This window comes from Nocardia sp. NPDC047038 (assembly GCF_040644075.1).
Taxonomy (GTDB): Bacteria; Actinomycetota; Actinomycetes; order Mycobacteriales; family Mycobacteriaceae; genus Nocardia; species Nocardia sichangensis.
In genome coordinates, this window is the sequence record NZ_JBEYVQ010000001.1 from 981980 (window position 1) to 1211504 (window position 229525).

Consider the following 229525-nt stretch of genomic DNA (forward strand, 5'->3'; position numbering starts at 1 on the left):
GCATCGACTCCGTCCCGATCGGCACGACGCACTGCGTGCGGATCGTGACGGTCGCGGACAACCGGTATTCGGTGGAGGTCACCGAGTACCGGCCCGGCGGCGCGCCCGCCACGTACAACAGGCAGACGGTCACCACCGCGGTGATCGACGGCCGCACCCTGATCACGGGTATCACGGCCGGATAAAGGAGAGCAGAGGCGATGGGAGAGGACTGGAGCCGCTGGCTCGACGATGCGCCCGGGGAGGGCGCATCGTCGAGCCGGCCGGTGCGTTCGAAGGCTCCGGTAGTGCGGCTGCGGCGCGGCAAGGGTGACGGTTCCGACGCGGATCGTCCGGCGCAGCGGCCGATCCTGGTGGTCGGTGGATGCGGTGGTGCGGGTACCACGACGACGGCATTGGGTTTGGCGGGTGAGATGGGCACGGGTGGAACGCCGACAGTCGCGGTGGACGCCACTTCGGCGGGCAGTGATCTCGCGCTGCGTGGCGCGGACGAGCATCTGCACCCGATCAGTTTGCAGTCCTGGTTGTACGGACGCGGTGACGACGAGCCCGCGCCGTTGAAGGAGTGCCTGTCGCGGGCGACCTCGGGCGTCGGCCTGCTGTGGCGCGATGCCGCGCCGCTGCGCAGGCGTGCGACCTATCTCACGGTCGCCCGCGCGGTGCGCGACGCCGGATACACCGGCGTCTACGACGGTGGGCATCCGATTGCCGCCCGGCAACTGCTTCCCTTGCTCGACGACGCGGAAGTCGCTCTGGTACTTGCCATTCCGGCGCGCAACGACGCGGCCAACCGGCTGCGGGTCGCCCTGGAATGGCTCGACGACCAGTTCGGTGACGCCGAGGAAGGACACGGCGGCGGCATCGTCGGCGACACCACCATCGTCATCTCGCACCAGTATCCCGGCGACGACTCCCGGGTAGCGGATCATTTGCGCCAGCACCTGTCCGGCTGGGTTCGCGATATCAGGGAGATTCCCTACGATCCGCATCTGGCCCGTGGTGAACTCGTGCGGCACTCCTCGTTGGCGGACGAGACGCGCCGGGCGTATGGGCGCCTGCTCGCCGGGGTGGCATCATGACCGCCGCCATGATTTTTCCGCGTCAGCCCGATCCCGCGCCCGCCGGTGTGATCGCCCCGCCGGAGTCCCGCCGTGCCGCCGTCTGGGACCGTCCCGTACCGGGTGTCGGCCGTGCGCCGCTGGTCTGGCTGCTGGGTGTGCACGGCGGAGCGGGAGCCAGTACCCTCGCGCATGTGCTTGCGCCCGCGGCGGATTCGGGCCGCCGCTGGCCCGGCGTCTTCGACCGCGAAAGCCCGTTCGTCGTCCTCGTCGCCAGGGAGACCATCGCCGGTCTGTCTCGCGCGCACGACCTTCTGCGCCAACATCTTTCGGGTTTCGCCGGTCCTTCCGACGTGCTCGGCCTGATCACCGTCGCCGCCAGGCCAGGACGGATGGCTCCCGAGATCCGGCGCTACCGAGACGTGGTCGGCTCCCTGGCCGGACAGGTGTGGCAGGTGCCGTGGTACGAGGAGTGGACGCTGGTCGAACCGGAGCAGCTGCCGGTGTGGTCGCCCGGTGACCTGGTGCCACCGAGGAAACGCAAGCTCGATCTGCTGGAGGAAGTCCCGCTCGATGTCCGGGAGCTCGGCGCCGACATCGTGGCGGCAGCTCGGACGGCACTGGAGGAGGCCGGCTACGACCGCGGGTCTCCGGATCTTCGCAAGCCGTCCGATGAGTGAACGTCCGCATCGCATCGGCGACCACCACCCACTATTCGAGAAAGGCACCCGATGAGCACGCTCCTCCTCGCCGTGCAGGACACGTACGGCACCGTACTCGCGCAAGTCGGTAATCCGACGCCCGAGGCGCCGCCCGGTTCGGAGAAGATCCTGCAGCTGGTGCGGTATCTCACGTGGTTCGTCCTGTTGTCCGGGATCTGCGGCATCGTCTACGCGGGCGGCAAGTTCGCCTGGGAGAAGTGGACCGGTGGTGGTCTGGAGTCGCCGAAGATGGTGGCGGGCGCGATGATCGGCGGCGTGGTCGCCACCAGCGCGGGCACCATCATGAACGCGGTCATCGGGACCTGATGTCGGCGATGGGTACCGTACACATGCTCGCGGCCGGGCCGCTGGCCTACAAGCAGATGCCCGCCGACGTTCTCGCACCGCTGATGCAGCTGCTGAACTGGCTGCTGTGGTTCGTCCTTCTGGTGTGCCTGGCCTGGATGATCGTCTCCGCGGGGAAGCTGTGGCTGGTCTTTCGCAGTGACCTGGCCATGAACGATGCCTCGCACGGCGTTCTGATGAGCCTGCTGGGTGCTGTGGTGGCGAGCACGGCGTCGGGGATCGCCCTGGCGTTCCTGCCCGCGTGAGCCGCCGGAGCGGGACGGGGACGACGCGGGAATGAATTCGACAGTACTGCGGCCGGCGGACACCGCGGCGTGGCGGCGTGACATCCGCCGCCCCGCGGCCGGAGTCGTCGGCGCCGCGCTGCTGTTCGCGGCGGTCGGCTGCGGCGGTGGCGCGGACTCGGTGGGGCCGGACCTCTCGGCCGCTCCCACCGATGTGCGGTGGCAGCCGTTCCAAGGGGTGCCGCTGCCGCACACCGGCCAGGGACCGCGGTCGACGGCCGACGGCGCGGCGACCGGTTTCGAGCACTCGCCGCGCGGCGCGGCCATCGCCGCGCTGACCCACTCCGTGCGGCTGGCCGTGGCGGCCGATACTCAATGGGCGAAAGTCGCTGCCGCGGAGCTCGTTCCGGGTCCGGCCAAGGACGAATGGGCGATCAACCGGGTGCAGCTGTCGATCACCGGCCCGGCGGGCCCGGAGTTCGCGCCCCGTTTGCTCGGCTACAAGATCACCGGCTACTCGGAGTCGCGGTCCACCGTGGACGTGTATACGGAGTACTCCGACAGGTCGAAGGCGGTGCACCACACGGCCGTTGAGTGGTTCGGCGACGACTGGAGATTACGGCTGCCGGATCCGGATTCGACCGTGCGACCGATCGATTCGATCGACGCATTACCTACCGACATCGTGAAAGTGGAGGCACCGACGTGAGCGACAGGGAGTCGTACGCGCGCGACCGTGTCTCCTTCGGGATCGTCGCCTCCGCCGCCGTGCTGGCGCTCATCGTGGTGGTCGGCATCTTCGTTTTCGTCAGCCGTGACGACGAGCCGGTCGCGGGCGCGCCCGCCGTCGCCGAAGGCTCCGGCGGCACCGGCTTCGCGAGCCCCGAGCTGGACATCCTCGGCAGACGGGTCGACATCCCGAACAACGCTGCCGGGCAACCACTCGCGCAGGACCCCTCCCGGCAGCGCAAGCCCAGCGACGCGGACTGGCTGACCGCCGCGCCGGAGGGTACCGCCGAACCACACGGCTGGCAGCGGGTGTACGGCGCGTCCGTCCCGTTCTCCACCTCCGACGGGCCGACCCGGATCGAGGACGACTTGGCCGTCGGGTACTCGCACACCCCGCAGGGCGCGGTGCTGGCCGCGGCGCAGATCACCTACCGGCTCAACGCCCGGCCCGCCGACCGTGACCTGTACGTGCGCCAGGTCCGGGTCTCCGCCCAGCAGATCGCCGCCTACGACAAGGCGCTGGCCGACTCCCGGCTGCCGAAACAGCAGCCGGAAAAGGTGACCCGCTACTTCGTCGCCTCGGACGCGTTCAAAGTGGATGACTACGCCGACGATCTCGCCATCGTCCGGTTGGCCACCAGGGGCCCGGTGATCGACGGCAAACAACTGTGGGCGGCGACGCGTCTGGCCATGGTGTGGGACGCGGGCGATTGGCGCCTGAAGCCCACGACCACCAACAACGCCCAGACCGAGTACGTCGAGTCGTTGCAGGGGTGGACGCGATGGTGAGTCGTAGGAGGTCTTCCGATCGCATGCCGCCTGCTGTGCTGGGCGCGGGAGCGGTACTGGCCGTGGCGGTGGCCGCGGTCGTCACCGTGTTCGCGGTCCGGGACGACGACGCGGCAGCCGGCCGGGTGTCGCAGACGACGGCATCGGCCGACCTTTCCGGCGCACCCGGTCCGGGGTCGTCCTTCGCTGGAACGGGTGCGGACTCGTTCGGCCATCGTTTCGATATCCCGAAAGACCCCGCCGGGCAGGCGCTCTCGCAGTCGGGGGCGCCACGGACGCCGACCGATCCGGAGTGGCAGACCGGCGCGCCGGGCGGGACGAACCAGCCGGGCGGTTGGCAACAGGTGTACGGCGGCCCCGTGGTTCCGTTCTCGACGACCGATGGACCCGCGCGCGTCGACAACGGTGTGCCGACGGGGTTTGCCAAGACCCCGCAGGGCGCCGCCCTGGCCGCCGAGCAGATCTACTGGCGGACCGTGGCGCGGCCCACCGACCACACGCTGTGGCAGCGGTTGGTGATCCTCACGCCCGAGGAACTCGCCGACCGAGAGCGCAAGATCGCCGAGGGCAAAGTGCCCGACGTCTTGCCGGAGAGCGTCAAACCGCTGCTGTACGCGTCCGACGCATTTCGAATCGAAAGCTATGGTGACGATTTCGCTGTTGTTCGTGTCGCCCGCAAGACCCGTGAGTTCCTGCACGGCGGGCGAAGTTGGGTGGCCATGAGACTCAACGTGGTATGGCGTGACGGTGGCTGGAGATTGAAGTCGTCCGCGGGCGACGCGCAGCCGCTCGAAACGATCGGTTCGATCGATGGGTGGACACAATGGTGAGGCGGCTAGTCACAATCCTCGCGGTCATCTTCACTGTGATGATCGCGACTCCGACCGTGGCCTACGGCCAGACGTACGGCTTCGACGATACGTGCAACGAGATCCACGACAGCCTCGACGGCCTCGGGCTGCCCGGCTTCACCCTCGGTGACGCCGCGTCCGCCGCGTGCAAGGCGGGCAATGCCGCCTCGCATCCCAACCAGGCTGCGACGGCGGTGAAGGACAAGGCCTGGGACTCCACCTTCGGCAAGGTGGTCGATTCGCTGATGAACGGTCTCGGCGAGGCCATCATCCTGGCGTTGACCTTCTGGATGAAGGTGCCCAACGAGGCGGTCAGCGATTCCGGTTCGTTGTTCACGAAGATCAACGACTACACCTATCAAGCGCAGATCCTGCTGCTGATAGCCTCGGTGATCCTGTCCGGGGCGCGATTGGCCGAAGCCAGACGCGGGGCCGCGATGAACGAGGCGGCCGAATCGTTCCGGATGTTCACCCGTGTCGTGTTCAGCTCCTGGATGCTGGGCGCGGTCATCGTCGCGGGCACGCAGGCGTCGGACCGCTTCGCGGAGTGGATCATCGACGACTCGACCAACGGCAATGCCAAGGACCTCGCCGAGCTGATGGTGAAAACCAGTAAGCTGCAGGCCTTTTCGCCCGGGTTGGTGCTGATCATCGCGATCGTGGGCCTGCTCGGCGCGCTCGCGCAGATCGTGCTCGCCATCGTCCGGCAGGGACTGCTGGTGATCGCGGCCGGTGTGCTCCCGCTGGCCGCGGCGGCCTCCGGCATGAACATCGGCAAGCAGTCCTATCAGAAGCTCATCGGCTGGATCATCGCCTTCATGCTGTGGAAACCGGTGGCGGCGATCGTCTACATGATCGCGTTCACCACGGCGGGCCACGTCGACTCGCTCACTCCGACCAGCGGCTTGCCCGACGGTGAGCAGGCCCAGCGCATGCTGGTGGCGATCGTGCTGTTGTGCAGCGTGGCATTCGTGTTGCCCGCGCTGATGCGACTGGTCACTCCGGCCGTCGCGATCGTCGGCAGCGGCGGTTCGGGTTTCACCGCGGCGGGCGGCACCTTGGTCGGTGTGGCTGCTCTCGGCGCCATGGGCACCAAGGCGGTCGGCGTGAAGGGCACTGCGGCGCCGGGCCGGGCAGGCTATGTGAGCGGCAGCGGCACCGGACCGCGCCCGGGCGGCGCGGGCGGTCCGCGTGGTGGCGGCGGCGCACCTCGGCCGACGCCGCCGCGTGGGGGCGGCGGCCCCCAGGGCGGCGCGGCTCCGCGCGCCTCCGGACCTGCGGGCGCGGCCGGGGTAGCGTCCGGAGCGGCCAGGACGGCAGGCCGGATCGGCGCGGCGCGCGCCGCGAGCGGTGGGCTGAGCCGGGCCGACCAAGCCATGGGTGACGTCGCGGGCGATCGCTGGACGAACCGTTCACCCGACCTCGGGAGGAGCACCATTCCGCGATGACAATCACCGACACCTACGAGCGCCGCTCGTACGGGCTTTGGCAGAAGCCGCGCAGCGCAGGTCTTTTCGGCTTGCGCTGGGAGGAAACCGTGCTCGGCTTCGCGGTCGTGATCACGGCGCTGATCACCGCGATGGTCGGCGGCTTCCAGTGGGGTGTGATCGTCGGCGGCGTCGGTGTCGTCGTGATGGTCCCACTGGTGTGGCGGACCGGAGGTCGTTCGGGCTACGAGACGGGATTGATGATGTTCAACTGGATGCGCTCGCGCAGTCGTGGCGAGCACGTGTACCGCGGTGGCCGCTTCTCCCGGATCCCCGGCGGCGTCACCCGTTTGCCGGGCCTGCTCGCGCCCTCCAAGTTGTATGAGGGCATCGACGCGGGTGGCTACAGCTTCGGCATGATCCACTTGCCGCAGTTCGCCCAGTACACCGTGGTGCTGCGCGCGTGGCCGCAAGGTCATGAGGCCGTGGACCAGCCCGTGATCGACCGGTGGGTGTCGGCGTGGGGAACCTTCCTGGCCTCGGTCGGACAGACCAGCGACATCGTCGCCGTGGTGCCGGTGATCGACACCGTGCCGGAGACCGGAAACCGTTTGCTCACAGAGGTTTCCACGATCACCAGGCCCGAGGCGCCCGAACTGGCCCAGCAGGTGATGTACGAGTTGGCCACCGAACTGCCGCAGGAGCGCGTGCAGTTGCTGCCGCGGGTGGCTATCACGTTCAAGGCCACCACCGCCGAGCGCCGCAAGAACCCGGCCGAAGAAGCCGTGGAAATCGGACGGCGCCTGCCCGGCATCTGCGCCGCGCTGGCGGAAGCCGGTGTGCGCGCTCAGCCGATGTCGGCGGACGAGGTGATCTCGTTCATCCGCCGCAGTTACGATCCCGCCTCGCAGGCCGACCTGGAGGTGGCCGCGGGCGAACCCGAAGGGCACGGCCTGGACTGGGCGGACGCGGGCCCGGTGTCCCACGACGAGAAGTGGGATTACTTGGTGCACGACGGTGGCCGGTCGGTCACCTGGGAAATGGATGCCGCCCCCGAGGGCGCGGTCGACGAGCGGGTGCTGCAGCGGCTGCTCGCGCCGAATCCCGAAGTGCCGCGCAAACGTATCGCGATCGTGTACCGTCCGCACTCGGCCGCCGACGCCGCCGAGATCGTCGACGACGATTTCAAGAACGCGTTGGTGGCCCAACAGAGCGAACGCGGAGTCGTGTCCGCGGCGGCGACGCTGCGGGTGGGCGCGACTCAGCAGGCCCGCGAGGAGCAGGCCAGGGGTCACGGTGTGACCCGCTTCGGGGCGCTGGTGACCATCACCGAGCCCTTGCGCGGTGACCTGCCGCGCATCGAAGCCATCACGCGCGACCTGTCGACCCAGGCGCGCTTGAAGATTCGGCGGTGCTACCGCTACCAGGCGGCGGCCTTCGCGGCCTCGCTCGGTTGCGGGGTGATCCTGCCGGAACACGCGACAATTCCGAAGGCACTGGCGGGGTGAGCGATTCATGGCACGCGACTACGAGCCACCCGTGCGGGAACGGGACGAGGACGCACGCCGCAGGCGGCTCGAACAATCCGGCCGGGACGAGTGGGGACAGCGGCCGGAACGGCGGCGCCCCACACGGGACTCGGCGCGGGTGAACGGCGAGGACCGGCTGGGCGTGGACACGACCGACCGGCGAGCGGGCGAGCGTCGCGCTCGACCGGGCGCGGGCCGGTCCGACGGCGTGCGCGCCGACCGGGGGCACAACGAACGCTCCCGGGCCGAACGGAACCCCCGCATGTCCCGCGACGCGGTCACCGAGCGCATCGCCGCGCGGCCGGAGCGCAGCGGCGCCAGGAACGGTCGCGTGGCACGGCCCGCGAAGGTCGACTACACCGCCGACCGCGCGATGGGCAGCCCGTACACGGACAAGGCGGCCCGTCGCGCGAAGGCGAAAGCCGATCGGCGCAAGCAATCCGGGCCACCGCTGCTCGACGACGCCACCCGTGCCAAGCTGGAGATGCTCGCCAGGGAGGGCAATGGCTTGCGGGCGGCATGGGCGCAGTTCCGGGTTCGCACCGACGACATCCGCCGCCGCAACTACGCGGCCCGCGCGGAGCAGACGATCGAGGACGGATTCGATCGCAGCACAGCGCAACTCACCGACCGCGGCTACGCGGGCGCGGGCGGCGGCCGGATGAACGTGGTCGGCCGCCCGGTCGAGTACCGTGCCACCACGGCCCAGGTCGCCGGTCTGTGGCCCTGGTCGGTCGGCGCGGGCGCGCCGCTGATCGGCACGCCCCTCGGTTCGCATCTGCACACCGGCGCGCCGGTCTGCTTCGACCCGATGAACTGGTTCATGCGCGGCAGCTTCATCACCGCGCCCAGCCTGTTCGTGCTCGGCCTCAACGGTTTCGGCAAGTCCTCGCTGGTCCGCCGCATCGTGCTCGGTGGCATCGCGCAAGGGATCACGCCGTTGATTCTCGCCGACGTCAAACCGGACTACCGGAAGATGGTCGAGCTCGTCGGCGGCCAGGTGATCGATCTGGGCTACGGGCACGGCAAGCTCAACCCGCTCGCGGCGGGCGTGCTCGGCGCGGTCGTCCCGCGACTGGAAGAGTTCCCGGCGTTGCAGCTGCAGGTGTTGCAGGACCTGCGGGCCAGGCAGGTGACGTTGATCGCGGGCCTGGTGGAACTGGTACGCGGCGACCGTGTCCGCGATTACGAGGAGACCCTGATCGCCACCGCGCTGCGCATTCTCTACCGGCCGGGCAGCGGGTACACGCCGGACCAGCCGCCGATCATGGAGAACCTGCTCGAGGTGATCGTCGGCGGCGGCGAGGAATTGATGCTGGACGCGGGCGCCGACGACACCGCGGAGTACCAGGAGGCGATCAAGGGGCTGCGCCGCTCCCTACGCGCGCTCACCCAGGGACCGTTCGGCGCGGTCTTCAACGGCCAGACCACCGTGCCGATCGACACCAGCGCGGTCGCGGTCTGCATGGACGTCTCACACATCCCGACCGGCGACAAGAAGCTCAAAGCCGCGGTCATGCTGGCCTGCTGGGCCGATGGGTTCGCCTCGGTCGAGGCCGCGCACGTGCTCGCCGACGCGAAACTCGGTCCGCAGCGCTATTTCCAAGTGGTGATGGACGAGCTGTGGCAGGTGCTCGGCCTCGGTGACTTCATGGTCGACCGCGTCGACGAGCTCACCCGCTTGCAGCGCGGCATCGCCACCGCGCTGATCATGATCAGCCACACCATCAAGGACCTGCAGGCGCTCGGATCGGAAGCCGCCATCGCGAAGGCGCTCGGTTTCCTCGAGCGGGCGCGCGCCAAGATCTTCGGCGCGCTTCCGGCCGAGGAGATCAAACGGCTCGACAGCACGGTTCCGTTCACCTCGGCCGAGGAGGAGATGGTGACCGGATGGTCCGCGCCGCAAGCGCTCACCGGCGAGGCGCTCAAACCGGGACAGCAGCGGCCCTCCCCGCCCGGCACCGGTAAGTTCCTGCTGAAAATCGGTGAGGATCGCCGCCCCGGTATCCCCTTCCACATGGAATTCACGCTGTCGGAGAAGGAAAGCGGGATCCACGACACCAACCAGCGGTTCAGCGAGTTCACCGAATCGATCTCGCGGGGAACGGATTCACCGGGGAGCGCCGCATGATGCCGCACCGGTCCTACCGACGCGTCTCGCCGGAGGTGCGTCAAGCGGCGGTCGAACAGGTCATCGCGCTGACCGGCAAGCTGCGCAGTGAATCGGAGGCATGCCGCGTGGTCGCCGAGCAGATCGGTGTGCACACGAACTCGGTGCGCAATTGGGTGCGCGCGGCCGAAGGCCCCAGTCTCGAGCGGATGGACGCCACCGCGCTGCGGCGCAAGGTCGCACTGCTGCAACAGCAGTTGGCTGCCGCCGCCGAGATGAACCGCACGCTGGCCGACACCCTCAACGAGACTCGGCGCCGCACGTGAACCCGGGCTGCGCGCGGCACGATGCCGGAGTGCGGCGGTGAGCGGCAAATCCGTCTTGTGGACGGCGCTGGGCGCGGTGCTCGGCCTGATGACCATCGTGCTGGTCATCGTCATGCCCGCGGTCGACGACGCCTGCGAGGGCGGCTCCCTGCTCGGATCGCAGTCGGTGCTTCCGCCGCTGGGCGGTTACCCGCCGGGCGATCGGCGCGCCGCCGCGACAACAGCTAGCGGCGCGAGCCGACCCAATCCGGCCGCGACCGCCACACCCTCACTCGCGGCGGGAGTCGGCCCGCTGCGCCGCACGTTGCCGATGGCCACCGGAACCTTCACGGTGTCGGACACGTTCGGCGCGCGGGGTGGCGCGCACAAGGGCGTCGACCTGGCCGCGCCGGACGGCACGCCCATCTTCTCGGTCTCCGACGGCCGCGTCGTCGCCGCCGGTCCGGCATCCGGATTCGGCAACTGGATCGTCGTCGACTCGGTGGACATCAACGGCCGTTCGTACTCGGCGGTCTACGGCCACATGTGGGACTCCGGTGTCCTGGTCCGGCCGGGCGATACGGTGACCGCGGGGCAGCACATCGGCGCGGTGGGGTCGGCGGGTGAATCCAGCGGTCCCCACCTGCATTTCGAGATCGTCCCGGGCGGCCGTTTCACCGGCGGACGGCAGATCGATCCGCTGCCCTGGCTGGACGGTGCGCCGACCCCGGATGTCGGCGGTGCGCGAGCGTATTCCAGCGATCCACGCTGCAGCCTCGGTTTCGGCACCGCCGGTGGCGCGCTGGCCGCGGGCAAGGTGCCACAAGAACTGGAGATCTGGTACCGCCGTGCGGGTTCGATCTGCCCGCAGATCACGCCGTCGCTACTGGCCGCGCAGGGCAGGCAGGAATCCGGTTTCCGGCGCGGCGCGACCTCGCCCGCCGGTGCGCAGGGCCTGGCCCAGTTCCTGCCGACCACCGCGGTGAGCATCGATCCCGACGACGGTCAGCCGTACGTGATCGATGCCGACGGCAACGGCGTGGCCAGCGTGTGGGACGACGGGGACGCGATCGTCGGCCAGGGGCGTTACATGTGCGCGATCGCGCACCAGATCCAGCGGTGGCAGGCCGAGGGCAGGGTGCAGGGCGACATCGTCGCTTTGACGCTGGCGGCGTACAACGCCGGCGAAGGCGCGGTGCTGGCCTCGGGCGGCATGCCGAACCAGCTCGCTGCGCACTACGCCGAGACCCAGCCATACGTGCGCAACATTCTCACCATGGAAGCGCAATACCGAGCGCCGGGTTCGCTCGGCCGGTTCACCCCTGGGCAGGGTTCGGCCGGCGACCAGATCGTCCAAGCCGCGCACGAGTGGCTCGGCACGCCCTACGTGTGGGGCGGCGGGGGACCCCAAGGACCGAGCGGCGGGGGGTTGGACGGACCGGGTCTGACCGCGGCGGCGGTGTTCGCGGCGTCCTCCGGCGCGGTGACGTTGCCGCGCACGGCCGAACAGCAGTGGGAGGCGGGCGCGGAGGTGCCGATGAGCAAGGCGCAGCCCGGGGATCTGGTGTTCAGCTCGTTCGGCGCGCGTGGACCCGCGCAGGTCGGCGTCTATGCGGGCAACGGCCGGATGATCCAGTCGGTGCCCGGCGCGGACGTCCGATCCGGCGGCGGCGTTTCGGAAGTCGCGGTGCCAGGAGACGGACGGGCGAGGAGGGTGCTGTGAGCGTTCACGGGCGCGAACACACGGCGGCGGGACTGCCGCGACGCCCCGGTGTGCGGCTAGCCTGGATGGACAGAGCAAATGCACGCGCGAAACTGGTGGTGATGCTGGTGGTGAGCGTCGCGGTGCTGGGTGCGGCCTGTGGCCGGACGGACCGCGCGGACTCGGGATCCGATGCGGCGCATTCCGCTACGTCCACACCCCGGTTGCTGGAGGGCGTGCCCGCCCCCGACCCGGTGACGCCGGACGGCGTCGCGGTCGCGGCGTTGCGGGAAATCTACAGTTGGCAGCCCGCCACCGAGACCCAGGGCGAGTCTCTGGGCCGAGCGCGGAAGTTTCTCGGCCCCAGCCTGATTCGTATGCTGGATGCGACGCCGACCGCGGTGCAGACGCCGAAGTCGACACTGCAGTGGGCGGATTGGGCGAGGGAAGGGGCGCATGTGGAGGCGTTCACCTTCGCGTCCGGCGAGAAGGCTGCGGCCCTCAGCGATCCGAACGTCCAGCAGTTCAAGATCGGGATCGAGCAGACCGTGGTCCATCCGAACGGACGCAAGGAGCCGCTGCCGCCCGCGACGGTGATCGCCACCGTCGTGCGCACACCCGACGGCTGGCGGCTCGACGCATTCCGCTGACCACTCGCTTTCCGTACCGGACGGCCGACCCAGGAGGGACACATGGCGAAGAAGAAAAAGGTGACGGATCCGGCCATCCCCGGACCCGATGTCAGCCTGCTACTGACCTACGCCGGCTTCGCGATCTTCGGAACCCTCTGGCTCGCGCTGCATCTGGGCAACATGCTCGAGGGCAGCCCGCAGAAGGTTCCGTTCAACCCGATCGCCATCGCGGCCGATCTGGCGCGAGGAAGGCTGCGCTGGCCGGGCGCGGCGACGGCGATCGTGCTGCTGGTGATCCTCAGCGTCGTAGCGTATCTGGTGATCCGCAAGGAGTTGCAGAAGCGCCGGTCCAAAGGCAGGTTGCCGGTCGACGACAAGGCCGACGTGATGGGCAACGGCGGCGCGATCTCGATGCTCACCGAAGCGGGCGTCCGGGAGAAGGCCGAGCAGCTGGGGGTGAGACTCGGCTACGACGACGCTCCGGGCGTGCCGATCGGCGTTGGTGTGGCCGACGGGGTGATGCTCTACGGTTCGTACGAGGATCTGCACCTGGACATCTGGGGTCCGCGTCAGGGCAAGTCGACCTCCCGGGTCATCCCGGCGATCCTCAGCGCGATCGGCCCGGTGCTGGCCACCTCGAACAAGCGCGACGTGGTGGACGCCACCCGAGACGTGCGGGAGTCCAAGGGAAGTCCCACCTTCGTCTTCGACCCGCAGGGTGTCGCGGGTGAAGAGCCGACCTGGTTCTGGGATCCGCTGTCCTGGGTGGACGCCAAGCGCGAAGGTTGTGAGATGCGCGCGGCGCGGCTTGCGGGGCACTTCGCCGACGGTGACGACGGCCGCGACACGAAGACCGACGCGTTCTTCGATCCCGAGGCCGAGGACCTGCTGGCCGGGTTGTTCCTCGCCGCCGCCGTCGGCGACCGCAACGGCAGCAGGCCGATCGTGCAGGTCTGGGAGTGGGTGACCAATCCGCAGGACACCGAGCCCATCGAGCTGCTGCGCGCCGCCCGCCATCACTACACGGCCTCGGGCCTGTCCTCGCAGTACAACACCGATCCGCGCACGCGCAGCGGCATCTTCGGCACGGCCAAGAAGATGATCCGCTGCCTGAAACTGTCGAACGTGCATCCGTGGATCTCCCGGGGCGGCGACCGCAGGGAATTCGACGAGCTGGAGTTCCTGGAGAACAACGGAACGCTCTACAGCTTGTCGCTGGAGGGCCGCGGTTCGGCCGCGCCGCTGGTGAGCGCGCTCACCGAGGCGGTGGTGGACGTGGCGATGCGCAAGGCGTCGCAGTCGGCCGGTGGGCGCCTGGCGATCCCGCTGCTCGCGGTGCTGGACGAGGCGGCAAACGTGGTGCGCTGGAAGGATCTGCCCAAGCAGTACAGCCACTTCGGCTCCCGGGGCATCGTCGTGATGACCGTGCTGCAGTCCTGGGCGCAGGGCGCCCGCTGCTGGGGCGAGAGCGGCATGAACGCGTTGTGGTCGGCGGCGAACATCAAAGTGCTCGGCAGCGGCGTGGACGACACGAAGTTCCTGCAGGAGCGTTCGGACGTGCTCGGTGAGTACGACGCGATCTCGCAGTCGGTGTCCGAGTCCAAGGGCGGCAAGAGCTACTCACGCTCGCTGGGCTCGTCCAAGACGTTCTCGGTCAACGGTCTGGCGACGCTGCCGCGTGGGCGGGCCATCCTGTTCCCGTCCGGTGCGCCACCGGTGCTCATCCGTACTGTGCCGTGGTGGGAGGGTGAGTACGCTTCCGACGTGAAACAGTCCATCTCGCACCATGATCCGCAGCGCAAGACGCAGATCGCGGACGTCATCGGTTCGCCGTCGCTGAGCAAGTCGACGCCACCGCCGGAGTACGGCCAAGTCGAGGAGGTCCGGCCGCTGTGAACGAACCGCAGCAGAACATGCACTACGCGAACGTGGTCGAGTTCGTCGAGAACTATCTCAGCGTGATCTACCGTCGGCAGGTCACCGATCTCAGTGACACCGTGTGGTGCCCGGAGTGGTGGCAGCACGCGGAGGCAATTGCCCGGCTGGACGCGTTATGGCGCGCTTGGGAGCACTACCGCCAGGACGGGGCGACCGGACTGAGCGTCTGGTTCCTGGATCATGCCGATCCGCATATGGCGAAATTGTTCGATCCCAAGGGACCGTTCAAGTATTGCAGTGTGCGCAACGGTCATAAGGACATGCTCAACCCGCTGCCGACGAAGGCGCCGCAGAACGGCATGTTCAGTGACCCTACGATCGGTAACTTCCCGCCGTAGTGGCGATGCGTCACGGCGATTCTCGCCGAAAGGGTTCGGAACCGACGAGTGCCCGCTGGATGATCCAGCGGGCACTCGTCCGTCTCGTGCTATCGCGTGCGCTCCAAGCCACGGGGATCCTGTTCCCGTCCTGCCCTGGTAACCGCGGGCGCCTCGCCGGGGCGGGTGCGTACGGCCTCACCCGGCGGCTGTGCCTGCCCTACTTCGATCAGCATCCGCACCGCGGCGAGTTCCGGCGCCACACCCATTTTCGCGAGATGTGCCGCGATCGCCATCCGGCGTTCTTGGGAGTCGTACTGCAAGGCCGGCTTGGCGGCGGCGGCATTGGCCGCCATCCGTGATGCCTCGGCCTGCGCGGAGAAGCGGTCCTTCTCCAGGGACACACCCTTTTCCGGGATCGGCTTCTCGATCAGCCGGGCCAGCTCGGTGTTGCGCGGGTCCTTGGCCTTCGCGTCCCTGGCCTCCCGCAACTGCAGTTCCTTGGCCTCTTTGATCCGGGCCTCGGTGAGCTTGACGCGCGCTTCGGCTTCCTTCTGACCACGCTCGCGGGTACGCAAGGCGACGAGCGTCGCAAGCTGCAACATTGTCCTCATCATGGCCGCGGTTTCCCGGCCGATGTCGTCCAGTTCCTCGGACATGGCTGCTCCCCGATGCTGCGGTGATCACTATGGATGATGGTGGTGCTTCGTTACGGACGCCGCCACGCGAACTGTAGTCCCGTGCAGCGGGTCCCGCCTGCAAACGTGGACACCCGAAGAACTTGCGGCGTGGCACTTCCTGCCCGGGGATAGCCCGGCCGAGGCCGCACTACGCTGCAAGAACTCCTTGTTTCGAGGTTACCTGACAAAGGTCGGCACAATCGCACGAGCGTGCTGCTTTATCAGCATATATCGCACATTTCCGGCGTGTCTTCGGGCGCGCCGGATGATCTTCGGGCTGAGGGCACCCTAACCGAAGAAAGGTTCCACTATCCGGGCTTCGGCCGCAGGGACGTGGATACGGCTCGGGCCCGCGGCCGAGACGGCCGCGGGCCCGAGCCGCACTCAGCGGTCGATGCGCACCGACTGGATCGTGACCGGCTGCTTGGGCTTCCCGTCCCCGGGGCCGTTGGAGTCGTCCTGGCCCAGCGCGGCGATCTTGTCCAACGTGCCGAGGCTGTTGTCGTCCACGGTGCCGAAGATCGTGTACTGCGGCGGGAGCAGGGAATCGGAGTACACGATGAAGAACTGGCTGCCGTTGGTCCCCGGCCCCGCGTTGGCCATGGCCAGCACGCCACGCTTGTACGAGATCGGCTCCGAAGTCGCCGCCGGATCGTTCGCAGCGTACTGGTCGGTCGGGTATTCGTTGTCGAACTCGTAACCGGGCCCACCCATTCCGGTACCCGTGGGGTCGCCGCACTGCAGGACCTTCAGGCCCTCGCCCGCGGTCATGCGGTGACAGCTGGTGCCGTCGAAGTAGTTCTGCGCCGCCAGACTGACGAAGCTGTTCACCGTGCACGGCGAATCGGCGTTGTTCAGGGTCAGCCCGATCGGCCCCTGGCTGGTGTCCATGCTGACGCTGACCTTGGCGTCGACGCCGGTGGTTGGGACGGGGCCGGCCTTCGGCTTGTTCACCGGCTTGTCCGCGGGCTTGGCGCTGTCGCGGTAGGTGCAGTCGACCGTCGCGGGCTTGGCCTTCGCGGAGGGCGGGGCGGCCGCGGCGGGAGTGCTGGACAGCGAGGCGTCGGCGGCATCGGAGCTGTTGCTGTCGTCGCCGCGGGTCAAGAAGTACACCCCGGTCACGGCGGCGACCACGACGACGACACCGAGTACCGATCCGGCGATGGTGAGTTGCTTGCGCTTACGCGCCCGCTCGGCCCGGTTGGCGAGCTGACGTTCCAGCTTGCGTTTCGCCGCTGCTCGTCGCTGTTCGTTGCTCGGCACTACCACGTTCCTCCCGTATCCGGTTACATCGGGATAAGAGTGTGCCATTTCTACCTGAGACTGTTCCGCAACCTTCCTGAGAGTCGGTTCGGGGAACCGGTTGGACTTGCGGTGCCGTAGTGGTGGAAACTGGAGCATCGTGACCAAGACCAGCAGCTTCTCCGCCCCGAAGGGGGTACCGGACTACGTGCCGCCCGGCTCGGCAGAGTTCGTCGCGGTGCGCGACGGCCTGCTCCGCGCCGCCCGACTGGCCGGGTACGGGCATATCGAACTGCCGGTCTTCGAGGACACGGGCCTGTTCGCCCGCGGCGTCGGCGAGTCCACCGACGTGGTCACCAAGGAGATGTACACCTTCCCCGACCGCGGCGACCGCAGCGTCACGCTGCGTCCCGAGGGCACGGCGGGCGTGATGCGCGCGGTCATCGAACACGGCCTCGATCGCGGTCAGCTCCCGGTGAAGCTGTGCTACGCGGGTCCCTTCTTCCGCTACGAGCGGCCGCAAGCGGGCCGGTACCGCCAGTTGCAGCAGGTGGGCATCGAGGCGATCGGCGTCGACGATCCGGCGCTCGACGCGGAGGTCATCGCGATCGCCGATGCCGGGTTCCGCGGCCTGGGCCTGGACGGATTCCGTCTCGAGGTCACCTCGCTGGGTGACGAGACGTGCCGCCCGCAGTACCGCGAACTGCTGCAGGATTTCCTGTTCGGACTGCCGCTGGACGAGGAGACGAAGCGGCGCGCCCAGCTCAACCCGCTGCGCGTGCTGGACGACAAGCGGCCCGAGGTACGGGAGATGACCGCGAACGCGCCGCTGATGATCGATCACCTGTCGGAGTCGGCCAAGGCGCACTTCGAGCAGGTACTCGGCCACCTCGAAGCGCTGGGCGTGCCGTACGTGGTGAACCCGCGCATGGTGCGCGGCCTCGACTACTACACCAAGACCACGTTCGAGTTCGTGCACGACGGTCTGGGCGCGCAGTCCGGCATCGGCGGCGGTGGCCGTTACGACGGTCTCATGGCCGAGCTCGGGGGGCAGCCGCTGTCGGGTATCGGATTCGGCCTCGGCGTCGACCGGACCATGCTGGCGCTGGCGGCCGAGGGCAAGTCGGCGGGCAACCCGGCGCGCTGCGAGGTGTTCGGCGTGCCGCTGGGCGACGCCGCCAAGCAGCGGCTCGTGGTGGTCGCCGCGCAGTTGCGCGCGGCGGGCGTCCGGGTCGATCTGGCCTACGGCGGGCGCGGTGTGAAGGGCGCGATGAAGGCGGCCGACCGTTCCGGGGCGAAGTTCACCCTCGTGCTCGGCGATCGTGACCTCGCGGAGAACACCATCGGGCTCAAGGACATGGCGACCGGTGATCAACGGCAGATTCCGCTGCCCGAGGCGGTCGGCGTGATCCGGGAGTCGCTGGCCGGGTAGCGGGGCGGCGGGTGCGCGCTGCCCGTCGAGTTTCGCGACGCGCCCGCCGCGCGCACGGTACTGTGCGTCGAACCCGTCGTCGGCCGGGTGACGGGAGCAGTAGCGTGACCGGCGCGCACACCACCGCCGCCGGAGTCGCGAGAGGGCGGAGTAGTGTCCACGAATTCTGATGACCAGCGGGCGCTCGCGCCGGTGGGCCTCGATCTGGTCGCGCCCGAGTTGTACGCGCCGATGTTGCGCCGCCTCGCGCTGGCCGCGTCGGGTATCGGGGTCGGCGCGGCGTTGCTGGCCGCGACCGTGGTGAGCTGGCCGATCGCCGCGGCGGTCGGCGTCGTCGTCGGCGCGCCGACCGTCCTGTACGCCGTCGCGCTGCGTCGGCGGCGAATGTGGTTGACCGGCACGATGATCCACGCCCGCAGACTGTTCGGTGAACGGCGGGTGGAGATGTCGGCGGCCACCGGGGTCGAGGTCCTGGTGTTCCCGGCCCGGTTGAGCCGGATCGCTCTGCGGGTCACCGCGGGTGAGGTCTCCCAGGTCGTTCCGCTGGCCATGTACACCGACGTGGGCAGCGGCCGCGAATTGCACCTGGTCGGTTTGCGCAGGCTCGCGGACGCGCTCGCCGCCAGTCGATTGGCCGCGGCCGTAGCGGTTTCCGAGATGCTGGTGCGGCAGTTGCGGGCCGAGGCGCGCGACGCCGGGCTGGAGGAACGGCCGCTGTACCGCGCCGTGCGGCTGGCGCGCGCCAAGGACGCGGTTTCGCCGATCGTGCTGACCGACAGCGAGGTCGCCACACTCAGCTGACCCCGCGGTTCTCCTCCGGGGCCGGTGCCGGGCGGCGCACGAGTCACTGTCGCGTAGCTCACCGTCGGCCTTCGGCGGCGGTGAGAGTGGTTAGGGTGGGCAACAGAAGTCCGCCTACCGCAAGGAGTTCGTCGTGAGCACCGCCGCTGGGACCGTGACCGTCACCGTGACCGGAGCCGCGGGCCAGATCGCCTACGGCATGCTGTTCCGGATCGCTTCCGGCGCGATGCTCGGCCCGGACACGCGCGTGCGGCTACGGCTGCTGGAAGTCCCCGCCGCGGTGGCGTCGCTGGAGGGCGTCGCGATGGAACTGGAAGACGGCGCGTTCCCGTTGCTGGAGTCCATCGACATCAGCGACGACCCGTGGATCGGCTTCGCTGGCGCCGATATCGCCCTGCTGGTCGGCGCGCGGCCGCGCACCGCCGGGATGGAACGTTCGGATCTGCTCGCCGCCAACGGCGCGATCTTCACCGAGCAGGGCGCTGCGATCAACGCCAGCGCCGCGGACGACGTGAAGGTGCTCGTGATCGGCAACCCGGCCAACACCAACGCCTTCATCGCCATGAGCAACGCACCGGACGTGCCCGCCGAGCGTTTCACCGCCATGACGCGGCTGGACCACAATCGCGCCATCGCGCAACTGGCCAAGAAGACCGGTGCGCCCGCCGCCGACATCGCCCGGGTCGCGATCTGGGGCAATCACTCGGCGACGCAGTACCCCGACATCGCGCACGCCACCATCGCAGGACGTCCCGCCCTCGACCTGATCGGCGATCCGGCGTGGCTGACCGAGCAGTTCGTGCCCACCGTGCAGCAGCGCGGCACCGCCATCATCCAGGCCCGCGGCGCGTCCTCGGCGGCGAGTGCGGCCAGCGCCGCAATCGACCACATCCACGACTGGGTGCGTGGCACGCGGCACGGTGACTGGGTTTCCATGGCCGTTGCCTCGGACGGCTCCTACGGCGTACCGGACGGGCTGATCAGCTCGTTCCCGGTCACCTGCGCGAACGGCGAGTACACCATCGTGCCCGACTTGGCGATCGATGCTCTGGCCCGTCCCCGGATCGATGCGTCGGTCGCGGAGTTGGTGCAAGAGCGCGACGCCGTCGTCGACCTCGGTTTCGCCAAGCGCGCTTGACCGGCGCCGCGAGCGTCCGCCCCGCAGAGCCGGTCAGGCGCGGCCAGCTATCCGACCGTCCAGGTTTCGGATCCGGTGAGCAGGGACTGCAGCGATTCGGGACCGACGGGCTTCCGTTCCCGCGCCGTCTCGATCTGGTAGCGCACCGCGTCGTCGTAGGTCGGTCGAGAGACGCTGCGGAAGATACCTGTGACCACGTGTTCGAGCCCTTGATCGGACAGCCGCGACAACGCGTAGGCGTACTCCGGGTCGTCGGCGTAGGCGTCGTGCACCACGATATCGGACTCCGCGACGCTGTCGGCCCGAGCCACTGCGAGCCCGAAACCCCGTCGTATCACCGCGAATTCGCCCTCGGTGCCGAATCGGATCGGCTCGCCGTGCCGCAGCGGGACGAGATGGTCGGCGGCGTTGTCCCGGCGCAGCGCGTCGAACGAGCCGTCGTTGAAGATCGGGCAGTCCTGCAGGATCTCCACGAACGACGTCCCCCGGTGTTCGGCGGCGGCGCGCAGCACCTCGGTGAGTCCCGCACGATCGGAGTCGAGCGCGCGGGCGGCGAAGGTCGCTTCCGCACCCAGCGCCACCGACAGGGTGTTGAACGGGTGGTCCACCGAGCCCATCGGGGTCGACTTGGTGATCTTGCCCTGTTCCGAGGTCGGCGAGTACTGGCCCTTCGTCAAGCCGTAGATCCGGTTGTTGAACAGCAGGATCGTCATGTTCACGTTGCGGCGCAGCGCGTGGATGAGGTGGTTGCCTCCGATGGACAGCGCGTCGCCGTCACCGGTCACCACCCAGACCGACAGATCGGGCCTGCTGACCGCCAATCCGGTCGCGATCGCGGGAGCGCGACCGTGGATGGAATGGATGCCATAGGCCTCCAAGTAATACGGGAAGCGGCTGGAGCAGCCGATCCCGGACACGAACATCAGGTTCTCCCGGCGCAATCCGAGTTCCGCCAGGAAGCCGCGCACCGTCGCCAGGATCACGTAGTCGCCGCAGCCGGGGCACCAGCGCACTTCCTGATCGGAGGTGAAGTCCTTCACCTTCTGCGGTCCGTCCGCGGACGGCACCCCGGATACACCGGTGAGTCCCAGATCGGTGCCGACCAGTGAGGTTTCCACGATGGTCATGCGATACCCCCAGACATCCGATATGTGGCTGCCTCGCCTGCGCTGGGCTGTGGACGGCCTTCGTCCGGCAGCGTTCTATAGGTGGCCCGCGCCCGTGCGGCGAAGACCTTGTTCTGTTCCAGCTCCTCGATCGACCCGTCCAGCGCCGCGTCGATGACCCCGACCAGCTCCTGGGCGGAGAACGCGGTGCCCGCGATCTTCGTCCACGGTCGCACGTCGACCAGGTACTTCGCCCGTAGCAGCGTGGCGAGCTGGCCGCCGTTCATCTCGGGCGCGACCACGACGCGATAACGGCGCAGTACGTCACCGAGGTTGGCGGGCAACGGATTCAGATGCCGTAGATGCGCCTGGGCGACCGGCACACCGCGCCGCCGTGCGCGACGGCACGCCTCGCCGATCGGGCCGTAGGAACTGCCCCAGCCGATCAGCAACAGCTCGGCGGTGCCGTCCGGATCGTCCACCACGAGATCGGGCACCTCGATGCCGTCGATCTTGGCTTGACGCAGGCGAACCATGAGTTCGTGATTGGCCGGGTCGTAGGAGATGTTGCCGCTGCCGTCCGCCTTCTCGAGGCCGCCGATGCGGTGGGCGCGGCCCTTCGTGCCAGGGACGGCGAGCGGCCGGGCGAGCGTGTCGGGATCGCGTGCGTACGGCTGGAACGGGTCGGTGTCGTCGCCTTCCGGTTCGAACGCCGGGTCGATCGGCTCCAGCTCCGTCACCTGCGGGATGGACCACGGTTCGGAGCCGTTCGCGATCGCACCGTCGGACAGCAGCAGCACCGGCGTGCGGTAGGTGAGGGCGATTCGCGCGGCTTCCACCGCGGTGGCGAAGCAGTCGGCGGGGGAGCGCGGCGCGAGCACCGCCACCGGTGATTCGCCGTTGCGGCCGTAGAGCGCCTGCAACAGATCGGCCTGTTCGGTCTTGGTCGGCAGTCCGGTCGACGGTCCGCCGCGCTGCACATCGATCACCACCAGCGGCAGCTCCGTCATCACCGCCAGTCCGATGGTCTCGCTCTTGAGCGCGAGCCCGGGGCCGGATGTGCTGGTGACGCCGAGCGCACCGCCGATCCCGGCGCCGAGCGCCGCGCCGATCCCGGCGATCTCGTCCTCGGCCTGGAAGGTGGTGACGCCGAAATTCTTGTGCTTGCTCAGCTCGTGCAGGATGTCCGAGGCCGGAGTGATGGGATAGGTCCCGAGGAAGACGGGCAGCCCGGCGAGCTGACCGGCGGTGATCAGGCCATAGGCGAGCGCGGTGTTGCCGGTGATCTGGCGGTAGGTGCCCGGCGGGAGTTTGGCGGGCGCGATCTCGTAGGTGGTGGCGAAGCTCTCGGTGGTCTCGCCGTAGTTCCAGCCCGCCCGGAACGCCAGGATGTTGGCCTCGGCGATATCGGGCTGGGTCGCGAACTTCTCCCGCATGAACTGCTCGGTGCCGCCGATCGGGCGCCCGTACATCCAGGACAGCAGGCCGAGGGCGAACATGTTCTTCGCGCGCTGGGCGTCCTTCTTGCCGACTCCGGTCGATTCGGTGGCGCCGAGGGTGAGCGAGGTCATCGGGACGCGGTGGACCACGAAGTCCGACAGTGTCTCGTCGGCCAGCGGATCGGCGGCGTAACCCACCTTGGCGATGGTCCGCTTGGTGAACTCGTCGGTGTTGACGATGACGGTGGCGCCGCGCGGGAGATCCTCCAGATTCGCCTTGAGCGCGGCCGGGTTCATCGCGACCAGCACGTCGGGCTGGTCACCCGCCGTGAGAATGTCGTAGTCGGCGATCTGGATCTGGAAGGACGAGACGCCGGGCAGCGTGCCCTGGGGCGCGCGGATCTCGGCGGGGAAGTTGGGCTGGGTGGCCAGGTCGTTGCCGAAGGCGGCGGCCTCGTGGGTGAAGCGATCGCCGGTCAGCTGCATTCCGTCGCCGGAGTCCCCGGCGAACCGAATGACGACCTTTTCCAATTTAGCTGTGCCGACATCGTTTTGGTGTGAAACCATATGCCTGCTTCACTTCCTCGTCGCTGAGAGGTGCCATCGCCAAACTACTCCGTCGAACGCGGTGCGCGCCCGTGAAGCGCGCGGACCGGCGAGATTCGGCGGTGCGGGCGTCAGGCGAACAATGCCAGCTGCGCGTCGCTCGCGTGCGCGGTTTCGGCTCGTGTCTCCGGTTCGGGCCGTCCGCGCGCCGTCAAACCGTGCTCCGCCAGCAGCGGAGCGACCCGCGCGCGCAGCCACGCGGAATACTCCGGCGTGACGTAGGCGCCGCGCCGGTACAGCTGGCGGTACCGGCGCAGCAGCGCCGGATGGTGCTCGGCCAGCCAGGACAGGAACCAGCCCCTGGTACTGCCGCGCAGGTGCATGGGGAACGCGACCGCCGATTGAGCCCCGGCGTCGGCGATCGCGCCGAAGACCGCGTCGAGGTGGGCGCGTCCGTCGGTGAGGCAGGGGATGACCGGTGTGACCAGCACGTTGACGGCGAAGCCCGCGTCGGCGAGCGCGCGAACCAGGTCCAGGCGGGCTCGTGGCGACGGTGTGCCCGGCTCCAGGCTGTGGTGCAGATCCTCGTCCAGTATCGCGATGGACATCGCGATACTCACGGGCACCTCGCGGGCGGCCGAGGTGAGCAACGGCAGGTCCCGTCGCAGCAGGGTGCCTTTGGTGAGGATGGAGAACGGGGTGCCGGATTCGGTCAGCGCGCGAATGATGCCGGGCATCAGGCGATAGCGTCCCTCGGCGCGCTGATAGGGATCGGTGTTGGTGCCCAGCGCGACCGGCTCGCGGCGCCAGGACCGCCTGCCGAGTTCCTTGCGCAGCACCGCGGCGACATTCGTCTTCACCACGATCTGCGAATCGAAGTCCCGGCCCGCGTCCAGATCCAGATATTCGTGCGTGCCGCGCGCGAAACAGTAGCGGCAGGCGTGCGAACAACCCCGCATGGGATTGACGGTCCATCGGAACGGCACGTTCGCGCCCTCGGGCACCCGGTTCAGGGCGCTCTTGCACAACACCTCGTGGAATGTGATGCCCTCGAACTCCGGCGTCCGTACGGTGCGCACCAGACCGGCCCGGGACAGCCCGGGCAAGGCGCCGTCCTCGGCGTCCAGGGTCTGGCTTTGCCACCGCACCCTCTCAGTCGAACATGTGTTCTAGCGGCTGTCAAGCGATCTGCTTGGTGCCGGGCGGTGTCAGCGCGGCCGGGTCGGCGAAGAAGGTGACCAGGTCGCGCACCGTGTCGTCGAGCGGGCGCGGCCGGTAGCCGAGCTCGCGCTCGGCCTTACCGTGGTCGACCACCGGCGCGGAGATCAGCGCGCCCAGCGCCGCCTTGGAGACGATGTCGGAGTTGAACAGCTTGCCGATCGGCGCGAGCACCGGGATGACGCCGGACACGAGCTTGGGGGAGATGGCGAACCTCGGGCCGCGCTTGCCGCCATGGGTCGCGGCGACGCGGCACAGTTCGAGCATCGAGATCATCGATCCGCCGAGCAGGTAGTTCTCGCCCGTGCGGCCTTTCTCGCCCGCCAGTACCAGGCCTGCGGCGACGTCGCGCACGTCCACCAGGTCGAATCCGCCGCCGATCATGGCGGGCACGCGCCCGAGGGCCGCGTCCTTGAGCGTCCGGTTGATGCGCGAGAGCGGCTTGCTGTGGTCCAGTGGGCCGAAGACGCCGGTGGGATTGCACAGCACCGCGTCGAGTCCCTGGTCGATCACCTTGCGCAGCGCCACCTCGCCCGCCCATTTCGAGCGGTCGTAGACCGGCAGCGCCGGGTCGGTCGACCGCGGCGCGTTCTCATCGATCCGGCCGCCGCAGCTGTACTGGTCGAACGCGTGGATCGAGCTGGCGTGCACCATCCGGCGCGCGCCGACCGCCAGCGCCGCCTCGGCGACCACGCGCACGCCCTCGGTGTTCACCCGCCAGGCGAGATCGTTCTTTTCGGCCAGGGTGATCACCGCGACCAGGTGGTAGACCACCTCGGCGCCGTCCAGCGCGGCGCGCATCGACGCCGGGTCGAGCACGTCGCCACGCAGCCAGGTGACGCCGGGTGCCGCCGGCTCGGCGGGAACGGCCCGATCGATGGCCGTGACCTGGTGACCGCGCTCGGTGAGGAGGCGGAGCAGATTCGTGCCAAGGTAGCCGGCTGCGCCGGTCACTGCGACCTTCATGGGACAGAGAATATAGAACTTGTTCTAATTTGCAACACGTTCCAGTTCTGTCGGGTTTGCCCGGTGTGCGGCGCGTTCGGGCTCGAAACATGCCGGTCCGGTCCGCTATATTGAGCGCAACCGTAGCGGCCCTTGCCGATTCGGCAGGGAGCAGGCGGATCACCACAACTGCATGACGCTGATCTGTACGACGATTTGGGGGGCATCTCGATGAGTGATCTCTCGGTAGAGACCGAAGCGGTCCGGGCGTTCGCCGCCACGAACGCCGGTATCGCCGGTGATCTCGCGGGGGCGGGCAATTTCGACGCGGTGAAGAACGTTTCGGCGCTCGTCCCGGTGTTCGGCTTGATCGGGGCCGATTACCTGGCGATGTTCGCCGCGGCGCAAGTGTTGCAGGCCAAGGACATCAACGATCTGTCCGCCAAGTACGCCAAGCTCTCGGACTCGGCGTTCAGCGCGGCCGCGGCCTACGACGCGGTCGATTGGTCCAACGCGGGCGCGCTCGGGTCGATCGCGGGCCAGATCGGGGGCGCGGTATGAGACCGCTGGACAGCGGCGTCATCGCGCCGGAAGATCACGCCGTCGCGCACGCGGCCGAACAGAACGTCGCCATCGGCCAGCAGACCGTGCTGGACGCATTGCAGCAGACACCGGCACAGGCGGTGCTCGACCTGCCGCTGCCGCAGTTGCCCGAAGATCTGCCGCCCATCGAGCCGCCCGCATTCGTGCTGTCCCGCAAGATCTCCGAGGATCAGCAGTCGGCCGCCACCGTGCCCGCCGGTCTGCCCGGACTGGGTGGTACACCGAGCGCCGAGGACGGGCACGGGATCGCGCACGATACGTCCGCGCTGCTCGGGGACACGAACACCGCGGTCGGCCAGATCGGGGCGCCCGCGGTCGAAGCCGCGCTCGATCAGGCGAACGGCGTGCTGAACGGTGCGCTCGCCGCCGCGCCGAGCGCGATCAGCGGCGCGGTGAACCAGGCGGCGGCCGCGGCCGGATCGCTACCTGCCTTGCCCGCCGATCCGGTGGCCGCCCTGCTCCAGGGTGTCGCGGTGCCCGCGCTGCCCGGCGTCGACGTCTTGATGAAGCCGATCCTGGACCTGCTGAGCAGCTTCGGCACCGGCGTCATCGGCGCGTTCGATCCGACCGCGATCCTCAGCCAGTCCTCCAAGGTCATCGAGATGGCCATGCAGGTCGGCAAGGGCAGCATGAGCACGGTCGAGCAGCTGTGGCAGAGCCAGGCCGCGCGCAACGCACAGGCCACGAGCCAGCAGGCGAACGTGCAGGGACAGGAGACCAGCCAGCGCGGCATCGACATCTCCGAGCTCACGCAGCGCGCTGCCACGGTGGTGCAGCAGGGCAACGCGCAACTGCTCGGCATCGCGTCGTCGTTCGCCACCCAGGCGACCGCGCTCGCGCCGGTGATCCTCACTCCGCCCGCCCAGGCGACGCTGATGGCCTCGGCCACCGAACACCTCGGTCAAGCCGTCGGCGTGGTCAACGCCACCCGCGGCGACCTGGCCGGTAAGACCGCCGAGCTCAGCGGCATGGTGCAGCAGCTGGTCGCGCCGGGCGGCGGGCCCGCGCCGCAGGAGGTCGCGCAGGCGCTGGCGGAGAACGTCGGTCAGCCGATCCTGGAGCAGGCGCAGTCGACCGCGTCGGACACCGCGACTAAGGCGGCAGGCCTTGATTCCGCCACGCCGTCGACATCGACGCCCTCGACCACGCCGTCGTCGGTGCACAGCACCTCGCACAGCCCGACCACCAGCCACGGCACGCCGAGTAGCCTGCTCGGCAGCAGCCCCGGCCGTCCCGGCAGCCCGAGCGTGTCGTCGGTGCCCAAAGTCACCGGCCTGCCCGGCGCCACGGTCGCACCGATCCGGCCGGTCGCCGGCGTCCCGGGCACTTCGCTCGGTACCGGCACGCCCGCGAGCACCACATCCGCCGGATCGAGCAGCTTCATGGGCGGCCCCGGCGCCGCGGCGGGGCAGCGCGGCAACGACGAGGAACACTCCCGCACGGTGCAGCCCTACCTGAGCCCCATCGGCAACGACGACCTCACCGGCCCGCTGGGCGAGTCGACGCCGGACGTCATCGGGGCGACACACTCGGACGAGATCATCAGCTCGGACTACGAGCAGGACCAGTTCTGACGGACGCCGGGTAGGCGACGCGCCGCACCCGGCCCGAGCGGATCAGCGCCGGGCCGGGTGACGTGCAGAGTCTCAGTTGTCCTGCGTGAACGAGTCGATCAGTTTCCGGTAGAGGTCGGCGAAGCGTTTACGCGCGGCCTGCTGCTCGGCGCCGAGCCCCTCGGTGGTGTCCGGCGAGTACACCACCAGATGCACGTCGTCCGAGGGCGACTGCGGCATGAAGTCGATGATCCGGCTGCTCTGGTCGGTGGCTTTCGGCACGCCGAGGTCCACCGTGGCGAGCGCTTTGGTCTCCGCCAGCGCCGCGTTCAACACATCGGGCGGGATATGGCCGTCGATCCGCTTCGGCGGGGTCTCGGGACGGCGCTCGGCGGCCACCGCATCGGGGCTGCTCACCGCACGGCCGTCGGCGAAGATCTCCAGCTGCGGGCGCAGATCCGTCCGGGCCTGCCAACCGTCCGGAATGGTGGTCAGCGTGAACAGTGCCAGCGGCGCGGCGATCGGCGGTAGCGCACTGGGTCGATCCAGTGCCGGGTCGGCCGTGGCGGCGCCCGAGCCCACCGCGACGATCAGCGTCACAACCAGCAGAACGGCTTTCGTTACTCGCATCGATCCCATCTTCCGGTGCTGTCCGTGTCCGTCTGCGGCACAGACGAACTGCCGTAGATCATGACAGCGCGCCGACCCCTGGCGGGAGTCGGCGCGCTGTATCGATCGGATCCGGCGCTACCGCAGGCCGGACGGGTTGTTCAGGTCCGGAGCCGAGTACGTGTCGCAAGCCCTCACCTGACCGGTCTTGTAGCCGGTGAGGAACCACTTCTGCCGCTGCTCGGACGAACCGTGCGTCCACGCTTCGGGATTCACCCGGCCCTGGGCGGCACGCTGGATGCGGTCGTCGCCTACCGCGGCGGCCGCCGACAGCGCGTCGTTGACATCCTTGTCCGACAACGGTTTCAGAAACGGCTGGTTGCTGCCGGGCGCGGGCTGCTTGTCCGCGAAATGCGCCCAGATGCCCGCGTAACAGTCGGCCTGCAATTCGGTGCGCACGGCGTCGGAGTCCGCGCCGCGTGGATCGCGCTGGGCGCGGCCGATGTCACCGAGCAGGTTCTGGATGTGATGGCCGATCTCGTGCGCCACGACGTATTCCTGCGCCAGCGGGCCGCCGCTGGAACCGAATCGATCGACCAGTTCCTGGAAGAAACTGGTGTCGAAGTACGCGGTCCGGTCGGCCGGGCAGTAGAACGGTCCCACCGCGCTGGTGGCGTTGCCGCATCCGGTCGAGGTGGCTCCGGAGAAGAGCACGACCTTCGGCTGCTGGTAGCGCTTTCCGGCCTGCTTCGGCAGTTCGGCCGACCACACCGCGTCCAGGCTCTGCGCGGTGAGCGCCACCCGGCAGTCGACGTATTTGTTGGCATCCGCCCCGGTCTTGCAATGGCTCGGCGTGCCGGCCGTGCCCGGCTGCGTCTGGCTCTGGTCCTGCGAGCCGGTGAAGTTGCCGAGGATGGATCCGGGGTCGCCGCCCAGTAGCAGCGCCAGCACCAGCACGATGAGCCCGCCCGCGCCGCCGCCGAGCGCGAGCTTGCCGCCCATGCCGGGACCGCCGGACGAAACCCGGTCGGGGTCGATCTGCATGCCCTCGTTGAAGGTCATCGTCGTCGCTTTCTCGCTCGTCCCCGGGGTCACCCAACCCTCGGTCGTCGGCGACCCCGGTTCACACTCCCTCGAATACAGCTTGGCACGGGCGCGTCGATATCGGTTTCCACTCACCGAATGTGTCTCACTACGATGGACTCGCACTTGGTCACACCGCGCCGGTGCCAGAGTCGTCGAAAGGAACCCCGTGCTGCGCACCCACTTGGCTGGTTCGCTGCGAAGCGAGCATGCCGGTCAGACCGTCACTCTCACCGGCTGGGTGGCGCGGCGGCGTGACCATGGTGGGGTGATCTTCATCGATCTGCGCGACGCGTCCGGTGTGGCCCAGGCCGTGTTCCGCGAGGGTGAACCTGCCGAGCAGGCACACCGGCTGCGTGCGGAGTACTGCGTGCGCGTCACCGGCACCGTGGAACCGCGGCCGAGCGGCAACGAGAACCCGGAACTGCCGACCGGCGCCATCGAGGTGAACGTCACCGAACTCGAGGTGCTGAACGAGAGCGCCCCGCTGCCCTTCCAGCTGGACGAGCAGCCGGGTGAGGAAGCGCGCCTGAAGCACCGCTACCTTGATCTGCGCCGCGAGGGCCCGGCACACGCCATCCGGCTGCGGTCCAAGGTCAACGCGGCCGCCCGCGAGGTGCTCGGCCGCCACGAGTTCATCGAGGTGGAAACCCCGACGCTGACCAGGTCGACGCCCGAGGGCGCGCGCGACTTCGTGGTGCCCGCCCGCCTGCAGCCGGGCAACTTCTACGCCCTTCCGCAGAGCCCGCAGCTGTTCAAGCAGCTGCTCATGGTCGGCGGCATCGAACGCTACTTCCAGATCGCGCGGTGCTACCGGGACGAGGACTTCCGCGCCGACCGCCAGCCGGAGTTCACCCAGCTCGACATCGAGATGAGCTTCGTACGCCAGGAGGACGTGATCCTGCTGGCCGAGGAGATCCTGGTCGCGCTGTGGAAGCTGATCGGCTACGAGATCCAGACCCCCATCCCGCACATGACCTACGCCGAGGCCATGCGCCGGTTCGGTAGCGACAAGCCCGACCTGCGTTTCGGCGTGGAGATCACCGAGTGCACCGACTACTTCAAGGACACCCCGTTCCGGGTGTTCCAGGCGCCTTATGTCGGCGCGGTGGTCATGCCGGGCGGTGCGAGCCAGCCGCGGCGCCAGCTCGACGCCTGGCAGGAATGGGCCAAGCAGCGCGGCGCCAAGGGTCTGGCGTACGTGCTGGTGAACGAGGACGGCACACTGGGCGGCCCGGTCGCGAAGAACCTCACCGAGGCCGAGCGCGACGGCTTGGCCAAGCACGTCGGCGCGGTTCCGGGTGACTGCGTGTTCTTCGCCGCGGGCGCCGCGAAGGCGCAGCGCGCGCTGCTCGGCGCGGCGCGGGTCGAGATCGCCCGCAAAGTCGGTCTCATCGATGCGGACGCCTGGTCGTTCGTGTGGATCGTGGACGCGCCGCTGTTCGAGCCGACCGTCGAGGCGACCGCTAGCGGTGACGTGGCGGTGGGCCACTCCGCCTGGACCGCGGTGCACCACGCCTTCACCTCGCCGAAGCCGGAGTCGCTGGACACCTTCGACACCGACCCGGGCTCGGCGCTGGCCTACGCCTACGACATCGTCTGCAACGGCAACGAGATCGGCGGCGGCTCGATTCGTATCCACCGTCGTGACGTGCAGGAACGGGTCTTCGACGTGATGGGCATCAGCCCGGAGGAGGCGCAGGAGCAGTTCGGCTTCCTGCTGGACGCCTTCGCCTTCGGCGCGCCGCCGCACGGCGGCATCGCCTTCGGCTGGGACCGGGTCACCGCACTGCTGGCGGGGGAGGACTCGATCCGCGAGGTCATCGCGTTCCCGAAGACCGGCGGCGGTGTCGACCCGCTGACCGACGCGCCCGCGCCGATCAGCGAGCTGCAGCGCAAAGAGGCGGGTCTGGACGTCAAGCCGGAGCAGAAGAAGGGCGAGCGCGCCGAGACCGCCTCGTAGCGGGCGCTCGCGCGAACGGTACCTTCTGGGCAGTTACGCCTGCCCGACCGCGAGGAAACCCGTTGCTGCACTTGCGCCTGATCAGCCCGCCGGATCTCACCGACGAGGTGCTCGCGGTACTCGCCGCCGATCCCGGGGTCACGCACGTGACCCTGGCCCGCGGTGCCGCGCTGGAGCCGAAGGGCGATCTCGTCCAGGCGGACGTGGCTCGTGAGGCCGCCAACGACGTGCTCGACGACTTGACCGCGCTGGGCGTCTGCCGGTCCGGCGGGATGACGCTCACGCCGGTCGAGACGGTCCTGTCGGAGGCGGGCGAGCGCGCGGTACACGAGGCGCCCGGTGATCCGAGCGACGCGGTGGTGTGGGAGGAACTGCTCGCGCAGACGCATGAGGAGTCGAGCCTCAACGCGACTTTTCTCGCGTTCCTGACGATCGCCTGCCTGCTCGCGGCCGTGGGCGTCGCGACCGATTCGCCGGTGACGATCGTCGGCGCGATGGTCGTCGGCCCGGAGTTCGGTCCGCTCGCCGCTTTCGCGGTCGCGTTGGTGCGCAGGGACTTCGGCCTCGCCCGCCGCTCGGCCCTCGCGCTCGCGGTGGGGTTTCCGGTGGCGATGGTGGTCACGTTGGTGGCCACGGTGGTGTGGGAACAGGTCGGCTGGATCACCATGGACGGGGTGAGCGGCGTCGAGCAGGTCGACTTCATCTATCAGGTGGGCCCGTTCTCCCTGGTCGTCGCGCTATTGGCGGGCGCGGCCGGCATGCTCTCGCTCGTGACGGCGAAGTCGGCCGCGCTGGTCGGCGTGTTCATCTCGGTGACCACCGTGCCCGCGGCCGGATTCGCCGTGGTCGCGGCGACCTTGGGGGAGTGGCGGGTGGCGTTCCTGTCCGCGGGCCAGCTGGCGGTGAACATGGCGGGCATCATCGTGGCCGGGATCATCGTGCTCCAGCTCCGGCCGCGCGCGGGCAGCGAGGCCGGTACGGTGGAGCGGTTGAAGCGCTGGATCGGCATGCGCGCACCGGCCGAGAAGTGAGCGGCCTCACGCCGCGGCGACGGTGCCTCCGGTGAGCACTCGGTAGGCATAGGTCACCGCGATCACGGAGACCGGGCCCGCGATCAGCAGGCCGAGACCGCACAGCAGCGTGCCCAGGAACGTGATCACCAGCACAGCCAGCGCGAGCAGCAGTACCTGCACGGCGTTGGCGACCACCAGCGTGAAACTGGACTTCAGCGCCTCGAACGGACCCTGGTCCTGATCGACGACGAAGTGCAACGAGAACATGCACAGCCATCCGGCGATCAGTCCGGGAAGCAAGCAGAGCGCCGAGCCGAGGAAGGTCAGCGTGAATGCCAGCAACGCGGTGAGCAACACGTTGCCCGCGTTCACGAATCGAAAGTATGCGCCGAAAGGCGGTGGGGTGCCGTCGGTTTCGTACAGTGCGCCGCGCACCATCGCCGCCTGCAGCAGCCACACGCCTGCCATGACCGCCAAGAAGATCAGCAGCAGCGGCAGCATCGACGTCGGGTCGGTGAGCTGAACGACGACCACGAACGCCAAGTAGATGACGAGGCCCACCGCGGTCACCCCGAACCACGGCCCCGGATTGGCCCAGAGTCGCGCCCAGCCGTAACTGAGCGCCCGGCCCACGTCCAGTCTGCCGGGACCGGTGGAGACCTGCTGGTAGCCGTAGATCGGCTCCTGCGCGGGCGCGGGGCCGGACGGCGCCCAGCCCGGCCCGGTGCCTTGCGGTCCGTAGCTGGGGTGCCCCGCGCCCACAGGCGGCGGCGGCTCCAGCGGTTCGTTGCCGTAGTGCGCCGCGCCGGGGCCTTCGAACTGCGGATATCCGGCCGGACCCGCCATCTCGTGGCGGGCGTGGCCGGTCCCGGGGCCGGGAGCCTGCGGATTCGGGCTCTCGTGCTGCCCGGGCCTGGCCGCGAAGCGTTCGTCGTCGTTCGGCAAGGGAGCGCCGCCACCTGATTGTTTGGGTGCGGAGGGCGGGATCTCGGTCATGCGTAGACCTTTCCACTCAACTGGTTTGCGGTGTGGCGCAGGGCAGTTGACGATGAGAAAACCCGACGGGTGCGGAGGTGTCAAGCGACCTGCGGCCGCCGTCCGGCCATGCCGTAGACACGCCGAGCGACGCGGAAAGGTTGTGTAACCGCTCGCTAGAAGTGACCCCATGCGAGTACTTTGAGAGGCGATGACCGCACTATTGGCCGAACGCGCCGCCGAAGTCGTGTCCGCAGCGCAACAGTTGCTCACAAAGCGAATGGGTGCTCCGGTAAAGCTGAGCGATCCGATCGAACTCAGCGGTAGTGGTAGGACGACGGTCCTACGCGTGCGTGTAGCGGAGAACGCCTTTTCATTGCCGCGAACCCTGATCATCAAGCAGGTCCGCGGCGCGGCGCAGGATCGCCGGACCGGCGGCTTGGCGCCCGGGGTGGCCAGCGTCGACTCCGCGTTCCTCCGCGAGACGGTGTCCTATCAGTTCACCACCGCGTTGAGCCGGGAGCACCGGCCGGGCGCGTACCTGGTCGCGCACAGCCTTCCCGACCGTCTGCTGATCCTCAGTGACCTGGGTGAGAACTCCCTGCTCACCGCCGTGCTCCGCTCCGGGGCCGAGCCCGCGGGCCGCAACGCCCTGATGGCGTTCGCTCAGGCGCTGGGCCGGATGCATGCCGCCACCGTCGGGCGCGAGGCGGACTTCGTCGCGCTGCTGCGCCGAGTGGACGTGGTGCACCGGGTGGACGGCATCGCCCAGCAGGCCGAGTCGGCGATCGCCGAGGTGCCCGGTCTGCTCCAGCGTGAACTGGGCATCGAGGTGCCGGGCGAGATCGCCGAGCGCATCGTGCGCGGCAACCGGCTGTACTCCGCGGGCCGTTTCCGCGCGTTCAGCCCGTCGGACCTCTGCCCGGACAATGTGATCTTGAACGAGGAGGGAGCTCGCTTCCTCGACTACGAGTGGGGCGGGTTCCGCGACGCCACCTTGGACATCGCCTACGCGCTGGTGTCCTTCCCTGGCTGCCTGTGCGATGTCGAGCTCTCGCGTGAGCGCGCGCGGCAGATGGTCGAGGCCTGGCGCGCGGAGGTCGTGGGCGTGTGGCCCGCGCTGGCCGATGACGACCAGCTGGCCGAACGCATCCTGGAAGCTCGGCTGATCTGGGTCTGGCTGTCAACTTACTGGTTCCTGCCCGCCGATCACACCCGTATCGCGGCTGCCAGGGAGCACGGGCTGTCGGTGCCGCGCTCGGCGGCGCTGATCAACCGCTGGGCCGCGCTCGCCGAAGACGCGCGGTGCACGGGTGACGACATCGTGGGAGATTTCGCCGAGGACGTATCGGCGATGCTGGAAGAACGCTGGGGCGAGTAGGCCGCGCACCCGGGGGCTGCTGCCTCCGGAGACGGCGCGCGGCCGCCCCGCGCTAGCCGAGCGGGACCTGCCGCGGCTCGATCCGTCCCCCGCTGCGCACCGCGAACGAAGCGCCGTAGCGTACATCGGAATTCGGGTCCGCCACATCCAGCAGGTAGTACCAGTCCATCTGCGCGTGGTCGGGGGTGATCTCCAGCACGCCGTAGCCGTGCGAGTCCAACTCCACATAACGCAGATGGCGGTTGACCGTCTTGATCGCTTCGGCGATCGGAGCGGAATTCGCGTGGACCATGTCGCCGATGCTGGTCGAGGTCACCGACGGCACCACGAACTCGGCGCCCGCCGTCATGCCGCCCGGGTAGCTCGCCGCGTCCACGGGGAGATCGGCGGCCCACGAGGAGTGGATGTCCCCGGTCAGGAACAGCACGTCGGAAATCTGCTGATCGATGATGGCGCGGAACAGCCTGGTGCGGTCGGCGGTGTAGCCGTCCCACTGGTCGCCGTTCAGCGACGGACCGGACTGCGGGACGCCCATGGTGCTGGTGATCGCCGCCGTTGTGGCGGGCTCGAGCGGCGGGAAGACCAGCGGGGCGATCATGACCGAGTTGCCGACCAGCTTCCACCGCACCGGCGCGGAGGCCAACCCCGCGGTCAGCCATTCCATCTGCGCCTTGCCGGTGATGGTGCGCGCCGGGTCGTCGGCCTCGCGCCAGTTCGCGCCCGGCTTCGCCTCCTGGTCGCGGTAGCTGCGCAGATCAAGCATGGTGAGCTCGGCCAGGGTGCCGAAGCGCAGCCTGCGGTAGATCCGCACGTCGGCGCCGGAACCGGACGCCCGGACCGGCATCCACTCCAGATAGGCCTGCGCGGAGGCGGCGCGCCGGTCGGCCCAGCTGCCCTCGGTGGCGGGATCGTGATTGTTCGCGCCGCCGGACCAGGAGTTGTCCGCGGATTCGTGGTCGTCCCAGGTGCAGATGAACGGCAAGGTGGCGTGCAGGCCGAGCAGATCCGGGTCGGTCTTGTACTGGGCGTGGCGGATGCGGTAGTCCGCCAGGCTGACGGTCTCGTTGGCCGGATCGTGCGGGCGTACGGCGCCGCTGCGGCCCCCGTACTTGCCGCGGCCGTACTCGTAGATGTAGTCGCCCAAGTGCACGATCGCGTCCAGGTCGGTGCGGGCGGTCAGGTGACGGTAGGCGCCGAAGTAGCCCGCCTCCCAGTTCGAGCACGACACCACGCCGAACCGAAGGCGATCCGGTGTGTCCGCCGTGGCGGGCGCGGTCTTGGTGCGGCCCACCGGAGAGGTCTGGCCCAGGGTGGTGAATCGATAGAAGTACTCGACACCGGGAGCCAGGCCGGAAACGTCGACCTTGACCGTATGGTCGGAGTCCGCCGAGGTCGTCACGGCGCCGGACGCGGCGACCGAGGCGAACCGCTCGTCCGCCGCGACTTCCCACCGCACGGTCGCCGGGTCGCCCAGGCCCGAGCCGGGCGTCGCGTCGTCGGAGACGGTCACGCGGGTCCAGACGATCACGCCGTCGGCAAGCGGGTCCCCCGAGGCCACGCCGTGCCGGAACACCGGTGTCGCGGCTTCGGCGTCACCGGCGCCCAGCACCGCGGTGGCGGTGGCGGCGGCCGCGCTGCCCTTGAAAAGAGTGCGCCGAGCGAAGTGCGCGGTGGACGAGGGATCTGAAACGGATACGTTTTCAGGCACGGGTACCGATCCCATCCGAAGTACCGGCGACACGCAACTCCGTCTGTCGCCGCGCCGGTCGAGACCGCGCGGCCGCACCGGAGACGCATCCGGGAACGGCATGTCGTGCTGTCGGTGCGCCTCGGTAACGTTCTTGTCGTGAGCGATGGTTTGTTCGACGTGCCCGGAGCCGCGGTGCCTCCGGAGCATTCGATCGACACCGTGGTGCGCCGGGACGCGGGTGCGCCGCTGGCCGTGCGCATGCGCCCGGCCACGCTGGAGGAAGTGGTCGGACAGCAACATCTGCTCGGTCCCGGTTCGCCGCTGCGCAGGCTGATCGAGGGTTCGGGCGCCGCGTCGGTATTGCTGTACGGCCCGCCCGGCACCGGCAAGACCACGCTCGCCTCGCTCCTGTCCCAGGCCACCGGCCGCCGGTTCGAAGCGTTGTCGGCGCTCTCGGCCGGGGTCAAAGAGGTGCGCGCGGTCATCGATGTGGCGCGGCGCAGGTTGGCTACGGGCGAGCAGACCGTGCTGTTCATCGACGAGGTCCACCGTTTCTCCAAGACCCAGCAGGACGCCCTGCTCGCCGCGGTGGAGAACCGCATCGTCCTGCTCGTCGGCGCGACGACCGAGAACCCGTCGTTCTCGGTGGTGTCGCCGCTGCTGTCGCGCTCACTGGTGCTGCAACTGCGGTCGCTCACGGAAACCGACATCCGCGAGGTGCTCGCCCGCGCGATCACCGATCCACGCGGGCTCGACGGCGCGTATACGGTGACCGAGGCCGCGCTCGACCACATCGTCCGGATCGCGGGCGGTGACGCCCGCCGCGCGTTGACCGCTCTGGAAGCGTCGGCGGAGTCCTCGCTCGACGGCACCGTCGACGTGGACCTGGTCGAAGCCAGCGTGGACAAGGCCGCCGTCCGGTACGACCGCGCCGGCGACCAGCACTACGACGTGATCAGCGCGTTCATCAAGTCCATCCGCGGTTCGGACGTCGACGCCGCGCTGCACTACCTGGCGCGCATGCTGAGCGCGGGGGAGGACCCGCGCTTCATCGCCCGGCGGCTGATGATCCACGCGAGCGAGGACATCGGCATGGCCGACCCGATGGCGTTGCAGACGGCGACCGCCGCCGCGCAGGTCGTGCAGCTGGTCGGTCTGCCAGAAGGCCGCCTCGCGCTCGCCCAAGCCACCATCCACCTGGCCACGGCCCCGAAGTCCGGCGCCGTCGTGGCCGCGATCGGCGCCGCCATGGCCGACGTCGCGGCGGGCAAGGCGGGCCCGGTTCCGCCCCACCTGCGCGACGGTCACTACCCCGGCGCGGCGGCGCTCGGCAACGCGCAGGGCTACAAGTACCCGCACGACGACAAGGACGGCGTGCTCGGCCAGCAGTACCCGCCCGACGAGCTGGTCGGCGTCGACTACTACCACCCCACCGACCACGGCCACGAACGCGAGATCGGCCCCAGGGTCGACAAGCTGCGCCGCATCGTCCGAGGCTGACCGGCCCGGTACGAGGCGTACTGTGTCGGTATCGGTGCATCCGACAAGGGGCGGAACGAACTGGAGGTTCCCGTGGCGGCGCCAGTGAACAGGCCACAGATGCTCGTCAGTGAGTTCGAGGAACTCGCCGAGAATGCCGGTGAGACGGTGCGACTGGAATTTGTGTTCGGGAGGGTGGGGGTCAAGGCTGTGCCGGAGGGGGACCACGACGAGGTCATCCGTTGGTTGACGCGCCATTTCCTTCTGCAACGACCGGAGATGTGGCTGTATCCGGAGCGCGGTTTGCAGGTCGAGTCGTACCGAAAGGGGCGAGTGCGTCCGGACGGGGTATTGGCACCTGACGGAAGTTTCGCAGGCGAGGGCGAATGGGCCGACCCGGCGAAAGTTCTCATGATCGTGGAAGTGACGTCGTATGACACCGACACCGATCGTCGGGATCGAGTCGAGAAGCCGCGCGCGTATGCCGAGACCGGCATCCCGGTCTACCTTCTCGTGGACCGGGACAGCTGCGAGTCAGTCGTGTTCAGCGAGCCGGAAGACGGTGTCTACAGCAAGACTGTGCGACGGGCATTCGGGAAGACTGTCGAACTGCCTGATCCGGTGTGTATGACGCTGGATAGCGAGCCGTTGCGGGGTTGGGTTCGCTGACCGGTCGCGGGGACGCGACGGGAGCCCGGTCGATGAATATTCGCGTGCGCGGCACCGGTAGGCTGGGTATTCGTGCAGACCCACGAGATTCGACGGCGTTTCCTGGACCATTTCCTCCGTGCCGGCCATACCGAGGTGCCGAGTGCCTCGCTGATCCTGGCCGACCCGAACCTGCTGTTCGTCAACGCGGGCATGGTCCAGTTCAAGCCGTACTTCCTGGGTCAGGAGGCGCCGCCCTACCCGCGGGCGACCAGCGTGCAGAAATGCGTGCGAACCGGCGATATCGAAGAGGTCGGCGTCACCACGCGGCACAACACCTTCTTCCAGATGGCGGGCAACTTCTCCTTCGGTGATTACTTCAAGGAGGGGGCGATCACCCTCGCCTGGGAGCTGATCTCCAAGCCGCAGGACGACGGCGGTTACGGGTTCGATCCCGAGCGGATCTGGGTGACCGTGTACCAGGACGACCCGGAGGCCGCCGAGATCTGGAAGCGGGTCGCGGGCATACCCGAGGAGCGCATCCAGTTCCGCGACGGCAAGGACAACTACTGGGACATGGGCGTGCCCGGCCCCGGCGGACCCTGCTCGGAGATCTACTACGACCGCGGCCCCGAGTACGGCCGCGACGGCGGGCCGGTCGCCGACGAGGACCGCTACCTCGAGATCTGGAACCTCGTGTTCATGCAGGACATCCGTGGTGAGTTGAGCCCCAAACTCGGGCACTCGCCGGTCGGGTCGCTGCCGAAGAAGAACATCGACACCGGCATGGGCGTCGAGCGCATCGCGCTGCTGCTGCAGGGCGTGGACAACGTCTACGAGACCGACCTGCTGCGCCCGATCATCGACAAGGCCGAGGAACTGACCGGACGCTCCTACGGCGTCCAGCACGAGGACGACGTCCGCTTCCGCGTGATCGCCGACCATGCTCGTACCGCCGCCATGCTGATCGCCGACGGCGTGAACCCGGGCAACGACGGCCGCGGGTACGTGCTGCGCCGCCTGCTGCGCCGCATCGTGCGCTCGGCCCGCCTGCTCGGCGCCGAGAAGCCGGTGATGAGCGAGTTCATGAAGGTCGTAAGCGACCTGATGGCCCCGTCCTACCCGGAGCTGGCCACCGACTTCCGCCGCATCGATACCGTCGCGGTCGGCGAGGAGACGGCGTTCCTGAAGACGCTGAACACGGGCTCCGCCCTGTTCGACAACACCGCCGCCGCGGTGAAGGCCCACGGCGGCAGCACGATCGCCGGGTCGGACGCGTTCACCCTGCACGACACCTATGGCTTCCCGATCGATCTGACGCTGGAGATGGCCGCGGAGGCCGGGCTGTCGGTCGACGAAGAGGGCTTCCGCTCGCTCATGTCCGAGCAGCGTCAGCGGGCCAAGGAGGACGCGCAGGCGCGCAAGCACGCCCACGCCGACCTCACGATCTACAAGGAACTGGTCGACCGCGGCGCCACCGAGTTCACCGGCTTCGACGAGCTCACCTCCGAGGCCACCGTGCTCGCCCTGATCGCCGATGGCGTGCGGGTGCCGACGGCGACCGTGGGGCAGGACGTCGAGGTCATCCTGGATCGCAGCCCGCTCTACGCCGAGGCGGGCGGCCAGATCGCCGACCGCGGCTCCATCACCGCCTCGTCGGGATTGAAGCTGCGCGTGAACGACGTGCAGAAGATCGCCAAGAAGCTGTGGGTGCACAAGACCACGGTGGAGCACGGCCAGATCACCGAGGGCGACGTCGTGCTGGCGCAGGCCGACCCGTCCTGGCGGCGGGGTGCCACGCAGGGCCATTCCGGTACGCACATGGTGCATGCCGCCCTCCGGCAGGTGCTGGGCCCGAACGCCGTGCAGGCCGGTTCGCTGAACAAGCCGGGATACCTGCGTTTCGACTTCAACTGGCAGGGCCAGCTGTCCGAGCAGCAGAAAGCCGACATCGAGGCCGTCTCCAACGACGCGGTCGGCGCCGACTTCCCGGTGAACACCTTCGTCACCGATCTGCCGAAGGCCAAGCAGATGGGCGCGCTGGCCTTGTTCGGCGAGAACTACGGCAACGAAGTGCGCGTGGTGGAGATCGGCGGCCCGTTCTCGATGGAGCTGTGCGGTGGCACGCACGTACAGCATTCCTCGCAGATCGGCCCGATCACGGTGCTCGGCGAGTCGTCGGTCGGCTCCGGCGTGCGTCGCGTGGAGGCGTTCGTCGGCTTGGATTCCTACGCGTACCTGGCCAAGGAGCGCGCGCTGCTGGCTGGTGTCGCCTCCGCGCTCAAGGTGCCCTCCGACGAGGTGCCCGCTCGCGTCGAGCAGCTGGTGGAGCGGCTCAAGGTGGCCGAGAAGGAGCTCGAGCGCACGAAGATGGCCGCCGTGCTGTCCTCGGCGGGCGAGTTCGTCGAGAAGGCCGAGCGGATCGGCCGGCTGCTGCTGGTCGCCGTGGCCGCGCCGGAGGGCGTGTCCGCGGGCGATCTGCGCACGCTGGCCACCGACATCCGCGGCCGGTTCGGCAGCGAGCCCGCCGTGGTGGTACTGCTCGGCAACGCCGACGGCAAGGTGCCGTTCGTGGTCGCGGTGAACAAGCCCGCTCAGGAGCTCGGCATCAAGGCGGGCGATCTGGTCGGTAGCTTCGGCCCGAGTATCGCGGGACGAGGCGGCGGCAAGCCGGAGATGGCGCAGGGCGCGGGCTCGGACCCGTCCGGCATTCCGGCCGGCCTGACCGCGGTCCGCGCGCGGGTGGCCGAACTCGCCGGGTGATGGGCGGCCCAGCGGAACCGGAGCGGTCGGCGCCCCGCGGCGCCGACCGGCCGCATCCGGCCACCGACCCCGGTCGGGGCAGGCGGATCGGCGTCGACGTCGGCAGTGTCCGGATCGGGGTCGCCGCGAGCGATCCCGACGGCATCCTCGCCACCCCGGTGGAGACCGTGCCGCGCGCGAAACCGTCCCGGCGATCGGCTCCCGCACCCGATATCGAAAGAATTGCCGAAATTGTGCGGGAGTACGAGGCAGTCGAGGTAATCGTCGGATTGCCGCGAACATTACGCGGGGAGAAGGGCACTGCGGCTACGCTGGCCAGCGCATTCGCTGAGAGATTGCGGGCTGCTGTCGGGTCGGTGCCGGTCCGGCTTTCCGACGAACGTTTGACTACGGTGTCAGCTGCACGTGCATTGCGGGACAGTGGAGTTCGCGCGCGTGGCCAGCGGCAGGTGATCGATCAGGCGGCGGCCGTGTCGATCCTGCAAGGATGGTTGGACGAACGGAGTGCGGTGTTGAGGTCGGTGGAAGCGGGACGTCCTGTGTCGTCCGGGGACGATGCATGACGGATCGGTGGGCGCGGGCCGAGGAACTGTTCCGACAGCGCGAAGCTGATCGGCGTTACCGGAGAGACGACCGGGCCTGGGGCGAGTACGACGGCGACCGGTACGACGACTACGACGACGACACGACCGTCATCCCCCGCTACGTCGACGACGAGGAAGAGCCGGAGCCCGCGCCGCCGCCACCGGCCCCACGGCGTGGCGGACAGCGCCCCAGGACGACGCGTGTCGAGGAGCCGCGCCGCTCGAAGCGCGCGGAGTCGAAACGCGCCCGGCCCGAGCGCTCCGGCCGCTCGCAGCGCGGCAAGCGATCCCGGGTCGCCTCCCGCAAAGCCGCCGAGCGCAAGAAGCGCCGCCGGAACCTATGGTTCGTCGCGGGTGTCTTCATCCTTCTCTTCGCCGGCGCCGTGATCTTCGCCGGGATGAAGTTGGTCGCCAGTATGGCTCCGCCGAAAGACTTCGCGGGACCAGGGGGACCGCTGGTGGTGGTGCAGGTGCATCCGGGCGACACCTCCCAGCAGATCGCGTCGACGATGGTCGAGCGCGGCGTCGTGGCGAGCTCGGGCGCGTTCTTCCAAGCGGCCGTGCGCAATTCGAACATGAACACGGTGCAGCCCGGCTTCTACGCGATTCCCAGCCAGAGCCCCGCCGCCGAGGCGGTGTCGGCGCTGGTGAGCAAGTCCTCGCGGGTCGGCAATCTGGTCGTCTCCGAGGGACGGCTGCTGCACGACCAACACGACATGAGCACCGGCGGGCGGTACGACGGCATCTACCGCAAGATCGCGGAGGCCAGCTGCATCGGCACGGGCACCAATCAGAAGTGCGTGAGCTACGAACAGCTCGATGCCGCGGGAGCGAGCCTGGACCTGGCCGCGCTCGGAGTGCCTGCATGGGCGATCCAGGGTGTCAAGGACTGCCCGGACCGGACACGGCAGCTGGAGGGCCTGATCGCCGCGGGCACATGGGATTTCGATCCGAGCGGGACGCCTGCGGAGATCCTGCGGCAATTGGTGACCGCGAGTGCCAAGAGCTATGAGTCCACCGGACTGCTGCAGTCCGGCGCCGACACGAAACTGACGCCGTACCAGACGTTGGTCGCCGCCTCGCTGGTGGAACGCGAGGCGAAGCCCCAGGACATGGGCAAGGTGGCACGGGTGATCGTGAACCGGCTGCGGGTCGATCAGATGCTGCAGTTCGACTCGACGGTGAACTACACCCTGGATCGCACCGAGGTGGCGACCACCGACGCCGACCGCGCCCAGGAAACCGCCTGGAACACCTATGCGATGCGTGGCCTGCCCAAGACTCCGATCGCCGCGCCGTCGTTGAACGCTCTGCGTGCCATGGAGAATCCGGAGCAGGGGCCGTGGCTGTACTTCGTCACCGTCGACAAACAGGGCACCACCCTGTTCACCGACGACTATCAGGAGCATCTGCGCCTGATCGCACGGGCGCAGCGCAGCGGCATCCTCGACAGTTCCAAGGACAGCGGTGGCCGGTAATCGCAAGGCGGCGGTGCTCGGGAAGCCGATCGCGCACTCGCGATCGCCACAGCTGCACTTGGCCGCGTACCGCGCGCTCGGACTGGACTGGAGCTACGAGCGCCTCGAATGCTCGGCGGAGCAGCTGCCCGGGCTGGTCGACGGGCTCGGGCCGGAATGGGTCGGGCTTTCGGTGACCATGCCCGGCAAGGAAGCGGCACTGGCCTACGCCGATGAGCGCACCGACCGGGCCGTGTTGGTCGGATCGGCCAACACCTTGGTCCGCCGCGACGCGGGCTGGCTGGCCGACTGCACCGACGTGGACGGTGTGCTCGGAGCGCTGCGCGGCGGTGGTGTCACCGACCTGACCGAGGGCGTGGTGCTGGGGGCGGGCGGCACCGCGCGGCCCGCCCTGCTGGCGTTGTCGGAGCTGGGCGCGAAGTCGGTGACCGTGGTCGCCCGGGACGCCGGGCGGGCGCGCGGCGCGCTGGAACTCGCCGAGCGGCTGGGGATGATCGCGTCGCTGGCCGGTTTCGATGCCGGGGCGCTGCGTACGATCTGCGCGGCCGCGGGAGCCGTGGTGAGCACCATTCCCGCCACGGCGGCGGCGGTGGTCGCCCCCGCGGTAGCCGAGGCGCCGGTGGTGCTCGACGCGATCTACAACCCCTGGCCCACCCCGCTGGCCGAGGCGGTGGCCCGGTCCGGGCACACGGTGGTCAGTGGTCTGCAGATGCTGCTGAACCAGGCGTATGGGCAGGTCGAGCTGTTCACCGGGCAGGCAGCGCCGCGCGCGGAGATGGCGGCGGCGCTGGACGAGGGGCGTCGATAGCCTTCTCACCAGCGGTGCGTCTCCGCTCTTTCCGCTGCCGTGATCGCCGGTTATGCTGTCCTCCAACGCGTTTCAACGGGAGGGGTAGCGTTGTGTTGATTCGACTCGGAGTCACCGTCGCGATGGGGATCGCGGCATCCGCGTTCGTCTTCGCCGGACAGTCGGCGGCGAAAGCCGATGGCTGCGCATCGGCGCAGCCGACTTGGGGGTTCCAGTGCGTGGCCGCGGCGTCGAACGTCGCGCTGGCGAACTGCATGAAAGAGGCGCCGCTGTGGCACAAAGACGGGAAGTGCATTCAGCGGAACGACGGTAGCGGTAGGTACGACCTCTGGATTCCATCCAACTGAGACACGCAGGGCCGTAGTCGCTGCCGAGAAACACGGCTATGGTGTTTCGCATGAATGCTTGGTTGTTGCGGGCCGTCGTGCTCGGCGCGCTGGTGGTGGCGTTGCGTGCCGGGCTCGGGTTCGCGATGGTGTACTGGCCGACACACGGGGCACTGATGCGCATCCTGTGCCTGGTCGTGCTGGTCGCGGCCATCGCGGCCTGGGGTGTGCTGGACGGTCGCAGGGACCGCGTCGAGAGCGGGGACGCCGAACGCGGCGCCGATCTGACCATGATGTGGCTGAAGGCCGCCGTTGTGGGTGGTGTCGGCAGCGGCCTGGCGTCCTGGATCCTGGACTGGGCTCCCCGGTTCGATCTCGGTGACAACGGCCTGCTGTTCGAACTCACGGCGGGCGCGGCGTTCATCATCCTGCTGATCTTCGTGCCCGCGCTGATCGGTGTCGGCGTCGGCCGGATGCTGGCCGAGCGGCAGAACGGCAAGGGGCGCTCCACCCCGCCGTCGCTGTACTCCGCCGCGGGCAGCGCGATCTGATTCCACGAGAAAACGGCGCGCCCGCAGCGGGCGCGCCGTTTTCGTCTCTCGCGGCCGCCGCGGGCTAGAGCAGCACCGCGCCGCCGCTCGGACTGTCCTCCCGCGCGATCGCCGAGTAAGCGGCGGCCAGCAGGGCGGGATCGGGTCCTTCCAAGCGTCCGGGTTTGGCCAGGCCGTCGAGCACGACGAAGCGCAGCACGCCGGAGCGGGTCTTCTTGTCCGTCTGCATGGCGTCCAGCAGCTGAGGCAGCGCGTCGGCGTCGTAGCTGGTCGGCAGGCCGACGGCGGACAGGATCGCGCGATGACGGTCGGCGGTGGCGTCATCGAGACGACCCGCGAGACGACCGAGCTCGGCGGCGAACACCAGTCCGACGGAGACCGCGGCGCCGTGCCGCCACCGGTAACGCTCCCGCCGTTCGATCGCGTGCCCCAGGGTGTGACCGTAGTTCAGGATCTCGCGGAGGCTGGATTCCTTCAGATCGGCGGCGACGACGTCGGCTTTCACCTGGATCGCGCGACGGATCAGCTCCGGCAGCACCTCGCCGGACGGGTCGAGGGCGGCCTCCGGGTCGCGCTCCACCAGCTCCAGGATCACCGGGTCGGCGATGAAACCGGCTTTGATGATCTCCGCCATGCCCGCGACGATCTCGTTGCGCGGCACCGTCTCCAGGGTGGCCAGGTCGACCAGCACGGCGGCCGGCTCGTGGAAGCAGCCGACGAGATTCTTGCCCGCCTCGGTGTTGATGCCGGTCTTGCCGCCGACCGCCGCATCGACCATCGCCAGCAGCGTGGTCGGTACGTGCACGATCCGCACCCCGCGCATCCAGGTGGCGGCGACGAAACCGGCCAGATCGGTCGCCGCGCCGCCGCCGAGGCTGACCACGACGTCGTTGCGGGTCAGGCCGATGCGCCCCAGCACCTCCCAGCAGAAGCCGGCGACCGCTAGTTCCTTGCCCGCCTCGGCATCCGGGATCTCGATCCGGTGCGCGTCGATACCGGTGTCGGCCAGCGCCTTTCGCACCACTTCGGCGGTCTCGGTGAGCGGCGGCTGATGGAAGACGGCCACGGTGCGCACACCTTTGGTCGCGCTGTGGACGGACTCGACGAGTTCGCCGAGCAACCCGCGGCCGATGATCACCTGGTACGGGTCGGCGGTCCGGACTTCGAGACGACTCGGCTCTGTCACGTGGCTTGCTCCGATTCTGTTGTTGCTGTTGTCGACTGCTGCCGCGCCCGGGAGCGGGCGCGGCGTGCGCGGGCGCGCCGGGATCGGCTGCCCGCCGCCGTCTCCCCGTTGCCCGCCCCGCCCTCGGCGTCGGGTTCGCTCGTGACGCTCCTGCGGCTGCGCCGGGAGCGCACCGTGGCGGTCACCGCCGCTTCCGCCGCGGCGCCGGTCGCGGTGTCGGTGGTCTCGGACTGATCGGCGGTCTTGCGCCGCGACGCCGCTCTTGCCCTCGCACGTCGGCGGGCCCGGGATCGGCTGCTGCCCTGCGGGATTCCGCTCGGCGGCGGCCGGAGATCCGTTTCGGCCGGTTCGACCGGCTCCATACCGAGCTTGGTCATGATCATCCGCACCACGCGGCCGGGACTGCGGCCGTCGGTACGAACCCGGACGGTCGCCACTTCCCGGTACAGCGGCCGACGGGTACGCATCAGTTCCCGGTACTTCGCGCCGGGGTCGGCGCCGTTGAGCAGCGGCCGCTGCGTGCTCGCGCCGGTGCGCCGAAGACCCTCCGCGATACTGATCTCCAGGTAGACGACGGTGCGGCCGCGCAGGAGTGCCCTGGTGTGCTCGGACAGCACGGCACCGCCGCCGAGCGAGACCACACCGCGTTCGGCGAGGACGGCGCGGCGCACCACCCGCTCCTCGATCTTGCGGAATTCGGGCTCACCGTCTTCGGCGAATATCTCCGGGATCGTGCGACCGGTCTCCCGCTCGATGCCGGCATCGGTGTCGTACAGCTCGACGCCGAGTTCCCTGGCGAGCTTGCGGCCGATCGTGGATTTCCCCGCCCCCGGCGGTCCGACCAGCACCACGCGCGGGGCGCGCGGATCGGTCTGCACGATCATTGCGACCGACTGTCCGCGGGCACGTGCGGGCGAGTGCTGATGCGCTTGACGTAGCTGGTGATGTTCTCGACGGTCTCGGTGAGCGAGTCGCCGCCGAACTTCTCCAGCGCGGCCTGCGCGACGACCAGCGCCACCATGGATTCGGCGACCACGCCCGCGGCGGGCACGGCGCAGACGTCCGAGCGCTGATGGATGGCGACGGCCTCGTCGCCGGTGGTCATGTCGACGGTGGACAGCGCGCGCGGCACCGTGGAGATCGGCTTCATGGCCGCGCGCACGCGCAGCGCCTCGCCGTTGGTCATGCCGCCTTCCAGTCCGCCGGCGCGGTTGGTGGAACGCAGCACGCCGTCGGGGCCGGGGCGCATCTCGTCGTGCGCCTGGCTGCCGCGGCGGCGCGCGGTCTCGAAACCGTCGCCGACCTCGACGCCCTTGATGGCCTGGATGCCCATCAGTGCGGCGGCGAGCCGCGCGTCCAGTCGGTTCTCGCCGCTGGTGAACGAGCCGAGGCCGACCGGAAGTCCCGCCACGACCACCTCGACAACGCCACCGAGGGTGTCGCCGTCCTTCTTGGCGGCCTCGATCTCCGCGATCATCGCGGCTTCGGCGTCCTTGTCGAAGGCACGCACCGGGCTCTCGTCCACCGCGGCGAGATCGGCGGCGCCCGGCACGAGGCCGGAAGTGTTCTGCGCCGCGCCGATCGACACGACGTGCGAGACGACCTCCGCGCCGAACGCCTGGCGCAGGAAATTGCGCGCGACGGTGCCCGCCGCGACGCGCGCGGCGGTCTCCCTGGCGCTGGCGCGCTCGAGCACGTTACGGGCGTCGTCGAAGTTGTACTTGAGCATGCCGGAGTAGTCGGCGTGCCCGGGCCGGGGCCTGGTCAAGGGTGCGTTGCGGGCCAGGTCGGCGAGTTCGGCCGGATCGACCGGATCGGCGGACATCACCGTGGTCCACTTCGGCCACTCGGAGTTGGCCACCTCGATGGCCACCGGGCCGCCCATGGTGCGCCCGTGCCGCACGCCGCCGATGACGGTGACCTTGTCGGCCTCGAACTTCATCCGGGCGCCGCGACCGTAGCCGAGCCTGCGACGGGCCAGCTGCGCGGAGATCTCGTCCGACGTGACCTCGACGCCTGCCACCATCCCCTCCAGGAGGGCGACGAGAGCGGGACCATGGGATTCTCCGGCAGTTATCCAACGCAGCACATTGTTCATCTTCCCATGTCGACGCCCGTGCTCCGGAACGTGGCCCGCCGTGACGAACCGCACGCCGGGGAGCCCGGGTACCGCGGGCCGAGGCGCTCAGCGGGCTATGACAATGGGGCGGTCCACCGAGCGGAGCAGCGCGTCACCGACCGAGCCGAACAGCAGTCGCCGCAAAGTTCCTCGGCCGCGGTTGCCCACCACCAGCAGCTGGCCGTCGCGGGAGCGTTCGAGCAACCCTCGCTCCGGACGGTCGCGGACGACCTCGCGCCGGATGGTCAGCTCCGGGTACTGCTCCTGCCAGCCGGCCAAGCTGGTCGCGAGCAACGCCTCTTCGGTCCGGCGCAGGGCGGCCCAGTCGGTGCCGATCGCCGCCAGCGGCTCGACCTCACCCCAGGTGTGCACGGCCACCAGTTCGACCCCGCGGAGCGGCGCCTCGGTCGCCGCGACCCCGATGGCGGCCTGCTCGGCGGTGGAGCCGTCCACGCCGACGATCACCGGGCCGGTGGTCGCCCGGTCCCACAGCGGCGTCTCGGCGGGCACCACCGCCACGGGGCATTCGGCGTCCCTGGAGACGGCGGTGCTGACCGAGCCGAGGAGGACACGCTGGACGCGGCCGATCCCGCGGGTGCCGACCACGAGCATCGCCGCGCTCCGGGAGCGTTCGATGAGGGCGGTGGCGATGTGCGCCGTGCGGATCTCGGTGCCGATGGTGATGTCGCGCACGGTGTGCGCGGCCGCCACGGCGGCGTCCGCCGCGCGCTCGATCGCCTCGTCCGCCTCGCGCACCCGCAGCAGCGCCGCCGGACGCGGGGGATCGTCGTCGTCGGAGCCGAGCGAGGACTCCACGACGAGCGAGATGTGCAGCGGAGCGTCGTGCAGCGCGGCGGTCTGCGCCGCCCAGCGGACCGCGACGATCGATTGCTCCGAACCGTCGGTTCCCACGACGATCGGTCCCCGCGACGGATGCCTCGGATTCACTGGGCGGCTCCTTCTCGACGCTGCTTCCGCGGTACTGGCGCACTCGAGGGGCGACTTCTCCGAGGCGCCGCATCTCGAGCGCTGACGTGGCGGCGGGTCGGAAAGTCGTTGCCCGCGATTGATGCTACCGATGAATTGCTATTGATTTGCTGGCTTTGTGCGGCGTCCAGCGCGGTCCGGCGGCATTCTGGTGGCGTCGGGCGGAGCGGACTCAGGTCGAGTCGAAGACCGACGACAGTAGGGCCAGCAATGTCGCCAGACACATCGCAGGGCCGTGCGGCACGGTGAGCGCGCTGTCGCCCGGGTCGGCGGGGCGGGAGCCGAATGCGCGTCGGCGGACCAGTGCTCCGAGCGCGACGCATGCGGTGAGCGCCGGTGCTCCGAGTGCCGCCCAAACCCACGGACGGGCGCCGCCAAGGGCGGTCGCCCCGCCCAGCATCACCGCGAGCTTGACGTCGCCCGCGCCCAGCGCGGCGGGCGCGGCGAGGTGCACCAGCAGGTACGGCGCCGAAAGCAACAGCGCGCCAAGCAGAGCGGCGGTGAAATGCTTTGTGTGCAGGGCATATCCGAGCACGACCAGCGCTCCGGAGCCGGTCAGCCGGTTCGGGAGGCGTCCTTCACGCAGGTCGAACGTCGTCAGTGCCGCGCACCAGACGGTGAGCGCGGCGCACGCGAGTGGAGTCATGGCTCCACCTTCGCGCGGTTCCGGCGCGGATCATCCGCTCCGGCCCGGAATGTGCACAACCGGTTCGGGTGTGAACAGGCTATGAGTCAGTAGTCCTCCGACTGTTGAGAAATGCTGGGCCGCAATATTTTCGGGCGAAAATCGATGATTCGACAGCCGCGGACGGCCATGCCGATCACGCGTTGGCTGTCGGTGTGCGGTGTGTCGGCGGTAGTTTTGAGACATGTGTGCTGATCACCAGGGTCATGTGCCGGATTACGCGGCGCGGCGTGGCGCGCTGCGCAGCCTGCTGGTGGAGAACGGGGTGGACGCCCTGCTGGTCACCGATCTGGTGAATATCAGATACCTGACCGGGTTCACCGGCTCCAACGCGGCGTTGCTGGTGCATTCCTGGGACACGCGCACCGCCGAGGACCGGACCGTGATCGGCACCGACGGCCGGTATCGGACCCAGGTCGCCGATCAGGTTCCCGATCTGCGGGCCGAGATCGCGCGCGCTGCCGCCCGGCGGATCGTGCAGCTGGCCGGTGAGTGGCAGGTCGGCCGGGTGGGTTTCGAAAGCCATGTGGTCACCGTCGACCAGCATCGCGGTTTCCTCGAACAGCGCACCGGCCTGGAGTTCGTCGCCTCGCCCGGGCTGGTGGAGCAGTTGCGCATGGTCAAGGACGCCTACGAAGTGGATCAGTTGCGGGCGGCCTGCGCGGCGGGCGATGCCGGTCTGGCCGCGCTGCTGGAGCGGGGCGGACTGCGTCCGGGCCGCACCGAGCGTCAGGTGGCCAGGGAACTGGAATGGGCCATGTTCGAACACGGCGCCGAAGCTGTTTCGTTCGAGACCATCGTGGCGACCGGCGTGAACTCGGCTGTCCCGCATCACCGCCCGACCGACGCCGTGCTGGCCGCGGGTGATTTCGTCAAACTGGACTTCGGCGCGGTGGTGGGCGGTTACCACTCCGACATGACCCGCACCTTCGTGCTCGGCGCGCCGACCGACTGGCAGCGCGAGGTGTACGCGCTGGTCGCCGAGGCGCAGCGGGCCGGGCGGGAGGCACTGCGCCCGGGGGTCCCGGTATCCGACGTGGACGCCGCGTCGCGGGCGGTGATCGAGGCGGCAGGGCACGGCAAGTTGTTCGTGCACGGCCTCGGCCACGGGGTCGGTCTGCAGATCCACGAAGCGCCCGGAATCGCGAAAACCGGAACCGGTACACTTCTGACTGGCGTGGCGGTGACCGTCGAACCAGGTGTGTACTTTCCCGGCCGCGGCGGGGTCCGGATCGAGGACACGCTCGTGGTGCGCGAAGGGGGCCCGGAGCTGCTCACCCACACCAGCAAAGACCTGACCGTCGTCGACTGACGCCGGTCTGCCCGAGACCAAGCGGTATAACGAGGAGATCCGAAGACAGTGGCGGATACCAGCGACTTCAAGAACGGCCTTGTGCTGAAGATCGACGGTCAGCTCCAGCAGATCACCGAATTCCAGCACGTCAAGCCGGGCAAGGGCCCCGCGTTCGTGCGGACCAAGCTGAAGAACGTCGTGTCCGGCAAGGTGGTCGACAAGACCTTCAACGCCGGTGTGAAGGTGGAGACCGCGAACGTCGACCGCCGCGACATGACGTACCTGTACCACGACGGCACCGACTACGTCTTCATGGACGGCGAGACCTTCGACCAGATCTCGATCGCCGAGGAGACCATCGGCGACGGCGCCCGCTTCCTGCTGGAGAACATGACCGTGCAGGTCGCCACGCACGAGGGCGCGCCGCTGTACGTCGAGCTCCCGGTCTCGATCGAGCTCGTGGTCCAGCACACCGACATCGGCCTGCAGGGTGACCGCTCCACCGGCGGCACGAAGCCCGCCACCCTGGAGACCGGCGCCGAGGTGCAGGTGCCGCTGTTCATCAACACCGGCGACAAGCTGCGCATCGACTCGCGCGATGGCAGCTACCTCGGCCGGGTCAACGCCTGAGCCGCGGGCCGGCCGATCCCGGAATGATGTGACCGTGGCTGACCAGCCCGTGGACAAGAAGTCCACGTACAAGAAGCTCGGCGCGCGGCACAAGGCCCGCCGCCGTGCGGTCGACCTGCTGTTCGAGGCGGAGGCCAGGGACGTCGACGCCGCCGACCTGCTCGACGAGCGCGCCGAGCTCGCCGCCCGCGACCAGTCGGTCGCGCCGGTGCACGCCTACACCCGGACATTGGTCGAGGGTGTGGCCGACGATCTCGACCGGGTGGACGGAACGATCGAGTCGTACTTGCAGGACTGGACCTTGTCGCGGCTCCCGGCCGTGGATCGCGCGATCCTGCGCATCGCGGTCTGGGAGCTGTTCCACGCGAGCGACGTGCCTCCGGTCGTCGCCGTGGACGAGGCGGTGGAGCTGGCCAAGGAGCTGTCCACCGACGACTCCCCGTCCTTCCTGAACGGCGTGCTGGGGCAGGTCGTCCTGGTGGCGCCGCAGGTGCGCGCCGCCGCTGCCGCGACGAGGGCCCCCCGCCCGGAGCCCGAGGCGTGAACAAGTACCTCGTCCTGGCGATGCGCACACCGCGCTTCGATACGGCCGTGATCGAGCCGCACCGGCGGTTCCTGCAGTCGCTGCAGGAACTGGGGCAATTGCAGGAGAGTGGCCGCTTCACCGACGGCACCGGAGGCGCGTACATCATCTACGCCGAAAGCCTCGACGCCGCAAGGGAAATCGTGTTCACCGATCCGGTGCACACCACCGGGTCCTCGGAACTCACGATCTACGAGTGGGAAGTCACGGCGCCGAGCTGACTTCGACTGCGCGTCGGAGCGTGCGCGGGCTTCCCGGCTCGGTTCGTGTTCCCGCGCGGCAGCGTGAGGCCGGGTACGCGACGTCCGTGCAACTCCTACCGCAGACCGCGCATGGCTCCCGCTGGTGGGTGTACGGATGCCCAGCGGGAGCACCGGAACCTGGGTTCCGCGCGGAGACCGAACCTGGACGTGCGTCTCGATCCTGTCTCGACAGTATCCTCGTACCTCGACCGCACTCGAGGTCAAGCGAGGCGCTGACTCGCGGGTGTCTCGGCGGCTAACTCGTCATCAGCAGCGCTGTGACCGCGCCTGCGGTGGCGACCGTCGCGAGCGCGGCACCGGTCAGGACGAAACGTCGCATGGGTACCCGTACGCCGTGCATGCGGCAGAACTCCAGGCACAGCAGTGTGGCGAGCGAGCCCCACGGCGTGACGATCGGGCCGACATTGGTGCCGATCAGCAACGCGAGGAGTTGATCGCTGTTCTGCGCGGGGATCACCGCCTCGCCCGCGGTGTAGGCGGGCAAATTGTTCGCGACATTGGACAGACCCGCACCCGCCGCGGCGGCTCGGAAAGCGCCGGACGCACCCGAGTCGGTGCCGATCAGAGCATGCATCGAGTCGCCGAGGCCGAATCGGCTCAGGGTTGGCACCACCAGGAACAATCCGACCACGAACACGAGCAGCTGCCACGGGATGAGCGAAAGCCGCAACGCGCCGCGATCGAACACGGCGAACGCCGCCAACGCGATGAGCGCCGCGACCGTCGCCGCGACGCCGATCCGGTCGCCGACGACGGGGATCGCGACGATGAACAACAGACAGGCCCCGGCTGTCGTGTAGAACAACGAGCGCTCCCGGAAGTTCACGGGCCGGATCGGCTCGGGCGGCACGTAGCGGTCGGTTTCCCGGCGTCCGCGCCGCCAATACCACACCCACAGGCACACCGTCGTCGCGGTGATCGAGACCATCTGCGGCGCCAGCATTCTGCTCGCGAATCCGGTCGCGGTCAGTGCCACCCGGTCGGCGGCGAGCAAATTCGTGAGATTGGAGACCGGTAGCAGCAGGCTCGCGGTGTTCGCCAGCCACAGGGTGGTCATGGCCAGCGGCAGTGGCGGGATCCGAGCGGGTGCGGCGAGTGCCAGCATGACCGGGGCGATGAGCACGGCTGTGGTGTCGAGGTTCAGCAGCACCGTGGTCGCGGAGGCGAACAGCACGCAGAGGCCGAACAGCGCCGGGTAATGGCCGCGACCGAGTATCGCGAGGCGATGGGCGATGGCGTCGAAGACCTTCGCCTGCCGGGTGAGCTCGGCCAGCACGATCACGCTTGCGAGAAACAGCAGTAACGGGCCGATGCGGCGCATGTTCGCGGCGGCCTCGTCGCGGGGCAGGAGGCCGGTGAGCACGCACAGCAGACCGGCCGCCAGCAGGGCGAGCCGGACCCGGTCCAGGACGCTGAGCCGCCGCTCGGAGGTGGTCGCGGGCGGGTTCCGTCTGGAGGAATCGACCAGTTCGGGCACGAGTGCCATCATGGCAGCCCTTCGTTCGCGTTCCTTCCCGGCCGAGACGGGCCACGGCAGTCCTCGCTTACCCATTGAACGTACCGTTATTCGATGGTACGTTATGCGGGTCACACAGGTCGGACGTCGGTTCCGGCACAACCGGTCCCATTTTTCGGGTGGAAAACGTTGTGTCCGACGCAATCTCGGTGTTCGTCCGCCGTAGAGCCAAGGATGTATTGCCCATGAGCCTCGTCATCGGACTGGTATTTCTGTTCATCCTGGTCGGAGGCAGCCTACGGTCGGCCGAAGCCGGCTGTCAGAACACGTTGATGAACCACATGAAGAACATGTGGCTCTGCGCGGTGATCTCGTATGCCGTTGCGCTGACCGGCTTTTCGATCTTCCTGGCGCTCTCGTCGAAGACGCCGTGGCCGACGCTCGACGACGTTCGGAACATGCCGTGGTGGGCGCCGTTCGGCGGCCTGCTGGGCGGCGCGGCGGTGATGGGGATGATCGCGGTCGCCCGGCATGTCGGCGTGGCGACCTTCAGCGCGCTGGTGATCGTCGGCGAGATGGTGGTCGCCGTGATCATGGATCACTTCGGACTCATGGGATTCGAAGAACGATCCGCCAGCGTCCCGCGTCTGGTGGCCTGCGGGCTGATCACGCTCGCGATCTACCTGATGGCCGATGAGCCCGCGGGCGACGAGCCCAGGGTCAGCGTCACCTGACAGCAGTACCCCACCGCTGCCGGTTTCAGCCATCCCACTCTTCGCACCCTCCCGAGGATTCTCGATGACGGTTCAGACCGCCGAAAAACCCCGTGCCGCGCTGCCCCGCGTCACGATGGCACTCATCTTCGCGTTCATCCTGGTCGGCGGCGCGCTGCGCTCCGTGGAAGCCGGTTGCCAGAACTCGCTGAAGCTCGCATTGAAGAACGTCTGGCTGTGTGGCGTGATCTCCTACGCCGTCGCATTCACCGGCTTCGCGATCTTCCTCACAGTGGCGCTGCTGGTTTCCAGGAACCGGCCGTGGCCGACGAAGGCCGACATCCGGAGTATGCCCCGCTGGGCGCCCTTCGGTGGCCTGCTCGGCGGGGCCGCGATCCTGGCGATGATCTCCGTGGCCTCCGATGTGGGCGCGGGTACGTTCAACGCCCTCATCATCGCGGGACAGATGTTCGGTGCGCTCACGATCGACCACTTCGGGCTGATGGGATTCCCGCGGCGCACGGTGAGCTCGAAACGCGTCGTCGCCTGCGTCATGATCATCGCCGGGATCTATCTCATGGCGACCTACTGAACATCCGTGCGGACCTGGTCGACAGCGGCGTTCTGAGAGACAGATAGGGTAGCTATCGCAACGTTGCCTCGCTGAGGGAAGTGGGAGACATGGCCGCGAACGAGCTGACCGTGACGGACATCCGTACCGTGCAGGAGGCGTGGGCGCTGTTCGACCGACTCCCCGCGGCGCGGGTCGAGGACGTCACGACCGGGCGCTGGCGAGGCGAAGAACTGGACACCGGTCATCCGATGGACGGTGTGCTGGTGGCTTCGGGCTGGTACGGCAAGCAGTTCGACGGCCCCGACAGCGTGCATCCGCTGTTGTTCACCTCGGGCGGCGCGGTGTTCGCCGTCGATCCGCGCCGCGTCCCGGTCGCGTTGGCCGGGCGGGTACCGCTGCCCGGTGTGCGGGCCCTGCGCAAGTTGCTGCCGGTCCTGCGTCCCGCGCTGCGCACGCGCAAGCACACCGCGCGTCTGCGTGAGGTCGAATACCGCGGTGTGACAAGTGCCGCGATGGTCTACGACCACCTGCCGATCATCGATCATTTCCGGCGCGCCGACGAGCACACCCTGCTCGGCGTGATGGATTTGCGTGGTATGGCCGAACCGTATTTCTTCGTGCTGCATCGGGATATCGGCTGAGCCGGTCGGCCGTCGCCGATCCGGGTCCGGCGCCGCGCCCGCCACACTAGGATTTGCGCGAACAGGCGACACCTTGCGGCGATGTGGTGACCGAGGGAGACACAGTCGATGGAGCGCACGACCTGCCTGGTGGTTGGTGGGGGACCGGCCGGAATGATCCTCGGGCTGCTGCTCGCCAGGGCCGGGGTCGAGGTCACGGTGCTGGAGAAGCACAAGGACTTCCTCCGTGACTTCCGCGGCGACACCGTGCATCCCACCACCCTCGATCTGCTCGACGAACTGGGTCTCGGCGCGGAGTTCGCGAAACTGCCCGCGCGCAAGGTGGATCGAGTGCAACTGCCGATCTCGGGCGGCCTGCAGACGCTCGCCACGCTGACGCATCTGCCGGGCAGGCACAAGTACATCGCGATGGTGCCGCAGTGGGATCTGTTGGATCTGCTCGCGCGTGCCGCGGCCGACGAACCCACCTTCCGGCTGCGGCTGAACACCGAGGCCATCGACCTGGTCTGGATCGACGGCCGGGTAGGTGGCGTCGCCTACCGGACCGTCGACGGCGCCGCCGGCGCGATCGAAGCCGACCTCACGGTGGCCTGCGACGGCCGCGGCTCACTGCTGCGGTCGGCCGCGGGACTGCCGATCCGCACGTGGTCGACACCCATGGACGTCTGGTGGTTCCGCCTGCCGCGCACCGAGATCGATCCCGCGGGCGCGCTGCCGATCGTCAGCGCCCGGCGGGTGGCGGTGCTGCTCGATCGCGGCGACTACTGGCAGTGCGCGACGTTGATCGCCAAGGGCGCCGACGAATCCGCCCGCCGCGGGCCGGTGCGGGACGTCATGCGGAGTCTGGCCGAGGCCGCTCCCTGGCTCTACGACCGGATCGACGCCTTGACCAGCTGGGACGAGGTCAAGTTGCTGGAGGTGAAACTCGATCGGCTGACCAAGTGGTACACCAACGGCCTGTTGTGTCTGGGCGACGCCGCCCATGCCATGTCCCCGGCCGGCGGCGTCGGCATCAACCTGGCCGTGCAGGACGCCGTAGCCGCGGCCAGGATCCTTGCTCCGCCGCTGCTCTCGGGGACGCTCGGCACCAGGGAGTTGGCGAAGGTGCAGCGACGGCGCCGATTCCCGACCGTGGTGACACAGGGAATGCAGCGACTCCTGCACACCGTCGCGGTCGCGCCCGCCCTCGACGGACGAGTCGACATCGCGAGTTCCCCGCGCGCACCGCTGCCGGTCCGCATTCTGCGGCGCATCCCCGTGATTCGCAGCGTGCCGACCTTCTTGATCGCTCGCGGTGTCTTGCCCGAGCACGCCCCGCACTTCGCGCGGCGGTAGCGCTCAGGCCGGCACGTCGGGGGAGGACGTAGGCGCGGTGGCGATCCAACCCGCGACGACCGCCAGACCCGTCGGGCGGTGCACGGCGAGGAAACCGAAGGGCCGGTCGAAGACCACCGAGACGACAGGCGCGTAGTCGTGCCGCAGGACGGCCGCTGCCGCGCGCAACGCGAAGGCCGTCACGGCGGCCGCCTCGAAACCTTCGTGGCCGAACCGGGCGAGCACTTCCTGCGCTCCCTGGCCGACGCACAGTGGGTCCGGGGAGATCGCCGGGAAGTGGCCGTGGGTGCAGTCGGTCGCGGCGGTCAGGCCGAACAAGCCCGGTGCGGTGAGCAGATCGTGGGTGGAGCGGACCTCGAAAGGCGGTAGCTGGACGCGCAGTCGGCCAGTGTTGGGTACCACCGGCTCGGTACGCACGTTCAGGCCCGGTCCCTTCGTGCCGACCGGCAGGTCGGAGCGGATCGGCACACCGCCGGACAGCGCGGCCAGGCCCGTTTCGAGCACGGCGCCGGGTGCCCCGGTGCCGAGCAGAAGGTGGACGTCGAGGTCGGCGACGCCTTCGACGACCACGCGGGTGACCGGTTCCGATGCGTCCAGGATCGCGGCGTTCGTCAGGTCGCGGCTCGTGCGGGACAACCCGGGTCCGCGATGTCCCCGCCACGGGCCGTCCTCGGGTGCCAGCGTCCCGACATCGAAGGGCACCTGCCACTTCGTCTTCGCGACCAGCGCGGTGGCGAGCACCAGCAGCGTCTCGGGATCGACCGTGAGGGGAAACCGTTCGATGAGCCCATCGGTGTGCCGGGCCGCCCAGCTGTCGAGCTCGGACTGCCCGGCCAGCCGCGCGAGCACGCTCTCGGGAAGCGACTGCGACCACGGCTCGTGCAACGGAAGGTCGCGGCGCACCCACACTCCGAGTGCGGCCGACACCGCCTCCGCGCGCTCGAGGTCGTCCAGCAGCCGGAGCGCCGCAGCTTGCCCGTCCGCCGCGGGCAAGCCGGTCGCGGTCGTCAGGTCGTCCCGAGCCGGACCGTCCGCCGCGGAAGCGAGCAGGGCGAGCAGCGGCCATACCCCGGCGCCGGACACCACGAAGTCTCGTTCGCCCGCCGCCGCGCACCACCGTGCGGTGAGCGCGTTGGCGGCGCCGACATGGGATTCCACAGAAGTCCGCACCAGCCCACCCTAGCTACGCCGGGGGCCGCGCGGCGTTATCCGGACACGGCGGAGCCCGGGCGCAGCACGATCTTGCCCAGGACCGTCCTTTCCTCCAACAGGCGATGCGCGCGGCTCGCCTGGTCCAGCGGCAGCACGGCCTCGACCAGCGGGTCGAGGCCGCCCGCCGCCGCGCGGGCCAGAACGGCGGTGCGCGCTCGGGCTACTCGGTTCAGCCAGTCCGGTCCCGCGCAACCGACGAAGGTGAGCCCGCGCATGAGCAGGTCGCTCGCCGACACCTGCGCGGGTGCTCCGGACAACCATCCGTAGCCCAGCATCCGGCCGCGCAGGGGTGTCAGGAGCTCGAGCAGGCCGGCGGCACTCGCGCCGCCGATCGAATCGAACACGACGTCCACCGTTGCGCCGTCGAGTGTTTCGCGCAGCCGGGTGGTCCAGTCCGGATCGTTGTGGTCGATCACCTCGTCGGCTCCCAGTTTGCGCGCGTGGGCGACCTTGTCGGGACCACCTGCGGTCCCGATGACGCGAGCCGCCCCGAATTCTCTCGCCAATTGGGTCAGCGCGCTGCCGATGCCCGTGGCGGCGGCTTCGATCAGGACGGTTTCGATGCCGGTGAGCGCGGCGGTCTCCAGCAGTGGAATCGCGACCGATCCGTTCATCAGCACCGCCGCGGCGTCCACGAAGGACAGGCCGTCGGGAATGGAAACCACGGAATCCGCGTTGGCGGCGACGAATTCGGCGTAAGCGCCGGAACCCTGGGTCGACACGACGACCCGGCGTCCGATCAGCGCCGGATCGACTTGCGCGCCGACCTCGGTGACGACCCCTGCGGCTTGGAAACCGAAAACCAGCGGAAGTGGCGCGCCGAGCGGGAACTCGCCGGAGCGCAACTTGGTCTCGGGGAACAGCACCGGGATCGCCTCGGCGCGGATCACCACCTCGTCCGCGTCTGCCCGTGGCGCCGGGACGTCCGCGGTGACCAGCACGTCCGGGCTGCCCGGCGCCGTCATTACGATTGCCTGCATATGAACTCCATAAGTTGACTGACGGTCCAATTGACTCCCCGATGATATGGACCGCCGGTCAACTTGTCTAGAAAGTGGGTGCGATGGGCGACGGACGGCCGAAGGAACGGGCCGACGCGGCGCGCAACCGGCGGGCGATAGTGGACGCCACCTTCGCCCTGTTGGCCGAGCACGGCGCCGAAGCGATCACCATGGACCGCGTCGCGGCCGCCGCCGGAGTGGGCAAGGGCACGATCTTCCATCGCTTCGGCAGCCGGGCGGGGCTGTTGCACGAGATGGTCGCGCAAAGCGCGGTCGCGCTCATGGACGCGGTCACCAGCGGCCCGCCACCCCTCGGCCCCGGTGCGCCCGCCGATGCCCGGCTGGTCGCCTACTTCGACGCCATGGCACGGTTGGTGATCAACAATTCCGAGCTGATGGTCGCCTATCGCACCGAGCCGCCACATCCGCGAACCGCCGAATTCCACGCCTTCTGGGACCACCACATCACCACGTTGCTGCGCGAGGCGCGTCCGGACCTGGACGCCGAAGTGGTCGGGCGGCTACTGCTCGGCGCGCTGAGCGCCGAATTGGTGCCTGCCATGGTCCGCGCGGGGGAGACGGAACGGTTGCTGGCCGCGGTGCGCGAGCTGGTCGAATCGGTGCTACGCGCGCCGTGACGGCTCGTGCGGCATCGCGACCGGCGCGTCGGTCCGTCTACGGCTCGACCGTTCGTGTGCGGCACGCGGTTTCGATCCGCTCACACCTCGCGCGGCGATCAGTCCCGCGACAGAATGGCCTCGAACCGTTCGTCGGCTCGGTCGAGCTGATCGAGGATGTGCTGCCGGACGTGCTCGGCCAGCGGCGTGTCCGGCCGGGTGACCAGATCGCGGTACACGTCGGTGAGCGGGCGGTACTTGGCGGCGAGTCTCGCCATCGCGGGGCCGGTGGCGTAGAGGATGCCCACACCGTTGTCGGTGAAGTCGGAGAGCTTGATGACGCGGGCCCACGGGTCCCGGTCCAGATTCGTCGCGACATGCTCGCGGTACTGCGCCTGCCGGTCCCGGGCCGGATCCGGCTCGGGATTGGTCACCGCGGCCACGAGATCGGCCACTCGCGCACCGAACCGATCGGTGAGCGCGCCCAGTGCGGCGTCGACGGTGGGTCCGGGACGATCGGCGGCCAGCTCGGCGGCGTGGTCCTCGACCGCGTCGTGCAACAGCCCCGCCGCGACCACGTCCGGATCGCGAACCTCGTAATGGCTGATGATCCGAATCGACACGCGCAGAAGATGACTGAGATAGGGCTCGCGGCCGTACCGATCGTCGCGATGCAGATCGGCCGCGAGATCGAGCGCCGCGGCCAGGCGTTGCGTGTCCGGCAACTCGGCGATTTCCAGCAGTAATCGTTCGCGCAGCCCGGCCTCGCCGTAGACCTCGCTGATCGTGTGCAGCGGCATCACGGCCAAGACCCCCGCCCCTGGATTGCTCATAATGCCAGGCTAACCGGAGCGGGGGACACGTGGCGGACGACGATCACTTCCGACCTCGACGATGGTTCAGCTCGAAACGGTGCGTGGGAGCAGGGTCAGCGGACGCCGCGTGGACGGTACTGGATGCTGATCCGCGGACCGGTGGGCCTGCGCGTCTTGGGCACGGCGTGCTCCCAGGTGCGCTGGCAAGAGCCGCCCATGACCAGCAGGTCGCCATGTCCGACAACGTATTTGATGCTCGGGCCACCGCCGCGCGGCCGGAGTAGCAGCGCCCTTGGCGCCCCGATCGACACGATCGCGACCATGGTGTCGTGGGTGGCGCCGCGGCCGATGGTGTCGCCGTGCCAGGCGACGCTGTCGTGCCCGTCGCGGTAGTAGCACAGGCCCGCGGTGCGGAACGGTTCGCCGAGTTCGCGCCGATAGTGCTCGCTCAGTGCTGTGCGCGCGTCGGCGAGTGCCGGATCCGGCAGCGGTTCGTGCTCCGCGTAGAACCGCAGCAGCCGGGGCACGTCTACCACGCGGTCGTACATCGGCCTGCGTTCGGCTTTCCATGGCACGCCGTCGACCAGCCGGTCGAACAGCGCGTCCGCGCCCGAAAGCCAACCGGGCAGCAGATCCACCCAGGCGCCGTGGTCGAGCACCGTACGGCGCGCGTCGCGCAGCGGCCCGAGCTCGGTCTCACCGAACCCGTCGAGCAGCGATCCCTGTAGCGGTGTGGACATGCGGCCGAGCGTACCGCTGATCGAACATATGTGCTAGCGGTTTTCGGTCATATTCGTCGAACTTCCCCCGCGCGATCGACGGGAAACCCAGCGAGGAGATGACATGCCGGTCGGCGAGCTGGTCGGACGACGGGAGTCGTCATGACCGGAAGACCGCCGCAAGCCCCCACGGCCGGTGTGGCGATGGCCGCGATCGGCGCGGCGGTGATCAGCGACTGGGCAGCCGCGATCTCGGTGTATTTCTCGCCGTGCGCCGACAGCGGCCGCTGCCCCGCGCTCAGTGGCCCCGCTCACAGCGCGATATGCCTGGTGAAACCGGGGGTCGGGGCGCTGCTACGCTGCTTGCCGTAAGACATCCTTTAACGGACCGTCCGGTGAGGCGGGGAAGGAGGTCGGCATGGCCGTGCCCGAAGAACGGGCCGCCAAGTCCGGCGCTGCCGAGACATCGCAGCGACATACCCCGGAATGGGTGGCGGCGGGACGGGAGCTGTTGTCGGCTTCGGATGTCGGGCGGACCGTCGCGCGCATCGCGCACCAGATCATCGAGAAAACCGCGCTGGACGCCGGTGAGCCGGGCGCGCCACGCGTGGTGCTGATCGGCATCCCCACCCGGGGCACCACCCTGGCCGCGCGGCTCACCAGCAAGATCGAGGAATTCTCCGGCGTCCGCCCGGCTCTGGGCTCGCTCGACATCACCCTCTACCGGGACGATCTGCGCAGCCGCCCGCACCGGCCGCTGGAGCGCACCTCCGTTCCGGAAGGCGGTATCGAGGACGCGCTCGTGGTACTGGTCGACGACGTCCTGTTCTCCGGCCGCACCGTCCGCTCCGCGCTCGACGGTCTGCGCGACCTCGGCCGCCCGCGCGCGGTGCAGCTGGCGGTGCTCATCGACCGCGGTCACCGCGAACTGCCGATCCGTGCCGATTACGTCGGCAAGAACGTGCCGACCAACCGCTCCGAGGACATCTCGGTGCTGCTGACCGAACACGACGGCCGCGACGGCGTCTACCTGCACCAGGAGGAGGCGTGATGAAGCTGCTACACGCCGGCTCGCGGCAGGAGGCAGGCGCGTGAGGCATCTGCTGTCGGTCGCCGCGCTCGATCGCGCCGCCGCGAACGAGCTGCTCGACGAGGCCGAGCGGTTCGAACAGGCGCTCCTCGGCCGTGAGGTGCACAAACTGCCCACGCTGCGCGGGCGCACCGTGATGACGGTCTTCTACGAGAACTCGACCCGGACCCGGGTCTCGTTCGAGGTCGCGGGCAAGTGGATGAGCGCGGACGTGATCAACGTGAGCGCGAGCAGCTCATCGGTCGCCAAGGGCGAGTCGCTGCGCGACACCGCGCTCACCCTGCACGCCGCGGGAGCCGACGCGCTGATCGTGCGGCATCCGGCCTCCGGCGCCGCGCACCAGATCGCGCGCTGGATGGACGAGTGGGCGGTCTCCACGGGGCGCGGCTCCGGCCCGGCGGTCGTCAACGCGGGCGACGGAACGCACGAGCACCCGACCCAGGCGTTGCTGGACGCGCTGACCCTCCGGCAGCGGCTCGGCGACATCGAGGGCAAGCGGGTGGTCATCGTCGGTGACATCCTGCACAGCCGGGTCGCGCGATCGAACGTCTTCCTGCTGGCCACACTCGGCGCGGAGGTCGTGCTGGTCGCTCCGCGCACGCTGCTTCCGGTCGGCGTGGAGAGCTGGCCCGCCCGCGTCTCACACCACTTGGACGCCGAGCTGATCGGCGCCGACGCCGTGCTGATGTTGCGGGTGCAGGCCGAGCGGATGAACGGCGGGTTCTTCCCGTCGGCCCGCGAGTACTCGATCACCTACGGACTCTCCGAACGCAGGCTGGCCCTGCTGGAGGACCACGCGGTCGTGCTGCACCCCGGCCCGATGCTGCGCGGCATGGAAATCGCGTCCTCCGTCGCGGACTCGCCGAAAGCCGCTGTGCTGCAACAGGTCACCAACGGGGTGCACGTGCGGATGGCGGTGCTGTTCCGCCTGCTCGTCGGAACCCAGGAGGCAGTGGCATGAGTGGAAGGAACGACGCCATCGTTCTGATCAAGGGCGCGCTGCTGTACGGCGAAGGCGAGCCGGTCGACGTGCTCGTCGCCGACGGGGAGATCCGTCAGATCGGCACCGATCTGGGCGTGGTCGACGCCGAAATCATCGACGCGCAGGGCCAGATCCTGCTGCCCGGCTTCGTCGACCTGCACACCCACCTGCGTGAGCCGGGCCGCGAGGACACCGAGACTATCGAGACGGGTTCCGCCGCCGCCGCGCTCGGCGGCTACACCGCGGTGTTCGCGATGGCCAACACCAACCCGGTCGCCGACTCGGTGGTCGTCACCGACCATGTGTGGCGGCGGGGCCGGGAGGTCGGCCTGGTCGACGTCTATCCGGTCGGCGCGGTCACCGTGGGCCTGGAGGGCAAGCAGCTCGCCGAGATGGGGACCATGGCCGCGGGCGTCGGGGCGGTGCGCATGTTCTCCGACGACGGTCACTGTGTCTACGACCCGCTGATCATGCGCAGGGCCCTGGAGTACGCGAACTCGCTCGGGGTGCTGATCGCGCAGCACGCGGAGGAGCCAAGGCTGACCAAGGGCGCCGTCGCGCACGAGGGGCCGACCGCGGCCCGGCTGGGGCTGGCCGGCTGGCCGCGCGCGGCCGAGGAGTCGATCGTGGCGCGCGACGCCTTGCTGGCGCGCGACGCGGGCGCCCGCGTGCACATCTGCCACGCCTCCACAGAGGGCACCGTGGAACTGGTGAGATGGGCCAAGTCCCAGGGTATTTCGATCACTGCCGAAGTGACCCCGCACCACCTGCTGCTGGACGACTCCCGGTTGGAGACCTACGACGCCGTCAACAAGGTCAACCCGCCGCTGCGCGAGTCGTCCGACGCCGCCGCGCTGCGGCAGGCGCTGGCCGAGGGCATCATCGATTGCGTCGCCACCGACCACGCGCCGCACGCCGAGCAGGACAAGTGCTGCGAGTTCGCCGCGGCGCGGCCCGGCATGCTCGGCTTGGAGACGGCGCTGTCGATCATCGTGCGGACCATGGTCGAGCCCGGGCTGCTGGACTGGCGCGGCGTCGCCCGCGTGATGAGCGAGCGACCGGCCGCGATCGTGGGCTTGGACGAGCACGGCAGACCGCTCGAGGTCGGCGAGCCGGCCAACTTGACGCTGGTCGACCCGGAGGCGAGCTGGACGGTGCGTGGAAAGGACCTGGCCAGCATCTCGAACAACACGCCGTTCGAGGCGATGACCTTCCCGGCCCGGGTGACGGCGACGTTGCTGCGCGGCCGGGTCACCGCCAGGGACGGCAAGGCGCTGGTCGACCGGGCGGAGGCGTAGATGAGCAACCGAGGCGCAGCCGTTCGAGGAGGTTCGTAGTGGAGAGAACACTCTGGGTGGTCGGGCTGCTGATCCTGTTCGCGGCCTGTCTGTGGCTGATGTACCGGGGCTGGCGCAACCGCGCGGCGCGCCAAGCCGAGCGCGTCGGCACGCTGCCCACCGTGCCGGCGGAACTGGGTGCGCAGGTATTGGAGCCGACCACCGGCCTGTACTTGGGCAGCACCATCGCGCCGAGCTGGCAGGACCGGATCACCGTCGGCGATCTGGGTTTCCGGGCCACCGCGGAACTCACGCGGTTCGAAAAGGGGATTCTGCTCGAACGCGACGGCGCGACGGTGATCTGGATTCCGGACGAATCCATCACCGCGGTGCGCACCGAACGCGGGCACGCGGGCAAAGTGATGACGGAAGATGGTGTGCTGGTCATTCGCTGGAAGCTGCCGACGGGAACCGAGATCGATACGGGTTTCCGCGGCGACGACAAGTCGGTCTACCCGGCTTGGCGCAGGCTTCCCGCGGCGGATCAGAGCGGGACGATGACGGGAGATGACGAGGGATGACAGGAGAAGCAGCACTCGTGCTGGAGGACGGCCGGGTGTTCCGCGGCCAGGCCTACGGCGCCGTGGGCCAGACGCTCGGTGAGGCGGTGTTCTGCACCGCGATGACCGGGTACCAGGAGACCCTCACCGACCCGTCCTACCACCGCCAGATCGTGGTGGCCGCCGCGCCGCAGATCGGCAACACCGGCTGGAACGACGAGGACGACGAGTCCACGAAGATCTGGGTCGCCGGGTACGCGGTGCGCGACCCGGCGCGGCGCGCCTCCAACTGGCGCGCCACCAGGACGCTGCCCGATGAGCTGGAACGTCAGCGGATCGTCGGCATCGCGGGCATCGACACCCGCGCGCTGGTACGCCATCTGCGCACCCGCGGTTCGATGAAGGCGGGCATCTTCTCCGGCGACGCGCTCGCCGCCGCGGACGAGCTGGTGGACCGAGTGAACGGTCAGCCGTCCATGCTGGGCGCCGACCTCGCCGGCGAGGTGACCACCGACGCGCTCTACACGATCGAGCCGGAGGGCGACCATCGCCGCACGGTCGTCGCGGTCGATCTCGGGATCAAGACCAACACCCCGCGCATGTTCGCGCAGCGCGGCATGCGGGTGCACGTGGTGTCCTCGAACACCACGCTGGACCAGATCCTCGAACTGAAGCCCGACGGCGTCTTCCTGTCCAACGGTCCAGGCGACCCGGCCACCGCCGACGCGGCGGTCGAGTTGACCCGTGGCGTGCTGGGCGAGGGCCTGCCGCTGTTCGGCATCTGCTTCGGCAACCAGATCCTCGGCCGCGCGCTCGGCCGGGGCACCTACAAGATGAAGTTCGGCCACCGCGGCATCAACATCCCGGTGGTGGAGCACGAGACCGGCCGGATCTCGATCACCGCGCAGAACCACGGGTTCGCGCTGGAAGGCGAGCGGGGCGAGCGGTTCCACACCCCCTTCGGCACGGCCGAGGTGAGTCACGTCTGCGCCAACGACGGCACGGTCGAGGGCGTCCGGCTGGTCGACGGTCGCGCCTTCTCCGTGCAGTACCACCCGGAAGCCGCCGCCGGACCCCACGACGCCGCGTACCTGTTCGACCGTTTCGCCGGTCTCATGGAAGGAGCCTGATGCCTCGCCGCGAGGATCTCGAGCACATCCTGGTGATCGGTTCTGGCCCGATCGTCATCGGCCAGGCGTGCGAATTCGACTACTCCGGCACGCAGGCGTGCCGGGTGCTGCGGGCCGAGGGCCTGCGGGTGTCGCTGGTCAACTCGAACCCGGCGACGATCATGACCGATCCGGAGTTCGCCGACTCCACCTACGTGGAGCCGATCACGCCGGAGTTCGTGGAGAAGGTGATCGAAAAGGAGCGTCCGGACGCCATCCTGGCCACCCTCGGTGGCCAGACCGCGCTGAACACCGCGGTCGCGCTGCACGAGCGCGGTGTGCTGGCGAAGTACGGCGTGGAACTCATCGGCGCCGACTTCGACGCCATCCAGCGCGGTGAGGACCGGCAGAAGTTCAAGGACATCGTGGCCAAGGTGGGCGGCGAGAGCGCCCGCTCCCGGGTCTGCTTCACCATGGACGAGGTCCGCGATACGGTCGCCGAACTCGGCTACCCCGTGGTGGTGCGCCCGTCGTTCACCATGGGCGGCCTCGGTTCCGGGATGGCCTACAACGAGGAAGACCTCGATCGCATCGCCGGCGGCGGCCTGGCCGCCTCGCCCACCGCGAACGTCCTGATCGAGGAGTCCATCCTCGGCTGGAAGGAATACGAGCTCGAGCTGATGCGGGACGGCCGCGACAACGTCGTGGTGGTCTGCTCGATCGAGAACGTCGACCCGATGGGTGTGCACACCGGCGACTCGATGACCGTCGCCCCGGCGATGACGCTCACCGACCGCGAGTACCAGAAGTTGCGTGATCTCGGCATCGCCATCCTGCGCGAGGTCGGCGTCGACACCGGCGGCTGCAACATCCAGTTCGCGGTGGACCCGCGCGACGGCCGCCTGATCGTCATCGAGATGAATCCGCGCGTGTCGCGTTCGTCCGCGCTGGCGTCGAAGGCGACCGGCTTCCCGATCGCGAAGATCGCCGCCAAGCTGGCCATCGGCTACACGCTCGACGAGATCGTCAACGACATCACCAAGGAAACCCCGGCCTGCTTCGAGCCGACCCTCGACTACGTGGTCGTCAAGGCCCCGCGGTTCGCGTTCGAGAAGTTCCCCGGCGCCGACGGCACGCTGACCACCACCATGAAGTCCGTCGGCGAGGCCATGTCCCTCGGCCGCAACTTCTCCGAGGCGCTCGGCAAGGTGCTGCGTTCGCTGGAGACCAAAGCCGCCGGCTTCTGGACCCAGGACGACGGCGCGTGGACCGACGTCGAAGCGATCCTCGAAGACCTGCGCACGCCCACCGAAGGGCGTATCTACCAGGTGGAGCGGGCGCTGCGGCTGGGCGCGAGCATCGAGGACGTCGCCGCCGCCTCCGGCATCGACCCGTGGTTCGTCGCGGAGGTGGCCGGTCTGGTCGAGTTGCGCCAGGAGATCCTCGACGCGCCCGTGCTGGACGAACCGCTGTTGCGGCGGGCCAAGCACTACGGCCTGTCCGATCGTCAGCTGGCCGCGCTGCGGCCCGAACTGGCAGGGGAGAGCGGTGTGCGCGCCCTGCGCCACCGGCTCGGGGTCCGCCCGGTCTTCAAGACGGTCGACACCTGCGCCGCCGAGTTCGAGGCCAAGACCCCGTACCACTACTCGGCCTACGAACTCGATCCCGCGGCCGAGTCCGAGGTGGCGCCGCAGCCCGACCGCGAGAAGGTGATCATCCTCGGGTCCGGGCCGAACCGCATCGGCCAGGGCATCGAGTTCGACTACTCGTGTGTGCACGCGGCGCAGACGCTGTCGAAGGCCGGATACGAGACGGTGATGGTCAACTGCAACCCGGAGACCGTCTCCACCGACTACGACACCGCCGATCGCCTCTACTTCGAGCCGCTGACTTTCGAAGACGTGCTCGAGGTCTACCACTCCGAGTGCGAGTCCGGCACCGTCGCCGGTGTCATCGTGCAGCTGGGCGGGCAGACCCCGCTCGGCCTCGCGCAGCGGCTCACCGCGGCGGGCGTGCCGGTGGTCGGTACCAGCGCGGCCGCGATCGACCTGGCCGAGGACCGAGGCGAATTCGGTGACGTGCTGGTCGCGGCCGGTCTGCCCGCGCCGAAGTACGGCACCGCGACCACCTTCGCGCAGGCGCGCAAGATCGCCACCGACATCGGCTACCCGGTGCTGGTGCGCCCCTCCTACGTGCTCGGCGGCCGGGGTATGGAGATCGTCTACGACGAGAACTCCTTGGAGGGCTACATCTCCCGGGCGACCGAGCTGAGCCCGGAGCACCCGGTGCTGGTCGACCGGTTCCTGGAGGACGCGATCGAGATCGACGTCGACGCGCTGTGCGACGGCGAGGAGGTCTACCTCGGCGGCGTGATGGAGCACATCGAGGAGGCGGGCATCCACTCCGGTGACTCCGCCTGCGCCCTGCCCCCGATCACCTTGGGTCGCAGCGATATCGAGTCGGTGCGCCGCTCGACCGTCGCGCTCGCCAAGGGCATCGGCGTCCGCGGCCTGCTCAATGTGCAGTACGCGCTCAAGGACGACGTGCTCTACGTTCTGGAGGCCAATCCGCGCGCGAGCCGGACGGTTCCGTTCGTGTCGAAGGCCACCGCGGTGCCGCTGGCCAAGGCCGCCGCGCGGATCATGCTGGGCGCCACCATCGCCGAACTCCGCAAGGAGGGCATGCTGCCGAGCGAGGGCGACGGCGGGCACGTCGCGCTGGACGCTCCGGTCGCGGTCAAGGAGGCCGTGCTGCCGTTCCACCGCTTCCGGCGCGCCGACGGCAGCGGCGTGGATTCGCTGCTCTCGCCGGAGATGAAGTCGACCGGCGAGGTGATGGGCATCGACGCCGATTTCGGCACCGCCTTCGCCAAGAGTCAGACCGCCGCCTACGGCTCGCTGCCCACCGAGGGCACCGTGTTCGTCTCGATCGCCAATCGGGACAAGCGCGCGATGGTCTTCCCGGTGAAGCGCCTGCACGACCTCGGCTTCCGCATCCTCGCCACCGAGGGCACGGCGGAAATGCTGCGCCGCAACGGGATTCCGTGCGAGCAGGTGCGCAAGCACTCCGAGGTGGGGTCGGACGACGAGCCGACGATCGTGGAGCAGATTCGCGACGGCGAGGTCGACATGGTGTTCAACACGCCTTACGGCAACTCCGGCCCTCGCGTGGACGGCTATGAGATCCGCAGCGCGGCGGTCGGTGTGAACATCCCGTGCATCACCACCGTGCAGGGTGCGGCGGCCGCGGTGCAGGGCATCGAGGCCAGCATCAACGGTGGCATCGGCGTGCGGTCGCTGCAGGAACTGCACTCGGTGCTGCGTGGGTGAGCCGCGACCGGACGGAACGGGTGCGATGAAGACCTTCGGCGACCGCCTGCGGCACGCGATGCGGCAACTGGGGCCGGTGTGCGTCGGCATCGACCCGCACCCGGAACTGCTGCGGTCCTGGGGACTGACCGAAGACGTCGAGGGACTCGAGCGGTTCGCCGAGATCTGCGTGGAGGCGTTCGACGGCCTCGTCGCGCTGGTCAAGCCGCAGGTCGCGTTCTTCGAAGCCCACGGCTCCGGGGGCATCGCGGTCCTGGAGCGCACCATCGAGGTGCTGCGGGCCTCGGGAACCTTGGTGCTCGCCGACGCCAAACGCGGCGATATCGGGTCCACCATGGACGCCTACGCGCGGACCTGGCTGGCCGACGGCCCGCTCGGGTCCGACGCGGTCACTGTCTCGCCGTATCTGGGCTTCGGTTCGCTGGCACCGGCGCTGACGCTCGCCGAGACAGGCCACCGCGGCGTCTTCGTGCTCGCGGCGACCTCGAACCCCGAGGGAGCGCAGGTGCAGCGGGCGGTCGCTGCGGACGGCCGCACGGTCGCGCAGACCATGGTCGACGAGGCGGCGGCGCGCAACGCGGGCGGGGAGTTCGGTTCGGTCGGCGTTGTGGTCGGCGCCACGCTCAGCGAGGCGCCCGATCTCTCCGCGCTCAACGGCCCGATCCTCATGCCAGGGGTTGGCGCCCAGGGCGGCGGCCCGGAAACCATCAGGGAGCTGGTCCCGGAGGCGATGCTCCCGGCCGTCGTGCCGAATGTCTCGCGGGAGGTGCTGAGGGACGGGCCCACCGTTCCGGCACTGCGTGCCAGAGTGCGCGGTTTCCAGGACGCGTTCGCGTTCCTCCAGAAATGACCGCGAAAGGCCGGCGCATCCGCGCCGGCCTTCGTCGTTTTCGTCCCTCGAGCGTGCAGGTGTTCGCACACACGTGCCCTTTAGCGGGGCCTGTGCGCGCTGCTGCGCTGATTTCGGGGCCGATCGGTGCACGGATGGGCACAACGCTCCTGGACCGACGTACAGGGCCGGTATCCGGCACCGGATGCCGGTCATGGCGGCCGAAATGGCTCGGATGTGACGCCCGACACGCGCAAAAAACTCGCGACACGCGGAGAATTTCCAGAAAGTTCCTGGTAGGGCGCGTGAGGGGTTGCTGGAGAGATGCGCTGCCGTCTCGCAACCCTTCCGCAAACCATTCGGTTTGTCGAAAACGCCCTGCTGGCGGCACATTTCGCTGATTCGGTATCGCGATGCGCTCGATGGCGCGGGCGACACCGGCGCCGGGCCGCCGTGGTGCGGTCCGTATCCGGAATCATGCGCTGACCTGGGGGGTGGGTTCGCAATCGGCGGACGTCGTGGGTACGGTCGCTGAGACTGCCGGGTTACCGGCAGGAGTTGAATGCAATGAACGATGAGACGGAGGAACCGTGGCCCTTCCCCAGCTGACTGACGAGCAGCGCGCCGCTGCTTTGGAGAAGGCGGCTGCCGCTCGCCGCGCTCGGGCGGAGCTCAAGGAGCGCTTGAAGCGTGGCGGCACCAACCTGAAGCAGGTGCTCACCGACGCCGAGACCGACGAGATCCTCGGCAAGATGAAGGTGTCGGCGCTGCTGGAGGCCCTGCCGAAGGTGGGCAAGGTCAAGGCGGCGGAGATCATGAGCGAGCTGGAGATCGCCCCCACCCGGCGGCTGCGCGGACTCGGCGACCGGCAGCGTAAGGCGCTGCTGGCCCGGTTCGACTTCGACGCCTGACAACGAGGGTGATCGAACACACGCGGAAGGGTCGACTGGTCGTACTGGTCGGCCCCTCGGCCGTGGGCAAGTCCACCGTGGTCCGCTGTGTCCGCGAACGACTGCCCTACCTGGTCTTCAGCGTGTCGGCAACGACCCGGGCCCCGCGGCCCGGGGAGGTCGACGGCCTCGACTACCACTTCGTCTCCCGTGCGGAGTTCGACGCGATGATCGAGGCGGATGAACTGCTCGAGTGGGCGGACATCCACGGCGGGTTGCAGCGTTCGGGCACCCCCGCCGGGCCGGTGCGCGCCGCGCTGGCGGAGGGCCTTCCGGTACTGGTCGAAGTGGATCTCGAGGGCGCGCGATCGGTGCGCCGGGCGATCCCCGACGCGATTCTGGTTTTCCTTGCCCCGCCGAGCTGGGAGGAGTTGGTGGCGCGACTGACCTCGCGCGGCACCGAGTCGCCCGAAGTGATCGAGCGTCGCTTGGAGACGGCCAGGATCGAGCTGGCGGCCTGTGACGAGTTCGACATAGTTATCGTCAACGACGAGGTGACCAGCGCCTGTGAGCAGTTGGTATCGTTGTTCGTTAGCACAAATTCGAGTTCGTGACCCCCATCTGCGCATGAGCGATCAGGCCCGGAGGAGGTAGCCTGCGTATTCACGTAGGGCCTTCGCGCATGCGCAATCCACTCCGGCATGAGTGACCAGGCCCGGAGGCGGCACGCCGCCGCACTCGCAGGGCCCCTCGTTCATCCGACCGACCACAGCAGGAGTCTTCCTAGTGACGGACACCAAGACCGCGCCCGCTTACGACACGCCGGTCGGCCTCACCAACCCGCCGATCGACGAGTTGCTGGAGCGCACGTCGTCCAAGTACGCCCTGGTCATCTACGCGGCCAAGCGGGCCAGGCAGATCAACGACTACTACAACCAGCTCGGCGACGGCATCCTCGAGTACGTCGGCCCGCTGGTCGAGCCGGGTCTGCAGGAGAAGCCGCTGTCGGTCGCCCTGCGCGAGATCCACTCCGACCTGCTCGAGCACTCCGAAGGCGAGTGAGGCGAACCCCGGTTCGCCGTGACCACTACTAGGCCGGAGGCGTAGTGACCACAAGGATCGTCGTCGGTGTAGCCGGAGGCATCGCCGCCTACAAGGCGTGTTCTCTGGTCCGGCGATTCACCGAGACCGGACATGACGTCCGGGTGATCCCCACCACCTCGGCGCTGGAGTTCGTCGGCAAGGCGACCTTCGAGGCACTGTCCGGGAACCCGGTGCACACCGGCGTGTTCTCCGACGTGCCCGAGGTGCCGCATGTTCGGCTGGGCCAGGAGGCGGACCTCGTGGTCATCGCCCCGGCGACCGCCGACCTCATGGCCCGCGCCGCGTCCGGCCGCGCCGACGACCTGCTCACCGCCACGCTGCTGACGGCCCGATGTCCGATCTTGTTCGCGCCCGCGATGCACACCGAGATGTGGGAGCATCCGGCGACCGTCGCCAACGTCGCGACCTTGCGCGCCCGCGGTGCGATCGTCATGGAGCCCGCGGCGGGCCGGCTCACCGGCGCCGACACCGGCCCTGGACGGCTGCCCGAGCCCGAGGAGATCTTCGGCCTCGCGTCGCTGCTCATGGAGCGTGCCGACGCGATCCCGCGGGATCTGGCGGGCCGCCGGGTCGTCATCACGGCGGGCGGCACCAGGGAGCCGCTGGATCCGGTGCGTTTCCTGGGCAACCGTAGCTCCGGCAAGCAGGGCTACGCGCTCGCGCGGGTCGCGGCCCAGCGCGGCGCTCACGTGACGTTGATCGCGGGCAACACGATCGAGATGGCGGCGCCCGCCGCCGTCGACCTGGTGCACATCACCACCGCCGAACAGCTGAAGACCGCCGTCGACAAGCACGCCGTCGGCGCCGACGCGGTGATCATGGCCGCGGCGGTCGCCGATTTCCGGCCGACCAACGTCGCCGCCGCCAAGATCAAGAAGGGTGCAGGCGAGCCCGACGTCATTCCGCTGACCAAGACCGACGACATCCTCGCCGGCTTGGTGCAGGCGCGCCGCGACGGGCAGTTGCCCGGCACCGCGATCGTCGGTTTCGCCGCCGAGACCGGTGACGAGCACGGCGATGTTCTCACCCACGCGCGGGCCAAGCTCGCACGCAAGGGGTGCGACCTGCTCGTGGTCAACGCGGTCGGCGAGGGCAAGGCGTTCGAGGTGGACACCAACGACGGCTGGCTGCTGGGCGCGGACGGCACCGAACAGGCGCTCGATCACGGCTCCAAGGCGTTGCTGGCCAGCCGTGTGCTCGACGCGCTGAGCGTGTTGCTGCGCTGAGCCGGGCCGCGTCCCTGCCAGGATTGCGATCCGGTCCGTCGTTCGCGACGCCGTCATCAATTCGGCACCGGCACGACACCGGGAGTTCAGCTGTCCGGGATGGCCGCGGCGTTGAGGTCCGCCCTGTCGGTGATTTGGAATAGGCTGAGATATAAGGGTTGCGCAGTCGCGACATCGCGTTACTGTCGCAAGCCGATACGAGTAACCCGTTGAGGGAGAGGGAAGAACTGTGCGCACGTCCGGGAGCCGGCTTTTCACCAGTGAGTCCGTGACCGAAGGTCATCCGGACAAAATCTGTGATGCCATCAGCGATTCCATTCTCGACGCGTTGCTCGCGGAGGATCCGCGCAGCCGGGTCGCGGTGGAAACCCTCGTGACGACCGGCCAGGTCCACGTCGCGGGTGAGGTCACCACGTCGGCGTACGCCGATATTCCCCGAATTGTCCGGGAAAAGGTCCTGGAAATCGGATATGACTCGTCGGCAAAGGGATTCGACGGAAATTCCTGCGGTGTGAATATCGCGATCGGCGCGCAGTCGCCGGATATCGCGCAGGGTGTGGACACCTCGCACGAGGCGCGCATCGGCGGCTCCGACGACGAGATCGAGCGGCAGGGTGCGGGCGATCAGGGCCTGATGTTCGGTTACGCCACCAAGGACACCCCCGAGCTGATGCCGCTGCCGATCGCGCTCGCGCACCGGTTGTCGCGCCGCTTGACCGAGGTGCGCAAGACCGGCGTGCTGCCCTACCTGCGTCCGGACGGGAAGACCCAGGTCACCATCGAGTACGACGGCGATCGCCCGGTCCGCTTGGACACGGTGGTCGTCTCCACCCAGCACGCCGCCGACATCGACCTGGACAACCTGCTCGCGCCCGACATCCGCGAGAAGGTCCTCGACGCGGTGCTCGCCGACCTCGAGCTGCCCAGCCTGGACATCTCGGATATTCGCCTGCTGGTCAACCCCACCGGCAAGTTCGTGCTGGGCGGCCCGATGGGCGACGCGGGCCTGACCGGCCGCAAGATCATCGTCGACACCTACGGCGGCATGGCCCGCCACGGCGGCGGCGCTTTCTCGGGCAAGGACCCGTCGAAGGTGGACCGCTCCGCCGCCTACGCCATGCGCTGGGTCGCGAAGAACGTCGTCGCGGCCGATCTGGCCGACCGCGTCGAGGTCCAGGTGGCCTACGCGATCGGCAAGGCGGCTCCGGTCGGTTTGTTCGTCGAGACCTTCGGCACCGAGAAGATCGACCCGGCGCGCATCAGCACCGCGATCGCCGAGGTTTTCGACCTGCGTCCCGGCGCCATCATCCGCGACCTGGACCTGCTGCGTCCGATCTACGCGCCGACCGCCGCGTACGGCCACTTCGGCCGCACCGACGTGGACCTGCCGTGGGAGCACACCGACCGCGCCGACAAGTTGCGCGCCGCCGTCGGACTCTGACCTCGATCAGGTCCGAGTGAACGAACCCGCGGCGGACACCCCCGCCACCGAGGCGGACCGTCCGGCCGCGGGTCCCGCGGGCGTGGAGTTGCCGATCGCCCGGGTGCTTCCGCTGCTCTCGCCCGCGCATCTCGACCGCGACTTCGACTACCTGGTGCCTCCCGAGCTGGACGAACTCGCCCAGCCGGGGGTCCGGGTGCGGATCCGTTTCGCCGGTCGGCTGGTCGACGGCTATCTCCTGGCTCGATCGCGGCACAGTGACCACGGCGGAAAGCTGGTCAAGCTGGAACGCGTCGTCTCCGGCGAACGCGTGTTGACTCCCGAAATCCTGGAGCTGGCCGGCAAGGTCGCGGCCCGATATGCGGGGACGCGTGCCGATGTCCTTCGTCTGGCGATACCACCGCGTCACGCCCGCACCGAAACCGGTGGCGGGAAGAAGTCCGCTGCGGCCCGAGCCGATTCCGCGAACGAGAACCCCGCCACCGCGATTGGTCCCGTGCGGTCGGACGTGGCGAGTTCCGTGTCCGCCGGAGAGTTGCCCGTTGCCTCGCCGGAATCCTCTGACCTGCAAGCCGATTCGGCCGATGTGAGCAGCGCGGCTCCGAAAAGTGGTGCTGCGGCGGAACCGGATTCGAAGCGCGATAGCCCTGGCACCGGCCGATATGTGCCCGCGCCGGAGAGCGACGAGAAGCTCGATGCCGAGCCGTCCGCACGTGCGCATCCGAAGCTCGGCCCAACCGGCGCGGGGGACTCGGGCGGCGCGGGGGAGGCGAGCGGCGTAAGGGAGACGAGCGGCGCTGGGGAGGCGAGCGGCGACGCCGAAGACCGAACTGCCTTCGTCGATTCGGAGTTTCCGGCCATAGATCTCGCGCCTTGGGAACGGTACGTTTACGGGGCGGCGTTCGTCGCCGCCCTCGGCCAGCGGAAAGGGGCACGCGCGGCCTGGCAGGCACTGCCCGGTGAGGACTGGCCACGACGGCTGGCGGAGCTCGCCGCCGTGGTGGCGCGGCAGGGGCGCAGCGCGATCCTCATGGTCCCCGACCAACGCGACCTCGACCGGCTCCTCGCGGAATGCGTTGGGCTGGTGGGGGACTCGGCAGTCGGGCTGTCCGCCGGTCTCGGTCCAGCGGCTCGGTACCGGCGGTGGCTCGCGGTGCTGCGCGGTTCGGCGCGAGTGGTGGTGGGCACGCGCAGCGCCGTGTTCGCACCGGCGTTGGACCTCGGGCTGATCGCGATGTGGGACGACGGTGACGACACCTACGCCGAACCGCGTGCGCCGTATCCGCACGCGCGTGAGGTGGCGATGTTGCGGGCGCACGAAACCGGTGCGGCCTTCGTCGCGGCGGGTTTCGCGCGCACCGCGGAGATCCAAGCGGTGGTCGATTCGGGTTGGGCGCACGATCTGGTCGCCGATCGCGCCGTGCTGCGCAAGGCTGCGCCGCGCATCAGCGCCCCTGGCGACAGCGATATCGCGCTGGAACGCGATCCGGTCGCCCGTGCTGTCCGAATTCCCGGCGTCGCCTTCGCGGCTGCCCGCGCCGCGCTGAAGGAAGGCGCGCCGGTGCTGGTACAGGTGCCGCGTCGTGGGTACATTCCCGCGCTGGCCTGCGGGAAATGCCGTACTCCTGCTCGATGCCGACACTGCAGCGGGCCGCTCGCGCTGCCGGAAGCTCGGGGACCGCGCGGATCGGCCGCCGACCCCGGCGCGGCCGCGCAGAGTCCCGCTTGCCGTTGGTGCGGGATCACCGAGACCGCGTTTCGTTGTACCACCTGCGGGTCGCGCGCACTGCGCGCCGTGGTGATCGGGGCGGCGCGCACGGCGGAGGAGCTGGGCCGTGCGTTTCCCGGCGTACCGATCCGTGCTTCCGGCGGCGGCACCGTGCTCGACACCGTGGAGCCGGGCCCGCAAGTGGTCGTCGCTACGGTCGGCGCCGAGTCGGTGGTTCCCGGCGGCTACGGCGTCGCGTTGTTGCTCGACGGCTGGGCGCTGCTCGGCCGAGCCGACCTGCATGCCGCCGAGGACGCGCTGCGCCGTTGGATGGCCGCCGCGGCGCTGGTCCGCGCGCACGGCCAGGTCATCGTCGTGGCCGAGCCGTCCATCCCCACCGTGCAGGCGTTGGTCCGATGGGATCCGGTGGGCGCAGCGCGCGCGGAGGTCGCGGCGCGGGCCGAGGTCGGCTTCCCGCCTGCCGTCCGTCTCGCCGCGATCGACGGCACCGCCGACACGATCGCCGAACTGCTCTCTGCGGCGGACCTGCCGGATACGGTCGACCGCCTTGGACCAGTGCCGCTGCCGGACGGCGCCCGCAAACCGTTCTCCTCCGGCGATGCGCCCGCCGAAGTCGAACGCCTGCTGCTGCGGGTCGAGCGCCGCTCCGGAGCGGCGCTCGCGCGTGCCCTGCGCGCGGCTCAGGCGGTTCGCAGCACGCACCGCTCGGACGCCCCCCTGCGCGTGCAAATCGACCCGGTCGACATCGGCTGACGGCTACCGGAGTGCGTCCACCGCTGCCTCGTCGGCATGGGGCCGCGATAGTGCCGCCGGGCACCCGGGCTGTGTCGCGAGGAGGTCGGCGTACTCGGACCGAGGGAAGGAGGGGGACCGCTCGGTGCACCTGATGTCGTCCGCTCGTCACTCGGCATATCGCGGCGAACCGGCCGCAACGGACCCGCGATCGGATCGCGTCGCTTCATGGCCGACTGGGCAAGTCCGTCGCGCGCCGGGGCTGTCTATGCCGCCCGTTGCCGGAGGCTTCGCTACCCGGGTGGACTGCCCTCGTTCTTGCCCAACCCGGGTGAGCGTGATCGCCTCGGCGTTTCCGGCCAGTGAAACGCCGAAGCCTGCGATCATCTCGCGACAGCGCAGCGCTCGGCCGAGCTTCAGGCGAAGGCCGCTCGATTGCGAGCCGCCCAGTCGGCGTATTTCGTGGCCGGGCGCCCGAGCACACGCGGCACGTCGGGGCTGATCCGCTGCTCGGCAGGTGTCGGCTCGCCGAGGATGGTCAGCGTGTGGTCGGCCACCGGCTCGGGCATGAAGTCGAGCATCGCCGAACGGGCCTGTGCCCGAGTCAATTCCACGAATCGGAGCGGCTCGCCGACTGCCGCGCCGAGTGCTTCGGCCTGGGCGCGCGGGGTAGCGAGCTCGGGCCCGGTCAGGGTGTAGACCTGTCCGTCGTGCCGGTCGTCGCGCAATGCCGTCGCTGCGACCGCGGCGATGTCGGCCGGATCGATCGAGGGAAGACCGACGTCGCCGAACGGTGCTGCGACCAGGCGCTGCGTGCGCACCGCGTCCGCCCACGCGTAGGTGTTGGAGAAGAATCCGGTGGGCCGAAGGAAGGTCCAGGCCAACCCGGAGTCCCTGATCGCCTGTTCGTAGGCGATGAGCCGGGCGTATCCCGCCGCGTCCGGTCGAGTGGCAACGCCCTGCGAGGACACGAAGACCACGCGCCGCACGCCTCCCGAGGCGGCGATTTTCAGCACCTGCTCTGGTTCTGGACCCGCCACCAACTGCTCGCCGGCGATCAGAAGAAACAGGGTGTCGGCTCCCGCGAGGGCGGGGGAGAGGCTTTCCGGCTCGCCCAGATCGGCCCGAACCGAGCGGACTCCGTCGGGCAGCGAAAGGTCCGCATGCCGCGCGACGGCTGTCACCTCCTCGCCGGCGTCCGCCAGCGCCCGCACGAGCGGCGCGCCGATATTCCCGGTAGCTCCGGTGACCACGATCATTGTGACTCCTTAGTTAGTTGGCTGACTAAATTGACCGTAGCCGGTCATCGCCGCGCTGTCTACAGTTAGTTGTGTGACTGACTCACAGGCGAAGGCCGGATCGGGCAAGCGGGAGCGGCTGGTCGAAGCCGCGGTGCGGGTGTTCTATCAGCAGGGCGTGGAGAAGACGACGATCGCCGACATCGCGCGTGCCGCGGACGTTCCGGTCGGCAACGTCTACTACTACTTCAAGACGAAAGACCAGCTCATCGAGGCGGCGATCGGCTCGCACGCGCGCATTCTCGATGCCGTGATCGCCGCGAGCGACCGGCACGAGACGCCTTCGGGGCGGCTGAAGGCCCTGATCGCGGGATGGGTCGCCGATCGTGAGCAGACCGTGCGTTACGGCTGCCCGTTCGGCACTTTGTCCTCGGAATTGGACAAGCGGGGGGACGGGCTCGATACCGCGGCCGCCGAGGTGATGCGCGTGCTGGTGGATTGGGCTGAACGGCAGTTCGCCGCGATGGGACGCGCGGACGCGAAGGAGCTCGCGATCGCCTATGTCGCGGCGTATCAAGGAATTTCCCTGCTCACCAACACTTTTCGGGATCCCGGACTGATGGTCGCCGAAGGGGCGCGGCTGTCGCGCTGGATCGATTCGCTGGTGAGCTGACCTCCAGCTGGGCGCGGATGCCGAAACCGATCCTTGCATTCGATGCATTGCCGATATATCGTCGATAGCATGATTCGAACACGAGAGCCTTGGGAGGCTGACATGGAACACCGAGAACATCGAGAATTCGGCCGGCGTGGCCGCGGGCCGGTGCCCGGTCACGAGGGCTTCGAGCACGGGCGGCGCTTTCGCCGCGGCGGACGTCACGGTTTCGGCCCGGAGTTCGGGCCTGGCTTCGGTCCCGGCTTCGGGCCAGGCTTCGGCCCGCATTTCGGACGCGGACGCGGACGCGGCGGCCGGGGTAGGCGTGGTGACGTACGCGCCGCCGTGTTGTTGCTGCTCGCCGAGCAGCCCATGCACGGTTACGAACTGATCCAGCAGATCCGTGGGCGCAGCAACGACATCTGGCGGCCGAGCCCCGGATCGATCTACCCCGCGCTGGCGCAACTGGAGGACGAGGGCCTGGTCCTCATCGAGAAGGTTGCCGGGCGCAAGACCGCGAAGCTCACCGAGTCCGGCACCGAGTACGTCGCCGCGCACCGGGATGAGCTGGGCGATCCGTGGGCGGACGTGCAACAGGACGTCGGCGCACAGGCGATGGACCTGCGCGCACTCGTCGGACAGCTGATGGGGGCGGTGGCCCAGGTCGCGGCGGCAGGCACCCCGCAGCAGGCGGCGCGGGCGGCGGAGCTGCTCACCGAGACCCGCAAGTCCCTTTACCGCATCCTCGCCGAGGACGAGACCCCCGAGAAGTAGGGGAGGCGAAACACCCCTATACCGCGCGCATTTCGAGCCGATCAGAGGGATCATTGTGAGATGCGACAGTCGAGCCGAGCGGGAACTTGGGGCGTTTCACACTTGCGTGGTGCCGTGCTGGCCTTCGTGGTGGCCGGTGTGGCCGCGCTCGGCCCGGGCGTGGCGTCGGCCGAGCCGCTCGGCTTCCGCCCGCCCGATGTGCCGACGTACGCCGCTCCACCGCAATCGGACCACCTGGCCGCCGCGTGGTATCAGAAGAGTCATCCGAACGCGGTCCCCAGCGGTACCAACGATTTCGGCTGCGTGCCCAGCGCCCGGCATCCCCGTCCGGTGGTGCTCGCGCACGGGACCGACTCCACAGCCTATTCCGACTGGTCGGGGATCGCGCCGCAGCTGACCGCGGCCGGATTCTGCGTGTTCGCGCTGAACTACGGCGGCAAGCCCGGCGCGCACAGCTACGGCACCGAGGATCTGGTGCTCAGTGCCTACCAGGTCGGTGCGTTCGTCGATCGAGTGCTCGCGGCGACCCACGCGGACAAGATCGATCTGGTCGGGTTCTCGCAGGGCGCGAACGTGACTCGTTACTACGTCAACAAACTGGGCGGTGCGCCGAAGGTCGAGCAATGGGTCGGCCTCGCATCGCCCAGCTACGGCGGTGTGATGTACGGGCTGGTGCCGGTCGCCGAGGCGATCCCGGGCGCTCTGCAGGCGTTCGCTCAGGTGACTTCGCTCGCCGCCGTGCAGCAGGTCGAGGGGTCGCCGCTCATGCTCGATCTCAACGCGGGCGGCGACACGGTGCCCGGGGTGCGGTACGTGACCGTCGGCAGCCACGTCGACGAGATGATCCAGCCGTTCGAGAACATCGCGCTGCGCGGGCCCGGCGCGCGGAACATCGCCCTGCAAGACTTGTGTCCCGCCGACCTCACGGGGCACTTCCACATGGTGTACGACCCGTTCGTGCAGGAGTTGCTGCTCACCCTGCTGGATCCGGGCAGCCCGGCGCCGGTGTGCAGGCCGGTCCCACTCGGCACCGGTATCCCGGAGGTCATCATCGCGGGTCATTCCTGACCGGAACCGCCCGCGGCGCCTGCTTCGCGGACTGCTGTGGCGTCCGGAGCACGGTGATCGGACTCGGATCCGGTATCTCGGATACTGGCACGCCGAGGCGGCGGACCGCTTGCCGGAGGCGTACGCCGTGCCCACCGCCGAGTGGCCGGGCGTGTCGCCGAGTTCGCCCTGTAGTTCGCCCGTGTGCATTCGGCACGCGTACCGGCTGACGCCGAAGCGGCTGAATCCGGTCCGCTGACCGCGACGCGGCCGGTGTGAATGCCAGACGCTGCGCTACACGAGCGGCGGCGCTGCTCCCGGGTATCGGCGTATTCGGAGGCGATCATGTGCCACGGCTGATCCTAGGCCCGCTCAGCGGCTTGAATGAAGTGCGGACAAAAGCGCCGGACCGCTTGCCGCGACCGACGCCGTGTCGACACACGTCTGCCCGCGTGCGAGGTCGACGCGAAGGTCATCGACTCGGCCGCCGTGCGTAATACCTTCGCGCCGTGCTCGCGGCCGGGTGTGACGGCCTGGTGACGTGCAGTGAAACCCTGCGTTCTATCGGCTTTCGTCCACCACCTCTGGCATCCAGGGCGCAACTCGGCGCGGTGTCGGCTCCTGCGTGAACAAGTTTCAATCAATGATTGAATCAACGATGGAGACGTGCTTGACTTGGCGCATGCCGAAACCGGTCTCCGACGCCGCGACCACCCGCGATCGTCTGCTGACGGCCGCCGAGCGACTGCTGCTGGAAGGCCGATACGACGAGGTGTCCGTGCGGGGTATCTGCGCGCAGGCAGGAGCGAACCCGGCGGCGGTGCACTACCACTTCGGGTCGAAGGACGCCCTTGTCGCCGCATTGCTCGAGGAGCGGTTGGGTCCGGTGTGGGCGGACCGGTTAACCGCTGTCACCGGTGGGCACGGGTCGATCGCCGAGGTGGTCGATGCGGTGATCGAGCCGTTCGTCGAGTTGGCCGCCGATCCGGTGGGCCGGTTGCACCTGAGGCTGCTGGCGCAATTCGTCCTCGGCAGGCAGGTGACCGAGTGGCGGCAGCCGTGGTTCCGGATCGATGCGTGGGTGAGCCTGTTGCCGGGCCTGAGCGAGCGCGAGAGCAGGCGCAGGTGGATGTTGGCGTTCGACCTCCTCATCATGCGATTCGGCAGTGCGGAGCACCGAGAGATGTCGCAGGAGGCGGTGGCCACCCTCCGGGAATTCGTGGTGGCAGGATTGACCGCTCCGACAGGAGAGAAACAATGAACGACGTATTCGCACCCGCCCAGCTCGGGCCGATCACCCTGCGCAATCGGGTGATCAAGGCCGCGACCTTCGAGGGCCGCACGCCGGACGCCCTGGTGACCGACGACTTGATCGAGTTCCATCGTGAGGTTGCCGCCGGTGGCGTCGGGATGACGACCGTGGCCTATTGCGCGGTCGCTCCCGGCGGCCGGACCGACCGGCATCAGATTTGGCTACGCCCCGAAGCGGTGCCGGGGCTGCGGAGGCTCACCGAAGCCGTGCACGGTGAGGGTGCCGCGGTAAGCGCGCAGATCGGCCATGCCGGACCGGTGGCGAACGCGGCCTCCAACCGAGTTCCGGCGCTGGCGCCGAGCCGGATGTTCAGCCCGCTGTCGATGCGGATGATGCGAAGCCCGGACGAGAACGGGATCCGCGAGCTCGTGGCCGCTCATGCCGGCGCGGCGAAGCTGGCCGAGGAGGCGGGTTTCGACGCGGTGGAGATCCATTTCGGGCACAACTATCTGGTCAGCTCGTTCCTGAGCCCCAAACTGAACCGCCGCGCGGACCGGTACGGCGGCAGCTTGGCGAACCGGGCGCGGTTGGCGCGTGAGATCGCCGCCGCGGTAAGGGAAGCCGTGGGCGGCAGGCTCGCGGTGACCGCGAAGCTGAACATGGAAGACGGAGTGCGGGGCGGGCTCACCGTGCCCGAGTCGATCCAGGTCGCCGCGTGGCTGGAAGCCGACGGCAGCCTGGACGCGCTGGAATTGACGGCGGGCAGCTCGCTGCTCAACCCGATGCTGCTGTTCCACGGTGACGCCCCGCGGAAATCGTTCGGCGACGTTCTCCCGGTGCCCGCGCGATGGGGATTCCGTCTGGTCGGCAAGGCATTCCTGAAGGAGTATCCGTACCGGGAGGCGTATCTGCTCGAGCGCGCACGGCACTTCCGCAGGGAATTGTCGATGCCGCTGATCCTGCTGGGTGGCATCACGAATCTGGACACCATGCGGCTCGCGCGGGCAGAAGGCTTCGAGTTCGTCGCCATGGGCCGTGCGCTGCTGCGGGAACCGAATCTGTTGCGACGCATCCAATCGGATGCGTCGACGCGGTCGGCGTGCGTGCACTGCAACGAGTGCATGCCCACGATCTACACCTGTACTCGCTGCGTATTCCGTCCTGGCCAGCCGCGCGAACCCGTCGAGCTGACACTGTCGGGCATCGGCGGCGCCGGCACGCAGCAATAGGCGGTCGCTGATCGACCGGCACCGTGTCGGCGAGGGGCAGTCGAACGCGGGCCGTTCGACCGGATGGCATCGCCGTGCCAGAAGGGGCCGAAGAAGCGTGTACGTGACCGAAACGCGAATTGCGCGGGGGCAGTCGGGCCGAACCCCACTTCCTTGCGGCGATGATCAGTCGTGGAACGCGTAGAGGATCGCGCCGTCGCGGGAGAGGACGGCGCGGATCGCCTCGTGGTCGGCGGGCGTCAAGGAGGCACGGCGCTGTTTCCAGAAGGACAAACTCGCCGTCAATCCGGGATCGGCTGTGCCGTGACGGAGGCAGTACTCGGCGAGCGCCACCCGCAAGCGCGGCGATGTCGCGGGGTGCGCGGCGAGGTCGATCAGGCTGGTCAGCGTCGCGCAGGCGGACACGTAGTCGCGGGCCGCGGCGGTCGGGCTTTTCGTGTGCTGGTTCATCGTCCTCTGGTGTCGTGACCGTCGGGGCTCGTAGCAGTGCGGCTGTTGTCGAAAGCGCTTGCAGCGGAGGCCATTCGCGTGGGCATCCGGTCGTGTCGCGCGCCCACGTTGGCACGCGCGGGGGCGCCCGTGCCAGCCGGGAACCGCTGGATCGAGCGTGCGATCGGATCTTTCTATCGGCGATCCGCGGTGAGCGCGGGAACGTTCGCACTTCCGACGCCTCGGAATGTGTCGTCAGGGCGCCGATCCGCAGGCTGCCGCGAATTCCGCCGGCCCGAGCGCGGCGACGAGCATCGCCGCCATCGCGACGTCCATGATCAGGTGCGGGGACACGGCGATGTCGTGCCGTGCCTGTGGAGTCTCGCCGGGCGGGCGTAGCACGGCGGCCACGACGACCACCGCATCGAGGAAGAACATGCCCGCGAGAAACCAGCCGATCACCGGGTACGGCGGGTCACGACGTCGACTTCGATGATGCCCTCGCCGGACTCGTCGGCGACCAGGGTCGGCGCGATCGCGCCGGTGACGCGGTAGGTGCGGCGGGGGATCAGCCGTCGCAGCCCCAGCCGCACCCGTCTGGAGCCGTGGCCGGCCCGTAGGCACCAGTTCGAGGGCGTTGCCGTCGATCGCCGCCTTGGTGACCAGGACATCCGGATAAGGCGCGATGCCGAGGATCGGTCCGGTCCGCCACTCGGGCGGCACCGTTCCGCGAACGAGATCGCGCAGGCCGTCGGGCCGGTTGAATCGGGTGAGCGTGTGGTGGGCGCTGGTCACCGTCGAGACTCCCGCGAAGCGCCGGGCGCCGTTGCGCTCGTCGACCCGGTACCGGTTGAGCGGACCAGGGCGTCGGCGAGGTCGGATTCGCCCATCTCGGCGGCGGCGGTGGCGACAAAGATCCCGTTGCCGATTCCGGAGTACAACGACCGGGAGCAGCGGCTCACGATGACGCGGTATCGGCAAGGACCGAGCGCGAGCACCCCGCTGCGCTGACCCGTCCTGCCTGCGGGAGAGCGTGACGCGCGAACCGAACTTCGTCGCTCGGGATTCGAGGCCGGTCTCTCGGGTATGCGGCAGATGTCAGCTTGTTCCGATATTCCAGGAGGTTGTTGTGGCTGAACATGGAAGCGGTGCTCGCGAGGGCGTCGAGGGCGTCGTCGAAGACGCCAAGGGCAAGGTGAAGGAAGCGGCCGGTACCGTCACCGGTCATCAGGACCTGAAGGACGAAGGTCGCGCGCAGCAGGACAAGGCGGAATCGCAGCGCGAGGCGGCCGGGAAGGAAGCCGCGGCCGAGAAGGCGCGAGCCGAAGCCGACGTCGACGAGGCCCGTCAGTCCGCCCATCAGCACGGGCGGTAATCACGCGCGGGTTCGTCCCATCGGAGGTATCCGCCGCCGTCAGCAGAGCTGGCGGCGGCGGACCGGCGTCATGGGCCCGCTTCGCTCAGTCGCGGTGAACGATGACCGTCACGGGCCGATCGGGATGCGGGGTGCCCGGGCCGCCCCGCGCGGCGAACACGTCAGCGGGCTTCCTGGACCTCGGTAGCTTGGCCAAAGGAGTGAACTGCTCATCGAGTGCGGTGCGCATCGCGTCGACCAGGGCGCGGTCCAAACGAAGCGTGCGCAGCGAGGCGTAGACGTCCACCCAGGTCGGCAGCGCGAACGAAGCATCGATCCAACTGTGCTGGTCGGGCAGGTAGACGGTAAGAATCGGGGGATCGTTGTACCCGAGCCCGGGCCAGGAGTCCACCGACTGACCGGCCACTTGCATGACGAAAGTCAATGCCTCGGAACGTAATTGCAGCATGCCGCGTTTGACGGCATGGCGGGGGTCATCGCTCCATCCGCTGACATCGAACCGCCTGCAATCGATCACGGTGCGGCGGGAGCCCCAGTGCTCGGAGAACCACCGGCGGATCTCGCGATTCCATTCGAGAGCGGCCAGTATGTCGACGCCTCCCGCCTGCGCCTGCGTCAGATCGGGAACCTGTTCGGCGATTTCCGTCATATCCAACGCGGCCTCGGGCTTCGGGTAGCGCCGCGCCAGCCGTACCGGCGATTTGTGTCGTCGGCTGTGTCGGCCGAGCCCTGCGAAGGCGGCGTAGTGGATATCCCAGCCCTGCGGATGGTTGGTCGGCGGCGGTAGGTCGACGGGGCGGCCCGCGACCAGTTCGTCGGCGATCCGATTGGCCACTCCGGCGTCGCCGTAGTGGGTGCGCAGCAGCCGCAATGTGCACACCGCGGCGAGTACATCGATGATCAACGGCGGGTAGCTCGGTACGTCCAAGACGAGAGTGGACGGGGGAAACAACGGCTGGTTCTGTTCGGAACGATCCGGTAGCAGATTGCGCGACGACATCGCTCGGTCGACCGAGATTGTCTGCTGCACAGAGATGTCCGCCACGATACGTCCGCGAAGGAAATCGGAGTGGTCCAGCAGATACTGGGTCAACTCGACCTCGCGTCGACACCACAGGCTGGCGGTGTAGGTCTCGGACCGCACCCTGGCGATCGCCGGTGTGGCGGCGAACAGACGCCACACCATGCCCGTGTTGGACTCGCCGGTGGGGACTGTCATCGCGTCGATGGCGACGTCGGGGGCGCGCCACAGACCGAGTTTCATCAGTTCCGGCTTCGTGTCGCCGGACCGATGGCTGAGCGCCAGGGAAGGACGTGGCCACCACGGGGCGATGGCGGCGAACGCGAAGGTCGCCACGTCGGCGAGCCGGACATCCCGCCACGGATGAGCGGCGGCGGCTTCTAGCCAGGCCAGAGTCCGCAGTCCCAGGGCATAGCGGCGCAGGACGCACAATCCCAGCGCGCTGACCGGGCGATCCCTGCTGATCAGATAGCCGATGGCGTCCATGATCGGCGGACAGACCAGCAACCTCGCGAGGATGCCGACGGCTTCCCGCAGCCGCTCCGGTTCCAGCTCCCGCGACAACCAGAACCAGTGGTCTCGCCACTCGAGTGATTGTCCTTGTTGCGTGGGTACCTTGATCGGCAGCCCGTCGGGCCACGTCGCGCAGTAGAAGGTCTCGATCGCTTCGGCGAGATCCATTCGCGGGTGGTGTGTCTGCTCGAAAGCCCCCATCGCTTGGTCGACCCGGCGGATCGTCACGTGATACAGCAGATCCGCATCCGTGGAGGGCGCGCGGAACATGCTCGAAAAGGTGTTTCCGACGATGGAGCTGAGCCACGCGCGGATGAACTGCGATTGCAGGCGGGCTTGTGACGCTTCCTCCGTACTCGTTCGCTGTAGCTCATCCGACAACGAAATCAGCTGGGCAAGACTGTATTCGCGATCGTATTCGAGTGGGCCCGCCTGCGCGAGGACGTCATCGAGCGCGGCCGAGCTGGTCGAACGGCTCACACCGGGTGGAAACAGGTCCCATTCCGTCGCCCCGAAAAGCGGCCAGTCGTCGAGCGCGCCGCGGTGGGACCAGGTCTGGTAGGCGAGCGGGAGCGGTACCCCCTCGATGGCGTGTCGCACCCCGTGGGCGACCCAGTAGTCGTGAGGCCACGGCTCGGTCCACAGAATCGTCGTGTCGTCGCCGAATTTCCGATCCAGCCACTGCCACCACGACTCCCACAATTCGGGATCGATTCGCCGGACCGCCGTCTGGAACCACGCGTAGGCTCCGGCCGCCACCGCCGATGCCTCGGACCGCGACATGTCTGCCTCGAATACGGTTGTCGTGCAGATCGATTCATCCGAGAATACGGTGCCGCGCCCGAATGCGGCAGCCGATCAGACCGTCGGTAGCGCGGTCGCGGCCGGTGCGGGGTCGGCGGCAAACCTGTGGCATCGCGGGCGGGCTCGGATCGATAATCGGGGTGCGCGGCAGCCCGGCGAGCCGGCGCCTAGGCGTACGGCTCGACGGTGAGCACGTACTCGAGCCTCGTGAGTCGCTCGGCTGTCTCCAGCGACGATGTGATGACCAATCGGTTGGCGCCGCCGTCCTCGACGACTTCCGCGCCGGATCTCTGCAGCCAGTCGAAGAACTCCGAACGGATTGCCGTGAGAACGGTGTCGTCGCCGAGGTCACCCGGAGTCAGGAGGACGAGGTATCGGCGGTCTTGCGCTGGCATGCGGCTCTCCTTCGATCATCCCGGGGACTCGATCGGATCAGGGCGGCGGACCCTTTCACCGGCGAACTGCCGCCCTCGGATGCCTCGGCGGAGTCACGAAGTCCGCATGTTACGCGGATACTCGCTCGCTGGATCGCACGCGCGGCCGATCGACCCGGCAGCGCTCGGAACCGATTCCGTCCGGCGAGCCGGAAGTGCCGCTCGTCGGCGAGGAACGGCCTGTCCGGCGTAGATCAGCGCGAAGACCCGTCGGCCACCGCCCGGCGGGCCGCGCTGACCGCACGCTTGGCAATGGCCCAGCGGTGCACTTCCGAAGGCCCGTCGTAGATGCGGAAGGGCCGTACTTCGCGGGAGAGGCGCGCCAGCGGGAGATCGTCGGAAACACCGAGCCCGCCGCACAACTGAATGCTGCGGTCGACGATGCGGAAGATCGCCTCGGCGGCGAAGGTCTTCGCGATCGAGGTGGCGTTGCCCGCGTGCTCTCCGTTGTCGAGTTCCCAGCAGGCGCGCACCAGCAGCGCGCGGGTGGCGGCGATGTCGATCTCGTTGTCGGCGATCATCTTCTGCGCCATGCCCAGATCGCCGATCCGGGAACCGAAGCCTTCACGCTGGGCGACACGCTCGACGGCGATGTCGTGGCCTCTGCGCGCCGCTCCCAGCCAGCGCATCACGTGCGTCATGCGAGCCGGACCCAGTCGCACCTGGGCGTATTCGAAGCCGCGGTCGACAGCGCCGAGCACCGCTTCGTCGGGGACGAACATGTCCTCGAAGAAGACTTCGCAGTGTCCGCCGATCATGGCGCGGTCCAGCGTGGTGATATGCCTGCCCACGCGCAGGCCCGGGGTGTCGGCGGGCGCCAGGAACATCGTCGCCCCGCCACGCTGTCCCGGTTCGCCGGACGTGCGGGCCATCACGATGAAGAAGCCGGCCCCGTCGGCGCCGGTGATGAAGTGCTTGTGGCCGTGGATCCGCCAGCCGCCGTCGACGGGGATGGCCCTGGTGGCCAGCGCCGCCGGGTCGGAACCGGCTCCGGGCGCAGGCTCGGTCATCGCGAAGGCCGAGCGCACCTCGCCGCGGGCGAGCGGTTCCAGGTAGCGCGACTTCTGCTCCGGGTCGGCGATGTGGGCGAGCATGTGGACGTTGCCCTCGTCCGGCGCCGCGATGTTGAGCGCCGTCGGGCCGAACAGCGAGTAGCCGGCCTCCTCGAACACCGGTGCGCGATCCGACATCGACAGGCCGTGGCCGCCGTACTCGACGGGCGCGTGCGGCGCGAAGACCCCGGCCTCGCGCGCGAGCTTGTTCAGCGTGACGCGCAGTCCGTCGCCGCCCGCGGCGGTGATGTCGCCGAGGTGCTCGTCTTCGATCGGCAGCACCGTCTCCCGCACGAACGCCCGGGTGCGGTCGATCAGCGCCCGAACTTCGTCGGAATAGGTCAGTTCGATCGGCATCGCGCATTCCTCCTCGACATGCAGCGCCTCGTCCGCGGACCGAACGATCGCTCTGTCTGAACACTGTTCCACTGGGCAGGTGCGGTGTCAAAGAAGGTGGTTCATGGAGGTTGTCCGGCGCGGATAGTGGATATTTGTCGTTCAGCTATTCTGAACAACATGCGAAACGAGGCTGTGGCGCCGCACGAGGCGATCCGGCACGCGCGCCGCGCCGCGGGCCTGTCGCTGCGCGAAGTGGCCCGCCGTCTCGAGGTGAGTCCGGCGACGCTCAGCGCCGTGGAGACGGGCAAGACCGGAATCTCGATCGCCCGGCTCACTCGCTTGTCCGATGTGCTGGGTGTGCCGGTCGCTCATTTGCTCGGCGGCATCTCTCCCGCGGCGCGCCCGAACTCCGATCGGGCCGATTCCGAGCGGGATGCGCAGGGTGACTGGCGCGAGTTCGCCCCGCTGGACGTCGACCCGGTGCTGGCCGCCGCCCTCGCGTCGTTCGTAGAGATCGGCTACCACGGCACGACCGTGCGCGCCATCGCCCGGCGGGCGGGTACCAGCGTTCCCGGCCTCTACCACCATTATCGCGACAAGCACGACCTGCTGGTCCGCATCCTCGATCTGACCATGGACGAACTGCACTGGCGAGTGCGCGCCGCCCGCGCCGAAGGCCGCGACAGCATCCACCGGGTGCGCCTGATCGTCGAAGCGCTGGCCTTGTTCCACACCCACCGCCGCGACCTCGGTTTCATCGGCGCCAGCGAGATGCGCAGCCTTTCTCCGGGGGAACGCGCGCGCATCGCCCGCTCCCGCCGCGATATCCAAGCCCTCCTGGACGACGCGATCGCCGAGGCTCATGCCGAGGGCCGCATCGCCAATTCCCAGGTTCGGGCGGCAGGTCGTGCCATAGCCACCATGTGTACGGCCATCCCCCAGTGGTTTCGCGAGTCGGGCCCGGCGACGCCGGAGGAAGTGGCCGCGCAATACGGGGATTTCGCCCTGGGTCTGCTCGGGGTCGATCCGGTGCGTTAGCCGCATATTCGCGGCTAGGCCCCGCCCTTCGCTGGTGGCCGAACAACACCCCGGCGAACAGTCCCACCTTGGTGGTGATCGGCATACCCCTTGGGGATCGGAGCCCAGCACTCGGGGGCCTGATGGCGGCGGCGCATACGGCGGAAAGTAGGACGAGTACCGCCAGTGAACCGGAGCAGCCCATGTCGACTCTCAGCACAATCGCCGCCACGGAGGAACGGCGTGCCACGGTGTGGACCGAGGACGGCGCGGCGCTCGCGGTTCGCGAATACGGCCCGAGAGACGCGGACCTCACCGTCGTCCTGCTGCACGGACATTGCCTGCGCAGCGAGTCCTGGACCTACGTCCGCGACGAGCTGCTGCGCCGCTACGCAGGCGCTCGGATCGTCTGCTATGACCACCGCGGCCACGGCGAGTCCGCCGCCGCGCCCCGGCGGACCTACAACATCGACCAGCTCGGCCGAGACCTGCGCGAAGTTCTCGATGTCGTCGCCCCGACCGGGCCGGTCGTCCTGGTCGGCCACTCGATGGGTGGTATGACCGCGCTGACCTACGCCGGTCAGAATCCGCACGAGATCGGCACCCGCGTCGTCGGAGTCGCCCTTCTCGCGACCGCCTCGGGCGGTCTCACCGACGCCGGGTTCGGCCGTCTGCTGCGCAGCCCGGTCGTCTCCGCGTTCCAGGCGGCCGTCCGACTCGCGCCGGGGGCGATGCACCACGCGAAGCTGCTGGCCTGTCAGCTGTTCGCCCCGCTCGTCCGTACCGCGGAATTCGGTGATCGCAAGGTGAGCCCGCGGGTGCTCGCCCTCGCCAACGCGATGCGCAACGAGACGCCGATCGTCACGATGGCGAGCTTCTTGAGCGACCTCATGGTCTACGACCGGACCGAGGCTCTCGGGCTTCTGTCCCGGATTCCGACGCTGGTGCTGTGCGGTGGCGCCGACTTGATGACGCCCCCGTCGCATTCCGTCGCGATGGCCGCCGCGGTCGAGTACTCGGACTTCGTGATCGTCGAGAGCGCCGGACACTCGGTGATCCTGGAGCAGCCCGGGCTGGTAGCGGAGGCCGTCGCGCGCTTGATGACGCGCGCGGGCGAGGCCGCCGACCTCACCTACGTCGCGTAGCGGCCGGAAACCTCACAGGTATCGCTGGCGGAGTTTGCCCTTGACCAGCTTCCCGGGTATTCGAGCAGGGTCGTGCAGCCGTGGTGCCGGGACCAGAAGCTGACCTGCACCATGACCCGGCTGGCTCCTACGGGGACCGTAACTGTCTGGGCAGCAGGGTGACTCGGAGCAGGGCTGTACAGACGCGCCCGTCCAGGACCCTCTCTCTGGTTCTCGCTGCGGTTATTCCACCCGAAGTGGGCAATACGGTCCATGGAGAGGTGAGAACCATGAGTTTGTTCCGAAATGCTGACAGATACCGATGGCGCCGCACCGGCGGAGTGCGGCGCAGCCGGTGGCGGACCGGGTACGGAAGCGGATGGCGCAACCGGTATGGCGACCGGTGGCGGCGGCGCGAGCGTCGGGGGACGGGCAGGTATGCGAGATCCGGCGGATTGCGTGGGGCCGCGCGCTTCGGCTTCATCGCACGCGGGATCGCCTACATCGTCATCGGCATTCTCGCCTTCATGCTGGCCGTCGGCACCGCGCAGCACGAGCCGACCGCGGGCGGTGCGCTGGCGGCGCTCGCCGGTAAGCCGCTGGGCTATCTGCTGCTGTGGATTCTGGTTTTCGGATTCGCGGCTCTGGCCGCCTGGCGGCTGGCGCAGGCCGCCGCCGCGCCCGCGACGAGTTCGAACGGGCCCCGGCTACGCGCCTTGGGCCTCGGAATCCTCTATGCCATAGCGTTCTTCGTCGTTCTCAGTTTCGTCGTGGACGGCCGGACACCGCAGCCGAGTGATGCATTCGCACGCGATGTGACCGCCCGGATACTCGGCTGGAGCGGCGGCCAAGTGGTCGTCTTGCTCCTCGGCTTGGCCATCCTGGCCGGGGGCGTCCTGATAACCTTTCGCGGGATTCGGCTGGGCTTCCTCGACGATCTGCGAATGGGCTGGATGACCCGCGCTTCGCGGGAGGCCGTGATATGGCTGGGCCGGATCGGCTATCTGGCGCGGGGCGTCATCGTCATCGGCATCGGACTCGCCGCGGTGGTGGCGGCCGCGAACTACGAACCGGCGAACGCCAAAGGGGTCGACGCCGTTCTGCATGATTTCGCCGACAGCGCCTTGGGCCCTTGGCTGCTCATCGCTGTGGCCCTCGGACTGATGGCGTTCGGGATACTGTCGTTCCTCCAAGCGCGATACCGGCGCACCTATGGCGGCGTTCCGGTCTGAGTCCGATCACGGCCGGGCCGACCGCCTGTTGTCGCGCTCGTCGGCGTCCGACGGCCCGAATGCGGGATGCGGTTCGCAGAGTCCGCCGATACCGGCCGTCGGTCAGCCGCGTGTGTCCGCCGTCGGCTCGGACCGGTCGGCCGGCCCCTTGATCTCGATGATCGGTAACCGGAGCGCGGCCGGAGCGTCGGCCGGGACCACGGGGTTGCGCGGCGGCACGAGGGCGATGCGCCGGTAGGGCGCGCCCGGCTCGGGACGCGGATCCGGCTCGCCCTTGTTCGGCCAGAGGGCGGTGGCGCGCTCGGCCTGCGCGGTGATCGTGAGCGAAGGGTTCACCCCGAGATTGGCCGAGATGGTGGAACCGTCGATGACATGCAGTCCCCGGTACCCGTGCATCCGGTGGTAGGGATCGACCACCCCGGCGTCCGAGGAGTCGCCGATGACGCAGCCGCCGATGAAATGCCCGGTCATCGGGATGTCGAACAGAGCGCTCCAACCGGCGCCCGGGATGCCGTCGATCTTGTCGGCGACCCGGTGGGCCACCTCGTGCCCCGCCGGAAGCCAGGTCGGATTCGGTTCGCCCACACCTTGTCTGGTGGTCATCTTGCGACCGAACAGACCGCGTTTGGTGTAGGTGGTGATGGAGTTGTCGACCGACTGCATCACCAGCAGCCCGATCATCTGTTCCGACCAGCCGCGCGGATTCTGGATGTGGAAGGCGTCGCGTCCGAGCTTGCGCATGGTTCGCGCCCACAGGCGTAGCTTCGATGTCCGCCCATCGGGGTCGATCATGGCGGTGCCGATGAGGCCGATGGCGTTGCTGCCCTTGCCGTAGCGCACCGGCTCGATGTGGGTGTCTTCGTCCGGGTGGATCGAGGAGGTGATCGCCACCCCTTTGGTGAAGTCGGAGTCCTTGCGGCGGCTGCGTATCGAGAGCAGCTCCTCGGAGTTGGTGCGGGAGAGTTCGCCCAGACGCGGGGAGATGTCCGGCAGAGATCCGCGGTCGCGGAGCCGGTGCAGCAGTCTCTGGGTGCCCAGCGCGGCCGCGGCGAAGACGACCTGCTCGGCGGTGAACCTGCGGCGCGCCCTGCGGACCCAGCGTCCGGTGCGGACGGTGGAGATCTCGTAGCCGCCGCCGGGCAGCGGACGCACATCGGTCACCGTGGTGAGCGGATGGACCGTCGCACCGGCCAGCTCCGCGAGGTAGAGATAGTTCTTGACCAGGGTGTTCTTGGCGTTGTGGCGGCAGCCGGTCATGCACTCGCCGCAGTGCGTGCAGGTGTTGCGGGCGGGCCCCGCGCCGCCGAAGAACGGGTCGGGCACATCCTGACCGGGCCGCGCGCCGTTGCCGCCGAACAGGACGCCGACGGGGGTGCTGCGGTAGGTCGAGCCGACGCCCATCTCCTCGGCGATCTCGGTCAGCACGCGGTCCGACGGCGTGGTCGCGGGGTTGGTCGTCACGCCCAGCATCCGCTTGGCCTGGTCGTAGTGCGGAGCGAGTTCGTCCTTCCAGTCGGTGATGTGGGCCCACTGGCGGTCGCGGTAGAACTTGTCCGGCGGTTCGTAGAGGGTGTTCGCGTACACCAGCGAGCCGCCGCCGACGCCCGCGCCCGCCATGATGAAGGTGTCCTTCAGCAGCGTCAGCCGCTGGATGCCGAAGCAACCAAGGGCCGGGGCCCACAGGTACTTCTTCGCGTCCCAGGAGGTCGTGGCGAACTCGTCGTCGGCGAAACGCCGTCCCGCCTCTAGCACGCCGACCCGGTAGCCCTTCTCGGTGAGCCGCAGCGCGGTCACACTGCCGCCGAACCCGGAACCGACGACCACCACGTCGTAGTCGAACGTCATCTGATCTCCACCACTTGTCGAAAGTTGTTGCCGCAGAGGAGGTCGCGTCAAGAGACGCGCCTCGGGTCGTAGTCCGCGAAGTCGACCTTGCGCGTATGCCACCGATAGCTGGTGACGGTGCCCGGCCAGTTGTTGGTGATTCGCCCGGCCGCGTTGCGATACCAGCTCGAGCAGAAGTTCCACGGTGTGCGGTCGAGCCGCTGTTGCAGCCTGCGATCGAACCGGGCCTCGACATCGGGGCGCACTTCGAGCACGTGGCCGGGCCGCTCGGCGAGATGCTGGACGGCCTGGCGGATATAGCGGGCCTGGGATTCGATCATGTAGACGATCGAACCGACGCCGAGGTTGGTGTTGGGGCCGTAGACGAGGAACAGGTTCGGGTAACCGGGAACCGTTATGCCTTGGTAGGCCCGGGCCCCCTGCGACCACTCGTCGGCCAGCTTGCGCCCGCCCCGGCCGGATATCCGCATCGGCCAAAGGAATTCGGTGCCTTTGAAGCCGGTGCCGTAGACCACCGCGTCCACCTCGTGCAGCGCGCCGTCGGCGGTGCGCACGCCCTCCGGGGTGATCTCGGCGATCGCGGTGGTCTCCACCGTCACGTTGGACCGGGTGAGCGCGGGCAGGTAGTCGTTCGAGAACAGCGCTCGCTTGCAGCCGGCCGGATAGTCGGGGGTCAGCGCGGCCCGCAGGTCCGGGTCCGCCACCTGGCGCTTCAGATGCCGCAGGCCGATCCGCGTCACCAGCTTGCGGATGACCGGCACGTCGACGATGCCCAGCGCGAGGAACTCGCAGAACAGCCAGAACGCGAACCGCTCGGTCAGGCGGGTGATCGGCAGCAGCCGGAAGGCGCGATGATGCCAGGCTTTGTACTCGACGTCCGGTTTCGGCATGATCCACGGGGCCGAACGCTGGAACAGCGTCAACTGCGCCACCGAGGGCGCGATCGCGGGCACGAACTGGACCGCGCTCGCGCCGGTGCCGATGACCGCCACCCGCTTGCCGGTCAGGTCGGCTTCGTGATCCCACTCGGCGGAGTGGAAGGCCGTGCCGCGGAAGGTCTCCACGCCGGGGATGTTCGGCAGCGCGGGCCGCGAGAGTTGCCCGACCGCGGAGATCAGCACATCGCAGGTCAGCTCGACCTCGTCGGCGGTGCGCACCGTCCACCGTCCGGTCGCGTCGTCGAACTCGGCCTCGGTGACCTCGGCGCGGAAGCGGATCTTGGGCAGCAGATCGTGCTCGCGAGCGATCCCGCGCAGGTAGGCGAGGATGTCCGGCTGCCGGGAGAACCGCTTCGGCCAGTCGGTGCGCGGCGCGTAGGAGTAGGAATACAGCGGCGAGGGGATGTCGCAGCCCGCGCCGGGGTAGGTGTTCTCCCGCCAGACGCCGCCGACGTCCTCGGCCCGCTCCAGGATCTGGAAATCGTGCAGGCCCGCACGCTGGAGTTCCATCGCCATGCCGAGCCCCCCGAAACCGGTGCCGATGATGACGATCGAAGGTGTGCTCATGACGACAACGCTATGACCTGGACAAAGACCGATGCCAAACACCTGAGGTCAGAAAATCCATACTTTCGGCCAAATATCGCAGCGCCTTCATCGCCCCGCCTAATCGCCCCGCCTATTGGAAGGAGCTCACGTTGTTCACCTGGTTCGCCTGCGTGTACCCGCTCAGCACGTACTCGCAGCTGAAACCGCCGGAACTGTCCCAGGTGATCGGGGTCGACTCGGTGCCGACATCGGTGATCCACAGGATGTAGATCTCGTGCCCCGCCTCGTACTCGGAGCTGGTCTGTCCGGGGGCGAGAATGAACAGCGATTTGGGCTGGTCCCATTCCTGCCGGTAGACCGAAACGTACATGTCCGTGTCGTTGTACAGCTTGTACCAGCCGGGCGAACTCTTCTGGGCGGGCGGCTGCTCGGTCGGTGCGGACAAAGACACGATCTTCCGCTTGGCTCCCATGCCGGTATCGGTCATCGGTCGTCTCCCTTCAGGTCGTGCGCTCGACAGCAATCGCTGGCGCGAACCTCGTTCGCCCGGTGCAGCATATGAATTCGCAGCCGTGCGTTCCCTCACCTCTTTCGGATGAATTACTCCCGCATCGAGGAGCGGGGACGGCGATCTGGATACAGCTGCGGGAATCCGCTCCGATGTGGAGCCGTTTCTGCTGTACTTGCTGTCGGCGATTCGCCTTGGACGACGACTACGAGATCAGCGCAGCGTCACGGGCGGTGTCGAGCCCGGTAGCGGTGCGCTCACACAGTGAGGACGAGACCATGGCCGAAAAGACTGCCACGACTTACCAGATCATCAACTACGAGACGGGCCAAGCACTCGCGGTCGACGGCACCGCGGACAGCGTGACCATGCGCCAGCGTGCCGCCGACGACGACGCGCAGCTGTGGACCTGTCCGGCCAATCCCGAAGAGGGCGATTTCGACATCGTCAACAAGAAAACGGGCGGCCATCTCGCGGCGATCCGTGCGAATGGGCACCTGGTGTGCAGCGAGGAGCATTACGGCTGGGACCTGCCGGATTTCCCGGAGATTTCTCCGATCGCGACCAGCGACGACGAATTCGTCATCGGGGTGATCGTGAACAATCGACCGCAGCTGTTGGTCAACCGGGAAAGCGACCGGGAGAAGTGGATTTTCCGGAAGGTGTGAGCGTTCGCGGATCGGCTGCCGCCCGCTACTTCGATGCGAGACCGAACCGTTCGGCGAATTCCGACATCTTGTCGTGCTGTTCTTCGGCGCTCGCCGTGGTCAGGTTGACCACGATCCGGGTCACGCCGTGTTCTTCGAGTTGCCCGACCTGCTCGGCCGACAGATCGGCCGAGCCCCAGCGCGTGTACTCCAAGGCGGCCGGGTCACGGCCCGCTTCCGCGGCCGCCTTGCGCGCCACCTCGATCTGCAGATCGCGCTCGGCTTCTTCCAGCATTCCGCCCGCGAAGTAGCCGTTGCCGCGCAGTCCGGCGCGGCGGGCGGCAGCCCGGCTCGATCCGCCCACGTGGATCGGAAGTCCGGCCACCTCGAGCGGCTTCGGGTAACTGCAGAGAGCGTCGAAGTCGAAGAACTCGCCGTGATAGCCGACGCCGTCGGGACCGCCCGACCACAGCAGGCGCAGCACGTCGATCGCCTCGTCGGCGCGGCGGCCGCGGGTATGGAAGTCCACCCCCACCGCCTGCGCCTCGCCGGGCAGGGCCCCGATTCCGACGGTGAGCAGCCGCATGCGGCCCTTGGACAAGACATCGATGGTGGCCAGGCGCTTGGCGAGCACCACGGGGTGGCGATACGGCAGCAACAGGACACCGGTGCCCAGCAGCAGTCGTCGCGTGGCCGCGGCGACGAAACCCAGACAGTCGAGTGGATCGAAGTAGGGCAGTGTCGCGGGCAGTTCTCCAGCGCCGTAGGACGCGCCGGGGTACAACACGATGTGATCCTGCACGTACAGGGCCTCGAAACCACATTCCTCGGCATGCTGGGCAAACCTGATGAGCCGATCGGGGTCGGTCCCGTTGAACGGCGTGCTGTAACTGATCGCGAATTTCACAGACATCCCTTCGTATGCGCGTCGGCGCGAATCCAGCGGCGGTGCATCTCGGATGGAGAGCGGAGCCGGTGTGAGCCCGCATCGCGTACTCGCGATCTCCGCACCGCACCGGCGTCGCAACGGTAGACCTTGCCGCCGATGTCAAGGCAAGTCGAGCGTGGCGGGATCAAACCAGATACCGGTCGGCCACCTTCGCGATCTCGTCGAGGGCGTGCAGTGTTTCCGATTCCGGAAGGGTCGGCAGGCCGAAGAGCAACCGCTGCACTCCGGCCTCGGCATAGCCCTCGATCAGGGCGGGATCCGTCGCGACGAATGCGACCGTGACCGGCAGGTCGTGCCCGTGGAGCCGGGACAGCTGAGCGGGGATTTCGGCGGGATCGGTCACAGCGGCAGGGATCCAGCCGACACCGTGGCGGATCGCGCGTTCGGCCGCCGCTTCCGCGCCGCCGAGGAAGATCGGCGGATGCGGCTGCTGCACGGGTTTCGGCCAGGCGTACATCGGCTCGAAATCCAGGAACCGGCCGTGGAATTCGGCGAGTTCGTCGGTCCAGATCGCCCGGATGGCGGCGAGTTGCTCGTCCAGCAGTGCGCCGCGGGTGCGTGGATCGGTGCCGTGATCGGCCATCTCCTCGCGATTCCAGCCCGTGCCGACGCCGAAGACGAAGCGTCCGCCGGAGATCAGGTCGAGCGTCGCGACCTCCTTGGCGGTGTGGATGACGTCGCGCTGGATCAGCAGGGTCACGCCGGTTCCGAGGATCAGCCGCTCGGTGACGGCCGCGACGGCGGCGAGCGCGACGAACGGATCCACCGCGCGGAAGTACGGCCGCGGCAGCTCGCCGCCGCCCGGGGCGGGGGACCTGCGGCTCGCGGGGATATGGGAGTGCTCGGCCAAGAACAACGACTCGAACCCCCGCTCCTCCAGTGCCACACCGAGTTTCGGACCGCTGATGCCTTCGTCGGTGACGAAGGTGGTGATGCCTATCTTCATGAGCCCTATGCTCGAACCTTCACATCTATGTGATGGTCAACCCGGGTCGGTATGAGGTGGAACACATATGCGTATCGGAGAACTGTCCGAGCGAACCGGCACGTCTCGGCGACTGCTGCGCTACTACGAAGAGCAGGGCTTGATCGCGGCGCAGCGCTGTGGCAACGGTTATCGCACCTACGACGAGCGTTTGGTGGACCGCGTTCGCCAGATCCGGGGACTGCTCGACGCCGGCCTGCCCACCCGCATCATCAAACAGATCCTGCCCTGCCTCGACCAGCCTTGCTCCATCATGTTCGACGAGGCGACGCCGGAAATGCTCACCCTGCTCGAGGACGAACTGACCCGCATGTCCCGGCGCATCGACTGCCTCACCCGCAACCGGGAGGCCATCGCCGAATACCTCGACGCCGTGCGTACCCATACGAGTCGGCAACAGCGGCGGCGGGATCTGCATATGACCGAATCCTGAGTCGCCGAGGCGTATTCGGACCAATTGTGGAGGCCGGATGCATGGCGACGGAGGCGCCCACTACGGCGCCGCATTGCTCCGCTCGGACTCGTCCGCCGCAGCCCGTCCGCCGCAACCCGTCGTCCAGCAGCATCGGTCCTCGAAAGTCATGCAGCGTCAGGCGGCCGCGCAACGTCGCCATCCGGGCCTGCCGTGTGGAACTAATCCAGGCGGTAGTCGGTCCTGCTACTGAGTGTCGATCCGCGGCAGGCGGATTGCATCCGGGTCAGCGGGCGGCCGCGAGCGCCGCGAGAGTTTCGGCCGATGTGTACGCCGGTTTCCAGCCGAGATGCTGCTTCGCGCGGTTGGTGTCCATGACGACGGGGGTGCGCACGATGTGCAGCCACTCGAGGGTGGCGGGCACGAAGGGGAGATAGGTGAGGGCCGTCGAGGTCGCCGTGGCGGCGAAGGCGGGGACGCGCACCGGTCTGCCGCCCAGCGCGGTCACCACGTCGGACAGGCTGAGGGTGCCGTCGCCCGCGATGTTGTACGCGCCGGGCGGAGCGTCCGCGGTGGCGGCCAGTGCGATGGCGGTGGCCACGTCGTCGTGGTGGACGAGTTGCAGGGGGTGTCCAGGGTCGGGAACGATCGGCTTGAACAGCGGATTCGCGCGGGCCAGAGCGCGCAGCGGGCCGGGAAGTTTCGCCCACGGCAGGTCGTGCAGGGCCGGTGCCTTCGGACCCGCCACGATGCACGGCCGCAGCACGAACACCTCGAGGTCGGAGCCCGCCGTGATCTCGGTGAGCGCGGCTTCGCAGGCGGCCTTCTGCTGGGAGTAGTAGTGCTCGGTCGAGCCCTCGGGCGGCACGTCCTCGGTGAGGGGCGAAGGATTGTCCAGGTGGTAGCCGTAGGCGGCGACCGAGGAGGTGTAGACGAGGCGGCGGGCTCGTTCGGCGGCCACCGTCGCCTCGAAGACGTTGCGGGTGCCCTCGAGATTGACGCGTGCGCTGTCCTGCCGGGAGCCCATGATCACGAATGCCAGGTGGATCACCACCTCGGCGTCGGCGACCAAGGCGTCCACGGCGGCCCGGTCGAGGATGTCGCCGCGCCGGTACTCGGTCTTCGTCCAGCCGTGCGCGGCGGGGTCGAAGGGGCGGCGGGCCATGCCGAGGATCCGGCCCACCGCCGGGTCGCGTTCGAGTGTGGTGACAGCGGAGATGCCGATCTCGCCGGTCGGTCCGGTGACGGCGACGGTAATACCCATGGAGCATGAATTCCCCTGTCGCCATGGGCGAAACGGTGCTCAGTCGGGCGGCTCCACCGCGCCCGCCTCCTCGTTGCGGTCTTCATCCCGCGGGGTTTCGTAGGTTTCGAGGTCCAGGTCGTCGGGGTGGGAGGTATCGGTCTGGTCGCCCAGTTCGGGTGCCTTCTTGTTTCCGGGTTCGGTCACGTCCGTGGCCTACCCACCGATGCCGTCTTCACGCGCGGTGCGGTATCGGAATCCACCCGAGAGTTTCGGGTCGCCGTACGGCCGGCGCCGAGGAAGCGCATCCTCTCCGCACACCACCAGCGCGGTGCCGTCGATCCCGAGCAAGCATCGCGCGCGGCCCGAGGTGTCAGAGGGTGAGTAGGACCTTCGTGGCGCGGCGCTGGTCCATCGCGCGGTAGCCTTCGGCGGCTTCGTCGAGGGGCAGGGTGCGGTCGAAGACCTCGCCGGGATGGATGTCGCCGCGGAGGATGAGGTCGATCAATTCGGGCAGGAAGCGGCGCACAGGTGCGGGTCCGCCGTGCAGGTGCACACCGGAGAAGAACAGTTCCATGCCGTCGAGCGCGACATCGTGGCTCACCCCGACATAACCGACGTGTCCGCCGGGGCGCGTCGACCGGATGGCCTGTTCCATCGATTCCTGGGTCCCGACGGCTTCGACGACCGAGTGCGCGCCCAGGCCGCCGGTGAGTTCCTTGATCCGGGCCACACCGGCGTCACCGCGTTCGGCGACGATATCGGTGGCGCCGAACTTGCGGGCCAAAGCCTGGCGGTCGGCGTGGCGGCTCATGACGACGACGCGGTCCGCACCCAGCTGCCCGGCGGCCAGCACGGCCAGCAACCCGACCGCGCCGTCCCCGACGACCGCGACGGTCTTGCCGGGACCCGCCTCGGCGGCCACGGCGGCGAACCACCCGGTGCCGAGCACGTCGGACGCCGCGAGCAGGTGCGGGATCTGCTCGGGCGTGGGGGTGGCGGGGACCACGACGAGGGTGCCGTCGGCCAGCGGGATCCGGGCTTGCTCGGCCTGGGTGCCGATCATGCCGATCGGTACGTTGCGCACGCAGCGGCTCTGATAGCCGGCGCGGCAGATCTCGCAGGTGTTGTCGGAGGCGAAGAAGGAACCGACGACGAAGTCGCCGACTTTCAGGGTGCTCACTTCCGGCCCGATCTCGGTGACCACGCCGATGTATTCGTGGCCCATCGGGGTGGGTCCTCTCAGCTTCTCGATGCCGCGGTAGGGCCACAGGTCCGACCCGCAGATACAGGTGGCGGCGATGCGGATGACCGCGTCGGTGGGCTCCGCGATCCTCGGGTCCTCCCGCTGCTCGACGCGCACGTCACCGGGGGCGTGCATGACGACTCCGCGCATGATTCGGTCCTCCTTCACAAACGATGTCCGTTGTCGATCGGCTCGGCGCCGGGATACCGCTGACGGCTCGGCTCACACCCCGGCGACCAGATGCCGTTGTCGAAGTGGGAATGCCCGGTCGACCCCGATCGGGCCGGTCTCCCGCCGGGCCGAACGTCGTGTCCCCGGACTGCGCCGCTCCGAAGTGGCCGCGCCGGCCGGGGCGACCTCGCCCGGCGCCGCCGATGCCGTCCCGACCTCCAGCCGGCCCGCGGGTCGAGCCCACTTGCCCCGGCGTGCTCGGTCCTCCTGACCGTTCGGGGCCCACTGCCGGTGTCACGATCTCGTCCGGCCGGTCCGTCGATGTCCGCCCATCGTCGCGGTCGTGCGCATGCGCCGGCGGGAGCCGAAGATAGGCCCCAGCCTGATCGGCGCGATTATCGCCGGATCACCGGCGCGATCCGCATACTCAGCGCTCGCAGATGATTTCGCCGACCGCTGTTCGGGTGCGTGCGTACGTGACGACTTCGTCCGCGTAGGCCGAGGCGTCGGGTCCCGTGGTGCACTGTTGGAAGCGGCGTATGGCCTCATCGAGGCGCGGTCCTGGTCCGCGGTCGGCGAGGAGGACGACGATCGCTTCCCAGGTCCGGATGCCCGGATCGGGTTGGGACGACAACTCGTCGAGGTAGTGGTCGGCTTCCAGCAGCCGTAGCGCTCGGCGGGCGTAGGCGTGCACGCGGCGGGGAAGTTGGCCGCGGATGGCGTCGATGTCGGATTGCAACGCCTGCTGGCCCGTCTGCGCCGGGTCGAGCCGCAGGATCCACGGCGTGGTCAGTTCATCGGACAGCGAGCGAGTGTCGATCAGGTCGGGGCCGGTGGCCGATTCCAGCGGTACATGGGGCAGGGCCAGTCGTGTGTTGCGCCAGTTGCAGTACTCCCACCACGGGGTGGGGGTTGCCTTCAAGGTCAGCCCGAAGCCGAGGACCTGTTGTCCGTCGGTCCATGTGCGGGTCACGCGGGTACGGCCGACGGACGCGACGCCGCGCGCCTCGACTCGTGTCCAGGTGGGCTCGACGCCATGGAACCCGTACGGCTGTAGCAGTTTTCCTGTTTCGCGCAGAAGGCGGCGCAGTGCCGTATCGGGGTTGACCATGCCCGGCAGATTAATCGCGACATCCGACACGACGGCAGCCCACCGGGACTGCCCTCGGTATGAACCGCCCTAGAGGGCGCGTGAGCCGATTGTGGTCGGTCACAGCATTTACGCATACTACCGGCTGGTAATGAGAGGCGTCACACGCCGGTGGCGGTCCAGGAGTTAGCTGGTCTCCAGATGGGTGAAACGCGTTGGCGGGCAGCGTAAAAACGTCGTTACGTGACTGCATATTCCGGCCGCGATGCGGTAAGGGGAGTTCGCGTGTTAAATACCGATAGGTTGGTATTTATTCCCGCTTGTCCAGTGGATGAATGCCACATGAACTGCACGGTTTCCAAAAGCGGGCACTTTATTGTGTCGAGCGGTGACAGGTGACGTAAATCCACCGCGCTCGCCCTGCTGTCAAATCGTCTGGGACAGTGCGTTTCCCGGCCTGGTTCCCGTGGTGCGTGGCTTTGTTTCCGGAAACATAGTCGGGGAAGTTGTCTGAAAAATTGCCTTCCGGCGAAACATGCTTTTCTGCAACGGGTTTCGGATTGCAGCCCGCATAGTGCGGGTGTACAGATTGTGAGAACGCGGGACGGTGTCGTGGCACGCCGCACGGGTAAGACGAGCGGCGAGAATCGGCAGTCCCGTTCGCGGATATCGGAGGGCAAGTGAGCGCGGAATCTGCGGGTGCGAAAACCCGCGATGAACTGTGTATATCCGGTTTCGAACGGCCCGTGGGCCGTCGATCGGCACAGATGTTCCGCGCCGGTGGAAAGGTCTGGCGCGCGATGAAGGAGGCGCTGAATGAATGAATTCGATGCCCTGACCGAACGAGTTCTCACGATGTTCTCGCGTGGTCTGCACGTGGTCGAAATAGCACCGGACACGCCGTTGCTGGATTATGGCTTGGACTCGGTTCGGTCGGTGGAGTTGGTGATCGAGCTGGAGCGGGAGTTCGGCATCGCGATCTCCGACGAGGAGGCGGCCATGCTGCATACCGCGCGCGATGTGATCGCGTGCGTTGCGGCCAAGACGACTCGTACGCGGCACACCCGGGCCGAGGCGCGCGCGTGACCACGGACGCGGGGTGGCAGGAACAATTGCCGCGCACCGGATCCGACTCGTTCGGCGACTTCGCCGACTACAACCGACCCGGCCTGGCCGGATTGCTGCGAGCCTGCCACCTGGACGTGATGTACACCGCCGCGGAGGGCGACCATCTCGTCCGCGCGGACGGGACCCGGGTGCTAGATCTCGTCGGCGGTTTCGGCGCGGCACTGTTCGGTCACAACCATCCGGCGCTGGTACGTGCCGCGACCGCGACATTGAACCAGCAGGTGCCATTCGTGGCGCAGGGCAGTGTCCGGCCCGGCGCCGCGCGGTTGGCGCGGCGGCTGTCCGAGTCGGTCGGTGCGTCTACCGGCCGGGAGTACGTGGTGACATTGGGTTCCACCGGAGCCGACGCGGTCGAGGCGGCGATCCGGCACGCCGCGGTCGCGCACGCGCGCGCCCTGAGCGAACTGGACGCCGAGCTACGGCGGACGCTGCGCCGGCTGCGCCGCGACCGCCTGCACGATGTGCGCCCATCCGCGCCCGCCGGGGACGCCGAGCCGCGGACCGCCGCGGTCGTGCTCACCGAATCGCTGGGCCGGATCGCGCGGCTGCGTGAGCGCGGACCGGTGTTCGTCTCGCTCGCGGGCGCGTTCCACGGAAAGAGCGCCGGCGCCTTCGCGCTGACCGAACAGGCCGATACCCCGGCCGACCTGGTGGTGCCCGGCCCGCCGCGGTGGCGGCTCGACACCTGGGCGCCGGACGAGGTGGCGGACGCGTTCGCCGACGAGCTGTGCACCGTGGGTGTCATCGGCTTCGGCGCCGACGGCGCGCCCGTGCGGACGTGGCGGCGGTTGTCGCCCGTCGCGGCGGTGTTCGCCGAGCCAGTCCAAGGCGAAGGCGGTGTGCGGGAGGTTCCCGCCGAGACCCTGCGCGCCTTGCGGGAACTCGCGGATCGGCACGCCGCGGCGCTGGTCTTCGACGAGATCCAGTGCGGCATGGGCCGGACCGGCACGTTCCTGGCGTCGGCTCCCTCGGGTGTGCGCGCGGACTACTACCTGATGTCGAAATCGCTCGGCGGCGGACTGGTGAAGATCGCCGCGCTGCTGGTGGACCGCGCGCATGCCGTGTCCGACTTCGGTCGCTACCACACCTCCACCTTCGCCGACGACGAGCTGTCGGCGACGGTCGCCGACGCGGCGCTGGACCTGTTGCGCGACAACCAACTCCGGATCAGCGATGCGGGAGCGCGATTGCGGTCGCAGTTGGACGAGGTGGCCCGCCGCTGGCCGCGAGAGATCGTGGCGGTGCGTGGGCGCGGGCTCCTGCAGGGCGTGCAGCTGCGGGCGCCGGAGCCGGAATCGGCCCTGCTGCGCGAGGTCTGCGCGCCCGACATGTTCGGCTACGTGGTCGCCGGATACCTCCTGCACCGGCACGCGATCCGCGTGCTGCCCACCCTCTCGGCACCGACCACCCTGCGCGTCCAGCCCTCGGCGTTCGTCACCCAAGGCGACATGGCGCGGCTGGCGGCGGCGCTGGACGACGTCGCGGCGCTGCTGCACCGTGGGCGATACGACGTGCTGCTGGCGCACTTGGCCGCTCCCGTCACCACGAAGCCCACGGTGACGGAGCGGGCTCCGTTGCCACGGCGCGCCGATATGCCGCCGGCGCGCGACCCGCACGCGCCGACCAAGGTGGCGTTCCTGGCGAACCTGCCCGAGACGGCCGACCTGCGCAGGCTCGCCCCCGAGCTGGAATGCTGGAGCGACTCGGAATTCGCCGCCTTGCTCGAACGTCTGCGCCCCGTCGCCGATCCCTTCGAACTGACCAGGCGGACGATCTCCTCGCCCACCGGCGCCGAGGCCGAGATGATGGTGTTCGCGCTGCCGCTGACCGCCGAACAGATCGTGGCGCATCAGCGTGCCGGCGAGCGGACCCACGTGCGCGAACTGGTGTGGCACGCGGTAGAGCAGGCGATCGCGGCCGGAGCCACGGTGATCGGGCTCGGCGGCTACACCTCGATCGTCACCGATGCCGCACGCGAGGTGACGGAGGACACCGTTACGGTCACCTCCGGCAATTCGCTCACCGCGGCCTGCGCCTACGAGGTGCTCAGCGCCGAACTGGCCGCGCTGCCGTCGGGGCAGCGGCGGGTCGGCATCCTCGGCGCACTCGGCAACATCGGCTCGGTCATGGCCGAACTGCTCGCTCCGCTGGCCGATTCGCTGGTCCTGGTGGGCAGGCCGGGCGCGGGGACGCGCTTGCGCCGGGTGGCCGCCGGACTGCCCGGCGAGGTGGTCGTGAGCGAGGACCTGGCCGCACTGCGTGACTGCCGGGTGGTCGTGTCCGCCACCAACTCGGCGCGGCCGCTGATCACCGCCCGACATCTCGCCGCGCACCATCCGGTGCTCGTCTGCGATCTGGCCGTACCGGGCGACGTGGACCCGGCGGTCGCCGAGCATCCGCATCTCACCCTGGTCGACGGCGGCCGCATGGCGCTGCCGCTCGGCCAGACCCCGTCCCTACCCGAAACCGGGTTGCCCGCCGGAATCGTCTACGCGTGCATGGCCGAGACGCTGCTGCTCGGCTTCGAGCCGCGCACCGCGAGCCCGTCCTACGGCGCGCTCACCGTGGCGGGTGTCCGCGCGGCACGAAGTCTGGCCGCTCGCCACGACCTGCGCCCGGTTCTGCTGCCGACAGGAGCCACCACCGTGATCACTCCGACTACCGCGTCCGCCCCGATGTTCCTGGGGGCGGCCGACTTCGCCCCCGCTCGGGCGGGCGGCAAGGCCGCCAGTCTGCACGAGTTGCTGACCGACGGATTCGCCGTCCCAGCCGGTTTCGTCGTGCCCGCTGATCTGGACCTCGACGGCGTCGGCGACGACGATCTGTCCGGCTGGGTGCGGGCCATCGGCGGGTTCCCGGTGGCCGTGCGCTCCAGTGGCGTCCTCGAGGATCTCGACGACGCCAGTTTCGCGGGCCAGTACGAGTCCTATCTGGACATCGCGGACGCGGACGCGCTGCGGACGCACATCGAACGGTGCCGCGCCTCGGTACGCAACGAGCGGGTGCGGGCGTATCTGTCCCGCCGCGGCATGGCCGACGTCGAGGCGACGGTGGCCGTCCTGGTGCAGCGCATGGTCGAGGCACGTTGCGCCGGGGTCGGTTTCAGCATCGATGTGCTCACCGGCATCGAGGAGCACGCGGTGCTGGAGGCCTGTCACGGCGTGGGCGAGCGATTGGTCTCCGGGCAGGTCACCCCCACTCGCTACACACTGCGGCTGTCCGACGGCGGCGTGGTCGCGCGCGAGGCGGGCGAGGAGGACGTCCGGCTCGACGGCGCCGACACCGAAGCACTGGCGGCGCTATTGCTGGCGGTGCAGGCCCGCAGGCATCGGCCGCAGGACATCGAATGGGCGATCGATGACGACGGCGCACTGTGGCTGCTGCAGTCGCGAGCGGTCACCGCGATCAGCTGGCGCACCGACATCGACCAGTTCTCCGATGCGGACCTGCGCGACGGCGGCGTCTCGGCCCGGGTGTGCACACCCATGATGTTCTCGCTGTACGACAACGCCTTCCAGTACTCGATGCAGCGGTTCTTCGAGGGGCTGGGCCTGGCCGCGGCGGGCGAAGAGCCGGACTGGATGGCGATGTACTACGGCCGGGCCTACTGGAACGTGAGCGCGGTGAAGCAGTGCTTCCAGCGCATACCCGGCTTCGACGAACAGCACTTCGACGACGACCTGGGCGTCCTCAACGAGTACGGCCCCGAGGGGCCGATCCGCACGCCGAACACGCCGCTGACCATCGCCCGCGCGCTGCCCGTCGCGCTGGCGGTGCAGCGCAGCTATCGCGAACAGCTCGCCGCCGTCGACGCGTTCGCCGCGGGCTGGCCCGCCAAGTACGCGGCGTGGCGCGAGCGGGTGCGCGCGCTGCCCCGGACCGACCAGGCGACCTTCGCCGCCGACCTCGCCGACTGCCTGCTCACCCTGCACGCGACGACCGAGCGCACCTACTTCACGACGATCTATCACAACTCGAGCGTGCAGACCGACTTCAAACAGCTGCTGGACAAGGTCGACGCGGCCACCGGCGCGACCAGCTCCGCCATCGACCTGATGGGTGGTCTCGCCGAGATCAGCCACATGGCGCTGCAACGCGGAATCGTCGAATTACACCGTGTCGCACAAGAATTCGGCATGGACAGCCCGGAGTGGGAGGTGGCGCTCGCGACCTTCCTCGCCGAGCAGGGCTTCCACGCCGACGCCGAACTCGACCTCACCTGCCCGCGCTGGTCGGAGGACCCGCAGCGGGTGCGATCGATGATCGCGGTGATGCTCGAACACGGCACCGCGCCTGCCGACCCGGCAGCCACGCTGGTGGAGCAGCGCAAGCGCTACGAGTCCGAATCGGCGGCGGTCCGAGCCCGGGTTCGGGCTCGTCCGACGACACGGGTGCGCTACGCCAAGGCGCTGGACAAGCAGATCGAGCGGATGCGCCGCTACCTCGTGGCCAGGGAACGGATGCGGGAATTCTCGTCGCAGTGCTACGCCGTCGTGCGCGCCTACGTGGTGGAGGCCGGCACGCGCTTGACCGCCGCCGGCGCGCTCGAGCACGCCGACGACGCGTTCCAGCTGACCATCCACGAGCTCACCGACTTGGTCGCGGGCCGCGCGGACGCGGCGGACCTCGCGCCCGTGATCGCCTACCGCCGTGCGATGTACGCGGCCTATCGCGATCTCACACCGCCGCACGAACTCGGTGGCGGGGTGACCGTGGCCGCCGTGCGCGCCGTCGCCGACGGCGACCTGTCGGGCCTCGGATGCAGTCCCGGTGTCGCCGAGGGCACGGCGCGGGTGATCACCGCGCTCACCGACCTCGACCAATTGCGCGACGGCGACATCCTCGTCACGAGATTCACCGACCCGGGTTGGACTCCCGCGCTGGGCTTGGTGGCGGGTGTGGTGACCGAGGTGGGGGGCATGCTGTCGCACGCCGCCGTGATCGGACGCGAGTACGGCATCCCCGCCGTACTGAACGTGGCGGGCGCGACGAGCGTCGTGCGATCGGGTCAGCGGATCCGAATCGACGGCAGCGCGGGAGCGGTGCGGATCCTGGACGCGGAGTCCGTCACGGCCCCCGCGGGCGGCGCACCGTCCGCGGATCACCGGCGAGCGGACGTCGCCGCTCGCGCGCGACCGGAGGAAGACTCGCCGCCGCCCCCCGCTCTCCCCGAAACCGCCACGCAGGTGGCAGATCCTGTCGCATCACCTCGCGTGACGCGCGGCTCCGGAAAGGACACGACACTGACCGCACGTAAACGCCTGATCTGTCTCGCGGGCGGCGACGGCTCGGGCAAGACCACCCAGGTGGCGAGGATCGCCGCGGAATTCGAGGCGCAGGGCCACAGTGTCGCGGCGGTGACGATCTGGGACGCCTTCCTCGACCCGAAGGTCTCCTCGAAACTCCCTTGGGGGAGTCCCGCGGAGATCTACGGCTACCTCCAGATGCTCACCCCGCTCAGCCGCGCGCACTTCCTGTTCCACGCCATGCAGCTGGCACTGGACCTGGCCGCCGAGCGCGGCGCGGACATCGTGCTCGCGAACGCGTATTGGTACAAGTACTACGCCACCGAAGTCGCCCACGGCGGCGACCCGGCCGTCCTGCGCAGCCTGGCGGCGGGGTTCCCGGAACCCGATCGCACCTTCTACCTCGCGGTGCGGCCGCAGGACGCGCTGAGCCGCAAACGGTTGCGCAGCGACTACGAGAGCGGCTACGGCGACGAGGAGTCGTTCCTGGCTTTCCAGCAGCGCAGCCACGAGGCGCTCGACGCGCTGTCGGACGAGTTGGGCTGGATCCGGCTCGACGGCACGGCGGCGCAGGCCGAGATCACCAGCGCGGTGCTGACCCAATTGCGCGAGGACGACCGATGAGCGGCTCGTACACCCGCCGGGTGGCCCTGGTCGGCATCGACGGCGCGGGCAAGTCCTCGGTGCTGGCCGCGCTCCGCGCGCTGGCGGTGCGGACCGACGCCGGTGGGTTCGCGTCGATGACCTGCCCCGATTTCCACGACACCCGCGACGTTCCGCTCGCCGATCTGTCCCGGCAGCTGCGGGCCTTCAGCGTCGGCTGTGACGAGATCGGCGACGTCGCGATGAAGGCCACCGCGATGTACCTGCAGATGACCCTGTTCGGGCCGGTGGAACAGCACTTCCTGCGCACCTGGGAACCGGATGTGCTGGTGTGCGAGCGGCATCCGCTGATCGAACTGCTCGTCTACGGTCCGCTGTACGTGGCGCTGGCGGGCACGGACGGGCGCTGCCGCGCGCGGCAGGACGAGATCGCGGCGGTGCTCGAACGGCATCGACCGGGCACGTTCGCCGACATCCTCGCGTGGCAGCACGCCCAGGCCGAACGGCTGGGCAGCTCGCCGGACCCGTGGCTGCTGCTGTCGGAGATCGCGGAATTGGTCGGTCGCGACATCGCCGGCGCGGTATCCGGCTTCGGCGAACGGTTTCGCACCACGCTGCCGGACGCGGTGTTGTGGCTCGACGCACCGCCCGGGCAGGCCGCGGCCCGCTGTGCGCGGCGGTCGGCACACGGGCCCGTCGAGGCCCATGAGACCGCCGAGCGGCTGACCACCCTGCGCTCGGGATACGAGCGGGTGCGCGAGACCCTCGCGACCGCGTTCCCGGAAGTGGCGTTTCACCGCATCGACACCGCCGACGACGTCGACCTCGAGGAATCGGTGCGCGCCTGCGTGACGGAAGGGAAGTTGCTCGGATGAGTGCACGTGACGACATCGGCTCGGCGGACCTGGAGGCGCGGGTCCGCGCGATCGTCGGCGAGGTGCTGTGGGTGCCCGCGACCGATCTGGATCCGGCGGCACCGCTGATCGACTACGGACTCGATTCGCCGACCGCCATCGAACTGACCATTCAGCTCGAACAGGAGTTCTGCGTGAGCATTCCGGAAGACGTCGCCGTCCGGCTGACCACGGTCGCGACGATCGTGCGCTATGTCGAGGACCAGCCATGACCGCGTCATCAGGGACACTGCGCCCGCAACACCCGAGCATCGTGCACGCGCTGCTGTCCGGCGGCGACCGAGGTACGGCGGCGGCGTCGACGGTGATCCTGGCCGAGCGCGCCGCTGCCCGGCACGACGACGAAATACGCTGGCGCCACGATGATCTGGTGAGCGCTGCGGGCCGCGCCGCGGCGGGCCTGGCCGCCGACGGCGTGCGCCGGGGCGACCGCGTGTTGCTGTGCCTGCCCACCTCGGCGGAGTTCGTCACGGCCTTCTTCGGCGCACTGTCGCTCGGCGCGGTGCCCACCGCCATCGCCACGCCGGGCGGCTTCGGGGCCGCCGAAATCTTCCTGGACCGGTTCACCCGGCTGCTGGCCTATCTGGAACCGGCGGCCGTGGTGAGCACTCCGGCGGTGCTCACCACGTTGCCAGTGCCCGCGTCGGTGGCGACGATCGACGCCTCGGCACTGCATGCGCTGGCAGGCACACCGGGCGCTCCCGCGCTCGCGCCCCACTTGCCCGCACCGGAGGATCTCGCGTTCATTCAAGCCACCTCCGGCTCGACCGGCACGCCCAAGGGGGTTCAGGTCACCCACGCGAATCTGGCCGCCAACTGCGAGCAGATCGCCCGCGCCGCCGCGATCGGACCCGGCGACACCTGGGTGGGCTGGCTGCCGCTGCACCACGACATGGGCCTGATCGGCGGGTTTCTCACACCGCTGTTCCGTGGCATCGACGCGGTGCTGATCCCGCCCAACCGGTTTCTGCGCCACCCGGCCGATTGGCTGCGCGCGGTGCACCGGCATCACGGAACTCACACCGCCGCACCGAATTTCGCCTACGGTTACGCCGCCGCCCGCATCGCCGACGGTGAACTCGACGGAGTGGATCTGTCCGCATGGCGGTTCCTGTTCTGCGGCGCCGAACCGATCCATCCGCCCACGGTGCGGCGGTTCGTCGACCGGTTCGGCCGCTGGGGGCTGCCTTCCGACGCGCTCGTACCGTGCTACGGCTTGGCCGAGGCGTCGCTGGCGGTGACGGTGTCCGATCCGCGGGCGCCGATCGCGTTCGACTCGGTCTCCCGGCGCGGACTGGCCGAAGACGGCGTCGCGGTGGATGTCCCGGCCGGTGACGGCGACGCGCTCGACATCGTCGACTGCGGAGCGCCCGTGACGGGCACCGAAGTCCGCGTGGTGGACGAGAACGGAACGCCGTGCGGCGCGAATCTGCTCGGCCGGGTGCAATTCCGTGGGCCGTCCACCACGCCCGGCTACTTCCGGCTGCCCGAAGCCACCGCCGCCACCCGGACGCAGGGCTGGTGGGACACCGGGGACATCGGCTACCTGCGCGACGGGCGGTTGCGGATCACCGGGCGACGCAAAGACCTGATCATCATCCGCGGCGCGAACTACCTGCCCACCGACTTCGAGATCGCCGCCGAGCAGGTGCCGGGAGTGCGGCCGGGCGGCGTGGTCGCGCTGGGACGAACCGATGCAGGCGCCGGATCGGAAGAGTTGCACCTGATCGTCGAATCCGCCGTGGCGCGGACGGAGCACGACGCACTGGCCCGTGCGGTACGCGCCGCGGTGAGCAAACGCACCGGCGTGCTGGCGGCCGGTGTGCGGATCGTCGCGCCGCGCAGCATCCCGAAGACCACCAGCGGCAAAGTCCAGCGCGCCGCGGCGCGGCGCCTGCTCGACGGCGACGCCGACGAACTGGTCGGCGCCGTGCGCGGGGGAGACGTGGCGCGGTGACACCGACGACCGGGACCGGCGAGCGTCGCCTCGACGGCCCGTCCACCAGGCATCCCTTGGGCGTCTACGCCCGGTACCGGACCGACCCGCTCGGTCTGTTCTACGAGTCCGCGCTCCACTACGGCAGTGTCCGGCTGCGCCTGGCGCACCAGCACGTGCACCTGCTGGTCGAACCCGAGCACATCGAGCAGGTGCTGGTCAGCCGTGCGGGGCGCTACGAGAAGGGGATCAGCTACCGAAGCCTGAACCATTTGCTCGGTCCCGGCTTGCTGACCAGCGGCGGCGAGCTGTGGAAACGTCAGCGCGCCCTGATCAAACCGGCTTTCACGCGCCGTCATGTGGAGTCCGAGATCCCGCTGATGGTCGAGTGTGGACAGCGTATGCGCACCCGCTTGGATGCCCGCGCCGCCGACGGCGCGGCCTTCGACCTGGTGCCCGAGCTGATGGGATTCGCCGCCGACGTGGTGTGCCGCGCGGTGCTCGGCGCGGACCTCGACGGCGTGCTTCCGCAGATCGAAGACGACGTGCGCCAGGGCGTCTCGTGGGTCATGCGGCATATGGCCGCGCCGATCCAGCTGCCGCCGCGCCTCCCGACTCCGGGTAACCGGCGGCTGTGGGCAGTGCGACGCCGGTTGCACCACGTGGTCGACGAGGTGATCGGCAGGCACCGGCGAACCGACGACGACGCCGGGTCATTGCTCGCCCGGCTGCTCACCGCCCGCGACGACGCGGGACACGCGATGGACGACGCGCAGCTGCGGCACGAGGTGCTGACCTTCTTGCTCGCCGGTCACGAAACCACCGGAGCGGCGCTGGCCTGGACGATCTACGAACTGGGCCGCAACCCCGTCGTGCTCGACCGGGTGCGCGCCGAGATCGACGCGCTGCCGGACGCGCCGGACGACCCGGACGCCGTGCGGGCCGCGCTGCCCCGGCTGGAGTACACCGGCCGCGTGATCGATGAGGCGATGCGCCTGCATCCGCCGGCTTGGGCGTTCAGCCGTACCGCGCTCGAGCCGGACCATTTCGACCGGTTCGACCTGCGACCCGGTGCGATCGTCGTGATCAGCCCGTTCGTCAACCATCGCCTGCCCCGGTTCTGGGACGCGCCGCTGACCTTCGATCCCGACCGGTTCACCAAGGAGCGGAACCGGGCGCGCCCGCCGTTCCGGTACTTCCCCTTCGGCTGGGGCGCGCATCTGTGCGTCGGCCAGCAGATGGCGCTGATCGAGATCCGGGTGGGTCTGGCGATGGTGCTGTCGCGCTACGACATCGAATTGGTGAACGGGATGCGGGTGCGCGAGCACCCGGAGATCTCCAACACCCCCGACCCGGTCCTGGTGCGGTTGACCTGGCGCGAGCGCGCCGTCCCGGCGACCCGGACCAGACAGGAGGCCGCACGATGACCAGTGCCACCACCGGCGCGATACTGCGCGCCGAAACCCTCGCGGCGGACCCGGCGGCCGCGGCGCACGCCGGAGCCAAGGCCGCCAACCTCGCCAGACTGCAGGCCGCCGGATATCGCGTGCCGCCGTTCGCCGTGCTGGGCACCGATACGTGCGCGCGGTTGCTGGCTCCGTCCGCCGACGCCATCGCGGGACTGCTCGCCGAACTCGATCCGGACGACCCGGCCGCCTTGCGGTCGGTGTCGTCCCGGATCCGCGCTCTCGTCGAGGGATGCCCCCTGCCCGGCGATATCGCCGCCGAACTCGACGCCGTGGTCGCCGAACTGGCCGCCGTCGTTCCGGCCGCCGCGGGCGAGGTGCGCTTCGCCGTGCGATCGTCGGTGCGCGGGGAGGATTCGGCGACCGACTCCTTCGCCGGACAGCTCGACACCGTGCTGAACGTCGGGGCCGCTGATCTGCCCGCCGCGATCGGGACGGTACTCGCCTCCGCGTGGTCGGAGCGCACGCTGTTCTACCGGGCGCGCCGCGGTCTCGACAATGCGCCGGTCGCCTGCGCCGTGGTGGTGCAAGTACTGCTGGACAGCGCCGTCTCAGGGGTGGTGTTCAGCTGCAATCCGCGCAGCGGTGATCCCTCCGAAGCCGTGGTCGCGGCCGCACTCGGGCTGGGCGAAGGCGTGGTGGCGGGCACGGTGGACTGCGATACCTACTTCGTCGACCGCGGCACCGGCGCCATCACCTCACGGGTGGTCGCCGACAAGCGCAGCCGGGTCGCACCCGCGCCGCACGGCGCGGGGACCACGGTCGAAGAACTCGCCGACCCGCTGACCGCGGCTGCGCTGTCGGACACGGAGATCCAGGAGTTGGCCGAGGTGGCGGGCGCACTCGCGGACCGCTTCGGCGCACCGCAGGATGTCGAGTTCGCCTACACGCCGGACGGGCGGTTGCACCTGTTGCAGGCGAGACCGGTCACGGCGACCGGCGCACGCGAGACGGTATTCGACAACGTCAATGTCGCGGAGTCGTATCCGGGGCTGTCGAGCCCGCTGACGTTCTCGGTGCTGCGTACCGCCTATGAGCGGGTCTTCCGCACGTGTCACCGCGATTTCGGCGCCACCGCGCGGATCGTCGAGCGCAACGCCGCCGATCTGTATCCGTACCTGGTCGGCACCGCGCGCGGCCGGATCTACTACAACATCAGCAACTGGTACCGCCTGTTCCTCGAGATCCCCGGCATGGAATTCGCCATCGAAGGCTGGGAGGCCGCGCTCAATATCGAGAACCGATACCAGCGACCGCCTGCGCCTGCCCGTGGTATCGCCCGGCTGCGCGCGATCGCGCTGCGCCTGCGTGTGTTCGCGATCATCCTGCTCGGCTGGCTGCGACTGCCACGGCGGCTGCGCGCGTTCTTCACGGCGCTGGCGGCGGCGACCACAGACCTCGAACGCAGGCTGGACGAGGATCGGCCGGAGCGCGACCGCGACGCACACGCGTTGCTGGCGTGGACCGAACGCTTCTTCGACGAACTCGTGCCCGCCTACTCGGTGCAGATCTTCAACGATTTCCTCGCCCAGCAGATGTTCCATGTGGTCGGACTGCAGTTGCGCCGAGCCGGTCTCGCCGAGGAAGCGGCGCTCACCCTGCGCAACGAATTGTTCTGCGGCGAGGACGGTGTCGACAGCGTCGATCCGGTGCGGTCGGCACTGGCACTGGCCGCGCGGGTGCGCGCCGACTCGGCGCTGCGTGCGCTGTTCGACGGTCCTTCCACCGCGCAGCAAGTGTGGGCGTCCCTGTCGGAAGACCGGTTCGCGACCTTCCGCGCGGCGTGCCTGCGCCACATCGCCGAGTTCGGCGACCGCACGGTGGACGAACTCAAGCTGGAGACCGATCCGCTCGGCGAGCACCCCGAACGACTGGTGCCCATGCTGCGGAATTACCTGCGTGGCGGGCAGAACGCCGATGACATGATCGCGCGTGAGCAGGCGATCCGGCGTGCGGCCGAGCGGACGGCGGCCGAGCTGTTCGCAGGTGAAGGCGTGCGGCGGTGGGTTTTCCGGCTCGCGCTCCGGCTCGCCCGCGAACACGTGAAGCAGCGCGAGAACATGCGGCTGGGCCGCAGCCGCGCCTTCGGTCTGCTCAAGCGGGTGTTCCGGGAGTACGGCAGGCGACTGCACGCCGACGGCCTGGTGGGTGATCCGCGCGACGTCTTCTGGCTCACCTACGAGGAGATCGCGGCCCTCACCCGCGGAACGGCGGTGGACACCGACATCACGCGTACCGTCGCCCTCCGCAAGGCGGATTACGACCGCTGGCAGGCTCAGCGCCTGCCCTCCCGCATCGTCACGACCGGGATCGCCGCGTCGGGGATCGGCGATCCGGCACTGGAGCAACCGGGCCCGGACGCTGCCGAGGGAGCGCGCGTACTGCACGGAATCGGTTGCGCCCCAGGTCGCGTCGAGGCTCCCGCGCTTGTCCTGGACACCCCGGATCCGGACGTCGCGATCGATGGGCAGATCCTCGTCGCCGCGACCACCGATCCGGGCTGGGTGTTCCTCATGGTCGCCGCGGGCGGCCTGGTCAGCGAACGAGGCAGCCTGCTCTCCCACACCGCCATCATCGGACGCGAACTCGGCATCCCCACGGTCGTCGGCGTGCCCGGAGTAACCCGCCTGATCGGAAACGGTGACGTCCTGGTGCTGGACGGCCGCGCGGGAACCGTGACCCTCGGGCAGGAGCGACGACCATGACCGCACCCGATCTGGCCCACGGCGAGAATTTCAGCCTGGAGCACTATCTCGACCCAGCCGCGCACACGTTCGACCAGCGCTTCGCGGAATTCCGGCCCTACGCGCAGCACGCTCGCGGCAGCGGGTTCGTGTTGCGAGAAGTGGCCGGGCCGTCCGGCGCGGTCGTCCCGGTGCGCGATCCGGCGACCGGCGCGACCGACGAGCTGATCATGCTCGGGTCCAACAACTACCTCGGCCTGGGCAACGAGCCGAGCATCGTCGAGGCCGCCATCGCCGCCATTCGCGAATACGGTGTGGGACACGGCGGCCCGCCCTTGCTCAACGGCACCACCACTTTGCACCGGCGGCTCGAGGAACGGCTGGCCGAACTGAAGGGCTGCGAGTCGGCCATGGTCTTCTCCTCGGGCTACGCGGCCAATGTCGGCTGGGTGACCGGTCTGCTGCGCAGAGGCGACGTGCTGCTCTACGACGAACAGAACCATGCCAGCCTGTACGACGGCATCCAGCTCGGCCGGGTGCGCTCGATGGCCTTCGCGCACAACGATGTACGCCAGCTGCGCCACCGGCTGATGCAGATCCGCTGGCGCAATCCAGGGGCGAACGTGGTGGTGGCCGTCGAGGGCGTGTACTCGATGGACGGCGACATCGCACCGCTGCCGGAGATCCGCGCGCTGTGCGACGCCTTCGGCGCGTGGCTGGCGGTGGACGACGCGCACGGCACCGGAGTACTCGGCGCGCGCGGGCACGGCACCGCCGAGCATTTCGGGCTCGGTCCGGGATCGGTGGAGCTGACCATGGGCACGTTCTCGAAGGTCTTCGCGGGCACCGGCGGCTTCGTCACCGGGTCGCGAGACCTGGTGGACACGCTGCGCTTCTTCGCCCGCTCCTACATGTTCTCCGCCGCGCTCGCCCCCTCGGTGGTCGCGGCGGTGCTCGCCGGAATCGACTTCCTGGCCGCGCATCCCGAACGCGTGGCGCGACTGCACGACAACGTCGGCTACTTCGTGCGCGGGCTGCGCGCGATGGGTTTCGCCGTCGACCCGCAGACCGCGATCATCCCGCTGCTCGTACCACAGCGTCTCGCCGTCGCCGACGTGGTCACCGCTCTGCATCGGGAGGGTGTGTTCGTCAACGGCGTCGAATTCCCGGCCGTGCCCCGCGACCAGCAGCGCCTGCGGATCAGCATGATGGCCACCCTCACCCGCGACCACCTCGACCGCGCACTGGACCGCATCGACACCGTCGCCCGCCGCTTCGGCTTCCATCCCGAACAGGAAGGGATCGCTTGACATGACCGACACCGTGATCGCCGCGGCCGGAACCGACGCCGAACGGCTGCTGGTACACGCCGCGCTGGCCGCACCCAGCAGCGAAGAACGCGCGGAACTGGTCGAGCTGGCCCACCGGGTCACCGATTGGGCGGCCTTCTTCGAGTTGGCACAGCTCAACGCGACCGTCCCGCTGGCGCGGCGCTCGCTGATCGCCGCCGAGGTGTACGAGCTGGTGCCGCCCCTGGTCCGGGTGCGGTTCGACGCCGTCACCGAGCAAATCGCGACCGCCAACGACCGCCGCCTGGCCGGGGCGGTGGAGCTGGTGCGGCGGCTCGACGAACGCGGTGTGCGCTGCGTGGTGCTCAAGGGCATGCTCTTCGCCACCGAGATCTACCGCGACCCGCGCTACAAGCGCATGAACGACCTGGACATCCTGCTGGAACCGGACCAGGTCGACACGGCCGTCGAGGTCTACCGTGAACTCGGCCTGTTCGCGACCTCGGAGCTGCTCGGCAAGCCGCCCAAGGCGCGGGCCGAGCGATCCCACCACCTGCCGTCGTTCGTCTCGCGCGACGGCGCGCTCGTGGTGGGCACGCACTGGGGCCTGATCACGCCGCTGGCGCCCTACACGGTGGACTACACCGCGATATGGAAACGTGTGCGTCCCATCGACTTCCACGGCGTACCCGCGTGGGCGATGGCGCACGAGGACAACCTGCACCATCTGGGCATCCACCTGCCCTACTACAAAACCGGCGTACGCGAACTCGGCGACATCTGGAACCTGGCCCGATACGCGGGCACGGACCTCGACTACGACCTGCTCTCCGCTCAGATCGCGGCGGCGGGCAGCGAGGGCCTGATGTACCACGCCCTCGCCCTCGCGCACCGGCTGGTGCCGAACCCCGACTTCGCGGCGCTGCTGGACCGGATCGCGCCCCGCGTGGACCGATTCACCCGCGCCGACACCGCGCGCAAGGTCGCCGACGTGCACACGTTGCTGCGCAGCCGTTCCACCCACACCTCCCGGATCGAGAAGGCCTACACCGAATTCAATATGACCGCTGACGCGCGGGAGAAGCTGGACGGCTTCGCGCGGCTGTGGTCCGGGCTGCTCCTTGTCCCCGGCGCCGAAGCGGCCAGGATGAGTTCGCTGCGCGATCCGGGCGCGGTGGCCGCCGTCGGGGCCCGCTTGGTCGCGCCCTACCGTCTGACCAGGGTGTTCCAGCGTGACCTCGGCCGGTGGCTGTTCCCCGCCGCGCTGGCCAAGACGGTCTACGACCTCGGCGCGGCATACGCTGGGGAACTCCGGTCCCGCACCGGGCTCGGCGGTGCGCGGCCGCCCGGCATCGACGACTACGCCGCCCGCCTCGGGCTGACCAGAGCGGACCTGCGAGCAGTACTGGACAGCCAGGAATGAGCCCACGGCCGACCGTGCTGTGGGATCTGGACGGCACGTTGATCGGGCAGCGGCGGCGCACCTTCGCGACGCTGATGCCCGCGGGCGCGGCTTGGGTGTTCCGCGATCTCGTCCCACCGCACCGCTTCCTGCCCCTGCTGCGCCGCACGCTGGGTGACGTGCGCGCCAACGACAGCGACCACACCAACACGGAGCTGATGGTGCTGCTGCTCGCCCAGCGTCTCGGCACCGGCCGTGAGGTGGTCGCGGACCGCCTCACCCGGTTGGCCGAGGTCGAATTCGCGCGGCTGCGCGCGTGTTTCCCGCCGCGCCCGGCGGCGGTGGCGACGGTGCGCGGGCTGGCGGAGGCGGGTGCGCGGCAAGTGGTCGCGACCAACCCGTTGTGGCCGCGCAGCACCGTCGAGGCCAGGATCCGTTGGGGCGGAATCGATCTCGCTTCGTTCGCCTTCGTCACCAGCGGTGACACCATGCACCGCGCCAAGCCGCGGCTCGAGTTCTATCGCGAACTGCTCGACCAGTTGGGCGCGGCCGCGGGTGACTGCGTCATGGTCGGCAACGACCCGGCTCACGACGGTCCCGCCGCGCAACTGGGCATCCCGGTCTTCCTGGTCGGCCCGCCCACCACCGGCATACCGCCGGCCGTGGCCCGGACCGGACTGGTCACGGTGGGGGATCACCACGCACTACGCCGATGGCTCGGCATCGAGGAGGATTCGTGCTCGTCGTCCTGAACCCGCGAGCGAACGCGGGTACCGCGCTGCGGCGCTGGGAGCCGGTGGAATCCGCCCTGCGCGCCCGTCACCCGCACCTGTCGGTCGAACTGCCCGCCGACGCGGGGCACGCCACCGCCCTCGTGCGCGCGGCCGTCACCCGGCCCGATCCGCCGCCGGTGCTGGTCGCCGCGGGCGGCGACGGCATGGTCAACCTGGTGCTGAACGCGCTCATGGACCCGGCAACCGACCACCCGCGCGCTCCCGGCTGCGCACTGGGCGCGGTGGGGCTGGGCAGTTCGAACGACTTCCACAAACCGGTGCCCGGCACCGGACGTATCGGCACCGTTCCGGTGCGGGTCGACGCCGCGCGCGCCGAATTCGTCGACGTGGGCAAGGCGTGCGTGCTGCTGGCCGACGGCACGCGCGCGGTGCGCTATTTCCTGCTCAACGCCAGCATGGGGCTGGTCGCCGCGGGCAATCATTCCTTCAACCACGCCACCGGGGTGGTCGGCTGGCTCAAGTCGCGCAGCGTGGAGGCCGCCATCATCGCCACCGCACTCGCCACCCTTGCCACCCATCGGCCGCTGCCCGTCGCCGTTCGTGGCGGCGACTGGAGCCACGCGGCCCCGGTCACCAACATCGGCGTGCTCAAGAGCGTGCACTTCGCCGGCGGCATGCGCTACGACACGGCGGTCACCCGCGCCGACGGCCGGTTCGATGTGAACATCTGGGCCGAGGCGGGGAAGCTCAGGACGCTCGGCTTGGTCGCGGGACTGTACGCGGGCCGATTCCGGCGGTCGCCGCTGGCGGTATGCCATCGCGATTCGGTCGTGGAGCTGCGGCCGGATCGTCCGGCGCCGCTGGAGTTGGACGGCGAGGTCACGATGGTGGAGTCGGCGCGGCTGGAGGTTCTGCCGCGGGTACTGAAGGTGTGTGCCGCGTGACGGTGGTGCTCGTCACCGGAGCGGCCAACGGCATGGGCGCGGCCACCATGGAACGCCTTGCGGCGCTGGGGTACACGGTCGAGGGATGCGACCGGGTCGCCGCGTCCGGAATCGCCCGGGTCGACGTGCGCGACGAAGAGGCGGTGAACCGCTGGGTTCGCGACGTGCACGCCAGGCACGGCAGCATCCATGCGGTCGTCACCTTCGCGGCGTACGGCGTCGTCGGCGCGGTCGAGGAGACCACGCCCGCAGAGGCCGCGGCGCTCTATGACACCAACGTCCTCGGCACGCACCGAGTACTGCGCGCGGTGCTGCCGTTGCTGCGCGCCCGAGGCGCAGGCCGCGTGATCGTCGTCAGTTCGGGAGCGGGCGCCGTCGCCGAGCCATACGGCGGTTGGTACTCGGCTACGAAGGCCGCCGTCGAACGGATCGGCGAAGCCGCGCGCATCGAGGCCGCCGGGTCGGGCATCCAGGTGTCGGTACTCATCCCGGGATGGACCGTCACCCCGATCATCGACACGGCGCGACACGTGTCGAGCCCGATCTCCGCCTACGACCACGACCGCGCCGCCGTGCTGGACCTCGTACGCGGCTACTTGGCCGCGGGACAGCCCGCCGCCGCGGTGGCCGACAAGGTCGCGATGATCCTGGCCTCGGACCGGCCACGGCAGACCTACCTGTGCGGCCGTGACGTCCGCTTGTCCTTCTGGACCCGCAGGCTGCTCCCGAGCCGGGTATACGAGCGAATGGTGCGCCGATACTACGGTTTCCGGCCGGAGCCTGCCCGCCCGCTGCCGAACGCCTTGCTCGGCGAGCTGCGGGCCACCACTGGTCCGCGGTCACCGGCGGACGGCTGACCAGGGCTTTTCCGGGCGGCCGGGCGGAGGGATCGACACCCCGCCCGGACCGCATAGGAGTTGTACCAGCTTCCGGCTGGCGAATCGGGGATTTCCGGTCGTCTCACTAGAATGGGGCGACCGTATTCGTCGCTTCCGGGAGCCAGCCGTGACCATCCAGCCCGTTCGCCTGTTCGGCGATCCCATCTTGCGTGCCCGCGCCGCGGAGGTCACCGCGTTCGATCGTGATCTGCGGCAGCTGGTGACCGACCTGACCGAGACGATGCACGACGACGGCGGTGTCGGGATGGCCGCGCCGCAGATCGGGGTCGGGCTGCGCGTGTTCGTCTACGACACGGGCGACGCCGCGGGGCATCTGGTCAACCCGCGGTGGGAGGTCGTCGGCGACGAGGAGCAGGTGGGGCCGGAAGGCTGCCTGTCGATTCCCGGCGTGCGCTACGACACGCGCAGGGCCCTGCGGGTGCGGGCAACCGGTGTGGACGTCGACGGCGCACCGGTCACGTTCGAAGCCGAAGGGTTGCTGGCGCGGTGCGTGCAGCACGAGACCGACCATCTCGACGGCGTGCTGTTCATCGACCGTCTCGACCCGGCCCAGCGCAAGGAGGCGATGCGGGTGATCCGCGAATCCGATTGGTTCGCGGCGGGCTCGACGGTGCGCCCGGCCCGTTCGATGAGCGGTGCGGGTCGGCCCAACCCGTTCGGAGCGGGCCGCTGATGCGCGTCGTCTTCGCGGGCACCCCGGAACCGGCGGTTCCGTCGCTGCGGCGTCTGCTGGAATCGGCGCGCCACGAGGTCGTCGCCGTGGTGACGCGGCCGGACGCGGTCGCGGGGCGCGGCCGGAAGGTGACCAGGTCGCCGGTCGGCCTGCTGGCCGACGAACACGGCATCCCGGTGTTCACCCCGCGGCGGCCGTCGGAGCCGGAATTCGTCGCGCGGCTCACCGAATTGGCGCCGGACTGCTGTCCCGTCGTCGCCTACGGCGCGCTGCTACCCCAGCAGGTGCTCGACATCCCGCGCTTCGGCTGGATCAACCTGCATTTCTCGCTGCTGCCCGCGTGGCGCGGCGCGGCGCCGGTGCAGGCCGCGATCGATGCGGGCGACGAGATCACCGGCGCCTCCACCTTCCAGATCGAGGCCGGACTGGACACCGGCCCGGTCTTCGGCATGGTGACCGAGAAGATCACCGTCACCGACACCGCGGGCACTCTCCTGGAGCGGCTGGCCGACAGCGGCTCGCGCCTGCTGGAAGCGACGCTCGACGGAGTGGAGGACGGGAGCTTGCAAGCGGTCCCGCAGTCCACCGACGGTGTCTCGTACGCGCCGAAGGTCGGCGTCGAGGTCGGGCACGTGCGCTGGGATCTGCCCGCGCTGGCCATCAGCAGGCGGATCCGCGCGGTCACTCCCGCGCCGGGGGCGTGGACCGAGGTCGGCGGCACCCGGTTGAAGCTGGGGCCGGTCGAGTTGGTCGAGGAGGAATTGCCGGAGCGGGTGATCGAGGTCCGCAAGTCCGGTGTGTTCGTCGGCACCGCGACAACCGCGGTGCGGCTCGACCAGGTGCAGCCGCAGGGCAAGCGCATGATGGCCGCGCTCGACTGGGCGCGCGGCGCCCGCCTGCAGCCGGGCGCGGTGGTCGAATGACGCGGGGCGATCGGCCCGGCGACGGCAACGCACGCGACCGGCGGCGCGACGAACGAGAGGCCGCGCCGAATCGTTCCGGCGAGGCAGGCCGGGCACGCGCGCAGGGCGGCGGGAAGCAGCAGGATCGCGACGCGGCGGACAGGTCACGGGCGACCGGTCGGCGTTCCGGCGGTGGGCGCGCCGAGCCGGCCGGCCGTGATCGCGACGAACGGCGCGGCTCCACCGGACGACGCTCGGCGGCGGGCCGATCGGACCGTTCCACCGGCGGGCGCCCGGCTTCGCAAACCGCGCCGCGCCAAGGGGCCAAAGCCGCCGGACGACCGCAGCGAAGGGAATCCGCCGACCCGCCGCGGTCGGTCGCCAGGGATGTGCTGCGGGCGGTCCGTGAGCGCGATGCCTACGCCAATCTCGTTCTGCCCGCGCTGCTGCGCGAACGGGGATTGTCGGGTCGGGACGCCGCACTGGCCACCGAACTCGCCTACGGCGCGTGCCGGTCGCTGGGACTGCTGGACGCGGTGATCGCCGAAGGCGCGGGCAGGCCGATCGAGGAGATCGACGGACCCCTGCTGGACGTGCTCCGGCTCGGCGTCTACCAGTTGCTGCGCACCCGGATCGGCGCGCACGCCGCCGTGGACACCTCCGTCGCGTTGACGCGCGCCGAATTCGGTGCGGGCAAAGCCGGTTTCGTCAATGCGGTGCTCCGGCGCGCGGGGGAGAAGACCCCCGAGCAATGGGTCGACGCGCTCGCGCCCGCCGACCCCCTCGGCCGGTTGGCGTTCGAGTACGCCCATCCGGTCTGGATCGCGCAGGCGTTCGCCGACGCGCTGGGCGCGCGAGCGGCGGAACTGCGCGACGTGCTCGCCGCCGACGACGCCCGCCCGCTGGTGCACCTGGTGGCCCGTCCCGGCGACATCACCGCGGAGGAACTCGCGCTGGTCACCGGCGGCGAGGAGGGCCGCTGGTCGCCGTACGCGGTCTATCTGGACGGCGGCGATCCCGGCAAGCTGGAGCCGGTCCGCGAGGGCATGGCGGCGGTGCAGGACGAAGGCAGCCAACTGGTGGCGCTGGCGTTGACCAGGGCCGCGCTCGACGGCCCGGACACCGGTCGCTGGCTCGACCTGTGCGCAGGGCCGGGCGGCAAGGCCGCGCTGCTGGGGGCGATCGCCGCGATCGACGGTTTCCGGGTGGACGCGGTCGAGCCCGCCGCGCACCGCGCCGAGCTGGTCCGCAAAGCCGTGCACGACCTGCCGGTGGACGTGCACGTCGCCGACGGCCGCGCCAGCGGACTGACCCCGGGCTACGACCGTATCCTGGTCGACGCCCCCTGCACCGGCCTCGGAGCGCTGCGCCGCAGACCTGAGGCGCGCTGGCGGCGCACCCCGGCGGACGTCCGGGAACTGGTGGTGTTGCAGCGCGAATTGCTCACCGCCGCATGGGATCTGCTGCGCCCCGGCGGGGTCGTGGTGTACTCGACCTGCTCGCCGCATCTGCCGGAGACGGTGTCCATCGTCGCCGATGCCGTGCGCCGCCTCGGCGCCGAGCAACTCGACACCCGCGAACTGCTGCCCGGCGTCACCGATGTCGGCGACGGGCCGGGGGCACAGTTGTGGCCGCACCGGCACGGTACCGACGCCATGTTCGTGGCGGCGCTGCGCAAGCCGCGCTGAGCGCGGTCATTCCCGGCTGGATTGCTCCCGCAAGCGGGCGAGGGTCTTGGCGAGGATGCGCGAGACGTGCATCTGGGAGATGCCCATCTGCTGCGCGATCTGCGTCTGGGTCATCGATTCGAAGAACCGCATGGTGAGGATGCGTCGTTCCCGCTCCGGCAACCCGGCCAGCAGCGGACGGATAGCGACGTACTCCTCGACCCGATCGAACTGGGACTCCTCCTCGCCGAGGGTGTCCAGGAGCGAGGCGTCGGTGTCGCGGCCGAGCGTGGCCGCGTCGATCGAACTCGGCTGGTAGGCGTTGCCCGCGATGACCGCCTGGGTCACCTCGTCCGGGTCGACGTCCAGCTCGGCGGCGATCTCCTTCGCCGTCGGCGAGCGGCCGAGAGTCTGGGAGAGACTGTCGATCGCCGCGCCGATGCGTAGGTGAGTCTCCTTGACACGCCGCGGCACTCGCATCGCCCAGGTGTTGTCGCGGAAATACCGGCGGACCTCACCCATGATGGTCGGCACCGCGAAAGACAGGAAGTTGGAGCCGCGCTCGACGTCGAAACGGTCCACCGCGTGCACCAACCCCACCCGCGCGACCTGGGTCAGGTCGTCGAACGGCTCACCGCGCCCGCTGAACTTCCTGGCGATGTGGTCGGCGAGCGGAATGCAGCGGCTGATCAATTCCGCGCGCAGCGCGCTGTGCCGCGCGGTCCCCGCCTCACTGGAGGCGAGCTGCTCGAAGAGCAATCCGACATCGTCGTAACCGGGAACCGCGCCCGCCGCCTCCAGGGTCTCCTCGGCATCGGTCTCGTCCTCGGTGGTCAGCGTGTCGGCGTCGTCGTCGCGCTGGGAGTCGTACACGGTGTCTTCGTCCGCCACTACGCCTTCCCCCGGACCCGACGGAACTCGACCGTCGTCGGATATCCGGAGACCGTCGCGTCGAACGAATCCTGGGTCGCCTCCACCGAGTCGGTGAGGGTGCGCAGCACGTGCCAGCCGAAGCTGCGCTGATCGGGCAGCCCCGGCTTCTCCGCCAGGCCGTCGACCCGGACGAGCAACACGGTGTCGCCGACGGTGAAACGGCAGTTCAGGCTCGATTCCGGGGCGGCGACCGCGATCAGGGTCGAGCAGACCTCGTCGACGGCCAGCCGGATATCGGCCACCTCGTCCAGTGTGAAATCGCTGAGTAGGACGAGTGTTTCGGCGAGCCCACGCACGATGGGCAGTTGTGTCACCGACGCCGCCACCCGAATCTCCACCGGGGTGCTGTAGAGCCCCTGTTCCGCCGAAATATTGATCACCCTATGCAGGCTACCCACTCCCGCGCTGGACAACCCTGGGTACCGTTAGACTCCGGCGTTGTGTCCAACCCGATTCACCCGCGTCCGGCCGCTCCGATGATCGCCCCCTCCATCCTGTCCGCAGACTTCGCGCACCTCGCGGACGAAGCGGCGGCCGTCGCAGGCGCCGACTGGCTGCACGTGGACGTGATGGACGCGCACTTCGTGCCGAATCTCACGCTCGGCCTCCCGGTGGTGGAGAGCCTGCTGAAGGCGACCGAGATCCCCCTCGACTGCCACCTGATGATCGAGAACCCGGGCCGCTGGGCGCCGCCGTACGCCGAGGCGGGCGCGCACAACGTGACCTTCCACGCGGAGGCGACCGACGATCCGATCGCGGTGGCCCGCGACATCCGCGCCGCGGGCGCCAAGGCGGGGCTCTCGGTGAAGCCGGGCACGCCGATCGAGCCGTACCTGGAGATCCTGCGCGAATTCGACACGCTGCTGGTGATGAGCGTGGAACCCGGCTTCGGCGGGCAGTCGTTCATTCCGGAGGTGCTGCAGAAGGCGCGCGTCGTGCGGAACCTGGTCGATGCCGGTGAGCTGCGGCTGCTGGTCGAGATCGACGGCGGGATCAACGCCGACACCATCGAGGCGGCCGCGGAGGCGGGTGTGGACTGCTTCGTCGCCGGTTCCGCGGTCTACAGCACCGCCGACCCCGCCGCCACCGTGGAGAAGCTGCGCGGCCAGGCGGCCTCGGCGTGGGCCCGCTGAACGGTGCTAGCCGGTCCGCGTTCCACGCGCGGCGACCGCGCGGATCGTCTCGATCACCGCGCTGATCGGCGGGCGGCGGGCGCCGGCCTCCGGTGACCGGATCCACACGCGATACCCGGTGCGCTCGTCGTCCGGTGAGGGCAGCACCACTTGGCTGCCCGCGCAGGCCACCGCGGCGTAGAGGCGGAACAATTCGGCCGAGACCGCCGGGCTGACGGCGTCCGGCCCGGCGGGGCCGGTGAGGAACGTCCAATGCTTGGCTCGCGGATGGTCGACCACCGGCCCGGCGATTCCGTCTTGGGCGAGTCGCCGTAGCACCTGCTCGCCGAGTTCGGCGGGCATGGTGACGGCGCCGTAGTCGACACCGATGTGCAGGAGAATGCGGTGCGAACCGGGATCCATCGATGCGGGCAGCTGGAATTCGCGCCGATACCGTGAGCAGCGAACTTCCGGCGTCGAATCGAGAAATGTGGTCACACTGCGCCCCCAGCTGCGTTCGACCCAATTTGTCCCACTGTGTTCTCCGGCTTTCTCGAGGAGTGAACATCGTGTGGCAGGCTTCCCGCTTGTCGGGCATGTTCCCTGGTAGAGCGTGTCATCGGACTGCATGGTCGGGAAAGTTGAACGCGAGAAGTCAGCCGCGTAACGATATCGCCTCCCGCGCCGTCCGAGCGCGGAATCTGCGTTATAACCGTGTTTCGTTCGGGTATCGAGAATGAATCCGCAAACTCTCTGCGGGGTAAATTAATTCGTGCGGTACGTCAAATGCCGCAGAATAATCATGGATATGTCGTCCGTCCGGGTGATCACGGCGGGTGTGGACATATTTCGTTCCATTTTCGATGGGACCGGCCGGTTCCGCCCGCCTCGGCCCGCCCTGCGGTCGGTTCCGGCGCGGGTCCCGGTCCGCCCTCGGCGGGCGCGGAACGCGGCTGTCTACGGCGACCCCGCGTCACTAGGCTGAGGAGGTGCGGGAATAGCGGCCGGGTCCCGCGCTGTTCCGCAACCGGAAGACAACGACGCGACAGGAGTCACAGCACATGTTCACAGGCATCGTCGAGGAACTCGGCGAGATCGTCGCCAGCGAGCAGCTGACCGACGCCGCGCGGCTGACGATCAAGGGCAAGCTGGTGACCTCCGATGCCGGGCACGGTGATTCGATCGCCGTGAACGGAGTGTGCCTGACCGTCGTGGAGGTGGTCGGCGGCGACTCGTTCACCGTCGACGTCATGGCGGAGACGCTCAATCGCTCCAGCATCGGCAAGCTGGACGTCGGCGCCAAGGTGAATCTCGAGCGCGCCGCCGCTCTGAACAGCAGGCTCGGCGGCCACTTGGTCCAAGGCCATGTCGATGGCACCGGCACCGTGCTCTCGCGCACTCCGTCGGACAACTGGGACGTGGTGCGGATCTCGCTGCCCGAGAACATCGCCCGCTACGTCGTGGAGAAGGGGTCGATCACCGTGGACGGCATCTCGCTCACCGTCTCCGGCCTCGGCGTCTCCGACGAGCCCGCCGAGACCGGCAGCAGCGACTGGTTCGAGGTCTCCCTCATCCCCACCACCCTCTCCCTGACCAACCTCGGCTTCGCCACCGTCGGCACCACCGTCAACCTGGAAGTCGACGTGATCGCCAAGTACGTCGAACGCCTCCAGCAGCGCGGCTGACAGTGGCCGCCTCGCTCGTCCCCGCCCGCCCACGAGGCCGCGCGGCGGAGATCGCATGCGTAATAGAGCTGCCGCGACGCCGTCATCCGAGCCGTCACCCGCACGCGGAGTCATGGTGACCGCCGACCGTACGGGTTCGATGGGCATCGTCTCGACCGGTCGGATCGGCATCACTCCGGCAGCCGAGCGAATCGGCATCACTGCGGTCTCCGAGCGAGGCGAGACCGATCAGGCCCAGCCTGCGCCCGAGCGAGCATCCGAGACACCCTCCCATCTGCCAACCGGCAGGCGCGGACGCCCGCTACGAGCCCAGGTCTCGAGACGCCGTGGCAGCCGACGGTTTTCCACGCCAGGCGGCAGGCCCGGCGAACATGCGGGTCGGTCGATCGCCCCACCGAGCGCCCAGTACACCTCGACCACGACTTTCGAGCGAAGCGAGACCGAGCATGCGCCGTTCGCGGCCATAAGGGGGCCGCGAACACCCAGCGCCGCAGGCGCTGGAAAACGACCCAGTACTGTGGTGAGGCACCTATTTCGAGATGGAGCACAGCAGACGTGACCAGGTTCGACAGCATCGAGCGCGCAGTCGCCGATATCGCCGCCGGTAAGGCGGTCGTCGTCGTCGACGACGAGGACCGCGAGAACGAGGGCGACCTCATCTTCGCGGCGGAGAAGGCCACCCCGGAACTGGTCGCCTTCATGATCCGCTACACGTCCGGTTACATCTGCGTGCCGCTCACCGGCGACGACTGCGATCGGCTCGGCCTGCCGCCGATGTACGCGATGAACCAGGACAAGCACGGCACCGCCTACACCGTCTCGGTGGACGCGCGCGAGGGTGTCACGACCGGTATCTCCGGCGCCGACCGCGCCACCACGATGCGGTTGCTGGCCGACGCCGACGCGAAGGCCGACGATTTCACCAGGCCTGGCCATGTGGTGCCGTTGCGCGCCAAGGATGGTGGTGTGCTGCGCAGGCCGGGTCACACCGAGGCCGCGGTGGATCTGGCACGCATGGCCGGCTTGCGTCCGGCGGGCGTGATCTGCGAGATCGTCAGCCAGAAGGACGAGGGCCACATGGCCCGGACCGAGGAGTTGCGCGTCTTCGCCGACGAGCACGAGCTCGCGCTGATCTCGATCGCGGACATGATCGCGTGGCGGCGCAGGCACGAGAAGCATGTGGTGCGCGTGGCCGAGGCGCGCATCCCCACCGCGCACGGCGAGTTCATGGCCGTCGGCTATCAGAGCATCTACGACGAGGTCGAGCACGTCGCGCTGGTTCGTGGCGACATCACCGACGGCGACGACATCCTGGTCCGCGTGCACTCGGAGTGCCTGACCGGTGACGTGTTCGGATCGTTGCGCTGCGACTGCGGTCCGCAGCTGGATGCCGCGTTGGAGATGGTCGCGGCCGAGGGGCGCGGTGTCGTGCTGTACATGCGCGGTCACGAAGGCCGCGGCATCGGCCTGATGCACAAGTTGCAGGCCTACCAGCTGCAGGACTCCGGCCACGACACGGTCGATGCGAATCTGGAACTCGGCCTGCCCGCGGATGCCCGCGATTACGGCACCGGCGCGCAGATCCTGGTGGATCTGGGCATCCGGTCGATGCGATTGCTCACCAACAATCCGGCCAAGCGGGTCGGCTTGGACGGCTACGGCCTGCGGATCACCGAGCGGGTGCCGATGCCGTTGCGCGCGAACGCGGAGAACCTGCGCTACCTGCGCACCAAGCGGGACCGAATGGGTCACGACCTGATCGGCCTCGACGAGCTGGATCTCGGCGAGACTGCCCACTGAACTGCGAACAGACTCCGAAAGGCGGACATCGATGAGCGGTACCGGGGTACCGACTTTCGCGCTGGCGGACGCCAAGGACCTCTCCTTGGGCATCGTCGCCTCGCGCTGGCACACCCAGATCTGCGACACCTTGCTGGCGAACGCAGAGCGGGTGGCCAAGGACGCGGGCGTCCGGCAGATCACGGTGGTGCGCTGCGCGGGCGCGATGGAGCTGCCCGTGGTGGCCCAGGAGCTGGCCAAGTCGCATGACGCGGTGGTGGCGCTCGGTGTGGTGATCCGCGGTGACACCCCGCATTTCGAGTACGTCTGCGACGCGGTGACCGCGGGGCTCACCCGGGTTTCGCTGGACGAGGGCACGCCGGTCGCGAACGGAGTGCTCACCACCAACAACGAGCGGCAGGCCCTGGATCGGGCCGGGCTGCCGGAGTCCCAAGAGAACAAGGGCGAGCAGGCGGCCGCCGCGGCGCTGGACGCCGCGCTGACACTGCGCGCTCTGCGACAGTCCGCGTAGCGATGCCGGTCGTTCGCATCTTTCGCAGGAACGTGGGCCCGGCCGACGATACGTCGGAGTGGGATTTCGAGGTGCGGCCCCGGCGCGCGGTGCGGACGGCCTGGATCGCGGCGGTGCTGGTGGCGGCCGCGTTCACCGTGGGTGGTATCTGGCTGCGCACCGGGTCTACCGGCGTCAACTTCCGGGTGGCCGATCAGCTCGCGATGATCGGGATCGGTGTGCTCGGCGCCGCGGCCGTGCTGTTGCTGACCAGGCCACGGGTGCGGGTCGGCGCGCGGGGCGTGTCGGTGCGAAATATTCTGGGCGACAGAGATTTTCCCTGGGACTACATCCGAGGCGTGTCGTTCCCGGATCGGAAGTCCTGGGCGCGCCTGGAGTTGGTCGACGACGACTACGTCCCGCTGCTGGCGATCCGCTCGAACGACAAGGAGCACGCGGCGCGGGCGATGGCTCGGTTGCGGGAATTGGGCGCGAAGTATTCCGGGAGGAAGTGATCGGGTGCGGTGTGCGGCCATCCGGCTCGCGCGGCCCCGCGTGCTGATCTAACCTCGCCGCCATGGAGCCAGGTGCGTTCGTCCTCGCGGCGGCTTTCGCCGACGATCCACTGATGACCTACTTCTGGCCGGGAGCGTCACGGCGGCGGAAAGCGTTGCCGCCGTTCTGGGATTCGCGCATCGCGTCGCGCCGGGAGAACGGTCTGGTCGACCTCGCGCACGACGCGGAGGGCAACCTCGCCTGTGTGGCGCTGTGGGAACCGGCGCACGTGGTGTCACCGACGGCGAAGCCGTTGACCTTGCTGCGCGCCTTGGGGTCGAGCGCCGCTCGGGCGCTGTCCGCCGGGCGGCACATGGAGCATGCGCGACCGACGGCACCGCATCTGTATCTGGCCGCCATCGGGACGTTGCCCCGCGCGCAGGGCCGGGGACTGGCGACCGCGCTGCTCGAGCGCCGGTTGGCGGCGGCCGAGGAGGACTGTTTCCTCATCTCGAACACCAGCGGCACGGTGCCCTTCTACGAGCGATTCGGTTTCGTGCGGCAAGGTGAGCTGCCGATCGGCCGAGGTCCGATCGTGTATCCCATGGTCCGGAGTAAATAGCCGCAGTGCGCCCCGGCGGGCACGCCGATCACTCGATGTGCCACAGCCGGGACGCGGACGGCCGGTCGCGACCGAGCCCGCTGGTTCGATCAATGCGTATCGCCGAGGACCGCGCCTTCTCGTCGCGGATCCGCGCCGCCGATCCAGCCGTCGGAGCCGTTGCGTTTCAGGGCGCTGAGGCCGCTGGACTGGGGCGCCACCGAGACCTGATGGCCCAGTTGGCGCAACCGCAGCACCAGCGGGTCGTGGTCGCCGTTGTCGGTGGCGTTGATCGCCGGATGCTCACCGCCGATACCGGTGGACGGACTGTTGCCGGCGCCGAACGCGACCGCGGAGACCGCCTGCTGCGGATCCAGGCCCCAGTCGAACATGTTGACCAGCGTTTTCACCACGAACTGGATGATCACCGAACCGCCGGGCGAGCCCGCGACATGCGTGAGTTCGCCGCGCGAGCCGTCGGGCGCCTTGCCGAAGATCAGCGTCGGGCTCATGGAGCTGCGCGGGCGCTTGCCCGGCTGGACCCGGTTGGCCATCGGCACGCCGTCGGCGCCGAGCGGGTCGGCGTTGAAGTCGGTGAGCTGATTGTTCAGCACGAAGCCGTCGACCAGGTGGAACGAACCGAACGCCGACTCCACGGTGGTGGTCATCGCCGCGGCGTTGCCGTACTTGTCGACCACCGAGATGTGGCTGGTGCCGTGCTCGGGCGGTTGCGGGCCGACGCCGAGCGGCACGGGGCCGAAGTCACCCGGCTGCGCGGTACCCATGCTGCGGTTCGGATCGATCAGCCCGGCACGCTGTCGCAGATAGTCGCGATTCAGCAAGGTTTGCGCCGAATTGCCCGGCAGCGGCACGAAATCCGTGTCGGCCACGTACTTGTTGCGATCGGCGTAGGCGAGCCGTTCGGCCTCGGTGATCAAGTGCACGGCCTGGGCGTTGGGCTTGCCGCCGTTGCGGTCGATGCTGTCCGGACGCAGGGCGGCCAGGTCGAAGTTCTCCAGGATGCCCAAGGTCGCGGCGACGGTGATGCCGCCCGATGAGGGACTCGGCATGCCGCAGAGTTCGCGCTCGCGGTAGCTCGTGCACAGCGCGGTGCGCTTCTTCGCCTGGTAACCGGCCAAGTCCTGGGTGGCGATCAGGCCGGGAGTGCGCCCGCCGGAGGCCCGGCCCGCGGCCGCGACGATGTCCTGGGCGATGGCGCCGGTGTAGAAGGCCTGCGCGCCCTCGGTGGCGACGGCGCCGAGCGTCTTGGCCATTGCGGGGTTGGTCAGGACGGTGTCGGCGGCCTTCGGGCTACCGTCCGGGTTGAGGAAATACGCCTTGGCGTCTTCGTCCGCGGCCAGGTCCTTGGCCGACTCCGCGATCTGTCCCGCGAGGCGGGGACTGATCGGGAAGCCCTGATCTGCCAGTCCGATGGCGGGGTCGAACAGTTCGCGCCACGCGGTCTTGCCGTGGTCGTGGTGCGCCAGTTCGAGCATCCGAAGTACGCCGGGCACGCCGATGGAGCGGCCGCTGGCCCGCGTGTTCGGCTTGGGTTCGGTGCGATCGATGTCGCTGATCCAGCGCAGATAGTTCTCGGTGGCCGCGGCGGGCGCCACCTCGCGGCCGTCGTAGGCGTCCACGGACTTGGTGTTCGCGTCGTAGTAGACCAGGAACGCACCGCCGCCGATGCCGGACGCCTGCGGCTCGACCAGGCCGAGCACCGTCTGCGCCGCGATCAGCGCGTCGGCCGCGGTGCCACCGTCGCGCAGCACCTCACATGCGGCTTTGGTCGACAGCGGGTTCGCCGTGGACACCGCGAAGGTATGTGTACGCACCGGCGTCATGTTCGCGCGATAGCCGGTCGCTATCTCCGGGTTGGTGCTGAGATCCTTGGTGCCGCTGCCCGCGGGCCCCGCCGCGGTGGCCGACACCGGTGTGCCGTTCGGCACCGTCTCGCAGACGCCGCCCGCCTGGCTCTCGCCGGACGAGCAGGCGGTGGCCATGCCGACGGTTAGTGCGAACGCCGCCGCCGCGGCGACCCAAGTTCCTCGCTTGCGCCCCATGCCGGGACTCTAACGCTCGGTACCGACAGTCGCGCCGGTTTCCTTCCCACCGGCGAAATCCCCCTGGCCGCAGCGTGTGTCGAGGTCGAGACGGTATGGCTGGTCGCCGCGCGCACCGGCGGTGCGCCATGCTCGACCGGTAGGCTGGGCCGAGTGGCGATCGAGGCGGTGCTGTTCGACTTCTCCGGGACCTTGTTCCGCCTGGAGGCCGACGAATCCTGGTACGCGGACCTGACGCGGCCGGACGGGCAGGCGTTCGACGTGGACGAGAAGGCCGAGATCATGCGGCGGATGACGGCGCCGGTCCACCACGTCATCGAATTCGACGACGAGACGCAGTACGCCTGGGACCATCGCGACCTGGACCCCGCGCTGCATCGCAAGGTGATGATGAAGGTGCTGCGCACATCGGGAGTGCCCACCGACGAGGACGCCGAACGACTGTACGCCCGGCTGCTGGACCCGCTGGAGTGGACGCCGTACCCCGACAGCGAAGCCGTCCTCGATCTGCTTGCGGCGCAGGGCGTTCCGGTCGCGGTGGTGAGCAATATCCCGTTCGACATCCGTCCGTCGTTCGCGGCGCGCGGCTGGGATCGGCTGGTCGGCGCGTTCACCCTCTCCTACGAGGTCGGTGTCATGAAGCCCGATCCGGAGATCTTCCGTTCCGCCTTGGGCGAACTGGGTGTGGCCGCCGAGGCCGCGCTGATGATCGGCGACAGCGCCGAGGCCGACGGCGGCGCCGAGGCGCTGGGCAGCCGCTTCGCTCTGGTCGAGGCCCTGCCCACCACCGAGCGCCCGGACGCGCTGCTGGCCGCGCTGCGGCGGCACGGTCTCGTGGAGTAACCCGCCCGGATCCCGCCGGGTTCATTTGCCGAAGTCCGAGTTGTGCGGGATGTCACCGTGTTACGGTGCGATTCCGGCGTGTTCGAAGGTGCGCCGGAAGGTTCGGTACCAACGGAGGTACGGCTGTGAGCTTGGCGTTCTCCGGTGAGGAGCCCTCCGTCGGCGTGGAAACGGCCATGCCGGAGGCGGTTCGGGACGTGCGGGAAGCCGTCGCCGGGATGGCGGGATTCGGACTCGCCTATCCCGTGCTGATGAATCTGACGCGCGGCGGCGACGCGGCCGCCACGGCATCCACCCAGTTCTGCGTCGCGTGGGCGCTGGGGCTGCTCGTGCTCGGATTCGCCGAGGGCGCGCCGGCCGTCCGCAAGCTGACGATCGCGCTGGCGCTCCTGCAGGCAGTCGTCGGGTGCTGGGCGATCAGGGACCTCGCGAGCGTCCCGCCCGTCGTCGGCGTCGTCGCCGCGGGGTACTCGGTGGCTACCTCGGTGGCCGTCGTGCACCTGCTGTGCCGTCCGGAAGCCAAGGGCTGGTTCGGCGTCCCCGTGCCATGACCGCAGCCGGGAGCCGCCGTCGGCCGGGCTGTCGGCCCCGGTCTATACGCTGGATGGGTGGCAGATCCAGCGACGTACCGGCCCGCGCCGGGCACGATCCCCGTCGAACCCGGTGTCTACAAATTCCGGGACGCCCATCGGCAGGTCATCTACGTCGGCAAGGCCAAGAGCCTGCGCAGCAGGCTGAACTCGTATTTCGCCGACGTCGCCGGGCTGCATCCACGCACAAGGCAGATGGTCACCACGGCCGCGAGCGTCGAGTGGACGGTCGTCTCCACCGAGGTGGAGGCGCTGCAGCTGGAATACAACTGGATCAAGGAGTTCGATCCGCGCTTCAACGTCCGCTACCGCGACGACAAGTCCTACCCGGTACTCGCCGTCACCTTGAACGAGGAATATCCGCGGTTGTTCGTCTACCGCGGCGCGCGCCGCAAAGGCGTCCGCTATTTCGGCCCCTTCGCGCACGCTTGGGCCATCCGCGAGACGCTCGATCTGCTGCTGCGAGTGTTTCCCGCGCGCACCTGCTCCAACGGAGTCTTCCGGCGGCATAGTCAGATCGGGCGTCCCTGCCTGCTCGGCTACATCGACAAATGCTCGGCCCCGTGCGTCGGGCGGGTGAGCGCCGAAGAACACCGCGCGATCGTCGACGACTTCTGCGACTTCCTCGCAGGCCGCACCGATCGCTTGGTCCGGGAGCTGGAGCGCCGCATGCACGCGGCCGCCGAAGACCTGGACTTCGAGACCGCCTCCCGGCTGCGTGATGACGTCCAGGCGCTGCGCCGCGCGCTGGAGAAGCAGGCGGTGGTGCTCGGCACGGGCACCGACGCCGACGTCATCGCCTTCGCCACCGACGAACTGGAAGTGGCGGTGCAGGTCTTCCATGTGCGCGACGGCCGAGTGCGCGGCCAGCGCGGCTGGGTGGTCGACAAGTCGGGCGACGCGGTCGACGTCCCGGAGGCGGGCGGGGAACTCGCCGCGCTGGTCGAGCAGTTCCTCACCCAGTTCTACGGCGAGCAGGTCGCGGCGGCCGAGCAGGCGGCCGACGAGCAGCCCGCCGCCGTGGTGCCCCGGGAAGTACTCGTGCCCGAGTTGCCCGCCGACGTCGAGCAGATCCAGCAGTGGTTGTCGGACCTGCGCGGTTCGGCGGTGAAGCTGCGCGTGCCCCAGCGCGGGGACAAGAAGGCGCTGGCCGAGACCGTGCAGCGCAACGCGATGGAGGCGCTGGCCCAGCACAAGCTGAAGCGAGCGGGCGATCTGACGTCGAGATCGCAAGCGCTGCAAGAGATCCAGGACGCCCTCGAGCTGGATACCGCGCCGCTGCGCATCGAGTGCGTCGACGTCAGCCACGTGCAGGGGACCGATGTGGTCGCCTCGCTCGTGGTCTTCGAGGACGGTCTGGCCCGCAAGTCGGAGTACCGCCACTACACGATCCGGGAGGCGGCGGGCGAAGGCCGCTCCGACGACGTCGGCAGCATCGCCGAGGTGACCCGCCGCCGGTTCCTCAAGTTGCGTCGCGAGCGCGACATGATGGAGCACGAGGACCTCGCCGCGACCGGAAGCGACGACGACGCGCTGGACCTCACCTCCCGTCCCGGCATCGATCCCAGCACCGGACGCCCGCGCAAGTTCTCCTATCCGCCCAACCTGTTCGTCGTCGACGGCGGCGCGCCCCAGGTCGCCGCGGCGGCCGAGGTGCTCGACGAGCTGGGCATCACCGATGTCGCGGTGGTCGGCCTGGCGAAACGGCTCGAGGAGGTGTGGGTGCCCGGCGAGAGCGACCCGGTGATCCTGCCGCGCACGAGCGAGGCGCTGTATCTGCTGCAACGGGTCCGCGACGAGGCGCACCGCTTCGCCATCACGTTCCATCGCAGCAAACGCTCCCGCCGGATGACCGCCTCGGCCCTGGACTCGGTGCCGGGGCTCGGAACGGCGCGCCGGACCGCGCTGGTCACCCATTTCGGATCGGTGGCCAAGCTGAAGCAGGCCACGGTCGAGGAGATCACCGAGGTGCCCGGCATCGGGTTGGCGACCGCGAAAGCGGTCCTTGCGGCGCTCGAGTCCGAATAGTCAGTCGACAGTGCACCGGAAGTTTCGGTTTCGCGTACGTTGTGTCTGCGGCCGATACCGAAACCGGTGCGCGATGATCGGAAGGCACCCCAGGGACGGATCCGGTAGGACATGACACGCGTCGAATCGAACAGCAGTGCGGGCAACCCGCCGACGAGCGCGGGACGAGTGGCCTCGTCCAGCGCCGTCGGCGGGGCGAACCCGCAGGTCGAGGTCGTGATCGTGACCGGGCTCTCTGGCGCGGGCCGAGGCACCGCCGCCCGCGTGCTCGAGGACCTCGGCTGGTACGTGGCCGACAACCTGCCCCCAGAGCTGTTCGGGCGGATGGTGGAGCTGGGCGCTTCCGCCAAGCCGCCGATCCGCCGACTCGCGCTCGTCATGGACGTGCGCAGCCGGTTCTTCACCGGCGATCTGTCGGTGGTCACCGAGCAGTTGCGGACGCTCGGCGTGCGCACCAGGGTCCTCTTCCTCGAGGCATCCGATGACGTGCTGATCCGCCGTTTCGGTTTCGCGCGGCGGAGGCATCCGCTGCAGAGCGAGAGCAAGGACGGCACGCTGTCGGCAGGCATCGCCGCCGAACGGGTGCGGCTGTCCGCCGTGAAGGCCGCCGCCGACCTGGTGATCGACACCACCGAGCTGTCCATCCATCAGCTGCACCGCAAGATGGAGGAGGCCTACGGCGGCGGCGCGCCCTCCGCGTTGCAGCTCACCGTGCAGTCGTTCGGCTTCAAGTACGGAGTTCCGCTGGACGCCGACATGGTGTTAGATGTCCGTTTTCTACCCAATCCGCATTGGATACCGGAGTTGCGGGAACATACCGGTCAGGAGACGGTGGTCAGCGAGTACGTGCTGTCGCGTCCCGGTGCGGAGGATTACCTGCGTACCTGCCACCACCTGGTCGAGCTGACCACGAACGGTTACCGCCAAGAGGGGAAGCGATACATGACGGTCGCAGTGGGCTGCACCGGAGGCAAGCATCGGAGCGTCGCGATTGCCGAGGCACTGGGCGAGTTGATGAGCGAGGTCACCGGCGGCGCGGAGGAGTCCGCCGACGTGGTCCGGGTCGTGCATCGAGATCTGGGGCGAGAATGACCGGTTGGGAATCGAATCCCAGCATCGTGGCGCTGGGTGGCGGACACGGCCTGTACGCGACACTGACCGCGGTGCGGCGGCTGACCAGGAAGATCTGCGCGGTGGTCACCGTCGCCGACGACGGCGGCTCCTCGGGGCGACTACGCGCCGAGCTTGGGGTGCTGCCGCCGGGCGATCTCCGGATGGCGCTGGCCGCCTTGGCCGCGGACGCCGACGGCGTCTGGACGCGGACCGTGCAGCATCGGTTCGGCGGAACCGGCGCGCTGGCCGGGCACTCCGTGGGCAACCTGATCCTGGCCGGGCTCACCGAGGTGCTCGGCGATCCGGTGGCCGCCCTGGACGAAGTCGCCCGCATGTTGCGCATCACCGGCCGGGTGCTGCCCATGTCGCCGATCGCGCTGGACATCGAGGCGGATGTATCCGGGCTGGAGGCCGATCCGCGGGTGAGCCGGTGCATTCGCGGCCAAGTTGCCATCGCCACCACGCCGGGTAAGGTGCGGCGGGTGCGGCTGATTCCGTCCGATCCACCGGCCGGTCCGGAGGCGACCTCGGCGATCGAACACGCCGATGTCGTGGTGCTGGGCCCGGGATCGTGGTTCACCAGCGTGATTCCGCACGTCCTCGTCCCCGAGCTACGGGAGGCCCTGGTGTACACCAGGGCGCGGAAAGTGCTGGTGCTCAATCTCGCCGCGGAGCCGGGGGAGACCGCGGGGTTCTCCGCGGAGCGGCATTTGCATGTATTGTCCCAGCACGCACCGGAATTCGTCGTCGATGAGGTGCTGGTCGATTCCGGCTGCGTGCCGGAGGGCCGCGAGCGGGAACATGTGGCCAGGGCTGCCGAACAGTTGCGGGCACGAGTAACCTTCTCCGATGTCGCCGAAGCGGGAACGGACCGGCATCACCCCGGAAAGCTTGCCGCCGCACTGGATCAACTGATCCGGCAACCTCGGCCGCAAATGGCAGGGCTTCGAGTCGAGGGACGGCACATGGGTCAGGATGTGCGTTCCGGGTTGGGTGGAAAGGAGCGCGTCCCGTGGCGATGACAGCCGATGTGAAAGACGAGCTGAGCAGGCTCACGGTGTCGCAGGTGAGTTCCCGCAAGGCGGAACTGTCCGCTCTGCTGCGTTTCGCGGGTGGCCTGCACATCGTCGGCGGCCGGGTGATCGTCGAGGCCGAGGTGGACATGGGGTCCATCGCGCGCAGGCTGCGCCGGGAGATCTTCGAGCTCTACGGCTATGGCTCCGACGTGCACGTGCTCGGCGCGGGTGGACTGCGCAAGACCTCCCGGTACGTGGTGCGGGTGTCGAAGGAGGGCGAGGCGCTGGCCCGGCAGACCGGTCTGCTCGATGTCCGCGGCCGTCCGGTGCGCGGCCTGCCCGCGCAGGTGGTCGGCGGCAGCATCGCCGACGCCGAAGCCGCTTGGCGCGGTGCGTTTCTCGCCCACGGCTCGCTCACCGAGCCCGGACGTTCCTCGGCCCTCGAGGTCAGCTGCCCCGGCCCCGAGGCGGCGCTGGCGCTGGTCGGCGCGGCCCGGCGGCTCGGCATCACGGCCAAGGCGCGGGAGGTACGCGGCACCGATCGCGTGGTGGTGCGCGACGGTGAGGCGATCGGCGCGCTGCTGACCAGGATGGGCGCGCACGGCACCAGGATGGTGTGGGAGGAGCGCAGGCTGCGCCGCGAGGTGCGCGCGACCGCGAATCGGCTGGCCAACTTCGACGACGCCAACCTGCGCCGCTCGGCGCGCGCCGCGGTCGCCGCGGCGGCGCGGGTGGAACGCGCGCTGGAGATCCTCAGCGACGACGTGCCCGATCATCTGGCCGCCGCAGGCCGGTTGCGAGTGCAGCACCGGCAGGCCTCGCTGGAGGAACTCGGCCAGCTCGCCGATCCGCCGATGACGAAAGACGCTGTCGCGGGCCGCATCCGGCGGCTGCTGTCGATGGCCGACCGGCGGGCCAAGGAACTGGGCGTACCGGACACCGAATCGGCCGTCACGGCCGAACTGCTCGACGAAGCCTGAGCTCACGTTTCCCGCGATCCCCGCGCCGCCCCCGGCGCGGGGATCGCGGCGTTTCCGGCGGCCGGAACTCGTCCTGGTCGGGCGTCTGACCAGGCAACCCCGCGCTCACGAAAGCCAGGTGCGTGTCGGAGAGGTCACGGCAGGACGTTAGTGTGAGTGGACATCGGAATGATCCGCTGGAAAGTTGAGGAGCGATAACGTGACTGTCCGTGTAGGCATCAACGGCTTCGGTCGTATCGGACGTAACTTCTTCCGGGCGGTGGAGGCGCAGAAGGCGCTCGGCACCACCGACATCGAGATCGTCGCGGTCAACGACCTCACCGACAACGCGACCCTCGCGACCCTGCTCAAGTACGACTCGATCCTGGGCCGTCTGCCCCAGGACGTCTCGCTCGACGGCGACGACACCATCGTGGTGGGCGACCAGCGGATCAAGGCGCTGGCCATCAAGGAGGGCCCCGCCGCGCTGCCCTGGGGTGACCTGGGCGTCGACGTGGTCGTCGAGTCCACCGGCATCTTCACCGATGCCACCAAGGCCAAGGGCCACCTGGCCGCGGGCGCCAAGAAGGTGATCATCTCCGCGCCGGCCAAGGGCGAGGACATCACCATCGTCATGGGTGTCAACGACGACAAGTACGACGGCAGCCAGAACATCATCTCCAACGCCTCGTGCACCACCAACTGCCTCGGCCCGCTGGCCAAGGTGCTCAACGACGAGTTCGGCATCGAGCACGGCCTGATGACCACCATCCACGCCTACACCCAGGACCAGAACCTGCAGGACGGCCCGCACAGCGACCTGCGCCGCGCCCGCGCCGCCGCGCTGAACATCGTGCCCACCGGCACCGGCGCCGCCAAGGCCATCGGCCTGGTGCTGCCCGAGCTGCAGGGCAAGCTGGACGGCTACGCGCTGCGCGTCCCGGTGCCGACGGGCTCGGTCACCGACCTGACCGCCACCCTGCGCAAGTCGGCCTCGATCGAGGAGATCAACGCCGCCTACAAGGCCGCCGCCGAGGGCCCGCTGAAGGGCATCCTGAAGTACAACACCGACCCGATCGTCTCCAGCGACATCGTCACCGACCCGGCCTCCTCGATCTACGACGCGCCGCTCACCAAGGTGATCGACAACCAGGTCAAGGTCGTGTCCTGGTACGACAACGAGTGGGGCTACTCCAACCGTCTCGCCGATCTCATCGGCCTCGTCGGCAAGTCGCTCTGACGCGCATGGCTGTCAAGACACTCGCGGATCTGCTCGACGAGGGTGTCGAGGGCCGGGGCGTACTGGTGCGCTCCGATCTGAACGTGCCCCTCGACGACCAGGGACAGATCACCGACCCGGGCCGCATCATCGCCTCGGCGCCGACCATCAAGGCGCTCGCCGAAGCGGGCGCCAAAGTCGTCGTGACCGCGCACCTCGGCAGGCCGAAGGGCGGACCGGACCCGAAGCTTTCGCTGGCGCCGGTGGCCGCCAGGCTCGCCGAGGAGCTGGGCCGCAACGTGCAGCTCGCCGGTGACGTGGTGGGCCAGGACGCGCTCGCGCGGTCCGAGGGCCTCACCGACGGCGACGTGCTGCTGCTGGAGAACATCCGCTTCGACCCGCGCGAGACCAGCAAGGACGACGCCGACCGGGCCAAGCTGGCCGCGGCGCTGGTCGAGCTGGTCGGCGACGACGGCGCGTTCGTCTCCGACGGGTTCGGTGTGGTGCACCGCAAGCAGGCGTCGGTGTACGACGTCGCGCAGTCGCTGCCGCACTACGCGGGCAAGCTGGTCGCGGCCGAGGTCGAGGTACTGGCCAAGCTGACCGAGACGCCGGACCGGCCGTACGCGGTCGTGCTCGGCGGGTCCAAGGTCTCCGACAAACTGGCGGTCATCGAAGCGCTCGCGCCGAAGGTCGACACGCTGGTGATCGGCGGCGGCATGTGCTTTACCTTCCTTGCCGCACAGGGCCTTTCGGTAGGCGCCTCGCTGTTGCAGCAAGAGATGGTCGACACCTGCAAGCGGCTGCTCGAGCAGTACGCCGACGTCATCCACCTGCCGCGCGACATCGTGGTGGCCGATAAGTTCGCCGCGGACGCGGAGACGAAGGTCGTGCCCGCGCACGAGATCCCGGACGGCTGGCTGGGCCTGGACATCGGCCCGGATTCGGTTGACCGCTTCTCGGCGCTGCTGACCGAGGCGCGGACCGTGTTCTGGAACGGGCCGATGGGCGTGTTCGAGTTCGAGAAGTTCGCCGCGGGCACCCGCGGGGTGGCCGAGGCGATCGTGACGGCCACCGGCAAGGGCGCGTTCACCGTGGTCGGCGGCGGCGACTCGGCCGCGGCCGTGCGGGCGCTCGGCCTGCCCGAGGACGGCTTCTCGCACATCTCCACCGGTGGCGGCGCGTCGCTGGAGTACCTGGAGGGCAAAGAGCTGCCCGGTATCGCGGTGTTGGAGGGCTGAGCATGGCACGCAAACCGCTCATCGCGGGCAACTGGAAGATGAACCTCAATCACCTCGAGGCCATCGCCCTGGTGCAGAAGATCGCATTCGCCCTGCCGGAGAAGTACTTCGACAAGGTGGATGTGGCGGTGATCCCGCCGTTCACCGACCTTCGCAGCGTGCAGACGCTGGTCGAAGGGGACAAGCTCTTGCTCACCTACGGTGGCCAGGACGTCTCGGTGCACGAGTCGGGCGCCTACACCGGCGAGATCAGCGCGAGCATGCTCGCCAAGCTGGGGTGCGCCTTCGTCGTGGTCGGGCACTCCGAACGGCGGCAGTACCACAACGAGGACGACGCCACGGTGCTGGCCAAGGCCAAGCAGGCGCTGAAGCACGGGATCACCCCGATCGTGTGCATCGGCGAGGGCTTGAACGTCCGCGAGGCGGGCACGCACGTCGAGTACAACCTCGAGCAACTGCGCGGTTCGCTGAAAGGCCTGACGGCGGAAGAGATCTCGAAGGTCGTCATCGCCTACGAGCCGGTGTGGGCGATCGGCACCGGCAAGGTCGCCACCCCCGCCGACGCGCAAGAGGTCTGCGGCGCGATCCGCGGGGAACTCGAGAAGCTCGCCTCGCCGGAGGTCGCGGCGGGCGTCCGCGTGCTCTACGGCGGGTCGGTGAACGCCAAGAACGTCGGAGAACTGGTCGCGCAGAGTGACATCGACGGCGCACTGGTCGGCGGCGCTTCGCTCAAGGGTGACGAATTCGCCACTCTCTCCGCCATCGCCGCGGGCGGCCCCCTGCCCTGATACGGCGCTACACGCGACAGCCCGGTATCGCCGCTCCCGCGATGCCGGGCTGTTCGGCGTTTCCCAACGGTGAACCGCGGGCGCCATCCGGCCGTGCGATGATGACGCAGCTCGATTCGCCAGTCGGACAAGGATTTCCGTGATAGCACGCAAGCTGTACGCCGCACTCCCGGTCGCGCTCGTCGCGCTGGCCACCCTCGCCGGCTGTTCCGGTGACGCCTCGCATGACGATCACGCCCACCAAGACGCGGCGCAGGCCACCCCGGCAGCGGTGCAGCCGCAGCAGCAGGACGCCGGGCACCGCAGGCTGAACCAGCTCGTGGGGGAGTGGAAGGGCGAGAAGTCGACCTACATCGCGGGCGGCACGGCGGAGAACCCGATCCGAAGCGAGATAGTCTCGCGGTGGGTATGGATCGCCGAGACCGGCGGCAATTTCCTGCGGGAGGAAGCGACGGGAGTCTTCGGCGACAAGCCGTACTATCGGCTCGGTTTGCTCGGATTCGCACCGACGGATAACCGCTACGAGTGGACGACCGTCGACAGCGTCACGCCGATGACGATGAGTTACAAGGGCGCGAAGAACAGTGGCGGCGACACCGATATCGTCATGGCCGGGGAATTCACCGACCCCGGTGTGCTCGGGCCGCAGTTCGTCGGCAAGACCATCCCTATGCGCACGGTGATCCGGCCGGAGTCGGCCGATCGGGTGGTGATGGAGATCTACTTCGCGCCGCCCGGCGAGGCGGAGCGGGTCGCCGATCGCGTGGTACTCACGCGGAAGAAGTAGCGGGCACGTTCACTGCGCGTGCAGGACCAGTCCCGCGCCGTTGTCGTTGCGCACGGTAAGCGTGTCGGCGTCCACCGTGGCGGTGGTCTTGCCGTCCAAAGCTTTCAGAACGGCCTGCTCGACCTCCATCACCTCCGGCGAGCACATCATCTTCGTGGTGGCGATCCGGAAGGTGATCCGGGTGCCGGACACCTCGGCGCTGCCGGTCATGCGGTTGCATCCGGCGTTGCCGGAGACGCCGTTGTCCTCGGCGATGACGAGCGTCGGCTGCACCTCGTCGAGAGCGCGTGAGCGGACCTGGCTGTTGTCGGTGATGAGCGCGGTGACCAGCCACTGCGTGCCCTTGACCGGTTTGTCCGGCCGGGCGATCTTCTTGTCGAGCAGAGTCACGGTGCGATCGGGGCTGTGCAGCGTGAGCCGGGTGTCCTCAAGCCGCCAGCTGGGCTCGGAATTCAGCAGCCCGCTGAGCCACTCGTCGGCGCCGTGCCGATCGTCCTCGCAGGCCATGAGGGTGGTGGCCAGGCCGGACACGTGGAGGACGTGATCGTCGAAGGAGACCGCGCCGGTGAACTTGTTGCAGCCCGCGTCCGCGGCGATGCGGCTGTCGGTGAAACCGAGCGTCAGCGGACCGCCCCCGGGAATCGGAGCGCCCTGGACATCGGTCGAGAGGAAGGTGCGGCCCGCCGGGGTCGGTTCGTCGGCGCCCCGCTTCGGTTCGCCACTCGAGCACCCGGTGATCGCCCAGAGGGCGAGCAGGACGACGGGTCCCAGCCGCGCCAAGTGTGCCACCATGCGGCGATGCTACCGATGATGCGCCGTCGCACCCGGATTTCGACGGTCGCGGCGTCGATGACTCGCCCCCGCGCCTCGTACTCGTACTAGCATCTGTGCCGTGCACCGATGCTTCCCCATCACCCCGCCGCCCGCCTCCTGAGCGAGGTGTAGGTATCCAGCGCGCCACCGATCGGTGAGCGCGCGCTTCTCGGCATCGCCGTGCACCTCGCTTCCGCGACCCCATCCCTTTTGTCGCAGGAGCGCGATCCTTCATGTCCTCATCTGTATCCTCGGCCGGCCGTTCCGGGCTGGTCCACCTCGTCGGCGCCGGAATCCTTTGGGGCACCGGCGGTTTACTCGGCACGCTGTTGCACCGGGCCACCGGCCTGTCGCCCGTCGCGGTCGCCACCTGCCGCCTCGCCGTCGGCGGGCTGCTGCTGGTGCTCCTGCTCGCGGGAACGCGGCGGCCGTGGCCGCGAGATCCCCTGGCGTGGCGGCGGATCGGTGCGGTGGCCGGACTCGCTGCGGTTTTCCAGGGCGCCTATTTCGGCGCCGTGACGGCGTCGTCGGTGAGCCTCGCCACATTGCTCACGATCGGCATGTCGCCGGTGGTCGTCGCCGTGCTCGAGCACTGCACCGGAAGGCGTGCGGTGGACCGGCGCAGGGCAGCGACCATCGGCATCGCCCTCTGCGGACTGGCTCTGCTGGTCGGCGTGCCGACCGGCCACGCGGGCGCGGGCGGGTTGCTGGCGGGTGCGGCGCTCGCCTCGACGGCCGCGGCGGCGTTCGCGACGGTCACCGTGATCAACGCGGCGCCGATACCGGGGCTCGACGCGATGACCACCACGGGCCTCGGGTTCACCGGAGGCGCGCTGTTGCTGGCTCCGCTCGCGGTTACCAGCGGTGTGGCGTTCGACCTGACGCCTCGCAGCGTCGCGCTGGTGCTCTTGCTCGGGCTGGCGCCGACCGCGGTGGCCTACACCCTGTACTTCCGCGGGCTGGCGGCGGCCGGTCCAGGGATCGCCGCGGTGCTCGCCCTGCTCGAGCCGCTGACGGGGGCGGTGCTGGCGGCGGTGGTCCTGGGCGAACGCCTCACCGCGTCGGGACTGGCGGGCGCCGCCTTGCTGATCGCCGCGGTGCTGCTCGCGGCGACCCAGGCACGACCGGCGGCACAGGCGCCGGATGCGGCGTCGGGGCGGTGTCTGTCCCACGACTAAGCTTCGGCGAGTGACGACCGCCGCGACGCTCCCGATTTCCACGTGGGCGCCGCTGCGTTCTCCGATCTACCGGGCGCTGTGGGTGGCGCAATTGGTGTCGAACCTGGGCACCTGGATGCAGACCGTCGGCGCGCAGTGGATCATGGTCGACCAGCCCAATGCGGCGGCGCTGGTGTCGTTCGTGCAGACCGCGATCACGCTTCCGGTGATGCTGCTGGCCATTCCGTCCGGCGTGATCGCCGACCTGCTGGATCGGCGCAGGCTGCTGCTCGGCGCGCAATCCGCGATGGCGGTGCTGGCCATGGTCCTCGCGGTCTCGACCGCGACCGGGCACACCACGCCGGCGGTGCTGCTCACCTTGCTGTTCCTGCTCGGTTGCGGTCAGGCGCTGACCGCACCGGCCTGGCAGGCGATCCAGCCGGAACTGGTCCCGCGCGAGCAGATCCCGGCGGCGTCGGCGCTGGGCAGCATGAACATCAATATCGGAAGGGCAGTGGGTCCGGCGCTGGCCGGTGTGCTGGTGTCGCTGTCCGGGCCGACGCTGGTGTTCGGGTTGAACGCGGTGTCGTTCGTTGGCATCGTCGCGGTGCTGACGGTGTGGCGCCGCCCCGCGACCGATCGGCGCCTGCCCACCGAGCGTCCGCTGGCGGCCTTGCAGGCGGGCACCCGGTTCATCCGCGCGGCGCCCGCCATTCGCCGGGTGCTGTTGCGCTCGATCCTGTTCATCGCACCCGCCAGCGCGGTGTGGGCGCTGCTGCCGGTGATCGCGCGGGATCAACTCGGGCTGTCGTCGTCCGGGTACGGCCTCATGCTCGGCGCCCTCGGCATCGGCGCGGTGCTCGGCGCCGCGGCGCTGTCACGGTTGCGCGCGTGGTTGACCCCCACACAGCGGTTGACCACCGCCGCGATCCTGTTCGGACTGGCCACGGCGGGCACCGCGCTGCTGCACGTCGTGCCGGTGGTACTGCTGCTGCTGGTGTTCGCGGGACTGGCCTGGCTGCTGGCGATGTCCACCATGAACTCGACCATGCAGCTGCTGCTGCCGTCCTGGGTGCGTGCCCGAGGGCTGTCGGTGTATCTGCTGGTCTTCATGGGTGGGCAGGCGATCGGCTCGCTGGTCTGGGGCGTGGTCGCAGGCGCGATCGGCTCGGTGCCCGCGCTGCTGTGGGCCGCCGGGCTGCTGGCGTTCTGCGCGGTGAGCACGGTGTGGCTGCCCATCCGCAACGATCCCGAGTTGCTCGATCTCACCCCTTCGGCGTTCTGGCCGGAACCCGAGCTGGTGGTCGAACCCGATCCCGACGACGGCCCGGTGCTGATCCTGCGCGGTTACGACGTCCCGGAGGGGTGCGTCGAGGAATTCCTCACCGCCATGGCCTTCGTCGGGCGGTCCCGGCAGCGCACCGGAGCGATGGAATGGCGCCTGTATCGCGACGTCGGGGTGATCGACCGGTATGTCGAGGCGTTCGTCGTGCGGTCCTGGGCCGAGCACATGCACCAGCACCAGGTCCGGCTCACCGCTCAGGACCAGCTGCGGGAAGAGGCCGTCGCGAAGTTCCGCGCCGACGAAGCGGAGCAGGTCACCCATCTGGTCGCGGTCGACCGGCGCTAGCGCCCGCCGAGTGCCTGATTCGGTGCCGTCGCATCGACCGCATACACTGTCCGGCATGCGGATGTTCCTGGATATCCTCCTGATCATCACCAGCGTGCTGCTGGTGCTGCTGGTGCTGCTGCACCGCGCCAAGGGTGGAGGTCTGTCCAGCCTGTTCGGCGGCGGCGTGCAGTCCAGCCTGTCCGGGTCCACCGTGGTGGAGAAGAACCTCGACCGCGTCACCATCTTCACCGGCCTCATCTGGCTGATCGCCATCCTCGGCATCGGCCTGGAGATCAAGTTCGCCTGATCCCGGCGGTCACCGCTCCTGCCGTCAGCGCCGCCGCGCCGAGCACCACCGCGGCGATGACGAACGCGGCGGAATAGCTCGTCCCGAGCACAGGGGCCACCACCACGGGGCCGAGGATCTGGCCCGCGCCGTAACCGGCCGTCAGCGGCGCCGCGGCGCCATCGGTCAACTCGGCGCCGACCCGCATCGCGAGCATGACGATGCCGACGAACGTCCCGCCGAACACGGCCGCCGCCGTCACCGCGGCCCAGAGCGCGCCGGACACGGCCGGGAGCACGGCCGATACGCATTGCGCCGCCAACGCGACGGGTAACAGCAGCGCCGAAGACCAGCGCCGGGCGGCCACGCTCCACAGCACGGTCGAGACCGAGGCTGCCGCGCCGACGACGATCCACATCGCCGAGCCGGCCACCGGCCCGCGTTCCGCGCTGACCGCCGCCACCGCGAAGGTTCCGATCACGATGTACCCGAGGCCTTCGAGGAAGTAGGCGACGAGCAGGGCGCGCCAGACGCGCGAGCCGCGTGCCGCACCGTGTGGGACGCGCTGCCCGGGACGAATATCCAAGCGCCACACGGGCATCAGCAGGACCGCGGTGAGCGCCGCGGAGACCAGCCACAACATCTGCCAGGACACCACCGGCCGCAACGCCAGCACCAGCAGGCCGGTCCACGCGATGCCGAATCCGATGCCGCCGAACACTATTCCCGCCGACTGCCTGCCGCTGCCGGGACGGCTCGCGAAACCGGCGCAAGCGACGAAGATCACCGCGCTGGCGACGCCCGCGACCAGGCGCAGCACGGCGGGGAACAGGATCGGTCCCGGCGCCGCCATCAGCGCCTCGCTCGCGATCAGCAGCGCTGCCGACGCCAGGAAGACCCTGCGGTCGTGCAGCGCCGGACGCCAGGTGAGCAGCAGCGCGCCGAGCAGATAACCGGCGTAGTTCGCGGTCGCGATCAAGGCGCCGTCGTGCGCGGTGATGCGGTGCGCGTCGGCCATGAGCGGTAGCAAGGGGGTGTAGACGAAGCGCCCCACCCCCATCGCGGCGGCCAGGCCGGATGCCGCGGCCACCGCGGGAGCGAGGCCGCGGCGCTGGGGTGCGGCGAGGGCAACAGTGGTCACGGTTCGACCGTAAGAGCGCAGGGCGGCGCTCCGGAAATGCTTTCCACGCACGATGTATACGCTCAACGCATGGATATCGAGTTGCGGCATCTGCGGGCCTACCTCGCATTGTGCGAGGAGGCGAACTACACCCGCGCCGCGACCCGGCTGCACCTGAGCCAGCCCGCCCTGAGCAGGACGATCCAGCAACTGGAGCGCTTGGTCGACTGCCGATTGGTGGAGCGCACGTCCCGGCGGTTCGCGCTCACCGCCGAGGGCGCCGAATTGCTGGCCCACACCCGCCGCATCCTGGCCGACGTCGACGGGGTCGCCGCGGAACTGCGTTCGCGCGCCACGCTGGACGTCGGATTCTCCTGGTTGCTGCCGGACGCTTGGTTCGCCGCGACCCGTCGTCGTTACGAGGAACAGGGCGGCCGGATCACCCTACGGCGCGTGGACGATCCGCTCGCCGCGCTCGATGAGCGGACGGTCGATATCGCCATCTATCGCAAGGAGGCCCGGCTACCGCGTCACCTGGCGTCGCGGATCATCGCGACCGAACGGCGGGTGCTCGCGGTGGCCACCCACTCGCCGCTGGCGAGTGCGCCGCGCCTGTCCTGGTCGGAACTGGCCGATCGGCCGCTGGTGGTCAACACCGTCTCGGGCACCACCGACGCGGCCTCCTGGCAGCCGGTCGACCCGGATCGCGTCGTCATCACCTGTACGAACTTCGACGAATGGATCGAGTTGGTTGCGGCCGATCGCGGTATCGGCGTGGTGCCGGATCTGGCGCGCACCAGGGCGCCGCACCCCGGCGTGGTCTATCTGGACATCCCCGACGCGCCGCCCTCGCACGTGTACGTGGCGTGGCGCGCCAGGCCGGTCCCGCCACGCTCGGTGCAGCGCTTTCTCGGGGTGCTCTGATCACGGTCGGTCGACGCGATGAATGCGCCCGTCGATGTCGGTGAACCCGTAGTACTCGGCGAGATCCGCTACCGGCCATGGCAACCCGGTGCGGGAGCGACGCCCCGCGTCGGTGGCGAGCGCGACGACGGCGCGGCCGGTGAAGCGCGGTGTCTGCGCGTCGCCGAGATCGAAGGTGCCCTCGCCGGGCAGCGTGACCAGCCGCCTGCCGTCGGTGCCGGCCGGAACCAATTGCAGCAGTTCGGTGTCCACGATGCCGGGCCAGAGCGAGACCACGGTGACCTCGGTACCGGCGAGGTTGTGCGCCATGTCGGCGGTGAGCCGGTCCACGGCGGATTTCGCGACGCCGTAGACCGCGTTGTGCATGTACCGGCGCGCGCCTGGCGACGAGATATTGACGATCAGCCCGCCCGACTCGATCAACAGCGGCGCGGCGAAAAAGCTTGCCACGTAATGGGATCGGACGCCCACGTCGAACGACTCGTCCCATGCCGCAGGCGGGACCTCCCAGAACGGCTTGCCCAGCCAGCGGGCCGCGGCGGGGGAGTTGTAGACGTTGTTCACCAGCACGTCCAGCCTGCCGTGCTCGGTGCGGATCAACTCGAACAGCCGCTCCACCGCGTCGTCGTCGCGGTGGTCGCACACGAACGGGATGCCGCTCCCGCCTGCGGCATCGATTTCCGCGGCCGTGGCGTGTACGGTGCCGGGTAGCCGTCCCTGCGCCGCCGAGCGGCCGGTGACGAACACCGTGGCGCCCGCGGTGCCCAGCTCCAGTGCGATGCCCTTGCCTATGCCGCGGCTGGCGCCGGTGACCACCGCGACCTTGCCTTCGAGCCTTTCGGGTATTCCGCTCACGAAACCGGAACATTACCGTGAAACGATAACGTGTTCTAGGCTTTGGAGGCCCGAGTGGAGCTGACGCATCGGTTCGTGACGACCGGCGGGGTCCGTATGCACGTCGCCGAGCAGGGAACAGGACAGCCGGTGGTCTTCTGCCACGGCTTCCCGCACACCTGGTACATCTGGCACCGCCAGCTGCCCGCGATCGCGGCGGCCGGGTACCGCGCCATCGCGCCGGATCTGCGCGGTTACGGACAGACCGATGTCCCGGCCGATCCGGAGGAGTACACCAATCGCGCGGTCTGCGGTGATCTGCTCGCTCTGCTCGATGACATCGGCGCCGAGCAGGCGGTGTTCGTCGGCTTGGACTTCGGCGCGGCGCTGGTGTGGGAACTGGCGTTACGCGCGCCGGAGCGGGTGCGCGGGATCATCGTCCTGAACAATCCGTTCGCGCCACGCCCGCCGCGTGCTCCGTCGCAACTGTGGGCCAAGGCGGCGGCCCGGCACTTCCTGCACCTGCACTACTTCCAGACCCCCGGCCCGGCGGACGAGGAACTCGGCGCGCGTCCCCGGGAGTTCCTCGCCCGCGTGTACTACGCGCTGAGCGCCGACTATCACTACCTGGACACCTGGCGTTTCCCGGCCGAGGGCACCGGTTATCTCGACGTGCTGCCGGAGGCGCCCGCGCTGCCGTGGCGCTGGCTCGGCGCGGACGAGCTGGACGTGCTGACACGGGATTTCGAACGCACCGGATTCACCGGCGGACTGAACTGGTACCGCAACTTGGATCGCAACTGGGAGCTCACCGCCGACTACGCGGACGCGAAAGTCACCGCGCCCGCTTATTTCCTGTACGGCGACCGGGATCCCGACATGGAAGGTTTCAGCGGCCGCGATCCGCTGGCGACCATGCGCGGGCACGTCACCGACCTGCGCGCGGTGACCGAGATAGGCGGCGCGGGCCACCTCGTCCAGTTGGAGCGGACCGAGCAGGTGAACGCGTTGCTCACCACTCATCTCGCCCATCTGGCCGCGCATCCGGCCGGGCTTCCGGCCTGAGCCGAAACGCGTTCGGGCTCAGCGGCGTTCGGTGTCGGTGGGCACCGCTAATGTTCGGTGAATGAGTTATAGCCTGAGCATCTACGTCGTCGAGCTGGACCGGATCAAGGGCGCCATCGGGTGCGGGGACGACAAGCTCCGGCGGATGATCGGCGGCCGGTTCAAAGCCCAGCTCACCCATGACGACGACTGGTTCGCCGAGGAGATCGCGGCCGGTGCGCCCACCCGCTACGAGGCGGTGCGCGCCGTCATCGACGGCGGCCCGTTCGACCCGGCCTACGGTTTCCAGTACGGCTACGCCTACCAGACGATCTGCCAGTTCTACGGCCGGTTCGTGGACAACCGCTACTTCTCGGCGTTCCGTGGTCGCTGGCTGGACCACATCGACGACGGCTTGGCCACGCTCGGCATCAAAGCGGTCAGCGTCCGCGCGTTCATGTACCACTCGCTGCCGCCGTCGCTACCGCAGCCCGACGAGTTGCCCGGCTACGGCGAATGGACGCCGGAGCAGTGCGCGGAAGCGCTCGTGCAGTGGGAGTCGACCACGCCCCCGCAGCGCGAGGAGGTCGACCACGAGGTACTCGCCGCCATCGAGTCCTGCGTCGAGTGGATCCGGGAGGCGCAGGCCCGTCCCGGCTGGGGCGTCGCCGGGTTCTTCTACTGAGCCGTGGGCCTAGCGGTATTCCCCGGCCAGTTTCGGATAATCCGACCACCGCGGCAGTGGCTGGTAGTCGAGGTAGGCGGTGAGCCGGTCGAGCAGATACTGCCAGCGGGGACCGATCGCGCCCGCGTCGGCGGGACTCACATGGCGGCGGGTCAGTTCCACGGTGGTGACCACGCCGACCTGGGTCATCCGGACTTCGAGCAGGCAACCGTCGATGTGCACGACCAGTTCGTGCGGCGCCTGACAGTGGTCGACGCGCACCGCGACCGGGCCGGGGACGGGACCGTCGAACAGCTCGATGGTCAGGTTGCCGTTGCCGCCGGAGACGGCGCCGAGCCAGCGGCCGAGCTGGCCCCGTTCGGTGGCCGCCGACCACACATCCAGCACGGGCTTGTGGAACGACCGCAAGTAGTGCAAGAGCACCAGGTCGCCGTCGGCCGTGTGCTCGTGCTCCGGTCGTACCTCGCCGAGCATGGACATCGTGGTCATCGCGAGTCCTTTCCGCTGCTGGTCACCGTCGTCCTCACTGTATTTCCACTATTCCCCGGCCGAATCGAATTCCGGGGAATGCCGGGCCTCGGCGCGCCGAGGCCGCGTGCTGGTCGCGTCGCTCAGCAGGCGGAGGGCCGCGGCTTCGATCCGGTCCTCGTCGAGTAGCACCGTCGCGGCGGCCGGACCCAGCGGCACGAAACTGTCCTCGCTGGTCACGCGCCCGAGGTGGCCGGTGAAACCGGCGTCGACCAGCGCGGCGCACACGGCCTCCGACACGCCACCACTGCGGCGGGTCTCGTCCGCGACGAGGACCCGCCCGGTCGCGCGCGCGTGGCGCAGCAGATCGTCCACCGGCAGGGGAGCGAGCCAGCGCAGGTCGAGCACGCGCGCGTCGATTCCGTGCCGGGCCAAGCGCCGCGCCGCGCGCAGGCTCATCGGCACGCCGTTGGCGAAACTCACCAGGGTCAGGTCGGGGCCGTCGCCGTAGACGCGCGCGCGGCCGATTTCGACGTGCTCGGCCGGAGACGGGTGTGCAAGCCAGCCGTCGTCGCCGGGCCGGTGCAGGTCGCGGGTGTGATACAGCGCGATGGGCTCGAGATACAGGCACACTCTGCCGTCCACGCGGGCCGCCGATACGCACGTGCGCAGCATCGCCGCGGCGTCGTCGGCCCGGGCCGGGGAGGCGAGCACGACGCCGGGGATGTCGCGTAGCGCGGCCACCGAGTTGTCGTTGTGGAAATGGCCGCCGAAACCCTTTTGATAGGCGTATCCGGCGATCCGCACCACCATCGGATTCCGGTAACGGCCGTCGGAGAAGAACGACAGCGTGGCCGCTTCGCCGCGGATCTGATCGGCGGCGTTGTGCAGGTAGGCGAGGTACTGGATCTCCGGAATCGGCACGAACCCGGCCAGCGCCGAGCCCAGCGCGGTGCCGAGGACGCTCTGCTCGTCCAGCAGGGTGTCGAACACCCGGCGCGCGCCGAAGGTCTTCTGCAGACCCTTCGTCACGCCGTACACGCCGCCCTTGCGGCCGACGTCCTCGCCGAAGACGAGCAGGTCGCGATCGCGCGCCAGGAGGCCTGCGAGGGTTTCGTTGATCGCCTGCGCCAAGGTCATCGGCTCGGTATGCGCGGCGCCATTGCGGCGCTGCGGCGCACCGCGGCCCGCGATCGTGTCCTCGGTCTCCGCGTGTTCGCGCTCGTTGGGTGGGAGGGGTTCGGTCCGCAGCGCGTCGGCGCGCACGAGCGCAGGGCGGGCGGGAGCGATCGGCGCGATCACGGCCGCCGCCGAGGCGAGTTTCGGTTCCGCCGAGGCGAGTTCGGCGGCCGTGGCGACCCGGTGGCCGATGTCGGCATAGCGGTCGAGCACGCAGGCGGGTGTGGCCACTCCGGACTCGATCAGCAGCCGTGCGGTGGCCACGACCGGATCGCGGGCGAGATCGGCGGCGATCTCGGCGGGGCGGCGATAGGCGGTTTCGACATCGGATCCCGCGTGACCGAGCAGACGCACGGTCCGCAGCCGCAGGAACGCGGGCGCGCGGCGGTCCCGTACCCACCGCGCCGCCGTATTCGCAGTGCTCAGCGCGTCGAGGGCGGCGCAGCCGTCCGCGGCGAAGTAGGCCAGGCCCTGGCGGCTGCCGTAGGCCTGCTCGATCCAATCCGGTGGCGTGGGAACGCTGATTCCGATGCCGTTGTCCTCGCAGACGAACAGGATGGGCATGGCGATTCCCTGACCGGCGGTGTGGATCGCGGCATTGATCGCCCCGGCCGCGGTGGAATGGTTGGCCGACGCGTCACCGAAGCTGCACACCACCACCGAGTCGGCGGGCCAGGGACCGGCGACACCGAGCCGACCCGCGCGATCGATCGCGAACGCCAGCCCAACCGCGCGCGGAAGGTGCGAGGCGATGGTCGAGGTCTGCGGGATGACGTTGGCCGCGGCGCTGCCGAACACCTTGTGCCTGCCACCGGAAATCGGGTCCGCCGCCGCGGCCACCACCCCGAGCAGAACGTCCCGGATCGGGTCGAGCCCAGGCACGCGCCGGGCCCGATGCACGAAGAACGCCCCCGATCGGTAGTGCAGCAGGGCGGGATCGGTGACCCGCAGGGCCGCCGCCACAGCGGCATTGCCCTCGTGACCCGACGATCCGATGCTGTAATAGCCGCGCCGGGCGCTGCCGAGGCGGCGTGCCGCGAGATCGAGATGCCTGCTCGTCGCCTGCGCTTCGAACAGCTCGAGGCACGCCGCACCGGTGATCGCGCCGCCGGGTGCGATCGGCTGGTCCGCCGGACGGCCGGGGCGGGCGACGAGTGCGGCGACGGCGGTGCGGAACCGCTCGTCGAGATCCACTGCCTGCTCGGTCATCGACCGATCATCTCGTAAACTCAGCCGCTCGGCGGCGTTATCCGACGGTGTTCTTCCGGAAAACTAGGGCCGCGATGTGCAAATTTACGAGATGAAGCAGTTGGCAGCGAGCGCTCAGCGCAGCGCGGACGCGGCCTCCTGATCGAGCAGCCAGGTGGTGGAGTCCGTACCGGTCGCTCCCGCCGCGGGCACGTCCACCGGGTCCGCGCCGCCGATGGCGGCGGCGACCGCTTCGGCCTTCGAGGCGCCGCCGACCACCAGCACGACGTGCCTGCTGCGGCGGATCGCGGGCAGGGTCAATGTCACCCGAACCGGCGGCGGCTTGGGCGAATTCGTCACGGCGACGACGAGTTCGTGGGATTCGCGCACCGCGTCGGTATCCGGGAACAGCGAATTCACGTGGCCCTCGCCGCCCATGCCGAGCAGGTGCAGATCGAACGCGCCGTGTTCGGCGAGGTGGGCATGCACCGTCGCGGAGTACTCGGCGGCGGCCTCCACCGGGTCGGGGTACTCGCCGTCGGAGACGGCCACCGGATGCACCCGCGCCGGATCCACCGGTACATGGTCGAACAGCGCCTGCCTGGCTTGCAGGTCGTTGCGCTCGGGGTCGTTCGCGGGCACGAAACGCTCGTCGCCCCAGAACACCTCGACTCGGGACCAGTCGATATCGCCGGGCGACTTGCGCACCTGTTCGAGCAGGGCGATGCCGGTCCCGCCGCCGGTCACCACCACCGACGCGGAGCCGCGCTCGGCCTGGGCGGCGACGACGACGGAGACGAAGCGGGCCGCCGCGGCGGCCACCAGCGACTCGGTGTCGAGATGCACCTCGACGGTGTCGCTGGGGAACGGCGAATCGGTGTGCTCACTCATAGATCACCTTCTCGATTCCGGCCAGCGCCTCGGCGTAGGTCTCGTCGGCGTCCAGCCTGCGTAGGTCTTCGGCGAGGCAGTCACGAGTCTCCCTGCGCGCCAGGGCGATTCGCTGCACCGGTTCGCCGGTGCGGGTCAGCGTCGCGGTGCGGCCGGTCTGCGGACGTTCGATCGCGATGGAGACGGTGGGACGATGCAGTTCCACCCGCAGCGGGCCGGTGCGCCGGTGTACCGGGCAGTCCAGCCGGGCGGCCAGCCAGCCGGCCAGCATGTCCAGGGCGGGCTCGTCGCGCAGCCCGGACACCGTCACCGAGTCCACCGACTCGAACGGCGGCTCGTCCATGGCCGCCGCCAGCAGGGCCCGCCAGTAAGTGATCCGGCTCCAGGCCAGATCGGTGTCGCCGCTGGCATAGGACTGCAGCCGCCTCTTGATCGCCGCCTGGGGATCGGACGCGAACGTGGCGTCGGTGATGCGGCGGCCCGCCAAGCGGCCCACCGAATCCTTCGACGGGAACTCCGGCGCTCCGCGCGGCCACCAGGCCACGACCGGCGTATCCGGCAGCAGGAACGGGGTGACGACGCTGCTCTCGTGGTTGACCAGTTCGCCTTGCAGCCGCAGCACGATGACCTCGGCCGCCCCCGCATCGCCGCCCACCCGGATCTGCGCGTCCAGCCGGGTGGCGGCCTCCCGGTCGCCGCGCGCGAGCACCACCACGCGACAGGGGTGCTCGCGACTGGCCTCGTTCGCCGCTTCGATCGCGTGCTCGGCCTCGGAGCTGTCCAGCGTGCACACCACCAGCGTGAGCACGCGGCCCATGGTGATCACGCCGTTGCTCTCGCGCAACTGCACGATGCGCTTGGTGACCTCGCTGGTGTTGGTGTCGGGCATGTCGACGATCACGGGCGCCGCCATTCCCGCCCGGTGCGGGCGATCATCTCGTCCGCGGACGACGGGCCCCACGTGCCCGCCTCGTACGGCTCCGGCCTGCCGTCGCCCGCCCAGTGGTCGAGCACCGGATCGAGGATGCGCCAGGACAATTCGACCTCCGCGTTCACCGGGAACAGCGACGGCTCCCCGAGCAGCACGTCGAGGATCAGGCGTTCGTAGGCCTCCGGCGATGATTCGGTGAACGCCTCGCCGTAGCTGAAGTCCATGTTGACGTCGCGCACCTCCATGCTGGAGCCCGGCACCTTCGAGCCGAACCGGGTAGTGATGCCCTCGTCCGGCTGCACCCGGATGACCAGCGCGTTCTGTCCGAGTTCCTCGGTCATGGTCTGGTCGAACGGAAGGTGCGGCGCCCGCTTGAAGATCACCGCGATCTCGGTGACCCTGCGGCCGAGCCGCTTTCCGGTGCGCAGGAAGAACGGAACGCCCGCCCAGCGGCGGGTGTCGATCTCCAGCCGGATCGCGGCATAGGTCTCGGTCTTCGAGTTCGGGTCGAAGCCCTCTTCCTCCAACAGCCCGACCACGTGCTCGCTGCCCTGCCAGCCTTCGGTGTACTGGCCGCGCGCGGTGGTGTCGTCCAGGGGTTCGATGAGCCTGGTCGCCGAGAGCACCTTGATCTTCTCGGTCTGCAATTGCTTGGGCTCGAAGCTGATCGGCTCCTCCATGGCGGTGAGGGCCAGCAGTTGCAGCAGGTGGTTCTGGATCACGTCGCGTGCGGCGCCGATGCCGTCGTAGTAGCCCGCGCGTCCGCCGAGGCCGATGTCCTCGGCCATGGTGATCTGCACGTGGTCGACGAAGTTGGCGTTCCAGATCGGCTCGTACTGCTGGTTGGCGAAGCGCAGCGCCAGGATGTTCTGCACCGTCTCCTTGCCAAGGTAGTGGTCGATGCGGAAGACCCGCTCCTCGGGGAACACGCCGTTGACCAGTGCGTTGAGTTCTTGCGCGCTCTTCAGGTCGTGCCCGAACGGCTTCTCGATCACCACTCGCCGCCAGGGCTTGCGCGCCGCGTCGGGCCCGGTGGTCTGGGCCAGGCCGTGCGCGCAGAGCTGGTCGAGCACGAGCGGGAACATGTTCGGCGGGATGGACAGATAGAACGCGTGATTGCCGCCGGTGCCGCGCTCCTTGTCCAGCGTGGTCAAGGTATCGGCGAGCCGGTCGAAGGCCGCGTCGTCGTCGAAGGTGCCCTGGACGAACCGGATGCCCTCCAGGAGCTGGTCCCAGACCTCTTGACGGAAGGGGGTACGCGCGTGCGCCTTGACCGCTTCCAGCACCACCTGCGCGAAGTCCTCGTCCGCGTAGTCGCGGCGCGCGAAACCGACCAGGCCGAAGGCCGGGGGCAGCAGCCCCCGGTTGGCCAGGTCGTAGATGGCCGGCATCAGCTTCTTGCGAGACAGGTCACCGGTGACGCCGAAGATGACCATGCTGCACGGTCCGGCGATGCGCGGAAGCCGTTTGTCCCGTTTGTCCCGCAGCGGGTTCTGCCATTCGACTGCGTCCGGTCGATCCGCGGGTGCTGCCCCGGCCATCGATCAGCCGTTCCCGGTCGACGCCGACTTCAGCTCGTCGGCGGTGGCGGAAAGCAGCTCCTCCCAGGACTTCTCGAACTTGTCCACGCCCTCGCGCTCGAGCACCGCGAACACGTCGTCGAGGTCGACGCCGACGGCGGTGAGCCGATCGAAGACGTCCTTGGCCTCCGCCGCCTTGCCGCTGACCGTGTCGCCGGAGACCACGCCGTGGTCGGCGACCGCCTGGAGCGTCTTCTCCGGCAGCGTGTTCACCGTGTTGGGGGCGACCAGTTCGGTGACGTACATCGTGTCGGCGTACTCCGGGTTCTTCACGCCGGTCGACGCCCACAGCGGACGCTGCCGATTCGCGCCCGAGGAGGCCAGGTTCAGGAACGTGGAGGTGTGCTTGCCTCCGTCGAACACATCCTGGTACTCGGCGTAGGCGAGGCGGGCATTGGCGATACCCGCCTTGCCGCGCAGCGCGAGCGCCTCGTCGGTGCCGAGCGCCTCCAGTCGCTTGTCGATCTCGGTATCCACGCGGGAGACGAAGAACGAGGCGACGGAGTGGATCCTGGCCGGGTCGTGACCGGCGATCTTGGCCTTCTTCACGCCCTCCAGGTAGGCGCCCATCACCGCGCGATAGCGCTGCACCGAGAAGATCAGCGTGACGTTCACGCTGATGCCTTCGCCGATCACGGCCGCGATGGCGGGCAGGCCCTCCTCGGTGGCCGGGATCTTGATGAACAGGTTGGGCCGGTCGACGATCTTCCACAGTTCGACCGCCTGCGCGACGGTCCGGTCGGTGTCGAACGCCAGGCGGGGGTCGACCTCGATGGAGACCCGGCCGTCCACGCCACCGGTCGCCTCGAAGACCGGAGCGAACACGTCGCAGGCCGCGCGGACGTCATCGGTGGTGATGGTGCGGATCGCGGCGTCGGCGTCGGCGCCTTGCGCGGCAAGCTCTTTCAGCTGGCCGTCGTAGGCGTGGCCCTGGCTGAGCGCACCCTGGAAGATCGTCGGGTTGGTGGTGACCCCGACGACGGACCGGGTCTCGATCAGCTCGAGCAGGTTGCCGGACTGGATCCGGTCCCTGGACAGATCGTCGAGCCATACGGACACTCCCGCCGCCGAGAGGGCGGCGAGATTCTCGTTCTGAGCCATGAGCGCTTATCCCTTCACGTTCTCGAGCGTGCGCTGCGCGGCGGCAACGACGGCTTCCGGAGTGAGGCCGAATTCGCGGAACAGGGTCTTGTAGTCGGCGGAGGCGCCGAAGTGCTCGATCGACACGATCTCGCCCGCGTCACCGGCGAACCGGTGCCACGGCATCGCGATACCGGCTTCGACGACGACGCGCGCGGCGATCGCGGGCGGAAGCACTTCGTCCCGGTAAGCCTTGTCCTGCGCGTCGAACCACTCCACGCACGGCATCGACACCACGCGGGTGGCGATGCCCTGCTCCTCCAGCGTAATGCGGGCGGCGACCGCGAGCTGCAGCTCCGAACCGGTGGCGATCAGGATCACTTGCGGTGTGCCCGTGGACGCCTCGGCCAGGATGTAGCCGCCCTTCTTGACGCCTTCGTAGCTGGTGCCCTCGAGAATCGGCAGGTCCTGGCGGGTCAGCGCCAGCCCGGACGGGCCGTCCTGGTGCGGCGGCTCGGACACCGAGAAGTGCGAGCTGTGCTCGCTGCTGTCGCGCTCCAGGATGGTGCGCCAGGCGTAGGTGGTCTCGTTGGCGTCACCGGGACGGACCACGTTCAGGCCCGGGATGGCGCGCAGCGCGGCGAGGTGCTCGATCGGCTGGTGCGTGGGGCCGTCCTCACCGAGACCGATGGAGTCGTGGGTCCAGACGTAGATCGCGGGCACGCGCATCAGCGCGGCCAGGCGGACCGACGGGCGCATGTAGTCGCTGAACACCAGGAAGGTGCCGCCGTACGGACGGGTCGGGCCGTGCAGGGCGATGCCGTTGAGGATCGCGCCCATCGCGTGCTCGCGCACACCGAAGTGCAGGGTGCGGCCGTACGGATCGGCCTTCCACATGCCGGTGGAGATCGACTCCGGCCCGAAGCTGCGCTGGTCGGGCATGGTGGTGTTGTTGGACTCGGCCAGGTCGGCCGAACCGCCCCACAGCTCCGGCAGCACCGGCGCCAGCGCGGCGAGCACCTTGCCGGACGCCTTGCGGGTGGCCATGCCCTTCGGATCCGGTTCGTAGCTGGGCAGATTCGCGGTCCAGTTGTCCGGCAGACGCCGCGCGAAGAGGCGGTCGAACAGCGCCTTGTTCTCCGGGTTCGCCGCCGCCCACGCGTCGAACGACTGCTGCCACTGCTCGTGCGCTTTCCGGCCGCGCTCGACGACCTTGCGGGTGTGCTCGATGACGGCCGGGTCCACGTCGAAGCTCTTGTCCGGGTCGAAGCCGAGGACCTTCTTGGTGGCGGCGACCTCGTCGGCGCCCAGCGCCGCGCCGTGGGCGGTGCCGGTGTTCATCTTGCTGGGGGCGGGGTAGCCGATGATGGTGCGCAGCACGATGATCGATGGCTTGCCGGTCTCGGCCTTGGCGGCTTCCAGCGCGGCCTCGATGGCGACGACGTCTTCGCCGCCCTCGACCACCTGCACGTGCCAGCCGTAGGCCGCGTAACGCTCGGCGACGTCCTCGGTGAACGCGATGGTGGTGTCGTCTTCGATGGAGATCTTGTTGTCGTCGTAGATCACGACGAGATTGCCCAGCTGCTGGGTGCCCGCGAGCGACGACGCCTCGGAGGTGACGCCCTCCTCGAGGTCGCCGTCGGAGGCGATGACGTAGATGAAGTGGTCGAACGGGCTGGTGCCCGGCGCGGCGGCGGGATCGAACAGTCCGCGCTCGCGACGCGCCGCCATCGCCATGCCGACCGCCGACGCCAGGCCCTGGCCGAGCGGGCCGGTGGTGATCTCGACGCCGTCGGTGTGCCGGAACTCGGGGTGGCCCGGGGTGAGCGAGCCCCACTTGCGCAGGTTCTTCAGGTCGTCCAGCTCGAGACCGTAACCCGCCAGGTAGAGCTGGATGTACTGGGTGAGGCTGGAGTGCCCGCAGGACAGCACGAACCGGTCCCGGCCGACCCAGCTCGGATCGCTCGGGTCGATGCGCATGGTCCGCTGGTACAGCGTGTAGGCAAGCGGCGCCAGGCTCATCGCGGTACCGGGGTGGCCGTTTCCGGCGTTCTGCACCGCCTCGGCGGCCAGGACCCGGATGGTGTCGACAGCCTTGGTGTCCAGATCCGTCCAGTCGTCCGGGTGGTTCGGCTGAGTGAGGGCGCGGATGTCGTCTGTGATCGACACGACCGAGGTTCTCCTGACATTGGTTCGTCGACGGCGGGTGGGTTTCTGACGGCGATGATCGCGCGGCAGCTACGGCGTGCTAACCGGGTATACCCACTTACCCTAGATGTGCCCGGTGACCGGCACACCATTAACCCTGTGTTGGTTTCGCGGCGCCTGTTGCGCTGCGCGTTCGCAGGTGGTTTCGCACAGGCCGCGACTGCGACGGCGGTGTGTTGGCGGCCTTGCACCAGGGCCGCCGGAACGGGTGGGCCGGGTGTCTTCGGTGCTCGCGTCACGCGCATGCGCGACGCGTGACGGGTCGTGAACGCCCTCGTAGGGCGCGTGTTCGGGGTGATGGGAAAGTATTGAGCAAGCGACTGCTTTGTGGCACGCGCCGGTGCGGTGCCGAAAGTTGCCGCACCACGCGGTGCGGGGCATGCGGTGGGTTCGCCGGGTTCGGTGGAGTCGACAAATTTTTTCGCGGCGCGGAATCCGCGTCGCGCGTGCGCACGGCTCCGCGCGAGTGGACAGGGGGGAGGGCAAGGGCTCCGAACCGGGTGGCGCGGACGAGCCGAACGAGCCGTCGCCCCCGTCACATTCCGGTCCTCTAGCGCGGGGGCGACGGGAGGGGCGCGCGCGGCGGGGGTCTACCATCCTTTGTAGTAGTAGTCGCGCCGCACCGGTCGGAAGGGGCGCCGGGGCGGACGGAAGTCCGGCGCGGGCGCACCCGTACCACCGGGACGAGTGCACTGCTGGTCGATGCCGGATGCGATGCACAGCGTGCGAGGAGAGACAGTGCGGATTGGGCAACAGCCGGGTGGCGATGGTGCGCACGGCTCCTCCGCGACGGCGCTGGCCGACCGGTTCACGGGTCCCGGCCTACCGTCCCGGCTGATTCGACGGGTACTGGCCTACGTCGCGCTGACCAAGCCCAGGGTCATCGAGCTGTTGCTCGTCGCCACGATTCCGACCATGCTGCTGGCCGACCGCGGCACCGTCGACATCCGCCTGATCCTCGCGACGCTGTTCGGCGGCTGGATGGGCGCGGCGAGCGCGAACACGCTCAACTGCGTCGCGGACGCCGACATCGACAAGGTCATGAAGCGCACCGCCAAGCGGCCGCTGGCCAGGGACGCGGTGCCGACCCGCAACGCGTTCGTGTTCGGCGTCGTGCTCGGGTTGGGCTCGTTCGCCTGGCTGTGGTGGCAGGCCAACCTGCTCAGCGGCGTGCTCGTCGTCGCCACGATCCTGTTCTACGTCTTCGTCTACACGCTGGGCCTCAAGCGCCGCACCTCGCAGAACGTGGTGTGGGGCGGCGCGGCGGGCTGCATGCCCGCGCTGGTGGGCTGGTCGGCGGTGACCGGCGGCATCGGCTGGCCCGCCATCGCGCTGTTCGGCGTCATCTTCTTCTGGACGCCGCCGCACACCTGGGCGCTGGCCATGCGCTACAAGGAGGACTACCGCGCGGCGGGCGTGCCGATGCTGCCGGTGGTTGCCACGGAGAAGACCGTCACCAAGCAGATCGTCGTCTACACCTGGCTGACCGTGCTCACCACGCTCGCCCTGGTGCCCGCCACCGGCGTGATCTACGCGGCCGTGGCGCTGGTGGCCGGGGCATGGTTCCTGCTCATGGCGCACCAGCTGTACGCGGGCGTGCGGCGCGGCGAGTCGGTGAAGCCGCTGCGGCTGTTCCTCCAGTCGAACAACTACCTGGCCGTGGTGTTCTGCGGCCTCGCGGTGGACTCGGTGCTCGGCTGGGACACCGTCGGCAGCTTCTTCAGCTGAGCGCGCCGACGTAGCCGTCCGGGCGAACGAACACCCTGGTGCCCTCGGCTGCGGCGTAGGCCGCGTGGGCGTGTCCGTCGACATCCACCACATGCGGCCCTTCCACCTGCTCACCGGGACGCACTACCGCGTATGCGTGCGGCCCGGCCTCCGCCTGGGCGCCGAATGACAGCACCGTCGCGTGGGGCCCGCGGAACAGGTCGAACAACCGGACGGGCCGTCCGTGCTCGTCTTTCACCGGCGCGTCCGGCGCCCGGTCGCCGACGGCGAACCAGCCGCGCTCGGCCGGGTCTCGATAGCTGATGTCCAGTTGCTGGGTCTCCGCTCCGCGCTCCATCGCGTCCTCGTCGCCGTCGACCAATTTGTCCAGCAGTTCGGAGCTGATCCCGAGCACCTTGGCGGCCACCGTCCTGCGCTCGGCCTCGTAGCTGTCCAGGAGCATGTCGTCCCCGGCGAGCGCGGCGGCCAGCTTCCAGCCGAGGTTGTAGGCGTCCTGGATGCCGGTGTTCATGCCTTGGCCGCCGGTGGGCGGATGCGCGTGCGCGGCGTCGCCGGCCAGGAACACCCTGCCGTCGCGGAAGCGCTGCGCCAGGCGGATATTCGGGCGCCACACGGTCACCCAGGTCAGGTCGGTGAGGGTGACGTCGTCGCGTCCGCAATAGCGGTCCACGTATTCCTGGAGCAGCTCGAGGCTCGGCTCCGCGTCGCCGGTCAACGGGGCGGCGAATTGGAACTGACGCCCACCGGGCAGCGGGGACAACGCGATGCCCCGCATCGGCTCGTCGGCGGCGGCGAACCAGTAGCCGACCTCGTGGTCGAGCGCGTCGGCGCGCACGTCGCCGAGCAGCATGCGCAGCGATTCGTCGGTGCTGCCCTCGAACGGGATGCCGAGTGTCTTGCGCACGGTGCTCTTGCCGCCGTCCGCGCCGATCAGGTAGGCGGCGCGCACGGTCTCCGGCGTGCCGTCGTGCTCCAGCGTCACGGTGACGCCGTCGTCGTCCTGTGTGAAGCCGGTCAGCGCGGTGCCCAGTTCCACGTGCACCCCGAACTCGGCGAGCCGCTCGCGGAGGATGGCCTCGGTGCGGGACTGGCCGAGCACCCACAGGTTCGGGTAGGGGACGGCGGGCGTCGGCTCGACCGGTTCGCTCATTCGGCGTTCGGTGACGAACTCGCCGCCCAGATGTACGCGCATCACCGGTGTCGGCATTCCGGCCGCCAGCACCGCGTCCAATACCCCCAGGTCGTCGAACACTTCCAGGGTGCGCGGCTGGATGCCGTCGCCGCGCGAGCCCGCGAAGAACGTGGCCGCCTTGTCGACGATCCGGACCGGGATGTCCCGGCGAGCGAGATCGAGGGCGAGGGTGAGGCCGGTGGGTCCGGCGCCCGCGACGAGAACGAGATGTGCCATGACGTACTCCTGATGAATCAATATTCACTGAATGCATATTCAGTGTCATGCTTGGTACGTTGCGTTGTCAAGGAGGTGAGGTGGGTGTCGCTGAGTCGCAAGGAGAAGTCGGCCGAAACCGAGCAGGTGTTGAAGGCCGCCGCGCTGCGGTTGTTCGCCGAGCGCGGCTACCTGAACACCAAGATCACCGACATCACGACGGCCGCGGGACGGGCGGCCGGGTCGTTCTACAACCACTTCGCGAGCAAGGAAGAATTGCTCCAGGCGCTGCTGAGCGATCTGGCCGCGGCGGGGGACGAGCGTGCGGAAGGACCCGATCACAATCCGGATTTCAGCGACCCGGAGGCGGTGCGTTACCACGTCGCCGGGTATTGGACCTTCGCGCGGGAGCACGGGCCCGTGCTGCGCGCGGTGAATCAGGCGGCCCTGGTCAACGAGGAATTCGCGCAGATGGTCGCGCGGTTCGGCAGACAGCAGCGCGCCGACATCGCCGACCACGTCGAAGGATTCGCCGACCGGGGCCTGCGGCTGCCGAGCACGCCCGACGCCAGCCTGGCGATGATGTTCATGCTCACCCAGAGCCTGCTGGCCGCGGTGGAAGAGGGGAGCGTCGAGTTGACCGACGAACAGGCCGTGGAGGGCCTGACCCGGTTCATTTATCGCGGTCTCACCGGCCGCGACTACTGAGCGGGCGGGGGCCGGCCCATCGGACCGCCCCCCACCCGTGGCTCACGGAAGCAGGACGATGGAACCGGTGGTCTTGCGGCCTTCCAAGTCGCGGTGTGCCCGCTCGGCGTCGGCGAGCGGGTAGGTCGCGCCGATCCGGATGTTCAGTGTGCCTCGCGCGATGGCGTCGAAGACGTCGCCCGCGCGCCAGGTGAGTTCGGCGCGGTCCCGGATGTAGTGCGCCAACGTGGGACGGGTGACGAACAGCGAACCGGCCCCGCCCAGCCGTTGCAGGTCGAATGGCGGCACCGGACCGCTCGCGCCCCCGAAGAGGGCGAGCGTGCCCCGCACGCGCAGCGCGGCGAGGCTCGACTCGAAGGTTGCCGCGCCGACGCCGTCGTAGGCCGCCGCCACGCCGACGCCGTCGGTGAGCTCGCGCACGCGACCGGCCAGTCCGTGGCCGTAACGCAGCACCTCGTCGGCTCCCGCCGCGCGCGACAGCGTCTCCTTCTCGTCGGAGGACACCGTCGTGATCACCCGGACGCCGCGCGCGTTGAGGAGCTGGGTCAGGATCAGCCCGACACCGCCCGCGCCCGCGTGCACGAGCACCGCCTCCCCTGGCTCGGGCCGGTAGATGGACTCGATGAGATAGTGCGCCGTCATGCCCTGCAACAGCGCCGACGCGGCCACGGGCGGATCGACGCCGTCCGGTACCCGGATGGCGACGGCGGCGGGCACCGCGACCTTCGGGGCGTAGCTGCCCGGGGCGGCGGCCCAGGCCACCCGGTCGCCGACCGCGAACTCCGTGACGTCCGAGCCGACCTCGGCGACGACGCCGGTGCCCTCCGCGCCGGGAACGTAGGGGACGTCCTGCGGATAGCGCCCGGTACGGATGTAGGTATCGATGAAGTTGACGCCGATCGCCTGTGTGTCGACCAGGAGCTGGTCCGGTCCGATCCGCGGATCGGGCACCTCTACGTACTTCAGGACCTCGGGACCACCGTGTTCGGAAACCTGAATGGCGTGCATGAGATCCAGTTCTACACCCGAGCGGCGGGCACGCTGCCTACCGGTCGGTAAACTGCGTGCCATGAGTTCTGAAACCGCCACGGCGCCGCAGAAGCTGTCGGGCGCCCTCGTCGAGTCCGTCAAGGGGTTCGTCGCCGATCACGGACGTTCCGCCACGGCCGTGCTCCAGCCGATCGGTCGCGCTGGTGTGCGGGTCACCCTGGTCGGTTCCGACGGTGTGCTCGGTGACCGCGTGGTCCCGGACCTGGAGACGGCCAAGGAACTGGTCGCCACGATCGACGGTCTCACCGAGGCCGACGAATGGGATCGTGAGCTCACCTCGATCGTCACCCCGCGCAAGGGGCACTGGGCCAAGATGGCGGGCTGGGTCGCCAAGCAGGCCCGTTTCCCCAAGGCGCGCAACGAGAAGTGATCGTTGCGTAGCCGAGTGACGCTGCCCGGCCGGATCGGCGCGGCGCTGATCGCCGCATGCGCGATACTTGTCGCGGCAGCGACTCCGGCGGCCGCGCAGCCGCCGGAGACTTCGAACGCGCTGCGCGCCTGCACGCCCGGCGACTATCCGCCGTACTCGATCAGGGACGCTGCCGGCGACCACCGCGGTGTGGACGTCGATCTGGCGCGGGGTTTCGCCGCGCTGCTCGGCCGTCCGATCGAGTTCGTGCCCGTGACCTGGGCGACGCTGAAGACCGACTTCGCCGAGCGGAACTGTGATATCGCGGTCGGGGGCATCTCCGACCTGCCGTCGCGGCGCGCGTTCGCGGACTTCTCGATCACCTACGGGACCGATGGCAAGGCCCCGATCACCCATCGCGCGAACGGCACGGCGTTCTCGACCATCGCGGAGATCAACCGTCCCGGCGTCCGGGTGATCGCCAATCGCGGTGGCACGAACGAAGAATTCGCGCGCAAGAACTTCCCCGACGCGCAGCTCACCTTGTGGCCGGAAAATCTGACGATCTTCGGCGAGGTCGAGCAGGGCCGCGCCGACGTGTTCGTCACCGATTCGGTCGAGGGCCGCTACCGCGTCCGTCAGCATCCGGACCTGCAAGTGCTGCATCCCGAAGCGCCGTTCGACTCGTTCGGGAAGGTTCTGCTGGTGCGCAAGGACGACCCGGTTCTGGCGGCCTTGCTGGACGCCTACTTGACCACCCAGCTCGCGACGGGGGCGGTGGATCGATTGTTCGACCAGTGGATCGGGCCGAACGCCCCCGTGGGCTGAGTTCGTGCGCTGACTATCCCGGGGCGACGCTGCCCTCCGAGCGTCAGCGGCTCGGGATGTTCCAAGTGAGCCGCCACGCCGCCGGGGAAAGCGCTCGAGCGCGTGAAACAGAGCGAGTCGGTGCGCGTCCGGGCGAGGTGGACAGTGCCGACGGTCAGGCGCGGCTGTCGATTTCGGCAGTGCGCGACGGGCGGCACGCGGGAGGGTGGCTGCGATGATAGGTAGCTCTGGCCAGCCATCGAGGCCCTGCGCGATGCTGGGCGGCGAAACGGGCGGACGGGGCGAGCGTCGCCGAAACTGGTGGTCAGCTCGGAGCGGTTCCGTCCCGGCGAGGATGCTCGAGCAGCGCTTTCCAGGCCGCCTGCCACGGGAAGAGGGGCAGGCTCGCCTCCCCGGTGCCCCGCTCGTGCGGCTCCCCCTCGCCGATCACGATGGTGACGCCCCACTCGGACAGCTTGCGCATTCCCTCTTGGATCGCGGGAAAGCTGATCTGCGCGCGGTTCGAGTAAGGCACACCGACGATCGGCAGGCCCTTGCCGAGCCCTTCCACCAGTAGGCCGAGCAGGAGCGTATCCGAGATCCCCGCAGCCCATTTCGCGATCGAATTGCCGGTGAGCGGGGCGGCGATGATGCCGTCGGCAGGCGGCAGCACATCCGGCGTGCCGGGTTCCTTGTACTGGCTGCGCACGGGATAACCGGTCTGCGCTCGGAGCGCGTCGACGTCGATGAACCCGGTTCCCGACGGCGAGGCGATCACGCACACTTCCCAGCCGTCCGCCTGGGCCAGGGCGATCAACTTGCCGACATCGCGTGCGGCGGGCGAACCGGTCACGAGGGCGTACAGCACGGGATTTCCGTTGGCGTCCACGACTTTCATGGTGCCATGCCGCCGCAGGGCGGCTCGATGGCACGGGAAGCGTCACTCCGCCCCCAGTGGACCGGTCAGCTCGCGGCGCCCGGTTGTGCTGATTCGTTGCGAAGTATGGCCTTGTGCACCTTGCCGGACGGAGTCAAGGGAAGGTTCGGCCTGATGATGATCTCTTTGGGGACCTTGTAATCCGCGATTCTGTCCGCGCAGAATCGCTCGAGGTCGCCTTCGGCGAGCTGAGCGTCTGGTGTGAGGACAACGTAGTAGCGGCCGATCTCGCCGAGCACCGGATCGGGTACGCCGATACCGGCCGCCATGAGGACCTGGGGGTGCTCCGCCAGTATGTTCTCGACTTCGATCGGGTAGATGTTGTATCCGCCTTGGACGAACATGTCCTTGGCGCGGCCGTGCAGGGTGATCAAGCCGTCGTTGTCGATCCAGGCTATGTCACCGGTGCGCAGCCAGCCGTCGCTACCGATGACGTCGGCCGTTTCCGCGGGCATCCCGTGGTAGCCCGCCATGACCGAAGGGGTTCGGAGCAGGAGTTCGCCGGTTTCGCCGATGGCGACTTCGGTCCCGTCGGCATCGGCGATCTTGATCTGCACGTTCGGAAGCGGCCGGCCGATCGCGCGCACGGTCGACTCCGTGTCACTGCCCCACGGGGTCATCACAACTGCACCCGAGGACTCACTGAGCCCGTAGAGGTTCATCACGGTGGCGTTCGGAAAGAAGCTGGTCAAACGTTCCAGCAAGGCTGTACTCCTCTCGTTACGCGTTCGACGCGAGATGCGTGGTGAGAAACTCGATCTGATCGGCAACGATCCGATCGACAGCCGGCGGATGGTAGACGGTGAAGTGGTCGGCGTCGTAATGCTTCAGGGTTGCCCGTGGTGCGGTGGCGGCCACCCGCCCCGCGATGGCCGGGTCGATGAGATTTTCTCGATCGCAGGCGCACACCAGCAGCGGGCAGCGCACGCGCGGGGCGGCGGACGCGGCGTTGTAGAACAACATGCCCAGTCCCGAGGCCGCCGTGATCCGGTTATCGAAGCCGTAACCCGGTGGCGTCACCGACTGCCACCCTTCGAGAGCGCCGGGCTGGTTCACGAACGCCAGGTCCCCGGGCTTTCCGACCAAGGGGACGTAACGGCGCGACCGACCGAGTGCGGCACGGACCAGGTCGGACACGATCGGAACCGTGAACCGCAACAAATGCCGGACCCCCGCCCGTGACACAACGGCACGCCCACTGAAGACCGGACACTGAACCACCGCGGCACGAAGGTCATCGTGGCGTGCGGCTGCGGCCAGGACGTGGCTGGCGCCGAAAGACGTGCCCCACAAGGCGATCCGGTGAGCGTCCAGTTCGGGGCGGGAGCGGGCGAAGGCCACAGCGGCGTCGACATCCTCGGCATAACGGCGTTGACTCACCAGCTGGCGCGGCCGCCCACCTGATTCTCCGAGGTGGCGGAAGTCGAAGGCCACCACGGCAAGACCCGCATCGGAGAACCACTTCTCGTACTGGGCCAGCATCATCTCGTGGGTTGCGCCACCGCCATGGACGAGCACCACGACCGGATGCGGACCTGGGCCGTCCGGAAGGGTCAGCCACACCGCGCACTCGTCGCGGCCGGAAGGGAAAGTGGTGCGAATGGTCATGACACCTCGATATAGGTACGTTGTACGTGAACGAGTTCAGTTAAACACGTACGTTGTACTTAAACAAGGAGGAGTATGCCCGCCCCCAGAAAGTTCGCGCGCGAGCAGCTGCAAGCCGCGGCACTGGCCTTGGTCGACGACCATGGCCTGGCCGGGTTGACCATGCGCAGTCTCGCGTCGGCGCTGGGCACCGGTGCGATGACGATCTACAACTACGTCGATGGACGGGAAGGTTTGGAGCAGCTCGTCACTGAGGCCGTGATGGCCGAAGCGCATTGGTGCGCCACGCCGTCCATGGACTGGGATGACGAGGTACTAGCCGTCGCCGAGGGAATGTGGCGCGCCGTGCGCGCACATCCCCATGCGATCCCATTGATTCTCACCCGGCGCAGCCTCGACATGGCGACCCTGCGGCCAACCGAAGCCCTGTTGCAGGCGCTCGCGCGTAGCGGTAGATCAGGGACCGAATTGCTGGTGGCGTTCCGCGCAGTGTCCGGCTTCATCACCGGATACGCGCAAGCCGAACTCGTCGGCCCCCTATCCGTGGCGCGCGACGAGGACCTCACGACGATCACCGACCGGATCGCGGCCTTGCCGCCCGAGCAGTTCCCCAAGCTCATCGAGATCGCGTACGCCGCCGCCGCGAGCGACCCGACAGCCGAATTCCGGGCCGGGATGCGCATAATCTTGGCAGGACTCGAGACCTAGACGTCCGCCAGCCAACGGGTGCGGCATCGGATGCCGCCGGACCTGCGTTCGGATGTCGCCCATCTCCGGTCCGCCGAGGCCGGACGCGTGGTACCTGAAACCTGTTGTGGCCGATGCATATGTTGCCCGGGGTATGGGTCAGGAGGGGACCGCGCCGATGCGTTTGGCGAGGCGGCCGAGGTCACCGGTGGTGAGGTTGCGGTGGGCGGTGCGCATCATGTGGCCGACGAGTTCGCGGACGTGGGTCATGCCGCGCACTTGCTGGGGGGCGATGTGTTCGGCGCGCAGGAGGGCGTGCAGGGAGTTGTGGTAGTCGCGGCGCAGGGCGTGGGCGCGGCCGATCTCGACGAAGTATTGGGCTCTGCGGCCTTCGGCGGGGATGGTTTGCGGGTCGAGGGTTGGGGCGAGTTGGAGCACTTGGCCTGGTTCGCGTTTCTCCATTGCGGCTGACATGCGCCAGAGGATCACGTTCGCGGCATCGAATGTCGGGTTGCGGAGAGTCGCGGATTCCGGGGGAGCCTGGCCGAGCCTGGTGACTTGCTCGCTCGCTTCGTCCAGATGGTCGCCAGGGTCGCCGCCGAGCGCTGCGGTAACGAGCGCGGCCTGCAAGTGCAGCATGCCGTAGGTTTCGATCTCGCCGCGGCTTCGAACCTCCGGGCCGAGGCGCTCGGCAGCGTTCGTCGCGCCGTCGAGCGCGGCAGTCAATGAGCCGGGGCGCGACAGCAGGATCTGGCTTCGAGTGAAGGCTGCGGTAGCCGAACCGGAGGTGCCACCGATGTTCGCGGTGGCGTGCTCGATCTCTTGTGCTGCTGTCCAAGCCAACGCTGAGTACCCTCTGGCCTTCAAGGACGCGGCTGTCGTGTATGCCGCCGCCGCAAGCACATCCCAGGCAAGATTGCGATCGGCTCCGGCCGAATCACGAGCGTGTCGATAGCAGTCGGTGAGTAGAGCAGGCAACATCGGACCGAGTGCCGCGTAGTCGCACGCGCGTCGCAGATGGGCAGCATGACGTGCTGCCGCCGCGAGTTCGGTGAGGCTGCGGGGTGGTGCAGTCGGAGTGGTGTCGCCCCGGGTCCACAGCGCGGTTTCGATGGCGGGCACCGCGGCGTGGAATCCGGCCGACGACGGGTCGAACCGGTCGTCCTGATCGCCGGTCAGATCACCGACCGCGACGCCGAGCGCTTGGGCGAGGGCGTGCAGGGTCCGCCGCGAATCGATGGGGCGCTCGCCGTTCTCGTATTTGGCGATCGCGCCCCGGCTGACGCCGACCCGATCAGCAAGCACTTGCTGCGAGATCCCACGGCGCGCGCGAACAGCACGCACCTGTCGGCCGATGTATCGGCCCTCGTCGTTCCCCTGACCCTCGCTCATCGGCTCTCCCTCGCCGGATGCTGATCGAAACCTCATGCTAGACGCGTCGCCAGGTGTCCCGCACCGGGACAACGCCGGTCCGGCAGCCCACCAAGCTGTTGCGAGCACTCGCCCTCGGGACGGGCACGTCGGTGCGCGCGACAACGGGTTGCGCTCCAGGGCGCGGGTGCTCACAACGCGATGAGCAGGGGAAGGCAAACGTGATGCGGGGAGTGGCAGTCGATTTCGCGTGGAACGACACGTTCGTGGAGCGGCATGGTGACGCGATCGCGATGGTGGCGACCGGTGATCGAAACGAACTCGGTGCGATTCGCGCGGTGTCGGCGTCCGCGCCCGGCTCCACGCTATCCCTAGCGGATCAGCTGGCTCGCAACGGTTTCCGGGCGCGAGTCGTCCAGTGCCACGCACATCGACTCCGCCGTCGCTGCGCCCGACTCACCGATCGCAACCGACCGCGCCTCGACGTGATGCCGTCGCGACCGCTGCGCGGACACGATCGGCGCGCGACGGCCTCCCACCGCGTCGGTGATCCCGGCGCGACGGGGCAGGAGGGCACGCGGTGAGCGACCTGTGCGATCCGGCGGCCGACACCCCGGCCAGCCGGTGCCGCTTCTACCGGCAGTGCGGGCTTCCTGCGGCCGTGCAACCGGAACTCGGCCGCATCGTCGTGCCCGCGGGCCGAGTCGGCGCGATCACCATGCCCGCTCGGCTCGGCCAAGAGGTGAAGGCGCTGCTGCAGGTCCGGCGGTCCGCGCTTGGGCCGATCATCTCGCATCCACGCTCGAAGCGCTGGACCTATCTGGTGCGGCCGGACCTGCCCGACGAAGTCGGCTTGTTCGCCGAGCTGTTCCGGCTGGACGTGTCGGTCGCGCGCTGCGGCGCGCAGATCGCCCTGCCCTCGCCCGCCGACCGGTCGCCGTGCTTCCGGGTGTGGGTGGAACCGCCGCGCGATACGTTCCGGCCGTCGGGTTCGGTCGTCGTCGCGGCGATCCGGGTACGCGCGGGACGCCGGTGGTGACCGGGCCGCAGCAGCGGTCGCCGCGCCCGGAAGAGCCCGATGTCCATGTGTCGGTCCAATTCCACGACGTGCGCCTGAACTTCGCGGCCTGTGCGAGCGCTGCCGCGCTGTTCGTCCAGGAGTGGCGCGCCCGCCACTACGAGGACGCGGCCACGGTGCTCCCGGGCGATCCGACGGGCCTGCCCCGCCTGCCGAACGAGCGGTTGTTCCTCGACCCGTGAGCAGTGGGTCGGCCGGGAGTGGACGCGGCCGCGTGTCCGAGCGCCGAGACGGACTCGGCGGGAAGTCGCGCTGCCCGTGCAACCGGAACCCGGCCGCATCGTCGTGCCCGCTCGGCTGGGCCAGGATGCGAAGGCGCTGACGCAGGTCCGGCGGTCCGCGTCCGGTTCCCGTCCTGGCCCAGCTCGTCGCGTCACCCGTTCCGGCCGGATGAGCTGGATACCAGTGGTCTCGAGCACGACCCCGGCGATGCCATTCCCGGCAGTTCGGATGAGCGGACGGCGACCGAACCCGAGTCGAGCGCGGGACGCCGGGCGCGAGTGTCCGCTGAGCAATCATTCGGCGGCGTCTGCGCGGATGCCGCGGCGCCCCCGCTCGGAGCGATACCCTGGAGCAGGGTAATTCGACGTCGAGGAGCTGATGTGGAACACCTGCGAGGCAAGGGCGCATCGTGTGTAGCCGCCGTCTGACCGGCCACGGCTGACTCCGAGCTACCGATGCGCGAACCGATCGATCTCGCCGATTCGGCGGAACGGACCCGTGCGGCGCTCGCCGCCGCCGTGGCGCGATTCTCCGAGGCTTGGGCGTCGGGATTCCCGCCCGATCTGTCCTCCTATCTGCCCCGCGAACCGGCCGATCGGCACACGATGCTGATCGAATTGATCAAGGTAGACCTCGAGTTCCGCTGGCTTCGCTACCACTTCCCCAAACGGCTGATCGACTACCGCGCGGAATTCCCCGAGCTGCGCAGCGCTCCGTTCCCGGCCGATCTGGTTTACGAGGAATTCCACGCGATGCGCCGTAGCGGCCGCCGCGACGCCGCCGATTCGGACGGCACGGCCACCGCGACGGCGGCGGATCCGGCCCTCGACCGGATCACCAGCGACTACCGCAGCACGATGATCGCTCGTCCCAGCGCCCAGGTCGCGCTCGACGCCATCGACGTCGGCGATCGAGTGGACGATTTCGACCTCCTGATGCGCATCGGGGTCGGCGCCTTCGCCCAGGTGTACCTGGCGCGGCAGCAGTCGATGCAGCGACTGGTCGCGGTCAAGATCTCGCACAACCACGGCAACGAGCCGCAGACGCTCGCCCAGCTCGACCACGAATACATCGTGCGCATCTTCGACCAGCGACTCATCGCCGACGGCGAGCTGAAACTGCTCTACATGCAGTATCTGCCCGGCGGAACGCTGCTCGACGTGCTGCGCTTGTCGCGTACGACGCCGCCCGAACGTCGCAGTGGGCAACTGCTGCTGGACGCCATCGACAAGGTGCTCGCCGACAAAGGCGAGGTGCGGCCGACCGAGTCCGCTGTCCGGACCAGGATCGCCGGACTGACTTGGCCGGAGACCGTGGTGTGGCTGGGGCGCCGGCTCGCGGACGCGCTGGAGCACGCGTCCGAACGCGGGGTGCTGCATCGCGACATCAAACCCGCGAACGTGCTGCTGAGCGCCGAGGGAATCCCGAAGCTGGCCGACTTCAATGTCAGCTTCAGCAAACGCGTCCGGGGCACCAGCCCGTTGGCGTACTTCGGCGGATCGCTGGCATACATGTCGCCGGAGCAACTCGAGGCCTGCCACCCCGACCTGCCCGCGACCGCCGTGGAACTGGATACGCGAAGCGACATCTTCGCGCTCGGCGTCATGCTGTGGGAGTTGCTCACCGGGCGCCGCCCCTTCGCGGACGAGACGTCGGCGGGCGATTCGCAGACGTCGCTGGCCCGCATGATCGCACTGCGGCGCCGGCCCATCGGTCCGGCGTTCCTGTCGCAGCTGCCCCCGGACTGCCCCATGGCGCTGCGGCGCGTGCTGTTGAAGTGTCTGTCGCCCGACCGTGCGGACCGCTACTCGTCCGGCTCGGAATTGGCGCAACAACTCGACCTGTGCCTGGAGCAGCGGGCCCGCGATCTCGTCTATCCACCCCCGGACAGCTGGCGCGCACGGCTCGCGAGCAGGCCCACTCCGGTTCTGTGGTTGTCCTCGCTGGTCGGTGTCGGCCTGGCGACGATCTACATGGCCGTGCACGTCCAGGACCTGATCAGAGAGCGCCTGCCCGATACGACCAACTCGCAGCTCAACATGGGTGTATACGTCTTCGTCCTCATCGCCTGCCCGCTGTCCATCGTGATCTACGCGTATATGTCGCGTGATCTGCTCGCGGTTCCGCGCGGCTTGCGCGAGGGCAGACGCTACGACGAGGCACTGCTCGCGCGAGTGCGGTCGCGAACATTGTTCTGGGGGGACATGTGTGCGCTGAACACCTTTCAGACCGGGATTACGGCAACGGTGACGGGGGTGTTCCTCTGCCTCTGGCTCACCGATCTTCCGGCGCGACTGGTGATCCACGCGGCGATGACCGTTTTCATGGCGGCTGTCATCTCCGTCGCCTACACGTTCTTCCTGTCGACGTTCTACATCGTCCGCTGTGTCTATCCGATCTATTTGCGTTACAGCCGCACGACGGCGCACGACTTCGGCGTCATCCGCACGCTGCGCCGCAGAACCACGATCTATCTTGCGGTCACGGCGTCCGTGCCACTGGTCGGGGTGCTGGCCGGATTCAGCCTGCTCGAACCCGAGGAACTTCCGTTGGTGCGCGATTCGGTCCTCGGGTTGTGCGCGGTCGGCGGGCTCGCGTTCGTCGCCGTGTACTGGCTGTTCCGCACGCTGGACGCGGACCTGCGCGCGCTCCAGCGGGTGGTCCAGGCGTCAGCGGCGGACGTGGACTGATCCGCGCGCACGCCCACGACCGCTGTCCTACCGCTCACGGCAGATCACCACCGGGCTCGCGGCGTGATGCAGCAAGTTCTGGCTCGTCGATCCGAGGACGAGTCCGGTGAGGCGGTTGTGCCCACGACTGCCGGTCACCAGCAGTTGGGCTTTCCCGGCGTGTGCGAGCAGCGCCTGCGCGGGCGTGTTCTTCTCGACCACTTTGGTGACCGTGACGTCCGGGTATTTCTCGCACCATCCGGCCAAGCATTCGGACAGTAGCGCCTCCTCCTGCTGAGCCAGCACATCCCGCGCGTCGGGCACCGGGGTCCACTGCAGCAGGTCCGGGTCGTTCCACGCGTGCAAGGCGGTCACTTCGACGCCGAGCGTGGACGCCAGCTCGAACGCCTCGCCGAGCGCCGCGGAACTACCTGGGCTCCCGTCGACGCCGACGAGCACGGGCCGCTCGTCCGGCTGTGGCCGGTCGAGCCTGCCTCGCCACACGGTCACCGGACAGGCCGCCTTGTTCGCGACCGTGAGCGCGGTCGATCCCAGCAACAGCGTGGAGAGCCGGTCCTGGTGTTTCGCCGCGACGACGACCATGCGCGCTTCCGCGCTGTGCTTGATCAACTCGCGCGCGGGCGAGCCGTCCTCGACGGTCCGGTGGATCTCGATGTCCGGCTGATCGGCGCGCACGGCGTCGAATGCCTCCTCGACCTTCTGCTTCGCCGCCGCTCGGAGTTCGGGTAGCAGATTGACCTCGGCCAGAGCGGAGGAGGTCATGGGGTGATCGAGGGCGGGAACCACGCCCAGCAGCACCAGCGTGGCGCGCTGCCGATTCGCGACGGCTCCGGCCCAGCGCGCTGCACCCACAGCGGTCGGGCTGCCGTCGATTCCGACGACGATCGACTGACGGTCGGCTGGTGTGCTCATTTCGTCTCCGTTTGCGGCTGCGACAGGATCGTCTTCCACATTCGCAGCGGGGACCCGGTCCGCACCGGGGGCGGTGGCCCCTGATGGTCGGGACTTAAGACCCTCACCGGGCGAAATTCCCGGTCGAGGCCGGAGCGGGCTACCGGGCGAACCGGGCGATCGCCCGCAGGACGGCGGCGCTCATGGCCGCGCTGCCCGTGTGCCCGGAATCGTCGATGACCTGTAGTTCCGCGTCGGGCCACGCCTGGGCCAGCTGCCAGGCGGTGTACAGCGGGGCGCTCAGGTCGAGTCGGCCGTGGATCAGCACGCCGGGAATGCCCGTGAGCCGGTGCACGTCACGCAGCAACTGCCCGTCCTCCAGCCAGGCCGCGTTGGCGAAGTAATGCGTGCAGATTCGCACGAAGGCCATTCGCGCCGCGTCCGGCTTCGCGCTGTATTGCCCTGGGCTGCCGAGGTTCTCGTGCGCGATCACCGCGTCCTCCCACGCGCACCACCGCCGCGCCGCCGATTCGCGGGTCGGCGCGTCGGGGCTCTCGATCAGTCGGTGATAAGCGTCGACGAGGTCGCCGTGGCGGTCGGCGAGGGGAACGCCGGTGCGGAAGGTCTCCCACTGTGCGGGCAGGAGTTTCGCGACATCGCGGTAGAGCCAGTCGATCTCCTCTTGCCGGGTCATGGTCACCCCCACCAGCACGATCTCGCTGACCCGCTCGGGGTAGCGCTGGGCGTAGGCGAGGATCAGCGTCGATCCCCAGGAACCGCCGAAGAGCAACCACCGGTCGATTCCGAGGTGTTCGCGCAGACGTTCCATGTCCGCGATCAAGTGATGCGTGGTGTTGTGCGTGAGGTCGACCGACGGGTCGGAGGCATGCGGCAGACTCTCGCCGCAGCCACGTTGATCGAACAGGACGATCCGGTAGGCGGCCGGGTCGAAACTCTTCCGCGAGCCGCGCCGCCCGCCGCCGCCCGGTCCGCCGTGCACGACCAACGCCGGTTTACCGTGCGGGTTACCGCTGGTCTCCCAGTAGACGCGCTGTCCGTCCCCGACGTCCAGAAGCCCGCGGGCATACGGCTCTATATCGGGAAAAGGCTGCGGCGCATCGGATTGCTGCTCGGGCGTGGACACGGTCGACCACACTACCGCCGAGCGACCAGGTGATCTGGTGTTCGGCAAGCGGGCGCTGCCGGGCCAGGGTAGGTCGGAATCGTGATCGGACCCGGCCGGATGATGCACGCCCCGCCGCTGGTGTTCGGCAGGTCGGCCCGGCTCCGGACCTGGCGGCGGTGACGCACGTCACCCCGCGGTTTCGTTACGAAGAGCGGGTCGGCGACATCTTGTGTTCGTCCGGTGCGGCAGCACGGGACATCGGCAGTGAGGGGGGCCTCCTCGCTGCGCTCGCCACTGCAGAAAGAACGGAAGGACATCATGAGCAAGGTCTGGTTCGTCACCGGCTCCTCTCGCGGTTTGGGCCGAAACTTCGTCGCGGCCGCGTTGTCTCGCGGCGACAAGGTGGCCGCGACCGCTCGCAGTACCGAACATCTCGCGGAATTGGTCACCGCCTACGGCGACGCGGTGCTCCCGCTCGAGCTGGATGTGACCGACAGGGCAGGAGTCTTCGAGAGCGTGAAGCATGCCCACGCGCATTTCGGCCGCTTGGACGTCATCGTGAACAACGCGGGTTACGGGCTGCTCGGCGCGGTCGAGGAACTGACCGAGCAGCAACTGCGAGATCAGTTGGAAACCAACTTCTTCGGCACGGTATGGGTCGTCCAGGCCGCGCTGCCATATCTGCGGGAGCAAGGGAGAGGGCACATCATCCAGATCTCGTCGGTGGGTGGTCTCGCCGCCTGGCCGCTCGGTGGTGCGTACCACGCTTCCAAATGGGCGCTGGAAGGCCTGAGTGAATCCCTCGCCCAGGAGGTCGCCGGCTTCGGTGTCAAGGTGACCTTGGTCGAACCCGGCTCCTACGCGACCGACGGCGCCGCCGGAGCGGTCCACGCCCAGGCCGACCCGCGCTACGAGGGACTCCGTGCGGCGTTCGCCGCCTACGCGCAGAGCCTCGATTCCGGCGACCCGTCCGCGGCGGGCCGGGCGTTGCTCGAGATCGCGGACTCCGCCAACCCGCCTTTGCGCGTGTTCTTCGGCTCCGGGGGAAATCAAATCCTTCCGCAGGTCTACGCCGACCGGCTCGAGACCTGGGCCGAGTGGAAGGAGCTTTCGGCGGTGGCTCAAGGCCACACGCCCGCAGCCTGACTCGGTGCGACGCGACCGGCCTGCAGAACCCCACCTGGACACGTGTTCCGGGTGGGGGAGGTGCACCCGCGGCGTCACAAAACGGCGGGCACCCGCGTCCAGTGGGTGGAACAGCGGGGTCCACTCGACCCCATTCCGGTACGGCTCGCGAAGCGGCGTGAGCATCGAAGCGAAGGAGTGCAAATGTCGGTCGTCAGGTCTCCGCGTCAGCGGTTTCGATGGTGGCATGTGCTCGTCATAGTGCCGGCTCTGCTGGTGGTGAACATGGCGGCGCCGGCCGGGGCCGAACCGAGCGGAGCCCGAACGCCCGATTCGACGTTTCTCGCAGAGGGGCAGTACGTCGAGACTGCGACGGCACGTTTCCACTACCGGAAAGCGGGCGAAGGACCGCCGCTCATTCTCCTGCCTGGCGGCTCGCTGTGGTCCTATACCTATCGCGACATCATTCCGGCTCTCGCCACCGCGCACACCGTGTATGCCGTCGACCTGCCCGGCAGCGGGTACACCGTGCCGCACGATGCCGACTTCGGATACGACGTGGGGGCCATGTCGGACGCGTTGCGGCAGTTCATGTCCGCGGTCGGGGTTACCCGCGCGTCCATCGTCGCGCACTCACTGAACGGTTCGGTCGCAGTGGATTCGGCCGCACGGCATCCCGAACAGGTCGAACGTCTGGTCCTCATCGCGCCGCTCGTGTTGGACACCGACCTCAACATGAACATGCGGCTGATGCGCCAACCCGGTGCGGGCGAGCTCGCCGCCTCCGTCATGACCGAGGAGATCTACGTGGCGGGCCTGCGCGGGGCCTACGCGCACCCGGAGATTCTCACCGATGAGCTGGCGGACACGTATTGGACTCCGCTCAGCCGCACGGAGAACCGGACCGCGATGTGGAAGCAGCCACGCAATCTCGATCTGGCCGCAGTACAGCGAGAATCGAGCGCGATCGAAGCCGACACGCTGATCCTGTGGGGCGAGAACGACCATGTCGTCGACCCGTCACAGGCTCGGCCGCTCGCTCAGCTGATCCCCCACTCGACACTGCGGATCATTCCGGGCGCCGGACACAATGTCCATGAGGACGATCCCGCCGCGGTCGCGCTCGAACTGACCGGATTCCTCGCACCGCACTAGCTCACACCCCTGCCGGGCCGGTGGCGGCCCGGCGCGGCTCGTCCACAGCGGTCAACGGTCCTCGGTGAGAACAGGTTTGAGATCGAGGATCGGTGTGCCGTGCACAGCTTCGAGGTTGCGGACGTGGATGCGGGTTCCGGTGACGGCCAGGACATGGACGCTGTGCAGACCGATCGGATTGGGTCGATGCGGGGCGCGGGTGACGAAGACGCCGGTGGTCGCGCGAGTCGCGTCACCACGCGGGTGGATGGTGAGTGTTTCGCGGTCGGCACGATCGAGCCAGGTCAATACCAAGATGTCCATGCCGGCGGCGAGTCCGTCGAGGGCGGGGGCATATCGGTCATCGATGACCAGCCAGGCCGGCGGGGCTCCTTCATCGGGTTGGCGGGGAGCGGTGGCGGGGTCGGTCAGCACGGATTCGACGTGCCCGATCGGGCGCAGCGTGTAATCGGTCATGATGTCCTTGCCGTTCTCGCAGGTGGTTCGAGCCCGTTGCCCTCGGGCGTCGAATCACCCAAGAGCGACGGGCTCGGCTTTCAGAGTATTGCCGCTATCAGGACTGCCGGATCACCGCGAGGTCGAACTCCAGCGTCACCTTCGGAGCGACCATGCCCGCGGCCGCCTTCCAGTGCACCCCCCAGTCCTTGCGGTTGATCGTGGTTGCGCCGGTGAAGCCGACTCGGAGGGCGCCGTTCGGGTCGTTCCGCACGCCGGCCAGTTCGAAGTCGACGGTCACCGGCTTGGTGACACCGCGGATGGTCAGGTCGCCGGTGACCTGGACTGTGGTCTCGTCGACCCGCGCAACCCCGGTCAGGGCGAAGGTGATGGTCGGGTGGTCATCGGCGCCGAGGAACTTTCTGCCCAGCAGGTCGTCGCGCCGCCGGTTGCGGGTGTCGATTCTCGCGGCCTGGATCCGTAGGCGGCCGCTGGACTTCGAGGGGTCGCCGAAGTGCAGCTGCGCGCTGCCGTCGAATTCCCCGAAATTTCCGCGCACCCGGGTGGCCATGGTGTGCCGAGCGATGAAGCCGATTCGTGTGCGGGCGGTATCGATGACGAAGTCGCCGGTCAGGTCGGCGAGTTCGATGGCGGTTGACATGGTCGGTCACTCCTGGCGAGGTCGGATGGGTCGGGCGAGCCGGCCGCTCGAAGCGTGGTGCGGTAACGCGGGTCTCACGCCCGGCCGGGATCGCGGGTGATGGTGCGCGCGATGGCGAGGGCGGCGAGTTTGTCGGGGTTACGGATGCCGTAGCCGTTGACGATCACGTCGTCGACGATGTCCAGCACGAGAACGGCCTCCAGATGGTCGCCGGTGTAGATGGCGACCGCGGGTTCGCTGTTGCAGTTCACCGGCTCGATCCGCATGCCGGGCCTGCGGTGCACTGCTTGCAGCAGGTTCAGCAGAATCGTGGCAACTTGCTCGGCGCCGGTCATCACCAACTGGCGTACCGCGGTGATCTTGCCGCCGCTGTCGGTGGTCCAAGTGACATTCGGCGCGAGCATCGACAGCAGGCCCGCCAGGTCACCGGTGGTCGCCGCCGTCATGAATTTCTCGGTGAGTTCGGCGATGCGGGCGCTGTCGTAAGGCCCGAACCGGTTGCGTCGCGACCGGACGTATTCGCGGGCACGGTAGGCCATTTGACGCACCGCCGCCGCGGATTTGCCGACCGATGCGGCGATATCGTCGTAACCGAAGGCGAATACTTCGCGCAGCACGAACACCGCGCGTTCATCCGGGGTGAGCGATTCCAGCAGCACGAGCATCCCCATCGAAACCGACTCGGCGAGAACCAGATCACCCGCGGCATCGTGCTCGGTGAGCAGCAGCGGCTCGGGCAACCATGGTCCGATGTATTCCTCGCGGCGGCGAGCGCTGAGCCGCAGCGCGCTGAGCGCCTGCCGAGTCACCACCTGCGCGAGATACGATTTGGTGTCCCGCACCGTCGCAAGGTCCACCTGGGCCCACCGCAGGTAGCTGTCCTGCAGCACGTCGTCGGATTCGGTCGCCGAGCCGAGGATTTCGTAGGCGATCGTGAACAGCAACGGCCGCAACAGGGTGAACCGCTCGGCATGCTCGTCGGTAGTGCTCACGAGTTGGCCGCCATCTCCGAATCGGACAGCGGGAGCCGCCTGCCGCCCTTGAGCCAGAACAGCGAGCCGGGCTTGCGGGCTTCCCATCGAATTCCCCACAGCGTCCACTTGGTAGCCGTCTCTTTGATCGGCGCGCCGATGCGGCCGGAGATATAGGCGTTCATGGGTGTGTCGTCCTTGTGCGCGAGCTGCACGATGCCCGCGCGGCGGCCGAGGCTGACGTTGGATCCGAGGAACGCCATGTCCAGTGCCGCGGGCGCAGTGCCTGCGATGCGGGCCAGCACCGTGTCGGCGGCGTGAGCGCCGAGCGGCCCGGCGGCTTGGCAGCTCATGCGCAGCGGCTGGTTCGACGGTGCGGCGGCGTCCCCGGCCGCGACGATACGGTTGTCGTCGACGCTGGTCAGGGTCTCGTCGGTGAGGAGCCGCCCGAGAGCGTCGGTGTGCAGGCCGCTGCGTGTGGCCAGCTCCGGCACACCGAACCCGGCGGTCCAGATGGTGACCGCGCTCGGCACCACGCAGCCGTCGGACAAGACGATCGACTCCCGCAGGACCTCGGCCACCCGCACATTCTCGAGCACCTCGACGCTGTTGCGAGCCATCCACCGGGCCACCACCCGTCGCGCCCGCTCCGAGAAACTCGGAGCCAATCGATCGCCGCATATCAGTGTGACGGCGCGCCCCTGTTCGGCCAGTTCGGCCGCTGTTTCGATGCCGGTGAGCCCGCCACCGACCACGGTGATCGGGGCCTGCGTCGGCAGCTCTTCGATGGCGGCCCGCAGGCGGTGAGCGTGCTCCAGTTCCGCTATGGGGTAGGCGAATTCGACCGCTCCCGGCACTGTGGTGGGCGGGGCCGCGGTGCTGCCGACCGCGTAGACGACATAGTCGTAGTCCAGTGCGCGGCCCGATGCCAGCTCTACGGTCCGCGAGGCGGTATCGATGCGGGTGGCGTCATCGACGACCAGGCGCACACCGTCGCCGAGCAGCGGGCCGTAGTCCGCCTCGGCCTCTCCGGTACCGGCCACGAATTGATGCAGCCGCAGTCGTTGGACGAACTTCGGACGAGAGTTGACCACGGTGATCTCGACGTCGTCGCGCTGCCGCAGTCGATTGGCTGCCACGGTGCCCGCATAGCCGCCGCCGACGACCAGGACCTTGAAGCTGGTGCTGTTGTGCTCCGTCATGCCCACGAGACGCTGCCGACCACCGAGAAATAACAGTAGGTGATGCAGTTCACTGACCGGTCAGGCCTGCCGGCGAACCTACCGCTCGCAGTCGCGGTTGTGGTGCGGCGTCCAGCGTGCGGCCCGTCCCGCCGGAGGACCTACGGAGTGGGCGCCGCCCGAGGTCACCGCCCCCGAATCACCCCGGCTCGCTCCCCGCTGGACGATCACAGTTCGCGCAGTCTTCGTCAGGCGGCCTGTGCCGCGGGGTCCGGCTTCGGGGCGACGACCCGTTCCCGGGTGCGCAGCGAAGCCCACAATGCGGCGGTGGCGGCGGTGCACGCCGCGGCCCCGCCCACGTGCACGACGACCAGCGCCGCAGGGACGTCGGTGAAGTACTGCACGATGCCGACCAGACCCTGTGCGCAGACCAGTCCCAGCAGCACGAAAAGGCGGGTGCGCACAGCGGGTGTGATACCGACCGCGAACAAACCGAAGGCCAAGCCGATCAGCAGAGCGAGGTAGCCGACGAGCAGCTGCGAATGCAGATGCACCAGGGTGACGATCTCCACTTGCAACCGCTCTACGGGACGTTCGATGCTCTTGTCGCCCGCGTGCGGGCCTGCGGCGGTCACCAGGGTGCCCGCGACCAGGACCGCCGCGAGCGCGACCCCCGCCAGCGCGGTCAGCCAGCGCAGCGGCGCGGGAGCCTGCACGGTGTCGATGCCGTCGTCGGGTTCACCGATCTTCGCGTACAGCACCACCGCGAGCCACACCATCACCATGGACGCGAGCAGGTGCGTCGACACGGTCCACCACAGCAGTCCGGTGCGCACCGTGATGCCGCCGATGACCGCCTGCACGACGGTGCCGCCGGGCATCAGCCACGCGTACACCAGCACCTCGCGGCGGCGGCGCGCCCGGGTCACGGCCAGCACGATCGCCGCCGCGCACAGCGTGACCACGAAAGTGAGCAGCCGGTTGGAGAACTCGACCGCCTGGTGGATGGCCGGGACCTCCGACACCGCGACCGGCGTGAAGCTACCGGGGAAGCACTGCGGCCAGGTCGGGCAGCCCAGGCCGGACGCGGTGACCCGCACGACGGCGCCGGTCACCGAAATGCCCGCCTGGGAGAGGATGACCGCGAGCGCGATCAGGCGCTGCACCCGCGAGGAGGGCAGCGGCAGCTTGTCGACGAGTCGCAAGAACGCGCGATACAGCACGTCGAAAATGGTAGCCGGGCCGGATCCGGCGGTTTCATCCGGTCTACTACATTTCGTCGTTGAAGCTCAGTGGAAGCGGAACAGGCGGGTGGCCGCGACGCCCGACACCGCGCCCCACACCGCGAGCACGGCGATCCCGAACCAGTCGACGCTGGTGTGCATCGCGCTCTCCAGCGCTTCGGCCAACGCCCCCGACGGCACCAGCCTGGCCAGTACGCTCACCACCGTGGGCAGGTCGTCGGAGGCGAACACGATGCTGGCGACGCCGAGCATGACGAACCACAGGATGTTCGCCAGCGCGAGCACCACCTCGGCCTTGAGAGTGCCGCCCAGCAGCAGGCCCATCGCCGCGAACGTCGCGGTGCCGAGCGCGATCACCGCCGCGCCCAGCAGCAACCCGAGCGGTTCCGGCCGCCAGCCCAGCGCGAAGCCGATGAGGCCGAGCAGCACGGCTTGCAGCACGACCACGATGAGCACCGCCGCGCACTTGCCCGCGATGACGCCCCAGCGCGGCAGCGCCGTCGCGCCGAGCCGCTTGAGCGCGCCGTAGCGGCGGTCGAAGCCGACCGCGATGGCCTGACCGGTGAACGCGGTGGACATGACGGCCACCATCATCACCGCGGGCACGATCTTGTCCACCCGGTCCGCGCCGAGGTCGCCGAACGGCAGCAGGCTGAGGCCGACCAGCAGGGTGATCGGGATGAACATGGTCAGCAGCAGTTGTTCGCCGTTGCGCAGCAACAGGATCAGTTCGAGCCTGGTCTGCGCGAGCAGCATCGCGGCGCGGGTGCTCGGACGCGGGGCGGGAGCGAAAGTGCCCGGCGCGAAACGGTTGGCGGTCCGGTCGTGCTCGCTCATCCGCGCAGGTCCCGTCCGGTCAGTTCGAGGAAGACGTCCTCGAGGCGGCGCTGGTCGATCCGGATGTCGGTGGCCAGCACGTCCATCCGCGCGCACCACGCGGTGACGGTGGCGAGCACTTGCGGATTGATCTCGCCCTCCACCAGATAGGTGCCCGGCGTGGTCTCCCGGGGCGTGAAGCCTTCGGGCAGGGCGTTGGCCAGCAGTTCCAAGTTCAGTTTGGGCGGGGCGCAGAAGCGCAGCTGCCCGGCCGCGCCGTGGGCGGTGACCTCGGCCGGGGTGCCGGAGGCGACGATGCGGCCGTGGTCGATGATCACCAGTTGGTCGGCGAGCTGCTCGGCCTCGTCCATCATGTGCGTGGTCAGCACGACGGTCACCCCGTCGCGGCGCAGGGCATCGATCAGCTCCCAGACGATCAACCGGGCCTGAGCGTCCAGCCCCGCGGTTGGCTCGTCGAGGAACACGATTTCCGGCTTGCCCACCAGTGCGCAGGCGAGAGCGAGCCGTTGCTGTTGTCCGCCGGAGAGGCGGCGGTAGGGGGTGCGGCGGTTGTCCTGGAGGCCGAGCGTGCGCAGCAACCAGTCGGGGTCGAGCGGGTCCGCGGAGTAGGCGGCCACCAAATCGAGCATCTCGCCCGCCCGCGCACCGGGATACGCGCCGCCGCCCTGCAACATGACGCCGATGCGGGGGCGCAGTCGTTCGGAATCGGCGACGGGGTCCAGGCCGAGCACGCGCACCGTGCCCGCGTCCGGCGCGGCGAATCCCTCGCACATCTCCACCGTCGTGGTCTTGCCCGCGCCGTTCGGGCCGAGCAGCGCGAGCACCCGCGCCGGTTCCACCTCGAACGTCAGGCCGTCCACCGCGGTGATCTGGTCGTACCGCTTGACGACGCCGTCCACGCTGACAGCAGGCCCGGAAGCTGTCGTCACGACGCCGCCTCGCCGGCGCTCGATTCCGGCGCACCCGGTGATGCTGTGTAGATGGCTCCCTCGCCACGCTCGGTCACGATGTCACACCGTAAGAGGTGGGCACCTGTGACGGAGCCGACACCCCCGTCTGCCCGCGCCAGGGCAGCGAATTGCGCGTGATCACGATGAACAGCACCCCGACGATCACGGTGGCGATCGCGGCGCCCACGATCTGGAACACTTCGAGATCGGCGCCGCGCGGCATCAGGATCACGCTCACGATCGCCGAGAACGCCACCGCCGGAACGCGGAACACCGGCCTGGTCGCCCACGCGGCCATCGGGACGATCGCCCACAGCAGATACCAGGGCTGCACCACCGGGAAAAGGAGCACGATCGCGCCGAGCGCCACACCGAGCGCGCCGACCGGATGCAGCCGCCCGGTGCCGGTGGCGACCAGCATGCGCACCGTGAAGAAGCCCGCAACCAGTGCCGCGATCGGGCGGGTGATGCTCAGCAGCGCGGTGGTGTGATCGCCGAGCCCGAGCAGTACGCCGCCGAATCCGGTGATGATGCCCAGCACCGTGGGCAGCGACATCCAACTGCGCACCACGCTCGCGGTGTTCAGCGTGTAGATCCAGCCGAATCCGAGCCCGCTCACCGAACTGATGAAAAGCGTTGTGCCGATGGCTATCGCGCCGAGCATGGCGGCCGCGATGGCCACCGTGCGCAGTGAGGCTCCCCACCTGCGAGCCAGCGCCATGCCGACGAAACCGAGCGCGATGATCGAGGTGAACTTGATCGACGACGACAGCGTGATGATGACCGCGCCGCCGATCAGCCGCGCATAGGCGCGGCCGTCGAACGGGTGGGTGTCCTCGATGGCGCGCAGGCAGAACTCCAGGCCCGCCAGCATCAGGCCGAGCATCAGCGCGTCGTTGTGCACGCCGCCGACCAGATGGAACAGCACGAGCGGGTTGGCCGCGCCGAGCCACAGCGCGCTGACCGGCGCGACGCCGCAGCGCACCGAGAGCCGGGGCAGTGCCCAGACGATCAGCGCGACGCCGCCGAGCGCGAGAATCCGGTGCACCCACACGCCCGCGATGATGTTGTCGCCGGTGAGTTCGGCGATGCCGCGGCCGATCCAAAGGAACAGCGGGCCATAGGGCGCGGGGGTGTCACGCCAGATGGTCGGGACGTTGTTGGTGAGGACGTTGTCGATCCCGAGCCCCGCGACCGGGCCTTCCTCGTAGGGGTCGATGCCGCGCGCGGCGATCTCGCTCTGCGCCAGATAGGAGTAGACGTCGTTGCTGAACAGCGGGGGAGCGACGCTGAGCGGGATCAGCCACAGCAGCAGCGTGCGATCGAGTTGCGATCGGGTCAGCCGGTGCAGTGGTGAGCCGCCGATACCGCCCACCGCGAACCTGCCCAGCAGCAGCCAGGCCAGCACCACGACGACGGTGCCGGTCATGCACATGGCCAGCGAGCCGGTATGGGCGCGGGCGAAGATGCCGAGCACCCGGACGCCGGACGTGGGGTTCTGGTGCACCGGCTGCGCGCCGATGCCCAGCGCGCTGATCGCCATCAGCACCGTGCCGGTCGCGCCCATCAGCCGGATCCGGTCGAGCTGCGCCAGCTCCTTGCGATCGAGACCGGGCACCTCCGACTCGTCGCGATGCAACACCGCGATCGTGTGATCGGCCGCGGGCACGTCGAGTCCGAGTGCCCGGCGCCCGAACGCCAGTGTCCTGCGCCGCGCGCCCTCCAGTACCGCCACGCCACGAAGCCTAGTGGGTGTGACCGCGACCTCGTCCGAGGTCATCCGGGGAGCGAAGCGACCATCGGCGTTCGCGCACCACCTCGTCGTGCGGCCCAATTCCCTCGGCGCTACGCGCTGGAACCCATGATTCGACCGGTGATGGGTTTGCCATCGTATGCCGCCAGGGCTGACACCTCGCGGGAGAGCATGTCGAGGTCGTCGGTAGAGCGCCCTCGGATAGGCACTGGGTAAATACGATCGGACGGTGACAGATGAGACGAACCAGCAGCACATGGTCAGTCGGCGGTCGGTCGTGATCGGATCCGCGGTGGCTGCCGCAGGCGTCGGAATCGGGGCCGCGGCGGCGAAGGTGGGCGATACGGACGACGTGACCGCCGAAGATTCGTTCACTGTGGTCGACAATCGCGGCAAGCAACGGTTCCTGCTGGCAACGGCGAAGCCACCCATCATCCTCGGAGGTAAGACGTATCCGCCACAGATGCGGCAAGGGCCTGATGCCTCGTATCTGCTGTTCAACGACGAGAATGGCGACGAAAAGGGTGGCATCACCGCCTCCAGCGTCGGCGCGCAGATCGCGTTGGACTACCCCAACGGGGATGCGATCCACCTGGGGGCCAATTGGGAGGACGCGCCTGCCGGTGCTGCACTGACCATGAAGCACATAGGTGATCCCAACACGCCGCTCGAGGAAGCGACTCACGCGATGGGTCTGCGACTGTTCGCTGACACCGAGAACGGAACGGGGCTGACACTGTGCGATCCGCAGGGACGGCCGCGAATTCAGTTGCGCGTGGCCATGGACGGCACGCCATCGATCGCAATCCTCGATGAACAAGGCGCAATCGTGAAGCAGCTGTAGATCGTTCCGCCCGGACCGGCGGCGTTCACACGGCACAATCGACGCATGGTTTCGGAGTCCAGGCGGCGGATCGAGGTGGCCGCCTCCGGGCTGCTGGCGCGGCACGGGTATCACGGGTTCGGTCTGAAGGCGTTGAGCGAGGCGGCCGAACTGCCGTACGGCTCGATCTACCACCACTTTCCGGGCGGCAAGGAGGAGATCGCGGTCGCGGCGATCACCGGGACCGGCGTGCTGACCGGCCGGATGATCCGGCAGGCGCCGACCGACGTCTTCGCCACCTTGGCCACGCTGTTCGAATTCATGGTGGGCAAGCTCGCGGATTCGGAATGGACCGACGGGTGCCCGATCGGGACGCCCGCGCTGGACGGCGGCAGCGACGTGGCGGCGGTGCGCTCGGCCTGTGTGCGCGCCTTCGACGCGATGGAGCAGGCGTTCGCCGGGCTGCTCGCCGAACTCGGCCTCGGCGGGGAGGATGCGGCCGAACTCGCCGCCACGGTGGTCGCCGCCTACGAGGGGGCCACCATCCTGGCCCGGATCCGCCAGACGGACGCACCGCTGCGCACGGTCGCGAAGTCGATGGAGCGGCTGATCCGGGCGACCTTCGCGGCGGCGGGAATCGGTGGCGCGGTACCGACGGCGGAAGGTTCGGACGAAATCGAAGCCGATGCGGCATCGTCGACCGGAAATTTTCCGGAAATGCTCGCCGAGCAGGGAGATTCGAAGTGAAGCCGTTGACTAGAAAGAACGTTCTAGCGACACTCGGACGATGAAGCGACTGATGCTGACCGGCCCCGGTGCGATGCGCTGGGAAGACCACCCCGAACCCGTACTGAGCGGGCCCGATCAGGCGCTCGTGCGGCCGGTCGCGCTGGCCACCTGCGACATCGATCCGGCCGTGCTGCGCGGCGCCTTCCCGCTACCCGGGCCGTATCCCTTCGGGCACGAGGGAGTCGCCGAAGTGGTCGAGGTGGGGCCGGAGGTCCGCGACGTCGCGGTGGGCGACCTCGTGGTGGTGCCGTTCCAGATCTCGTGCGGCGCCTGCCGGGCGTGCGCGCGCGGCCGGACCGGGAACTGCACCAGCCATCCGCGGCTGTCCAGTTTCGGCCTCGGTCCGATGGGCGGGCTGGACTGGGGCGGGTTGTGGGCCGACCTCGCGCTCGTGCCGCACGCCGACGCCATGCTGGTCCGGCTGCCCTCCGGCGTCGACCCGGCCGCAGTGGCCAGCGCCAGCGACAACATCCCGGACGCCTACCGCTCGGTCGGCCCCCAGCTGGCCGCCGATCCCGCCGCCGAAGTCCTGGTGATCGGCGGCCCCGCCGCGCCGTCGATCGGCCTGTACGCCGCCGGGCTCGCGGTCGCGCTCGGCTCTGCCCGTGTGGTCTATCTCGACGACTCCGACCAGCGGCTCGAGATCGCGAAATCGCTCGGCGCCGAGGCGATCGAAGGCCCGCGCGACGCCCGGGTCGGACGGTTCCCGATCGTGGTCGAGGCGGCCGGCGGGGCGAAGGCGCTGCGCGCGGCGATCGATGCGGCGGCATACGACGGCTGGTGCACGAGCGTCAGCGTGCAGTCGCAGGATGTCGCCCTGCCGATCCTGGACATGTACACCCGCTGCTGCACCTTCCACACAGGTCGCGCGCACGTCCGCCCGGTCATTCCCGAGGTGCTCGATCTCGTCGCCGCGGGGCGCTTCGACCCGTCGCTGGTCACCACCGTGACGGCCGCGTGGGACGAGGCGGTGGAGGCGCTGCTGGAGACGCCGATGAAACTGGTCGCCGTGCGCTGAGCGCCTGTGACGAATCGCACTGCGTGCCCTGTCCCCGACCCCGATAGGAGGGCTGTCCGCTCGGCGCTCGACGCCCGGAGTCGTGCGGACGCGGCTCGCCTGATTCCGAGCGGCGTTTTTCTGCGCAGGTCAGCCGGAAAAGTTGTGCTGCGACCCGGCATCGCGTCGGGTGGACACCTGTCCGGCACGGCGGCATGGGGCCCTCCGCCGTGCAGGAATCGCCGCAGGTCGACGGGGCCGCTGACTCAGGGCACCCTTATTAGCTTTCGGGAACGAATTCCGCCACACTGATGTTGTGAAAACCGTGGGTTTGCGGAGGAACGACGAAGGAGCCGGTCGCAAGGCCGACGCCGGGTCGGTTGCTGCGCCCGCGACGGTCGGCGGCGAAGGGCATACCCGAGCGGCCATCGTCCAGCTGCTGCTGGAGGAAGGACCGATCACCGCCACCGCCATCGGGAACCGGCTCGGCCTGGCCCCGGCGGGCGTGCGCAGGCACTTGGACGCGCTGATCGATTCGGGTCAGGCGCGGGCCGGTCGATCGGCGCCCTGGCAGCAGAAAGGCCGGGGCCGCCCGGCCAAGCAGTACCAGCTCACCGCGGCCGGACGCGGCAAACTCGGCCACGCCTACGACGATCTGGCCGGAGCCGCCATCCGGCAGCTCGGAGAGATCGGCGGCGAACAGGCCATCACCGAGTTCGCCCGCAAACGAGCACGCACTATCGTGGCCGGGATCGAACCGGTCGGTGAGCACACCACGGAACAGACCACGGCCAAGGCCGAGGAGATCGCCGAGGCGTTCACCGACGCCGGGTTCGCGGCCACCACCCGCAAGGTGGGCACCGGCGTGCAGATCTGCCAGCACCACTGCCCCGTGGCGCACGTCGCCGAGGAGTTCCCGCAGCTGTGCGCGGCGGAGCTCGAGGCGTTCCGTGAGCTGCTCGGCACCCATGTGCAGCGGCTGGCCACGATCGCCAACGGCGATTGCGCGTGCACTACGCACGTGCCGCTGCTCGTCCTGCCCGCAGGCCGGACCGATACTTCAGCACCAACCGCTGCACAGCCCGCAGCGGTACGAACGAACGACTCCGGAAGGAGTGCCGAATGACGACGACCACCGACCAGGTGCAACCGCTCACCCAGGAAGAGGCGATCGCCTCCCTGGGCAAATACGGTTACGGCTGGGCAGATTCGGATGTGGCCGGCGCCAGCGCGCAACGAGGTCTGTCCGAGGCGGTTGTCCGCGACATCTCGGCGAAGAAGAACGAGCCGGAATGGATGCTCGAACAGCGGCTGAAGGCGCTACGCATCTTCGATCGCAAGCCCATGCCGATCTGGGGCTCCAACCTCGACGGCATCGACTTCGACAACATCAAGTACTTCGTGCGCTCGACCGAGAAGCAGGCCGCGTCCTGGGACGAGCTGCCCGAGGACATCAAGAACACCTACGACAAGCTGGGCATCCCCGAAGCGGAGAAGCAGCGGCTGGTCGCCGGTGTCGCCGCGCAGTACGAGTCCGAGGTCGTGTACCACCAGATCCGCGAGGACCTGGAGGCCCAGGGCGTGATCTTCCTGGACACCGACACCGGTCTGAAAGAGCACCCGGAGATCTTCCAGCAGTACTTCGGCTCGGTGATCCCCGCGGGCGACAACAAGTTCTCCGCGCTGAACACGGCCGTGTGGTCGGGCGGCTCGTTCATCTACGTGCCGCCGGGCGTGCACGTCGACATCCCGCTGCAGGCCTACTTCCGGATCAACACCGAGAACATGGGCCAGTTCGAGCGCACCCTGATCATCGTCGACGAGGGCGCCTACGTGCACTACGTCGAGGGCTGCACCGCGCCGATCTACAAGTCGGACTCGCTGCACTCCGCGGTGGTGGAGATCATCGTGAAGAAGGGCGGCCGCTGCCGCTACACCACCATCCAGAACTGGTCGAACAACGTCTACAACCTGGTCACCAAGCGGGCCAAGGCCGAGGCGGGCGCGACCATGGAGTGGATCGACGGCAACATCGGCTCCAAGGTCACCATGAAGTACCCGGCGGTCTGGATGACCGGCGAGTACGCCAAGGGCGAAGTGCTGTCGGTGGCGTTCGCCGGCGAGGGCCAGCACCAGGACACCGGTGCGAAGATGCTGCACCTCGCGCCGCACACCTCCTCGACCATCGTGTCGAAGTCGGTGGCGCGCGGCGGCGGCCGGGCCTCCTACCGCGGCCTGGTGCAGGTGAACAAGGGCGCCCACGGCTCGAAGTCGACGGTGAAGTGCGACGCGCTGCTGGTCGACACGATCAGCCGCTCCGACACCTACCCCTACGTCGACATCCGCGAGGACGACGTGACCATGGGTCACGAGGCGACCGTCTCGAAGGTCTCCGAGGACCAGCTGTTCTACCTGATGAGCCGCGGCCTCACCGAGGACGAGGCGATGGCCATGGTGGTGCGCGGCTTCGTCGAGCCGATCGCGAAGGAACTGCCCATGGAATACGCGCTCGAGCTGAACCGCCTGATCGAACTGCAGATGGAAGGAGCCGTCGGCTGATGGCCGTGGAGAACGTAGCCGAAGCCGCCGAGGCTCGTACCCCTGCGATCAACAAGGGCGAGGTCTTCACGTCGTTCGACGTGAACGCGTTCGAAGTGCCTTCCGCGAAGGACGAGGCGTGGCGGTTCACCCCGCTGCGCCGTCTGCGTGGACTGCAGGACGGCACCGCGGTCCGGGACGGCCGCACGGGTGTCGAGGTCGCGGCGGCCGAGGGCGTCACGGTGGAGACGGTCGAACGCTCCGACGCCCGCCTCGGCGAGGCCGGCGTGCCGTCCGACCGCGTTGCCGCGCAGGCGTACTCGGGCTTCGAGCAGGCCACTGTCGTGACGGTCGGCAAGGAGGTCGAGGTCGCCGAACCGGTGACGGTCACGATCACCGGGCCCGGCGAGGGCAAGACCGCCTACGGGCACCTGCAGATCCGGCTGGAGCACTTCGCCAAGGCCACTGTGGTCATCGACCAGCGCGGCAGCGGAACCTACGCGGAGAACGTGGAATTCGTGCTCGGCGATTCCGCCAAGCTGACCGTGGTGGCCGTGCAGGACTGGGCCGACGACGCGGTGCACGCCACCGCCCACCACGCGAAGCTCGGCCGCGACGCCACGCTGCGGCACACCTCGGTCACCCTGGGCGGTGATCTGGTGCGCCTCACCGGCAACGTCCGCTACGACGGCCCCGGAGGCGACGCCGAACTGCTCGGCCTCTACTTCGCCGACGCGGGCCAGCACTTCGAGCAGCGTCTGCTCGTCGACCACGCCGTGCCGAACTGCAAGTCGAATGTGCTGTACAAGGGCGCGCTGCAAGGCGACCCGCACTCGCCCAAGGGCGACGCCCGCACCGTGTGGGTCGGCGACGTGCTCATCCGCGCCGCCGCCGAGGGCACCGACACCTTCGAGGTGAACCGCAACCTGGTGCTCACCGACGGCGCGCGGGCGGACTCGGTGCCGAACCTGGAGATCGAGACCGGCGAGATCGTCGGCGCCGGACACGCGTCCGCGACCGGCAGGTTCGACGACGAGCAGCTGTTCTACCTGCGCGCCCGCGGCATCCCGGAGGACGCCGCCCGCCGCCTGGTGGTGCGCGGTTTCTTCCACGAGATCATCCAGAAGATCGCGGTGCCCGAGGTCCGGGAGCGGCTGGAGGCGGCCATCGAGGCCGAACTCGCCGCCATCGGCGCCTGATCAACGACCCCATACCTGGCAAAGGAATTCGAATTCGATGACCACCCTGGAAATCAAGGACCTGCATGTCGAGGTCGCAAACCCCGACGAGTCCGGCGAGCCCATCAAGATCCTCAAGGGCGTGAACCTCACGGTGAAGTCCGGTGAGACGCACGCCATCATGGGCCCGAACGGCTCCGGCAAGTCGACGCTGTCCTACGCGATCGCCGGTCACCCGAAGTACACGGTGACCTCCGGCTCGATCACGCTCGACGGCGAGGACGTGCTGGCGATGTCGGTGGACGAGCGCGCCCGTGCGGGCCTGTTCCTCGCCATGCAGTACCCGGTCGAGGTTCCCGGCGTCTCGATGTCGAACTTCCTGCGCACCGCCGCCACCGCCGTGCGCGGCGAGGCCCCCAAGCTGCGGCACTGGGTCAAGGAGGTGAAGGAGTCGATGAGCGAACTGGAGATCGACGCCGCCTTCGCCGAGCGCAGCGTGAACGAGGGCTTCTCCGGCGGCGAGAAGAAGCGCCACGAGATCCTCCAGCTCGGCCTGCTCAAGCCGAAGATCGCGATCCTGGACGAGACCGACTCGGGTCTGGACGTCGACGCGCTGCGCATCGTCTCCGAGGGCGTCAACCGCTACAAAGAGCGCGAGAACGGCGGCATCCTGCTGATCACGCACTACACCCGCATCCTGCGCTACATCCAGCCGGAGTTCGTGCACGTCTTCGTCGGCGGCCGCATCGTCGCCGAGGGCGGCGCCGAGCTCGCCGAGGAACTCGACGCCAACGGCTACGTTCGTTTCACTCAGACCGCCACCGCTGGAGCTTGATATGACCGCTACGGTCCGCACCCTCGACGTCGCCCGTATCCGGGCCGACTTCCCGATCCTGAACCGCACGGTCCGGGACGGGAAACCGTTGGTGTACCTGGACTCCGGCGCGACCGCGCAGCGGCCGATCGAGGTGCTCGAAGCCGAACGCGACTTCCTGATCACCAGCAACTCGGCGGTGCACCGCGGTGCGCACCAGCTGGCCGAGGAGGCGACCGACGCCTACGAGGGCGCGCGGGCCGACATCGCGCGGTTCGTCGGGGTGGACGCGGGCGAGATCGTGTTCACCAAGAACGCCACCGAGTCGCTGAACCTGGTGACCTACGCCTTCGCCGACGACCGGTTCCCGCACCACGTGGGCCCTGGCGACGAGATCGTGATCACCGAGCTGGAACACCACGCGAATCTGGTGCCCTGGCAGGAGCTGGCCCGCCGCACCGGTGCCACGCTGAAGTGGTACGGCGTGACCGACGAAGGCCGGATCGACCTGGATTCGCTGGAACTGTCGCCCGCCACCAAGGTGGTCGCGTTCACCCACCAGTCCAACGTCACCGGCGCGGTCGCTCCGGTCGAGGAGCTGGTCCGCCGGGCGAAGGCGGTGGGCGCGCTGGTCGTGCTCGACGCCTGCCAGTCGGTGCCGCACATGCCGGTCGACTTCCGTGCGCTCGGTGTGGATTTCGCCGCGTTCTCCGGGCACAAGATGCTCGGCCCCTCCGGTGTCGGCGTGCTCTTCGCTCGCCGCTCGCTGCTGGAGGAGATGCCGCCGTTCATCACCGGCGGGTCCATGATCGAGACGGTCTTCATGGACCACAGCACCTACGCGCCGCCGCCGCAGCGCTTCGAGGCGGGCGTGCCGATGACCTCCCAGGTGGTCGGATTGGGCGCGGCTGTGCGGTATCTGGAAGAGATCGGCATGGACGCCGTCGCCGCGCACGAGCACACGCTGGTCGGCGCGGCGCTGGACGGGCTGGCCGGGATCGACGGCGTGCGGATCATCGGGCCTGCCGAGAACATCGATCGTGGCGGCGCGGTGTCGTTCGTGGTGGACGGCATCCACGCCCACGACGTCGGGCAGATCCTGGACGACGAGGGCGTGGCCATCCGGGTGGGCCATCACTGCGCGTGGCCGCTGCACCGGCGTTTCGGCGTCGCCGCGACCGCACGCGCCTCGTTCGCGGTCTACAACACGCTCGCCGAGGTGGACGCGCTGGTCGCCGCGGTGCGGAAGGCCCAGAGCTTCTTCGGGGTTGCATAGATCATGCGCATGGAGCAGATGTACCAGGAAGTGATCCTGGATCACTACAAGCACCCGCACCATCGGGGGCTGCGCGAGCCGTTCGGGGCCGAGGTGCACCACGTGAACCCGACCTGCGGCGACGAGGTGACCCTGCGCGTGCAGCTCGACGACAACGGCGACGTCACCGACGTCTCCTACGACGGCCAGGGTTGCTCGATCAGCCAGGCGGCCACCTCGATCCTCGCCGATCAGGTGATCGGGCTTCCGGTGCAGCAGGCGCTGAAGGTGGTCGACTCCTACAGTGAGATGATCTCCAGCCGCGGCACCATCGAGGGCGACGAGGACGTGATCGGCGACGGCGTCGCCTTGGCAGGCGTCTCGAAATACCCAGCGCGGGTGAAGTGCGCGTTGCTCGGGTGGATGGCGTTCAAGGACGCCGTCCTCAGGATCGGCCCCGAGCAGCCCGCGCCGGCCGCGGAAGAGAACTGAACCGTCCGATGGAAAACGGGGAAGCGTCATGAGTGACACACCGGCCACCGAGCAGACCGAACAGGCCGCGCCGGCCGCCGATTTGCCCGAGCTGTCCGCCGAGGACATCAAGCTGCTCGAGGACATCGAAGAGGCGATGCGTGACGTCGTCGACCCGGAACTCGGCATCAACGTCGTCGACCTCGGCTTGGTCTACGGATTGCGCGTCGAGGAGGACAGCACCGCGGTCCTGGATATGACGCTGACTTCGGCGGCCTGCCCGCTGACCGACGTCATCGAGGACCAGTCCCGCAACGCGCTGGTGCGCAGCGGCCTGGTGGAGGACTTGAAGATCAACTGGGTCTGGATGCCGCCGTGGGGTCCGGACAAGATCACCGAGGACGGCCGCGAACAGTTGCGCGCCCTCGGCTTCACGGTGTAATTCGCCGCAACTGACGCAGCCGCCGGTAGCGCCTGAACAAGGCGCCCGGCGGCTGAGTCGTATCCACCGCATGCGCCTTCCCGGCGCACCGCTCGGGGACGATCATCGACGCGTTCCGACCTGAGCGCGCACGGCCGAATCGACCGGCGCTCCGCTCTCGGCGAAGACGGACGCTCGGAAAAGGGGTTAGTCGCGCGGGTCGATCCGGCGCACCCGCCGATGGTGGGAAGTGCCCATTTCGACAAAAGAGCACGGGCCGAATGAAGATTTGAACTTCGAGTCGTTCGGAACGGGGAGGATCCTCACATGTCGGTGCCGCACAAGGCTGCCCTCGGGCTCGCGGCGGTCTCCGCCGCCACCTGCGCCGTGGTCGGCGCTCCCGCGGGTGCGGCGCATGCGGCGACCTACTATGGCGCGCTGGCGCTTTCGCCCAGCACCGGTGCGGTCACATCGGCGGTGGACTATGCGAGCGCGGCCGCCGCCGATGCCGCGGCACGCGCCCAATGCGGTGTCACCGATTGCCAGACGGTCGTGCAGTTCTGGAACGCCTGCGGGTCTGTCGTGCGCGGCGCCGACGGCAAGCACGGATGGGCGTGGGGACCCACCCGCGCCGAAGCCGAACGCCGGGCCATCGATGTCCTCGGTCCCAGCGCCCCGCCGTTCCCGAGTCTCGGCAGCGCGATTCCCCGGCCCGCGAGCGTGCGCTTGACGGCGTGCACCTCGACCGCCGGGTAGCTCAGCGGCGCAGGACTTTCCGCGCCAGCCAGTTGCCGAAGAACTGGATGCCCTGTACGCCCGCGATGATGATCAGCGTCGCGACGAGCGTGACCTGCCAGTCGAAGCGCTGATAGCCGTAGACGAGGGCGAAATCGCCGAGACCGCCGCCGCCGACGGTGCCCGCCATCGCGGACATGTCCACGATGGCGATCACCACGAAGGTGTAACCCAGGATGAGCGGCCCGAGCGCCTCGGGGATCAGCAGCGTCAGGATGATGCGCAGCGGTCCCGCGCCCACCGCGCGCGCCGCCTCGATCACGCCGGGATCGACCGTCACCAGGTTCTGTTCCACGATGCGCGCGATGCCGAACGACGCCGCGACGATCATGACGAACGCCGCCGCCTCGGTGCCGATCGTGGTACCCACCACCTCCAGCGTCACCGGGCCGAGCGCGGCGAGCAGGATGATGAACGGGATCGGGCGCACCACGTTGACGAGCACGTTGAGCAGCAGGTTGATCGGCGCGTTCGCCAGCAAACCGCCCTTGCGGGTGGTGTAGAGCGCGGTGCCGAGCAGCAACCCGATGAAGCCGCCGACCACGAACGTGAGCGCCACCAGATAGAGCGTGGTGCCGATCGCTTCGTTCAGCACCGGCCGGAGTTTGTCCCAATCGGTATGCATGGCAACTCCTTTCAGGTCGACCGGCGCTCGAGTTCGGCGACCACCTTGTCGACGGCGTCGTCGGGGCCGTGCAGCGCCAGGGTGAGACTGCCGAAGGTCTTCTCCTGCAGGCTGCTCACCCCGCCGTAGACCACCTCGAACCTGACCTCGGCGTGCGCCGCGGCGGCCAGCGCCGCGCCGATGCCGCGCTCGTCGTCCACGTCGACGGTGACCAAACGGCCCCCATGGCGACCGGCGAGGCGGCGCAGTTCCTTCTCGGAGGGGCGGTTGTGCAGGACGGTCTCGACGAAGGAGCGGGTGGGGGCCGCCTGCGGCGTGGCGAACACTTCGAAGGTGTCGGCGAGTTCCACGATGCGTCCTTCTGCGAGCACCGCGACCCGGTCGGCCACCGCGCGGATGACGTCCATCTCGTGGGTGATGACCACGATGGTGACGCCCAGTTCGCGATTGATCTTGCGCAGCAGCCGCAGCACCTCAGCGGTCGTCTCCGGGTCCAGTGCCGAGGTGGACTCGTCGGCCAGCAGCAAGGACGGCGACGTGGCCAGCGCTCTGGCGATGCCCACCCGTTGCTTCTGGCCGCCCGACAGCTGATCAGGGTAACTGCGCGCCTTGTCGGACAAGCCGACGAACTCCAGCAGTTCGGCTACCCGCGCCTTGCGTTCGGCGCGCTTCCAGCCCGCGACCTTCAGCGGATATTCGACGTTTCCCGCGGCCGTGCGGGAGCGGAAGAGATTGAATTGCTGGAACACCATTCCGATGTCGCGCCGCAGCCGCCGCACTTGGCGCTCCGGCACGCCGGTGATGGGTGTGCCGGAGATCTCGACCGTGCCGCTCGTCGGCTTCTCCAGCGCGTTGATCAGCCGCACCAGCGTGCTCTTGCCCGCGCCGGAATACCCGATCACGCCGAAGATCTCGCCTTGCTCGATGCGCAGGTCGATGTTGTCGAGCGCCACATTGCGCTGCGCGCCCTTGCCGAAAACCTTGGTGACCGAACGGAACTCGACGGCGGGAACGGCCGTGTCGCTCACTTGCCGTCGCGGATGGTCTGCTGCACCCGCTGCAGGATCTGCTCGAGTTCCTGGCCGCTGCGCCGCACCTCGACGGCGGTGCCCTTGGTCACCTCGTCGTGCGCCTTCTGCACCTCCGGGTCGTGCCACAGCTCGGCGAGCTGCAGATAGACCGGATTGTTTTTGTCCTCGGCGCGGGTGACCAGCGCGTTGATGTACGGCTCCGCGGCGGGATTCTTCGGGTCGTCCTTGTACAGCGCCGAATGCGGATCGATGCCGGAACGTTCCAGGAAGGTGTTGTTGATGATCGATCCGTCGACCGAGGCCAGCGACAGCGCGGTCTGCGCGGCGTCGACGGGGGTGACGCGCACTTTGGACGCGCCCTTGTCGATGTCGGCAGGGGTCGGCGCCTTGGTGTCGGACGACAGTTTCACCAGCCCGGCGGCTTGCAGCACGAACAGCGCCCGTGCCTGATTGGTGGGGTCGTTCGGGATCGCGATCTCCGCGCCCTGCGGAATGTCGGCCAGCGACTTGTGCTTCTTCGAGTAGAGACCCAGCGGCACGATGTAGGTGGAGCCGATCGGCGTCAGGGTGTCGTTGTTCGCGACGTTGTAGGCGCCCAGGAATTGCAGATGCTGGAAGAGATTGATGTCGATCTGTTTCTGCGACAGCGCGAGATTCGGTTGCTTGTAGTCGGAGAAGTTGGTGATCCGCAGCGTGATGCCCTTGTCCTTGGCGCGCTGCTCGAAGACGTCCCAGGAGTGATCCTTGTCGGTGGTGCCGATGCGCACTACCTTGTCCGAGGAAGCGTCGTCACCGCCGCAGCCGGTCAGGGTCAAGGCCGCGGTCGCTACCAGGACCGGGATCGCCAGTACCCGATGGAATTTCACTCGTGCTCCCGATTGCTCGTCGCGATATGACCCGGTAATCCAAGCGACGGGGCGCAGCGGGCGACAACGGTTTCGATTGTGGTGAGCGAAACCCTCCGCACGAACTGAACGAGCGTCTAATTTGCTGATAATGCGCTCGAGTCTCCGGCTGTTGCTGATCCCGCTCGTGTCCGTATTGGCCGTCGCCGCGGTCGGCTGCGGTGGTGAAGACCGATCCGACGCGGTCCACATCGGGGTCAACGATCTGTCGCTGCCGCACTGGGAGGTCTACCGCAAGAAGGCGGCGGAGCAGGGCATCACGGTGGAGTTCACCAATTTCACCGACTACAACCAGCCGAATCCGGCCCTGGCGCAGGGGCGCATCGATCTCAACAAGTTCCAGCACGTGCGGTACCTGGCCAATTACAACGTCCGCAACAACGACACGCTGGTGCCGATCGGCGCGACCGAGATCTTCCCGCTGACGCTGTACTCGCGCAAGCACAAGTCGGTGGCCGACATTCCGAAGGGCGGCGAGATCACCTTGAGCAACAACCCGGCCAACCAGGTGCGGCCCCTGCTCGGCCTCGCCGCGGCCGGGCTCATCGTGCTGAAGGGCGGCGCGAGCTGGGACTCCAAAATCGAGGACGTCGACCCAACCGCCTCCCGGGTGAAGCTCACGCCCATCGATCCGACCCTGACCGCCCAGTCGCTCGGCAGCGTGGACGCCGCGTTCGTCGACGACACCTTCGCCCGCCCCGCCGGACTGACATCCAACGAGGTGATCTACACCGACGACCCCGAGCGTCCGGAACTGAAGCAGTACATCAACGTCTTCGCCGCCCGCGCCGCCGACAAGGACAACCCGACGCTGCTGAAACTGGCGCAGCTCTATCACGACCCAGAGGTCGAGGCCGCGGTCCGCGCGGAAACCGGCTACCAGGGCATCTTCAAAACCAATAGCGCGGCCGATCTCCAGGCGACGCTCGCCGAACTGGAAGCTCGGTTCCGGAGGTAGGGATCCTGCCCCGCGCCCGCTCGGCCTGCCGGTCCTGCCGATGGGCCGGTCGGCGGAGCCACGGGCGACCGGTAGCGCGGTTTCGGATGTGCCTGAGCGGGAATCGCGTCGGGGAGCTGACACCGAGGAGGTCTCCGTGCCGGATGGGAACACTGCGAGCCCGCAGCGGGTCGTGATCGTCGGGAGCGGGTTCGCGGGGTTCACCTGCGCCCAGAAGCTCTGCCGCATCGTGGCCAAGGCGAACCGCGACATCGAAATCGTGCTCGTCACGCCCAACGACTACATGCTCTATACGCCGCTGCTGCCGGACGTGGCCGGTGGCCTGATCGACCCTCGGTTCGTCGCCATCTCACTGGCGGATTCGCTGCCGCGGGTCCGGTTGGTGGTGGCGAACGCTAGGTCGGTCGATCTGCGGAACAAGACGCTCACGGTGGAAGACGAGCATCATCCGCCGCGGCAGCTGTCGTGGGATCGGCTGGTGCTCACGCCCGGGTCGGTCACCCGCCTGTTCGACATACCGGGTCTGGCCGAGCACGCGCGCGGGCTCAAGACCGTCGCCGAAGCGCTGTACCTGCGCGAGCAACTGCTGCGCCAGCTCGAACTCGCCGATGACGAGGAGGACCCCGAGGTGCGGCGGGCGCGCCGCACGGTGGTGGTCGTGGGGGCGTCCTACGCGGGCACCGAGCTCGTGGCGCAGTTGCGCGCCCTCGCCGACGCCTACGCCGCGCGCCGTGGGTTCGACCCCGCCGAAGTGCGTTTCCTTCTGCTCGACACGGCGCCGAGGGTGATGCCCGAGGTCGGCGAGCGGCTCAGTGACAAGGTGCTGAAGGTGCTGCGCAAACGTGGCATCGAGATCCGGCTGGAGACCTCGCTGACGAAACTCGACGAGAACTCGGTCGTGCTCACCGACGGCACGGTGGTGCCCACCCGCACGGTGGCCTGGGTGACGGGTGTGACCGGCGCACCGGTGCTCGGCACGCTCGGCCTGCCGCTGGAGAAGGGCCGCTTGGTCGTCGACGCGAAACTGAACGTGCCCGGCCACCCGGACGTCTTCGCGGGCGGCGACGCGGCGGCGGTGCCCGACCTCACCAAGCCGGGCCGGATCACTCCGCCCACCGCGCAGCACGCCACGCGACAGGGCAAGACGCTGGCCAGGAACGTCGCGGCGAGCCTTGGCATCGGCACGGCCGCCGACTACAAGCACCGCGACCTGGGTCTGGTCGTCGACCTCGGGCCGCGCTTCGCGGTCGCCAACCCGATGGGCATCCGCCTGTCCGGCCTGCCTGCCAAGGCGGTGACCCGCGCTTACCACACGTTCGCCGTGCCGCGAGCGGTCAACCGATGGGCGATCACGGTCTCCTACCTGACCATCGCGGTCACACCCCGCCCCCTCGCCCTGCTGGGGCTGGTCAGTCACGAGGAAGCCAGCTTCGGCGCCAGCGAGGGGATTTCCGCGAAATCAGGGTGAGCTTCGTGACAGCGCGGAGGTGACCGGCCGCTTCCCTGCCGAACCCGTGCGGTGGGGCGGCGGCAGCGGAGATGATTCGGTGGTGGACGAGATGACGTATCGGCGATCGCGCGTCGGGCTGCACGCGGTCGCGGAGTTGCTGATCGCCGGGCCGCAGTACCGAGAATTCGGCACCATTCGGTTGGCAGTCGTGCACCGGGGTTTCGCCGGTGTGCGTTGGCCGGTTTCGGTGGTCGGGGAGGAACTGGTGTGGCCGGAAGGGCGGGTGCGGCTGAAGGGGACGTATCGGGAGGTCGCCGAGGCCGCGGGTTTCGAACCCGGGCCGCCGGAAGGGGTGTATGCGGACACCACCGGCGTGGATACCGATTCGGCGATCGAAGTGGATCCCTCGGCGGCGGGGTTGATCGAGGACTGGTTCGCGCTGGGGGACAAGGCGTTGCGGTGCCTGGCGTCCGGCGTGACACCGGTGCTGTGGCCGGAGCATTTCGATCTGTCGAGCACGGTCGACGAGGTGAACTACGGGGTTTCGCCGGGAGACGACGCTCATCCCGGGCCCTACGCCTACATCGGCCCGTGGACCCCGCGGACCGGCGACTTCTGGAACGCGCCGTTCGGCGCGCTCCGGCCCCGCACCGCGGTGAACACGGTCGCGGCCCTGCTGGAGTTCTTCGAAGAGGGCAGGCAGCGCGCGGCACAAGACTGATTCGGCGGTGGTGGCGGCCCCGCCGTAGGAAGATCAGGCGCCCTTGCGAGCCGGAGCCTTTTTGGCCGCCTTCTTCGCAGGCGTCTTCTTCGCCGCGCTCTTGGACGCGCCGCTCTTGGCCGCCGTGCTCTTGGCTGCTCCGCTCTTTTCGGCGCTCTTGGCCGCGGCCTTCTTCGCGGTCTTCTTCGGCTCGGCCCCGTCGCCGCCCGCCGTCCTGCGCCCGCTGGCCTCCAGGCTGCGCTGCAACGCGGCGACCAGATCGACCACCTCGGCGTCCATCCCGCTCGGCGCGAGCTCCGGCTGTTCGGGCACCTTGCCGGTTCCGCTGGCGATCGCCTCGTCGAGCAGGCGTTTGAGCTCGATCTGGTACTCGTCGGTGAACTGCTCCGGATCGAAGTCGTCGGACATGGCCTCGACGAGCGTCTCGGCCATCTTGATCTCCTGCGGCCTGGGCTCGGCGACACCGTCGAGGGATTCGAACTCCACGGAGCGGACCTCGTCGGGCCACAGCAGCGTCTGGACCACCAGAATGCCCTCCCGTACACGCAGCGCGGCAAGCCGGGTCTTCTGCCGCAACGTGAAGTACACCAGGGCTGTGCGTTCGATCTGCTCCAGCGTCCTGGCCAGCAGGACGTAGGCCTTCGGCGTGCTGGAGTCCGGTTCCAGGTAGTAGCTCTTCTCGAACAGGATCGGATCGATCTGCTCCGACGGCACGAACTGCAGCACCGGTATCTCGTGCTTCTCCGCTACCGGCAATTTCGCGAAGTCCTCGTCGCTGAGCACCACCTTGTCGCCGTCCGGCGACTCGTAGGCCTTGTCGATCTCGGTGTACTGGACGGATTGGCCGCACACGCTGCAGACGCGGTCGTATTTGATCCGGCCTCCATCCTTGGCGTGCACCTGATGGAACCGGATGTCGTGGTCCTCGGTGGCGGTGTACACCTTCACCGGAACGTTCACCAGCCCGAATGCGATCGAGCCCTTCCAGATCGATCTCATACCCCCATCATGGCCGAAGCCCACCGACCGCGCGAGGGAACCGGAACTCCGAGTGTCGCGGTCGCGACACGCCGACGCAGCCGTCCCGGGAGCGCGGCGAACAGTGCGCTCATCGCCGCGACCGTGCCGGCGAGGTCGGTGCGGCCGGACAGATACGCGCGTTGCGCGTCCGGGGGAAGCGCGAAGAACGTGTCGAAGAACAGCGGGAGATCATCGGGCGGCAACGCCAGCAGCGCGCGCAGCCCGGCGCCGCGCAACCGGTGGACGACGCGCGCCGCGGCCGGCCATACGTCCCGGCCCGCGGCCACCGCGTCGGCAGCGGACAGCGCGGCGCCGACGCTGTACCCGGTCGCCGGATGCAGGAACCCGCCCGCGGCCCCGAACCTGCTCGACCCGGGACGGCCTCCTTGCACCGGAAAACGGACGTGCTCCACGGGTTCGTCACCGGTGAGCGGGACGTCTCTGGCGCGGAGGCGCTCCCACAAGCGTGTGCGCAGTTGCGCACCGGTCAAGGCCGGGCGGCCGGCCAGGCAAGTTTCCTCGAGCAGCACCCGCTCGTCGTCCAGCGGAACGGCGTAGAGGAACGAACGCGGCGCCTCGGGGGCGGCGCCGTTGTCCGGACGCCAGTCCATGAACAGCGGTTCGAGCCCGGCGCAGCGCCGGGCGTCCACGATGACGCCGTAGGCCGTCTGCTCGGCCCGGGCGGGCGAGCGGGCGAGTCCGCGCGCGTCGACCACCCGGCCGCCGGTGATCGTCGCGCCGGAGGCCAAGGTCACGCGCTCGGGGCCGACATCGATCGCGCGCTCGGAGACCACGCTCGCGTCGGCCAGGTGCAGCGACCTTTGCAGCCGGGCGGTATCGAGCACCACGTACGGGCGGTCCAATCGGTGAGCGCGCGTTCCCCAGGCCATCGGCCGGGGTACCGTCGCCGCGACGACCCGAGGCGACAGCCAATCAGGCAGTTCGTCGGCCCACACCGCGTAGGTGGCCGTCCACCGGCGCTCCGGCGCGGGATCGACCACGGTGACCGTGAGTCCGCGCTCCACTGCCCGGTGCGCGAGGGCGCGTCCGGCCGGGCCGAGCCCGCAGACGACCACGTCCGGCTTCATGCCGGGCTCGTCCGGATCCGCTGGAGCGTGTTGCGATGCATGGGTTCGAGCCTCTCATCTGCTCGCTGGAGCGTCGCGCAGCCACGGCGTCGAACACGTTCCGGCGCGGAGGTCCGGACCCGCGAAGTGAACGTTTCGCGAAAGCTGTCGCGGATTCCGGATCGCCCGCCCCGCGTGCGGAAATGCGTCCGGCCTGGCTCGGTTGCCTTCCCATGCCGGAGCGTGCAGGCAGGTGGCCGGACCGGGCGCACCGACGGAATGTGTTCGGGCTCACCGCACTTTGTCCCGCGTTGCTAGGATGCCGGGGCGCTGGCGTACGCATCCGGCTCCGGTGCCGAGTGTCAGGTGTCGGCGCACCGGCGTGCCGCGGATGGCACGCCGGGCAGGTTGCCGACCGGCGACCGCTGGAGTCCGAGCGCGAAAGCGGCACGACCGGAACGAGTTAGGGGTAGACGGAGTGTTCGAGCTGACCAGGCGGCGCAGCCGGTGGATCCTGGCCGTGTTCGTGGTGCTCGCACTGGCGATGGGCACGCTGAGCGCGACGCTGTTCGACAAAGTGCAAGGCGGCGGGTACATCGACCCCGACAGCGAATCGAGCCGGGCGACCGCGGTGCTGCGCGACACCTTCGGCGAGGCCACCCCGAATTTCGTGCTGCTGGTGCAGACTCGCCGGTCGGTGGACGACGACGCCGCGGCCACCGCGGCGACGAATCTGGTCACCGAGCTGAAGTCGGAGTCCGGCGTCGCGGGCGTCACGTCGTACTGGACCGACAAATCGCCCGCGCTGCGCAGCACCGACGGAACCAAGGGCCTGATCGTGGCCAGCATCCTCGGTGAGGAGGCCGACGTCGACAAGCGGGTGGGCGATCTCGCCGACCGATTCGGCGGCACCCACGGCCCGCTCGAGGTGCGCGTCGGCGGCTACGCCATGCTGCTGCACGAGACGGTGCAGCAGAGCGAGAAAGACGTCGTGCTGGGCGAATCCATCGCATTCCCGGTCACGCTGATCGCCCTGCTGCTGGTGTTCGGCGGCTTGGTCGCGGCCAGCCTGCCGCTGGTGATCGCAATGATCACGGTGATGATCACCATGGGCGCGCTGTGGCTGATCGCGAGCGTCACCGATCTGGCGGCCACCGCGACCAACGTCGCCACCCTGCTCGGCCTCGGCTTGGCGATCGACTACAGCCTGCTGATCATCAGCCGCTACCGCGACGAACTGGTCGCCGGTCAGCAGCCCGCCGCCGCGGTGGCCGCCACCATGCGCTCGGCGGGCCGGACCGTCGCGTTCTCGGCCGTCACCGTCGCCGTCGCGCTGTCGGGCCTGCTGTTCTTCCCGCTGCTGGCCGTGCGGTCGATGGGCTACGCGGGCCTGGCCGTGGCGGTGATCGCCGCGACGGTGTCGCTGACCGTGCTGCCCGCGATCCTGTTCCTGCTCGGCACCAAGATCGACAACGGTCAGTTGTGGTGGTTCCTGCGCGCGGCCCGTCCCGCACCCGGCGAGGGCGCCTGGCACCGCCTGGCGCGGTTCGTGATGATGCGGCCGGTGCCCATCGGCCTCGGGGTCACCGCCCTGCTGCTCGTGCTGGGCGCGCCGTTCCTCGGAGTGAATCTCGGCTTCCCCGACGAACGGTCGCTGCCGGAGTCGATGAACAACCGCCAGGTCACCGAGACCATCCAGCGCGACTTCGCCGCCACCGAGCAGAACGGGCTGTTCGTAGTGCTGCCCGAAAGCGCTTACAGCGCCGCAGGCTTGGACGCCTACGCTCGTGAGCTGTCGGAGATCGAGGACGTCCGCCGGGTCGACACCGTCACCGGCAGTTACAGCCACGGCGGTCTGCTCGTCGCGCCAACCGCGGCCGCCGACCGCTTCCGCGCCGAGAACGCCGCCTATCTGACGGTGGTCCCGGACACCACCGATCCCACGGTGCTGGATCGGATCGCCGCCGACGTGCGCGCGACGCCCGCCGCCTCGCCGGTGCTGGTCGGCGGCGTGGCGGCGGCCAACACGGACGCGATCGGCTCGGTCGTCTCGGCGCTGCCGTACGCGCTGGCCTTCGTCGTGCTGATCATGGTGGTGGTCCTGTTCCTGCTCACCGGAAGCGTCGTGCTGCCGCTGCTGGCCGTCGTGCTCAGCTTCCTGAGCCTCACCGCGACTTTCGGCGCGCTGGTCTGGATCTTCCAGGACGGGCACCTGTCCGGGTTGCTCGGCTTCACCGTCACCGGCGACCTCCCCCCGACCGTCCCGGTGATGCTGTTCGGCGTCGCGTTCGGTCTCGCCATGGACTACCAGGTGTTCCTGTTGGCCCGCATTCGCGAGGAGTACCTGCGCACCAGGTCCAACGCGCTGGCCGTCACGTCCGGACTGGAGCGGATCGGCCGGATCGTCACGGCCGCCGCCGTCCTGATCTCGCTGGTCTTCCTCGGCTTCCTCGCCTCGGACATCACCTTCATGAAGGCGTTCGGCATCGGGCTTCCACTCGCCGTGCTGGTGGACGCGACGCTGGTGCGCGGCTTCCTGTTGCCCGCGGCGATGGAGTTGCTCGGCCACTGGAACTGGTATGCGCCCGGCCCGCTGCGCCGACTGCACGAGCGGTTCGGAATCGAGGAGGCTGCTGCCGCTCCGGCGACCGCGGGGCGCGAGGACTGGCTCCAGCCCGTCCGGCTCTGACTTCGGGGCGATCGGGGCAGGCTCGATCGGGTAGGGTCGCTCGGGCGGCTCGGGGAGGCCCACGCGGGGTGGGACGGCTGCCGGGAGATGTGGGAGGGCGACCGCGATGACCTATCCGTCCGGGAAACCGGAGGACGCGCGGTACGCGCCGGACTGGGGAAGCATGTCCCCGCCGAGCGCGTACCCGATGCCTGCGTGGGAAGCGCCGCCCCTGCCGCCGCCGCCCGAGTCCCGAACGGGCGTGGTCGTCGCGCTGGTGATCGGCGTCGTCGCCGTGCTGGTCGCGGTCGGCATCGGAGTGGCGCTGGCGCCGCGCGAGGAAGGGCACCCGCAAGCCGCGGTCGCCTCCGCCGAAGCGACCACCCGCGCGGGCGGCGGTACCAGCACGCGGCCGGCGAGCCCGTCGTCGCGCGGTGCGCGCCCTTCGGCGGGCCGGTTGAGTTACACGGAGTTCGCGAAGGACTGGGACTTCCGGTTCGATCGCGTCGAACTGCACGCCGAGTGGGTCGACGGCCGCGACCACGCCGACTGCCACCCCATCGAGGCGGCGGGCAAACTCACCGGTCTGGGCTGCGTCTACGCGGCGGAGCTGGTGTACCGCGCCGAGGGCGGCGCGCTGATGCTCACGCAGTTCGTGCTCGGCATGGCCGACGAGGGCCGGGCCGCCGCGGCGAAGGGCCGGTTCACCGACGCCGACCTCGCGCTGCGTCCGGGCAGTTACCTGAAGGGCTACGCCACCGGCAAGTGGAAGGACGGCAGCGAGAAGGAATTCGTGGTGGTGACGCTGGCGACGGCCACCGGCGCGGTCGACGCCACGGCCGTCGAGAAGTACCTGCGCTACCGGCACGCCGACACCATCGGCGCATTGGCGTTCCGCTAGCGCGGGCGGCTCCCGTTCGCGGTCAGATTCCGCCCGTGGAGAGCAGCCCGCCGTCCACCCGGACCGTCTCGCCGGTGATCCACGCCGCCTCGTCGGAGACCAGGAATCCGATCAAGCGCGCCACGTCCTCCGGGCTGCCCAGCCGCTTCATCGGGTACACGCTCGCGGCGCGCTCCTCGTCGGTCGAGTACAGCGCGTCGGCGAACTTCGTCTTGATCACGCCCGGCGCGACCGCGTTCACCCGGATCTTCGGCCCCAGCTGCCAGGCGAGCTCACCGGTGAGATGGATCAGCGCGGACTTGGACGCGCCGTAGGCGGCGATCACGCCGGTCGAGCGGATGCCCGCGACGCTGGCCACGTTGACCACGGCGCCGCCGTGGTCGCGCATCCACGCCTTGTACGCCTCCTGGATGTAGCCCAGGGCCGCGACCACGTTCACGTCGAAGATCTTGCGCACGGCATCGAGGTCGGCGTCCATCAGGGAGCCGAAGACCGGGTTGATGCCGGTGTTGTTGATCAGGACGTCCAGCGAACCGAACTCCGTGACCGCGCGCTCGACCGCGGCGGATCGATCCTCGGCGACGCCCGAGTTGCCCGCCAGAGCGACGACCTGACCCTGGTGCCCCAGTTCGCGCAGCTCCGCGGCGGCTTCCTCCAGTGGATCCTTCTTCCGCGCGGTGATCAGCACGTTCGCGCCGCGGGCGAGCAACTCCGCCGCGACCGCCTTGCCGATGCCACGGCTGGCCCCCGTGACCAGAGCGCTCTTGCCCAATAGATCGATACTCATGGCATCGCACGGTAGCGCAGGCCACCGCGGGGGCCGTTATCGCCGTCACATGCGGGGTGCTGGTATGCGGGCGCACCCTGCGCCCCGGGTAAAATCGGTGGTTCTTGTGCGCGTCGGGTCGCACAATCGAGCACGCGTCCAGCACCACGATCCGCTAGGAGAAGTTTGTGATCACCGCGACCGACCTGGAGGTCCGGGCCGGAGTCCGCACCCTGCTGTCCGCTCCCGGACCGGCGCTTCGGGTGCAGGCGGGCGACCGGATCGGGTTGGTCGGGCGCAACGGCGCGGGGAAGACCACCACGCTGCGCATCCTGGCAGGCGAGGGGGAGCCGTACGCGGGCAAGATCCTGCGCTCCAGCGATATCGGTTATCTGCCGCAGGATCCGCGCGAAGGCAACCTCGACGTGCTGGCCCGCGACCGGGTGCTGTCGGCGCGCGGCCTGGACACGCTGATCCGGGAGATGGAGAAGCAACAGGCGCTGATGGCCGAGGTCGCCGACGACAAAGAGCGGGAGAAGGCGGTCCGCAAGTACGGCCGGCTCGAGGAACGCTTCTCGGCGCTGGGCGGTTACGTCGCCGAGAGCGAGGCGGCGCGCATCTGCCACAGCCTGGGTCTGCCCGACCGCGTGCTCGGTCAGCCGCTGCGCACCTTGTCCGGCGGACAGCGGCGCCGAATCGAATTGGCGCGCATCCTGTTCGCCGCCTCCGACGGCAGCGGCGGGCGGTCGGACACCATCTTGCTGCTGGACGAGCCGACCAACCATCTCGACGCCGACTCGATCACCTGGCTGCGTGGTTTCCTGCAGAACCACGACGGCGGCCTGATCGTCATCAGTCACGACGTGGACCTGCTCGCCGACGTGGTGAACAAGGTGTGGTTCCTGGACGCGGTGCGCGGCGAGGCCGACGTCTACAACATGGGCTGGAAGAAGTACCTGGACGCGCGCGCCACCGACGAGCAGCGCAGGCGGCGGGAACGCGCGAACGCCGAGAAGAAGGCGAGCGCGCTGCGCGCCCAGGCGGCCAAGCTCGGCGCCAAGGCCACGAAAGCGACTGCGGCACAGAACATGGCCAAGCGCGCCGATCGCCTGCTGGCCGAACTCGACGACGTGCGCGTCGCCGACAAGGTCGCCAGGATCAAGTTCCCCGAGCCCGCCGCCTGCGGCAAGACGCCGCTGATGGCGGAGAACCTGACCAAGGTCTACGGCTCGCTGGAGATCTTCACCGGCGTGGACCTCGCGATCGACCGCGGTAGCCGGGTGGTGGTGCTGGGGCTCAACGGCGCGGGAAAGACGACGCTGCTGCGCCTGCTCGCCGGAGTCGAGCAGCCGACGGCGGGTGGTCTGGTGCCGGGGCACGGTCTGAAGGTCGGTTACTTCGCCCAGGAGCACGACACCCTGGACGACAACGCCACCGTGTGGGAGAACATCCGCCACGCCGCGCCGGACGCCGGTGAGCAGGAGCTGCGCGGCCTGCTCGGCGCGTTCATGTTCTCCGGCCCGCAGCTCGACCAGCCCGCGGGCACGCTGTCGGGCGGTGAGAAGACCCGTCTCGCGCTGGCCGGACTGGTCTCCTCGGCGGCGAACGTGTTGCTGCTGGACGAGCCGACGAACAATCTCGACCCGGTGTCGCGGGAACAGGTTCTCGACGCCTTGCGCACCTATGCGGGCGCGGTGGTGCTCGTGACCCACGACCCGGGTGCAGCGGAGGCGTTGTCTCCGGAACGTGTGATCCTGCTCCCGGACGGGACAGAAGACCATTGGTCGGCCGAATATCTGGAACTTATTCAGCTCGCGTGAGATTCATCACAGGTACCCGTTGATCACGGCCTGCTGAGTGCTTAGCCTGGAAAGACGCTGCTCGGCGACTCGGAGGAAGCCATGAGCGACAGGCCACAGAGCAAGGCCACATTGGGTAAGGGCACACGCGTCACCGGCAAGTCACGCGATCGCCTACAAACCCAGCTGAAGAAACAGTACGAGGCCGGTGCGAGCATCCGGTCACTGGCGCGGTCCACCGGCCGCTCCTACGGTTTCATCCACAACGTCCTCGTGGAGTCGCATGTGCAGCTCCGCAGCCGGGGTGGAGCCAATCGCCGCAAGAGCCCATAGCGCCGCAACGGCGTGCTTTGCCGCCGGACGGCTACGCGGCCGCCCCGGGCGGAGCCCCAACCGGATCGACGTCGACGCCCCCGAACTGGATGTCTACCTCGCCGAGCTGCACGGCGGCGTCGATGCCAGGTCCTCGGGCGCATGTCGGCGATCGAGTGGAGCCGCAATGCAATTCAGCGGCGCTCGCGCCGTTGGTCGTCGCGCGGGACCCCGTCCAGCGACGGGCTTCGGCTGCTGTTGTCGTCCGGTGGAGCGCCGCTGCGCGGCGAATGCGGGGCCGCTTGCCGCATACCGTGGCGTTCCCGGTCTCGATATCGTGCCGCCGGACCTGTGACCGGGTTCAGTAGCCCTCCACCATGCCGTCACCGTCCACCAGCAGGTTGGCCAAGCTGCGAAAGATCGGCAGCCCGGTCTTGATCTCCAGGTAGGCGAACTGGCCCTGCGGGTTGACCTCCAGGAAGTAGTACTCGCCATCACGGCCGAGCCGAATGTCGAGCACGCCGAAGGACAATCCGAGTGCGCCCATCAGCGTGGCCAGTGACTTGCTCACCGAGGCGGGCAGGTGATCGTGCGCGAAATCGACCGACGTGTCCAAGCGGGAGTCGACCTTGCCGACGCCCGCTTGGGAGTCGATGCGCACGGTCCATTCGACCCCGTCCACCCACACCACGCGCAGATCGCAGGTGGCGTCGACGTAGTCCTGGAAGGTGGTCGGCGCCGAACGGATCGCGGCCAGCCTGCCGAAATCGTCCCTGGAGATGATCCTGGTCTCGGCGAACTCCGCCCGGCTGGTGCCGGTGCGCTTGTAAACGACCGGACCGGGCCGGGATTCGACGAAGCTGCGCGCCTCGTCCGGATCGTTGGTGATCAACGTCTCCGGCACCGCGAACCCGGCCCGCAGCGCCGTCTCCAGCTGGACGATCTTGCGTGCCGCGGTGCGGTCGGCGCCGGGGTCGTTGACCCAGTGAGCGGGGATGGACCAGAGCAGCCCTTGAATGAATCCGTCGCACTCGGCCTGGCGAAACTCGTTGTCCGAGGCGCGGACACCCGCGGGCACCCGCGCGGGATGCGGGCGCCGCCACCACACCGACCGCACGTCGTCGAGGCCGATCAGGTGCGACAGCGAGCGTGTGGTGCCGAGCCGGTCCAGCCGGAAGCTGCCGGACTCCTGGGGGAAATCGCGCAGGTCGAGGTGGATCGGGCCGAGCCCGTGGTGTTCTCGCAGCGTCGCCGCCATCGCGGTGGCGTGTAGATCATCGGATTCGGACACGATCAGGACCGAACCGCGCCGGCGTGCGGCCATCCGCCTGCCGCTCAGTCGAGGCTGTCGCAGTTGATGCCGTCGTCGCTGCCGTTCATCGACTTGGTCTGGCAGTAGGTGAACGTCGCACCGCTCGCACCCGGGCAGTCGACGAGTTGCAGCCGGTCGGCCCAGGTTTCGGTGAGCCGGCGCAACTGCTCGTCGCCGAGCGCCTCCGACGGCGACTCCGGGATGGTCATCGGCCGATCGACCAGGTCGATCCGCAGCCTGCGGGTGAAATCGGCGGTGGCGCCAGCGCGAATGTCCACCAGCACCGGGCGCCCGTCCTGATCGGCGTGGGGCGCCGCGGAATCGACCACGCGCAGGACATCGGACCGACTGAAGGTCCACGTTCCCTCGGCGACGCGCACGCTGATCTGCCGGTCCGATTCCGCGACCAGCAGACCCTGGAGCGGAGGAACGCGGTCACCCCTCGGCGTCGTCCCGGGAAGGTGGATTGCGTCGGTCATAGCCGTTTCTCCGATCTGCTCGCGATTTGCCACGACCCCCAAGCGTGTGAGCGATCATATCGCGATGAGCGGCGTTATCGGCTCGGATCGCGAGATTTCCCGGCCTATGGCAAACCGAATTCCGATTCATAACGCCCGAGTACCGAAAGTTTTCCGGTAGCCTGGAAATGCTGAGATAGCAATCGAGAAGCTAATCTCCCGTGAGGCGCGGATGCTGCTCATAGCCCGATATTGGCGGCTGTGCATCTGTACTCTCGTCCTGCTGGGCGCAGGTGGCCGGCGACGACGGCTGCTGTGCGACATCGTATTTCCTCCCGCGCCGCGCAGTGCTCGACTCGCTCCGAATTGATTGTCCGCGAGCGGATCCGGAAGGGCGCCGACTTCACTTCCGGTTCGCGTTGCGCTCCGCCCACCAAGCGGGGGCGTCGACGAAGTGGTTGTCGAACTCGTCCTGAGCGGCGGCGAGATCGGTCATCGGGGATTCGCCCGCGGCGATTCGTTCCAGCAGCCGGAAGTACTCGAAGCGCTGCACGCCGGGCGTGAGCGCGATGAGGATCCGTGCCGTACTGTCCGGTGCGGCGCCGAAGGCGTGCGGCATGAATTTCGGGACCACGATCGAACCACCCGCGGCGACGGTGACGATGCGGTCACCGGCGAGCAGTTGCAGTTCGCCGTCCGCGACATAGAACAGTTCGTCGGAAAGCGTGTGATAGTGCGGCGCCGCGCCGTCCGCTCCACGGTCCATGTCGACCTCGAGTGTGCTCAGCCCGCCGCCCGCCTCCTCGGCGTCGATCAGCAGGCGCATGGTGACAGACGTGGTACGCAGGGTCTCCGCATCCTGCGGCTGACGGATCGCGACGTTCTTGCGTGGCGCGGGAATGGCCATCGGAGCCTCCATATTAGTTCGGTGATTGATAATTCGCTACCGAACTATATCGTGCCGAATAAGATCCTGTCCATGACCGAGCGGAAAACGGACGCCGTGGACGCGATCGTGGCGCAGTGGCAGCGGGAACGACCCGACCTGGATCTCGAGGCGATGGCCGTGGCCGGACGTCTGGGCAGGCTGTTGGTGGTGGCGCAGCGTGAGATCGAGGCGGTGTTCGGCAAGCACGGCCTGCAACGCGGCGAATTCGACGTACTCGCCGCGCTTCGTCGTTCGGGCGCGCCGTTCGAACTCAGCCCGTCGGTGCTCGCCGACACGCTGATGTTGTCCAGGGCGGGCATGACCGGACGGCTGGACCGGCTGGAGTCGGCGGGACTGGTGCGGCGCGTCGCGGACGTGCGGGACCGCAGGGCGGTGCGCGTCGGCCTCACCGAGGCAGGACGGGAATTGGTCGACACCGTGGTCACCGAGCACACCGCGAACGAGACGCGGATGCTGTCCGTGCTCACCGCGGGGGAGCGACGGGAACTGGACCGGCTCGCGCGAATCCTGCTCAGCAGCATGGAACCGGACGCGTAGCCGCGGTAGCTCACGCACCCTTCGATCCGCCGAATCGCGCTCTACTTGGGGGAACTCGTGTCCCGATGAGGTAGCCCGATACTCGTGCCGAGTGGGCGTCCCTGCTCTACCTTGAGATTCCGTACCGAAGGGGTCGGTGCGGTGGGCAAGGAGGCCACGATGATCGACATCATCACTCTCCGCGGCACCGGGGAGCCGCGCAACTCCGACGGAACGCCCGCGGGCATGCTGCACGACGTCGTGAAACTACTCGACACCGGGAAGTTCAGCTGCTTCGAACCGGATTGGCCCGCTTCCGTCGGCCCCGTGCCGGAGGTCTGGGGTCCTTCGCTGGAGACGTCGGTACGGCTCGGCATCGCCGCCGGCGTGCGGGCGATCCAGGACTCGCCGAACGTCTGCGGCCTGCTGAGTTATTCGCTCGGCGGCATCTGCGCCAGCCGGATCCTGGAGGGCGTGCGGTCCGGGAAGTACAAGAACACCGACGGAACGCCGCTGGAGATCGCCTTCGTGGTGAACATCGCCAACCCGCTGCGCCGAGCCGGGCAGTCGGTCGGAAACCTCTGCCCGGCGAATACGTTCGGCCTGCATGGGCAGCGCGGCGCGTGGCCCGCGTCGATCGACATCCGCGAGTACGCGAATCCCGGCGACATCATCACCGCGTCGCCAGCGGATTCGCCGTTGCGCGTCATCGACGTGGGTATCTCGCCGTTCTCGTTCGTGGAAGGCGCTCGGATCGGCAACGTCGCGCCGCTGATCTTCGCCGAACTGCTCGAAGTCCTACTGCGCGACCCGATCGCGAACCTCGAGCGCTACACGACGGCCGTACGCGGCGTCATCGGCTATCTGACCCCGTGGCCCGACGGTCAGCACGTGCTCTATTCCGGACGGAACATGCCGGGGACGAACGTGCTGTGGACCACGCACGCCGCGGAGTACCTCAACGCGGCGTACTAGCCGCCCTCACTGCTTGCGTCGGACCGACGCCTCGACCAGATCCAATACGGCGGAAAGGTTCTCGTTGGTGTGGCCGGAGGCGATCCGGGCGATCAAACCGTCGAGGACGAGGTCGAGGTAGCCGAGCAGCACGTCGGTGGGCACGTCGTCGCGCAGCGCGCCCGCGGCCTTACGACGTTCCAGGCGGGCCAAGGTGGCGGCGGTGAGTTCGGCCGAACGCTGGGTCCAGCCCGCCCGGAATTCGGGATCGGTGCGCAGCCTGCGGGCGATCTCCAAACGCGTTCCGAGCCAGTTGAACTGCTCGGGGTGGGCGAGCATGTCGCGCATCACCTGCACGATGCCCTGATTGGCCGCGACATCGGCCATGCGTTCGGCGTCTTCCTGGGCGAGGGCGAGGAACAGCGCGTCCTTGTCCCGGAAGTGGTGGAAAATGGCTCCCCTGGACAGCCCGATCTCTTCCTCGAGGCGGCGCACGGTGGCGCCGTCGTAGCCGTACTCGGCGAAGCAGCGGCGTGCTCCGTCGAGGATCTGGCTGCGCCGGGCGGCGAGGTGATCGTCACTGACCTTGGGCACGGAATCCTCCAGCGGGGAAACACGGACCCCCGCGTCGGCGGTAGACCGACGCGGGGGTTGTCCGACACGAGACTTCAGTGGCGCGAACACGCGCCAGCGAAGGTGGCGCGATCAGGCACGAATCATGTTGCGCAGCACGTACTGCAGGATCCCGCCGTTGCGGTAGTAGTCGGCCTCGCCGGGGGTGTCGATGCGGACCACCGCGTCGAAGGTGATCTTGTCACCGTTCTCCTTTGTGGCCGTGACCTTCAGGGTCTTCGGGGTGGCACCCTCGTTGAGCTGGGTGATGCCCTCGATGTCGAAGGTCTCGGTGCCGTCCAGCTTCAGCGACGCGGCCGACTCGCCCGCCGGGAACTGCAGCGGGATGACGCCCATGCCGATGAGGTTGGAGCGGTGGATGCGCTCGAACGACTCGGTGATGACGGCCTTCACACCCAGCAGGCTGGTGCCCTTGGCGGCCCAGTCGCGCGAGGAGCCCGAACCGTATTCCTTGCCGCCGAGCACGACCAGCGGGACGCCCGCGGCCTGGTAGTTCTGCGAGGCGTCGTAGATGAACGCCTGCGGGCCACCCTCCTGGGTGAAGTCGCGGGTGTAGCCACCCGAGACGTCGTCGAGGAGCTGGTTGCGCAGCCGGATGTTGGCGAAGGTGCCGCGGATCATCACCTCGTGGTTGCCGCGCCGCGAGCCGTAGGAGTTGTAGTCCTTGCGCTCGACGCCGTTGGCCTCCAGGTACTGCGCGGCCGGGGTGCCGGGCTTGATGTTGCCCGCCGGGGAGATGTGGTCGGTGGTGACCGAGTCGCCGAGCAGCGCGAGCACCCGGGCGCCCTTGATGTCGGTGACCGGCTCCGGGGTCTGCGGCATGCCTTCGAAGTACGGAGGCTTGCGCACGTAGGTCGACTCGGCGTCCCACTCGAAGGTCTTGCCCTCCGGGGTGGGCAGGCTGCGCCAGCGCTCGTCACCCCGGAACACGTCCTTGTAGTCCTCGAGGAACATGTCGCGGCTGATGACCCGGTCGATGGTGTCCTGGATCTCCTGCGGCGAGGGCCAGATGTCCTTCAGGAAGACGTCGTTGCCCTCGGTGTCCTTGCCCAGCGGGTCGTTCTCGAAGTCGAAGTCCATGGTTCCCGCGAGCGCGTAGGCGATGACCAGCGGCGGGGAGGCCAGGTAGTTCATCTTCACGTCGGGGGAGATGCGGCCTTCGAAGTTACGGTTGCCCGACAGCACCGCGGTGACGGTGAGGTCGTTGTCGTTGACCGCCTTGGAGATCTCCTCCGGCAGCGGGCCGGTGTTGCCGATGCAGGTGGCGCAACCGAACGCGACCAGGTTGAAGCCCAGCTTGTCCAGGTACGGCCACAGGCCCGCCTTCTCGTAGTAGCCGTTGACCACCTGCGAACCCGGAGCCATGGACGTCTTCACCCACGGCTTGCGGGCCAAGCCCTTCTCCACCGCGTTGCGGGCCAGCAGGGCCGCGCCGAGCATGACCGACGGGTTGGAGGTGTTGGTGCAGGAGGTGATCGAGGCGACCACGACGGCGCCGTGGTCGAGCACGAAGTCGCCGTACTCCTCGCTGCGCACCGTCACCGGCTTGGACGGACGGCCCTCGGCGCCGTTGGCGGCCGACACCAGCGACTCGGCGCCGTCGTCGGCGAAGGACAGCACGGCCGGGTCGCTCGCGGGGAAGGACTCCTCGACGGCCTCGTCCAGCTTGCTGTGCGGGGTGTCGGCGGCGGGGCCGCTCTCCGCGTCGTTGGTGTAGTTGTGGATGTCCTTGCGGAACGCGATCTTCGACTCCGACAGCAGGATCCGGTCCTGCGGGCGCTTCGGGCCCGCGATGGACGGCACCACGGTGCTCAGATCCAGTTCGAGGTATTCGGAGTAGGCGGGCTCGGAGTCGGCATCGTGCCAGAGGCCCTGCTCCTTGGCGTACGCCTCGACCAGCGCGACCTGCTCGTCGGAGCGGCCGGTCAGGCGCAGGTAGTCGACGGTCACGTCGTCGATCGGGAAAATCGCGGCGGTGGAACCGAATTCGGGGCTCATGTTGCCCAGGGTGGCGCGGTTGGCCAGCGGCACCTCGGCCACGCCCTTGCCGTAGAACTCGACGAACTTGCCGACCACGCCGTGCTTGCGCAGCATGTCGGTGACGGTGAGCACGACGTCGGTGGCGGTCACGCCCGGCTGGATCTCACCGGTCAGCTTGAAGCCGACGACGCGCGGGATCAGCATCGAGACGGGCTGGCCGAGCATGGCCGCCTCGGCCTCGATGCCGCCGACGCCCCAACCGAGGACGCCGAGGCCGTTGACCATGGTGGTGTGCGAGTCGGTGCCGACACAGGTGTCGGGGTAGGCCTGGCCGTTGCGGACCATGACGACGCGGGCCAGGTGCTCGATGTTGACCTGGTGCACGATGCCGGTGCTCGGCGGGACGACCTTGAAGTCGTCGAACGCGGTCTGGCCCCAGCGCAGGAACTGGTAGCGCTCGCCGTTGCGCTGGTATTCGATGTCGACGTTGCGCTCGAAGGCGTCGGCGCGGCCGAAGACGTCGATGATGACGGAATGGTCGATGACCATCTCGGCGGGGGCGAGGGGGTTCACCTTGTCCGGGTCGCCACCCAGGGTGGCCACGGCCTCGCGCATGGTGGCCAGGTCCACGATGCACGGCACGCCGGTGAAGTCCTGCATGATGACGCGGGCGGGCGTGAACTGGATCTCGGTGTTCGGCTGCGCCGTGGGATCCCAGCTCGCGATGGCGCGGATGTGATCGGCGGTGATGTTGGCGCCGTCCTCGGTGCGGAGGAGATTCTCCGCGAGGACCTTCAGTGCGTACGGGAGTTTCTCGGTGCCGGGCACGGCGGAGAGGCGGAAGATCTCGTAGGAGTTGCTTCCCACCTCGAGGGTGCCCTTGGCGCCGAAAGTATCGATACTTGTCGTCACGTCAGCTCCACTCGTCTGTGCGGGTGGCCACCGGCGGGGCTGTGCCGGCGGCCGAGTCTTCGGAGGTGCTCCGGCGCCGCTCCGGCGCTGGTTCCTCGCGCCTACGACCTTAACAGTACGCTTGTCCTGTGAAACACCAGGGGGCGGTTCGGCGTGCCGCGCGCGCGAGATGCGACACTCCGTCGCGTACTGTGCTTTCGAGCCAGCAAGGGGGATCTTGCTCGCCCTGCAGTGTTGGATGCCCGTCGCTTCGGTTGCCGATGCGGCTCGACAGACCGGATGGAAGATGACCGCCCCGCACAACTCGGTTTTCACCCCTATGGCCGCCGAATTGCCGCCGAATGTCACCGCCGACACCGTGCGCTCGCTCAACGCCGATCTGGCCGACGATCACGTCGCGACACTGACCGGTAAGGACAAGAAGGAACTGGCCGCCATCGCCGCGGAGGCGCGATCGCAAGGAATCCCGCTGAGCATCGTGGTCGTCCCCGGCAATCCAGGACACGACTCGAGCCTACGGGACTTGGCCACCGAGGTGGGTAAGACGCAGCACGGCACCGTGGTCGTTCTCAGCGACGACTGGGTGGGCACCTACAGCGACACGATCAGCCGTGTGCGGCTGGAGTGGGCCGAGGACGCCGCCAAGGGCACGCAGGGTAAGAGCGGAGAGGCCGCGAGCATCTTCACCGCCCGCTTGGAGACGCCGGAGTCGATGTCCTGGACCGCCATCACCTGCGCACTGCTGGGTGGAACGGTGGCGGTCATCGCCGGACTGTACTGGGTCAAGGTCCGGCGGGCGGCGGCCGACGGTCCGGAGCGTGTGGCGAGCGCCCGGCGGACACCTGACGGCGAGTCGTCCGACGCGCGCGCCATCTGAGGTCGCGGCGCTTTTCTGCGAAGCCGGCTGCGGCCGATTCGACATTCTCGTGGTATCACCGCGCCGGTAACGGCGTGGTTGTCCATCGCCACTCGCCCCCAGCGCGGTACCTCTGCGCGTCGCAGGCGTGCGTCGCTGACACCGCCTTCGCTCGATGCGAAGCCGAGCTGTGTCCGATATGGGGCGAAATCGGGCCTTCAGCATCCATGTAGCTAATTTTCCGAACGGTTGGTCTGTTGCGTTCGGAGAAAGCGTGGCGCGCAGTACAGCAAATTTCTAGCAATGAAGAAGATGTGGGCGGCAACAAGGTCGATGCCGTTTTGTCGGTGACGTAAGTGTCGTACGGTTCGAATGGTCCCTGATGGGGAATAAGTGTTTCCAGAGGCCATCTGTCGACCATAGTGCATCCTGGTTCGCCTGATGCCCTCGAGGATTGCCGGAATCCGGTCCTTGGAGGTGTGATGCGCAACAACGGCGGGCTCACCAACCGGCGCCGACTATCGGTCGCTGTGGGGTTGCTGATTGCGGTCGTTGTAGTGGTCACGACTGGACCTGTCGCTGCTGTGCCACCTCCTCCGCCAAATCCCAGCGACGGCGAGATCGCCCAGGCGGGCGCGCAGGTGGACGCCGGTGTCGCCGAGGTCGGCACCCTGATCAACCAGGTCGCCGTGGTCGATCAGCAACTGGGGCAACTCGACGACGCCGTCGCGCAGCGCCGGGAGGACGTCAACCGAGCGCTGGTGGACCTGCAGACCGCGCGCGACGCCGCCGACGCGGCCGCCGTCGTGGTGGTGGACACCCAGCTCGACCTCGCCGATGCCGCGGCCAAGGTGGGCCAGGCGCGACGCAACTTCGATCAGTTCGCCACCCAGGCCTATACCAATCCGGGCTCCGGCTCGATGGTCACCTACCTCGCCGCGGCCACCCCCGCGGTCGCGCTGGACCGGGCCCAGCTCCTCGAGCTGGTCTCCAAGAATCGTCAGCAGGTGCTGGACGGCCTGCGGCGCGCGCAGATCGATCAAGGCAACAAGAACTCCACCGCGCGGCGGGCGAAATCGGACGCCGACACGGCCGCCGCCGTCGCCGCCGCGCGCAGGGCCGACGCCGAGAACGCGGTCGCCGCGGCGAAGGCCGAACTCGACCGGCAGACCGCCCAGCGCGACGACCTGCTGCGGCGGCGCCAGGACGCGCAGGGCAGGCTGGATCAAGCGCGGCAGAACGTGGCCGGCCTGCAGGACCAGCGTGACGCGTACCTGGCCTGGGACGCCATGCGCAAGGTGGAGGAAGCGGCGGTGCGTGCCGCCGCGGCGGCGGCAGCCGCGCGCGCGGCCGCCGACCAGGCCGCTCGCGATCGCGCCGCCGAACTCGGCACCGGAAAACGCCCGCACACTCAGCTGGAGGACGCGCCGCCACCGCGGCGGAGCGCGCCACGACCGAAGTCGCCACCGGTCGAAGGCTCCGCGGCGATCGAGATCGTGGTCGATCGCGCCATGTCACAACTCGGCGTCACCTACGCCTGGGGAGGCGGCGACGAGGACGGGCCGACCCGCGGCATCCGGGACGGCGGCGTCGCCGACAGTTACGGGGACTTCGAGAAGGTCGGCTTCGATTGCTCGGGGTTGATGGTCTACGCGTTCGCGGGCGTCGGGGTCTCGCTGCCGCACTACAGCGGCTACCAATACAACGCGGGCACCCGAGTGCCGGTCGGCGATCGCGAGCGCGGCGACATGCTGTTCTGGGGGCCGAACGGCAGCCAGCACGTGGCGCTGTATCTCGGCGACGGGAAGATGGTGGAGGCGCCGGAATCCGGCGACGTGGTGAAGGTGTCCCCGGTCCGCGAGGGCGGCATCATGCCGTTCGCGGTGCGCGTCGTCTCCTGATATCGGACATTCCGGGTGCCCCGCCCGGCCGGAGGACCGCGGAAATTCCCATTCTGTCGGGTCCGGTTGCGGCACAGGCGGTGATTACCTGGAATAGTTGTGGCAGCACGCACAGGACCAAGGCGAAAGCGGGGATGTTGGTGACTTCGACGGACGGTGTGAGCGGAGCGAACTCGGCGAAGGATGCGCCGGTCTCGACGCCCAGCACCCTCGAGCGTGACGTCCAGACCCTGGAGAAGGCGATCTACGAGGTCAAGCGGGTGATCGTGGGCCAGGATCGCCTGGTCGAACGACTGCTCGTGGGCGTGCTCGCACGTGGTCACGTTCTGCTCGAAGGTGTTCCCGGCATCGCGAAGACCCTCGCCGTGGAGACCTTCGCCAGGGTGGTCGGCGGCTCGTTCGCCCGCGTGCAGTTCACGCCCGACCTGGTGCCCACCGACCTCATCGGTACCCGTATCTACCGGCAGGGCCGCGAAGAGTTCGACACCGAACTCGGCCCGGTCGTCGCCAACTTCGTGCTCGCCGACGAGATCAACCGCGCGCCCGCCAAGGTGCAGTCGGCGCTGCTCGAGGTGATGGCCGAGCGGCACGTGTCGATCGGCGGCAAGACCTACCCGATGCCCGACCCGTTCCTGGTCATGGCGACGCAGAACCCGATCGAGAGCGAGGGCGTGTACCCGCTGCCCGAAGCGCAGCGCGACCGCTTCTTGTTCAAGGTCGTCGTCGACTACCCCTCCGTGGAGGAGGAGCGCGAGATCATCTACCGGATGGGCGTCACCCCGCCGGAGGCGAGCCGGATCCTGGAGCCGGAGGACTTGATCCGTCTGCAGAAGGTCGCGGCCAACACCTTCGTGCACCACGCCCTGGTCGACTACGTGGTCCGGGTGATCGCGGCGACCCGCAAACCGGCCGATTTCGGCATGCAGGACGTGGCCAGCTGGATCTCCTACGGCGCGTCGCCGCGCGCCAGCCTCGGCATCATCGCCGCGGCCCGCGCCGTCGCGCTCATCCGCGGCCGCGATTACGTGGTGCCGCAGGACGTCGTCGAAGTGATCCCGGACGTGTTGCGCCATCGCTTGGTGCTGTCCTACGACGCACTCGCCGACGAGATCAGCCCGGAGGACGTCATCAAGCGCGTTCTGCAGACCGTCGGCCTGCCACAGGTCGCCCCGCAGGCCGTCGCGCCCGGCGTGCCCGCCGCGCCGCCGCAGGGCGCCCCGCAGCAGGTTCCCCAGCCGCCGTCGCCGCAGCAGGCCGTGCCCCAGCCGCCCAACGGGCAGCAGTCGCAGCCCGCGGGCACCGTTCCGCCGAAGTGACCTCGGCATCGGATCGGGTCGCGCCAGTGCCGACGTCGCCGTCCCACGCACCGCCGTCCTTCCACGCGGGGGAGTTGACCGACCCCAGGCTCACGGTCGCGCTCAAGACCCTCGAACTCACCGTGCGCCGCAGGCTCGACGGCGTGCTGCACGGCGATCACCTCGGTCTCATCCCCGGTCCCGGCTCCGAGCCGGGTGAGGCGCGCGCCTACCAACCGGGCGACGACGTGCGCCAGATGGATTGGTCGGTCACCGCCCGCACCACTCATCCGCACGTGCGGCAGATGATCGCCGACCGCGAGCTGGAGACCTGGATGGTGGTCGATCTGTCGGCCAGCCTCGACTTCGGCACCGCCGCCTGCCAGAAGCGTGATCTCGCCATCGCCGCCGCGGCCGCCATCACCCATCTGACCAGTGGCGGCGGCAACCGGATCGGTGCGGTCGTCGCCACCGGCGAACGGTTGACCCGCATCCCGGCGCGCGGCGGGCGCGTCCACGCCCAGTCGCTGCTGCGCGGCATCGCGACCACACCGCACGCGCGCGACGGCGTGCGCGGCGACCTGCGCGGCGGCATCGAATCGCTGCGCCGTCCGCAGCGCAAACGTGGGCTCGCGGTGATCATCAGCGATTTCCTGGGTGACATCGATTGGCAGCGCTCGCTGCGCGCGATCTCGGCCAGGCACGATCTGCTCGCGGTCGAGGTGCTCGACCCGCGCGACCTCTCCCTGCCCGACATGGGCGACGTCGTACTGCACGACCCGGAGACCGGGCGCACCCGCGAGTTCAGCGTGACCTCCACGCTGCGCGCCGATTTCGCGGCTGCCGCGCAGCGCCACCGGCAGCAGGTCGAACAGGCCCTGCGCGGCTGTGGCGCTCCGGTGCTCACCTTGCGAACCGATCGGGACTGGATCGCCGACGTGGTCCGGTTCGTGTCCACCCGGCGCCACAGCTTCGGCGCCCCGACCGGGCGGGTGCCACGCCAGTGAGTATTTCGCATTTCACCGCACAGATCTGGCTGGGATTCCTCGTCGTCATCGCGCTGATCGCGCTCGGCTACGTCCTGGTGCAGCGCAACCGGCGCAAGCACATGTTGAAGTTCACCAACATGGCGCTGCTGGAGAAGGTCGCTCCGTCGCGGCCGAGCGCGTTCCGGCATGTGGCCGTCGCGCTGCTGCTGGTCGGCCTGGTGTTCCTCACCGTCGCCGCGGCCGGACCGACCGCGGTCAAGAAGGTGCCGCGCAACCGCGCGACCGTCATGCTGGTGATGGACGTGTCGCTGTCGATGGAGGCGACCGACGTCGCCCCGAGCCGCATCCAGGTCGCCAAGAAGGCGGGCAAGGAGTTCGTCGACGGACTGCCCGAGGGCGTGAACATCGGCTTCGTCACCTTCGCGGGCACCGCCTCGGTGATGGTCTCGCCCACGACGAACCACGAATCGGTCAAAGCCGCGATCGACAATGTGCGGCTGGCCGAGCGCACCGCTACCGGTGAAGGCATTCTCACCGCGCTGCAGGCGATCGAGACGCTCGCCACGGTGCTCGGTGGCGCCCAGGAGCCACCGCCTGCCAGGATCGTGCTGATGTCGGACGGTAAGCAGACCGTTCCGGATTTCAAGGACGTCGACAACCCCCGGCACGAGTACGTCGCCGCCCGGCTCGCCAAGAGCAAGAACGTCCCCATCTCGACCATTTCCTTCGGCACTCGCTGGGGCGTCGTCGAGATCCCCCGGGAGGACGGCAGCAAGGACCAGGTACGCGTCGAGGTGGACGACGACGCCATGCGCGAGATAGCGCGACTGTCCAGCGGGGAGTTCTACACCGCGTCGTCCTTGCAGGAGTTGACCAAGGTGTACGACACCTTGGAGCAACAGATCGGGTACGAGCTGACCAGAGGCGACGCCAGTCGTCCGTGGCTGCTGCTCGGACTGGTGGTCGTCGCGGCGGGAGTGGTCATCGGTCTGGTGTATCGCCAGCGTTTGCCTTAGCGCTGCGAACAGCAAGGCGCGCAGGCGATTACACCGGCCATAGCCGGGAAAGTGTGTTACCGTGCCCAGGACGGGCGGTAAGGGAGTGCCGCCCTCCATTTGGGGAGGAATCATGCGAATTTCTGCAATCGTCACCGCAATCGCGTTCGCCGCGCTGGCCTTTGTCGTGGCTCCGCTTCCGGAAGCTTCAGCGGCAGGCTGTCCAACCGGCAGTCTGTGTCAGTACTCCGGTGTCGGCTTTTCCGGTACGGCGAAGGTGGTCACGCTCAAC

At 69.0% G+C, this 229525-nt stretch carries 214 protein-coding genes and 1 pseudogene (2 of these 215 cut by a window edge); 139 read left to right on the forward strand and 76 right to left on the reverse strand.

Annotated elements, in window-relative coordinates; genetic code table 11:
- The 16 genes in view from ABZ824_RS04795 to ABZ824_RS04870 are tightly spaced (at most 51 nt apart) and all read left to right on the forward strand, a layout consistent with a single transcriptional unit that may run on beyond the window.
- A protein-coding gene (locus tag ABZ824_RS04795) for a hypothetical protein (RefSeq protein ID WP_356961657.1) crosses the window boundary here: on the forward strand, positions 1 to 185 show its 3' portion. It extends 784 nt beyond the left edge of the window; only the last 185 of its 969 coding nucleotides appear in the window; the start codon falls outside the window, past its left edge; its stop codon occupies positions 183 to 185.
- A gap of 15 nt (positions 186 to 200) precedes the next feature.
- Positions 201 to 1079: a hypothetical protein gene (locus ABZ824_RS04800; RefSeq protein WP_356961659.1), complete on the forward strand. Its 879-nt coding sequence runs from the start codon at positions 201 to 203 to the stop codon at positions 1077 to 1079.
- Complete coding sequence (locus tag ABZ824_RS04805) at positions 1076 to 1738, forward strand: DUF6668 family protein (protein WP_356961661.1); 663 nt, start codon at positions 1076 to 1078, stop codon at positions 1736 to 1738. The genes ABZ824_RS04800 and ABZ824_RS04805 overlap by 4 nt, the downstream gene beginning before the upstream one ends.
- Positions 1739 to 1789: 51 nt before the next feature.
- A complete protein-coding gene (locus ABZ824_RS04810) occupies positions 1790 to 2086 on the forward strand; it encodes a hypothetical protein (RefSeq protein ID WP_039799032.1) in 297 nt (98 codons plus the stop codon).
- On the forward strand, positions 2086 to 2370 hold the full coding sequence (locus ABZ824_RS04815) for a hypothetical protein (RefSeq protein WP_356961662.1): 285 nt from the start codon (positions 2086 to 2088) through the stop codon (positions 2368 to 2370). Before ABZ824_RS04810 ends, ABZ824_RS04815 begins: the two co-directional genes overlap by 1 nt.
- Before the next feature lie 31 nt (positions 2371 to 2401).
- The gene (locus ABZ824_RS04820; protein ID WP_355070513.1) at positions 2402 to 3058 is read left to right on the forward strand and encodes a hypothetical protein; all 657 of its coding nucleotides are present in this window, start codon (positions 2402 to 2404) and stop codon (positions 3056 to 3058) included.
- Entirely contained in the window at positions 3055 to 3867 is an 813-nt protein-coding gene (locus tag ABZ824_RS04825; protein ID WP_355070515.1) for a hypothetical protein, read from the forward strand. The genes ABZ824_RS04820 and ABZ824_RS04825 overlap by 4 nt, the downstream gene beginning before the upstream one ends.
- A gap of 23 nt (positions 3868 to 3890) precedes the next feature.
- Positions 3891 to 4697 (forward strand): hypothetical protein, encoded by an 807-nt coding sequence (locus ABZ824_RS04830; protein ID WP_356961664.1) that lies wholly within the window; start codon positions 3891 to 3893, stop codon positions 4695 to 4697.
- 38 nt (positions 4698 to 4735) lie between these two features.
- A complete protein-coding gene (locus ABZ824_RS04835) occupies positions 4736 to 6166 on the forward strand; it encodes a hypothetical protein (RefSeq protein WP_355070519.1) in 1431 nt (476 codons plus the stop codon).
- Positions 6163 to 7653, forward strand: coding sequence for an SCO6880 family protein (locus ABZ824_RS04840; protein WP_355070521.1), 1491 nt, complete (start codon positions 6163 to 6165; stop codon positions 7651 to 7653). Before ABZ824_RS04835 ends, ABZ824_RS04840 begins: the two co-directional genes overlap by 4 nt.
- A 7-nt stretch (positions 7654 to 7660) precedes the next feature.
- Positions 7661 to 9805, forward strand: coding sequence for a hypothetical protein (locus tag ABZ824_RS04845; RefSeq protein WP_356961665.1), 2145 nt, complete (start codon positions 7661 to 7663; stop codon positions 9803 to 9805).
- On the forward strand, positions 9802 to 10110 hold the full coding sequence (locus tag ABZ824_RS04850; protein WP_067802237.1) for a transposase: 309 nt from the start codon (positions 9802 to 9804) through the stop codon (positions 10108 to 10110). The genes ABZ824_RS04845 and ABZ824_RS04850 overlap by 4 nt, the downstream gene beginning before the upstream one ends.
- 37 nt (positions 10111 to 10147) lie before the next feature.
- Positions 10148 to 11812, forward strand: coding sequence for a peptidoglycan DD-metalloendopeptidase family protein (locus tag ABZ824_RS04855; RefSeq protein WP_356961666.1), 1665 nt, complete (start codon positions 10148 to 10150; stop codon positions 11810 to 11812).
- The gene (locus ABZ824_RS04860) at positions 11809 to 12441 is read left to right on the forward strand and encodes a hypothetical protein (RefSeq protein WP_356961668.1); all 633 of its coding nucleotides are present in this window, start codon (positions 11809 to 11811) and stop codon (positions 12439 to 12441) included. The genes ABZ824_RS04855 and ABZ824_RS04860 overlap by 4 nt, the downstream gene beginning before the upstream one ends.
- 42 nt (positions 12442 to 12483) lie before the next feature.
- Complete coding sequence (locus ABZ824_RS04865) at positions 12484 to 14319, forward strand: TraM recognition domain-containing protein (RefSeq protein WP_355070529.1); 1836 nt, start codon at positions 12484 to 12486, stop codon at positions 14317 to 14319.
- The gene (locus tag ABZ824_RS04870) at positions 14316 to 14699 is read left to right on the forward strand and encodes a DUF4913 domain-containing protein (RefSeq protein ID WP_355070531.1); all 384 of its coding nucleotides are present in this window, start codon (positions 14316 to 14318) and stop codon (positions 14697 to 14699) included. The genes ABZ824_RS04865 and ABZ824_RS04870 overlap by 4 nt, the downstream gene beginning before the upstream one ends.
- An 89-nt stretch (positions 14700 to 14788) precedes the next feature.
- On the opposite strand, the gene ABZ824_RS04875 is transcribed toward ABZ824_RS04870, so the two are convergent.
- Together ABZ824_RS04875 and ABZ824_RS04880 are read right to left on the reverse strand one after the other, a co-directional pair.
- The gene (locus tag ABZ824_RS04875) at positions 14789 to 15337 is read right to left on the reverse strand and encodes a hypothetical protein (protein ID WP_355070533.1); all 549 of its coding nucleotides are present in this window, start codon (positions 15335 to 15337) and stop codon (positions 14789 to 14791) included.
- A gap of 405 nt (positions 15338 to 15742) precedes the next feature.
- Positions 15743 to 16621, reverse strand: coding sequence for a peptidylprolyl isomerase (locus ABZ824_RS04880; RefSeq protein WP_356961670.1), 879 nt, complete (start codon positions 16619 to 16621; stop codon positions 15743 to 15745).
- Positions 16622 to 16760: 139 nt separating this feature from the next.
- Here ABZ824_RS04880 and hisS point away from each other — a divergent pair, with 139 nt between their 5' ends.
- From hisS to ABZ824_RS04895, 3 genes are all read left to right on the forward strand, one after another.
- Positions 16761 to 18032, forward strand: coding sequence for a histidine--tRNA ligase (gene hisS / locus ABZ824_RS04885; protein ID WP_039798966.1), 1272 nt, complete (start codon positions 16761 to 16763; stop codon positions 18030 to 18032).
- Positions 18033 to 18185: 153 nt separating this feature from the next.
- Positions 18186 to 18833, forward strand: a complete 648-nt coding sequence (locus ABZ824_RS04890; RefSeq protein WP_356961671.1) for a hypothetical protein — start codon at positions 18186 to 18188, stop codon at positions 18831 to 18833.
- Between the two features lie 133 nt (positions 18834 to 18966).
- Positions 18967 to 19971, forward strand: coding sequence for a malate dehydrogenase (locus tag ABZ824_RS04895; RefSeq protein WP_356961673.1), 1005 nt, complete (start codon positions 18967 to 18969; stop codon positions 19969 to 19971).
- 47 nt (positions 19972 to 20018) lie between these two features.
- Here the strand turns inward: ABZ824_RS04895 and ABZ824_RS04900 are convergent, their stop codons facing one another.
- The 4 genes from ABZ824_RS04900 to ABZ824_RS04915 all read right to left on the reverse strand — a co-directional run bounded on the left by ABZ824_RS04900 (position 20019) and on the right by ABZ824_RS04915 (position 25246).
- The gene (locus ABZ824_RS04900; protein WP_355070543.1) at positions 20019 to 21098 is read right to left on the reverse strand and encodes a 2-oxoacid:ferredoxin oxidoreductase subunit beta; all 1080 of its coding nucleotides are present in this window, start codon (positions 21096 to 21098) and stop codon (positions 20019 to 20021) included.
- A complete protein-coding gene (locus ABZ824_RS04905; protein WP_356961675.1) occupies positions 21095 to 23083 on the reverse strand; it encodes a 2-oxoacid:acceptor oxidoreductase subunit alpha in 1989 nt (662 codons plus the stop codon). Before ABZ824_RS04905 ends, ABZ824_RS04900 begins: the two co-directional genes overlap by 4 nt.
- A 110-nt stretch (positions 23084 to 23193) precedes the next feature.
- The gene (locus tag ABZ824_RS04910) at positions 23194 to 24210 is read right to left on the reverse strand and encodes an Rv2578c family radical SAM protein (protein ID WP_356961677.1); all 1017 of its coding nucleotides are present in this window, start codon (positions 24208 to 24210) and stop codon (positions 23194 to 23196) included.
- A 31-nt stretch (positions 24211 to 24241) separates the two neighbouring features.
- A complete protein-coding gene (locus tag ABZ824_RS04915; protein ID WP_355070549.1) occupies positions 24242 to 25246 on the reverse strand; it encodes an NAD-dependent epimerase/dehydratase family protein in 1005 nt (334 codons plus the stop codon).
- Between the two features lie 210 nt (positions 25247 to 25456).
- Between ABZ824_RS04915 and ABZ824_RS04920 the strand changes: the two genes are divergently transcribed.
- Both ABZ824_RS04920 and ABZ824_RS04925 read left to right on the forward strand, forming a co-directional pair.
- Complete coding sequence (locus ABZ824_RS04920) at positions 25457 to 25786, forward strand: type VII secretion target (protein WP_040867626.1); 330 nt, start codon at positions 25457 to 25459, stop codon at positions 25784 to 25786.
- Complete coding sequence (locus tag ABZ824_RS04925; RefSeq protein ID WP_356961678.1) at positions 25783 to 27402, forward strand: hypothetical protein; 1620 nt, start codon at positions 25783 to 25785, stop codon at positions 27400 to 27402. The genes ABZ824_RS04920 and ABZ824_RS04925 overlap by 4 nt, the downstream gene beginning before the upstream one ends.
- Positions 27403 to 27474: 72 nt before the next feature.
- Here ABZ824_RS04925 and ABZ824_RS04930 read toward each other — a convergent pair whose 3' ends face one another.
- Together ABZ824_RS04930 and ABZ824_RS04935 are read right to left on the reverse strand one after the other, a co-directional pair.
- Positions 27475 to 28011, reverse strand: a complete 537-nt coding sequence (locus ABZ824_RS04930) for a hypothetical protein (RefSeq protein WP_355070554.1) — start codon at positions 28009 to 28011, stop codon at positions 27475 to 27477.
- A gap of 117 nt (positions 28012 to 28128) precedes the next feature.
- A complete protein-coding gene (locus tag ABZ824_RS04935; RefSeq protein ID WP_355070556.1) occupies positions 28129 to 29052 on the reverse strand; it encodes a neutral zinc metallopeptidase in 924 nt (307 codons plus the stop codon).
- 190 nt (positions 29053 to 29242) lie between these two features.
- Between ABZ824_RS04935 and aspS the strand changes: the two genes are divergently transcribed.
- Positions 29243 to 31036, forward strand: a complete 1794-nt coding sequence (gene aspS, locus ABZ824_RS04940; RefSeq protein ID WP_356961679.1) for an aspartate--tRNA ligase — start codon at positions 29243 to 29245, stop codon at positions 31034 to 31036.
- Between the two features lie 62 nt (positions 31037 to 31098).
- Complete coding sequence (locus tag ABZ824_RS04945) at positions 31099 to 32067, forward strand: DUF389 domain-containing protein (protein ID WP_356961680.1); 969 nt, start codon at positions 31099 to 31101, stop codon at positions 32065 to 32067.
- 6 nt (positions 32068 to 32073) lie between these two features.
- On the opposite strand, the gene ABZ824_RS04950 is transcribed toward ABZ824_RS04945, so the two are convergent.
- Complete coding sequence (locus tag ABZ824_RS04950) at positions 32074 to 33045, reverse strand: hypothetical protein (RefSeq protein ID WP_356961682.1); 972 nt, start codon at positions 33043 to 33045, stop codon at positions 32074 to 32076.
- 190 nt (positions 33046 to 33235) lie between these two features.
- Between ABZ824_RS04950 and ABZ824_RS04955 the strand changes: the two genes are divergently transcribed.
- Complete coding sequence (locus ABZ824_RS04955; RefSeq protein WP_355070564.1) at positions 33236 to 34405, forward strand: kinase; 1170 nt, start codon at positions 33236 to 33238, stop codon at positions 34403 to 34405.
- Between the two features lie 52 nt (positions 34406 to 34457).
- On the opposite strand, the gene ABZ824_RS04960 is transcribed toward ABZ824_RS04955, so the two are convergent.
- On the reverse strand, positions 34458 to 36113 hold the full coding sequence (locus tag ABZ824_RS04960) for an alkaline phosphatase D family protein (RefSeq protein ID WP_356961683.1): 1656 nt from the start codon (positions 36111 to 36113) through the stop codon (positions 34458 to 34460).
- A gap of 138 nt (positions 36114 to 36251) precedes the next feature.
- Here ABZ824_RS04960 and ABZ824_RS04965 point away from each other — a divergent pair, with 138 nt between their 5' ends.
- From ABZ824_RS04965 to ABZ824_RS05000, 8 genes are all read left to right on the forward strand, one after another.
- Positions 36252 to 37595: a replication-associated recombination protein A gene (locus ABZ824_RS04965; protein WP_355070568.1), complete on the forward strand. Its 1344-nt coding sequence runs from the start codon at positions 36252 to 36254 to the stop codon at positions 37593 to 37595.
- Positions 37596 to 37667: 72 nt separating this feature from the next.
- Positions 37668 to 38243 carry a Uma2 family endonuclease gene (locus ABZ824_RS04970; protein WP_355070570.1) on the forward strand — a complete coding sequence of 192 codons (576 nt, stop codon included), beginning with the start codon at positions 37668 to 37670 and terminating at the stop codon, positions 38241 to 38243.
- 72 nt (positions 38244 to 38315) lie between these two features.
- Entirely contained in the window at positions 38316 to 40985 is a 2670-nt protein-coding gene (alaS, locus tag ABZ824_RS04975; protein ID WP_356961684.1) for an alanine--tRNA ligase, read from the forward strand.
- A complete protein-coding gene (gene ruvX, locus ABZ824_RS04980; protein WP_356961686.1) occupies positions 40985 to 41548 on the forward strand; it encodes a Holliday junction resolvase RuvX in 564 nt (187 codons plus the stop codon). The genes alaS and ruvX overlap by 1 nt, the downstream gene beginning before the upstream one ends.
- Positions 41545 to 43047: an endolytic transglycosylase MltG gene (gene mltG / locus ABZ824_RS04985; RefSeq protein ID WP_356961687.1), complete on the forward strand. Its 1503-nt coding sequence runs from the start codon at positions 41545 to 41547 to the stop codon at positions 43045 to 43047. Before ruvX ends, mltG begins: the two co-directional genes overlap by 4 nt.
- Positions 43037 to 43855 (forward strand): shikimate dehydrogenase, encoded by an 819-nt coding sequence (locus ABZ824_RS04990; protein WP_356961689.1) that lies wholly within the window; start codon positions 43037 to 43039, stop codon positions 43853 to 43855. The genes mltG and ABZ824_RS04990 overlap by 11 nt, the downstream gene beginning before the upstream one ends.
- A 122-nt stretch (positions 43856 to 43977) precedes the next feature.
- Complete coding sequence (locus ABZ824_RS04995) at positions 43978 to 44202, forward strand: hypothetical protein (protein ID WP_355070580.1); 225 nt, start codon at positions 43978 to 43980, stop codon at positions 44200 to 44202.
- A 50-nt stretch (positions 44203 to 44252) separates the two neighbouring features.
- On the forward strand, positions 44253 to 44732 hold the full coding sequence (locus tag ABZ824_RS05000) for a B-4DMT family transporter (protein ID WP_355070582.1): 480 nt from the start codon (positions 44253 to 44255) through the stop codon (positions 44730 to 44732).
- 64 nt (positions 44733 to 44796) lie between these two features.
- Here ABZ824_RS05000 and aroB read toward each other — a convergent pair whose 3' ends face one another.
- The 5 genes and pseudogenes from aroB to ABZ824_RS05025 form a co-directional block, all read right to left on the reverse strand.
- Positions 44797 to 45918 carry a 3-dehydroquinate synthase gene (aroB, locus tag ABZ824_RS05005; RefSeq protein ID WP_355070584.1) on the reverse strand — a complete coding sequence of 374 codons (1122 nt, stop codon included), beginning with the start codon at positions 45916 to 45918 and terminating at the stop codon, positions 44797 to 44799.
- A 365-nt stretch (positions 45919 to 46283) separates the two neighbouring features.
- A pseudogene (locus ABZ824_RS05010) lies at positions 46284 to 46802 on the reverse strand (shikimate kinase); the annotation flags it as partial.
- Entirely contained in the window at positions 46799 to 48007 is a 1209-nt protein-coding gene (gene aroC, locus ABZ824_RS05015) for a chorismate synthase (protein WP_356961691.1), read from the reverse strand. The gene aroC and the pseudogene ABZ824_RS05010, both read right to left, overlap by 4 nt.
- A gap of 96 nt (positions 48008 to 48103) precedes the next feature.
- Positions 48104 to 48985, reverse strand: a complete 882-nt coding sequence (locus ABZ824_RS05020; protein ID WP_356961693.1) for a universal stress protein — start codon at positions 48983 to 48985, stop codon at positions 48104 to 48106.
- Between the two features lie 211 nt (positions 48986 to 49196).
- Positions 49197 to 49670: a prepilin peptidase gene (locus tag ABZ824_RS05025; protein ID WP_356961694.1), complete on the reverse strand. Its 474-nt coding sequence runs from the start codon at positions 49668 to 49670 to the stop codon at positions 49197 to 49199.
- 223 nt (positions 49671 to 49893) lie between these two features.
- Between ABZ824_RS05025 and ABZ824_RS05030 the strand changes: the two genes are divergently transcribed.
- The 4 genes from ABZ824_RS05030 to ABZ824_RS05045 are packed head-to-tail and all read left to right on the forward strand — an operon-like array spanning position 49894 to position 52437.
- A complete protein-coding gene (locus tag ABZ824_RS05030; RefSeq protein ID WP_356961696.1) occupies positions 49894 to 51021 on the forward strand; it encodes a Xaa-Pro peptidase family protein in 1128 nt (375 codons plus the stop codon).
- A gap of 48 nt (positions 51022 to 51069) precedes the next feature.
- A complete protein-coding gene (gene efp, locus ABZ824_RS05035; RefSeq protein WP_355070592.1) occupies positions 51070 to 51633 on the forward strand; it encodes an elongation factor P in 564 nt (187 codons plus the stop codon).
- A 34-nt stretch (positions 51634 to 51667) separates the two neighbouring features.
- Positions 51668 to 52177 carry a transcription antitermination factor NusB gene (nusB, locus tag ABZ824_RS05040; RefSeq protein WP_355070594.1) on the forward strand — a complete coding sequence of 170 codons (510 nt, stop codon included), beginning with the start codon at positions 51668 to 51670 and terminating at the stop codon, positions 52175 to 52177.
- Positions 52174 to 52437 carry a YciI family protein gene (locus ABZ824_RS05045; protein ID WP_356961697.1) on the forward strand — a complete coding sequence of 88 codons (264 nt, stop codon included), beginning with the start codon at positions 52174 to 52176 and terminating at the stop codon, positions 52435 to 52437. Before nusB ends, ABZ824_RS05045 begins: the two co-directional genes overlap by 4 nt.
- 277 nt (positions 52438 to 52714) lie before the next feature.
- On the opposite strand, the gene ABZ824_RS05050 is transcribed toward ABZ824_RS05045, so the two are convergent.
- Entirely contained in the window at positions 52715 to 54031 is a 1317-nt protein-coding gene (locus ABZ824_RS05050; RefSeq protein WP_356961698.1) for an SLC13 family permease, read from the reverse strand.
- Here ABZ824_RS05050 and ABZ824_RS05055 point away from each other — a divergent pair.
- The 4 genes from ABZ824_RS05055 to ABZ824_RS05070 all read left to right on the forward strand — a co-directional run bounded on the left by ABZ824_RS05055 (position 54031) and on the right by ABZ824_RS05070 (position 57198).
- Positions 54031 to 54669, forward strand: a complete 639-nt coding sequence (locus ABZ824_RS05055) for a DMT family transporter (protein ID WP_356961699.1) — start codon at positions 54031 to 54033, stop codon at positions 54667 to 54669. The genes ABZ824_RS05050 and ABZ824_RS05055 overlap by 1 nt on opposite strands.
- A 64-nt stretch (positions 54670 to 54733) precedes the next feature.
- Positions 54734 to 55240, forward strand: a complete 507-nt coding sequence (locus tag ABZ824_RS05060; RefSeq protein ID WP_356961700.1) for a DMT family transporter — start codon at positions 54734 to 54736, stop codon at positions 55238 to 55240.
- A gap of 89 nt (positions 55241 to 55329) precedes the next feature.
- Entirely contained in the window at positions 55330 to 55863 is a 534-nt protein-coding gene (locus tag ABZ824_RS05065; RefSeq protein WP_356961702.1) for a DUF4334 domain-containing protein, read from the forward strand.
- Between the two features lie 108 nt (positions 55864 to 55971).
- The gene (locus ABZ824_RS05070; RefSeq protein WP_356961704.1) at positions 55972 to 57198 is read left to right on the forward strand and encodes an FAD-dependent oxidoreductase; all 1227 of its coding nucleotides are present in this window, start codon (positions 55972 to 55974) and stop codon (positions 57196 to 57198) included.
- A 3-nt stretch (positions 57199 to 57201) separates the two neighbouring features.
- Here ABZ824_RS05070 and ABZ824_RS05075 read toward each other — a convergent pair whose 3' ends face one another.
- Positions 57202 to 58368 (reverse strand): serpin family protein, encoded by a 1167-nt coding sequence (locus ABZ824_RS05075; protein WP_356961706.1) that lies wholly within the window; start codon positions 58366 to 58368, stop codon positions 57202 to 57204.
- A 35-nt stretch (positions 58369 to 58403) separates the two neighbouring features.
- On the reverse strand, positions 58404 to 59390 hold the full coding sequence (locus tag ABZ824_RS05080; protein ID WP_356961708.1) for a zinc-binding dehydrogenase: 987 nt from the start codon (positions 59388 to 59390) through the stop codon (positions 58404 to 58406).
- 83 nt (positions 59391 to 59473) lie between these two features.
- Between ABZ824_RS05080 and ABZ824_RS05085 the strand changes: the two genes are divergently transcribed.
- Positions 59474 to 60049, forward strand: a complete 576-nt coding sequence (locus ABZ824_RS05085; protein WP_356961709.1) for a helix-turn-helix domain-containing protein — start codon at positions 59474 to 59476, stop codon at positions 60047 to 60049.
- A gap of 98 nt (positions 60050 to 60147) precedes the next feature.
- Here the strand turns inward: ABZ824_RS05085 and ABZ824_RS05090 are convergent, their stop codons facing one another.
- Positions 60148 to 60861 (reverse strand): HD domain-containing protein, encoded by a 714-nt coding sequence (locus tag ABZ824_RS05090; RefSeq protein ID WP_355070613.1) that lies wholly within the window; start codon positions 60859 to 60861, stop codon positions 60148 to 60150.
- Between the two features lie 95 nt (positions 60862 to 60956).
- A complete protein-coding gene (locus tag ABZ824_RS05095) occupies positions 60957 to 61583 on the reverse strand; it encodes an alpha-ketoglutarate-dependent dioxygenase AlkB (protein WP_356961710.1) in 627 nt (208 codons plus the stop codon).
- Between the two features lie 141 nt (positions 61584 to 61724).
- Between ABZ824_RS05095 and ABZ824_RS05100 the strand changes: the two genes are divergently transcribed.
- From ABZ824_RS05100 to ABZ824_RS05165, 14 genes are all read left to right on the forward strand, one after another.
- On the forward strand, positions 61725 to 61934 hold the full coding sequence (locus tag ABZ824_RS05100) for a hypothetical protein (RefSeq protein WP_356961711.1): 210 nt from the start codon (positions 61725 to 61727) through the stop codon (positions 61932 to 61934).
- A gap of 46 nt (positions 61935 to 61980) precedes the next feature.
- Positions 61981 to 62613, forward strand: coding sequence for a bifunctional pyr operon transcriptional regulator/uracil phosphoribosyltransferase PyrR (pyrR, locus tag ABZ824_RS05105; RefSeq protein ID WP_356961713.1), 633 nt, complete (start codon positions 61981 to 61983; stop codon positions 62611 to 62613).
- A 40-nt stretch (positions 62614 to 62653) separates the two neighbouring features.
- A complete protein-coding gene (locus ABZ824_RS05110) occupies positions 62654 to 63613 on the forward strand; it encodes an aspartate carbamoyltransferase catalytic subunit (RefSeq protein WP_355070621.1) in 960 nt (319 codons plus the stop codon).
- Entirely contained in the window at positions 63610 to 64932 is a 1323-nt protein-coding gene (locus ABZ824_RS05115; RefSeq protein WP_356961715.1) for a dihydroorotase, read from the forward strand. The genes ABZ824_RS05110 and ABZ824_RS05115 overlap by 4 nt, the downstream gene beginning before the upstream one ends.
- 38 nt (positions 64933 to 64970) lie before the next feature.
- Complete coding sequence (locus ABZ824_RS05120; protein WP_356961716.1) at positions 64971 to 65492, forward strand: transporter; 522 nt, start codon at positions 64971 to 64973, stop codon at positions 65490 to 65492.
- Entirely contained in the window at positions 65489 to 66601 is a 1113-nt protein-coding gene (carA, locus tag ABZ824_RS05125) for a glutamine-hydrolyzing carbamoyl-phosphate synthase small subunit (RefSeq protein ID WP_356961717.1), read from the forward strand. Before ABZ824_RS05120 ends, carA begins: the two co-directional genes overlap by 4 nt.
- A complete protein-coding gene (carB, locus tag ABZ824_RS05130; RefSeq protein WP_356961718.1) occupies positions 66601 to 69909 on the forward strand; it encodes a carbamoyl-phosphate synthase large subunit in 3309 nt (1102 codons plus the stop codon). Before carA ends, carB begins: the two co-directional genes overlap by 1 nt.
- Positions 69910 to 69934: 25 nt before the next feature.
- A complete protein-coding gene (gene pyrF / locus ABZ824_RS05135) occupies positions 69935 to 70759 on the forward strand; it encodes an orotidine-5'-phosphate decarboxylase (protein ID WP_356961720.1) in 825 nt (274 codons plus the stop codon).
- A gap of 569 nt (positions 70760 to 71328) precedes the next feature.
- The gene (gene mihF / locus ABZ824_RS05140; protein WP_028476708.1) at positions 71329 to 71649 is read left to right on the forward strand and encodes an integration host factor, actinobacterial type; all 321 of its coding nucleotides are present in this window, start codon (positions 71329 to 71331) and stop codon (positions 71647 to 71649) included.
- Positions 71650 to 71657: 8 nt separating this feature from the next.
- Positions 71658 to 72242 (forward strand): guanylate kinase, encoded by a 585-nt coding sequence (gmk, locus tag ABZ824_RS05145; protein ID WP_356961722.1) that lies wholly within the window; start codon positions 71658 to 71660, stop codon positions 72240 to 72242.
- A gap of 172 nt (positions 72243 to 72414) precedes the next feature.
- On the forward strand, positions 72415 to 72690 hold the full coding sequence (gene rpoZ, locus ABZ824_RS05150) for a DNA-directed RNA polymerase subunit omega (protein ID WP_355070636.1): 276 nt from the start codon (positions 72415 to 72417) through the stop codon (positions 72688 to 72690).
- 44 nt (positions 72691 to 72734) lie between these two features.
- A complete protein-coding gene (gene coaBC / locus ABZ824_RS05155) occupies positions 72735 to 73958 on the forward strand; it encodes a bifunctional phosphopantothenoylcysteine decarboxylase/phosphopantothenate--cysteine ligase CoaBC (protein ID WP_355070638.1) in 1224 nt (407 codons plus the stop codon).
- A 229-nt stretch (positions 73959 to 74187) separates the two neighbouring features.
- A complete protein-coding gene (gene metK / locus ABZ824_RS05160; protein ID WP_356961724.1) occupies positions 74188 to 75399 on the forward strand; it encodes a methionine adenosyltransferase in 1212 nt (403 codons plus the stop codon).
- 82 nt (positions 75400 to 75481) lie between these two features.
- The gene (locus ABZ824_RS05165; protein ID WP_356962460.1) at positions 75482 to 77881 is read left to right on the forward strand and encodes a primosomal protein N'; all 2400 of its coding nucleotides are present in this window, start codon (positions 75482 to 75484) and stop codon (positions 77879 to 77881) included.
- A 395-nt stretch (positions 77882 to 78276) separates the two neighbouring features.
- Here the strand turns inward: ABZ824_RS05165 and ABZ824_RS05170 are convergent, their stop codons facing one another.
- On the reverse strand, positions 78277 to 79119 hold the full coding sequence (locus tag ABZ824_RS05170; protein WP_356961726.1) for an NAD(P)H-binding protein: 843 nt from the start codon (positions 79117 to 79119) through the stop codon (positions 78277 to 78279).
- 73 nt (positions 79120 to 79192) lie between these two features.
- On the opposite strand from ABZ824_RS05170, the gene ABZ824_RS05175 reads away from it, so the two are divergent.
- The 5 genes from ABZ824_RS05175 to ABZ824_RS05195 all read left to right on the forward strand — a co-directional run bounded on the left by ABZ824_RS05175 (position 79193) and on the right by ABZ824_RS05195 (position 84055).
- Entirely contained in the window at positions 79193 to 79771 is a 579-nt protein-coding gene (locus ABZ824_RS05175; protein WP_355070644.1) for a TetR/AcrR family transcriptional regulator, read from the forward strand.
- Positions 79772 to 79873: 102 nt separating this feature from the next.
- The gene (locus tag ABZ824_RS05180) at positions 79874 to 80527 is read left to right on the forward strand and encodes a PadR family transcriptional regulator (RefSeq protein ID WP_355070646.1); all 654 of its coding nucleotides are present in this window, start codon (positions 79874 to 79876) and stop codon (positions 80525 to 80527) included.
- Between the two features lie 114 nt (positions 80528 to 80641).
- Positions 80642 to 81595 carry an alpha/beta fold hydrolase gene (locus ABZ824_RS05185; RefSeq protein ID WP_356961727.1) on the forward strand — a complete coding sequence of 318 codons (954 nt, stop codon included), beginning with the start codon at positions 80642 to 80644 and terminating at the stop codon, positions 81593 to 81595.
- 661 nt (positions 81596 to 82256) lie between these two features.
- The gene (locus tag ABZ824_RS05190; RefSeq protein ID WP_356961728.1) at positions 82257 to 82835 is read left to right on the forward strand and encodes a TetR/AcrR family transcriptional regulator; all 579 of its coding nucleotides are present in this window, start codon (positions 82257 to 82259) and stop codon (positions 82833 to 82835) included.
- Positions 82832 to 84055 (forward strand): NADH:flavin oxidoreductase, encoded by a 1224-nt coding sequence (locus ABZ824_RS05195; protein ID WP_356961729.1) that lies wholly within the window; start codon positions 82832 to 82834, stop codon positions 84053 to 84055. Before ABZ824_RS05190 ends, ABZ824_RS05195 begins: the two co-directional genes overlap by 4 nt.
- Before the next feature lie 165 nt (positions 84056 to 84220).
- On the opposite strand, the gene ABZ824_RS05200 is transcribed toward ABZ824_RS05195, so the two are convergent.
- Both ABZ824_RS05200 and ABZ824_RS05205 read right to left on the reverse strand, forming a co-directional pair.
- Positions 84221 to 84505, reverse strand: a complete 285-nt coding sequence (locus ABZ824_RS05200; RefSeq protein ID WP_356961731.1) for a hypothetical protein — start codon at positions 84503 to 84505, stop codon at positions 84221 to 84223.
- 234 nt (positions 84506 to 84739) lie between these two features.
- Positions 84740 to 85279 carry a DUF5134 domain-containing protein gene (locus tag ABZ824_RS05205; protein ID WP_356961733.1) on the reverse strand — a complete coding sequence of 180 codons (540 nt, stop codon included), beginning with the start codon at positions 85277 to 85279 and terminating at the stop codon, positions 84740 to 84742.
- 334 nt (positions 85280 to 85613) lie between these two features.
- Between ABZ824_RS05205 and ABZ824_RS05210 the strand changes: the two genes are divergently transcribed.
- Positions 85614 to 85859 (forward strand): CsbD family protein, encoded by a 246-nt coding sequence (locus ABZ824_RS05210; RefSeq protein WP_355070654.1) that lies wholly within the window; start codon positions 85614 to 85616, stop codon positions 85857 to 85859.
- Between the two features lie 85 nt (positions 85860 to 85944).
- Here the strand turns inward: ABZ824_RS05210 and ABZ824_RS05215 are convergent, their stop codons facing one another.
- The 3 genes from ABZ824_RS05215 to ABZ824_RS05225 all read right to left on the reverse strand — a co-directional run bounded on the left by ABZ824_RS05215 (position 85945) and on the right by ABZ824_RS05225 (position 90040).
- A complete protein-coding gene (locus ABZ824_RS05215) occupies positions 85945 to 88176 on the reverse strand; it encodes a hypothetical protein (RefSeq protein WP_356961734.1) in 2232 nt (743 codons plus the stop codon).
- A gap of 188 nt (positions 88177 to 88364) precedes the next feature.
- Entirely contained in the window at positions 88365 to 88592 is a 228-nt protein-coding gene (locus ABZ824_RS05220) for a hypothetical protein (RefSeq protein WP_356961736.1), read from the reverse strand.
- A gap of 233 nt (positions 88593 to 88825) precedes the next feature.
- On the reverse strand, positions 88826 to 90040 hold the full coding sequence (locus ABZ824_RS05225) for an acyl-CoA dehydrogenase family protein (RefSeq protein WP_356961738.1): 1215 nt from the start codon (positions 90038 to 90040) through the stop codon (positions 88826 to 88828).
- Between the two features lie 159 nt (positions 90041 to 90199).
- Here ABZ824_RS05225 and ABZ824_RS05230 point away from each other — a divergent pair, with 159 nt between their 5' ends.
- The 3 genes from ABZ824_RS05230 to ABZ824_RS05240 all read left to right on the forward strand — a co-directional run bounded on the left by ABZ824_RS05230 (position 90200) and on the right by ABZ824_RS05240 (position 93395).
- Positions 90200 to 91060: a TetR family transcriptional regulator gene (locus ABZ824_RS05230; protein ID WP_356961740.1), complete on the forward strand. Its 861-nt coding sequence runs from the start codon at positions 90200 to 90202 to the stop codon at positions 91058 to 91060.
- A gap of 182 nt (positions 91061 to 91242) precedes the next feature.
- Positions 91243 to 92184, forward strand: a complete 942-nt coding sequence (locus tag ABZ824_RS05235) for an alpha/beta hydrolase (protein WP_355070664.1) — start codon at positions 91243 to 91245, stop codon at positions 92182 to 92184.
- 269 nt (positions 92185 to 92453) lie between these two features.
- Positions 92454 to 93395 (forward strand): DUF1206 domain-containing protein, encoded by a 942-nt coding sequence (locus ABZ824_RS05240; RefSeq protein ID WP_356961741.1) that lies wholly within the window; start codon positions 92454 to 92456, stop codon positions 93393 to 93395.
- 102 nt (positions 93396 to 93497) lie between these two features.
- Here ABZ824_RS05240 and ABZ824_RS05245 read toward each other — a convergent pair whose 3' ends face one another.
- The 3 genes from ABZ824_RS05245 to ABZ824_RS05255 form a co-directional block, all read right to left on the reverse strand.
- Positions 93498 to 95240, reverse strand: coding sequence for a GMC family oxidoreductase (locus ABZ824_RS05245; RefSeq protein WP_356961742.1), 1743 nt, complete (start codon positions 95238 to 95240; stop codon positions 93498 to 93500).
- A gap of 47 nt (positions 95241 to 95287) precedes the next feature.
- Positions 95288 to 96745 carry an NAD(P)/FAD-dependent oxidoreductase gene (locus ABZ824_RS05250; RefSeq protein WP_356961744.1) on the reverse strand — a complete coding sequence of 486 codons (1458 nt, stop codon included), beginning with the start codon at positions 96743 to 96745 and terminating at the stop codon, positions 95288 to 95290.
- 112 nt (positions 96746 to 96857) lie between these two features.
- Positions 96858 to 97214 (reverse strand): hypothetical protein, encoded by a 357-nt coding sequence (locus tag ABZ824_RS05255; RefSeq protein ID WP_356961745.1) that lies wholly within the window; start codon positions 97212 to 97214, stop codon positions 96858 to 96860.
- A gap of 299 nt (positions 97215 to 97513) precedes the next feature.
- Here ABZ824_RS05255 and ABZ824_RS05260 point away from each other — a divergent pair, with 299 nt between their 5' ends.
- The gene (locus ABZ824_RS05260; protein WP_356961747.1) at positions 97514 to 97903 is read left to right on the forward strand and encodes an RICIN domain-containing protein; all 390 of its coding nucleotides are present in this window, start codon (positions 97514 to 97516) and stop codon (positions 97901 to 97903) included.
- Positions 97904 to 97928: 25 nt separating this feature from the next.
- Here the strand turns inward: ABZ824_RS05260 and ABZ824_RS05265 are convergent, their stop codons facing one another.
- Both ABZ824_RS05265 and ABZ824_RS05270 read right to left on the reverse strand, forming a co-directional pair.
- On the reverse strand, positions 97929 to 98795 hold the full coding sequence (locus tag ABZ824_RS05265; RefSeq protein WP_356961748.1) for a TIGR03619 family F420-dependent LLM class oxidoreductase: 867 nt from the start codon (positions 98793 to 98795) through the stop codon (positions 97929 to 97931).
- Between the two features lie 160 nt (positions 98796 to 98955).
- Positions 98956 to 99777 carry an LLM class F420-dependent oxidoreductase gene (locus ABZ824_RS05270; protein ID WP_356961750.1) on the reverse strand — a complete coding sequence of 274 codons (822 nt, stop codon included), beginning with the start codon at positions 99775 to 99777 and terminating at the stop codon, positions 98956 to 98958.
- 67 nt (positions 99778 to 99844) lie between these two features.
- Here ABZ824_RS05270 and ABZ824_RS05275 point away from each other — a divergent pair, with 67 nt between their 5' ends.
- Positions 99845 to 100249 carry a MerR family transcriptional regulator gene (locus ABZ824_RS05275; protein WP_356961752.1) on the forward strand — a complete coding sequence of 135 codons (405 nt, stop codon included), beginning with the start codon at positions 99845 to 99847 and terminating at the stop codon, positions 100247 to 100249.
- Positions 100250 to 100514: 265 nt separating this feature from the next.
- On the opposite strand, the gene ABZ824_RS05280 is transcribed toward ABZ824_RS05275, so the two are convergent.
- The 4 genes from ABZ824_RS05280 to ABZ824_RS05295 form a co-directional block, all read right to left on the reverse strand.
- Entirely contained in the window at positions 100515 to 101492 is a 978-nt protein-coding gene (locus ABZ824_RS05280; protein WP_355070687.1) for an NAD-dependent epimerase/dehydratase family protein, read from the reverse strand.
- 39 nt (positions 101493 to 101531) lie between these two features.
- A complete protein-coding gene (locus ABZ824_RS05285) occupies positions 101532 to 101678 on the reverse strand; it encodes a hypothetical protein (protein WP_355070689.1) in 147 nt (48 codons plus the stop codon).
- A 166-nt stretch (positions 101679 to 101844) separates the two neighbouring features.
- Positions 101845 to 102867, reverse strand: coding sequence for a zinc-dependent alcohol dehydrogenase family protein (locus ABZ824_RS05290; protein WP_356961753.1), 1023 nt, complete (start codon positions 102865 to 102867; stop codon positions 101845 to 101847).
- 448 nt (positions 102868 to 103315) lie between these two features.
- Positions 103316 to 103999 (reverse strand): hypothetical protein, encoded by a 684-nt coding sequence (locus ABZ824_RS05295; RefSeq protein ID WP_356961755.1) that lies wholly within the window; start codon positions 103997 to 103999, stop codon positions 103316 to 103318.
- Positions 104000 to 104794: 795 nt separating this feature from the next.
- Between ABZ824_RS05295 and ABZ824_RS05300 the strand changes: the two genes are divergently transcribed.
- The 15 genes from ABZ824_RS05300 to ABZ824_RS05370 all read left to right on the forward strand — a co-directional run bounded on the left by ABZ824_RS05300 (position 104795) and on the right by ABZ824_RS05370 (position 126486).
- Positions 104795 to 105064 (forward strand): acyl carrier protein, encoded by a 270-nt coding sequence (locus tag ABZ824_RS05300; protein WP_355070694.1) that lies wholly within the window; start codon positions 104795 to 104797, stop codon positions 105062 to 105064.
- On the forward strand, positions 105061 to 110976 hold the full coding sequence (locus tag ABZ824_RS05305; RefSeq protein WP_356961757.1) for an aminotransferase class III-fold pyridoxal phosphate-dependent enzyme: 5916 nt from the start codon (positions 105061 to 105063) through the stop codon (positions 110974 to 110976). Before ABZ824_RS05300 ends, ABZ824_RS05305 begins: the two co-directional genes overlap by 4 nt.
- Positions 110973 to 111830: a hypothetical protein gene (locus ABZ824_RS05310; RefSeq protein ID WP_355070698.1), complete on the forward strand. Its 858-nt coding sequence runs from the start codon at positions 110973 to 110975 to the stop codon at positions 111828 to 111830. The genes ABZ824_RS05305 and ABZ824_RS05310 overlap by 4 nt, the downstream gene beginning before the upstream one ends.
- A complete protein-coding gene (locus tag ABZ824_RS05315) occupies positions 111827 to 112081 on the forward strand; it encodes a phosphopantetheine-binding protein (protein WP_356961759.1) in 255 nt (84 codons plus the stop codon). The genes ABZ824_RS05310 and ABZ824_RS05315 overlap by 4 nt, the downstream gene beginning before the upstream one ends.
- Entirely contained in the window at positions 112078 to 113826 is a 1749-nt protein-coding gene (locus tag ABZ824_RS05320; RefSeq protein ID WP_356961760.1) for an AMP-binding protein, read from the forward strand. Before ABZ824_RS05315 ends, ABZ824_RS05320 begins: the two co-directional genes overlap by 4 nt.
- Positions 113823 to 115232, forward strand: coding sequence for a cytochrome P450 (locus ABZ824_RS05325; RefSeq protein ID WP_356961762.1), 1410 nt, complete (start codon positions 113823 to 113825; stop codon positions 115230 to 115232). Before ABZ824_RS05320 ends, ABZ824_RS05325 begins: the two co-directional genes overlap by 4 nt.
- On the forward strand, positions 115229 to 117976 hold the full coding sequence (locus tag ABZ824_RS05330) for a PEP/pyruvate-binding domain-containing protein (protein ID WP_356961764.1): 2748 nt from the start codon (positions 115229 to 115231) through the stop codon (positions 117974 to 117976). The genes ABZ824_RS05325 and ABZ824_RS05330 overlap by 4 nt, the downstream gene beginning before the upstream one ends.
- The gene (locus ABZ824_RS05335) at positions 117973 to 119265 is read left to right on the forward strand and encodes a pyridoxal phosphate-dependent aminotransferase family protein (protein ID WP_356961765.1); all 1293 of its coding nucleotides are present in this window, start codon (positions 117973 to 117975) and stop codon (positions 119263 to 119265) included. Before ABZ824_RS05330 ends, ABZ824_RS05335 begins: the two co-directional genes overlap by 4 nt.
- Position 119266: 1 nt before the next feature.
- Positions 119267 to 120667, forward strand: coding sequence for a nucleotidyltransferase family protein (locus ABZ824_RS05340; RefSeq protein WP_356961767.1), 1401 nt, complete (start codon positions 119267 to 119269; stop codon positions 120665 to 120667).
- Positions 120664 to 121398: an HAD family hydrolase gene (locus ABZ824_RS05345; RefSeq protein ID WP_356961768.1), complete on the forward strand. Its 735-nt coding sequence runs from the start codon at positions 120664 to 120666 to the stop codon at positions 121396 to 121398. Before ABZ824_RS05340 ends, ABZ824_RS05345 begins: the two co-directional genes overlap by 4 nt.
- Positions 121383 to 122324, forward strand: coding sequence for a diacylglycerol kinase family protein (locus ABZ824_RS05350; RefSeq protein ID WP_356961769.1), 942 nt, complete (start codon positions 121383 to 121385; stop codon positions 122322 to 122324). The genes ABZ824_RS05345 and ABZ824_RS05350 overlap by 16 nt, the downstream gene beginning before the upstream one ends.
- Positions 122321 to 123181 (forward strand): SDR family NAD(P)-dependent oxidoreductase, encoded by an 861-nt coding sequence (locus ABZ824_RS05355; RefSeq protein WP_356961771.1) that lies wholly within the window; start codon positions 122321 to 122323, stop codon positions 123179 to 123181. The genes ABZ824_RS05350 and ABZ824_RS05355 overlap by 4 nt, the downstream gene beginning before the upstream one ends.
- 148 nt (positions 123182 to 123329) lie before the next feature.
- Positions 123330 to 123896 carry a peptide deformylase gene (gene def / locus ABZ824_RS05360; RefSeq protein WP_355070717.1) on the forward strand — a complete coding sequence of 189 codons (567 nt, stop codon included), beginning with the start codon at positions 123330 to 123332 and terminating at the stop codon, positions 123894 to 123896.
- On the forward strand, positions 123896 to 124819 hold the full coding sequence (gene fmt / locus ABZ824_RS05365; protein ID WP_355070719.1) for a methionyl-tRNA formyltransferase: 924 nt from the start codon (positions 123896 to 123898) through the stop codon (positions 124817 to 124819). Before def ends, fmt begins: the two co-directional genes overlap by 1 nt.
- Positions 124816 to 126486: a transcription antitermination factor NusB gene (locus ABZ824_RS05370; RefSeq protein WP_356961772.1), complete on the forward strand. Its 1671-nt coding sequence runs from the start codon at positions 124816 to 124818 to the stop codon at positions 126484 to 126486. The genes fmt and ABZ824_RS05370 overlap by 4 nt, the downstream gene beginning before the upstream one ends.
- A gap of 6 nt (positions 126487 to 126492) precedes the next feature.
- On the opposite strand, the gene ABZ824_RS05375 is transcribed toward ABZ824_RS05370, so the two are convergent.
- Positions 126493 to 127356 carry an RNA polymerase sigma factor SigF gene (locus ABZ824_RS05375; RefSeq protein WP_355070723.1) on the reverse strand — a complete coding sequence of 288 codons (864 nt, stop codon included), beginning with the start codon at positions 127354 to 127356 and terminating at the stop codon, positions 126493 to 126495.
- Entirely contained in the window at positions 127356 to 127778 is a 423-nt protein-coding gene (locus ABZ824_RS05380) for an anti-sigma factor (RefSeq protein WP_355070725.1), read from the reverse strand. Before ABZ824_RS05380 ends, ABZ824_RS05375 begins: the two co-directional genes overlap by 1 nt.
- A gap of 96 nt (positions 127779 to 127874) precedes the next feature.
- Here ABZ824_RS05380 and rpe point away from each other — a divergent pair, with 96 nt between their 5' ends.
- Positions 127875 to 128531, forward strand: a complete 657-nt coding sequence (gene rpe, locus ABZ824_RS05385; protein WP_355071047.1) for a ribulose-phosphate 3-epimerase — start codon at positions 127875 to 127877, stop codon at positions 128529 to 128531.
- Positions 128532 to 128537: 6 nt separating this feature from the next.
- Here the strand turns inward: rpe and ABZ824_RS05390 are convergent, their stop codons facing one another.
- On the reverse strand, positions 128538 to 129008 hold the full coding sequence (locus ABZ824_RS05390) for a hypothetical protein (RefSeq protein WP_355070727.1): 471 nt from the start codon (positions 129006 to 129008) through the stop codon (positions 128538 to 128540).
- A 563-nt stretch (positions 129009 to 129571) separates the two neighbouring features.
- On the opposite strand from ABZ824_RS05390, the gene ABZ824_RS05395 reads away from it, so the two are divergent.
- The 5 genes from ABZ824_RS05395 (at position 129572) to ABZ824_RS05415 (ending at position 133602) form a co-directional block, all read left to right on the forward strand.
- A complete protein-coding gene (locus ABZ824_RS05395; protein ID WP_355070729.1) occupies positions 129572 to 130195 on the forward strand; it encodes a riboflavin synthase in 624 nt (207 codons plus the stop codon).
- 555 nt (positions 130196 to 130750) lie between these two features.
- Positions 130751 to 131995, forward strand: coding sequence for a bifunctional 3,4-dihydroxy-2-butanone-4-phosphate synthase/GTP cyclohydrolase II (locus tag ABZ824_RS05400; RefSeq protein WP_355070731.1), 1245 nt, complete (start codon positions 130751 to 130753; stop codon positions 131993 to 131995).
- Positions 131996 to 132026: 31 nt separating this feature from the next.
- Positions 132027 to 132506: a 6,7-dimethyl-8-ribityllumazine synthase gene (ribH, locus tag ABZ824_RS05405; RefSeq protein WP_356961774.1), complete on the forward strand. Its 480-nt coding sequence runs from the start codon at positions 132027 to 132029 to the stop codon at positions 132504 to 132506.
- A 2-nt stretch (positions 132507 to 132508) separates the two neighbouring features.
- Positions 132509 to 133000, forward strand: a complete 492-nt coding sequence (locus ABZ824_RS05410) for a PH domain-containing protein (RefSeq protein ID WP_356961775.1) — start codon at positions 132509 to 132511, stop codon at positions 132998 to 133000.
- A gap of 62 nt (positions 133001 to 133062) precedes the next feature.
- Complete coding sequence (locus ABZ824_RS05415; RefSeq protein WP_356961776.1) at positions 133063 to 133602, forward strand: GNAT family N-acetyltransferase; 540 nt, start codon at positions 133063 to 133065, stop codon at positions 133600 to 133602.
- Between the two features lie 89 nt (positions 133603 to 133691).
- Here the strand turns inward: ABZ824_RS05415 and ABZ824_RS05420 are convergent, their stop codons facing one another.
- A complete protein-coding gene (locus ABZ824_RS05420) occupies positions 133692 to 135584 on the reverse strand; it encodes a gamma-glutamyltransferase family protein (RefSeq protein WP_356962462.1) in 1893 nt (630 codons plus the stop codon).
- A gap of 213 nt (positions 135585 to 135797) precedes the next feature.
- Between ABZ824_RS05420 and ABZ824_RS05425 the strand changes: the two genes are divergently transcribed.
- The 10 genes from ABZ824_RS05425 to ABZ824_RS05470 all read left to right on the forward strand — a co-directional run bounded on the left by ABZ824_RS05425 (position 135798) and on the right by ABZ824_RS05470 (position 146228).
- Positions 135798 to 136487, forward strand: coding sequence for an HAD-IA family hydrolase (locus ABZ824_RS05425; protein WP_356961777.1), 690 nt, complete (start codon positions 135798 to 135800; stop codon positions 136485 to 136487).
- A gap of 125 nt (positions 136488 to 136612) precedes the next feature.
- On the forward strand, positions 136613 to 137038 hold the full coding sequence (locus tag ABZ824_RS05430) for a hypothetical protein (protein WP_356961779.1): 426 nt from the start codon (positions 136613 to 136615) through the stop codon (positions 137036 to 137038).
- A 57-nt stretch (positions 137039 to 137095) separates the two neighbouring features.
- Positions 137096 to 139105, forward strand: a complete 2010-nt coding sequence (uvrC, locus tag ABZ824_RS05435; protein ID WP_356961781.1) for an excinuclease ABC subunit UvrC — start codon at positions 137096 to 137098, stop codon at positions 139103 to 139105.
- A 111-nt stretch (positions 139106 to 139216) separates the two neighbouring features.
- Positions 139217 to 140197, forward strand: coding sequence for an RNase adapter RapZ (gene rapZ, locus ABZ824_RS05440; RefSeq protein ID WP_355070745.1), 981 nt, complete (start codon positions 139217 to 139219; stop codon positions 140195 to 140197).
- On the forward strand, positions 140194 to 141240 hold the full coding sequence (gene yvcK / locus ABZ824_RS05445) for a uridine diphosphate-N-acetylglucosamine-binding protein YvcK (RefSeq protein ID WP_355070747.1): 1047 nt from the start codon (positions 140194 to 140196) through the stop codon (positions 141238 to 141240). The genes rapZ and yvcK overlap by 4 nt, the downstream gene beginning before the upstream one ends.
- Complete coding sequence (whiA, locus tag ABZ824_RS05450; protein ID WP_043693711.1) at positions 141231 to 142214, forward strand: DNA-binding protein WhiA; 984 nt, start codon at positions 141231 to 141233, stop codon at positions 142212 to 142214. Before yvcK ends, whiA begins: the two co-directional genes overlap by 10 nt.
- A 199-nt stretch (positions 142215 to 142413) precedes the next feature.
- Positions 142414 to 143433 carry a type I glyceraldehyde-3-phosphate dehydrogenase gene (gene gap, locus ABZ824_RS05455; protein ID WP_040867484.1) on the forward strand — a complete coding sequence of 340 codons (1020 nt, stop codon included), beginning with the start codon at positions 142414 to 142416 and terminating at the stop codon, positions 143431 to 143433.
- Between the two features lie 5 nt (positions 143434 to 143438).
- Positions 143439 to 144653 carry a phosphoglycerate kinase gene (locus tag ABZ824_RS05460; RefSeq protein WP_356961782.1) on the forward strand — a complete coding sequence of 405 codons (1215 nt, stop codon included), beginning with the start codon at positions 143439 to 143441 and terminating at the stop codon, positions 144651 to 144653.
- A 2-nt stretch (positions 144654 to 144655) separates the two neighbouring features.
- Entirely contained in the window at positions 144656 to 145441 is a 786-nt protein-coding gene (tpiA, locus tag ABZ824_RS05465; protein WP_355070754.1) for a triose-phosphate isomerase, read from the forward strand.
- Between the two features lie 139 nt (positions 145442 to 145580).
- Positions 145581 to 146228, forward strand: coding sequence for a DUF1579 family protein (locus ABZ824_RS05470; RefSeq protein WP_356961784.1), 648 nt, complete (start codon positions 145581 to 145583; stop codon positions 146226 to 146228).
- A 9-nt stretch (positions 146229 to 146237) separates the two neighbouring features.
- Here ABZ824_RS05470 and ABZ824_RS05475 read toward each other — a convergent pair whose 3' ends face one another.
- The gene (locus ABZ824_RS05475) at positions 146238 to 147020 is read right to left on the reverse strand and encodes an META domain-containing protein (protein ID WP_356961785.1); all 783 of its coding nucleotides are present in this window, start codon (positions 147018 to 147020) and stop codon (positions 146238 to 146240) included.
- Positions 147021 to 147274: 254 nt separating this feature from the next.
- On the opposite strand from ABZ824_RS05475, the gene ABZ824_RS05480 reads away from it, so the two are divergent.
- From ABZ824_RS05480 to secG, 3 genes are read left to right on the forward strand one after another with little or no spacing between them, the layout of a single operon-like run.
- A complete protein-coding gene (locus tag ABZ824_RS05480; protein WP_356961787.1) occupies positions 147275 to 148219 on the forward strand; it encodes a DMT family transporter in 945 nt (314 codons plus the stop codon).
- A complete protein-coding gene (locus tag ABZ824_RS05485) occupies positions 148185 to 149828 on the forward strand; it encodes an MFS transporter (RefSeq protein ID WP_355070761.1) in 1644 nt (547 codons plus the stop codon). The genes ABZ824_RS05480 and ABZ824_RS05485 overlap by 35 nt, the downstream gene beginning before the upstream one ends.
- 55 nt (positions 149829 to 149883) lie before the next feature.
- A complete protein-coding gene (gene secG / locus ABZ824_RS05490; protein ID WP_014351691.1) occupies positions 149884 to 150117 on the forward strand; it encodes a preprotein translocase subunit SecG in 234 nt (77 codons plus the stop codon).
- Here secG and ABZ824_RS05495 read toward each other — a convergent pair.
- The gene (locus ABZ824_RS05495; RefSeq protein ID WP_356961788.1) at positions 150104 to 151237 is read right to left on the reverse strand and encodes a YbfB/YjiJ family MFS transporter; all 1134 of its coding nucleotides are present in this window, start codon (positions 151235 to 151237) and stop codon (positions 150104 to 150106) included. The genes secG and ABZ824_RS05495 overlap by 14 nt on opposite strands.
- A 69-nt stretch (positions 151238 to 151306) precedes the next feature.
- On the opposite strand from ABZ824_RS05495, the gene ABZ824_RS05500 reads away from it, so the two are divergent.
- The gene (locus ABZ824_RS05500; RefSeq protein WP_356961789.1) at positions 151307 to 152140 is read left to right on the forward strand and encodes a LysR family transcriptional regulator; all 834 of its coding nucleotides are present in this window, start codon (positions 151307 to 151309) and stop codon (positions 152138 to 152140) included.
- Here ABZ824_RS05500 and ABZ824_RS05505 read toward each other — a convergent pair whose 3' ends face one another.
- Positions 152141 to 152995 (reverse strand): SDR family NAD(P)-dependent oxidoreductase, encoded by an 855-nt coding sequence (locus ABZ824_RS05505; RefSeq protein WP_356961791.1) that lies wholly within the window; start codon positions 152993 to 152995, stop codon positions 152141 to 152143.
- Between the two features lie 54 nt (positions 152996 to 153049).
- Between ABZ824_RS05505 and ABZ824_RS05510 the strand changes: the two genes are divergently transcribed.
- Positions 153050 to 154039, forward strand: a complete 990-nt coding sequence (locus ABZ824_RS05510; RefSeq protein ID WP_356961792.1) for an alpha/beta hydrolase — start codon at positions 153050 to 153052, stop codon at positions 154037 to 154039.
- Between the two features lie 61 nt (positions 154040 to 154100).
- Positions 154101 to 154703 (forward strand): hypothetical protein, encoded by a 603-nt coding sequence (locus tag ABZ824_RS05515; protein WP_355070771.1) that lies wholly within the window; start codon positions 154101 to 154103, stop codon positions 154701 to 154703.
- Between the two features lie 9 nt (positions 154704 to 154712).
- Here ABZ824_RS05515 and ABZ824_RS05520 read toward each other — a convergent pair whose 3' ends face one another.
- The 7 genes from ABZ824_RS05520 to tkt form a co-directional block, all read right to left on the reverse strand.
- A complete protein-coding gene (locus ABZ824_RS05520; RefSeq protein WP_355070773.1) occupies positions 154713 to 155192 on the reverse strand; it encodes a hypothetical protein in 480 nt (159 codons plus the stop codon).
- A gap of 48 nt (positions 155193 to 155240) precedes the next feature.
- Positions 155241 to 157559, reverse strand: coding sequence for a thiamine pyrophosphate-dependent enzyme (locus ABZ824_RS05525; protein ID WP_356961793.1), 2319 nt, complete (start codon positions 157557 to 157559; stop codon positions 155241 to 155243).
- Between the two features lie 114 nt (positions 157560 to 157673).
- Complete coding sequence (gene pgl, locus ABZ824_RS05530; protein ID WP_356961795.1) at positions 157674 to 158429, reverse strand: 6-phosphogluconolactonase; 756 nt, start codon at positions 158427 to 158429, stop codon at positions 157674 to 157676.
- Complete coding sequence (opcA, locus tag ABZ824_RS05535) at positions 158422 to 159330, reverse strand: glucose-6-phosphate dehydrogenase assembly protein OpcA (RefSeq protein ID WP_356961796.1); 909 nt, start codon at positions 159328 to 159330, stop codon at positions 158422 to 158424. Before opcA ends, pgl begins: the two co-directional genes overlap by 8 nt.
- On the reverse strand, positions 159327 to 160901 hold the full coding sequence (gene zwf / locus ABZ824_RS05540; RefSeq protein WP_355070781.1) for a glucose-6-phosphate dehydrogenase: 1575 nt from the start codon (positions 160899 to 160901) through the stop codon (positions 159327 to 159329). The genes opcA and zwf overlap by 4 nt, the downstream gene beginning before the upstream one ends.
- 3 nt (positions 160902 to 160904) lie before the next feature.
- Positions 160905 to 162041, reverse strand: a complete 1137-nt coding sequence (tal, locus tag ABZ824_RS05545) for a transaldolase (RefSeq protein WP_355070783.1) — start codon at positions 162039 to 162041, stop codon at positions 160905 to 160907.
- Between the two features lie 6 nt (positions 162042 to 162047).
- Complete coding sequence (gene tkt / locus ABZ824_RS05550) at positions 162048 to 164189, reverse strand: transketolase (RefSeq protein ID WP_356961798.1); 2142 nt, start codon at positions 164187 to 164189, stop codon at positions 162048 to 162050.
- Positions 164190 to 164966: 777 nt separating this feature from the next.
- Between tkt and ABZ824_RS05555 the strand changes: the two genes are divergently transcribed.
- Positions 164967 to 165956 carry a heme o synthase gene (locus ABZ824_RS05555; protein ID WP_355070787.1) on the forward strand — a complete coding sequence of 330 codons (990 nt, stop codon included), beginning with the start codon at positions 164967 to 164969 and terminating at the stop codon, positions 165954 to 165956.
- Here ABZ824_RS05555 and ABZ824_RS05560 read toward each other — a convergent pair.
- On the reverse strand, positions 165949 to 167364 hold the full coding sequence (locus ABZ824_RS05560) for an FAD-dependent monooxygenase (RefSeq protein WP_356961800.1): 1416 nt from the start codon (positions 167362 to 167364) through the stop codon (positions 165949 to 165951). The genes ABZ824_RS05555 and ABZ824_RS05560 overlap by 8 nt on opposite strands.
- Before the next feature lie 84 nt (positions 167365 to 167448).
- Between ABZ824_RS05560 and ABZ824_RS05565 the strand changes: the two genes are divergently transcribed.
- Positions 167449 to 168051, forward strand: a complete 603-nt coding sequence (locus ABZ824_RS05565) for a TetR/AcrR family transcriptional regulator (protein ID WP_356961802.1) — start codon at positions 167449 to 167451, stop codon at positions 168049 to 168051.
- A 42-nt stretch (positions 168052 to 168093) separates the two neighbouring features.
- Here ABZ824_RS05565 and ABZ824_RS05570 read toward each other — a convergent pair whose 3' ends face one another.
- Complete coding sequence (locus tag ABZ824_RS05570; protein ID WP_356962463.1) at positions 168094 to 169059, reverse strand: quinone oxidoreductase; 966 nt, start codon at positions 169057 to 169059, stop codon at positions 168094 to 168096.
- Positions 169060 to 169120: 61 nt separating this feature from the next.
- Between ABZ824_RS05570 and ABZ824_RS05575 the strand changes: the two genes are divergently transcribed.
- Both ABZ824_RS05575 and ABZ824_RS05580 read left to right on the forward strand, forming a co-directional pair.
- Complete coding sequence (locus ABZ824_RS05575) at positions 169121 to 169471, forward strand: hypothetical protein (RefSeq protein WP_355070793.1); 351 nt, start codon at positions 169121 to 169123, stop codon at positions 169469 to 169471.
- A 3-nt stretch (positions 169472 to 169474) separates the two neighbouring features.
- On the forward strand, positions 169475 to 170278 hold the full coding sequence (locus ABZ824_RS05580; RefSeq protein ID WP_356961804.1) for a transporter substrate-binding domain-containing protein: 804 nt from the start codon (positions 169475 to 169477) through the stop codon (positions 170276 to 170278).
- 304 nt (positions 170279 to 170582) lie between these two features.
- On the opposite strand, the gene ABZ824_RS05585 is transcribed toward ABZ824_RS05580, so the two are convergent.
- From ABZ824_RS05585 to ABZ824_RS05595, 3 genes are all read right to left on the reverse strand, one after another.
- The gene (locus ABZ824_RS05585) at positions 170583 to 171146 is read right to left on the reverse strand and encodes a flavoprotein (RefSeq protein ID WP_356961806.1); all 564 of its coding nucleotides are present in this window, start codon (positions 171144 to 171146) and stop codon (positions 170583 to 170585) included.
- 74 nt (positions 171147 to 171220) lie between these two features.
- Complete coding sequence (locus ABZ824_RS05590; protein WP_356961808.1) at positions 171221 to 171898, reverse strand: AMP-binding protein; 678 nt, start codon at positions 171896 to 171898, stop codon at positions 171221 to 171223.
- Between the two features lie 16 nt (positions 171899 to 171914).
- Positions 171915 to 172802, reverse strand: a complete 888-nt coding sequence (locus ABZ824_RS05595; protein WP_356961810.1) for an alpha/beta fold hydrolase — start codon at positions 172800 to 172802, stop codon at positions 171915 to 171917.
- A 75-nt stretch (positions 172803 to 172877) separates the two neighbouring features.
- On the opposite strand from ABZ824_RS05595, the gene ABZ824_RS05600 reads away from it, so the two are divergent.
- On the forward strand, positions 172878 to 173510 hold the full coding sequence (locus ABZ824_RS05600; protein WP_356961812.1) for a TetR/AcrR family transcriptional regulator C-terminal domain-containing protein: 633 nt from the start codon (positions 172878 to 172880) through the stop codon (positions 173508 to 173510).
- 138 nt (positions 173511 to 173648) lie between these two features.
- Here ABZ824_RS05600 and ABZ824_RS05605 read toward each other — a convergent pair whose 3' ends face one another.
- Positions 173649 to 174881: a helix-turn-helix domain-containing protein gene (locus ABZ824_RS05605; RefSeq protein ID WP_356961813.1), complete on the reverse strand. Its 1233-nt coding sequence runs from the start codon at positions 174879 to 174881 to the stop codon at positions 173649 to 173651.
- 559 nt (positions 174882 to 175440) lie between these two features.
- Here ABZ824_RS05605 and ABZ824_RS05610 point away from each other — a divergent pair.
- From ABZ824_RS05610 to ABZ824_RS05620, 3 genes are all read left to right on the forward strand, one after another.
- Complete coding sequence (locus tag ABZ824_RS05610; RefSeq protein WP_067801851.1) at positions 175441 to 175899, forward strand: DNA-directed RNA polymerase subunit beta; 459 nt, start codon at positions 175441 to 175443, stop codon at positions 175897 to 175899.
- Positions 175896 to 176120: a hypothetical protein gene (locus ABZ824_RS05615; protein ID WP_356961814.1), complete on the forward strand. Its 225-nt coding sequence runs from the start codon at positions 175896 to 175898 to the stop codon at positions 176118 to 176120. Before ABZ824_RS05610 ends, ABZ824_RS05615 begins: the two co-directional genes overlap by 4 nt.
- Before the next feature lie 495 nt (positions 176121 to 176615).
- Positions 176616 to 178850, forward strand: coding sequence for a serine/threonine-protein kinase (locus ABZ824_RS05620; RefSeq protein WP_356961815.1), 2235 nt, complete (start codon positions 176616 to 176618; stop codon positions 178848 to 178850).
- 27 nt (positions 178851 to 178877) lie between these two features.
- Here ABZ824_RS05620 and ABZ824_RS05625 read toward each other — a convergent pair whose 3' ends face one another.
- Both ABZ824_RS05625 and pip read right to left on the reverse strand, forming a co-directional pair.
- Entirely contained in the window at positions 178878 to 179762 is an 885-nt protein-coding gene (locus ABZ824_RS05625) for a universal stress protein (RefSeq protein WP_356961817.1), read from the reverse strand.
- Positions 179763 to 179901: 139 nt separating this feature from the next.
- Positions 179902 to 180885 carry a prolyl aminopeptidase gene (gene pip / locus ABZ824_RS05630; RefSeq protein ID WP_356961818.1) on the reverse strand — a complete coding sequence of 328 codons (984 nt, stop codon included), beginning with the start codon at positions 180883 to 180885 and terminating at the stop codon, positions 179902 to 179904.
- Between the two features lie 297 nt (positions 180886 to 181182).
- Between pip and ABZ824_RS05635 the strand changes: the two genes are divergently transcribed.
- Positions 181183 to 182013: an SDR family NAD(P)-dependent oxidoreductase gene (locus ABZ824_RS05635; RefSeq protein ID WP_356962464.1), complete on the forward strand. Its 831-nt coding sequence runs from the start codon at positions 181183 to 181185 to the stop codon at positions 182011 to 182013.
- 183 nt (positions 182014 to 182196) lie between these two features.
- On the forward strand, positions 182197 to 183147 hold the full coding sequence (locus ABZ824_RS05640) for an alpha/beta hydrolase (RefSeq protein WP_356961820.1): 951 nt from the start codon (positions 182197 to 182199) through the stop codon (positions 183145 to 183147).
- Positions 183148 to 183198: 51 nt separating this feature from the next.
- Here the strand turns inward: ABZ824_RS05640 and tsaA are convergent, their stop codons facing one another.
- From tsaA to mptB, 8 genes are all read right to left on the reverse strand, one after another.
- Positions 183199 to 183603 (reverse strand): tRNA (N6-threonylcarbamoyladenosine(37)-N6)-methyltransferase TrmO, encoded by a 405-nt coding sequence (gene tsaA, locus ABZ824_RS05645; RefSeq protein ID WP_355070812.1) that lies wholly within the window; start codon positions 183601 to 183603, stop codon positions 183199 to 183201.
- A gap of 97 nt (positions 183604 to 183700) precedes the next feature.
- On the reverse strand, positions 183701 to 184243 hold the full coding sequence (locus ABZ824_RS05650) for a YceI family protein (RefSeq protein WP_356961822.1): 543 nt from the start codon (positions 184241 to 184243) through the stop codon (positions 183701 to 183703).
- Positions 184244 to 184317: 74 nt separating this feature from the next.
- On the reverse strand, positions 184318 to 185235 hold the full coding sequence (gene sigJ, locus ABZ824_RS05655; protein WP_356961823.1) for an RNA polymerase sigma factor SigJ: 918 nt from the start codon (positions 185233 to 185235) through the stop codon (positions 184318 to 184320).
- Positions 185232 to 186416, reverse strand: a complete 1185-nt coding sequence (locus ABZ824_RS05660; protein ID WP_356961825.1) for an FAD-dependent oxidoreductase — start codon at positions 186414 to 186416, stop codon at positions 185232 to 185234. Before ABZ824_RS05660 ends, sigJ begins: the two co-directional genes overlap by 4 nt.
- A gap of 227 nt (positions 186417 to 186643) precedes the next feature.
- Entirely contained in the window at positions 186644 to 187618 is a 975-nt protein-coding gene (locus tag ABZ824_RS05665; RefSeq protein ID WP_355070819.1) for a heme A synthase, read from the reverse strand.
- Between the two features lie 66 nt (positions 187619 to 187684).
- Entirely contained in the window at positions 187685 to 188476 is a 792-nt protein-coding gene (locus tag ABZ824_RS05670) for an ABC transporter permease (RefSeq protein ID WP_356961827.1), read from the reverse strand.
- Positions 188473 to 189405 (reverse strand): ABC transporter ATP-binding protein, encoded by a 933-nt coding sequence (locus tag ABZ824_RS05675; protein WP_355070823.1) that lies wholly within the window; start codon positions 189403 to 189405, stop codon positions 188473 to 188475. Before ABZ824_RS05675 ends, ABZ824_RS05670 begins: the two co-directional genes overlap by 4 nt.
- A gap of 73 nt (positions 189406 to 189478) precedes the next feature.
- A complete protein-coding gene (mptB, locus tag ABZ824_RS05680; protein ID WP_356961829.1) occupies positions 189479 to 191206 on the reverse strand; it encodes a polyprenol phosphomannose-dependent alpha 1,6 mannosyltransferase MptB in 1728 nt (575 codons plus the stop codon).
- A 202-nt stretch (positions 191207 to 191408) separates the two neighbouring features.
- On the opposite strand from mptB, the gene ABZ824_RS05685 reads away from it, so the two are divergent.
- From ABZ824_RS05685 to ABZ824_RS05735, 11 genes are all read left to right on the forward strand, one after another.
- Positions 191409 to 192023, forward strand: coding sequence for a hypothetical protein (locus ABZ824_RS05685; protein WP_356961830.1), 615 nt, complete (start codon positions 191409 to 191411; stop codon positions 192021 to 192023).
- A 45-nt stretch (positions 192024 to 192068) separates the two neighbouring features.
- Positions 192069 to 192749, forward strand: a complete 681-nt coding sequence (locus ABZ824_RS05690) for a TetR/AcrR family transcriptional regulator (protein WP_356961831.1) — start codon at positions 192069 to 192071, stop codon at positions 192747 to 192749.
- Between the two features lie 40 nt (positions 192750 to 192789).
- The gene (locus ABZ824_RS05695) at positions 192790 to 193809 is read left to right on the forward strand and encodes an alcohol dehydrogenase catalytic domain-containing protein (protein WP_356961833.1); all 1020 of its coding nucleotides are present in this window, start codon (positions 192790 to 192792) and stop codon (positions 193807 to 193809) included.
- 310 nt (positions 193810 to 194119) lie between these two features.
- Entirely contained in the window at positions 194120 to 194914 is a 795-nt protein-coding gene (locus tag ABZ824_RS05700; protein ID WP_356962466.1) for a metalloregulator ArsR/SmtB family transcription factor, read from the forward strand.
- Positions 194911 to 196347: a Fe-S cluster assembly protein SufB gene (gene sufB, locus ABZ824_RS05705; RefSeq protein WP_067801810.1), complete on the forward strand. Its 1437-nt coding sequence runs from the start codon at positions 194911 to 194913 to the stop codon at positions 196345 to 196347. The genes ABZ824_RS05700 and sufB overlap by 4 nt, the downstream gene beginning before the upstream one ends.
- Complete coding sequence (gene sufD / locus ABZ824_RS05710; RefSeq protein ID WP_356961835.1) at positions 196347 to 197525, forward strand: Fe-S cluster assembly protein SufD; 1179 nt, start codon at positions 196347 to 196349, stop codon at positions 197523 to 197525. Before sufB ends, sufD begins: the two co-directional genes overlap by 1 nt.
- Before the next feature lie 37 nt (positions 197526 to 197562).
- A complete protein-coding gene (sufC, locus tag ABZ824_RS05715) occupies positions 197563 to 198339 on the forward strand; it encodes a Fe-S cluster assembly ATPase SufC (protein WP_355070834.1) in 777 nt (258 codons plus the stop codon).
- A gap of 1 nt (position 198340) precedes the next feature.
- Positions 198341 to 199594 carry a cysteine desulfurase gene (locus tag ABZ824_RS05720; RefSeq protein WP_356961837.1) on the forward strand — a complete coding sequence of 418 codons (1254 nt, stop codon included), beginning with the start codon at positions 198341 to 198343 and terminating at the stop codon, positions 199592 to 199594.
- 3 nt (positions 199595 to 199597) lie between these two features.
- Positions 199598 to 200065, forward strand: coding sequence for a Fe-S cluster assembly sulfur transfer protein SufU (gene sufU / locus ABZ824_RS05725; RefSeq protein WP_356961839.1), 468 nt, complete (start codon positions 199598 to 199600; stop codon positions 200063 to 200065).
- 82 nt (positions 200066 to 200147) lie between these two features.
- Positions 200148 to 200486 carry a metal-sulfur cluster assembly factor gene (locus ABZ824_RS05730; protein WP_355071057.1) on the forward strand — a complete coding sequence of 113 codons (339 nt, stop codon included), beginning with the start codon at positions 200148 to 200150 and terminating at the stop codon, positions 200484 to 200486.
- Between the two features lie 306 nt (positions 200487 to 200792).
- Positions 200793 to 201221 carry a DUF4189 domain-containing protein gene (locus ABZ824_RS05735; RefSeq protein ID WP_355070838.1) on the forward strand — a complete coding sequence of 143 codons (429 nt, stop codon included), beginning with the start codon at positions 200793 to 200795 and terminating at the stop codon, positions 201219 to 201221.
- 1 nt (position 201222) lies between these two features.
- Here the strand turns inward: ABZ824_RS05735 and ABZ824_RS05740 are convergent, their stop codons facing one another.
- From ABZ824_RS05740 to ABZ824_RS05750, 3 genes are read right to left on the reverse strand one after another with little or no spacing between them, the layout of a single operon-like run.
- The gene (locus ABZ824_RS05740) at positions 201223 to 201885 is read right to left on the reverse strand and encodes a methionine ABC transporter permease (protein ID WP_195042705.1); all 663 of its coding nucleotides are present in this window, start codon (positions 201883 to 201885) and stop codon (positions 201223 to 201225) included.
- 11 nt (positions 201886 to 201896) lie between these two features.
- Positions 201897 to 202913, reverse strand: coding sequence for a methionine ABC transporter ATP-binding protein (locus ABZ824_RS05745; protein ID WP_356961840.1), 1017 nt, complete (start codon positions 202911 to 202913; stop codon positions 201897 to 201899).
- Positions 202910 to 203731, reverse strand: a complete 822-nt coding sequence (locus ABZ824_RS05750; protein ID WP_356962468.1) for a MetQ/NlpA family ABC transporter substrate-binding protein — start codon at positions 203729 to 203731, stop codon at positions 202910 to 202912. The genes ABZ824_RS05745 and ABZ824_RS05750 overlap by 4 nt, the downstream gene beginning before the upstream one ends.
- Before the next feature lie 181 nt (positions 203732 to 203912).
- Here ABZ824_RS05750 and ABZ824_RS05755 point away from each other — a divergent pair, with 181 nt between their 5' ends.
- From ABZ824_RS05755 to ABZ824_RS05765, 3 genes are all read left to right on the forward strand, one after another.
- Entirely contained in the window at positions 203913 to 204779 is an 867-nt protein-coding gene (locus tag ABZ824_RS05755; RefSeq protein WP_356961842.1) for a MetQ/NlpA family ABC transporter substrate-binding protein, read from the forward strand.
- A 136-nt stretch (positions 204780 to 204915) separates the two neighbouring features.
- Positions 204916 to 206247: an NAD(P)/FAD-dependent oxidoreductase gene (locus ABZ824_RS05760; protein ID WP_356961844.1), complete on the forward strand. Its 1332-nt coding sequence runs from the start codon at positions 204916 to 204918 to the stop codon at positions 206245 to 206247.
- A 19-nt stretch (positions 206248 to 206266) separates the two neighbouring features.
- Positions 206267 to 206950 carry a hypothetical protein gene (locus ABZ824_RS05765; RefSeq protein ID WP_356961845.1) on the forward strand — a complete coding sequence of 228 codons (684 nt, stop codon included), beginning with the start codon at positions 206267 to 206269 and terminating at the stop codon, positions 206948 to 206950.
- Positions 206951 to 206983: 33 nt separating this feature from the next.
- Here ABZ824_RS05765 and ABZ824_RS05770 read toward each other — a convergent pair whose 3' ends face one another.
- Both ABZ824_RS05770 and ABZ824_RS05775 read right to left on the reverse strand, forming a co-directional pair.
- Positions 206984 to 207949, reverse strand: a complete 966-nt coding sequence (locus ABZ824_RS05770) for a Ku protein (RefSeq protein ID WP_356961847.1) — start codon at positions 207947 to 207949, stop codon at positions 206984 to 206986.
- Positions 207946 to 209058: a lycopene cyclase family protein gene (locus ABZ824_RS05775; RefSeq protein ID WP_356961848.1), complete on the reverse strand. Its 1113-nt coding sequence runs from the start codon at positions 209056 to 209058 to the stop codon at positions 207946 to 207948. The genes ABZ824_RS05770 and ABZ824_RS05775 overlap by 4 nt, the downstream gene beginning before the upstream one ends.
- Before the next feature lie 457 nt (positions 209059 to 209515).
- Between ABZ824_RS05775 and ABZ824_RS05780 the strand changes: the two genes are divergently transcribed.
- A complete protein-coding gene (locus ABZ824_RS05780; RefSeq protein ID WP_356961849.1) occupies positions 209516 to 211726 on the forward strand; it encodes an MMPL family transporter in 2211 nt (736 codons plus the stop codon).
- A gap of 106 nt (positions 211727 to 211832) precedes the next feature.
- A complete protein-coding gene (locus ABZ824_RS05785; RefSeq protein ID WP_356961851.1) occupies positions 211833 to 212606 on the forward strand; it encodes a hypothetical protein in 774 nt (257 codons plus the stop codon).
- A 22-nt stretch (positions 212607 to 212628) separates the two neighbouring features.
- On the opposite strand, the gene ABZ824_RS05790 is transcribed toward ABZ824_RS05785, so the two are convergent.
- Positions 212629 to 213393 carry an SDR family oxidoreductase gene (locus ABZ824_RS05790; RefSeq protein ID WP_356961852.1) on the reverse strand — a complete coding sequence of 255 codons (765 nt, stop codon included), beginning with the start codon at positions 213391 to 213393 and terminating at the stop codon, positions 212629 to 212631.
- 167 nt (positions 213394 to 213560) lie between these two features.
- On the opposite strand from ABZ824_RS05790, the gene ABZ824_RS05795 reads away from it, so the two are divergent.
- On the forward strand, positions 213561 to 215192 hold the full coding sequence (locus tag ABZ824_RS05795; RefSeq protein WP_356961853.1) for an ABC-F family ATP-binding cassette domain-containing protein: 1632 nt from the start codon (positions 213561 to 213563) through the stop codon (positions 215190 to 215192).
- 81 nt (positions 215193 to 215273) lie between these two features.
- On the forward strand, positions 215274 to 215504 hold the full coding sequence (locus tag ABZ824_RS05800) for a helix-turn-helix domain-containing protein (protein WP_355070859.1): 231 nt from the start codon (positions 215274 to 215276) through the stop codon (positions 215502 to 215504).
- Between the two features lie 340 nt (positions 215505 to 215844).
- Here the strand turns inward: ABZ824_RS05800 and ABZ824_RS05805 are convergent, their stop codons facing one another.
- The 3 genes from ABZ824_RS05805 to ABZ824_RS05815 all read right to left on the reverse strand — a co-directional run bounded on the left by ABZ824_RS05805 (position 215845) and on the right by ABZ824_RS05815 (position 218160).
- On the reverse strand, positions 215845 to 216774 hold the full coding sequence (locus tag ABZ824_RS05805) for a hypothetical protein (protein WP_356961855.1): 930 nt from the start codon (positions 216772 to 216774) through the stop codon (positions 215845 to 215847).
- A 44-nt stretch (positions 216775 to 216818) separates the two neighbouring features.
- Positions 216819 to 217274 carry a hypothetical protein gene (locus ABZ824_RS05810; RefSeq protein WP_355070863.1) on the reverse strand — a complete coding sequence of 152 codons (456 nt, stop codon included), beginning with the start codon at positions 217272 to 217274 and terminating at the stop codon, positions 216819 to 216821.
- A 382-nt stretch (positions 217275 to 217656) separates the two neighbouring features.
- Positions 217657 to 218160 carry a cupin domain-containing protein gene (locus ABZ824_RS05815; protein ID WP_356961857.1) on the reverse strand — a complete coding sequence of 168 codons (504 nt, stop codon included), beginning with the start codon at positions 218158 to 218160 and terminating at the stop codon, positions 217657 to 217659.
- Between the two features lie 72 nt (positions 218161 to 218232).
- Here ABZ824_RS05815 and ABZ824_RS05820 point away from each other — a divergent pair, with 72 nt between their 5' ends.
- Entirely contained in the window at positions 218233 to 218739 is a 507-nt protein-coding gene (locus ABZ824_RS05820; RefSeq protein ID WP_356961859.1) for a MarR family transcriptional regulator, read from the forward strand.
- Between the two features lie 159 nt (positions 218740 to 218898).
- Positions 218899 to 219693, forward strand: coding sequence for a hypothetical protein (locus tag ABZ824_RS05825; protein ID WP_355070869.1), 795 nt, complete (start codon positions 218899 to 218901; stop codon positions 219691 to 219693).
- A gap of 6 nt (positions 219694 to 219699) precedes the next feature.
- Here ABZ824_RS05825 and ABZ824_RS05830 read toward each other — a convergent pair whose 3' ends face one another.
- Positions 219700 to 220266, reverse strand: coding sequence for a TetR/AcrR family transcriptional regulator (locus tag ABZ824_RS05830; RefSeq protein WP_039798681.1), 567 nt, complete (start codon positions 220264 to 220266; stop codon positions 219700 to 219702).
- 111 nt (positions 220267 to 220377) lie between these two features.
- Positions 220378 to 223197 (reverse strand): aconitate hydratase, encoded by a 2820-nt coding sequence (locus ABZ824_RS05835; RefSeq protein ID WP_355070871.1) that lies wholly within the window; start codon positions 223195 to 223197, stop codon positions 220378 to 220380.
- A gap of 286 nt (positions 223198 to 223483) precedes the next feature.
- Between ABZ824_RS05835 and ABZ824_RS05840 the strand changes: the two genes are divergently transcribed.
- The 6 genes from ABZ824_RS05840 to ABZ824_RS05865 all read left to right on the forward strand — a co-directional run.
- Complete coding sequence (locus ABZ824_RS05840) at positions 223484 to 224074, forward strand: DUF6676 family protein (RefSeq protein ID WP_356961861.1); 591 nt, start codon at positions 223484 to 223486, stop codon at positions 224072 to 224074.
- A 461-nt stretch (positions 224075 to 224535) separates the two neighbouring features.
- Entirely contained in the window at positions 224536 to 225954 is a 1419-nt protein-coding gene (locus ABZ824_RS05845; RefSeq protein WP_356961863.1) for an NlpC/P60 family protein, read from the forward strand.
- A 134-nt stretch (positions 225955 to 226088) separates the two neighbouring features.
- A complete protein-coding gene (locus ABZ824_RS05850; RefSeq protein ID WP_355070877.1) occupies positions 226089 to 227270 on the forward strand; it encodes a MoxR family ATPase in 1182 nt (393 codons plus the stop codon).
- A 26-nt stretch (positions 227271 to 227296) separates the two neighbouring features.
- On the forward strand, positions 227297 to 228256 hold the full coding sequence (locus tag ABZ824_RS05855) for a DUF58 domain-containing protein (RefSeq protein ID WP_356961865.1): 960 nt from the start codon (positions 227297 to 227299) through the stop codon (positions 228254 to 228256).
- Entirely contained in the window at positions 228253 to 229254 is a 1002-nt protein-coding gene (locus ABZ824_RS05860) for a VWA domain-containing protein (protein WP_355070881.1), read from the forward strand. Before ABZ824_RS05855 ends, ABZ824_RS05860 begins: the two co-directional genes overlap by 4 nt.
- A gap of 112 nt (positions 229255 to 229366) precedes the next feature.
- Positions 229367 to 229525: the 5' portion of a peptidase inhibitor family I36 protein gene (locus tag ABZ824_RS05865; RefSeq protein ID WP_355070883.1), read on the forward strand. 201 nt of this gene lie beyond the right edge of the window; only the first 159 of its 360 coding nucleotides appear in the window; it begins with the start codon at positions 229367 to 229369; the stop codon falls past the right edge of the window.

Bases quoted from the DNA above. Each gene is read 5' to 3' on its own strand.
- ABZ824_RS04800 (WP_356961659.1), top strand. From the start codon at position 201: ATGGGAGAGGACTGGAGCCGCTGGCTCGACGATGCGCCCGGGGAGGGC.
- ABZ824_RS04805 (WP_356961661.1), top strand. From the start codon at position 1,076: ATGACCGCCGCCATGATTTTTCCGCGTCAGCCCGATCCCGCGCCCGCC.
- ABZ824_RS04810 (WP_039799032.1), top strand. From the start codon at position 1,790: ATGAGCACGCTCCTCCTCGCCGTGCAGGACACGTACGGCACCGTACTC.
- ABZ824_RS04815 (WP_356961662.1), top strand. From the start codon at position 2,086: ATGTCGGCGATGGGTACCGTACACATGCTCGCGGCCGGGCCGCTGGCC.
- ABZ824_RS04820 (WP_355070513.1), top strand. From the start codon at position 2,402: ATGAATTCGACAGTACTGCGGCCGGCGGACACCGCGGCGTGGCGGCGT.
- ABZ824_RS04830 (WP_356961664.1), top strand. From the start codon at position 3,891: ATGCCGCCTGCTGTGCTGGGCGCGGGAGCGGTACTGGCCGTGGCGGTG.
- ABZ824_RS04835 (WP_355070519.1), top strand. From the start codon at position 4,736: ATGATCGCGACTCCGACCGTGGCCTACGGCCAGACGTACGGCTTCGAC.
- ABZ824_RS04840 (WP_355070521.1), top strand. From the start codon at position 6,163: ATGACAATCACCGACACCTACGAGCGCCGCTCGTACGGGCTTTGGCAG.
- ABZ824_RS04845 (WP_356961665.1), top strand. From the start codon at position 7,661: ATGGCACGCGACTACGAGCCACCCGTGCGGGAACGGGACGAGGACGCA.
- ABZ824_RS04850 (WP_067802237.1), top strand. From the start codon at position 9,802: ATGATGCCGCACCGGTCCTACCGACGCGTCTCGCCGGAGGTGCGTCAA.
- ABZ824_RS04865 (WP_355070529.1), top strand. From the start codon at position 12,484: ATGGCGAAGAAGAAAAAGGTGACGGATCCGGCCATCCCCGGACCCGAT.
- ABZ824_RS04875 (WP_355070533.1), bottom strand. From the start codon at position 15,337: ATGTCCGAGGAACTGGACGACATCGGCCGGGAAACCGCGGCCATGATG.
- ABZ824_RS04900 (WP_355070543.1), bottom strand. From the start codon at position 21,098: ATGACCATCGTGGAAACCTCACTGGTCGGCACCGATCTGGGACTCACC.
- ABZ824_RS04905 (WP_356961675.1), bottom strand. From the start codon at position 23,083: ATGGTTTCACACCAAAACGATGTCGGCACAGCTAAATTGGAAAAGGTC.
- ABZ824_RS04915 (WP_355070549.1), bottom strand. From the start codon at position 25,246: ATGAAGGTCGCAGTGACCGGCGCAGCCGGCTACCTTGGCACGAATCTG.
- ABZ824_RS04920 (WP_040867626.1), top strand. From the start codon at position 25,457: ATGAGTGATCTCTCGGTAGAGACCGAAGCGGTCCGGGCGTTCGCCGCC.
- ABZ824_RS04925 (WP_356961678.1), top strand. From the start codon at position 25,783: ATGAGACCGCTGGACAGCGGCGTCATCGCGCCGGAAGATCACGCCGTC.
- ABZ824_RS04930 (WP_355070554.1), bottom strand. From the start codon at position 28,011: ATGCGAGTAACGAAAGCCGTTCTGCTGGTTGTGACGCTGATCGTCGCG.
- ABZ824_RS04935 (WP_355070556.1), bottom strand. From the start codon at position 29,052: ATGACCTTCAACGAGGGCATGCAGATCGACCCCGACCGGGTTTCGTCC.
- ABZ824_RS04950 (WP_356961682.1), bottom strand. From the start codon at position 33,045: ATGACCGAGATCCCGCCCTCCGCACCCAAACAATCAGGTGGCGGCGCT.
- ABZ824_RS04955 (WP_355070564.1), top strand. From the start codon at position 33,236: ATGACCGCACTATTGGCCGAACGCGCCGCCGAAGTCGTGTCCGCAGCG.
- ruvX (WP_356961686.1), top strand. From the start codon at position 40,985: ATGGGCGGCCCAGCGGAACCGGAGCGGTCGGCGCCCCGCGGCGCCGAC.
- mltG (WP_356961687.1), top strand. From the start codon at position 41,545: ATGACGGATCGGTGGGCGCGGGCCGAGGAACTGTTCCGACAGCGCGAA.
- ABZ824_RS04995 (WP_355070580.1), top strand. From the start codon at position 43,978: ATGGGGATCGCGGCATCCGCGTTCGTCTTCGCCGGACAGTCGGCGGCG.
- ABZ824_RS05000 (WP_355070582.1), top strand. From the start codon at position 44,253: ATGAATGCTTGGTTGTTGCGGGCCGTCGTGCTCGGCGCGCTGGTGGTG.
- ABZ824_RS05025 (WP_356961694.1), bottom strand. From the start codon at position 49,670: ATGACTCCACTCGCGTGCGCCGCGCTCACCGTCTGGTGCGCGGCACTG.
- ABZ824_RS05030 (WP_356961696.1), top strand. From the start codon at position 49,894: ATGTGTGCTGATCACCAGGGTCATGTGCCGGATTACGCGGCGCGGCGT.
- ABZ824_RS05050 (WP_356961698.1), bottom strand. From the start codon at position 54,031: ATGGGTAAGCGAGGACTGCCGTGGCCCGTCTCGGCCGGGAAGGAACGC.
- ABZ824_RS05060 (WP_356961700.1), top strand. From the start codon at position 54,734: ATGACGGTTCAGACCGCCGAAAAACCCCGTGCCGCGCTGCCCCGCGTC.
- ABZ824_RS05065 (WP_356961702.1), top strand. From the start codon at position 55,330: ATGGCCGCGAACGAGCTGACCGTGACGGACATCCGTACCGTGCAGGAG.
- ABZ824_RS05070 (WP_356961704.1), top strand. From the start codon at position 55,972: ATGGAGCGCACGACCTGCCTGGTGGTTGGTGGGGGACCGGCCGGAATG.
- ABZ824_RS05080 (WP_356961708.1), bottom strand. From the start codon at position 59,390: ATGCAGGCAATCGTAATGACGGCGCCGGGCAGCCCGGACGTGCTGGTC.
- ABZ824_RS05085 (WP_356961709.1), top strand. From the start codon at position 59,474: ATGGGCGACGGACGGCCGAAGGAACGGGCCGACGCGGCGCGCAACCGG.
- ABZ824_RS05090 (WP_355070613.1), bottom strand. From the start codon at position 60,861: ATGAGCAATCCAGGGGCGGGGGTCTTGGCCGTGATGCCGCTGCACACG.
- ABZ824_RS05095 (WP_356961710.1), bottom strand. From the start codon at position 61,583: ATGTCCACACCGCTACAGGGATCGCTGCTCGACGGGTTCGGTGAGACC.
- ABZ824_RS05100 (WP_356961711.1), top strand. From the start codon at position 61,725: ATGACCGGAAGACCGCCGCAAGCCCCCACGGCCGGTGTGGCGATGGCC.
- pyrR (WP_356961713.1), top strand. From the start codon at position 61,981: ATGGCCGTGCCCGAAGAACGGGCCGCCAAGTCCGGCGCTGCCGAGACA.
- ABZ824_RS05115 (WP_356961715.1), top strand. From the start codon at position 63,610: ATGAGTGGAAGGAACGACGCCATCGTTCTGATCAAGGGCGCGCTGCTG.
- carA (WP_356961717.1), top strand. From the start codon at position 65,489: ATGACAGGAGAAGCAGCACTCGTGCTGGAGGACGGCCGGGTGTTCCGC.
- carB (WP_356961718.1), top strand. From the start codon at position 66,601: ATGCCTCGCCGCGAGGATCTCGAGCACATCCTGGTGATCGGTTCTGGC.
- pyrF (WP_356961720.1), top strand. From the start codon at position 69,935: ATGAAGACCTTCGGCGACCGCCTGCGGCACGCGATGCGGCAACTGGGG.
- ABZ824_RS05170 (WP_356961726.1), bottom strand. From the start codon at position 79,119: ATGATCGTGGTCACCGGAGCTACCGGGAATATCGGCGCGCCGCTCGTG.
- ABZ824_RS05180 (WP_355070646.1), top strand. From the start codon at position 79,874: ATGGAACACCGAGAACATCGAGAATTCGGCCGGCGTGGCCGCGGGCCG.
- ABZ824_RS05190 (WP_356961728.1), top strand. From the start codon at position 82,257: ATGCCGAAACCGGTCTCCGACGCCGCGACCACCCGCGATCGTCTGCTG.
- ABZ824_RS05195 (WP_356961729.1), top strand. From the start codon at position 82,832: ATGAACGACGTATTCGCACCCGCCCAGCTCGGGCCGATCACCCTGCGC.
- ABZ824_RS05200 (WP_356961731.1), bottom strand. From the start codon at position 84,505: ATGAACCAGCACACGAAAAGCCCGACCGCCGCGGCCCGCGACTACGTG.
- ABZ824_RS05215 (WP_356961734.1), bottom strand. From the start codon at position 88,176: ATGTCGCGGTCCGAGGCATCGGCGGTGGCGGCCGGAGCCTACGCGTGG.
- ABZ824_RS05220 (WP_356961736.1), bottom strand. From the start codon at position 88,592: ATGCCAGCGCAAGACCGCCGATACCTCGTCCTCCTGACTCCGGGTGAC.
- ABZ824_RS05225 (WP_356961738.1), bottom strand. From the start codon at position 90,040: ATGCCGATCGAACTGACCTATTCCGACGAAGTTCGGGCGCTGATCGAC.
- ABZ824_RS05230 (WP_356961740.1), top strand. From the start codon at position 90,200: ATGCGAAACGAGGCTGTGGCGCCGCACGAGGCGATCCGGCACGCGCGC.
- ABZ824_RS05235 (WP_355070664.1), top strand. From the start codon at position 91,243: ATGTCGACTCTCAGCACAATCGCCGCCACGGAGGAACGGCGTGCCACG.
- ABZ824_RS05240 (WP_356961741.1), top strand. From the start codon at position 92,454: ATGAGTTTGTTCCGAAATGCTGACAGATACCGATGGCGCCGCACCGGC.
- ABZ824_RS05245 (WP_356961742.1), bottom strand. From the start codon at position 95,240: ATGACGTTCGACTACGACGTGGTGGTCGTCGGTTCCGGGTTCGGCGGC.
- ABZ824_RS05250 (WP_356961744.1), bottom strand. From the start codon at position 96,745: ATGAGCACACCTTCGATCGTCATCATCGGCACCGGTTTCGGGGGGCTC.
- ABZ824_RS05255 (WP_356961745.1), bottom strand. From the start codon at position 97,214: ATGACCGATACCGGCATGGGAGCCAAGCGGAAGATCGTGTCTTTGTCC.
- ABZ824_RS05260 (WP_356961747.1), top strand. From the start codon at position 97,514: ATGGCCGAAAAGACTGCCACGACTTACCAGATCATCAACTACGAGACG.
- ABZ824_RS05265 (WP_356961748.1), bottom strand. From the start codon at position 98,795: ATGTCTGTGAAATTCGCGATCAGTTACAGCACGCCGTTCAACGGGACC.
- ABZ824_RS05270 (WP_356961750.1), bottom strand. From the start codon at position 99,777: ATGAAGATAGGCATCACCACCTTCGTCACCGACGAAGGCATCAGCGGT.
- ABZ824_RS05275 (WP_356961752.1), top strand. From the start codon at position 99,845: ATGCGTATCGGAGAACTGTCCGAGCGAACCGGCACGTCTCGGCGACTG.
- ABZ824_RS05280 (WP_355070687.1), bottom strand. From the start codon at position 101,492: ATGGGTATTACCGTCGCCGTCACCGGACCGACCGGCGAGATCGGCATC.
- ABZ824_RS05290 (WP_356961753.1), bottom strand. From the start codon at position 102,867: ATGCGCGGAGTCGTCATGCACGCCCCCGGTGACGTGCGCGTCGAGCAG.
- ABZ824_RS05295 (WP_356961755.1), bottom strand. From the start codon at position 103,999: ATGGTCAACCCCGATACGGCACTGCGCCGCCTTCTGCGCGAAACAGGA.
- ABZ824_RS05300 (WP_355070694.1), top strand. From the start codon at position 104,795: ATGAATGAATTCGATGCCCTGACCGAACGAGTTCTCACGATGTTCTCG.
- ABZ824_RS05310 (WP_355070698.1), top strand. From the start codon at position 110,973: ATGAGCGGCTCGTACACCCGCCGGGTGGCCCTGGTCGGCATCGACGGC.
- ABZ824_RS05315 (WP_356961759.1), top strand. From the start codon at position 111,827: ATGAGTGCACGTGACGACATCGGCTCGGCGGACCTGGAGGCGCGGGTC.
- ABZ824_RS05320 (WP_356961760.1), top strand. From the start codon at position 112,078: ATGACCGCGTCATCAGGGACACTGCGCCCGCAACACCCGAGCATCGTG.
- ABZ824_RS05330 (WP_356961764.1), top strand. From the start codon at position 115,229: ATGACCAGTGCCACCACCGGCGCGATACTGCGCGCCGAAACCCTCGCG.
- ABZ824_RS05335 (WP_356961765.1), top strand. From the start codon at position 117,973: ATGACCGCACCCGATCTGGCCCACGGCGAGAATTTCAGCCTGGAGCAC.
- ABZ824_RS05340 (WP_356961767.1), top strand. From the start codon at position 119,267: ATGACCGACACCGTGATCGCCGCGGCCGGAACCGACGCCGAACGGCTG.
- ABZ824_RS05345 (WP_356961768.1), top strand. From the start codon at position 120,664: ATGAGCCCACGGCCGACCGTGCTGTGGGATCTGGACGGCACGTTGATC.
- fmt (WP_355070719.1), top strand. From the start codon at position 123,896: ATGCGCGTCGTCTTCGCGGGCACCCCGGAACCGGCGGTTCCGTCGCTG.
- ABZ824_RS05370 (WP_356961772.1), top strand. From the start codon at position 124,816: ATGACGCGGGGCGATCGGCCCGGCGACGGCAACGCACGCGACCGGCGG.
- rpe (WP_355071047.1), top strand. From the start codon at position 127,875: ATGATCGCCCCCTCCATCCTGTCCGCAGACTTCGCGCACCTCGCGGAC.
- ABZ824_RS05395 (WP_355070729.1), top strand. From the start codon at position 129,572: ATGTTCACAGGCATCGTCGAGGAACTCGGCGAGATCGTCGCCAGCGAG.
- ribH (WP_356961774.1), top strand. From the start codon at position 132,027: ATGAGCGGTACCGGGGTACCGACTTTCGCGCTGGCGGACGCCAAGGAC.
- ABZ824_RS05410 (WP_356961775.1), top strand. From the start codon at position 132,509: ATGCCGGTCGTTCGCATCTTTCGCAGGAACGTGGGCCCGGCCGACGAT.
- ABZ824_RS05415 (WP_356961776.1), top strand. From the start codon at position 133,063: ATGGAGCCAGGTGCGTTCGTCCTCGCGGCGGCTTTCGCCGACGATCCA.
- ABZ824_RS05420 (WP_356962462.1), bottom strand. From the start codon at position 135,584: ATGGCCACCGCCTGCTCGTCCGGCGAGAGCCAGGCGGGCGGCGTCTGC.
- rapZ (WP_355070745.1), top strand. From the start codon at position 139,217: ATGACACGCGTCGAATCGAACAGCAGTGCGGGCAACCCGCCGACGAGC.
- yvcK (WP_355070747.1), top strand. From the start codon at position 140,194: ATGACCGGTTGGGAATCGAATCCCAGCATCGTGGCGCTGGGTGGCGGA.
- ABZ824_RS05460 (WP_356961782.1), top strand. From the start codon at position 143,439: ATGGCTGTCAAGACACTCGCGGATCTGCTCGACGAGGGTGTCGAGGGC.
- tpiA (WP_355070754.1), top strand. From the start codon at position 144,656: ATGGCACGCAAACCGCTCATCGCGGGCAACTGGAAGATGAACCTCAAT.
- ABZ824_RS05475 (WP_356961785.1), bottom strand. From the start codon at position 147,020: ATGGTGGCACACTTGGCGCGGCTGGGACCCGTCGTCCTGCTCGCCCTC.
- ABZ824_RS05480 (WP_356961787.1), top strand. From the start codon at position 147,275: ATGTCCTCATCTGTATCCTCGGCCGGCCGTTCCGGGCTGGTCCACCTC.
- ABZ824_RS05485 (WP_355070761.1), top strand. From the start codon at position 148,185: ATGCGGCGTCGGGGCGGTGTCTGTCCCACGACTAAGCTTCGGCGAGTG.
- secG (WP_014351691.1), top strand. From the start codon at position 149,884: ATGCGGATGTTCCTGGATATCCTCCTGATCATCACCAGCGTGCTGCTG.
- ABZ824_RS05500 (WP_356961789.1), top strand. From the start codon at position 151,307: ATGGATATCGAGTTGCGGCATCTGCGGGCCTACCTCGCATTGTGCGAG.
- ABZ824_RS05515 (WP_355070771.1), top strand. From the start codon at position 154,101: ATGAGTTATAGCCTGAGCATCTACGTCGTCGAGCTGGACCGGATCAAG.
- ABZ824_RS05520 (WP_355070773.1), bottom strand. From the start codon at position 155,192: ATGACCACGATGTCCATGCTCGGCGAGGTACGACCGGAGCACGAGCAC.
- ABZ824_RS05525 (WP_356961793.1), bottom strand. From the start codon at position 157,559: ATGACCGAGCAGGCAGTGGATCTCGACGAGCGGTTCCGCACCGCCGTC.
- pgl (WP_356961795.1), bottom strand. From the start codon at position 158,429: ATGAGTGAGCACACCGATTCGCCGTTCCCCAGCGACACCGTCGAGGTG.
- zwf (WP_355070781.1), bottom strand. From the start codon at position 160,901: ATGGCCGGGGCAGCACCCGCGGATCGACCGGACGCAGTCGAATGGCAG.
- tal (WP_355070783.1), bottom strand. From the start codon at position 162,041: ATGGCTCAGAACGAGAATCTCGCCGCCCTCTCGGCGGCGGGAGTGTCC.
- ABZ824_RS05560 (WP_356961800.1), bottom strand. From the start codon at position 167,364: ATGGCACATCTCGTTCTCGTCGCGGGCGCCGGACCCACCGGCCTCACC.
- ABZ824_RS05570 (WP_356962463.1), bottom strand. From the start codon at position 169,059: ATGCACGCCATTCAGGTTTCCGAACACGGTGGTCCCGAGGTCCTGAAG.
- ABZ824_RS05575 (WP_355070793.1), top strand. From the start codon at position 169,121: ATGAGTTCTGAAACCGCCACGGCGCCGCAGAAGCTGTCGGGCGCCCTC.
- ABZ824_RS05595 (WP_356961810.1), bottom strand. From the start codon at position 172,802: ATGACCATTCGCACCACTTTCCCTTCCGGCCGCGACGAGTGCGCGGTG.
- ABZ824_RS05600 (WP_356961812.1), top strand. From the start codon at position 172,878: ATGCCCGCCCCCAGAAAGTTCGCGCGCGAGCAGCTGCAAGCCGCGGCA.
- ABZ824_RS05605 (WP_356961813.1), bottom strand. From the start codon at position 174,881: ATGAGCGAGGGTCAGGGGAACGACGAGGGCCGATACATCGGCCGACAG.
- ABZ824_RS05620 (WP_356961815.1), top strand. From the start codon at position 176,616: ATGCGCGAACCGATCGATCTCGCCGATTCGGCGGAACGGACCCGTGCG.
- ABZ824_RS05625 (WP_356961817.1), bottom strand. From the start codon at position 179,762: ATGAGCACACCAGCCGACCGTCAGTCGATCGTCGTCGGAATCGACGGC.
- ABZ824_RS05640 (WP_356961820.1), top strand. From the start codon at position 182,197: ATGTCGGTCGTCAGGTCTCCGCGTCAGCGGTTTCGATGGTGGCATGTG.
- tsaA (WP_355070812.1), bottom strand. From the start codon at position 183,603: ATGACCGATTACACGCTGCGCCCGATCGGGCACGTCGAATCCGTGCTG.
- ABZ824_RS05650 (WP_356961822.1), bottom strand. From the start codon at position 184,243: ATGTCAACCGCCATCGAACTCGCCGACCTGACCGGCGACTTCGTCATC.
- ABZ824_RS05660 (WP_356961825.1), bottom strand. From the start codon at position 186,416: ATGACGGAGCACAACAGCACCAGCTTCAAGGTCCTGGTCGTCGGCGGC.
- ABZ824_RS05670 (WP_356961827.1), bottom strand. From the start codon at position 188,476: ATGAGCGAGCACGACCGGACCGCCAACCGTTTCGCGCCGGGCACTTTC.
- mptB (WP_356961829.1), bottom strand. From the start codon at position 191,206: ATGACCTCGGACGAGGTCGCGGTCACACCCACTAGGCTTCGTGGCGTG.
- ABZ824_RS05690 (WP_356961831.1), top strand. From the start codon at position 192,069: ATGGTTTCGGAGTCCAGGCGGCGGATCGAGGTGGCCGCCTCCGGGCTG.
- ABZ824_RS05695 (WP_356961833.1), top strand. From the start codon at position 192,790: ATGAAGCGACTGATGCTGACCGGCCCCGGTGCGATGCGCTGGGAAGAC.
- sufB (WP_067801810.1), top strand. From the start codon at position 194,911: ATGACGACGACCACCGACCAGGTGCAACCGCTCACCCAGGAAGAGGCG.
- sufD (WP_356961835.1), top strand. From the start codon at position 196,347: ATGGCCGTGGAGAACGTAGCCGAAGCCGCCGAGGCTCGTACCCCTGCG.
- sufC (WP_355070834.1), top strand. From the start codon at position 197,563: ATGACCACCCTGGAAATCAAGGACCTGCATGTCGAGGTCGCAAACCCC.
- ABZ824_RS05720 (WP_356961837.1), top strand. From the start codon at position 198,341: ATGACCGCTACGGTCCGCACCCTCGACGTCGCCCGTATCCGGGCCGAC.
- sufU (WP_356961839.1), top strand. From the start codon at position 199,598: ATGCGCATGGAGCAGATGTACCAGGAAGTGATCCTGGATCACTACAAG.
- ABZ824_RS05735 (WP_355070838.1), top strand. From the start codon at position 200,793: ATGTCGGTGCCGCACAAGGCTGCCCTCGGGCTCGCGGCGGTCTCCGCC.
- ABZ824_RS05740 (WP_195042705.1), bottom strand. From the start codon at position 201,885: ATGCATACCGATTGGGACAAACTCCGGCCGGTGCTGAACGAAGCGATC.
- ABZ824_RS05755 (WP_356961842.1), top strand. From the start codon at position 203,913: ATGCGCTCGAGTCTCCGGCTGTTGCTGATCCCGCTCGTGTCCGTATTG.
- ABZ824_RS05770 (WP_356961847.1), bottom strand. From the start codon at position 207,949: ATGAGATCGATCTGGAAGGGCTCGATCGCATTCGGGCTGGTGAACGTT.
- ABZ824_RS05775 (WP_356961848.1), bottom strand. From the start codon at position 209,058: ATGAAGCCGGACGTGGTCGTCTGCGGGCTCGGCCCGGCCGGACGCGCC.
- ABZ824_RS05785 (WP_356961851.1), top strand. From the start codon at position 211,833: ATGACCTATCCGTCCGGGAAACCGGAGGACGCGCGGTACGCGCCGGAC.
- ABZ824_RS05790 (WP_356961852.1), bottom strand. From the start codon at position 213,393: ATGAGTATCGATCTATTGGGCAAGAGCGCTCTGGTCACGGGGGCCAGC.
- ABZ824_RS05800 (WP_355070859.1), top strand. From the start codon at position 215,274: ATGAGCGACAGGCCACAGAGCAAGGCCACATTGGGTAAGGGCACACGC.
- ABZ824_RS05810 (WP_355070863.1), bottom strand. From the start codon at position 217,274: ATGACCGACGCAATCCACCTTCCCGGGACGACGCCGAGGGGTGACCGC.
- ABZ824_RS05815 (WP_356961857.1), bottom strand. From the start codon at position 218,160: ATGGCCATTCCCGCGCCACGCAAGAACGTCGCGATCCGTCAGCCGCAG.
- ABZ824_RS05820 (WP_356961859.1), top strand. From the start codon at position 218,233: ATGACCGAGCGGAAAACGGACGCCGTGGACGCGATCGTGGCGCAGTGG.
- ABZ824_RS05825 (WP_355070869.1), top strand. From the start codon at position 218,899: ATGATCGACATCATCACTCTCCGCGGCACCGGGGAGCCGCGCAACTCC.
- ABZ824_RS05840 (WP_356961861.1), top strand. From the start codon at position 223,484: ATGACCGCCCCGCACAACTCGGTTTTCACCCCTATGGCCGCCGAATTG.
- ABZ824_RS05845 (WP_356961863.1), top strand. From the start codon at position 224,536: ATGCGCAACAACGGCGGGCTCACCAACCGGCGCCGACTATCGGTCGCT.
- ABZ824_RS05850 (WP_355070877.1), top strand. From the start codon at position 226,089: ATGTTGGTGACTTCGACGGACGGTGTGAGCGGAGCGAACTCGGCGAAG.